The sequence below is a fragment of the Alloacidobacterium dinghuense genome (assembly GCF_014274465.1).
GTDB lineage: Bacteria > Acidobacteriota > Terriglobia > Terriglobales > Acidobacteriaceae > Alloacidobacterium > Alloacidobacterium dinghuense.
The window spans coordinates 5,530,607-5,761,292 of the sequence record NZ_CP060394.1 but is presented as its reverse complement, the minus strand read 5'-3'; the positions used below and the strand labels follow the sequence as shown (position 1 = coordinate 5,761,292).

The window sequence follows — 230,686 nt, the reverse complement described above, 5'->3', positions numbered from 1 at the left end:
TTGTTGCTAACATAGCGATGCGCTCATTGACACCGGCCCGTAAGCTTTAGCGGGCCAGATGTGCGCCGCCCTCGTCAATGATTGACGCGGCGTTAGTGTTCCATCGGCGGAGCAGGCGACCCATCGGACCACTTGCCGACCCAGACCATGAGGATCGTGGTCCGTTCCTGAGGGTCATCCGCAGCCATAATCGGCGAACCCGGCAGATCGGCTCCCCAGCTTTTCGCCGCGTCGCCCGAGACAAAAAATATCAAATGAGGGTGCCAACTCACGCCCTGGTCGTTTAAGTACTGCTGCTTCGACATCATGTAGCACATCGCTCCGGGCTCCAGCGCGGGCAGTTCCTTCTTATCCAGTGCCGAAGCGGTCGCCGCCACGATCTCCGCTTTCGATTTTCCTTCCAGCACCAGTTTGGTCTTCATCAGGAAGATGCGCGCAAACGTTCGTGCGGCCTGCGGATTAAAGCAAATGGGGGAGCGGATTTTGGGATTCCAGAATTCCGGAGCGTCGGTGGTGGCGCCCCATGACCGCTCCACTACGCAGAGAAAGCCATTCGTGCCTTTTACTGCGGTCGTGAATCCCTTCCGTCCCAGGACCATCACCTCGGCTCCGTTTGAAATGGATGCCGGAGCAGCACTGCGGGCCAGCGCGATTTCAGTATTCTCGTCGGCAATCAAATACTCATCTACAGGAGCCATGGCCGGATACGGAGCCTTCTCTGCCTGCGCCGCTGCCGGTTGCCCCAGGCAGGCCAAGCTGAACAAGAAAGACCAAAGCGATGAGTTTGAAACGATTCTTCCGCATGGGATTCCCCAATAGGTACTTGTTTTATGTGAAGGAACACCCAGCCGATGCGCCTATCCTAACTCGATCAGACACAAAGGGACCTCTAGTCGTCAATGCACGAGTGAAACGCGCGAATGAGTGCGAGGGTGGCCGATACACTTGCCCTGACCGTCTGACCCCGCCTACTGCCGCGATCAGCCAAAGCACGTTCCCAAGCCTGACTCTGCGCGAAATGAGCATCGGCGATTTGCAACACCTGACTGCAGGCACATCGCTACTCCCCGAGTAGCCGCCACTCGTTCAGGAGACCGGATATAGTCGCGACCTGCTCTGTAGGCAAGGAAAGCATAAGATATGCAGGCTGAGGGTTCTCGTCTCAACTCAATGGAGAAGCAATCATCCGCGACGTCTTGGAATCGGGTCGTACGCCACATGAAAAACACTCTTCTGTTGTGATGTTCAACCGTCCACTCAAAAAATAGGCAAATTGCTCTTCCTGTCGAGAGTCTGAAGTCGATTGGGACGACCGGCAATCCCGAACTTGCCTCAGTGAACTAAATCCGAGCTAAGCTTGAGCTAAAGCAGATGCCGTCAGTGCGGGTTTCTTTGTTGGATCTAATGAATTTTAGGGGGGATAGATGCCACTGTTTTCTAACCCTTATGCTGCTTTTGTTCAATGGTCCCGCGCACGGTCTTAAGCTCATCGCTGAGCAGGACGGCTTCCGCGATTTCACGCATTGATTTGCGGCGTTGCCGGCTTTCTCTTTGCATCATGCGGTATGCTTCGCTCTCATCAATCGCAAGATCGCGTTGCAAAATGCCTTTCGCTCTGTCTACAGCGATGCGGGTTTCAAGCCGGTCAGAAAGCTCCACATTCTTATCTTCAAGCCGTGCGCGCTCTATTTCTGCTCCAACGAGAAAGCCAATCATGGAAAGCAGCCTGACCTCTTGCTGCTTGTGATCATAAGGCTTGCGATGTTGCAGCGTGATAACACCGACAATTTTGCTCGCACAGAGTATCGGAACACAGAGAATCGCCTCAAAATGATCCTCGGGCAGGTTGCGGAACACCTGGAAACGCGGGTCGTTCGCTGCGTTGGAAGCAATAGCAACGGGTTCACGGTGCTGTGCCACCCAGCCGGTGATGCCCTGGCCGATCTTTACTCCCAGATGATCGACCACATCCGCATGCGGATTTTTGGAGGCGCGTAGCAGTAACTTGTCCTGTTCCAGAACATAGATAAAACATGAATCGCAAGGAATGAGAGTTGAGACAAAGTCGACGATACGGTTCAGGACAACGTGAAAAGAATCCGCGGAAGCAAAGCGGCTACTGATTTCATGGAGAAAGTCGAAGGCTGCAAGACCGTCGCGAAAGCCCGCCATGGCCGGCGTGGATGGCGCTACACGTTTAACTGGCGCAGGTTGCTCTTCAACATCGCGCGCTGTTGTGGCCGCCGCTACGCCCCCGCGCGGACCGAGGTTCAGCATTTTGCTGCGCTTCTCATCCAGCAAGCGGCCTGCATATTGCGCTGCCTCATTTACCAGGAAGCCCATCTTAGGGCGTGAGGGCTCGAAATCAGGCGTAACGCCATAGTGTCGCAACTCTTCTGTGGTCGTTGGTCCGATTGAGAGCACAGCAACAGCCTCAAGTCCCTGACGTAGCTCGTTGACATAATTCATCTGCTCGGCTACCTGGAAGAGGTGAATCACCTGGACAGCCGTCATAAACAGCACGACATCGACACTTCCATTTGCAATCCCGAGCACGCATTCACGCAGTGGCTGCAGATCATCGGGTAGCGCCCACTGATATACAGGGACTTTTATGACTTCCTTGCTTCTTTCTGTGAGAGCAGAGAGCAGCTCAGGATTAGAAGCGCCGTATTCCTGCACCGCTACGCGGAATTGGCCTAACGAGTCGCCAAATTCAGTATCAAGACATGACAACATCTCGCGCCAGGTACACGGCTCAGGCGCAGAAACGACGATTGGCACATTCAGCTCTCTCAAGACACTCGATGGCTTCGGACCACGGCATGCTACCTTAACCGAGCGCAGTGCAGTGAGAAACGCTTCACGATCGTATTTCGTTTCGACGACGTTCAACAGCGTGCGCACGCCCACGCCGGTAAGAAAAACAACCAGGTCAAAGTCCGAGTGCATAAGGCCGTTCGCAAACTCGAAGACCTGCTTATGAGACGAAGCCGGCACCTCGCGCATGGCAGATACTATCAGCGGCTCACCGTCGTATGTGCGAATTAGTTTGGCAACCTCGATCGCGCGGCGAGACTCAAGCGACAGGACCCGCAAACCATTAAAACTTGCGTGCGCCATCGCAATCCTCCATAACGGGCTTTGCTTTTGGAGCGCGACTCTCTCGCAAGATATTTGCATGTCGCGAAACACGCACTACAGCTGTCTGCGCCGCCTGTTTGGGCTTTCAATTAATATCTTTGCACGAAATAATCGGTGGAGTGTCGCAATTGATTTTGTTTATACATGCGATAAACAATCCCTGTCTGCAAGCGAAAAATTGCGCTCATAACGCATTTCCACGTTGCGATAGTGAGTCGATCCAAGGTACTATCGCTTCAACTGGAAGCGGACCTCGCAGCCAGCAATCATGACACCACGCCGTGTCATGGCAGAAAACTCCTAACAATCGTCACGCTCCGCGAAGAGCTTTGCATCCGCCGCAGTCTGCGGTGTTTGATCGCAGTCACGCATCTGCACGCAACAATCGCAATTTCGCGAGCGAAGCAACGACATACGAAGGATCTTCTGTCATGGCAGCAGAACTATTCACAAACGCGGTGGATTTCACGGAGGAGCAGAAGCACTACCTGCAGGGATTCTTTGCTGGTATCGCGCAGCGCGGCAGCGTTCCTTTCGCTGGCGATACCACATCCGGATTGATTACCAGTGACCCTGTATCTGGAGTTGCGAATCAGGCCGCGCAACTACCTGAGGAGACATACTTCGGAACGCCGATCTCTGATTTGTGCAAGGAAGAGCGCTGGAAGCGCGAAGAGAACCCGCTTGCTATCTGGGACAAACTCCTCGCGCACGCAAATGAAAACCGCGCGCCCGTTGCCGAAGACATTTTCCGATTCAAATTTCATGGACTCTTTTATGTTGCTCCGGCGCAGGATTCGTTCATGCTCAGGCTGCGCGTGCCCGGGTGCATTCTCACGGCGCACCAGATGCGCGGCCTTGCGCAGATGGCGTCCGACTGGGGATCGGGCCGCGCCGATATTACGACACGCGGCAATCTGCAAATTCGTGAGCTTCAGCCAAAAGACATCGTTCGCGTTCTTACAAAGCTCGACTTTATCGGCATGACCTCGCGCGGCGCAGGCGCGGACAACATCCGCAACATCACTGCATCGCCGATTACCGGAATCGATCCCGAGGAACTCTATGACGTAACACCGCTCGCAGAGGGGATGCACTACTACATCCTCAATTCATGCGATCTGTACGGCCTCCCGCGCAAATTCAACATCGCATTCGACAACGGCGGCTCGATCAGTACGCTTGCCGACACGAACGACATCGGCTTTGTTCCCGTGAGGGTTGGCGAAGAACACGACATCCCCGGGGGCGTTTATTTTCGCGTGCTGCTCCGCGGCATTACCGGACACGGGCAGTTCGCCGCAGACTGCGGCCTTCTGCTCGACCCGAGCCAGACTGTCGCAGTGGCCGCCGCGATGACTCGCGTCTTCTCCGAGAATGGAGATCGCACCGACCGCAAGAAAGCGCGCCTGAAATATCTCATAGATCGCTGGGGCATCGCAAAGTTTGTGGAAGAAACAGAAAAGCGGCTTGCGTTTCCTCTGCTCCACTTCTCCGCGGAAAAATGCGAGCCGCGCAAGCCGATAAACCGCTCCGGACACATAGGCATCCATCCGCAGCGGCAGCCAGGTCTGCACTACATTGGAGTGGCCGTACCCGTTGGCCGTCTGCCAGTGAGCCAAATGATCGCGCTTGCCGACATAGCCGAGCGTTTTGGTACAGGCGAAATGCGTCTTACCGTCTGGCAGAACCTCATCATTCCCAACGTGCCTACGCAAAACCTCGAAGCAGCCACAGAATCGCTTCTTGCCGTCGGGCTGAAAATCACTCCCGGTACAGTCACGTCCGGCACTGTTGCCTGCACAGGCAACAAAGGTTGCCGCTACTCCGCCACTGATACCAAGAAGCATGCCATTGAACTGGCTATGACGCTCGATGAGCGCTTCCCCATCGTTCAGCCAGTTAATCTGCACGTCACAGGGTGCCCACACTCCTGCGCACAACATTACATCGGCGACATAGGCTTGCTGGGCACAAAAGTAGAAGGCGAGGAAGGATATCAGGTCGTCATTGGCGGCGGTTCAGACAAGGATCAAGGGCTGGCCCGCGAATTGATCTCCGCCATCAAGTTTACCGATCTGACTCCGGTCATAGAGCGGCTCTTCACCGCCTATTTGAGCCTCCGTGCGCCCGAGGAGTCATTTCTATCCTTCAGCCGCCGACATGACATCGCGTCCCTTAAGTCATTTTGCGAAGAGAAAGTGAGTTAGCAGGAATGCCGCAGATAGTCCCATTTGTACCAAATGATGCCCCGTTCTCAAAAGAACAGCGTGCATGGCTGAACGGCTTCCTTGCCGGCGTTTTCTCGAGCGCCCCTGCTCCTGCTGTTGCCGTAAAGGCCGAGCCGCTGAAGATTGCCGTCTTCTACGCTTCACAGACTGGAACCGCAGAAGGCCTGGCGCGCAAGCTGACAAAAGAGCTCAAGCTCAAGGGGTACAGCGCTTCCGCCATTTCGCTCGAAGCCTATACATCTGCTGCTCTCGCCGACGAGAGATACGCGATCTTCATCGTGAGCACCTACGGCCAGGGAGACGCTCCCGACGCAGTGCAACCTTTTTATGAGCAAGTTTGCGTCGAACATTTCCCTCGCTATGAAAATCTCCAGTACGCAGTCTTCGCACTCGGCGACAGGCACTACGAGACTTTCTGCAAGTTCGGCATCGACCTCGACAACAAACTCGCCACGCTCGGCGCGAATCGCATCTGCGAGAGAGTTGAGTGCGATGTCGACATCGATGCGCCTTTTGCGCGTTGGAGGCAAGAGTTATTCAAGCGCTTCGAGGCTATCGCGGCAGCGCCTGTGACTGAGAGCAATGTGCCTGCTCTGAATCTCGATCAGGTAGCTTCAGCTTCGACTCGTGCTCCCGCTGAAGTCACAGCACCAGCTGCCACCCCGACTCCAACTGCCTCCGCATCCCCTTCACGCGACAATCCATTCTTTTCGACGCTGGTTGAAAAACGCTCGCTTACGCGGAACGGATCGAGCAAGTCGACATTGCACCTAACATGGTCAATTGCGGACTCCGGTATTAGGTACGATGCAGGAGATGCTTGCGGCATTATCCCGCATAATGATCCAGCGTTGGTCGAAGACATTCTGCGCGCGCTTCATTTCAGTGGCGAGGAGCCGGTAGAGATTCCGAAAGCAGGGACGCTTCCTCTCAAGGTGGCACTTCGTCATCATCTCGTCGTTACCAAACTCAGCCGGAAGATGATCGAGCGCTACGCCACTACCGGCCGGTGCAAAACCCTCCTGAGCCTGCTCGCCACGGAGCAGCAAGAGCATCTGGAGAAGTATGTTTATGAGCGCGGTCTCGTCGATCTTCTTGAAGAGTGCCCCGGCGTCATTCACGATGCGGCGGATCTTGTCGCCATTCTGCCCAAGCTGACGCCCAGGCTTTACTCCATTTCTTCAAGCCCCTCGACGCATCTGGGAGAAGTTCATACAACCATCGCAGTTGTGCGCTACCGTTCGCTCAATCGCGAACGTGGCGGCGTATGTTCAACATTGGTTGCTGATCGTGTCCCCGTGGGCGAACGCGTTCCGATCTATATTCAGCCAAACAAGAAATTTCGCCTTCCCCAAAACCCCGATACACCAGTGATCATGATCGGTCCTGGTACTGGCATCGCTCCCTTCCGTGCATTTCTGCATGAGCGTCGCGTCATAGGGGCCAAAGGGCGTAACTGGCTCTTCTTTGGCGAGCGCAATTCGGCGAACGATTATCTTTATCGCGACGAGCTCGAAGGCATGCTTGCCGACGGCCACCTCACACGTCTCGACACGGCATTCTCTCGAGACCAGCAGCACAAAGTCTATGTACAGGACAGAATGCTCGAACAAGCCCCGCAGTTCTGGGCATGGCTGCAGGATGGCGCAGGCATTTATGTTTGCGGCGACGCATCGCGCATGGCGAAAGACGTGGACACCACGCTGCACGCGATTATCGAGAAGCAGGGTGGCATGAGTCATGAAAGCGCTAAGGAATACGTCCGCAACTTGAAGGACGAACATCGCTATCACCGTGACGTTTATTGATCACACATTTGAATTGCTGAACTGAGAGGAAGCCTGGAGTGTCATTACCGCTACATGAGCGCATAGGTGTCGGCGATGGCCTCGTGCGAGTCACCGTCGCTCCACTCGATGAGGTAGTGACGGCCCCCGCGCTGATTCCGGACCGTCCGCTCGCGCGCGGTGAACAATACCGCTTCCACTTCGATATGACGAAGTGCATCGGCTGCCGTTCCTGCGAGGTCGCATGCAATGAGCAGAATGGCAACCCAGCAGACCTTCATTGGCGACGTATTGGGGAAATCGAAGGCGGCATCTACCCTGACACCCGCCGCCACTACCTCTCAATGGGCTGCAACCATTGTCTCGATCCGGATTGCCTGCGGGGCTGCCCAGTCAACGCATACACAAAAGATCCACTCACGGGAATTGTGCTGCACTCCGCGGACGCGTGCATCGGTTGCCAGTACTGCGTCTGGAACTGCCCCTACAGCGTGCCGCAATTCAACCCGGAGCGCGGTGTCGTAGGAAAGTGCGACATGTGTCATGGCAGGCTCAGCGATGGCCGTGAGCCAGCTTGCGTCAATGCCTGCCCAGACGGCGCTATTTCGATCGAGATCGTCAATGTCGATGCGTGGCGCGCTGATTACTCCATGGCCGAATCACCCGGCATGCCTGCAGCGAGGCAAACAATCTCCACGACACGCATCACCCTTCCGGAAAGCTCGGTGGCTGTGCTCGAACGCGTCGACATGGACCGCATTCGTCCTGAGCACGCCCATCTATCGCTCGTCTTCATGACGACGCTCATTCAGGCAGTCGCAGGGTCGCTTATCGTTTCGCTCGCCAATCGCGCAGCCGGCGCTCTGGTGCTCACGCTGCTGCTCGTCGCGACAGCCTCCACGCTCAACATCTCTATCTTTCACCTCGGAAGGCCTGCCTACGCATGGCGTGCGGTTAAGATGTGGCGGCGCTCGTGGCTCAGCCGCGAAGTGCTACTCTTCGGCCTCTTCTTCGGAGCGCTCGCGTCGATCACAGCGGTCTCATGGCTGCGAGTGTTTAAGGTGCTTCCGGTATCCCCGGCTGCGCTCGATGCAGTCGCATGGGTTGCTGCAATCCTTGGTATCGCGGGTGTTCTCGCCAGCGCCTTCATCTATCTTGTTCCCGCGCGGCCCTCGTGGAATATGGCGCATACGCCACTCGATTTTCTATTGAGCGCAGCAGTTGTTGGTTCCACATGTGCGCCTTTGCTGAGCAGAGTCCCATCCTGGATGGCAACACTTTCTCTGCTGCAACAATTTCCTCTTTCACACGCAGCTGCAGACTTCTCTGCATGGCCTGCGGCATGCGCTGCCACCTTTTGGCTGACAAATCAGGGAACTCGCCTGCTACGTCTTCATCGCACAAAGTTTTTTGAAAAGCGTGCAACAGCCTCGCTTCTTAGCACGCCGAAACTGCGCGCTCTTCTGATCACCTCCCTCACGCTCGTCGCGGTATCCAGTGTTTTCGCTTTCAACAACCAGTACGGCCTTGCTTGTGGCGCAGCTTTCGGAGGCGTATTGCTCGCGCGCTATCTCTTTTTTGTCTCGGTCGTTCCGCTCAATATGGCATTGACGTTCGTGCGAGGAGGTGAGATGTGAAAGCTCTCACACATATTCGCCGCGCCCTGGGCATCGACATACGCCGAGGCAAATACTCCTACGGCTACGACGTGGAGGTCGGTCTCATCTCAGCTTCACGCGTCGCTGATACGTGGGTAAAAACCACCTGCGGCTATTGCTCGGTCGGTTGCGGCATGCTCGTCGGCGTCAAAGGACGCAAGGCCGTCACCGTGCGCGGAAACCCAGAGCATCCGGTAAATGCCGGCAAGCTGTGCCCCAAGGGATTAAGCGAACACTACATCCTCACCGCTCCAGGGAGAGCTAGGACGCCGCTTCTGCGCAAGAATCGCGCGCTGACAGCTGTCTCCTGGGACGAAGCGCTCGACACCATGATTGAGAAGATCGGTGCTTTGCAGGAAAAACATGGAAGCGATGCTCTGGGCGTCATCAGCACCGGACAGCTTGTGACAGAAGAGTTTTACACACTGGGCAAGCTGGTACAGCTCGGTTTCCGCACACGCAACTACGATGGAAACACAACTCTCTGCATGGCAAGCGCCGTAAGTGGCTACAAACTTTCTTTCGGCAGCGATGGGCCTCCCGGCGCATATGCCGATCTCGAACATGCCGACGTGATTTTGCTGATCGGCGCCAACATTGCGGACAATCATCCTATCCTTTGCCAGCGCCTCGATCGCAACAAGAAGCGAACCCTCATCGTTGTTGACCCGCGCGTGACCAAGACCGCGATGATGGCGGATCTGCATCTGCCCATCAAGCCGCGCAGTGATATCGCCCTGCTGAACGGCATCGCCCACATCTTGATCCGCGAAAGACTTATCGACGAAAATTACATCGCGCAACACACCGTAGGCTACGAAGAGTTCGCCGCATACATCTCCGAATACACTCCTGAACGCGTTGCCGCAATCACTGGCCTAAGTGAAGAAACCCTCATTCGCACTGCGCTGCTTTACGGACGCGCCAGAGCCGCTTTCATTGGCTGGACAATGGGAGTGAATCACTCCACGCAAGGAGCGGTCACCGTCGCGGCCATCAATAATCTCGCCCTCATTACCGGAAACATTGGCCGCGTCGGAGCCTCGCCCTTTTCCATTACCGGCCAATGCAATGCGATGGGCACGCGAGAGAGCGGCTTCGCTTCCAGCCTGCCGGGCTATCGCAAATTCGAGAAAGTTGAAGATCGTGAAGATCTGGCAAAGCTATGGAACATTAGCGTTGATCGCATCCCGACCGCGCGCGGCCTGGCGTACCCCGACATCATCGAAGCCGCGGTCTCCGGCAAAATCAAAGCGCTCTGGATCATCGCGACGAATCCCGTTGTATCGTTTCCCAATCATTCGGTGCTCGAACAGGCCTTGCGCAGCCTTGATTTTCTTGTCGTGCAGGATGGATTTCATCCCACGCCAACCAGCGAATTTGCTGACCTCGTTCTCCCTGCAGCCATCTGGGGGGAAAAGGAGGGCACCTTCACCAACTCAGAACGCCGCGTCAGCAAAGTCAACCGTATCGTTGCACCTCCCGGTGAAGCGCGTCCAGATTTCAATATCTTCCTGGATCTTGCAGGACGGCTTGGCGTGCGCGACGAACTCTACCCGGGCTGGACGATGCCCGAGGACGCATACACGGAATGGCAGCGTATCTCTCACGGACGGCTCTGTGACTACAGCAATTTCTCATGGCAGGAGATCGAAGAACGCGGCGGAGTCCAGTGGGGCGGCTCGCGTCTCTATCAGGACGGAATCTTCCAGCACCCTGATGGCAAAGCGCGCCTTCATTCCGTTCCCTGCGAGCCGTTCATCGAGCAGCCCAATGACGAGTACCCGTTCATTTTGAACACAGGCCGCACTGTCGAGCACTGGCATACACGCACCAAGACTGCGCAGGTTGCCCTCCTGCATAATATGGTGCCGAACGCGTGGCTGGAGATGAATCCCGCGGATGCGGCGCAGCTTCAATTAAGACCGCACGATCGCGTGACCGTCTTCTCGCGTCGCAGCAGCGTTAAGAATGTCGAGCTGCGAATCACCGGTATCGTCGCCCCCGGCCAGGTCTTTATGCCGTTCCACTTTGCCGAGTCAAACTCAAACATGGTCACGCTTGGGGCCTATGATCCCATCTCGCGTGAGCCAAATTTCAAGCAATGCGCCGTACGCGTGGAACGCTCCGCGCGGAATTAGATCAGCAGCCGAAGAGCTTGGCAGAGTTTCATAAATAACTGAATACACTGGCCCCGCCGCTGGAAAGCTGAACCCCGAGGTTTATGCCCTCGAATATCAGCAGCACGAGATACTTTCTTGGAGACGAATGATGGCAAACTATAAGGCATTTCGCCAATCGGGGCATATCCCAACGCTATTTGCAGCATTTCTGTATTTCGATTTCAGCTTTGCGGTCTGGGTTCTGAACGGAGCAATGGGGCCGTTCATCTCGGAGCAGTTTCATCTCACCCAGGGACAGACCGGCCTCATGGTCTCCATCCCCACGCTCGCCGGAGCCTTTATGCGCTTTCCACTCGGCGTGCTCGCCCAGTATATCGGCAGAAAGAATGCGGCCATCGTGGAAATGTCCGCCATCATAATCGCACTGCTCTATGGCTTTCTCTTCGTGAAGAACTATCACGATGTGCTTGCCATGGGCGTCCTGCTCGGAATTGCCGGAGCGAGCTTCGGTGTGGCGCTCTCGCTCGGCGCGGGCTGGTTCCCCAGGCAGTACAAAGGACTCGCAATGGGCATCGCCGGTGCAGGCAACAGCGGGACCGCCGTTGCAGCGCTCCTTGCTCCAAGGCTCGCACAGCACTTTGGGTGGCAACATGTCTACGGATTCGCGGCCCTCTTCATGCTTCTGCCGCTATGCGTGATGATCTTCCTCGCGCAGGAGCCGCCGGACATGGAGCATCAGAAACTCGCCGAACATCTGAGCTGTCTCTGGGAGAAAGATGGCTGGGCCTTCAACTTCATCTACATCATCACCTTCGGAGGGTTCCTAGGCCTTGCTACTTTCCTGCCGTCGTTTTACTTCAGGCAGTTTCACGTCTCGAAGATCGAGGCAGGAAGCCTTACGGTGCTCGCCACTCTTACCGGCAGCGTTACCCGTGTTCTCGGCGGCTGGCTCGCCGATTGTTTTGGCGGCATCGCAACTCTCACCGCCGTCTTTCTCATTGCCATCGCAGGACTCTGCGGGCTCATGACATCACCGACACTCGTCATCACAACTCTCTTATTTATGCTTTGTTTCGCCGCCCTAGGCGCGGGCAATGGCGCAACCTTTCAGCTTGTTCCACTGCGCTGGCCTGCTACCACTGCTGTAGCCGGAAGCATGATCGGAGAGATCGGCGCGCTCGGTGGCTCCATTCTTCCTAACTTGCTTGGGCAATCGAAACAGCAGACCGGCTCCTATGCGATCGGCTTTACTGTCTATACCGCTTTGGCTCTTCTGGTTCTCATCATGATGCGACTGGTTGCAAGACGGTGGACGTGCACCTGGGTTGGCGCAGGCGGCCGTGCCCTCGCAACTGAAGATTCAGAAAGAACGGCTTCCAACGCACTCACATATCAGTAGTGTGCAGTTGGCGATTGTCTAATTATCTCCAGGTGGTTCACCATCGGCGTTAGAGATATTCGCCGACCGGTAGGCGTCTAGCGATGGCCTTGATGATGAACATGTGATTCCGAATTACCATGCTGCCGCGCGATCACAATTGCGGCGGTACTTCACGTCGTCGAATTCGGCACCCTAGAGATTTCGCAACGCTTGACCTAGATAGTTGCGTGTAGCACAGACTATTCCTGTGATTTTCCGACTGGCCCAGATGGGGAGACAATATTACAAGTTGGCGGCAAACAACTAAGTTGCAGTGATACGCTTTAGATAGTAGGTCTTCTCCATGGTTCCCGGCGAGGATAACCATCGTGCGGAAGCACTCGAGCCGGACCTTTCAGAAGCAGGCTTTCGCCAGCTTGCTGAGTTTCGGCATCGCATCCGGCAATTCCTGCGCTTTAGCGAGGAAGCGGCCCGTTCCAAGGGTATCGAACCCCATCAGCATCAACTTCTCCTGGCACTCAAGGGCTTGCCCAAGGGCACTCGTCCCACGGTTACCGCACTTTCTCAGCAACTCTGCATTCGCCATCACAGTACTGTAGAACTTGTAAATCGTCTTGTTGACCAGGGCGCCATAAGACGTCGGCCTGGGGACCACGATCATCGTGAAGTGTTGGTGGAGCTTACGGCGCACGGCGAGACCTTGTTGCATCGACTTTCAGTCTTGCATCGCGAGGAACTGCGAGTTTCCGGTCCTGCTCTTTCCAAATCTCTTTGGGCAGTGGTGCACCATTCTGGCCGGGGTTCCAGGAGACCGGCATGACCTCTCATTCCGCGGGGCAACAGCGCAAGCCCAGCCTCGAAGAACTCGGCGATTTCACGACTACTGCACGAGTTATTCCCATTTCGCTGCTTGCGATCGCGATCGGCGTCATCAGCACGTTTGTCGCGTGGTTTCTGCTAAAGCTGATCGGCTTTTTTACAAATCTCGCTTACTTTCATCGGTTCGACACCTCGTTCGTTTCACCGACAGGAAACCGGCTCGGCGTTTATGCGATTGCGGTGCCCGTCGTCGGCTCGCTCATTGTCGGACTGATGGCGCGATATGGGTCGGAGCGTATCCGCGGACACGGTATCCCGGAAGCCATCGAATCTATCTTGATGAACGGTAGCCGCGTCCACCCACGGTTGGCCATACTTAAACCGCTATCAGCAGCGATCTCCATCGGGACAGGCGGGCCATTTGGCGCCGAAGGTCCCATCATCATGACGGGCGGGGCCTTCGGATCGATGATTGGCCAGTTCTTTCACCTCACGAGTGTGGAACGCCGCACGTTGCTGGTGGCAGGCGCATGCGCTGGCATGGCGGCCACATTTGCGGCGCCGCTCTCCTCGGTACTGATTGGCGTAGAACTGCTCTTATTCGAATGGAAGCCCCGCAGTGCGATTCCTGTTGCGTTGGCGAGTGCTACCGCCTGTGTGGCTAGGCGCTACCTGTTGGGACTCGGGCCGCTTTTTCCCGTTCCTTCGCACCCGGCCTTCATCGGACTCTACGGACTCGCCGGTTGCGTCGTCGCCGGCCTCGCCGCTGGTGCGCTATCAGCCCTGCTGACCCTCGGAGTCTATGCTGCCGAAGATCTGTTTCAGAAGGTGCCTATTCACTGGATGTGGTGGCCCGCTATTGGCGGCGTGTTCGTAGGTATCGGAGGTCTCATTTTTCCGCAGGCACTCGGCGTTGGATACGACACGATCAGGACGCTGCTGGAGGGAAACGCTCCACTGACGCTCTTTGCTGGAGTCCTTCTGGTGAAGTCGGCCATCTGGATGATTTCTCTCGGTTCCGGCACCTCTGGCGGCGTACTCGCACCGTTATTGATGATGGGCGCTGCCCTGGGCGGTGTCGAGAGTATCTTTCTTCCGCACTTCGGTCTCGGATTTTGGCCGCTTGTCAGCATGGGCGCCATACTTGGCGGGACGATGCGTTCTCCCTTTACCGGCATTGTCTTCGCCCTGGAGTTGACGCATGACTTCAACATGCTTCTGCCGCTTCTGGTGGCATGCTTCCTCGCCCATTCATTCACGGTGCTCACACTCAAGCGCTCCATACTCACCGAGAAAATTTCGCGTCGCGGTTACCACTTGAGTCGTGAATACGCACTGGATCCGCTCGAAATCCTCTTTGTGCGAGAGGTCATGAGGACGAATGTTGTTGTTCTGCCAAGTGATGGAACGCTGGAAGAGGCGTATCAGCTCATCCATTCCACTGAAAATCCAAAGGGACAGCATCTCTTCCCCGTCCTCGGTTCCGGCAATGAGTTAGCAGGTGTGGTGACCCGGAACCAGTTGGTCCAGCGCTACCAACGCATGCCGGACCGGGCTGCCCGAGTCAGGCTTTCCGAAATTGCGACGAAGAATCCCCAGGTGGCCTTCTCGGACGAACCTCTCCGCACGGTCGTCAATCGAATGGCTGAGTCGGGCTTCACGCGCTTTCCTGTCCTCGACCCGCGTGGTGACGGGAAGATCGTCGGCATGGTGGCACTCAACGATCTGCTGCACGCCAGAACCAGGAACCTTGAAGACGAGCGCGCCCGCGAAAGAGTGCTGCGGATTCGCATGCCCTTCGGACGCCAGGCGAAAGAACGCAAGATCCCGCTGACAGAGGGATCAGATTTTCGCAATGGATCGACCTCCGACGATCCACGAGAGTAAAGAATGTATGGTCTATTGCCGGTATGTACTGTGGATCGCGCGCGCGAGCGCAACGATGCTCCCCACATCCAAGTCGCGGTCAGCCCAACCGTCTAATCTGTGTCCGATACCCTGCGCCACCGAATTACCTACAGTGGGATCGATCAAGGCCGCAACTACCACTACTGCTAGAAATTGAGGGCGTCTATAAGCCAAGATCATGCTGAAGGTTGATGGCTGACTCGGAACAATCGCGAAGCATTGTCAGCTTTCATCAAGATGAGCATGGAGACGGGTCGCGACCCTAGCGCGACAACGATCAAACATAAAGTATCTTCGGACCCCCGACCGGTCAGCCTGCTGGCGCGTAATTCTGATGGCGCAGCACACAGTTTCTCCCCGGCAATGGATGACGCAAACTGATAGCCACTCTTCGGCGCTTGCTGGTTCTTTAGAATCTGTCGGTTGGGCGGCGCTGGTCCGCGCCAGAATGTCTTCCGGTGTCTAGGCGGTCATCCGCACGATTACGTCTATTTACAGACATAACGCGAGAAGCGACCTCGATGAGGTCACATGCGACAGTTCCAAATCGGGACACCCTTTCCGTTTTGATGCGTCAAGAACACTTTTTCAAATTTGACAAGAACTAGACGGCCGCTTGACGACAGGTCTTGCCGGAAATTCGTAGTGTGATTTGCGTAGGGAGGAAACACGATGCGACCGATGACAAGGATGTTCGTTTTTGCAGCAGCACTGGCAAGCTCGAGTGCCGCTTTCGCGCTGAGCAAGGTAACGGTCAACGTTCCCTTCAACTTTGAATCTCATGGCAAGACATATCAGGCAGGAAGGTACGACGTGCGACTCGATCTGAGCGAGAACGTCCTGACGCTGACCAACCACGATCATCCGAGCCAATCGATCATGTGGGCGGCATCCCCTGCAGACTTTGGTCCGAACACGCCGGCGGCGTCGCTGAAGTTCGACGACGAGGCAGATGGCACTCATGAACTGCACAGCATTCGCCTAGCCACGCGGACCACACCGGTACTGGACGTACGCGAAAGACACACCGCCCAGCGCGAAGTGTCGATCACGGGCGGCCGGTAGTAGCAACCACCCCTTCCAGGAAGAGCCTGTATCTTCATGCTCCGATACAGGCTCTATTTTTTTGTCCTTTAAGTTAGCCTTCCCGCCTCAAAGCTTCCGTCTCTGCGAGCATCCTGCCCTGAAGATTTGAAACCCCTGTATTCTGGTAAACGTTTGACAGGAGGGGTGATATACGTGAAGCAAATCACGAGACGGACGTTTCTGAAAACAAGCGCAACGGTCGCGGCAGCATGGAGCCTCAATCAACGCCGGCTAATGGCGGATCCATTGGGCTTGCCAGTCGGATTGCAGCTTTATAGCGTACGAAAGCTGCTGCCGAACAATTACGCGGGAACGCTGAAACAGCTGGGCGCGATCGGCTATCGCGAAGTGGAAGCTGCAGGCTTCTTCGGACACAGCGCCGAGGACGTCAAGGCAGCCATGGCCGGCGCAGGACTGCGATGTGTGAGCGCGCACTATCCGATGGCCGACCTGCAGAAAGATGCGGACGGAACTCTAAAGTATGCAAAAGCGCTGGGACTCTCTTACGTGATTTGCTCTACGCCTTCCGTTTCTGATCCGACGAAGCTGGCGAGTTATTCGGGTGGAGCAGGCAAGTACTTCCGCGATGGAATGACTGCGGATGACTGGCGCTGGAATGCGGAGCAATTTAACCAGATCGGGAAGAAATTCAAGGCGGAAGGCATTCAATTCGGGTATCACAACCACACCACGGAATTTCGCGATGTGGGTGGCATGAATGGCCTCGACGTTCTATTGAAGGATACAGACCCTGCCTATGTGACTCTTGAGATGGATTGCGGATGGGTTTCTGCTGCAGGAAAAAATCCGATCGCGTATCTAAGGCAATATCCGGGGCGTATCTCCATGCTCCACATTAAAGACCTGAAACCAGCAGTGCCGGGAAAATTGCCGGGAGAACGCGTCTCAACCGTTCTGGGTAAGGGCACGATTGACTACAAGCCGATCTTCGCGGCCGCCAAAAAGGCTGGGATCAAGCACTACTTTGTGGAGCAGGAAGAATTCGACGGTGACATCATGCAGGAACTGACAGCTGATTATCAGTACCTGCATACGATGTAAGTCTGAGGAATGTTATAGCGGGGAGATTGTGACGTTGCCGTCTGAGGTGTGGATGGTCAACGGGACACTCCCTGCGTTCAGCTTTCCGCGTATATGATGCCCTGAGTCTCCACGGCTGTCATAGTGATCCATGGTGATCGGCAGCGAGCAGTCGATGCGGCCGTCGCTGGTTGAGATGTCGAGATCGGCGGCGAGATCGTGCGGGACGCGGATTGTGACGCGCCCATCCGAGCTTTCAATGCGTGAAGCGGCAGTCAGCTGCGCGCCTTGGGCCAATGCGAAATCGAGTTCTCCATCGCTGGTATGCAGTTGCACGGCGGAGAAGTTTCCGTCCACTTTCATGTGGCCGTCGGAGGAGCGGGCTTCGATCGTTCCGGTTGCATTTTGAATCGTGAGATTGCCGTCGCTTGAGGTCAACCGCAGACTTCCATGAAGATTGTTGAGATCGACGTTGCCATCACCGGTGTGCAATTGCAGATCTCCTTGCAAATCGCGAGCATTTAAATTGCCATCGGAGGTCTTCGCATCAAGGTTGAGCGTTCCCGGCGTCTCAACATCGACCGTGGTGTGCTCATGATTGTTCCAGGTGATGTGGACGCCCATATGGGGCTTCTCTTTCAGAGTGAAGTTAACGTGATCGCCGGACTGGCTTTCCTCCAGACGATATTCACTCAACTTGAGGCCTGAATGAACCTTGATGTGAATCGTTTTGCAGTCTCCGCAGGATCGAATGTTCAGGCTGCTATCTGATGTCTCAATCGTTAAGGTTGGTTTCTCAGCGACTGAATAAGTCTTTTCCCAATCGTGGTCGGCGCTTTGGGCGTGTCCGGGAAGCGCGGCAAAAGACATGGCGCAGACGGCGATGGTTGAGATGGAATACCGAAGAAGGGATCTTGCGGAAGGCATAGCTTTCTCCTGTGACGGCTTACGCTACGGGAGAAGCATTAGTTCCGTTGATTTTTCGAAAATCCCTGGCCTTTTGGGAAAAGGCCAGGGACTAAAGGTCAGAGAAGTTCGTATCCTGCGAAGAAATAACCGATTTCGAACTTTGCCGTGTCTTCTCCGTCGGAGCCGTGGATGGCGTTCTCCTCAATGGAGCCGGCATACTTCTTTCGGATCGTGCCTTCCTCGGCGTTAGCCGGGTTGGTGGCGCCCATCAGCTTACGAAGGTCGGCGATTGCGTTCTCCTTCTCGAGCACCATCGGGAAGATGGAGCCGGAGGACATGAAGTCGGTGAGTGAGCCGAAGAAGGGGCGCTCTTTGTGCACGTAATAGAATCCTTCGGCCTGAGCCTTGGAAATAGACGCCTTCTTAATGGCGACAATCTTAAAACCGGCCTTCTCGATTTCAGCGAGGATCGCTCCGGTGTAGCCCTTGCGGACGGCGTCTGGTTTGATGATGCTGAAGGTGCGTTCTGACACCTGGTTCTCCTTGCAAAATATGGGTTATTTCCAGTGTAAATGAGCTCTTTGAGGGGCGTCAGGCGGGGGTTAGCATGAAAGGATCGAATTGACATTCCACTTTCATCAGTCACGTCGAGGCTGGCACTATTCTCAGTTCCGGTTACTTTTGTGAGTCGAGCTTTCTGAGAATCTCGTCGGCTCTCTCTCTAGAATTTTCAGAAACTATCGATTGCTTGCCTTGGATTTTGTCAATTTCCAAAATGAGTCGCGCCGTTGCGGTAGCCACGCTCTTGAGCTGTGTAGGCCGGGCATCGAAGCGATCTTCAATGCTCAGATTGAGATTGTCAAACAGTTCGAACAGTCGGTTTAGTGACAAAGGTTGTTGTTCATTACTATTTAGTGCGAGATGCTCGAAGTCGCCGAACCCAATCACTTCAAATCTGCGTTCTTCTGTTTCTGTCGGCCGAATCATCATATCTCCAATACCGCTTTGCCAGTCTCGGTATATCCAAGCTTCCCGCATACCTATGATTGCGAAAGCATCCGGCCAAGAGCGCTGCATAGAGGCTTCTGCAACTTCATTGGTTCGAAGATGCGAAGAAAGACAATCAGCTACCGTTCGACACAAAGCACGCTTTGCTGAGTCAGGCAGTAGAGAGACGTCTTCGACGTTTTCATTTTCGAGGCAGTTCCAAATCAAATTGTCGACTTGTGCGGCGAGTGCACTGGTATCTGGTGTTTTTCTGAGATCACCTGGCTTACACAACAGCCACAGGTCACATAATCTTGTAATCCGCTGCCATTCAACCCAATTTCCGTCAGCGAGAGAGTTTTCAAAATCATCGATTGCTCTGTGAATCCCTCCAGCTTTTCCGATGTCTGCAACTCGAAGATAGGAGAACTCCCTACGACAAGCGCGGATCCAACCTAACATTGCAGCCAGTCTGTAAATGGTACTCAGCTTCTTATAGGAGCGGTATATACTTCCTGGACTTGACCCCGTGGAGAGGCCCTCTCCCAAGAGATATACGGGCCTATGCTGCTGGTACAAGATTTCATGTAAACGATTCATTAGGGAAACTGCCGAACTCACAAGAGGGTGTGAATACCGTTCATATATCGCGCTTTGAGCTTTCTCCTCTGATCGCCGCTCCTCTAACAATTTAAGGAGATAGTCCTTGAGGACGATTCCCCCGATAGTTAATATCGACGTGATCACTGCTGCGGCCACGGCAGGTGCCGTGAACCATTTGCCCGTTTGTGCGGGAGCCGCCGGGACTGCCTGCACAAACAGAAGTAATGACATACTCCCTAGCATGCTTACGGCCTCAGTCCGTGTACTCTCTGAACTTCGCCAATATTGTAGGCTAGGCCGTTTGAGTCAATGTCCAAAAACACAGTAATATCTCCAAGTTCTGGCCTGTGAATCTGGGTGGGAACGCTAGCTGTTTACGCCTAGGTCTATTAGGTCGTCCGGGGTGTCAATGTCGATGATGCCGTCGTGGAATTCGACTGTAGTGGTTTGGTCGAGGTAGCGCTGGATTACGGAGCGAGCGCCCTGATCGCCTTCGACTTTCAACAGATCGGCGTATAGCTGTTTGTCGAAGATGGCTGGGACGCCTAATCTGCTGGCGTAACGCGATGCTGTAATCAGAGATCTGCCTTGCGCGTTCACCCGAATTAATTCCGAAAGACTCTCCCCCGACAGTCTTGCCTGATCGCAGACAAGAAGCATCGTTTTTGGCGGCACTGGATCTTCCGCCATCAAGGCAGAGATTCCGCAACGCAACGATGAACCCATCCCTGACCGCCAGTTGGGATTCACCACGACTTTCGCCCCAGACACTAAGAGTTCCTGCTGCATACGTTGCGCATTGAACCCAAGGACAGCAAAGACCGGCGAGCAGCCAGCTTCGAACGCGAGTCTCACGGTGCGGCGAAGGAGACTTTCGCCATCCAGCCTGAGCAGTTGTTTCGGTTGGCCTAACCGTGTGGAAGCACCTGCGGCGAGAACGATGGCTGCGCAGCGTGCTTTTTGCTCACAATCAGACATAGTTGAGCGTGGGGTGAATGTGCTTGCGCGCCTGCTTTTTCAATGATGTTCCCTCACGTCCATTGATGACCGCGACGATTTCCGCGATGATCGAAAGGGCGATGCTTTCGGGTGTGTGGGCTCCGATGTCAAATCCCACGGGAGCATGCAGTGCTGCCATGCACTCGGCAGACGAAATACCTATTAGCGAGGCAATTTCACCGACCAGGCGCTCTGTGCGCTGCCGTGGACCCAGCATGCCGAGATACTTCGGCCTATAAGGAAGCACCTGCCGCAGGATTGCGCGGTCCTGCTCATAGCTGTGCGTGAGCAGCACGAAGGCGTCGTCTGCGCTCACGGACAGCTCTCGCAGCGGTGAAGTCGCTTCAAAGTCGAGAACGATGACGCGATCCACCTGCGGAAAACGGGCAGCCGAAGCGAGGTGGGAACGGCCATCCGCGATCGTGATATACCATCCCAGACGCTTCGCAAAGTCGGCCAGCGGCTTCGCATCGTCTCCAGCGCCGAAGATCGTTAATGCCGGGCTCGGTGCCACGTATTCAACAAAGAGCTCGCTGGTATGACCAGAAGCCGACGGGAGCACCGCATAAAAGGAACGTCGCTCACTGGCCGCTCGCTGTGCCAGGCTAGTGATTCCGGCCAGGGACGGCTCTGCGGGAGATACAAACAAAGTCTCCCCGCCGATCTGTTGCACCAGTACGGTCTTCGCTCTATCTGTATCTGTGACAATCACAAATGGGATCCGCTTATTGAGATTCGCGTCCAGTGCGTTGAGTACCGCATGCGCCGCGTTGCTGCGATCCAGATGGACATGCACCGTACCACCGCAACCCAATCCATACGGAGCAGGAGAATCGTCGTCAAAGAAGCTGCTGTAGCGCTGGATTGTTGAGCCATTTCTGGTAAGCCACCACGCCTTCTTTGCGACCTCGGCTTCAAGGCAGCCACCGCTGATCGTTCCTGCGCGCTGGCCATCTTGTGTGAGCAGCATGCGCGCCCCAGGCTTTCGATACGACGAGCCTTCGACGCGCACAACGGTTGCAAGGCAAACTTCTTCCTGTCTCGCTTTCGCCGCCCGCCATAGCGCTACGATTTGTTGCAGTTCAGACATGGATTACGCCAGCAACTGCTCGATACGAATGGGCAGATCGCGAACACGCACTCCGGTTGCGTGATGTACGGCCATGGCCAGCGCAGACGCTACACCTGTGAGCCCGATCGCGCCGACTCCGCGAGCCCCGTACTCATTGAGGTTCAAGTCCGGATATTCGACAAAGATACAATCCATGTCCGGAATGTCCGCGTTTGTCGAAACGATATAGTCGGCGAAGTTATTGTTGAGCGGCTTGCCGTTTCGCCGGTCGTAGATCGTCTCTTCGAAGAGAGCCATGCCGATGCCCATCACCACGCCGCCAAGAACCTGGTTGCGCGCGGTCTTCTGATTAATGATACGTCCGGCGTCCATGATTGTCAGCCAGCGCGAGACACGCAGACGCGCAATTCCCGGGTCCCAGGTAACTTCGCAGAACTGGGCGCCGAAGGTATGACTGGAGAGCTTCCGCGAACTCTCATCAGGAGCCGTTCTAGCCTGTCCGTCGATGCTGGCGAGGCGGCGCATCTTGAGAATATCGCCGAAGGGGACACCGCTTTCCGGCGCCTTGTCCTGCGCGTGGAGGCGACCGGCTGTCATCTTGAGCGTGCTTGGGTCGGCATTGTGAAATGGCGAGCATTCCGTTTTGACGGCAACTTGCATGAGCGTGTCGACTGCCATTTGTGTTGCTTTTGCAATTGCAGGCAGCACCGATGCGTTTCCGGTGGAACCGCCTGACGTCGGCCCCGGAGGAAGTGAGCTGTCTCCTAAAACCACATCAACTTTTTCGACAGAAATTCCCGTCTTCTCTGACACCACTTGTGCAAAGACGGTGTAGGTTCCGGTTCCGATATCCTGCGTGGCACTTGAGGCACGCGCTGTGCCGTCGGCGTTGAGTCGAACACGAACCTCTGCCGCTCCCCGGCCCGCGGGCCAGGTGCAGGTCGCCATCCCCCAACCCAGGATCAGGTTACCGTCGCGCATGGAGCCAACCTTGGGATTGCGCCTGCTCCATCCAAACTGCTCGGCGCCTTTCAGATAGGCCTCGCGCAGATGCTTGCTGGAGAAGGCCTTGTTCGTGCTCTCGTCGGTCTCGGCATAGTTGCGCAGACGCAGATCCAACGGATCAAGATTGAGCTTGATGGCCAACTCGTCCATGGCAGATTCAATGGCGAAGAGCCCCGGAGCGGTTCCCGGTCCGCGCATGGGCGTGGGCGTTCCGATATTCAGATGGACAAGTTGTTGCTGCGAGGTTACGTTGGCGCAGCTGTAGAGCAGCGGCGTGGGTTCGGTGCAGTTTTCGGCGTAGTCGTCGATGATGGAGCTCGGCGTAATGACATCATGCCGCAATGAGAGGAGCTTGCCGTCCTGCGTTGCACCAATGCGAACGCGCTGTTGCGTAAATGGACGGTGCCCGACGGTTGTGAACATCATCGTGCGCGGGACAGAAACCTTAACGGGGCGCTTGACCCTGCGCGCGGCCATGGCTGCCAGCATGGAGTGCGGCCAGGGGAACAGCTTGCCACCGAAACCCGATCCGCAAAACGGAGAGACGACGTGCACATCTTCGAGAGGAACGCCAATCATTTCCGACATCACGTGCTGGTGGTTCACGACGCCCTGTGTCGTTTCATAGAGCGTGACCTTGTCGCCATTCCACAGCGCGATGGTGCCGTGCATTTCCATCGGGTTGTGCGTTTCGGCGGGCGTCGTATAGGTCACGTCCAGTTGTACCGGCGCGCTCTTGAAGCTGGCTTCGGCATCGCCTCTGCAGTAATGGCGCATGGGAGGTTCGGCGGGCGCAGGCACTTCGCTGATGTGAACAGCCGGCTTGTTCTCCGCGTATTCAACCTTTACAAGCGCGGCGGCATCCTGCGCTTGCTCGAAGGTATTTGCCACAACGAGAGCTACAAATTGTCCGTAGTAGTAGACGGTCTCATCTTCAAGTGGCGGACGGCTTTCGCCGGCGCGGCTGTCGCGCTCGAACGCGTTCGCAGGACGAAACAGAGGATCGGCATTGCCATGATGGAGAATGGTTATGACTCCCGGCATTCGCTCGGCTATTGAGGAATCGATGCGCGTGATTTTTCCATTTGCGATCGTGCTTGGAACGCCAACGCCATAGGCAAGGCGATCCATTGGGTGATCCACTGCATAACATGCTGCGCCAGTGACTTTGAGCTTGCCGTCGACACGCGACACTGCTGCTCCAATGACTGATGAGCTCATGGTTGCCAAATACCTCTCAGGCTGTTTGTGTTGTCACTTGCAAAGCGCGGACAATCGCCCGCTTGGCCAATTCAACCTTGAATGCGTTGTCACGCAAGGGTTTTGCAGGCTTCAATGCCGCTTCTGCTGCCGAGCGGAGTGTGTGCTCGTTTGCTTCGCGGCCCTGTAGTGCCTGCTCGGCTTCTTTCGATCGCCACGGCTTGGTACCAACACCGCCCATGGCCACCCGGGCGTGCTGAATGCGGCCACCCGAGAGTTGCACTACAACTGCCGCCGAGGCCAGATCGAACTCGTACGAGGCGCGGTCGCGCAGCTTAAGATAGTGCGATCGCGTGCCCTGCGGCAGAGCAGGAAGCGTGACATGAGTGATGAGTTCGCCGGGCTCCAGCGCGTTCTCCTTGTCAGGAGTAGTGCCCGGAACCAGGTAGAAATCGAAGAGTGGAATGCTGCGCTCGCCTTTGGAGCCGCGCGTGTGTACGGTGGCTTCAAGAGCCATCATGGCCACGGCCATATCCGATGGATGCGTGGCGATGCAGTGTTCGCTTGTGCCAAGAACGGCGTGGATGCGGTGAAAGCCATCGAGGGCCGCGCAGCCGGATCCGGATTCGCGCTTGTTGCACTTGTAGTTCGTGTCGCGGAAGTAGTAGCAGCGGGTGCGCTGCAGCAGATTGCCTCCGGTGGTTGCCATGTTACGCAGTTGCGCGGAAGCGCCGGCGAGCAATGCCTCAGAGAGCACTGTGTAGCGCTGCCTGACGTCAGCGTTCCACGCGAGATCGCTGTTACGCACGAGGGCGCCAACCTTGAGGCCGCCGTCGGGAGTTGGCTCAATGCGGTCAAGGGGAAGCCCGTTGATGTCGACCAATGCAGCTGGCTTCTCAACGTTGAGCTTCATCAGGTCGACCAGCGTCGTACCTCCGGCAATAAATTTGCCGCTCGCGTCTACTGCTGCGTCGATCGATTTCGCCTGGATATAGCGGAATGTCTGCATCTTGTCCGTCTCCCTTTAGACCGCACGCCGAACTTGCTGCACGGCAGCCACAATGTTGTTATAGGCGCCACAACGGCAGATATTTCCTGCCATCGCTTCGCGGACGTCCGCATCTTCCTTGCCGATGGGCTCCTTCAGCAGCGCGGAGGCGGACATGATCTGTCCCGGCGTGCAGTAGCCGCACTGGAATCCATCGTGCTCGATGAACGCCGCCTGCACCGGATGCAGTTCACCATTCAGCGCCAGCCCTTCGATCGTCGTGATCTCGTCGTCCTGATGCATGACGGCAAAGCTCAGGCAGGAATTCACGCGCCGGCCATTGACGTGCACCGTGCAGGCTCCACACTGGCCGTGATCGCAACCCTTCTTTGTGCCGGGCAGTTGGAGGTTCTCGCGCAACGCGTCGAGAAGCGTTACGCGCGGCTCGAGCATAAGCTGATGCGTTTGCCCATTGATCCGCAGGGTTACGGGAACCGATCCCGGTACCGCTGCTTTCTCCGTCGCCTCCGCTGCGACCGGAGCGGCGGCGGCAGCGTGGGCCAGCGGTGCAGTTGTGGCCGCAATGCTGGCTGCGCCCAGTTGTGACAGGAAGGAGCGCCGCGAAAATCTGCCGAAAAGCGGTCGCTCGTTTGATTGGTCGGAGGCGGATGCTTCCTCGTTCTTTTCCAGAAGCTCTGTGTCACGCGACTTTCGCATTGGTAAACAATCCTTGAGTTGTCTGTTCGGTGGCCGTCTGTTTGATGCGATGCAGTGGTCTGACCTCTTTAAGACGATGGCCGTGAAAAAGAAGATGCAATGAAATTAGCACGACATCCTTAAAGGGATTTGATGGCTTCAAGTGCGTGCTTAGTGGCCTACTGCTTTTGAAGGAAAAAGCAGGTATATATCGATTTAATCCGCCCTAGATCGTCTGGATATTCGTTCTACTGCGCTATTCGTGCACGACTGCTTTCACGAGATTTCGCGGTCTGTCCACGTCGATGCCGTGCAGGACTGCCGTGAAGTACGCCATCAGCTGGAGCGGGACTACTTCGAGGATGGTCAGAAGGTATTCGCTGGCACGGGGGATGGGGATAGTGAAGTGCGCGAGCTTAGGCACTTCGGCGTCGCCTTCTGAGGCAAGAGCAATGATCTCGGCTCCCTGCGCCTGCATGTCTTTCATCAGCTGCACCGTTTTTTCATAGCGCAGGACGGAGTCGGGATCGTTTTCGTCGCGGGTCGCAATCATCACCAGGGGGGCGTCCTTGCTGACGAGGGCGTTTGGGCCGTGCTTGAGTTCGCCGGCAGGATAGCCTTCGGCCTGCACGTAGGCCGATTCTTTCAGCTTGAGCGCGCCTTCGCGGGCGATGGCGTAGTGGATGCCGCGTCCGAGATAGAGGAAGCCACGAGCGTTGCGCGTATGCTCGGCGACGGAGTGCAACTGCTTCTCCCAGGCTTCGAGCCAGGACTCGAGCAGGTTTGGCAGCTCTTCCAGTTGAGTAATCAGGCTGGAGACGGAATGGGCCGTCATTCTGCCGCGCAGCCGGGCCATCGAGAGCGTGAGCAGATAGAGGACCGCAAGCTGCGTGGTGAAGCTTTTCGTCGCGGGAATCGCTTTTTCTTTTCCGGCGACGGTCGGAAGAGATGCGTCGGCTTCGCGCGCCATGGTGGAGGCGGCGTTGTTGGTGATGGCGACGGTTTTGAGGCCGCGCGATTTGCCTTCGCGCAGAGCGGCGAGCGTGTCGGCGGTTTCTCCAGATTGGGAGATGACGATGACGCCCGGGTCCTGCAGAGTGTGCGTGGAGCGGTAGCAGTATTCGCTCGCGTACTCAACGTCGACGGTGAGACCGGCCAGGTCTTCGAGCATGATTTCGCCGGCGAGCCCGGCGTGGCGGCTCGATCCGCTGGCTGCGATCACGACACGCTGGTGGCCACGCAGCGCCTCGGCAACGGCGGCAAAGGCTTCCGGCTTGAGCGAACCATCGGTGACGTAGTTGCGAATCGAGGCAGCAAGAGCTTCGGGCTGCTCATAGATCTCACGCAGCATGGCGTGGGCGAAATTGCGAGTAGCAAGCGATTGCGGCATGGCCATCCTCTGGATTCCAAGAGTGATGTGTTGCAGCTTATTTTCTCGCACTCGAACCTGTATGTACAACTAGAGAGGTCTTCCGAGAAACGACGGTTCCGGTTTAGGAGCTCCGACGAGATTGCGGCATGGCGTCTGCGAGAAGAAGAACGGCGCCGCAAAACATCAGCGTATCGAACACGTAATTCAGGCCGTTGTCGAGGCTGGCGCGTTCCACAACTCCGATCGGAACGTAAACGACCAACTCCACGAACAGTACGGTCAAGCCCAGCCAGGTCGCTGCGGTGCGTGTTTTCTTGCCAACAAGCAGCAAGGCGCCCGTGACCGCGTAAGCCACGGCCGCCACGTATGTCCAAATGGCATGTCCGAACACATACATGGGCGTCAAACGTGCCAACGGAACGCCGGGGACGTGATCGCCGTGCAGAAATTGCTCGAGGCTGAAAAAAAGCACGGGAATGGCAACAAAGTATCGCGCGATCGTCGCCATGATGTGCGCGGCGCGCCGGTTCTGCTGCTCGGTGAGGTGAGCTGCCAGCGCGAGAGCTCCGCCGCTGAAGGATGTTTCCCGCAACACAATAGCCAGCGCAATGCGATTTTGAGGCTGATGCGCCCAAGCCGGGAGATGCATGAGCGCGACGAAAACGAAAAATGTCAGGGCGAGCAGGCTCGCCGCGAGCCGCGATTGAATTCCCGTCACCAGGCTCAGCGCGCCTGCGATAAAGCAAGCGCCTACGAAGTACACCCAAAACTGGTGCCACGGAATCCACGCCGGCATGATCGACGCGATGATCTTTGTCAACGTGAAATGTTCGGTGCCGAAGGCCGCGACCGGGGCCGCGTAGAAAAGAGGCCCGAAGAGAATCAGCTTGTCGAGTCCTCGTGCCTTGTGCCAACTTCCGCGAAGAAGAATTGTGACCAGCCAGAATGCGGCAACGACCCCAGCGACAGAATAGGACCAGATCACCTGGCTGGGAATTAAGACGAGAGCTATGACTGCCTGCGAATTCACAGGGATTTCTCTCCGCCCCGCAGCGCTTCGCACAATATCAGGTCCATCGAAGACCGCTCAGGTACCACAAAGGGTAATCGATGGCCTAAGCGACGTAAATCCCTGGCTTACCTTAAGGCTGATCTCATTTTGAAATAGACTGGACACCGGATTTCGCATACTGTATAGACAACTGTACTGGGTGCGTCCACTAGGAAGTACGCGGTAGCCATTGGGCCGCGGCCCGGATCAGCTTTGCATGCCGGCGATGAATCTTGCGGTGATGGCTTCCGGCTGGGTGATGGCTGCGCCCACGACCACGGCGTAAGCGCCGAGATCGAAACTGCGACGGACTTCATCCGGCTGGCGGACGTGGCCTTCAACGATGACGGGGAGATGCAGAGACTTGACCAGATTCTCTACCAGCGTCCAGTTAATTGATCGCTGCCCTGCGGTTTCCGGCGTGTATCCGAACATGGTTGTGGCGACGGCATCGGCTCCTGCCTGCTCGGCGGCGAGGGCTTCTTCGAGAGTGGCAATATCGGCAAGAACGGGGCGGCGCAGTTCCTGCCGGATGCGGGTGAGCAGTGGACGCCAAGGTTCAGAGGTTGGAAAGCGGCCAGCGCTGCAGTCGAGGCCGACGATATCGGCTCCGGCATCGGAGATGGATTTTGCTGAAGCGAAGTCAGGGGTGATGTCCGGTTTGCCGTCGTCGAAGCGCTTGGAGATGCCGATGATGGGGAGTGTGGTTTCGCGCCGCATGGCTGCGATGGCATCGGCTCCGTTTGCACGTAGACCCCCGGCGCCCCCGCGAAGAACAGAGATCGCCATACGGCGGAGAGTTTCAAGGTGGTCAAGCGGATCGCCGGGAAGCGCCTGGCAGGATACGATCAGCTTGTTTTTAAGAGTGGCCGGGAAATTCTCGGGTGTTGTCATATAGATCTGCCAGGTTTTGGCAGCATGTTAAACCAGAGTGATGTGATCGGTCGAAGACGCATCGGGTAATCGTTATACAGATTCTTAAGCTGTTGTAGGTTTGAGATTGTAGTAGTTGCAAGATCTGAGGAGTGAAGGTGCCTAAGAGCCGCACAACCAACGAGTCCACGTTCCATCCGTTAGACAAGAACGGATTTATTCCCCTTTACTTCCAGATTCAGCGCGCTCTGATGGAGAAGATTCAGTCGGGAGAGCTTTCCGAAGGCGATCCTCTGGCCTCGGAAGAGGAGTTGTCGCGGTACTACCAGGTGAGCCGCATGACGGCGCGGCAGGCGCTTCATGGGTTGAAGACGAGCGGCTATGCTTTCAGCGAAAAAGGGCGCGGCACATTTGTAACTCGTCCAAAACTTGAAAAAAACATCATGCACCTGCAGGGCTTTACCGAGGAGATGCGGCAGCGCGGCATGAAGCCTAGTTCGAAGCTGCTGGAGCAGACAGTGCGGACGCCGGATGAGGACCTGGCGCAGCGGCTGAAACTCGATGCCAGCGATAAGGTTGTGCATCTGCGCCGGCTTCGCCTGGCGGATGGGATTCCGATGGCAATTGAGGATTCGCATATTCCGCTGAAGCAATTTCCCGGGTTGGATCGGATTGATTTTGCCAAGCACTCGCTGTACCAGACTCTGCGCGAGCGCTACGGCGTGCGCGTGGGGTATGCAGACGAAATCATCGAAGCTCTACTAGCGACGAAAGAAGAGTCGGAGTTGTTGACGATTCCGCGGAAGTCGAGTGTGCTCTCAATTATGCGCGTGATCATGACGACGCAGGAAACGCCCGTAGAAGCGGCGTGCTCACGCTACCGGTCGGACCGTTATCGCGCGTCAATTCGCGTTCCGATGACAGCAATCGAATAGACTCAAATTCAGATGAAAGTTTGGGACGCAATCGTAGTTGGCGCCGGGCCGGCGGGTTGTGCGTGTGCCTATGATCTGGCTGCCGCCGGCAAGTCCGTGCTGCTTCTGGATAAGGCCGAATTTCCACGCATGAAGGCGTGCGCGGGCGGCCTGACGATGAAGACGGTGCGCGCGCTGCGCTACTCGGTTGCACCGGTGGTGCGGCAGACGATTGAGCGGATGGTGCTTGAGGAGCGGGATTCGTCACGCATTCCGGTGAGAAAGAAGAAGTCGATCTGCGTGATGACCGAGCGGTCTGAGTTGGACGCCTTTTGCGTGGCGAAGACCATCGAAGCGGGCGCGGTCTCCCAGCGTGTTCGCGGGATTGACAAGATCGATGAAGAAGGCAATGTGGTTGCCGTCACGACGCAGGACGAAGTGATACGGGGGCGGTTTCTGGTGGGCGCGGATGGCGTCAACAGCCAGGTTCGGCGTATGACCAGCGATGCCGGGTGGTTTCGCACTGCATTTGCGATTGAAGCAAATGTAAAGCGAGATAGTCACAAAGAGGATCTCGTCTTCGACTTTGCGCCGGTCCTGGCAGGCTATGGGTGGGTCTTTCCGAAACGCGATCACATCAATGTCGGCCTCTACAGCATGGATAAGGATGAAAAACTCAACCGCAGCCGCTTGTCTGCCTACATTGCGCAGCGTTTTGGAAATGACGCGAAGGCAGAGAACTTCGTGGGGCAACATGCGGGATTCGGGGCGGCGCAGCACCGCGTAGAGAAAAACCGCGTCTTTTTAATCGGCGATGCGGGCGGCTTTGTCGATCTTCTTACCGGCGAGGGAATCTATGGAGCGGTGGTCAGCGGGCAGGCTGCGGCTGCTGCAATTGTTGCCGAGCTTGAAAGAAATGCAGCTGCGAAAGAGACCTTTGTTCAGCTCACGGCAAGTCTGCGAAAGAATCTTCAGATCGCCGAACGGATTGCGGGTTCTTTTTACGCCAATCCCCAGCGCGGATTTCGTGCTATGAAAACTCCGTTGCTGCGGAGCGCCATTCTCAAAGGCTATGCGGACGGGCTTGATCTGTCTCCGCTTGTAGAAACGGCGCGGCGGGTTTTGTCGAGGGCGTAGAAACGATCGAAGATGTTTTTCGACAATACCTCCTTTGAGGGACTGCACTCGCCCGCAACTGCTGCTAACATAGGGACATCAAGTTCCTCTGCTGTTGCAAAACTGCTTGTAGCGGCCCCAGTTTCGTTCAGTTGTACGCATTTGTTTAGTGTTTTGCGTCCTGTGCTAGAATCTCGCTTCTGGTGCATCCGAAAGTTTCAGCTTTGTCATTCGCTGTGTTTGCCTAAATTCCGTCCTGGCGCGGTGAAGGAAGTCTGGATCGATGCTCGAAAAGAGTGTGCAGTACGTTTTGTTCCGTGCAAAGAGCTGGTGGCTGCTATTTGCATTCCTGATTTGTGGAGCAGCCTTTGCAGAAGGCCCACAGGCAACTCCCAGCATTTTCGCGCCCTCTTCCACGCCTGCTGACGAGATCTACCATCTCTCCCTCTTTGTCCTCACCATAACCGGCGCTATTTTTGTCACTGTCGGCGGCCTGCTTGCCTTCGTGGTCTTTCGCTTCCGGCAACGCGGCGAAGATGACACGACCGAGCCGGCGCAGATCTATGGGTCAACGCAGGTGGAGCTGGCATGGACGGTCATTCCTGTGCTGATCGTGGTAGTTCTCTTCCTGACGACGGCGCGCATGATCTTTGCCATTCAGGATGCTCCGAAGCCGAAAGCCGCTCTGGATGTAACGGTGGTGGGTCATCAATTCTGGTGGGAGTTCAATTATCCAAACCTCGGGATTCACGCGGTGAATGAACTGCATGTGCCGCTGAGCAACCAACAATCGCCTACGCCAACGTTTTTGAAGCTTCTCTCCGCAGACGTGATCCACAGTTTCTGGGTGCCACAGCTAGCGGGCAAGACTGATCTGCTTCCGAACAACGTGAACGAATTGTGGGTAGATCCGCTGCATCCCGGTATGTACGTGGGACAGTGCGCGCAGTTCTGTGGCGTGCAGCACGCGAAGATGCTGCTGCGCGTGTATGTCGATACGCCGGATCAGTTCGCCGCCTGGGTGAAGAACCAGCAGCAGCCTGCTGTGGCTGATGACAGCGTGGCAGTGGGACGGCATGTGTTCGAAACGCAGGCCTGCATGAACTGCCACACAATCAAGGGAACTGCGGCGACTGGCCGCTTCGGGCCGGACCTGACGCACCTGATGAGCCGCGACACTCTGGCTTCCGGCGCGATGGCAAATACCAAGGAGAATCTGCGCGAGTGGATCAGACACCCCGACACCTTTAAGGAGGGGGCGCTGATGCCCGCAATGCAGTTAAACGACCAGCAACTCGACCAGATAACGGCGTATTTGGCAACTCTTCGCTGAATTTCGCAGGAGCACAAGGGATTTATGGCAGATTCAACCTATCCGATTCCTGGCGCAGTGGAAGCGCCTTCCCGGCGCTGGTCACAGGCCGCCGTCCTTGAGTGGCTGAATAGCTGGGTGACCACGGTCGATCACAAGAAGCTGGGCATTCTCTACATTGTGTATGCGATCTTCTTTCTGCTCGTGGGCGGGGCAGAGGCGATCGCTATCCGGATTCAGCTCATTCAGCCCAACATGCACTTTCTCTCGCCACAGGTCTTCAACCGCATCTTCACGATGCACGGGACCACGATGGTGTTTCTATTCGGCATGACCTATATCTTCGGTTTCGCGAATTACCTGATTCCTCTGATGATCGGCGCGCGCGATATGGCGTTTCCCCGCCTGAATGCCCTCAGCTTTTGGCTGACATTTTTCGGCGGGATACTGCTTTATTACAGCTTTATCGGTGGAGGTGGACTTTATGGAGCGGGCAATGCTCCAGATGTGATGTGGTGGGCCTATGCGCCTCTCACGGAGCGCGCGTTTTCACCCGGTCACGCCCCTGATTACTGGGCGCTCTCGCTGATCGTCACTGGCTTCGGCACCATCGGCGCTTCCATCAATGTGATTTCTACAGCCTTCTGCATGCGTTGCAAAGGCATGACACTGATGCGGCTGCCGCTCCTTGTCTGGGTGATGACAGTGGCCTCAGGCCTGGCTCTTATAACGATTACGCCGCTGACCGCTGCGCAAGTCATGCTGCTGATCGACCGCTATCTCGGAGGACATTTCTTCGACACGCAGGCGGGAGGATCGGCTATGATCTGGGCGCATTTCTTCTGGATCTTCGGGCACCCGGAAGTCTACGTGCTCGTGCTGCCTGCCTTTGCGATTGCGAATGAAGTGATTCCCGTGTTCTCGCGTAAAGCGATGTTCGGATACCCGGCCGTGGTCGCGTCTTCGGTCGCAATCGCTTTTGTAAGCCTGGGCGTCTGGGCCCACCACATGTTCACCATAGGGATGACCTCGGTGGGCAATGCCTTCTTTGTACTCTCAACCGAATTGGTGGGCATCCCGACAGCGATCAAAATTTTCAACTGGCTGGCAACCATGTGGGGCGGCAAGATCCGCTTTGCCACGCCTATGCTTTTCTGCACGGCTTTCGTTATCCAGTTCCTGCTTGCGGGCCTCACCGGCATCATATTGTCCATAGCGCCTTGGAACTGGCAGCTGCACAACTCCTACTTTGTGATCGCGCATTTTCACTATATTTTGGTGGGTGCTATCGCCTTCTGTATTTTTGGTGGGATCTATTACTGGTATCCCAAGGTCACAGGACGCATGCTCAGCGAGAAGCTGGGCAAGTGGCATTTCTGGCTCTTCGTGATTGGTTTCCATATCACCTTTGATGTCATGCACATTCCTGGAATTCTGGGGATGCCTCGATCGATCTACACGTATGAGGCGGACCGCGGATGGGGAACGCTGAACATGATCGTCTCTATTGGCGGAATCATTCAGGCAATTGCGGTTCTGATCTTCGCGTGGAATCTTATTTCGTCCTATTTCAAGGGCAAGATTGCAGGGAATGATCCGTGGGATGCGTGGACGCTGGAGTGGTCTACGCCATCGCCGCCGCCGGTTTACAACTTTGCGACCGATCCGGTGGTAACAAGCCGCCGTCCATTGTGGGATTTGAAGCATCCGGACGATCCGGATTGGCACTATGAGTGAGGCTTTGACCAGATGAGCACTGTAGCAGTGACACAAGCTGAAATGGAACAGCCGTGGGTGCAGCCTTCCAAAGGGCGCGTCGCGATGTTCTGCCTCATTATTGCCGAGTCGGCCATCTTCACGATTTTCGTGGTGGCCTATGTCTACAACATCGGCAAAAGCCTCTACGGGCCGACGCCGCAGCAAGTGCTGGAGGTTCCAATCTTCAACTCGATCTGCCTGCTCTCAAGCAGCCTGACCATCTGGCTGGCAGAGCGCGCGATCGAGCGAAACCAGGTTAAGAACTTCGGGTTGTGGTGGGCGGTAACGTTTATTCTTGGCGCGATCTTCCTGGTTGGAACGGGCGTGGAATGGCACAAGCTGATTTACGAAGACGGTTTGACGATCAGCACGAATCTCTTCGGCACGACATTCTATTCGCTGGTGGGGTTGCACGCCTCGCACGTGATTATCGGCCTTTGCATGCTGATGGTCGTGCTTTTATTCACGATCACCGGGCATGTGCGCGAAGAGCATGCCGAACGTATTCAGGTTCTGGCTTTGTACTGGCACTTTGTCGACGCCGTCTGGATCGTTGTTTTCACCGTGGTCTACATCCTTGGTCGTTAGAGAGACACACATGGAAACGCACGAGACAAATCATTCAAGCCAACATGGTGGAGCGATCCACCTGCCTGCGCCGACTGCGTGGCCTATTGTGCTCGCCTTTGGCGCTACGCTAATCCTCGCCGGGGTAGTGACAAGCGGCTACGTCAGTATTCTTGGCGCAGTGCTGTTGATTTCCGGCTGCGTCGGCTGGTTCCGGCAGGTGCTGCCGCACGAGGCGCATGAAGATGTTCCGGTTGAAGCGGAGGAGATCACCATTGCTTCAACGCGAACGCACGTTACGCGTATTGAAATCAGCGACGAGCACCGCGCGCACCTTCCGGTCGAGACCTATCCGATTCTGTCCGGGATTAAGGGAGGCATCGCCGGCGGCATTGCCATGATTTTCCCAGCGATGCTTTACGGGCTCGTGACCCAGCACAGCATCTGGTATCCGGTGAACCTGCTTGGCGGCGCGGGCGTGGCGCACTGGACGAATCCCACGACGGCTGAGATCGCGTCATTTCATCTGTCAGCACTGATCATCGCCACCATCATTCATATCCTGGGAAGCGTTCTTGTCGGCCTTCTATATGGAGCCATGTTGCCGATGTTCCCGCGCCATCCCATTGTTCTGGGCGGCATTGTCGCTCCGCTGCTCTGGACCGGCGTTATGCATTCATCGCTGGGTGTGATCAATCCTGCGCTCGACGCGCGTATCAGTTGGCCATGGTTTGTGGTCTCGCAGGTTGCGTTCGGACTGGTTGCCGGACTTGTGGTGGTGCGGCAGGGCAAGATCAAGACCGGTCAATCGATGCCGTTTGTGCTGCGCATGGGAGTCGAAGCATCGGGTATGTATTCGGATAAGGAGGATCGCCACTGATGAACGCACGCAGGTTCTGTGGCAGCATCCTCGTTCTGTGCAGTCTGGTTGCGGTTGGCTGCGATCACACGGGCAAGCCTGTCGAGGGCGCGGAGGCATTGCGTCCCGATAAGGTTACGGACTTCAACAAGCTTTATTCGCAGAACTGCTCTGGCTGCCATGGCGCGGATGGCACGCATGGCGCTGCAATGCCGCTTGGCAATCCGGAATACGAGGCGATTTCCGATGAGGGCGTCATCGCCGATGCCATCGGGAACGGCGTGCAGGGAACATTGATGCCCGCCTTCTCGCAGGGTTCGGGCGGGATGCTCACCGATGACCAGATCAATGCACTGGTTATGGGGATTCGGGAAAAATGGTATAAGCCCGATACGCTGAAGGGCCTGGACGTTCCGCCCTACCAGACCAACAAACAGGGCGATGCTACACACGGCCAGCAAGTGTTTGCGACGCATTGCGCGAGCTGTCATACGACCGGGACACAGCAGAAGGGCGCGAAATTAAGTTCCGTCACAGACGGCTCCTATCTGGCGCTGATCGGCGATCAGTCGCTGCGCGCGATCATCATCGCCGGGCGGCCTGATCTTGGGCATCCGGACTGGCGCGGGCCTTCGGGCAACACTCCCATGAGCGATCAGGATGTCACCGATCTAGTGGCATGGATGGCAAGCCAGCGGCAGAAGACGCCGGGACAGCCGTATCCATCGCAACCGTGAGTCAGCAGACGAGGACGAGAGTATGAGTGAAGAAAAGGGTGTAACACGGCGATCACTGCTGATGGGGATTGGGATTGCGTTCAACGCGATCGTGGGCGTGGCCATCGCTGTGCCGGTCATCGGGTATCTGCTGTCTCCGGTCAAGAAGAAGAGCGCTTACAACCAGTGGATTTCGTTGGGAAAGCTGGATCAGTTTCCTGAAGGGCAGACGCGGCTCGCCGACTTCGTGAATCCATTTAAGCGCGCGCAGGACGGCGAGACGGCGAATACGCCCTGCTGGGTGCGGCGTGTCAGCACGGATCAGTTTCAGGTCTTCGCCATCAACTGCGCGCACCTGGGATGCCCGGTACGCTGGTTTCCGCAATCTGAGCTGTTTATGTGTCCCTGCCATGGCGGCGTCTATTACGCCGATGGCGCGCGGGCTTCGGGGCCGCCGGAGCGCGGATTGTTCACCTATGAGTACAAGGTTGAAAAGGGTGAGCTGCACATCAATGCGGGGCTGATGCCTACGCTCGCGGATCAGTCCAAACTTGTCGTGATCGATGGGAAAGGGAAATCGCCATGTCTCGGATAAAGAAGCTCTACAACTGGTTCGAGATGCGGCTGCAGTTGGAAGGGCCGATCAAGGATGCTGCATTGCATCCGGTTCCAAAGAATACAGCGAGCTGGTTCTATGTCTTCGGCAGCGCTGCTACGACACTGCTGATGCTGCAGGTCGTAACCGGCATTCTCCTGGCCATTGTCTATGTGCCTTCCGGCGCTGAAGCTTGGAACAGTCTGAATGAGTTGAATCAGCACCTTTACCTCGGCTGGTTCCTGCGCGCGATGCACGGCTGGGGATCGAACTTCATGGTCGCTGTCGTGCTGATCCACATGGTGCAGGTGTTTACCTTCGGCGCGTATAAATTTCCTCGCGAGCTGACTTGGATTCTTGGCGTCTTCATGCTGCTGATGACGCTGGGCATGGCTTTTACCGGCCAGGTGCTGCGTTTCGATCAGGACGCCTACTGGGGACTGGGCATCGGCGCATCGATCATGAGCCGCGTACCACTGATCGGCGGCCCGCTGGTGAATCTGCTGCTGGGCGGTCCCATAATTGCGGGCGCTACGCTGTCGCGGTTCTTTGCGCTGCATGTATTTGTCATTCCCGGAATCCTGCTGCTCTTTACCGCAACGCATATCTGGATGGTGATCAAGCTCGGCATCAACGACTGGCCGATGCCGGGGCGGATTGTGCGGCGCAGCACGTATCTGCAGGAGTATCACGAACTCGCCCACAGAGATGGCGTGCCGTTTGTTCCCGATGCCTTGTGGAAGGATCTGTTCTTTTCCGCAGCCGTGCTCGCGGCAGTTGCGGTGTGCGCTTTTGTCCTCGGCCCTTTAGGACCTGGTGGACAGCCTGACCCGACGATCATTCAAACGGTTCCAAAGCCGGACTTCTTCTTCCTCTGGCTTTATGCCGTTCTTGCCTATCTGCCGCCGAGCCTTGAGACACCGTTCATACTGACCGTTCCGGTGCTCGCCATCTGCGCGCTACTTGCGCTGCCGCTGCTAGCGGGAGAAGGTGAGAAGAGCTGGCATCGGCGTCCGGTCGCGATCCTGTTGCTGGTGACAATCGCGGTTTCGTTGGGCATCTTTACGCATCTGGGCACGTTTACGCCATGGAGCCCGATCATGGATGCATGGAGCAGCGATCCAGTACCGCCGAAGATGGTTCATGACGTGACTCCGCTGGAACGGCAGGGCGCGGTCGTCTTTCAGGCCAAGCAGTGCCGCAATTGTCACTCGATCGGCGGTTCGGGCGGGCTGCGCGGTCCAGCGCTCGATGAGGTAGCGGTGCGCCTGACTGAAGACCAGCTCATCCGGCAGGTGCTGCAGGGGGGCGGCAACATGCCTGCTTACGGCAAGAACCTGAGTCCCCCGGAAACCACGGCGCTGGTGCGCTTCCTAGAGACGCTGAAGCCTACGGGTCAACGTCCGGCTGTCGATGCGTCGCAACAGGAGCAGAAAGCGTCGGCACAGCAGCCTTGAGACAGATTGCCCTGGCAACCGAAGCAAGAAACAGATTTTTCACCGCGCTCAGGATGACAGCTCTGAGGTGTATCAATAAAAGGTAGAGATGTCGCCTGAGCTTCAATCCGTTCTGCTCAACTGGGATATTCCTCCGCTGACAACGCTGGCGCTGCTGCTCACAGGGCTCGTGTATTTACGCGGGTGGCTGCTGATCGGCAAAACGCGTCCGGAGCAGTTTCCGGAGTGGCGGTTGGCCTGCTTTCTTGGCGGATTGTTCTCGCTCTTTCTGGCGGTGGCTTCCCCTCTCGATACGCTGGATGATCGAGTGCTGGCGGCACACATGGGCCAGCATTTTATTTTCATGTCGGTTGCGCCGCCGCTTTTATTGCTGGGGGCGCCGCAGGTTCCGCTGCTGCGTGGCTTGCCGCGACCGTTTGTGCGGCACGTGCTGGGACCGCTCTTTCGTATGCACTGGCTGCGGAAGGTGGGACGGTTTCTGACGAGCCTGAGGCCAGCGTGGCTGGCGATGAACCTTGCCTACATCGGCTGGCATATTCCGAAGGCATATGAACTGGCGCTGCGTTCGGAAAACTGGCACAACCTGGAGCATGCCTGCTTTTTCTTCACCAGCGTGCTTTTCTGGTGGCCCATCATGCGACCGTGGCCTACGCGCAGACATGCTTTGCGCTGGATGCTGATTCCCTACATTCTTACATCGGATCTGGTGAACACGGGACTCTCGGCGATTCTCTGCTTTGCCGGGCGGCCGATCTATCCGAGTTATGCTGCGCAGACGAATCCGCTGGGCTGGAACCCGGTGTTCGATCAGGCGGCAGCGGGAGGGTTTATGTGGGTCTTCGGCTCGACCGTCTTCCTCATTCCCGCCTTCTGGATCACGATGCGGCTGATGAGTCCCAACCGCGGACGGCGACGCTTTGCAGTAGCTGTCCCTCCACCCACTAGGGCTGTTAAGTCTTTGAAATAAAAGGCTGCACCCTGATTAAACCGGGCACGATTGAGGTTGCATATCCGGTACAGAACACGGGCGAAACTTACCTCAGGGGTGCCGTGTCTAGGGAAAGGCGACTAGAATAGTAGTGGGATTCTGATATGGCGCGACTGGACGGAAAACCTTCTGTTCAGAGTCAGCGTGTGAGCGCTCAACCCGCATCCAAATACAAACGGAAAACCTTCATTGCCTGTTAAGAAACTTATGTTCAAACCGTCTCGTCTGATTGCTGCTCTCCTGCTGTCGATGACGTTGTCTGCCTTTGCCGATCCAGCCCCTTTTGACCTCGCAGGGCCGAAGGTGGAAGTGCGTGTCTCGCGCAACGGAAAGACTTTGCCGATTGCAAAGGTTCCAAACCTGGTCGCGGGGGACAGGCTCTGGATTCATCCGGTGATGCCGCCGGGGCAGTCGGTCAAATACCTGATGGTGGTGGCGTTTCTGCGCGGCTCGACCAATCCTCCGCCTGAAAACTGGTTTACCAAGGCCGAGACGTGGGACAAGAAGGTTGTGTCTGAGGGCATTTTTGTAACGGTACCCAAAGACACGCAGCAAGCAATTGTGTTTCTCGCGCCGTCAACCGGCGGCGATTTCGGATCGATTCGTGATGCGGTGCATTCGCGGCCGGGCTCGTTTGTGCGCGCTTCGCAGGACCTAAACCAGTTGAGCCTGGACAAGGCGCGCCTCGATGCATATCTCGATGCGGTGCGCGCGATTAACGAGACGAATCCGGACAGGCTGAAAGATGTTTCTCCGCTGTTGGCGCGCAGCTTGAGCATCAAGCTCGATCAGGATTGCCTGCAGAAAGTTGTCGAAGAGCAGGCATCGTGCCTGGTCCAGAAGCAAAATGAGTTGGTGATGGATGATGGGCACACCTTGTCTGTGACCGACGCGCTGACGACGGGCGCGACGAGCGACCTGGCGATGCAGCTGAGCTATACCGCGCGCGCCGGGGCCGGTTACTTCAGCCCGTACGTTGCCTCGGTGATCGACATTGCGCACATTCTGGAGACGGTCCACACGGCTCAGTATCAGTACATTCCGGCTCTGAACACGTTTCATAACGACGAGGTAAACCTGAAGCTGAATACGCCGCCGTCGTTCCGCAATCCGAAATCGGTGATTGTGATGGCGCTACCGGCGATCGACGGCGGGCACCAGCCGCCGTTGCGTCCAGTCGATGAGAAGCAGCAGTTCTGCGTCGCGAAAGACAAGCTTGCGTTGCCAGTCGAGGGCGCGCCGCTGACGTTTGCCACGCAATATGCGCATGACATGGTGCTGCGCGTGAAAGACAAGAATGGCAAGGACCTGGATATTCCGGTGAAGCCCGATCCGACGCAAGGCGGGTTTGTGGTGGATACCAAGGCAACCAACCCAGGAAATTTGAACAGCAGCATGACCGGCACGCTGCATGGCATGTGGGGATTTGAGCCATACACCGGGCCGAGCTTCCATCTGCAGAATGCACAGACTACGAAGTGGGAGCTGGCAGCGACGGACACGCACGCATTGGTGGTAGGCCGCGAAGATACGCTCCACTTCACTTCGGGCAACGCAACCTGCGTTGACTCGATCATGGCGAAGACAGACTCAGGCAAGGAAATCAAGACAGTGTGGAAAGCGGACCAGCCGGATCAGCTGGAAGTGAAGGTTCCACTGAAGGATGAGAGTCCGGGCGCGCTGACACTGCTGATCAATCAGGCGGGCGCGAAAGAGCCAGAGAAGATTGCGCTTCACAGCCTGTCGGAAGCAGGAAAGTATGTGAGCTTCACCATGAACGCGGGCGATGAGCAGGGCGTGCTTGCGGGCAATCGTCTGGACGAAGTGGCAACCCTGGATGTGAAAGGGATTCAATTCCGCTCCGACAAGCTGAGGAACACAGCGAGCGGTGATGCCCTGACGATGATGGCCGTCAAGGGCGAGGCAGCCGCTCAGTTGCATGCCGGAGACAAAGAGACGGCGCATGTGCAGCTGAAGGATGGGCGGACGCTCGATGTCCCGGCAAGCGTGGTGACTGCACGGCCTAAGGTTCAGTTGCTGAGCAAGAGCGTGCAGCCATCGGATCCGACCAAAGACACGCACATCACGCTAAGCGATACGAATGAAGTTCCGCTGAACAGCAAGCTCGTGTTTTCTATCAAGGCAGTTACACCGGAAACTTTTTCTCCTGACCAGAAGATTGAAGTGGCGACCGCGGATGGAGTTTTCCATAACACGTTGAGCCTGGCGGATGGCAGCTTGACGCTGCAGGATTCGAAGACGGCGCTGGCAACCGTCGATCCGGCGAAGAGTTTCGGGCCGTCGGCCTTTGGGCCTCTGCGCTTTCGCCCGGTGGGCCCCAACGACACGCCTGGCGACTGGCAGCCGCTCGCAAACCTGGTGCGTTTGCCGGTGCTCGATGCAGTGCAGTGCGGACATGGCGCGGGACAGCCGTGCACGCTGACGGGCTCGAATCTTTTTCTAATTGATTCGGTGTCAGCGGATCCGTCATTTGCGCAGGGCATGCAGGTTCCGGATGGCTTTGCCGGAAATGCGCTGCAGGTGCCGCATCCGGTGAGTGGATCGCTGTATGTGAAGCTGCGCGATGATCCTTCGGCGATCAATACGGTCGTGGTGCCGCGTAAGCCGCTGCCACAGCAGGCTTCAACGGCAATGCCGTCGGCTCCGGCAACCGCGCCTGCTCCTACTCCAGCTACTGCTCCTGTTGCTGACCCGGCGAAGCAGGACGCGACGCCTGCTTCGCAGACCAATTCCACAACGGCCCCGCAACCGAATACGACAACGGCGCCTGCGCAGACGGATCAGCCTCACTAAGTTCTGAGCGCGAGAGCTAAGGCACTTGTCTGCGCTCACAGTCTATCGCCACGCTGTGATGAGCCGCGCTACGTTTCCCTGGAGCTTGAGGCTGTCGCGGCGGTCTCTGAAGTAGCGCTCGTTGATTTCGTCAGAAGTGAGTTCTTCGATGCGGGTGAAGCCGGCGCTGCTGAGTTCCTGTTGCATCGCATCTGGCGAGAAGAAGAGCTGGAAGGGCTCGCCTGCTTTAGCTACGCGCTCGGCGATCACATCGAAGGCCATCTTTTCTCGGAAGCTCAGAAGTGAACGTTCCACTGTGTATTCGAAGGTGACACCGCTGCCTTGCGGCATCGCCGCGATGGCATGGATCGTAGCGCGGAAGGCTTCGAGCGTGAGGTAGGGCGTAACGCCAAGCCATGAGAAGAAAGCTGGCTTGGCAAAGTCGAATCTGGCTTGTGCAAGGCCGTCGGTCAGGGTGTGCTTTTCGAAGTCGACGGGGACGAAAGTCAGCGACGGCGGAACTTCAATGACGGCCTGAGCGAGCAGATAGCGCTTCCACTCCTGCGTTGCGGGGTGATCCACCTCAAAGACTTTCAACTCGTGATTTAAATTGCGATACGCGAAGGTATCGAGTCCTGCGCCGAGAATCACATACTGCCGTACGCCTGTTGTGATGGCGGTTCGAAGTTGATCCTCCGCGTAACGGCTGCGCGCGACCATGAACGCTCGCATGGCAAGCGAAAACGGATGGTTGTGCTTCTCCGCTTCCGCACGAATGCTGGCCGCGGTCTGCGGTCCGAGGATGGGGACAGCGATAGGATCGGTCAACACCAAGGGTTGCTGATCGAGGATTTGATGGGCGGCGCGGCGGCGGGCGACGCCAAACGCAGTTTTGCTCGGATTGCCTTCCTGCATAGCAAAATGAGTGTATCGAACAATCCACTTCTTGCAAGGGATTCTTGGCCGCCTTTTCCTAGTCAGCGGAAACTTGCCACGAGTCCTGCGTTTGCACCAACGTTCCCGTTGCCGACTTCGGTGTGGAGAGATCGGCCTGCACGTTGGGGAAGGCTGTTTGCGTCTCCTGCGACTTGGCCCAGTCGGGCACGCCGGTCAGATCGTAGTGGTAGGTGACGGTGGCGGTGTTGGCTCCATTCTGATTCGTGCTCATGGCGACGTTGTCGATGGATGTTACGTCGCGATGGCCGTAGCAGAAGTTACCGTAGCCGGGCTGGGACTGGTCGGAGGTCCACTGCGTGCGTCCTTTGTCGGAGACGTCATAGTCATTGACTTGCTTCGAGCCGATGAGGAAGCGCTTCTTCTCCTGTGGGGTGCGGGTCAGCAGGCCGGCGTCGGTGAGCGCGTCGAAGCCTTTCGTTTGCGTGTCATTGTCCGCGTCGGCCTGTGCGGGGAATTTCACCGGGCTTTGCCAGACGCAGCTTGGATGCGCGGAATAGTAGTTGTTTATGGCGGTCTTGAAGTTGGTGGTATCCGGCCTGGTTTTATTGCAGCCGGTGGCGAGTGTGATGAGGCCGCACAGGGTTAGTGATAAACGCATCCTCGGATGAAGCATTGCAAATCCTCCCGCGAACTTGGATGCAAGGCTTCCCCGAGATGCGTTTTGTTGAGTCTTTGTTGCCTACTTCCCGTTTTCTACTTGTTGTTGAGCGGCTTGCGCGCGAAGTAGTACAGCGAGAAGGCAAGCGCGGCGAAGGCGATGATCGAAATCGATTGGTGCTGGAGCAGGTTGTAGATGGCGCTGCCTGCCGGGAACCAGAGACGGAGTTCGTTGCCGGTGGCGGTTTCGTAGAGCTTGAGCGCGACGCCAGCGAGGCCCATGACGCCTCCGGCGGCGATGAGTCCGCTGGCGTAGAGCGAGCCGGGAGAGATTTCGCTGCTCGTGTCTTCGCCGCCTCCGGCTTTGGCGACGGCGCGATCGACCATCCAGCGCATGATCCCTCCGCAGAACATGGCTAAGGTCGTTCCAATAGACAGGTAAGCTCCGACGGCAAATGACAAAGAGCGCACGCCGAGGACTTCAACGGCGAGGACGAGGAAGACGCCGAGGAAGACCAGTCCCCAGGGAAGCTTGCGCGAGAGGATGCCGTTGATGACTGTGGCCATGAGGCGGCCTTGCGGTGCGGCCGCTTTTTCGCTTCCGATGCCCTGCATCCACTGGACTTCAATCATGCCGGTTTGCGGGTTGTAGAGATATTTGCCGTCGGGCAGCGTGGTGGAGCCGAGCGCGTTGAGGAGCATGTACTGGCCGCCTTCCACGAACTGCGTCGACTTGTCGGGTTTGGTAAGCAGGAAGCGTTGCCGTGAGAAATGCTGCTGCTGGATTTGTACGCCGTTGATGGGTGCATTCACGTTGAAGGGAATGGGTTGCTGCATCGGCGTGAATGTTTCGAGGCCCTTGTTCATTGCGTTGAGTGTAATGCCGATGGAGAAGACCGACACGATGACCCCGACCATGACGGCGACCTGCTGCTTCCACGGCGTTGCGCCGATGAGGAAACCGGTCTTCAAGTCCTGCGAGGTGTCACCTGCGTTTGAGGACGCGATGCAGACGATGCCTCCAATGCTGATGGCGAGTGCGCCGAAGGCGGGCGCGGTCCAGCCGCTTACAAGAAAGATGGCGGCGACGGCCATGAGCGTAGCGATGGTCATGCCGCTGACGGGGTTGGCGGAGCTGCCGATGAGTCCGCAAATACGACTGCTGACGGTTACAAATAGAAAGCCGAAGATCATCACGAGCAAAGCGGCGGCGAGGTTGGCGAGCCATCCGGTTTGTGCGCCGGGGATGGGCTTGAAGGTGAGGAAGAGGAAGATCATCAGGACGAGCAGACCGCTGCCGAGAAGAACGATGTTCATCGGGATGTCACGTTCGGTGCGCGAATTTTCGCCGCTCGAGACATTTTTGCCGATGGTCTTCATGCCGGCGCGCAGTGCGCTGAAGATGGTGGGCATGGTGCGCAGCAGCGTGATGAGGCCGGATGCGGCGACGCCGCCCGCTCCCATGGGGCGGATATAGGTGCGCCAGAGGTCGCTGGGGGACATCTGCGAGATGGGCACGGTGCCGGGATAGATCGCTCCGGGATAGTGCGCGCCGAAGAAGTGGATCGCGGGCATGATGACGAGCCAGCTGATGATGCCTCCGGCGAAGAGCGTTCCCGCGATGCGCGGGCCGATGATGTAACCAACGCCTAGATACTCTGGTGTTGCGTCGGCGCGAACGGCGGCTCCGGGGAGCCATTTTGGCTCGTAGTTCGGCGTGCCGGGCCATGCGCCTAAAAGGTTTTCATTCTGAAAGAGCGTATAGAGCGCGCCGAATCCGAGGCCGTAGAAGACTCTGCTGGCGAACGAACCACCGCGCTCTCCGGCGATGAGTACGTCGGCGCAGGCTGTGCCTTCAGGGTAGGTGAGGTTGCCGTGCTCTTCGACGATGAGTTGGCGGCGCAGCGGGATCATGAAGAGCACGCCGAGCCAGCCTCCGAGCAGGGCGAGCATGAAGATGCGGATGTATTCGAGGTCGAAGCCGAGGAAGATGAGCGCGGGAAGGGTGAAGATGACACCGGCGGCGATCGACTGGCCGGCGTTGCCTGTCGTCTGGACGATGTTGTTTTCGAGGATGGAGGCTTTGCCCAGGGCGCGCAGCACGCTGATCGAGAGGACCGAGATCGGGATCGAGGCGGCGACGGTGAGTCCGGCGCGCAGGCCGACGTAGACGGTGACGGCTCCGAAGAGAACGGCGAAGACGCAGCCGAGCAAAACGGCACGGATGGAGAACTCGCGGCGCGATTCCTTGGCAGATACAAAGGGTTCAAAACCCTGTGTTGTGGTTGACACTTCGACTTCCTCCAGGAAGCGACGAGTGTATCAGGATTGGGGGGGATTCTGTAGTGCTGCGCCAATACAAGCGTTGGCCTATTCAAGCAATCCTTAATCGAAATGACTCAGTGAGAGAAATGGTCTACTTTTGACTCAGAGATGGAACCCAAGTTAAATGAAAGTCCGTTTGGAACTCTTCGGGACGAAGATCGTTTCTGTTGGAGGTGATATTGAAGACATTCGATCCCGTATCTATGCCCAAAATGCTGCCGTCAGTGAAGTGAATCAACAAAACATCGCTGCCGTGAAGCCCTGCAATCTCCTCTCGTATACCGGATTCGACCTTCTGAACGGTTTTTCCCGCCATCTGCGATGCTTCAAGGATCGAAGCGAAGTGGTGCACTTGCTTATCTATTCGCGGTAATCTGGCCTTTGCTTCATTACGATTCCGTGCGAGGATCCCGTTCACTCGTAATAGAGACTCGAGTGCTCCCAGTAGTTCCTTCAGCGCATCGACGCACAGAGCTAAATCTTCCGTGAAGGCGGAGAACGCGGGAAACCTTTCCGCCTTCGGTCGAACGGCGTGAGCCGCGATTCGGCGTTGCGTGCTAACGAGAGATGTCGCTTTGATGAATTTCGATGGCTTTCCTAGTTGTGGTAGTAGTTTTGTGACGGCTGTAATTGTTTTGTCACTGGCGAGGTTAATCGGCGTTCCCGCATAAGCGCCAAGTCTCGCTAGACAATCCTTATCAATTCCATCTATCAAGTAGCCATAGAGCGTCCTGTGAGCATCTTGATAGCGATGCGTGTTCTCCGCGATGGGAAAACCTAAAGATTCGTCGATGACGTGCTTATAAAGCGGTATTCCAACCATCTCATTTGTGAGTCCGTTGATCGTCTTCAGTGTCTCTGAAAGATGATGCCTTGGGCCATTGTCTATATCCCACGAACCTTCCAAGTACCGCATCACCCATTTGAGAAATCTCTCGTCGGATTCCAGCGTCCAGATTGGAGCCTGAAGATGGAATCCAAGCCAGCGCTGTTGATGTTTGGTGGCCTTCCGAAGGTCAGGAAGCCACAGAACAACTGCTAGCTCTCCGCTGGCAAGAGCGCGATACCCAAAGCGAAGATCCAACCATTCGTCGGTTCGATCAGCCTCTTCAAGCTCTTTATAGTAAGAGCTTGTGACGGTTAATCTTCCCTCGAACGCATCCGTCTCAATTAAATACTTCTCGGGTTCATTGTGATACGGAGCGAGAGCTTGCTGGTCAAAGTAACCCAGCAGATGTTTCGCAGGGGCAATGCGCTTTTCGAGTTCTGCTAAAGTCATCCGTTTTGCTGTAACTCTGAGCAAATGCCATTTTAATTGCGGTGCAGGCTAGGCTTCATTGTGTTCACTCTGATGTATACATCACTTTTGGGGCGATGCGCGTGCCGTCGGGGATTGCTCTGGAATCGACAAGACTCGATGTGCGATCCAGGATTGATGCGCTATTTAGCTGCTGGGTAACTATGCAGTTGTGGGCCTACGGTATTTGAGTAGTTGTAGTTGTGGCGGCGATCGTCGTCAATTGTCCAGAACATGGCCCCGATCATGGCGGGGTAGCCGGAGGGCTGAAGTAGCTTGTATTTTGTTCCGGCCGGGGCTTTGCCCGCGATGATGTAGTCCATGGACTTGCTGACGATGGCGGGGGTGGTGTCCGGCGTGAGGAAGCCTACGGCGACCTTCTCTGCGGGTAGGGGATCAAAGTGGTATTGTGGGTCGCCTCCTACGTCGAAGCCGTGGAGCAGGAGTTCAGTCATGGCGGCATGGTAATCGACGGATCCGGGCTGATAGATTTCGCCGTCGAGCCCCTCGAGCGGCGGCGTGTTGTAGTCCTGCACATCGACAAAAGACAGGATGTCACGGATGGCGTATACGATGGGCAGATACGATCCGAACTGTCCGCCGTAGCTTGGGTAGCCCGAGGGAATCTGCGTGCCCTCTGGCACAAGGCTGATCATGAACTTCGAGCCAAAGTGATCGTGAAGCTGGCGCAGTGCCGAGATGAGGTTGACGATCGACGGCGTAGTTGGGTGACGGTAGTCGGCGTCGCCGGCGTCGATGGAGAGCGAGGGGCTCTCAAAGTCGATATCGATGCCGTCGAAGCCGTATTCGCTGACGATATTCGTCACCGTGGAGACAAAGGCTGACGCGCTCTGAGGGGCGACCAGCGTGAAGTGCTCGCCGCCGCCGCCGAGCGAGATCACCACTTTGTGGCCGTGGTTTTTCAGCCATGCGATGTCGGCTTTGAACTGATCGGGAGTGAGTCCCGCAGGCGTGTGAAACTGCATAGTGCCCTCGGGCGCGCTGTGATCCGGCGTTGCGAAGGCGACGATGACGACGTCCCATTGCGGCGAGATTTCGCGGGCCGGAAAGATGGAACCCGGTCCGCCGTAGCCCTCCCAATAACCGATGAGCTGGTGGCCGTTCGGCTGCCCGGTTTGAGGAAAAGCTGCAACTGTAGGCATGGGCGGCGCAGTACGTCTACCGCGCGCTGGACAGGGCATCGCTGCGGTGGGAAGCGCCTGCGCGTCAGGAAAACTGTACTTTGTGCCGAGATTTTCTGTTGCTCCCAAATACCAGGAGAGTGTGGCTGCGTTCTGCAAGTGGTACGTTGCGCTGCCTGTGCGCGCGGCGAAGGGCTTCGACGACGGGATATTGTTTTTCTCGTTGTTGTTGGTCGGTTCGAGCAGGAAGTACGCAGTCGCGGCGGTAATGCCGCCACAGCGGCCCTGATCTCCGGCAGGCACAGATGGCAGGCGCAGCCACGCGGGAAAGGCATTGCCGGGATAGGGCCTGGTATCAAAGTGTACCAGCGGATTGTGCAGCGGATCTTTGATGAATTCGGCTAGCTGCTGCGTGAGCGGCTGCACATCCGTGTCTTCGACGACTGCCGGCGCGTCGTGCAGATAGGAACCGAGCACGAAGGAATTGCCGGTGGCTGTGTCAACGCCGTGCGTTCCCCAGGAGCAGCACTCTGTTGCGTCCCCTTCAACGTAATACGTTGTGTTGCGGGTGACGGCGATGACGAGTTTGCCGTCCTGCTTCGGAATTTGCTTGAAGAGCTCGCGCTGCACAAATTCAACGTCGGCAACGGCGAAGAACTGGCCAGTCTTCTTCGACGTGAGAACGTAGCTATAGCCTGCAGGGACGGTGATGGTGACTGGTTTTACTTCGGGCTTGCCGAGCAGCGTGTGCCACTCGTTTGCGTTGGGGAAAGTCGTGCGCTGCATGGCGTCAGCGTACTGCGTCGTTCCGCCGGATGCGAAGGCAAAGTTGGTAAAGACAGGCGAGGCGAGGACGGCTGCGACCTCGCCTGACGCGTCCATGACTAAAGGCTTGCCGTCCACTTTCTTCGATTCAAACGAGAGTGCGATCGGAACGAGGACGGTGGGAACAGTCGTGGTTGTTCCCTGCGCAGGGTCGCTTCCGAAGATGGTGTAGGAAGTCTGCTTGACGGTCAACTTGAATGTGGGCACGGTACCCTGAGCGATCGCTGTCTGCAGCGGCAGGATAAAAGAAAGAAGAGCAAAGATCGGGCGCATGAGCTTCGTGGGCATATCCGGATTAGCGAACCTCTGGCTGGGATGAAAGATGCGTGTAGCCAGCTTCTTCTATCCAAGGATGAAATAGCAACTGGCACGTATCGAAGCCGGAAACTGGGGTTATACCGATCGGAGCGCCCCACGAATGGACCCGTGAAGGATTGCACAGAACACTAGCGTGACGAAATGCGCTGCTTCAGCAGGCTCGTAAGATACTGAACTTGCTCCTGCGTGAGGCGTACCTGGCCATCGTGCACGATCAGGAGAATTCCGGGTGGCTGAAAGATAGGTAACAGGTTGCCTGACCCAAACGAGAGGTCCGGATGATGGCTGCCGGGGCGCTATCCTAAACCATGTCCATTCGCAGGCTGCTGGCTTATGGAGCGATCTACTTTCTATGGGGCGGCTCGTTTCTCGGGATTCGCGAGCTTGTCGCTGTAGTCCCGCCGTTCTTCGCTGCCGGGTTTCGCTTTACGCTGGCCGGATTGCTGCTGGTGGGCTACAGCCACCTGCGCGGGAGGGCCGAAATGCCGCGTGGATCGCTGGTTGGCGCCAGCACGCTCGGATTCATCATGTTTACCCTGATGTATGCGGCGCTCTTCTGGGGAGAGATTCTCGTGCCGTCAGGCATTGCCGCCGTGATCTCGGCAATGATTCCGGTATGGATCTTTATAGGCGAGCTGGCAATTCTGCGCACGCAGCGGGCGACGCTGCTGTCAGTGGCGGGCATCGTCTTGGGTTTTGCCGGAGTCGTCGTGCTTGCGTGGCAAGCTCCTGTTTCTGGCATACGCACGTCGACGCTTGCGGTACTGGTGTTGATAGGGGGCACTCTTTGCTGGTCGGGCGGGACGCTGTTGTCGCGCAGGTTGACTCTGCCCAGGCCACAGACGCTGAATGCGGGCTGGCAGATGGCGATTGGCGGTGCGCTGCTGCTTCTGCTATCGGCTGCAGCTGGAGAGATGCGCCGCCTGCCTCCACTTTCTGTCCTGCTGCGGCCGACGCTGGTTTTCAGCATGGCCTATCTCATTTTTGCGGCTTCGATTGTGTCTTTCACCTGTTATGTCTGGCTGATTGCGCATGAACCAGTGACGCGGGTGTCGAGTTACGCGTATGTGAATCCGGTGATTGCGCTGCTTGCCGGGGCGGTGCTGGCAGGGGAGCGGCTCTCAGCGTTTCAGCTGATCGGTGTGTTGCTGGTGCTGGCCGGGGTTTTCGCGACGCTGACGGGAAAACAGGTTGCTCCTGTAAAGAAGAGTGTGACGGTCTAAAGATCGTATGAGAATACGCACGAAGACAGCGTCAGCAGGCCTGTTGATTGCTCTGCTTTTCTGTGCGCGAGTTGTGGCTTCACAGTCCGCTCAGCCGTCGGCTATTGAACAGCTGCGGGATCTGCGACAGCAGGCGCATGCGGCCATCGTTGTCGGAGATCAGAAGAAGCGTCTTGAGATTGTGCTGCAGATCCAGAGACTGATGCACAATTCTCCGGCTTCGGTGGAGACGCTGGCCCAGGCTTACGCTGCGGCTGGCGACGATGACAAAGCCATCGCCGCTCTCAATGAGTTTGCCGACATGGGGCAGAGCGATGACGATCTGCTGCACGGCAAGGATAAGGAGTTTTCGCGGCTCACAGCGCAGCCTGCATATCAGCAGGTGCTGAAGCGATTCGCTGCGAATGAAATGCCGCTTTCGCGCGCGGAGACGGCGCTCGTCTTACCGGATTCCAGCCTGCTCGCGGAGGATGTGGATTACGATGCGCGGACCAAATCTTTTCTGATTACCAGTGTTCTTGAAAAGAAGATCGTGCAGGTTGGCCTTGATGGAAAGGCCAGGGATTTTGCGCTGTCTCCGAGTGGATGGCCAATGCTTGCGATCAAGGTCGATGCGCAACGGAGTCGCGTATGGGCTACGGAAGTTGCGCTTGATGGATTCAAGGTGGTTCGGCCAACGGACTGGGGACGCTCGGCTGTTCTGTGTTTCGATCTCTCATCCGGAAAGTTGCTTCATCGCGTCGAAGGTCCAAAGCCGTCCGCTCTCGGCGATATGACGCTTACGCGGGAGGGCGATCCGATTGTAAGCGATGGCGATGGAGGCGGAGTGTATCGCCTTCAGGGAGATAGTTTGCAGAGGCTCGATCACGGCGAGTTCATCTCACCGCAGACTCCGGCGATGCATCCTGACGGGAAACACGTCTTCATTCCTGATTACACACGCGGGATCGGCGTGCTGGATCTGGCGAGTAAAGAAGTGACATGGCTAGCTCAAGGCGGCTCGAAACCCTATGCGCTGACTGGTGTGGACGGCCTATATCTGGACCACGGATGGCTGACCCTGGTGCAGAACGGTACGTCGCCGGAACGTGTAATACGGCTGAAACTCAATCCATCCCTTCGGCGTGTGGTTTCTGAAGAACTCATCGAACGAGCAACGCCGACGCTGGGCGATCCGACGCACGGCGTTTTGGTTGGTGACTACTTCTACTACATCGCGAATTCAGGCTGGAACCAGCTCGATGAGCACGGAGCATTGCTGTCGGGCGCTGCATTTACGGCACCTCGCATCATGCGGTTTCATCTTCCAACGAACTAGTTCCAATGGCGTGCACCATCTCCAGCACTTGGAATTGTGCAGATTTTCGCTGTATACTCTCCAGCAGTGGTGGTTTGTCCGCCACGAGAGGTGCATCTTCTGCAGTCAGCGTGATACAAACGCGCTCGACGTAAGACAGGCCGGTACCTCAGCATGGAGAGCCGTCGCTCGCGTGCTGCGAAGTCCGGTGGACAGCCTCTGCTGTGCCCTGTTTCCTGCCCCATGCCGTCTTTGCGGCGAATCTCTCCTGTGTTTTTCACGCGTTCCTGTTTGCGATTCCTGCTGGAAAGAACTTCCCGAACAATCTGGTTGCCTGTGCACGACCTGCGGCGAGGCCCTTGGTGTGCAGGACTTCGGCTCGGGTGAAGGATTACTGTGCCGGATGTGCCGCATGGCGTCCCCACCGTTTGCGCAGGCGGTTGCGCATGGGCTTTACCAGGACAAGCTGCGGGCGTTGCTCCATCTTTTGAAGTATGACGGAATGGAGCCGGTGGCGGACCGGTTGGGACAACTTCTCGCGCAGCAAATTCTGCGGATGGAAAGCATTCCCGAGAAGACGCTGGTGGTTCCGGTGCCGCTCTTCAAAGCGAAACAACGGCAGCGCGGATTCAACCAGGCGGAAGTGCTGGCGCGCGCTGCGGTAAAGGCGCTCCGGCGGGCGCGTCCCCAATTGCAAATGACGGTGGCGACTGGCGCACTGGAGCGGCGCCGCTCCACGCAAGTTCAGGCGGGGCTTACCCCGCATCAGCGTCGCGCCAATTTGCGCGGCGCTTTTTTTGCATCTTCGCCCAATGCATTGAAGGGCGCAGCTGTGCTGCTGATTGACGATATTTACACCACGGGGGCAACGGCCCGGGCATGCGCGCAGGCGCTGCGCCGCGCCGGAGCCAGAAGCGTGCATGTGGCCACAGTAGCGCGGGCGCAGCGGCAGGAGATGATTCAACCGCCTGCGATGCCGGCAAAAGAATTGCCGATGCATGAGGATGTAGCGTTCTGGGATGCGGGGTTTGTTCCTGCGGCTCCCGGCGTGTAAGCGCTGAGGGCTGTTTATACGGTCTTTATCCGGGGCTGGAGACGAGTCATTGGGGGAAAGATGTCACTGGGAAGAGCCATGATTCACGCGCGCAAACAGAAGCATGCCACTGCTCCACGCGAAGAGGTGCGGGTGCATTCTGGCTCCACGATGCAATCACCGGTGCTGGTATTAAATGCATCCTATGAGCCGATCAACATTTGCGGAGCGCGCCGCGCGCTGGTGCTGGTGCTGAAAGGCATCGCCAAGACCGAGGAGGAACAGGGTGCGATGCTGCATGCGGCACGGGTGCGCATGCCGATGCCCTCAGTGATCCGTCTGCTGGAATACCGGCGCATTCCGCACCAGACCCGGGCCTTGTCGCGCAAGAATATTCTGCTGCGCGACCGTAATAGCTGCCAATATTGCGGCGTCGTGCTGCCCGCCAGTGAGCTGACGCTCGACCACGTGATTCCGCGTTCGCGCGGAGGCTTGTCTACCTGGGAGAACCTTGTCGCCTGCTGCCATTCCTGCAACCGGCGCAAGGGAAATCAATTGTTGCACGAACTTGAAGATATGAAGCTACTGCGCGAGCCGCGCCCCTTCACGCTGCACACGAGCCGGCACATCATGCGGATGATCGGGCACAGCGATCAGAAGTGGCGGAAATATCTTTACTACTGAGGCTTCGCCGGCTGCTGTTGCGGTGGCGGTGCCTGATTTCCGGTTCCCTGGCCGATCTCCTGACCGTCGAAGGTGATTTTCACTGTAGATCCGAAGCGCTTATACTTGGCGTACTTCAGGGTTTCGCGCATGTGCACATCCTGGCTCAGGTATCCGTTCCCGCCCATGAAGTGGAGCACGCCTTCGCCTCGCGTATAAACCGGAAACCAGTATTTACCGTCGATTTGCTCGCGATAGGTGGTGAAGGGCGGCGATAGGTCTTCGTGCCCCTTGCGCGTGTCATCGGGAACATTCTTACCATTGGTTACAACGATCTGCAGGTCTTTCTGATCGACCCAGATGCGGCCCTGGAAATAGCGCTTGTTCTTCTCCATGACCTTCGGCTTTACGTCGAAAACGTACGTGTCGACTTCATCGACCTGCTGCTTGCCAAGATACATAAGGTCATACTGGCCGACATCTTCCTTTGTAAGCACGAAAGGCAGGCGCTGCTCGATGTCCTGAAAGTCGGCCGGGCTCATCGAGACGCGCTGTAGAGAATTCTGCGGCGCGAAAACGACTTTTTCATATCGCCTGCCGCTTGGATCGAAGGTGATGTCGGTCACCTGGTAATACTGGCCGTCCACCTTACCGTCGTCATCGATCGTCTCCACCTTCACGCTGCGTTCATAGGTGTAGTTTCCCATCGCGCTGCGGAACTCCGATTCCTTCGCCGTAAAGTTATCGATGATCTGCTGCGCGGGAACGGATGGGCTGGACGTATCGAGCTTACCGAAGCCCTGGTCGAGCGGCATTGCGGTATAGGAGACTTGTGCAGGTGCAAGCGCAGCGGCTAAGGTGACCAAGATGACTGGCAGAAGATGCGGGGCGCGCAGACGTTTGTAACTCACTGAAGTATGCTCCCGGAGAGCCGATAACCACTCCACTAACAGGATAGACGCGTGGAGGGGAGAGTTAGACACGGAATCGACCTCGATCCCAATAAATTTTCGCTTCCGAATTGCCGTCCGCAGCGTAAACTTGGCTAAACCTTCCTGACATGACCGAGTTCTATCGCATACCGGCCCTGGTGCTCTTGAGCATGTTGCTGGTTGCCTTTGCGCTGCTCTATCTGCAGACGCGAACGACGCGAAGGCTGCTCTGGCTGATCGGGTGGAGCATGGTATTGCTTCGCCTGGCCATGGAGACCGCCGGAAAACGCTCGCCAGGAGTTGGCTTTGCGCTTTCGAATGCCGGCCTGGTTCTGGCGCCAATGATGTTTCTCGGCTCGATGTCGCCGCTCGGCTTCAGGCGCTGGCCCAAGATCCTGTACGCCTATGTCTTCGCGGTTCCGTCGGTTATCTTCGCGGTGCTCATTTCGCTCTATCCGCACCCGAACCTTCCAGTACGCATTGCGCTGATGCTGTGCACGATTACCGTGGTCTATGTCGCGGTATTGTGGAACGGGCGGAGAAACCTGCTGCCGTCGTGGTTCACACTCCCCTTCTCGCTCGTGATTGGCTGCGCTGGTCTTTGGCTGACTTACAAAGGCCAATACATGTTTGTTGTTTATCTGGCGCAAGCCAGCACCAATCTGATGACCGGCCTGCTCTTTGCGTCGGCTTTTCGCCGCTTCAGCCCTGGGGTGATATTCGCTTCGGCAGGCTTTCTGCTATGGACCACGCCTGTTTTTCTCGACTTCATCTTCCTGCAACCGGTTAGTCCCGTGATGGTTCTGGTTGGCCGTGGCGTGAACCTCATTAAGGTGATGACCGCCGTGGGCATGATTCTGATCGTGCTGGAAGATGAACTCGCGCTGAACAAGGCCGCCAAGGAGCGGGATCACCGCGCGCGTATAGAGATGGAGCGATATTCGGAGATCGATCTTTCGTTGCTCTCCGATGTAAACGCGGAAGCCGCGTATCAACATGCATGCGAAGTGATTGTGGAGGTGAGCCGCTTCAGCCAGGCGATGCTGCTCCTGCGGGATGTGGAGGGGCATTTCAGGGTAGTGGCGCACTCAGGCATGGAGGAGGCGCTTGTCGCGGGGCTGAACGCGATGATTAAGCGCGCTACGCATGAGGAAGTCGAACGCTTCCGGCAAAGCGAGAGCATTGCCGTCGAGATGGGCAACACCTTGCAGGTGGACCTGCGGCCGCTTTTCGTCGCGGATGATCCCCTGGAGCAGTTGGGATATTTCAAAACGCATGCGATTCCATTGGAAACGCGAAAAGGTGTGGCGGAAGGATGCCTGTTCCTGAGCGGGTTGAAGCAGCCTGAACGCCCGTTGCAGGCCGATGATCTGCTTCCGGTGGAGCTCCTGGTAGCGCGTCTCGCGGCCATGCGCGAACACAATGCGCTGATGCAGCGTGTTGCGCGTTCGGAAAAACTTGCAGGGCTTGGGCAACTTGCGGCCGGTGTTGCGCATGAGCTGAACAATCCGTTGACGGTCGTGCTCGGCTACTCGCAGATACTCGAAGAGACGCTCGAGGATCATCCGGCTCTGGAAAGTGTGTCGCTCATCCGCGGTGAGGCGCAGCGTATGCGGCAGATTATTGAAAGCATGCTGCGCTTCTGGAGACCCTCTCCGGTGGAGCACGTCGCGGTATCGGTCGCAGAAATTCTCAGAGACATCTACCAGTTGCGCCGCGCGGACTTCAACCGCCACCAGATTGAATTGCAGCTCCATCTGGCCAAAGGCCTGCCCGACGTTGACGGCAACAAGAACCAGCTGCAGCAGATGTTCCTGCACCTGATCAACAATTCGCTCGACGCGTTTGGGGCCTGCAACAGCGAAGAGGCTAAGGCTCTTCGCGTAGAGGCAAGCCACGATGAGGATGGAGTCCGGGTGCTGATCTCAGACAACGGGCCGGGCTTTCTCGATCCGAATCGCGCGTTCGATCCCTTCTTTGTGACGAAGTCGCCGCGAGCCGGCGCAGGCAAAGGCCTCAGCGTCTGCTATGCCATCGCGCGCGATCACGGAGGCGAAATCTCCGCTTACAACCTGCAGCCGCACGGCGCTGCGCTTGTGATCCAGTTGCCGCTTCCCAGACGGCGTCACGAGGATGAATTGAGTGACGAAGCTCTCGCGCGCTGATCCATTCCAGCTACTATAGTGAGTTGCTTTTCCTGAGGAGATCAATTTTCCGAATGCAGAGACGTCCGTTGTTCCGGTGCTGCTTACCATTGTTGTTCTTTGTAGCCAGCGCGTGCGCTGTCGCACAAAGCAAGCGGCCGATGACCTTCGAAGACATGATGAAGATGCGGCGGCTGGGCGATATCGCTGTTTCTCCCGATGGCCATTGGGTTCTGTTTGGTGTGACCGACGTGGATCTGGCAAAAAACACGCGCACTTCGCACCTATGGATTGTGCCCACAGCCGGCGGCGATGAGAAGCCGCTGACTGCTTCTTTGGCGGGCGAGAGCCGCGGGCGGTTTTCACCGGATGGGAAGCAGATTCTGTTTCAGAGCGCGCGCGATGTGGGACAGCAGACATGGCTCGCTCCATTTGATACCGGCACAGGCACAATTGGCGACGCGCATAAGCTGACGAGCATCAGCACCGAGGCGGATGGAGCGATCTGGTCGCCGGATGGGCAGAATATTCTCTTTGTTTCTTCGGTCTATCCGGATTGCAAGGACGACGCCTGCAACAAGCAGCGGGATGTGGAGCGGGCACAATCGAAAGTAAAGGCACAGGTCTTCACGCATCTGCTCTACCGGCACTGGAATGCATTTACCGGTGACAAGAGGAGCCACCTTTTTCTCGTTTCTGTGAATAGCGGCGTCCCGCGCGATCTGACTCCGGGGGATGAGCATGATGTTCCGCCGTTCTCGCTTGGCGGCCCGGATGGTTATGCGTTTTCTCCGGATGGGAAAGAGATTGCATTCGCGGAGAACCTTGATCCGGTTCCGGCGATCAGTACGAATTCCGATATCTTTACGCTGCGGCTGGATGATCCGAATGCGAAGCCGGTGAAGATTTCGACCAGTCCCGGCGGTGATCACTCACCTGCCTATTCGCCGGACGGAAAATACATCGCGTGGCGCTCGCAGGCTCGGGCGGGATATGAAAGCGATCGCTTTCGGTTGATGCTGTATGACCGCGCGACGGGGCAAGAAAGAGAACTGCTACCGAAGCTTGATCGTTGGGTGGATGAGTTCACGTGGGCGCCGGATTCGAAGACGATCTACTTCGCGAGTGGGGCAACAGGAGGCGAAAGAATTCTTCAAGCTAATGTCGAAGGTCCCGCTCCGGGATTGAATGTCATCTCTCCCGGTGGGGAATATGGCGACATACATCTATCACCAGATGGAAAATATCTTTTTGCCTCTAAGCAAACTATTCGTACGCCAAGTGAAATCTATCTTCTGGAGTTGGGGCATGTCGTCTCAACTGCGGATGTCACGGCTGCTAAAGCTCACCGAACTCTCTATGAGCCTATACAGTTTGAGGCAATGTTCGACACCGTCGCAGAAAAATCGCTCACTCATTTAAACGATGAATTGCTTCAGCAGCTTGACTTGCCCGAGATGGAGACCTTCTCTTTCCAATCGAATGATCGCACTCTGGTACAGGGCTTCCTCATCAAGCCGCCAGCCTTCGATCGCAACAAGAAATACCCCGTCAAATTCCTCATCCACGGAGGCCCGCAGGGCGCGTGGGGCGATAGCTGGAGTTATCGTTGGAATGCGGAGCTTCTTGCCGCGAACGGCTATGTCGTCGTGATGATCAATCCGCGCGGATCGACCGGGTATGGGCAGGCCTTCGTTGACGGCGTGAATGGCGACTGGGGCGGAAAGCCTTACATCGACCTGATGCGCGGGCTCGATTACGCCGAGCAGCACTACAGCTTCATTGACAAGACGCGCGAGTGCGCACTGGGCGCAAGCTACGGCGGCTATATGGCTGACTGGATTCTTGGGCACACGAATCGCTTCAAGTGCATCGTCTCGCACGATGGCATGTTCAATCCGGAATCGGCTTACGGAACGACGGAAGAGCTCTGGTTCAACGAGTGGGAGTTCAAGGGCACTCCCTGGACGAACCGCGCGCTCTACCGAAAATGGTCGCCGATGCTGGCCGAAACAAACTTCAAGACGCCGACGCTCGTCGTTCACAGCCAGCTCGATTACCGGCTCGATGTTTCCGAGGGCTATCAGCTCTTCACCACGCTGCAGCGGATGAATGTGCCATCAAAAATGCTCTACTTCCCCGATGAAGGGCACTGGGTGCTGAAGCCGCAGAATTCGCAACTCTGGTATAAGACGGTGAACGATTGGGTGGACCAATGGACGAAGCAGTAAGGAGCAAGGATGAGCTTCGGCCGCGCACCTAAGAAGAAACAACCTCTCGATGAAGTAGCCCTCTATGAATACGCCATCGGCGCCCTAGGACGCCGCATGCGCACCGTCGCCGAGCTGAAGCGAGCGATGCGCGCGCGTGTCGAAGAAAACGAGTCAGGCGAGGCAAAGATCGACCGCGTCGTTGCGCGGCTCAAAGAGCAGCGCTATCTCAATGACACCATCTACGCGTCAGACTATGCGCGGCTGCGTCAGGAGAACTCGAGCTTCGGCAAGCGGCGTGTGCAGCAGGACCTGATCCAAAAGGGTGTGCATGCGAACGTGATCGCAAAGACGCTCGACGCCGCTTACGAAAATGTCAACGAAGAAGAGTTGGCGCGCCAACACCTGACACGAAAACGCGTTCGCAAGCCAGCCAATGAAAAAGAAGCTGCGCGCGTGATGCGGATGCTGGTGCGCGCAGGCTTCTCAACAGGTGTGATCTTCAAAATTCTTAAGAAGTGGGATGTCGATGATGAGGCGCTCTCCGCGCTCGAATCGATCGACATCGAAGACAACGCCGGTGCTGAATAAAGCGGCGATTCTTCGTTCTGCTTAGGTATCAGAAGTGGTACGTCATGTCGCTGGACTGACATAAGATCCGGCTGAGTGAGGCGTAAGCGGTTTGTAAGCGGGAATAAAATTTCCTGATGCTGCCTATAAACAAGACGGCCGGTATTTGTAATTAGCCTTGTCTCTTTGTTATATAGAGCGTTCAATTCACAATCATAAGCAGCTAGGTACAGTAAAACGCGGATAAGTCCCCGGCCCTGACGAGCACACGTTCACCCAAAACTTGTGGAGGGTTGGGATCACGGAGGTCGGCCATGTTTAAAGCACGAGTCAGCCCATTGGTATTCCTGTTCGCAGCAACGCTGTTCGCAGTCGGTAGTATCGCGGGGGTCTCCTTCGCTCAGAAAGATGCAGTTCCAAAGCCCCAGGATAAGCTCGCGCTCGGAGAAGATCAGGTCACTCAGTTATTACTTCTGATGGACACGAACAAGGATGGCAGGATCACAAAGCAAGAATGGATGAAGTTTATGGAGGCAGAGTTCGACAGACTGGATAAGCAGAAGAGCGGAGTGATTAACACTAAAGAAATAGCGCAATCGAGAGTGCGCCTTAGTCCAGTGCCCACATCGGTCGGCAAATGATTCCCCCCGAAAAGAGGATGAGCTACTGGGAGTGAACTACATCCACTTGAAGGAAAAGGCCGGAGCGATTTGCTCCGGCCTTTTTATTCTCTCCGTACTGGTGATTCTAGAACTTCACCATGATGGCAAAGGTGAACTTCTGTTCGTCGCGGCGGAGATCCGGCTGCCAAAGTGTTGTGTAGCCGGGGACGCCAGCGCAGACTGCCTTGGCGGCCGCGATGTTGGCAGCATACTCCTGTTTGTACGTGAGCCCCGGCATGGATGAATATCCGACCCCTGAATCGACGGAAGCGCTTCCGTTGGTGCAGGTAAAGTCGCCCGGGCTTCCAATAGATGAGTTCTGCGAGCCGCCCGGAGGCGTTGAGCCTCCACGGCCGGCCCAATAGGGCACATCCGAGTGGCGATATCCGTATTCGGAACGGAAAGTGATGAACTGGCGCGGCATAAAGTCCCATGTAATGGTGCCGTCCGTGCCGTGGTAAGGCTGGCCTGGATTCTCTGGGAAATATGCGGTGCCGGTGAGAGCAGTAGCGCCGTTGATCGCAGGCACCAGTACCAGATAGCGCCCGGGGTTGTTAATCCGTCCACCGCCGACAGTCAGGGCATAACGATCCTTATTGAACCAGGTGCGGTCATAGGCCATCCACCCAAGGAAGCTCTGCTTGGTGTAATAGACGGCAGGTGAGGTTGGGGTGGCCGGGATCAAGACCTTGTGGTTCGCCGAACCGGTACAGGCTACGCCCGAACCCTGTTCGCAGCCAGCGTCGCCGGTGAGCGAGAAGGCCATCTTGGAAATGAGATTCTCCGGGTGGTCGTAGTACTTCACTTCCACGCTGTCATCGGTATGGAAGCGGGTGCGGCCGTGGATGTTCAGGTCGTCTTCACCATAGCCATAGTTATTGCTGATGACATTGATGAAGTTGTTCGGCGTCCATTTGATCTGCCCGCCAAGTCCCGGCTTGGTGTTGAAACGGGCGTAGGATTGCCATCCGTTGATAAACCACGGTTCGAGTTTCAAGTGCTGCGTGATGAAGAACTGCCCACGGACACCGTTGAAGAACCACGGCGTGTTGGATGAAACAAACGACGGCTGATAGGCCCAGTTGTCGAAGTTGTAGTAGCTGAACAGCCCGATATACGACATGAAGATACCGGCGTCCAGGTTGATGCCGTGCATTTTGTCCCAGTGGTATCCGCCGTAGGCTTCTGCAAGGTAACGGTAGGCATTGTTCAGTTGCCATTGGCCGCGCCCGACGCTGGCGTCGTTGCGCGGCGTTGTGACTGAGTACATGCCGAACTGCGTCATCAGGCGGGCATGCACGTGGTCGACGAGCAGATCGCCGCCGACACCGAACTGCTCCAGTTGAACTTCCTGCGCGCGGAAGATTTCGCTCGAACCGTTGATGGTGTCGTCCGCCGGGTGGTTGAGATCGAGATTGTAGTTGGTGTCGACGCGAATTTCCGGTGTGAAATACTTCGTAGCCAGCGGGAAGTCCTTCGTGCGCGGACTGCCGTTGAGCCACGTCCAGTCGGCATCGGCAAACGGGGTCATCTTGTCGACCGTCGGAGTTGTAGCCGTAGGTGTCGTTGAAGCCAGCGCCGGCTCCGCGGCTGGAGTTGAAGCAACGGAAGGCGAAGACAAGGCTTTGGTGGTTGTCGACGCTCCAGAGGCCAGCAAAGCCTGCCGCGATGCCTGCAGTTGCGCGGCTGCATCGACCGTCATGGCGTTGTCTTTCACTCCAGCTTGGGCCTTCAGCTGCGCTTCCAATTCCGCGATGCGTGCGCGCATGGCCTCAAGCTCGGTGAGAATTGCGGCGTTGCTGGCGCCGTTAGCCGTTGCCGCAGTCGAGCCGGGTGTATCGTTGCTGTTCGCATTCTCCCGGCCTCCACCTGTGGCTGTCTGCGCAGACAGTGGCCGTGCGAGACTGGCGCTGAGAAACATCGCGACCAGCAGAGTGCCCAATCCGGCCTTCCACATTTTGCTGATTTCAAACCTGTTTCTTCTCATTTTGATCCTCTTCAGTTTGGCTGCGGCGCAGCGGGCACAATTCAACCGTCCTTCTGCGTGGCGCAAACATTTCAGACTAGAAAGGAACGCATAAGCGCAAGATAAGCTTGAGGCAAGGAATTTATAAAGACGCCTCGGATACTCAACACGCCTTGATCAACTTGAAGCGGGCCGCTCCTCCGGTCTACCTCGCGGCAATCCCACGACCAGAACAGCTTGATCCTGCAAGTGGAATAACGTGCTTCAAATCTTCCACTTACATGTGTGGGCCATTAACCCCGAATGACAGCGCATTGTCGAATGCCCAAATGTCGGCACCTTTCGTCGACAGCCTAGAATGTAGCGACGAGTAACCTTCAGCGCGGGGATGGCTCGTTAGTCTCAATCGGCGGCGCTTCCACAAGAATGTGGGTCGGCAACTTCTCTTTCACGCTGAAGGTGTCTTCCTTCAACTTATAGCTCACGCGCAAAACGGGCGCGCAAGCGGTTGGCGGGTCTTTTTCAGGCCAGCTGACCGTCCAGTTCTCGACGAAGCGCTTTGCCGATTCGGCAAGGACGGAGGGACCGGAAGTGATATCGGCTGTAACCGTTCCGTCGGTCGCAATGTGAATTTGCAAGACCACCTCACCCTGCACCTTGGCAGCTCTGGCTGCATTCGGATATTGGATGGGGCTGTCATGCTTGATCTCCATCCCTTTACACTTCTGCGCAGTACACGCGGTGGCACAGGCAAAGAGGAGCAACGAGAGCGAGGCAGGGCGCAGCGCCATGCGAAAAATCATAGCGTGCTCACTGCTAAACTTAAAGGATGCAATACCGTTCCGGCTCTGAAATACGTGAGATGTTTCTGAAGTTTTTTGAGACGAAGGGGCACCGTCGCGTGCACTCGTCCTCACTGGTTCCTGCCAACGACCCCACGCTGCTCTTCACCAACGCAGGCATGAACCAGTTTAAAGATGTGTTTCTGGGCCTCGAACACCGCGATTACAACCGCGCGACCACTTCGCAGAAATGCGTCCGCGCCGGCGGCAAGCATAACGATCTTGAAAATGTTGGCTTTACGCGTCGCCACCACACTTTCTTCGAGATGCTGGGCAACTTCAGCTTCGGCGACTACTTCAAGAAAGACGCCATCGCCTACGCCTGGGAACTGGTCACCTCACCCGAGTGGTTCGGCATTCCGAAGGACCGCCTCTATGTAACGATCTTCAAGGGCGAGAATGGCGCCGGCGGCTCGTTTGCGGTGCCTCGCGACGAGGAAGCCTACAATCTGTGGCTCGCGCAGGGAGTGCCCGCCGACCGCATCCACGAATACGGCAGCAAGGACAACTTCTGGCAAATGGGCGATACCGGCCCCTGCGGTCCCTGCTCGGAGATTTTTTATGACATGGGCATCGAGGCCGCTGAAGTTCCGGGTGTAGACAAAGCCTTCGGGCAGGATGAGGCCCGCTATGTCGAGATCTGGAACCTGGTCTTCATGCAGTTCGACCGAAACACTCACGGCGAATTGAACCTATTGCCCAAGCCTTCAATTGATACCGGCATGGGCCTTGAGCGTACTGCGGCTGTGCTTCAGGGGAAGATTTCGAATTTCGAGACAGATTTGTTCACTCCGCTGATAGAAAAGGCGAGATTAGCGACGCTTTCTGGAACGACTCTTCCTCTAACGGAAGATGAACTGGAAGCATCTTATAGGATCATTGCCGACCATTCTCGTGCGGCAACTTTCTTGATCTCTGACGGAGTTCTGCCCTCAAACGAAGGACGAGGTTACGTCTTGCGTAAGATTATGCGTCGCGCTATTCGTCACGGCAGACGACTAGGAACTGACAAGCCCTTCTTGAGTCAGATGGTCTATGCGGTGCGCGATGAAATGTGGACTGCATATCCAGAGCTTGCGTTGAACGCGGATAGAATCGCTCAGGTCGTTCTCGCCGAGGAGGTGCGGTTTGCTAGGACTTTATCGCTAGGACTTGCCAGATTGGAAGATGCTCTAGAGGAAGTGCGGGAGCAGCAGGACCACGCCTTCGATATTGTTGGTTCAGACCAGCTTGGCTTTGATGACGGCTACTCTGAAGCTGAAATCAATGAAGCTAAGGAAATAGCTAGCCGACCTGCAATTCTTCCGGGAGCAGCGGCTTTCCGGCTTTATGAGACGTACGGTCTCCCCTTTGATTTCATCCTTGATGCGTGCCATGACGCAAAAATACACCTAGACATAGAAGGTTTCGAGCGTGCCCGCGCCGAAGAACAGGCCCGTGCTCGCGCTTCATGGAAGGGCGGCGCGAAGCAATCGGCCAGCCCTGTGTTTCGTGAGCTTCCGAAGACTGTCTTTGAAGGCTACCGCCAGCTCACATCGACCGGATGCGAAGTGCTGGCCATCATCAAGGATGGTCAGGGCGTGAAGGCTGCGGCTCCCGGCGATGCGGTTGAGGTCGTGCTCAATCACACGAGTTTCTATGCCGACTCCGGCGGCCAGATCGGCGACACAGGCTGGCTCTATTCCGATGACCACAATTCCGTAGTCGCCGATGTGAGCGGATGTACCAAGCCGGTGCAAGGCGTCTTTGCGCACAAGGCGATTCTGCGGCAGCCGCTGAAGATCGGCGACAAGGTCGATACGGTCGTCGATGGAAATTTCCGCAATGCCACTCGCCGCAACCACACCGGAACACATCTCCTCCACGCGGCGCTGCGCGAGGTGTTGGGCACGCACGTCAAGCAGGCCGGATCGCTGGTCGAACCCAACCGTCTGCGTTTCGACTTTTCGCACTTCACTTCGATTGCCGACGAAGAGCTGCAGGACATCGAAGACCTGATCAACAAGGAAGTGCTTGGAAACACGCGCGTCGAAACAATAGAAGACGTTCCCATCGACGTGGCCATCAACGAGTATCACGCGATGGCGCTCTTCGGCGAGAAGTATGGCGAGAAAGTGCGGGTCGTCAAGATCGGCGACTTCTCGACCGAGCTTTGCGGCGGCACCCATACCGGCGCTACGGGCGAAATCGGCGTCGTCAAGTTGCTCGGCGAGGGCAGCGTGTCGTCAGGTGTACGCCGCGTGGAAGCTGTTACCGGCCTCGGTGCTTTGCATGAATTCCGCCGCGACTTCGCCGTGGCGCAGCTTGCTTCACAGCTTTCGTCGAGCGCGGAGATATCACCTGCGGATGCGCTCAAGCAGAAACTGAATGCTCAGGAAGAGGAACTGAGGAAGCTGCGCCGCGAGCTGGAGCAGATTCGCATGAAGTCCGCCGCCTCGGCGGTTTCGAATGCCGCGGACCAGGCCATCGAAGTGAAAGGCATTAAGGTTCTCGCGCAGCGCGTCGATTCGCTCGATCGCGGACAGATGCGAACGCTCGTCGACAATCTGCGCCAGAAGCTTGGTTCCGGCGTCGTGGTCCTCGGCTCGGCGCAGGAGGAAGGCAAGGTTGCGCTCATCGTCGGCGTGACCAAGGACCTGACCGGCAAAGTGCAGGCCGGAAAAATTGTCGGACAGATTGCGAAGCTCGTCGGCGGCTCCGGGGGCGGCCGTCCGGACATGGCCGAGGCGGGCGGCAAGGATGCCGGTCAACTAGATGCTGCCTTAGGAAGCGTTCCCAAAGTGGTCCTGCAATTTGTGGGAGAATAAATTACGAAGCTGCTTCGTCGAGGTAATTGCTAAACTGTTCGAGAACATGAGCCAGGAGCCCCTTCAATGATGTTCCATGTCACTCTCGAGAAAGCAGAAGACGGGTGGATCGTCGTCCAATGCCCTGCCTTGCCAGGATGCGTTTCACAAGGCCGCGACGAAAAAGAAGCGCTTGAAAATATCCGGGAGGCCATCACCGCATGGATGTGGGCCGAGGATCAGAAGGCTCTCAAGTCCATTTCTGAGGATGAAACATCCGTCTTAGTTGCTGTCTAGTCGTTCAAGCATTTACTTCGGTCACATCTATTCCAATTTGGGATAGCGGTCCCTTTTTCGGAAAGCCGTTTCATTGTGGAATTTTTCGGACGGTTTCTCTAAAGTGTTTCAACTAAAAATACGGCATGGGCAAACTCGGTAACGTCTCTGGGAAGGAAGCTGTGAAGGCGTTTCAACGCGCAGGATGGCAATTGATGGGGCAGGTCGGTAGTCATTCCGTTCTCACGAAGCCGGGAATGCGAGTGAATCTTTCGGTTCCGCAGCATAAAGAATTATCTACCGGTACGCTGAGAGCATTAATTCGTGTTGCAGGCATGACAGTTGACGAGTTTCTTGAGCTGCTGTGAACCGAGAATGACTTCCGGTTTCCATACTGGTTTCCTCCTGTTCATTTCGTCTTTCCTGCGTTGCTCCTCTCCATCCAGCCACCTATAATCAAGATGACTCTGGCGTGTGCTGCCTCTGAACTTGTCTATGCCCCTTTCCTACCGCTCCGGAGGACGCACGCTGTTCCTGTCTCTGGCAAGCGCAGCGCTGTTTTGTGCACTCTCCTGCTGGCCCGCCAACGCCGCGCCACACCAGCCACACTCCCCTTTTGATAAGGCGCAGCGCCTGCGCGAGGCCCTTGAGGGTCGCCCGGAACAGCAGCGAACGCGGCGCGATTATGAGCGAGTTATGAGCGCGTACCGCGCGGTCTATCACGGCGATCCTGCCTCCCCAAAGGCAGACGCCAGCATCTTGGCCGTTGCCGATCTTCTGGCCGAGCAGGGGCGGGTTTTTCAGGATGAGAAGTCGCTGCAGGACGCTATCGGGCAGTATGAATTTCTGCGCAAGCAATATCCGGCCAGCCGCTATCGCTTCAGCGCGCTGCTCACCGAGGGAGAAATCTATCGTCGCGACCTTGAGGACCGCGACGAGGCGAAGGCGACATTTCAGCAGTTTCTGAAACTCTATCCGCAGAGCCCGCTCGCCGATGAGGCGCGGCAGGAGCTAAAAAATATTCAGAAAGAAGAGGTTGCCGAAAAGCACGGCAAGCGGCCTGCGCAACATACTACGGCTCCGGTGATCGAAGCACAGACCGCACCTCCGACATCCGCACCTTTGGCTCAACCGTCGAAGCACAAGGCTGTGGTTACTCCGGTGTTTCCGTCGGTCACCCAGCCGCAGCCGCAACAGACTCACACCGCGCAAGTGCCGCCGCAGCCGGCTCCTCCTGCTCCAGCCGTACAACAACCCGCGCCTGAGCAGACATCCGAACCGTCTAAACTGAGCGAGGCAGCGATGAACGCGCCGCCTCCGCCGCGCAAGGGCAAGCTGCCTCTGGTGACTGGGGTCCGTCACTGGTCGACGCCCATTTACACGCGCGTTGCCATCGACCTGCAGGACGAAGTGCAGTATGAGGCCACGCGCGTTCCGGGGCCGGATCGCATCTTCTTCGACCTGCACGGATCAAAGCTCTCGCCTGAGTTGATCGGCAAATCGGTCGAAGTCACCGACGATGGATTTCTGAAGCGCATTCGCGTTGCGCAGTTTTCAAATGATGTGACCCGGGTCGTCCTCGATGTCAGCAATGTCAGCGAATATTCTGCCTTCCTGCTGCCGAATCCCTGGCGGCTGATCATTGATGTACATGGCAGCAAGCCCGGCACAATGCCCGCTCCGTCGCTCATAGCAAAACAACAGCCGCAACCGGCAACACAGACTCCAGCATCGAATCCGCCGAGTGCTCCCGCGACTCCGCCCCCTGCAGCAACAACACCGAGCACTGTGCGAAAACCCTCGGCGCGGACGACATCCGCTGCGAATACCACGCAGGAACCGGCGCCATCGCCGCAGCCAACCCCACAGGCCACCGCCGATGCAGCCGCTCCCGGCTCAACGCTGAAAGACATTGCATCGCTCGACCGTCAGCCGAACAAGGTGAAGGCGACCAAACATCCAACGACGGCTCCGGTGGTTCAGTCTGTGTCGGGCACTTCGCCGGAACAGCAGCCGAATGAGTTGGAGGCGACGAATCAGCCTCAGCCCGCTGTTCCCCCCACTCCCGCACCTGCAAAAAAGGCGAGCAGCAAAAACAATTCTCCCGCTGCGACTCCCGATCAGCCCGCGATTCACGCAGCCGTGCCCACCGCCGCCGGCGAGCGTTCCATGGTGCGCGCCTTGGGACTGAAGATTGGCCGCATCGTCGTCGATGCGGGACACGGCGGCCATGACTCGGGCACGCTCGGCCCGGACGGAATCGAAGAAAAGGATGTTGTGCTCGATGTAGCATTGCGCCTGGGCAAGTTGCTCAAGCAGCGGCTGGGCGCCGACGTCATCTACACCCGCGACGACGATACCTTCATCCCGCTTGAAACCCGCACCGCCATCGCCAACAAGGCGCAAGCGGATCTCTTCATCTCGGTTCATGCGAACTCAAGTTCTGACTCGTCGGCGCGCGGCGTTGAAACCTATTACCTGAATTTCACTACCTCGGCCGATGCGCTTGAAGTGGCAGCGCGCGAAAACGCCGTCTCCGATCAGTCGATTCACCAACTCTCCGATCTCGTCAAGAAAATCACCCTGCAGGACAAGATCAGCGAATCGCGCGAGTTCGCCGCCGATGTGCAGCAGAGCCTCTATTCCGGTCTCGAGGACGGCAACCCGGGCCTGAAAGATCGCGGCGTGAAAAAGGCCCCATTCGTTGTGCTCATCGGCGCCAATATGCCGTCGATTCTGGCCGAAATCTCTTTCCTGACCAATCCCGACGACGCGCATGAGCTTCGCGATCCCGAATACCGGGAGCGCATTGCAGAGTCGCTTTACCGTGGCGTTTCGCGCTATGTCGGCAGCCTGAGTGGCGTACGCATTGCGCAGAGCAACATCCACACCAGCGGCAATTGAGGCTTCGACCGATTGCTTGCCCCGCGCCGCTTTTCCAATTTGGGAAAATGAGAAAACAGTGAGCCTTCCGCAAAAACAGAGGCTCCCAGATACACCGAAAATGCGGTAGCATCGTGGCGAGCATGAACACGACCATTTCGGCCGCGCCAGTACCACTCCGCGAAACGGCAGCCAAACCAGAAACCTCCCGGCTTGCATCGATAGACATCTTTCGCGGCCTCACCATGGTCGTCATGATCTTCGTCAATGATCTCGCCAGCGTCCACGGCCTTCCCTGGTGGACCTACCACATGCCCGCCCAGATCAACGCCATGACGTATGTAGACATGGTCTATCCGTTCTTCCTTTTCATCATCGGCCTGTCCATTCCGCTCGCCATCAAAGCGCGCCTGAAAAAGACCAACTCCGAATTAGCGCTCTGGATGCATGTCATCATCCGCTCTGTCAGCCTCATCGTTCTCGGTCTGATTCTCGCCAATGCCGAAAAAGGCGATCCGGCCCGCATTGGCTTCAGCACCAATCTCTGGGCGATCCTCGCGTTGCTTGGCGCGGGCGTTTACCTCAGCGTGTACACCGGCGCGGGATACACCCGAACCGTACACAAAGGGCTCCGCATACTCGGCCTGATCATGGTCGTCGCCATGTACGCCATCTTCCGCCGAACCGCGCACGATGGCCATGTCGCGTGGATCGACGGCTCTTATCCGGAAATCCTCGGCCTCATCGGCTACACCTTTCTTGCTGTATCCATTCTGTATATCCCCACACGCCGCTGGCTCTGGACGCCGCTCGCTTGGCTGATCGCGCTCGTCACCTTCAACGCTCTCTGTACGGCAAAGTGGATCGTCCTGCCCAAACATCTACCGCTCTACTTCTGGCCATTCGATAACGGAGCGATGGCCTCGATCACAATGGCCGGCATCGTCACGTCCGTCATCTTTCTGGGCGATCACCGATGGAAGGCCCTCGGCCAGAAAATGTCGACGGCTTTGGCTTTCGCGCTTGCGGCACTGGGCGCGGGCCGTCTGCTCACGCCTCTCGGCATCTCGAAAATTCGTGCCACGCCAGCCTGGTCGCTCTACTGCATCGCCGCGGCCGTCGCATGCTTTGCGCTTTTGTACTGGATCTGCGACGTGAAAAAGAAAACCGCCTGGGCCTTCTTCGCACGCCCCGCTGGCGCAAACACGCTGCTTACCTACCTGCTGCCCGACCTCTATTACTTCCTCGTCGCCGCGTTAGGTTTCACATACTTCGATACGCATTTCGATTACGGCTGGCCAGGACTTGTGAGAGCGATCGTGTTTACCTCCTTCATTTTGGCGGTCGCCGCGCTTCTCACCCGGTGCAAAATTCGGCTACAGCTCTAATCAACCTCTGCCATAATGTGATCCATGCCGATATCGATGGCCATCATTGGCGCATCCGGCGCGGTAGGCAGCACGCTGGCGGCGCAGGTTTTAAGAAGTCAGCTCCTTGAGCCATGCGATCGACTTCAACTCGTCGGTCACGGCTCCGCTGCGAGCGAAGGCAAACTCCTCGGCACACGCATCGATCTGCTCGACGCCTTCGACGATGAACGCGTCGAAATTGAAGTCGTACCCAAAATCATTGACGTCGATGCCGATATCGTTGTCATTGCGGCGGGCGTCGGCCTGTCTCTCAAACGCACCAACCGCAGAGACGTGGCTATTGCGAACCGCAGCATCTTCGAGAAGATCGCCGACGAATGCGCCAGTCGCGTTCCGGACGCGCTCTTTATCGTAGTTAGCAATCCGGTTGAGCTAGGCGTAGATATCTTTGCGAGCAGACTGGAGCGCAGGCGCGTATTCGGTATGGGCGCGCAACAGGACTCGCTGCGCTTCGCCCGCGCCATCGCCAAAGACCTCGGTATCAGCCGCCGACAAGTCCGCGCCAGCGTTCTAGGTGAGCATGGACAATCTATGGTTCCGCTCTGGAGTGCGGTTGAGGTGCTGGCATCCAGCCCCGATGTGCATCGTGCGCTCGATCAGCTCAAGGAAGAATGCGCCCGCACACCTTTGCGGGAACGTGTCGCAGCCATCCAGCCATTGATCATCGAGCTCGTACGAGCAGGCGAGGTTCCAGAAGCGTATGAAATCGCGCGCCACGCGCTGCCGGACGCGCGTATCTTCGTCGAGCCTTTCATCACCGCGCGCTCCATGCATTCCACTCCGAATGCAACTTCGAATGCCACGCTCCAGTGCATAGTCGCCGCTCTAGCCTGCGACCACCGCCGCGTTCACGGCCAGGTGCTGCTTGAAGGAGAAGTCCTCGATCTCCACGGAACCTGTGGTGTTCCCATAACGCTGAGCCGTGACGGATGGCATCCCGAGCCGCTCGATTGGCTGGAAGCATGCGAAAAGGAAATGCTCCTCAACGCCGCTGCCTCAATCAGAGATTTCACGCTGGACGTTCTAAGCCAGCCGCAGCCTCCGGAACTCGAGCTCGAGGAAGCCACGATTTAGTCAGAAATTACCTGCTGCTGGAAGCCCTTACCGCACGTACAGAAACTCACGCGCATACTCATCGACGCTCTTGAGCTTGATCCCAAACTCCTTCTGGATCGCTCCCATCTCCATCGCATCTCCGTACGCATACCCGAGCATCAACGCTGCAAAACTCTTCTGCATCGAGTCCGTGGCTGCCGCAAACTGACCGCGCAAAACCTCCTCCGGAACGTGCTCCACCTTAAACTTCTTGCCGCCGATTTCCTCAAAGAGCGCGACCACCTCAAGCGGACTCAATGGCTCAGGGCCACCAAACTCGATGATCCTGCGCTCCGCGGCGCGATCTTCAAGGGCAAGCACGCACATCTCGGCAACATCTCCCGACGAGACCCAGCTGATCGGACTGGTCCCCGGTCCGTAGATCCGCGCGGTGGCGTTCTGATAGTCGAACCCAAGATGCGGACCGAGCCACACCTCCATAAACCAGCTTGCCTGAATACTCGTGAAATTCATCTTCGCGATGGCGCTCTCCACCTGCGCCTTTGCCTCCGCCAATGGGACAGACATGCCTTTCGGCTGGCGAAAAGACACAAAAACAAATCGATTCACTCTCGCCGCCCTTGCTGCGCTCACAAGGCTGAGTTGCCCCGCAGCATCGACCGTTTCAATCGAATCCCCAGCCGCACGCGAAAGCGTTGAGCTTGCCGTCGACACAACTGCGCTCGCGCCTCGACACGCCACAGCAAGCGATTCCGGCTCCTTCAAATCGCCAAAGCACAACTCGACACCCGCCGAGCGCAGGGCCTCAACCTTGTTCTTGTCGCTCGTCACACGGACGAGCGCCCGCACCGGTTCACCCCGCTTCGCCAGCCTTAGACATACATCGCTCCCTACAAGCCCAGTAGCTCCCACAACAAGAATCATGGAATCCCTTCCGGCGACCGCAATTCATATCACGATCTGGGGACGTAGAAAATAGAAAGTGTAGATGCATCGCCACATTTCACGGCTTCACCTCAGTGTCTTAGAGTGGCAAACGCAAGCGGCGATATTTGCTGAAACAGCGAGCGTGCAAAAGGTAGAACCACAGTCGTCGTGCTGGAAAGATGCAATGCCTTGCAAGAAGTATCTATCGGTCTGTTCGTTTAGTAGCTTTGTCTCTTGGCGGACAACTATCATGCATGAATGCCCACGCCACAATTCCCTAAGCGGACTAATCCTCGACGCTGAGTCATCGCACAAGCTTCCCAAATATCTAACCGATATACGGGATTTCGTGAATAGCATGCAGGTATTGACGCGGTCAATCGAACTGTCGTCCAGGTGTAATAGTGCCCCCTCTCGATGTCGCAATTTCAGGATCAGAGGTTTCCCGCAATATCTCAACCTCCCATCCTCCGAATGACGCTATCATCGTTCGCATAGATGGCCTTATCTCCTCAGGCTCGAAATCCATCGCAGAACGCGGACGGCGGGAGACCTGTATCCCCGCGAACAGAAACATCCCTGCGCAACTACACGGGATCCTTCTGCGCTGCACCCACATTCGGCGACCAAACAGCCAGCTTCATCGAATTGTTTTCCGCAATCTGGCAGGAAAGTTCAAATCGTAACCTTCAGACCACGTTGATCTTTTGGATTAGCATGCTCGAACAGGATCGCGACCTCTGTTCGAGCTTTCAGCAGGCATGGCGCTCGATGCTCGGTTCACTCCATTCCGTTTCGCTTTTCGCAGAATCCGGACTTCCCGCCCAACATGCACTGATCCCGGAGATCACACGGCGCTTCTTTCAGCGGCTGCTTCCTTCGCCGCGCGAAGACGCCGACGCTTCCCGTCTCTTCGCATCCATTTTTGATTCTCCGCGCTCGGTTCAGCGCTTTCTGGATATGGGCGCCGAGCTTTTCACACGCCTCGCTGCGATCCTTTGGGACCCGCAAGGCCTCCATACCTTTCCGCAACTGCGCAAGGATATGCATCAGGCGCTGCGCTTGCTGGCCGCGCGCGTTTCTGCGCGTGGCACCAGCGTCGCCGTCCGTGATCGAAGCTCCAGCGAGTCCGTGGAGCACTCTCCGTTCTATGCCTTCGTATTTGCCACCGAGAAGTTCATTGAGTTTGAAGGCTCCGTGTCACCAGCCGACCGCATGGAACGCTGGCTTCAGGCCGTCTACGCCTGCCGCGGAGAACTTGCGCTTGTGCGCATCAACATGGAAGACGCCGGTGTAAGCACTGCGCTGGTCTTCGATCTCAGCGCCATGGATGCCACGCTCGATCGCATGGAAATGCTCGCCGCCACATTAGTCGAGCACACGCGCAAGCCGTCGGTCGCTGCGCGCTTGCTGCTCGACACGCTCGTTCGGGGCGTGCTTGAAGACATCCGCGTCGGCTCGCTCGTTCGTAAGAACTTCAATCTGCTGGCGCGCAAAACCGTCGAGCGCACCGGCCACGGCGGCGAACACTACATCGCCCACAGCCGCCGCGAATATTGGCACATGTGGGGCGCGGCCATCGGTGGCGGAATCCTCACCGTCTTCACCGCCGCCATCAAGCTTCGCATCATAGGCCGCCACTGGCCGCCGTTCATCGAAGCCATTCTCGTAGGAACCAATTACGCCATCAGCTTCCTGCTGCTTCAGATCTTTGGCCTCGCACTCGCCACCAAGCAGCCTTCGATGACCGCCGCAACACTGGCCGACATCATCCGTCGCAACCGCGGCGATTCCCGCCGTGATAAGATCACCAGCTTCAGCGCCTCGATCAGCCGCACGCAACTCGCAGCAGCCCTTGGCAACATTGTCGCCGTGTGCTCCGGAGCCGTGCTCGTCAATCAGATCTGGCTCGCTACCTATCACACGTCATTCGTGCCGGCTCCTCAAGCCGAGCGCGTCTACCGGTCGCTGGCGCCCCTGGCCTCTCTCACCGCAATCGACGCGGTACTCACCGGCATTCTGCTCTGGCTCGCCGGCCTCATCGGAGGATGGTGCGAAAACTTCGCCGTCTACCACCGCATTCCCGACTCGATTGCGCAGCACCCGTTAGGCCGCAGAATCGGCTACGACAGAATGCAGAAGATTGCCGACTGGTACGATCACAACATTGCAGCCTGGAGCACCAGCATCTCGCTCGGCTACCTCATGGGTTTCACTCCTGTCATCGCAGAATTCTTCGGCCTGCCTCTCGACATCCGCCACGTCACGCTGAACACCGGCATGTTCGCCTTCGCCGCCGCCCATTTCGGCGCATCGGCATTTACTCATATATGGCTCTATACCGCGATCCTCGGCGTCGCCGTCATGTTCGTGCTCAATCTCGGCGTCAGCTTCGGCATCGCATCTTTCGTCGCGCTGCGTGCCTACGATGTACCCTACGAGGAGCACGTTAGAATCCTCCGCTATGCCCTCGGACAAATCGTGCACTCACCGTTACGATTTCTTTTTCCTGTCGAACCAAAGCCGGACGCCCCCGTGCCATCAGCGGAGACGACCGCACCTATCCTCGTCGAAGAACCAGCCGAAGACACCTCCGCCGCAACCAATTCCCCCAGCTGACTCAACCCGCGCGCAACAAGGTGTATCCTCAAGAGGATTTATGCGCATCCACATCTCGCAACTCGTCGCCTTCGCCGTTCTTGGTTCCGTTGTCTCGCTTCTGCCCGCGCAGGAAGCCGCGAAACCCAAGCCTCAGGACACGGAAGTCTGGGAACCTGTGCCCAAAGTCGTAACACCGGGCGCCACCAACGAAGCGCCGCCCTCTGACGCCATCGTCCTTTTCGATGGCAAAAATCTCGACGAGTGGGTTTCAGCGCAGGATCACTCACCGGCCAAATGGACCGTCTCCGACGGCATTCTCGTCGTGAGCAAAACCGCCGGCAACATCGAAACCAAACGGTCGTTCAAGAACTACCAGCTCCACATTGAGTGGAGAATCCCCGAGAACATCACCGGCAGCGATCAGGCACGCGGCAACAGCGGCGTCTTTCTCGCTTCCACCGGTCCCGGCGATGCTGGATACGAACTGCAGGTCCTCGACTCCTACAACAACAAGACCTACGTCAACGGACAGGCCGGCAGCATCTACAAACAAAGCGCTCCGCTCGTCAATCCGAATCGCAAGCCCGGTGAATGGCAGAGCTACGACGTAGTCTGGACCGCGCCCACCTTCAACGACGATGGCACGCTGAAAACGCCAGCCTACGTCACCGTCTTCTTCAACGGCGTGCTGGTGCAGAATCACTTCCAGTTGAAGGGGCAAACACTCTACATCGGCCAGCCGTTCTACAAAAAATACGACACCGCCCCGATCAAGCTGCAGGCGCACGGCGACAAGAGCGAGCCCATCAGCTATCGCAACATCTGGATCAGAGAGCTCAACTAACGCAGCGTATCATTTGGGCGGTTGAAACCCAGCCGCCCCAAATTGACGATCAGCAGAAGAGCTTCGAAAAACAAAACGGCAATGGCGCGAGATGGCAGAAAATTTGATCCTCTCGCGAGGCTTCTTCTGCGTGATTTCACGCATCAAAACGCGAAGTTATGTTCAACCGGGGAAACTATATTCAAAGATGGCTCGATCAGTCCCGGCAGTTGGGAAAACAATCCATGTTACTCGAACTTAAGCTGGCCAGTTCCTTCCTAGACATAGCCAGCCATACCGTTGAAGCCGAACGCCGCGGGAGTCTCTGCACGGATGCGCTGAAAAGCTACCGCACGGTGATCGCAGCCCTGCCGGCCGCGCCGCTCTCATCCACGGAGAGATCGGACGTCGACCAGCAGCTCGACACCCTCAGAACGCGGCTGGAACGCTTTGGGGTCATCGTCGCATCGAGCGACGGCAGCACACGCAAGACTGGCTGACTCTTCTGCTTCGCTTCATCTCTTCAGAAACAGATCGTCGCGGATGTTCCGGCCAATCGCGGCTGCGAGATAGTCTTGCCTTTTGTTTGACCAATCCCTCGGTGGCACCTAACGTCCCTTCTCAGGAGCATCGAAACATGGCCACCCACGCGACTTTTCCTTGCTGCCGCCGCTCCATCGTCAACGGCCAGGAGGTGTTGGTCATCGAAACATCCTCCGGTCAGCAGATCACGCTGCAAAACGCCCCTGCATCCGTGCTGATTCAGGACACGAACGGAAACGTGATTCGCTTCAACGCGGCTGGAATCACCATCACATCCTCAGCCACGCTCAACATCAGTGCGTCGCAGATTCAGATCTCAGCGGGGGAAGTAACCATCAATGCGGCCATGACGCAGTTCAGCGGTGTCGTCCAGGCAGACACGGTTCTGGCCAATTCGGTGATTCAGAGCCAAGGCAACATCTGGTAGAAGCCCGAACGAGCGAATCAAACACGTCCGGTGGTTGTAGATCGAATTCAACACGAAGGATGATCCGCAAATAATCCCGGGCGCGTTACGATGTCGTCTGAACCGGGACAAATCATCAGTCAAAGCCAATCCAAACACAGGAGAACTTATGTCCGAGAGCGAGATTCTCAACAATCAGAAGAACATTCTGGAAAATCAGAAAGAAATTATCGAGAACCAGAAGACGATCAAGCACAATCAGAAGGCGCTCGAAGAGATCGTTTCCAACCAGAAGGACATTCTCAGCAGTCAGAAGGAAATTCTCGCGAATCAGAAGGAAATTCTCGCCGCAGTCAGGAAATAAGAACTTGGATCGCCACAGCATGTCGGATCTGGGCAAATTCCAAGTCTTTCCTGCTGGCCACTCGCAGCCGACCCACCGATGTGAGGGCGGTATCTTCATTATGCCGGGGCCCGTTCAGAACCGCTAACCAGGAAGGGGTTGTCCAAAAGAATCAGCCATCGAGTGGCTGATATCCTGTTGAGTGCATGGGAAGGTTGGTTTTCACCGGAAAGAGTAGTCAACTTCACATTGGTTCGGCCGGTATGCTTTCCAGGGGAAGGGAAATTGCTCGAGCTAGCGCGGGGATTTGAAGCGGCCGTCTTCCCACTCGGCATGCCCGTAAAGGGTCCCTATCTTTTTTATGTAGCACTTGGTTTTTCCGCGACCGTCGGTGAACATTATCAGACTTCGTCCGATGTTCGCCCTCGCGTCAGCACCCTCTTTCCCACCACGGAATCCACCGCGAATTACTCCGTCAGTAATTTCAGCGGCCGTTGCCGGCCGATCAAGATCCTGCAGAAACTGGACAATGGCATCAATCGCATTCTTGGTATCCAGGTACTTGCCGTTCTGACTTAGCGTCGACAATGCCTTGTCGGTATTGCCAAGATCCAACACGAGGGCATGTGCTCTCGTGCGCCTGTCTTCAGCGCCCTTACCTCCTTCGGCAGCGAGTTCGACAAGCTGCTTCAGGATGTCGGCTCGATGCTCTAGGAGTGCGTCTTTTATATTTTGCATAAGTACCAACACGAAGGATCTGCGGTTGCCAGATCCCACATAGCCTACAAGAGCTTGTCAAGACCCTCAACACCAAAAATTTCCGTAAATCATTGAAAACATGCGCTATAAACTGGCGATAAATTGGCGTGTTTTCTGTCTGGAATTGCTATCCTAAATATAAGGGACAGAAAAAAGAAGCATTTGTGGCTCAGGCCGATGACTGAAAATCTTTCCAATCGGGATTTCGGCAGCACCCCCCGCTAAGTGATTGAAAACACTAGAAACACCTTAACCGTCTTTCAAATCAATGGTTTAGCGGGGGATGATCCCCCGCTAACTCATTGAAAATAAATGAAGACCGGAAAGCCCTCGGGGAGGGGGAGGTTGGCTCTACAATCCAACTCATGAAAACCCCAGCCGAGCTTCACCAGTTTCGCCGTCTGCTCCTCGACTGGTTCGATGCCCACGCCCGCGACCTTCCCTGGCGGCGAACCGACGACCCCTACGCAATCTGGGTTTCGGAGATCATGCTCCAGCAGACGCGTGTGAATGCGGTTCTCGATCATTACGCGCGCTTCCTGTCACGCTTTCCGACCATCGCAGCGCTGGCGATGGCTGAAGAGCCGGAAGTCCTGGCCGTTTGGAGCGGCCTCGGCTACTATCGCCGCGCCCGCATGCTGCACAAAGCGGCAAAGGCCGTAGTGAATGACTTGGGCGGTAAGCTGCCCGAGACCGCCGACCTCCTGCGCAGACTTCCCGGCATCGGCGAATACACCAAGGCCGCCATCGCCAGCATCGCCTTCAGTGAGCCGATTGCCGCCGTAGACGGAAACGTCGAGCGCGTGGTCATGCGCCTGACCGGATCGGAGGCGACAAACGGCAGTCAGGACCGAGCCGTCCGCGAAACCGCCCAGGCCCTGCTCGACCAGAACCGGCCGGGCGACTTCAACCAGGCCATGATGGAACTGGGCGCGACCCTCTGCCTGCCGAAGAATCCGCTCTGCCTCGAATGCCCCGTACAGGGGCTCTGCCGGACGCGCGGCGAACACCCAACCGTAAAACGCCCCAAAATGCGCTCAAAAGCCATCTATTTCGCCTTTATCGAGCGAAAAAAACGCAAAAATAGCAGCGAAATTCTGCTCGAACAGCGCCCCCACGACGCTTCGCTGATGGCTGGAATGTGGGAACTTCCCCATCTTGACCCCACCAAAGCCGATCCGAATCGCCTCCTGCTTTCCCTGCGTCATTCCATCACCACAACCAACTATCAGGTCAGCATCCTCCGCTTCGCGCCGGAAGAAGAAGCCAGCCTTCCCGAGCACAACGCAAGAAAGTGGATCAAAGCTGATGAAGTGCAGCAGCTGCCTCTGACAGGCTTGGCGCGCAAGGCGCTCAAGCGACTCCATCTGCTGCCAGGAAACACATCGACCATCCTTCCCGTAAAAGCGCCCGCTGCAACGCGAGGGCTGCTCTTCCCGAACAATTCTGTAGCAGAATAGTTAGTTACAGAATCCAAGGAGCATCAATGACCCCCTCTCTCCGCCTGACCTGCGCCGTCGCCCTTCTCACCGCCGCCGCAGCCATATGCCACGCGCAAGTCCCCGCAATTCCCGGAGTGCCCGATGCTGCGCGCAAAGCCGCAGACAGCATCGACCCGGAGAAGATACGCGCGCACGTCCGCTTCCTCGCCAGCGATCTGCTCGAAGGCCGCGGACCGGGAACGCGAGGCGCGCAACTCGCCGCCGAATACATCGCGACGCAGTTCGCGCTCGAAGGATTGAAGCCTGCAGGCGATGACGGAACCTACTTCCAGAAGGTCCCGCTCTACGCAGTCCACACCGTTGAAGACCAGACGACAGCGTCCTTCGTGCCGCAAAACGGACAGCCTATTCCGCTCACCTACGGTGTAGACTATGTAGCCAAAGATCAGACCGGATCAGCCTCCGCCGATATCGACGCGCCTATCGTCTTCGTCGGCTACGGCATTGACGCGCCGGAATACCACTGGAACGACTATGCAGGCGTAGACGTCAAGGGCAAGGTCCTGCTGGTGATCGTGAACGAGCCTCCGTCGACCGACGACAGCTTCTTCAAGGGCAAGACGATGACCTACTACGGCCGCTGGACCTACAAGTACGAAGAGGCATCGCGCAAAGGCGCCCTGGGCGTGCTCATCATCCACCGCGAGGATCTGGCCAGCTACCCATGGCACGTAGTGCGCGACTCGCAGGCGATCGAGAAGTCCTACCTCCAAGGTGATCCGACCGCAACACTGGAGGCAGCAAGCTGGATTCAGCATGATGCGGCTCAGAAGCTGCTGACTGCGGCAGGACAAGGAACCGTCGACGCCATGATTGACGCGGCCGGAAAGCGCGGCTTCCACGCCATTGAGCTTCCAGTACGCTTCAAGGCGCACATCGCGAACAAGGTTCGCCACTACGATTCGGCCAACGTCGTCGGCGAAGTACCCGGCGAGCAGTCAGGACAAGCTGTCCTCTACTCCGCCCACTACGACCATCTCGGCATCGACCCGAACGCGAAGGGCGATAACATATACAACGGTGCCGCCGACAACGCCACGGGCTGCGGCATTCTGCTGGAGATGGCCCGTGCCTTCGCGCAGACCAAGCCGCCGCATAGCGTCTACTTCGCCTCCGTCACCGCTGAAGAGCAGGGACTGCTCGGCTCACAATGGCTCGGCATGCATCCGCCGGTTCCAGCCGCGCAGATCTCGCTCGACCTGAACTACGACATGCTCAACCCCATCGGCATCCCGACCGCGACTGAGATCAGCGGTGCCGAGCGCACCACCTTCTACCCGGAAGTGGAGAAGACAGCCAAGGCCTTCAACCTGACCATCGAGCCCGATCAATTCCCCGGCGCCGGTCATTACTACCGCTCCGACCACTTCAGCCTAGCCCGGGTGGGGATACCATCATTCTCCATCGGCCAAGGCACCACCTTCGAGGGCCATGATGCGCAGTGGGGCAAGCAACAGATGGAAGACTTCGTTGCCCACCGCTACCATCAACCGTCGGACGAATACAGGGCAGAAATGGACTTCCGAGGCGATGCCAGAATGGCGCAATTCGGGTTCATTCTTGGATGGGAAGCATCGTCGTTGCCGCAGTCAATCGGGTGGCAGCCGGGCGACGAGTTCGAAGCCGCCCGCAAGAAGGTAAATTAGCAGGAGGGGAAATGAAGCCGCAGAAATGGCATTCCGTTGTCATCGTTATGCTGCTTCTTTCTCCGCCCCTCGCGAATGCGCAGAGCGCAACGCAGCCAGCTCTGCACCACCGTGGCGACCCCAGCACGACTGACCACCCGATTGTCGTAAGGCAAGCCAGAGCCAATTCGGTCATTCCTGAGGACGCTTCCGGTGAATACATGCTTGGCCATCCCGGCGAGCTGATTCAGATCACGATGCAGTTCGGCGGGCTGAGCGGGTATGTCTCACGTCAGGGTGATGGCGAAAGCGACAGCGGCACCCCACTAACATTCTTCTTTGACCAAACCTCGCTTCTTGGCCAAGACCTGAAGTTCACCACACGTCAGATACACGGCATCTGGTACTCATTTCAGGGAACGATCGTTCGTGGCCCCGGAAGGACCCACAGTGACGATGGCTATTATCTGCTGACCGGCAATCTAATCGAGCACGATAGCGCCATGAAAACAGAATCCCGGAGAACCGTAAGTCTGAAATCCAGCCGACAACTTGGGTGATCCTTCTCTTCCTACAGGCGCGGGTGCTCAAAATCGATTCGTGTGGCGCCTGCCATTTGAGGCGTGAGCATTGACGGGTCACCTGCACTTTCCGGCGATTCCCGGTTCAGAAGGAGATCTGAATCATCCCTCTTAATCTCATTAAAATCTGTGCTTTTCGGTTTTACACGAGGGAACAGATAGATCCACGCTCCAATTGCAATCCCAGTGAAAAGACCGCCGGTAAAACCTCTCCAATAATCGAAACGCTCCATACATTTTGAGAAGTACTATCGTCTCGAAGCAGTTGCTTCCTGACCAAATAAGATATATCTAAAATAGCTTGCCAAATTCTACATTCCGATATATCTTTAGATATATCTTAGAGAATCTAAGAAAGGACTAAGAAATGTTCGGACATAGAGATGAATACGAACAACGAGAAGGCTGCGGGCCACGTTCCGGGAAGCACTTTCGCGGAGGCCGTCACGGCTTCTTCGGCGAAATGGGTGAGATGTGGGGTCGTCATGGTCGCTACGGCGGAGATCTGGGTGGACGGCTCTTTGACAACGGCGAGCTTCGCTTTGTCATCTTGCAGCTTCTTGCCGAAAAGCCAAGCTACGGCTATGAAATGATTAAAGCCATCGGCGAGCGCTTGTCTGGCGTATACGCTCCCAGCCCCGGTGTGGTCTATCCCACCCTGACCATGCTTGAGGAAGAGGGCTTTGCCACGGTCGCTGCCACGGACGGCGCAAAAAAGCTATACACCATCACCGATGCAGGCCGCGAGGAACTGAAGGCCAACAAGACACTAGTCGACACGATCTTTGCACGAATTGCACAGGTCGGTTCTGCCTTTGGCCGTGGGCGTTCTCCGCAGATCATGCGCGCGATGCACAACTTCAAACTGGCACTCAAGCTGCGCTTTGCGCAAGGCGATTTAACCAAAGAGCAGGTAAACAAAATTGCGGAGATTATCGATGCTGCCGCCAAAGGAATCGAATCTATTTGATACAGATTTGTTTGCGCCCGATCGCGGTCAGCAGGCTCTACACGAGGTTTCGGAAGGAAACGAAGGCATGAGTCTGCGAGAGCGAATTACTGAGCTTGAGTCCAGAAATCTGTACCTGCAGTCGCTGGTCGTGGAACTTCTCAATAAGAACGAGCAGTTGCGACGCAAGCACACGCCGGGCAAAACTGTCGCAGAGCTTCAGTCTCAGTAGTAGTCCGCGCAACTGAGATAATAACCGCAACCATTGCAGACCAGCTTGCAATGATGTCCGGTCAACTATGTTGAGCAGTTCGGGCAAAACACAGAATGATGTCCTGTTGCAGTAGACTGCGGCTGTTCATTTTGGTTCTGCGATTCGAGATCTGGAGCCTGCAGGTACACACCCCAAGACTACCGAAAATTTAACAAAGAAAATAGCGGCATTCGCAATGCTGAACCAACACGCACATTCGACGCTGACACGATGGATTGATATGCTCGAAGTTGCATCGAAGCGATTACGACACACACCATAGAGCACGAATTTTTTCGAGTGAAAGGAGCAATCATGGAACGTACAGCGAGTGCCGTTTGGAGAGGTGGGCTAAAAGACGGCAAGGGCGTGATCTCATCTCAGAGCGGCGTTTTGAAAGATACGCAGTATTCCTTCAGTACGCGATTTGAGAGCGGTATCGGCACTAATCCAGAAGAATTGATTGCAGCGGCCCATGCGGGCTGCTTCACCATGGCATTGAGCGCGCAACTGGGAAATGCAAATCTGACGGCCGAGTCGCTTGAGACGACGGCCAATGTCAAGTTTGAAAAGACGGATGATGGCTTCAAGATCACTGCGATTCGCTTGACTACACGAGCTAAGGTTCCAGGCGCGAGCGAATCGGCATTTGATACGGCAGCACAAAATGCCAAGAACGGTTGTCCGATTTCCCGCCTCTTCCAGGGGAACACCGACATCACGCTCGACGCCAAACTTATCTGACCGGCTGTATCTTCAGCGTGCCACGAGGACGCCGCAGCTTAGACTGCGGCGTTCTCACTTTGAGAGCGAACATAATCCCGCAGTTCGCGATTGATGTTTGTCGCCTGCTGTACGCCCTGATCCAACATTTGCCGCCATTGCCGGCCGTTTTCGTCCAACTCTATGGTGCCCAAAAGGAAACTTGTTTGGAGAATGACTTCCAAGGCATTGCTCAGATCATGCGAGAGCTGGCGCAAATGCAGCGCCTGCGCAGATGGGATCGGTTGCACTTTCGTTGGCTCGGTCATAGACAGTTCCTATTCATAGTGGCGAACAATTACTGGAACAGCATGGGCTACATGTGTCTGCGCATCGATAAGATGCGAGCGGCGGGACATGCGCAACGTTTGACACAATTTTAGCCGCAAAGTAACCTAAAAATTGCTGCTCGTCCAGCCGTTCGCGCTGGACTTCCTTCCCGTGCCGAAGTGGCGGAATTGGCAGACGCGCATGGTTCAGGTCCATGTACTCGCAAGGGTGTGGGGGTTCGAGTCCCTTCTTCGGCACCAATCGCTTTTCAACTCTTCTGCAATCATTACGTTAGTGACAGTGAAGTTTGCTGGCTAACACAATTGGCTAACAATTTCAGGTTCGCGCGATACCAGCGGTATTTGCCTATGGGGGAATACGCGAACATGGCCAATAGCAAAGTTGCTCTTCTAATGCGCGTGCGTCTGAGAGACGGCAAGCGCATCTACGCCGCACCGGTAGTCACTAAGAACGGAAAATTCAAGCCACTTAACGCCGTGATTGATGGCAAGGTTGAACATCATCCCGAGGGTGTTTACGTCCTGCGCTATCGTGAAGACGGTCGGCTCATATACAGGCAGGTCGGAAGCGATGCCGATGCTGCTGAGACTGCAAAGCTCAACCTGCAGCTCGAACTTCGCAGAAAGGCTCCAGGGGCAAAAGCAGTGACCCTCCCCGTGACCGCAGCAGTTCTCCGAGCCGCCGGTTCACCTACACCTGTGGCTTTGCCAGTTCCTGCGGACGACAAAAGAAAGAGCCGAGTTCAAGAATCGCTGACTTCGTTGCGTGACAGCTTCATAAAGAAGTTCGCCTATGGATCAGCCGACACGATATACGCCTATACTTACGTGGCCACTGAGTTCGTCACGCTTGTGACCAAACGAGACAAAAACACGCCGGTTGATCTGGATGAAAGCGATGTACTTGCTTTTGATCGTCACCTGGAGTCTAAAGGAAATTCCAAAACGACACGTGCCAGTCGTTACGGATACGTTCGGTGTTTCCTTCGGCATTGTGGTCTGAATCCCAGCCGCACTGATGACAAGGACGAGACCAGCGGAGTAGTTAGCGCCCCACAACATAAAAAGCTGAAGGCCAAGCCGAAATTGGCAGTGGAAACATTCAATGAAGCAGACCTACAGAAGCTCTATGCGGTGTCCTCGGAGCGTCACCGTATGGTATGGATGGCGTTCCGTATGCTCGGTCTGCGGGATGAGGAACTGGCCTACACCCTCTGGTCGAATATTGATTGGGAGCATCGGCTCTGGCTCGTCCGTTTTAAACCAGCGGGTAGCTTTCCGTGGAACCCGAAGTTGGGCTGGAAGTCGAAGGACAGTGAAGAGCGCGACATTCCCATTCCCGACGTGCTCTACACAGAGCTTAAGACGTGGAGAAACAAGAATCCAAAATCCCATTTGGTGTTCCCAACTTCCGGTGGGCAGACTGATATCAAATTATTAAAGGCCCTAAAGTCAGACTGGCGAAACGCAGGACTCAATTGCGGTCACTGCGTCGGATGTCTGGGTCCGAAGATTGAATGTGGCAAGGCGAAACTCAAGACGTTCCGCTCCACCTATCTAACGACGATGCTACGGTACGTTGATCTCCGGAGCGTGCAGGCTCTTGCCGGACATAGCGACATCGCAACGACTCAGCGTTACTTAGCGCCAGCATCCCAGGCTGTGCTTCAGAACGCCGCCAACGCGGCATTCGGCTCAGCGACATAAGCGAGATCGTCCGTTTGAGGCAATACAGCAATGACACTTAGGCTGAGTACCACGGTGTACGACTCAAATCCTTCGCGGTGCCTTACGCACGCCTGCGACGATTGCGGGGGGTGGATTTGAACACAGGACCCCGTTTCGGATCGCCATCAAGACGGCGACACCGCTCCCGCTGTAACCGTCTGAGCCTAATGTACTTTCATACCGGGTATCAGAAAGCGGGGATGGTGCGATATGATCCCTAATTCGAGACTCAGTTGAAGGCAGTCGATGAAGTAATAGCCCGCCGACGCTAAACACGCTCATTCCCGAATTTCTGTGGCCTTCCAGAAAAAGCCTCTGTGGTCTCGGCAGGAAATGCCACCACGAAGCAATCGTCGGAATGCGGCAGGTCGAAAGCAAGGTAATGCGCCTCACACTCCACTTCGGCAACAACCACCAAAGCTTCACCGAAGTCGGCTGTGCTTCGCCCGATGCGTGGCTCAGCGGCACAAACATCTCCCGAGAAACCCACCTTGCTCATGGCAGCCGAACCTGCTGCTTCGTCACCCCCTCAAAAGCTTCCCATGTCCGTGGAACCAGAATATGGCGGTGGACTACTTTTACTCCGGCGCTCATACACTGGCTATCGCGAGCATGAGTTCGAGTCACTAGCGGATGGCTCGGTGGATTGAAGGCGAGATCCGGTGAATATCCGGTGGCACGCAGAAGTTTATTTCGGGGAAGTGCTCTTCCCTGAACGCAGAAGCAAAAGGAGAATCGACTGAAGGTGCGAAATGCCGCAACCGAGACCGTTGCCCCGGCTGCGGCTGAGGCGGCAGGTCGAGAAAAGGCTTTTTCTTCTCGCGCTGGTTCGTATCCTCTTTTGTGGAACCTTAACGTCTACTCGACAACCTGAGTCAGCACCGTCGAAGTATTTCCGGAGAAATTCTCGGCTCCACTATATTGGGCTGCGATCGAATGTTGCCCCTTCACTTGAAAAGAAACAGTTAGGTAGCGACGCCATCTTCGAGGATAGCCACCCCTATCGGTGTCAAGCCATCGAAAAAAGTCACGGTACCGGTTGGGGTGCCAGAATTATCGGGAGGCGCGACCACCACGGCGACTAAAGTGACAGGCTGGTTAATCAGTGACGGTTCCGGTGATGAACTCAGCCGCGTTGCGGTCACCGACAGGTTCGGCACTACACCGATCTGGGAGCCTGGCGTAGGAGAGTAGCCTATTGTATAACCAAGAAGCTGACCCGCCACTACGTTCCCGGTGATCGTCTGCGTGCTTGAGCCGCCGTTCGCATCAAACGCCGCAAACCATAGGGTGACCTTGGATTGGTGGTCAACATTAATATTTTTCGGGAGGTTCTGAAGGCATTGAGCATCGGCGGCAGACGATGGTGGATTTCGAGCGATCCTCAGGATGCTCTGGCGACCGGCTCAATCACGATTGGTCACGGCGATGGGCAATGCAAGGACCGGCTGAATACTTTGTATTTTCGATTCCCAATATTAGGAGAACTGACACCAAGCACTCCGGCAGACAAACTGGTGTTGCTGATCGATCCTTGCGCCTGCGCTCCTGTAGAACCCGGTCTCTACCTGGAGAATGGGAGGGTAATGGAGGATTTCGTCGAGGATTTCTTGGCCTTCTACCCTGCGGTCAAGAATGCCTTGATTGACCGATTAAAGGCCGAGGGTGAGCGACCAGGCTGAAGGCAGCAGGCACTCTGCATTCAATTGGTCCGCATAGTTTAAATATGCGGACCAAGTTGTCATTCGGCTTCAATCAGCAACTGTGATGACCTGATGAAGTTCTGCTTTCAATTCTTTGGGGGGCGGACTTGAGGCATCAGCGGCGATGCAGATGCCTGTAGCGCATTGCCGTATTTGTAGCGATGACACTTGTATGGCTGCTGCTGCCGCATCCAGTTTGTCGAAGCGCGTCCTTATTTCTGCAATAACCTCATCAACATTCTTCATGATTGATTGCTCCCAGTCGGCGACCGACCTACTGATTTCGACTCTGTGTGCATTTGAGCAACGAAGAGCACTCCTAACAGAGGAAACTGATAGTCAGGTTCTGGGAGTCTTAGTCCCCAATCCCTTTTGTAAGGCAGCGAGTGCCGCCTCCACTGTGGCGACGCGAGTGACGGGCAGTGTTCCCGAGATCACCACCAATATGGGCATTGCCCATTCGGGAGAATGGTGGGCTAATGTTTTTCAAAGAACTCGCTCAGCTTGCACTTGCTATTTATATATGCTCATTGCGATGATTTTGACGAGCAACTCAGTGTCGGATGTCGGAGACATAAACAGTGACTGCCTCGCCTTGGTATCTTTTACCTAACATAGCAAGCCTGACGGCATTGGTGACCATTGTCGGATGGTTCGTGACGAGTTTCCTGACTAAGCGTCGCGAAGAAGCAACGCAGAAAATTGAGCGTGAGGTCAAATATCTCGAAAGACAAATCAGTGAGTTCTATGGCCCATTTTTTAATTTGATTAATCAAGTAGTAATCATGAACCATGTGCAGTTTAGCCTGCTGGAAGGTGCGGGCTCTGCGGGAAGAGTTTCGCCGCACGATCGGACCAAAATTATCGATTACTTTCAGACCAGATATTTCTTCCCATTGCACGAGCAGGTTAATCAAATCCTGAAGGACAAGCTTTATCTGGTTGATGGGAGCAGCCTTCCGGAAGTTGTTTATACATACCTGCGTTCTGTATCCCAAGAGAGGGTACAGGCGGAACTATGGAAAGAATTTGAAATAGACACCAGTTACCTTCGAGGGATCCCATATCCAAATGAGTTGTACAGCACCATCAAGGCTGGATTGGATGCCGCAATGATTCGATATGCTAGTTACAGTGAATTATTGTCATCAGCGAGCAAATCCGCTAAGAGCCGAATCGGCACCAAGAAAGAGTCGGCCAAAGCATCCGTCATGGATGATCGGGAACAGAGCCGCTAGAGCCAATTCCGCAGCCGCTCCAATTTTCACGCCGTCTGGACCAAGGACTCTGCCAACTGCGAGCTAGGCGGTTACATGCAAGACACTCTTCAGGACTGATATACCCCCGAATTTCTTCCCTGTGCGATTAGAGCGACGCGACTTGGACATCAGCGCCGTTCCCGAAAAAGTCATCCGGTAATCGATCTGTTGCGGATGTGTTTCGCACTGGTCCTCATAGCAGGACTATTCTCCAATCCACTCCGGCAGCGCTACGCAGATTCGAGTGAAGCCAATGTGCGAGCAAAAGAATTTTCAGCCAAACTTAGCTATTTTCGAGATTACTGGGCAGATTGTAAGTAGAGAGAACAAGCTCCGCGCATTCACCGTCCTTTTTGTGCCGTTGGGTCATTTGGAGTGCCGCTCTTCCCCATCAGATATTGGTCAAACCATGCGATTGTCCGCTTGATGGCATCGATCTGGTTCTCTCGCTTCTCGAAGCCGTGACCTTCATTCGGATAATAGTGGACGTCGACCACGCGGCCTTCTTTCCTAAGGATCTCGACCACCTGCTGCGCTTCTTCCTTTGGCACTCGCGGGTCGTTACCCCCCTGCAGGACAAGCAGGGGTGCCTTCTCGTTCCGAATGTAAGTGATCGGTGAATCTTCCTCATAGACTTTCCGGTTCTTGTCGGGATCGCCGAGGACCGCCTTCAGGTACTCGTTGAGCGACGGGTCAGAACTTTTCAGCATCGTCGACCAGTTGATGATGCCGTATTCCTCGACAGCCGCTCCCCAAATATCGGGAGCCTTGCCGATAGCCATCAGCGTCATGAAGCCACCGTAGGATCCGCCGGTGATGCCGACTTTTTTCGGGTCAACGTAACCCGTGGTTTTGAGAAAATCCACAGCGGCAATTTCATCCTTGAGGTCACCACCGCCCAAGTCCTGAAAATTAGCTTTCTGAAAATCGAGGCCGTAGCCGGTGGACCCGCGCGGGTTGGGGGCGATGCAGATGTATCCGCGCGAGGTCAGAGCCGCTACACGAGGACTCCAATAGTCGACCACCTGGCCGGTAGGGCCACCGTGCGGCAGCACCAGTGCCGGATTGCTCTCGTCGCGCTTGAGATTGAACGGCATCCAGAGCAAGGCGCTGATCGTTTTGCCATCGTACGTCTTGTAGTGGACGATCTGCGCTGGCGGAAGTGGTGTAGCGCTCAAGCTGGCAACCGCTGAGAACGTCAGTTGTTCTTCGTGCCGCTTTGCCAGGTCATAGACCCATAGGTCCCCCGGCTGGTTGGAGGCTTCATGGGACACGATCACGCGATCGCTCTGCGGCGCGAACTCGTTGGGATTACCGGAGAAAGAGTTCAGGCCCTGCGCTAGATCGATCTTCTCCGCCTGGTTCGACGAAGTGTCGGCGATGTAGGCATCTGTCAGCCCATCACCGTTGATAACGTAGGAGAAGCGTTTCCCATCAGGTGAAAAACTTCCTGAGGATGCTTCCCATTTCGAATCTGTGACCCATGTGCTCTTTCTGCTCGCGATATCGAGCAGAGCAACATTCATATAACCGCCTTTGGCGTCGGAGGTGAGGAGAACCGTTTGGCCGTTAGGAGCAAGCGATGATGCCAGATAACGCACCGTGCCTTGATGCGGGGTTAGATTCTCCGTTTTTCCCGTGGACACATCGATGCTGTATATATCTGCGTCGGTGAAGGGCGGGTTCACACGGTTCGCATAGATTGTCTTGTCGTCAGGGCTCCATGCCACAGCATTCCAGGAGTAGCCGGGTTGCTGTTCATTAGTCAGCTTGTGAACCTTGTGTGTGATCCAGTCAAGCAGAGCAATGTCATACTGCGAGCCCTCTTTCGGCTTATAGCCAAACGCGATGGTCTTTCCATCGTGGGACCACACTGGGCCTTCCTCGCGAATGTCGGGCGTGTTGGTCAAATTGATCACCTCGCCGCCTTCGCTCGGGATGGCATACAGGTCCCACAATTCATCGCCGCCGCGATCCTGCTGGTAGACAATCCACTTGCCGTCAGGTGACCACACCGCGCTGTATTGCCGATCGTCGGACTGGGTAAGCTGGATCGGCCATCCGCCTTTTGCATTCACCTTCCACAGGTTGGGACGCCCAGCCATGTTGCTGGTGAAGGCGATCTCCTTTCCGTCAGGCGACCAGGCCGCGCCAGACATACTCCGGGTGTAATATAGGTCGTCGATAGAAGCGGGGTGTGCCGCTGGATTCGACGGGGAGACGACTGATTTGGGATCGGTGATTTGACGGTCATCAGGACCACTGGATGCGGCCAGCGGCACACATACGCCGCAGGCAAAGACAAGCAACAGTTGTAGTGGACGACACTTTTCCATATGACCCTCCCATCGTCAGAAGGACAGACCTTCGCTTGGAAGAAAATCAGCGTCAAGCGTAGCCCTGGGTCCGGAAGCTTGATAACGGCACCAGCCTATCACGGCTTCTAGTTAATTTTGATCCGAAGGTCAGAATTGATAAGGCTTTTTGGCTGGATTGTTTGAATGCCAGATCGGCAATCGGAATAGTCTCAAGTTTCCGATTAGTCTGTGGCTCGTCCGCAAACAGCCGTTGCCTACGTGCCATGCTTGCGCGAGGCAATCTGCCACAGGTTGCCCCAGAGGTCCTTCACCATCGCCCTTCTGTCCCCGTACGGAAGGGCTGACGGAATCTCCAGGCTTTCTGCTCCCGCTTCTACTGCTCGCTGATAAGTTTCATCCACATTTTCAACGTAGACATAAAGAAAGGCCGGCACGGGCTCCCGAAGACCATCCCCGTTGCTGATCATGATCATCGAATCGCCGATACGGATCTCCGCCGGACGGTTGACCTGGAACTCGCCCTGCCCACGGAAAACCTCTTTGACAAAACGAACCAACTCGTCGGGTTTCGAAGTGATAATCCTCGGAGTCACTGTGTGCCAGCCGTCTGGTTGAAATCGGTTCATCGACGTTGTCTTTCTTGAGTCGCTAAGCTCAGCCAGTCTACATCGAACCTCAGAAACATTCATCGAAACCGATAGACCGAAAGAACCTGGATGGTCGGCCTCCGGAAATGAATGCGGCAGGACTCGCTCGTTGGGCGGCTCAGCTTCCGAGTGGCCGGTCCCCACTCAGCGTACACTGGCGAGGCGTGCGACTGCGGCGGTAGAGCAGTTTTAGAAGTTCTGCGACTCGGGACGCGCAGTCACGGCGGGCAACGAGAATCCGGGCCACGAATTCTTTCTGGGTTGGGAGCCCGGCCATATAGGCCACGTTCACGGCGACCAAGGTGAGATCGTAATAGTGCAACCGAAAAGAGATCGGGCAATCGACCCATTCAAAACGTGTAAATTTTTGCTCGTCATCTTGCTGAAGCAATGCGGCTAAGCTGTCGGCCTTGGGCGCATTATGACGGAGTCTCAGCATCGGCGGATAATTGGGCGGCACATCAGCCTCCGCAACGAACGTCCGTAGCCGCCGCTGCTCCGGAGTGCCGGTGCGCACAATATCGGTGAGTGCCAGAACCTTCTCCAGACCGACCTGGGGCAAGTTTTTGTCAACCCGGTCGAAGATGATGGCGTCCGACAGAGGTACCCCGAGTTTCTCCTCGATCCAGGTCTGGTGCTCAGCAAGGGCTCGGCGAATCAGCATTGGCCGAGCGACGAATTCAAACAGATGGGTGGTCATCGGCAGGTCATCCTCAGGGTAATCGGTTCATTGTTGATGTCGCCGCCTGGACCCAGGAGCGCAGCATTGACGAAAGTCGTCTGCTCGGACTCGTAGATCCCATAGCCAGGGTGAATGTGGCCAAAGAGGTGCAGTCTGGGCCGGACGCGATTGATGGCTTCGAGCAACTCCGGGTCGCCCTGGTGAATGTTGGAGCCGGAACCGGTATCGAGAATGCCGTATGGTGGGCCGTGGCTGATCAGGATGTCCGTGCCATCAGGAATCTTTGCGTAAAAGCGTCGGCGCTCTTCCGCCGACCTTACGCCGAACGCGGGACCAATGCCGGTTACGGGGAGTTCCCCATATCCGCAAACCCTCTATCTCGGCACCTTGGTTGATGAGGACGAGCGCATTGCTTAGGAGCGAGCGATTCAAGGGGTCGGTCTGAAGGAACGTCTCATGATTGCCGGGCACGACCACACGATGTCTGAACGAAAGCCCGCCGAGCCAATCGTTGAAATCGACGATGGCGCGGAGGCTTCGCGAAAGTATGGTGAAGTCGCCTGAACATAGCAGGAGATCCCCTAGCGGCATCACCAGTTCACGATGCAACTCATGGGTATCTGAAATCAGCACTAGTCGCAGACTAGATGCGACTTTGATGGATCGGCCCGTCTTTCGTTCTCTTCGCATACCATTCACTGTGTCTGGGTGTTGATTTTGTCGATTTACTCTTATGGCTCGGCCCCCTGCTCCATACTGCAATCTGCCGGGTAGCCCTGAAAGTTGGATAACATTGGCTGAAAATTTCTTTTCGCTCCGGATCGGTACGAGTCTTCAAGCAGGAGAGGAAGCGCCATCGAGCCCGGTCGACTTTTGACCGAGCCCTCCTTCCGCGAGATACAGGAGTTCAGTGGCCCGCCGGACATTGCGGCTGCTGGGACGCCCGTAGTGGACGACGGTCCGCAACCAGCGCACGTCGGCAAACCGTGAGCGTGTCTTCGCCATCGAGCGGGTATTGACGCAGCCGCCGCCATGTCGCGTATTCCTCCGTAACAACAAGCGGATCAATGCCAGATTGTGTTGCATGGCCGATTGCGGCGGCGCGTTCTTGTTCTGCGGCCTCGGTGCACCTACGGCTGAATTCACGCAGACGCTTCGACCTTTTGTTCACGGCCAGAATGCGGGCCGCGTTAGTGGCGTACTCGTCTGCGAAATGCAGATGGTCGAGTATGTGATCGATCATTTCTGATTCCTCCTACTGGAATCTACCCAGTAGGGATCAAAAATGGAGAACTTTCTCGAAGGTTTTTTTGGTCGGCCCCGATTACCGGTCAACCACTGATGGGGAAACCGGCTCGCACTGAACGCCGACGTGGCCGTTTCGCTTCGCAGCTTTCCTGAGTGCTCCAGTCTGATTTGGCTGGTGTAGTTACTGTGCCTCACCGACGATCTCGGCTATGACCCGATGAACCTCGCCCGCCAGTCGGTCAACTGGCAGTTTCTGCAGACCGGCGGCGAGGCAAGCGTCGATCGCCCGCCGTCGCGTCTCAGCTTGGCACACAATTACGTAGACATACATCTCCATCAGCGAGAGTCGGATCGCGTCCACTTGGGCGTCGAGTCGGCGTAGGCGAGCAGCGGCGTCTGAAAGATGAACTTGGTGGCCGCCCAGGTTTATCTCGGCGACCGGCGACGCAGTTTCTGAAATCGAGCGATCCCAGTCTGTGGAGTAGTTGTACTCGACGTTGGCAGCCATAAAGTCCTCCTCATAGAGGATTCGGATAGTCGGCTTGTCCCGGGCTGCCTCATCGAGTTAACGGGGTGCATGACCGGGGCTAACCCAGACAGCCCGCCTCGGTGGCGAACTCTTTGGCTCAGGCAGCGAGTGCCGTCTCCTTCGTAGCGAGGCGAGCGACAGGCAGTCTTCCCGGGATCACCACCGGGACGGGCATTGTCCATTCGTGAGAATGGTGGGCTAATGTTTTCAAAAAGGAGTTCACCTTTCTATCTTCCATCGTTGCCAAGAGGCGGAGGTCTCCGGTCACCCGATAGGCTGGTCCCTCTTCGGTCTCAATGGGTTCAAGCCAAAGTTCATCAATGCGATTCTGGACCTCCTGCTTGGCCTGCTCAGGATCGCTTCGAAGTACAGATGCGATGTCAGTCAGCTTGCGAGCGAGAAACTCGTTCAAATCCTCCTCTGAAGCAACCTTCGGTGGAGGGGCCAATGGCTGCTCCAGCTTAACCGTGATTGCCTGCAGTTCCTCTACGGTCGTAGCAAGCCGGTCCGAGATTGCTTGGAACTTCGCCCCCTGCGCAATTGCAGCAATCAGATTGTCGCGCTCCTGCATGAGGACCTTCTGCCGACTCCGCATGTCATCGATAGCATCCTGGTTCCGCAAGCTTGCCTCGTACGCATCCACGGCATCTTGCATCTGCGCCGAAACTCCTCGACGATCACCTTCCGAATCTCCGGGCTTTCCAAATTTGCCGCCAAGGCCGCAAGCAACCGCTCTTCCAGAAGCACCTGGGAGACCTGCAGCGCGTTGTCGCAGGTGCCGTTGAATCTATGGCGATGACAGCCGTACAGAGGATCTTCTTTCTTCGCCTGGACGATGTTGATCTTTCCGCCGCATGGGCGGCATTTCATGGTGCCGCTGAAGATGTACAGCCGACTCCGGTCGGAGCGATTGAAACCGCCTCGTCTTCTTCCATTGAACTTCTTATGGCGAAGCTTTGCCTGAGCCGCATGCCACAATTCGTCGCTCACAATGCGCCATTCGGGCTTCGGCACAGTAACCCATTCGGATTCAGGCCGAGGGACCATGAGTACGGTTCCGGTCTTCGGGTTCCGGACCTGTTGGCGCTTATTGTAGACATGGACGCCGATGTACTTCGTGTTCGTGAGCAGGCGGATCACCGTCCCAACATGCCAGACCCGCCGCTTCCCCTTCTTGCCGTCCAGCGGTGCCGGTATACCCTCACGGTTGAAGGTCTTGGCGATCTGAGAGGCGCTGATACCGCGAGCGCACATGGTGAAAGCACGAACTACCACCTTCTCTTCCTCAGGGTTGATCTCGTAGTTCACCCCGTGTACCTTCGGACGACCGTACACGTGCTTTTCCACCCGGTCCTCCACCGGCACATTCTTATATCCGTAGGTACGTGCACAACCGATGAAGCCGTTCAGCACTCGCCCGCGCTGACCGCGCTTCACGTTGTGCCCCACCTGCTTCGAGTAGTGCTCATCGTTGCGACCGTACATGATGAAGAGGTCGCGGAACATCGGATTCGTTGAGCGAAGATCGTTGTCAACGAAGTACAACTCGATCCCGTAGAAGATCAGAAGGTCGATCAGCGGCAACATGTCAGAAAGATTTCGGCCAGCCCGTGAGGTCGAGTGGAAGATGAGGACGTCGAAAGGACGTGGCTTCTGCCCAGCCAATTCCACAAGCTCCAGTAATCCACGACGTCCTACCAGCGACTTCCCACTCCGTGCCTTGTCGAACCGTTCGAATTCCTTCAAGATGACCCACCCGTTCTTGTTCGCCGCTTCGCTGCACTCCTTAAGCTGATCGTCAATTGAGGTTTCGCGCTGCCCCTTCTCTGAAAAACGCGCATAGACCGCTGCTCGCTTCCCCGGTGAATCCCCGAGGCCGTTTACTGTCGCACCTGCAAAGCTCATATAGTCTCAGTCACGCGGATTTTTGCCGCGTGCTCCTTTGCCAAGAACCGGGTAGACAGATTGTTGGAAATTACTTTGTTTTGACGCTCGGGTAGCTCGATACCCCGTTCCGCAAAGAATTGACGGACGAGCAATGGCACCAACCATTCCCGGGCCACTGACCGTAGGCCATCCTGGTCCGGCAGGCCGGGGGAGAGTATCAACTGGACGAGACCCTTGCCTGACCAAGGGTCGATCTTCTGCCAGCAGACCAGAGTCGCCCATCTCCAAAACACTGCCTTTTCGTTTGCGTCCCATTGTCGATTTCCTCCCAAGCAGCAACAATCCATGCGGCGTACTCAAGGGAATGCGTGCTACTACACTCTGCCCAGCAGAGCGCTAAATCGGAGAAGTTTCAGGGAAGTTTTTTGTGGAGACTGCCTTGAGCGTCAAAAGCGATAGTTGTCCGGAGCGGAGACTGAGATCGGCGAGCGACGATTCACTCGTGTCTCTGGAGTGTATCCGAAGCGTTTGGAGGTGTGTCATCGATGGCAACCGCTTTCGCAGCACGATCTTTTGAGTGGTTCGTCCTGTTCTCGCTGATCTTGACTTGTATGCACCCTTAGTGTCGAGCCTGCGTGGCGGGTGATGCGGGCGCGGCGGGCGTAATCGTCCAGTCATCTTCCCCTTGGTAGGTTTTCACCTCTCCTTTGATTTTTCTTCTGAAGAACCTTTTTGAAAAAGGACACCCGCAACACCCGCAATCCTGCATAAATGCAATGGAATCGTGACATTGCGATGCGGGCGTGTGTGCGGGTGCGTGCACCTCGCACGTCCCGCGCAACGCCGCAGTACAGACGACGCAGTACAGACGACGCAAAGATAATTCGACAAAGAAGCTTCAATAATTCTGCCCGGAGTGTCGGCAGCGATATTTCCTCTACAGGGGGCTAGAATTTCCGACGCCATAATGACTGGACCAGCCACAGGATTCACCATATACGACGTGCTCGCACAGGCAGGTGTCGAGCACACACGCGGCAAAATGATCTGCTCGCTATGCCAAGCTCGGAAGGTCACTGCCTCCGAATCAAAGGGCATCGCCAAGTGCTGGGGGTGCGGCGCTTTTTGGAGCGTCCAGGGTGGCGACATCAGTTCACCAGATCATGACTGGGCGATCTACCTAATCGGCGGTATCGCCTCCCGCTGCCAGGTCCATTTGCCGAATTGCATTGAGGCTCTTGACTGGCTAGACCATCGGCGTCTCCCAACCAATGATCCCAAATGGATGGCAGACCAGGATCTCGGCGCTATTCCCCATAGCTTGTATGTCAATGACCTTGTGATCATAGCTAGAAAGTTATTGGATGAAACCACGGCCATGAGACAGGAGCAGGCGAAGCAGATCGAGGCCGCCGCACAAGGTAAGGGCATAAAGGCTTCCCGGATTGCCAAATTCAAAATGGAGGAAATCAACAGCAAGATCGAATCTGACAAGAAGGAGTTCGAGGATTTTGTACGTGGCATTCTGCCTCGGCTCGAAGACACCGCTTGGCGCAATGCGCTCGTCTATATCTATCGCGACGCGGACGGTCAGCCGTGCTCCCTCAACGTTCGCCAGTACACCACCGAACCGGGAGAGCGGAAGGTAATGCGGATCCAACCTCGTGTCGGAAAGCGTGGTGTATTCGGTGCTCAAGATGCGAAGTACCTCGTGGAAGAGGGATGGTCCAAAGAAATGCCCGCACTCACCATAGTTGAGGGAGAACACAATCTTCTCGCTTTGCGAGCGGCTGTCGAGAGATGGGGTCCCGACTATTTCATCCCGGCAATCGCGGTCGGTGGAAAGAACGGTGCGGACGTCGATTGCATCAAGGTGCTCGCTGGTGCTGACGAACCTCTCGTCGTCTATGACAACGACAAGGTGAATCCTGCGACCGGACGTCCCGGCGGTTATGAACTCGTGGAGGCGGTCGCGGCCAAAATGTACTGCCATGCCGCAACCACTCCAACAAAGGACCTGGACGATTACATCACGGCGAACAAGAACCTGACGCCCGAACGGTTGTATGACAACGTGTTCTCACGCGCTAAAGCCGTACCGCTTAAGATCGAAACAATGCGTGGAGTGGTTGCAGAGTACCTCACTGCGGACGACATCGAAGCGAACGCTCGGGAGATCGCGGTTACTGATCTCATCGTCCAGGACCTGAAGCGCCGGGCAAAACTTTTCAATGTGGATGGCTATGCACTCCTGCTCTTCCAGACCGACGACCTAACGACGGACCAAGTGCCAGTGCGCAAGGGAAATCCCACCTTTCATGCCTTGATGCGGCAGTACGGGATCTCCAAGCCTGACTGGATTGACGCATGTGGCAAGGCGATAAACATCGAGGCTGCCAAGCGCGATACGCCTCGCCGGACCCTGTACGCAATTTCGGCCTGGGTGAACGGAAAGCTGTACATCAATTGCTATGAAGGGTCGATGGTGCGCATCTCGGTCGTGAACGGCAAAGTCGTTGTTGAGCGAGTCCCGAGCGGTGCAGACGGCGTCCTGATGCAGCGGTACGCTTACTCGCTGGACGACACCGAAGCCCAGACCCGCCCGTGGCTCGACCCCAAAATGGATCTCGGCAAGATTGCACTTGGGTCGTTGCGCCACCGAGCAGACTCCCGTCTCGGGACCACGGTCCTCGACAAGGTCAACTACACGGAGCGGCCCAAGCATTACAAACAACTGTTGAAGTGCTGGATTCTTTCCACCTTCTTCTCCACAACTCAGAAGAGCCGTCCTGTGCCGATGATGGAGGGTAACGGTGGCGGCGGCAAAACCTCCCTTGGTGTCGCTCTCGGAAACATCCTTATAGGTGAGCATTTCGCTGCTACGAACGCCCCTTGCACGGCCAGAGAACTGGCCGAACTGATGACAGGCGTGCCGTTTGTGGTATTCGACGAATGGGACGCTATACCCAAAGAAGTTGAAAAAGCCTTTAAGCACCTCACCACTGGCGGCAAGCACAAGCGGCGTGAGTTGTACACCACAGCTACGGTCATCGAACTTAACTGCGATGCCACGATCATGCTCACCACGAACGCCAATCCCACGCGGGAGGTCGCGACCTCCCGCCGCTTCCTCGTCATTCCGGTCGCACCGCGCCAGAAGGAAGCTGGCGAGCGAGTCTTTCAGTCTGTCGGTGACCACCTGCTTCCGAACCTCATGTCCCTGCGCGAAGCCGTCTGGTCTGAATTATTGTCGGACCTCTCTACATGTGTGCTCGCCCTGCACAACACGGATCCTTCAATCAAGACCTCGTTCTCAATGGCCGACTTCGGGGTATTCGTCGAGCGGATCGCGAATTACGAAGGCTGGGGCGATCAGGCGATCGAGATGCTCCTGACCACGGAGAAGAAGCAGGAACAACAAACGGCAGAGACACAAGTCCTTGCGGAACTGCTGCTCGAGCTATTTTTGAAGAAGCCCGAGTTGCAGGGCCGCTATTTCACCGCGCACGAGTGGTCCGATCATTTCCAGACCGTCATCTCAGAGCACGATCACGACCGCAAACGCAAGGTAAATCCTAATTACGTACGCTATACGTTCAAGGTCTTCGCGGACCTATAAGCGCCGATTCAAGATGACCGAGGACGAGAATAAACATTCCAAAATCGACGTTTTCGCATTGCAGATGCCAGTGAGCGGCTTCGCGGACGAACGCGGGGCGGCATGATCTCACCAGAAGCGGTGGAAATGTGGGAATGGTGGCATTCTGTGTGGGAGAAATCACAAGCAGCATGTGGCCATGAAGCGTGGGCCAACATCTGGATTGGGGTGATGTTGCGTCGGTACGCCGAGGAACATCCACATGGCTTGACACGCTTCAGAACCTCCAATGCATGGGCGAAGCTCCTCGAATGGCAGAAGACTCCACTGGACCACGACATGCCGCGGTACTTCACGATTGAGCTAGACTACTTTCTCCGCGCTGGAAATAACCACATGGGCTCCGAGAATCCGTGGTGGATTAGGCATCGTAGTGTACCCCGAGTCTGCAACAGTGGAGGGTTTAAGTATCTGGTCGCCGAATATGCTATTGGTCGGGTCAGAACACTCGAACAGGACATTGCCTTCGAACAAAACAAGCGCCTGAAGAAGGAGGGGCGGCTGCATGAAGAATTCATCCGCCAATATGGTTTCGCCCCTGAATGCGAGGACCTGTCGGACTTGGACTGCTAATGTGTGGGGGATTCCCCGGTTATCGGGCAATCACCGGCGGCTTCATCAGAAATGTGATGCCGCCTACTTCGTAGGTGGCCTTACCCTCACCGGCGGCCTTGTAGTGCACCTGTCCGGCCTGAACCTTGTCGAACGCGGCGGCAAGTTCACCAAGGACCTCCGGCGGCGCAACAGGAACATTATGAGCGCCGAGAACTACCTTGACCTGCGGCTGCAATGCAGCCAGCCTCCGCACCGAGTTGCCGTAGGCGACCAAATCCGTTTCCGGTCGGTAGAGCCAGATGGGACCGGGATAATATGTGTCTCCAGAAAAGAGAAGCCGATTGGCTCGATCGAGCAAGCAGATCGAATCGGGGGTGTGCCCGGGTGTGCCGATAACCTCCAGCGTCCTTCCGCCCAGGTCGATACTGTCGCCGTCATGCAACCACTTCGTTACGTGCCAAGGCCGTGTTGTATATGTAGAGGGGTTAAAGCCTGCTGGAAGCGCACCGCATAGCTCCCCCGGAGCGATCTCTGCCTGCGCGCCCGCCTTCGAGCCTTTTGCGTTCTGCCTGGTGAAGTCCGTGTCCATACCGTACACCGTATCGAATTGCCAATTGTCTCCAACGTGATCGTCGTGCGTGTGGCTATTGAGCACGGTCACGGGCAAACTACTGAGCTTTGACGTGAGGGCCTTCAGATCGCCGATGCCCATTCCCGTGTCGAAGAGCAGAGCCCGCGCGTTCCCCACGATGATATAACTGATCGTCTCTTCGGACTGGTGCGGCTCATAGATCGCGAAGACGTCCGGTGCGACTCTGTAGACCTCAAACCATGTGTCGGCGACATCAATTCGTTGAAACTTCGAGTACTCAGGCCGGGGCAATTTCTGGCACCACGCGGGTTTCTGAAATGTCGTCTGTGCGCTTGCGACGATTGCAGCGCAGCCAATCGTCGCAGCAAAAATATGAACTCCAACGTTCTTAAACACCGGCATGCGAAAAAATCCCCGATCGAAACCGTTAATTGGGGAACAACTGCTGAGTCGGCTAAAAGAGTACTCGTCAGCCCTCTGTGGATCGCTAAGGACGAACTTGCCGCTCCTCCAGCCATTCCGCAAGCGCCACCGGATCAAACTTTACTTGTCCTAGAATTCGAAAGTGCGGGACCAATCCAGCTTTCGCTTTACGGTAGAGCACTTCCTTATTCATGTCCAACAAAGGCGCTACCTCCTTTGCATCCATCAAACCCTGCTTCGTTCTCAGCTTTGCAATCACTGTCATATGATTTCCCCCTGAAAGCAAATACTTCATCCACTCGACTCTTCTAGATTTTGGGGAGATTAGGGCTTCGAATTTTCAAGAATGGATGTTTAGGACTGAAGAGATTCTTCGAAACCACTCCCTGGAATTGCGCCCGTATCTTGAGTCTATGTTTGCCAAATGACAAGCTGAAGTCGTCGTTCGCTGTGGTCTAGGGACAGTCCGCTAAGCAGGCTTCATGATTCGTAGAGGTGGAGTTTCCATCTGCGGAATACCCAACCCATCAACTAAGGCACCTGACTGACCGGCGGTCCACAAATGGCCCTATTGGACAACGAGCGTCAGATTTTGTTTGATGCTTGTGCTGCCAGTGGTTGCAGTGACTGTGAGTGTGTAAGTCCCCGCTGGTGTAGTCGGTGGTGACGTGGGATTTGACGGCTGAGTATTGCCGCTACTCCCTCCGCCACATCCTGCAAGCGCGCACAATGCAATTACGGTAAATAGGCAACCGCTCAGGATTCGGCGACCCTTACTGATCTGAAGGAGAAGAGGCAAAAGGAGTAAAGATGCCACTCCGAGACTTGCCAGACGGAGCTTTGAAGCCGGTAATATCGAAGATGATTGTGTAGCTGTAGTTTTTGCAGTTACCGTGAAATTCGCTGATCCGCCGGACGAGAGGTTGAGGCTCGTCGGGTCAATAGCGCAGGTGGCATTCTGCGGAGCCCCGCTGCAGCTCAGTGAGACTGTTCCGCTGAAACCCGTAGCTCCAGACAGTGAAAGATTGTAGGTAGCTGTTCCCCCACTTGAGATTGTTGCCGAAGTCGAGCCTCCAATAGCTGGGCCAATGCTTACCGCTGAAACACCCGTACCGGAGAGAGCGATTATCTGCGGGCTATTTGCAGAATTGTTGGTAATCGTGAGGGCTCCGGTGATCGCTTCTGCGGTAGAAGGAGTAAATACGACGGAAATCTGGCAGGCAGCACCTGCAGCGAGACTGGCTCCGCAGGTATTTGTCTCAACAAAATCTCCACCAGCGGCGATGGAACCGATCGCAAGGGCTGCTGTTCCTGTATTGCTTAGGGTGATCGACTGTGCTGCGCTTGCGCTACCTTGCGCAATATTGCCAAATGCAATGCTTGTTGCTGACAACACCGCATTCGGAGTTGCCGGCGGAATAACCGGACTGATGGTGAAGGTTTGCGCCACTGAGGAACCGCCGCCTGGCGTAGGGCTTGTCACTGTTACCTGCACCGTCCCGCTTTGGGCAATATCTGTAGACGCAACTACTGCGGTGAGCTGAGTGCTGCTGACATAGGTTGTCGGAAGCGCAGTGCCGTTCCAGGACACAGTCGAGCTTGAGACAAAGTTGGTTCCGTTCACGGTTAGCGTAAACGCTCCGCCGCCTGCTGCTGCCGAGGCAGGCGATATGGAACTCAGTGCTGGTACAGGATTGGATTGAGTGGAAGTGAGGGCACTGCTGCGCGTAAGGTAGAGTTCCTGATCTGTAAGGTTCGCTCCAGCAGCCATAAACGCGAACCCATCTGATCCCCAACGCACGAGATTGCTGATGATCGGATAGGTAACTTGGGGGAAGACCAAGGTGTTTAAAAGATTGAGTGATTGGCGTCCAAACGCTGAAATTGTCGTGGCGATGTAACTATTGTTATAAAGTTGCGATCCGATTCCGTAAATGGCTCCAGGCGCAGGATCAAGAGTCAAACTAAACAGGCTTGAGTATGCAGTTTTGTCAACAGGAAACGTTCCTACCTGAGATTCTTTGGATGGGTCCCACACTTGTCCAGCACTTGTGTAGAGCAGCGTTCCATCTGAAACAACTTGATCCCCTGGGGGGTTATTCCCTCCAGGATTTGTAGCCGTATTCGGTGTATAGCTCAGTCCCGAACCACCTAGGTTGATGATCGAGAAATAAGCATCCACAAAAGGAAGCGAATAGATCGTTGGTGGATTGCCAACAAAAGCAAAGTTGTTGACAGTTATCGCCGGCTGGCTGTAACTGGTCGGGATGTAGTTGACAAGGCCGTTGTCGTTAAACAACGAGATCATCGATCCTTGCGCCAGCACTGCTTCCTGAGGTGATCCTGGAACTGCATGCAGATCGGTAGCAGGAAGAGTCGAGCAACCCGGACAGAAGGGATTGGGCGAAAACGGAAATGTACGTTCAACTGCTTCCGTTTGCAGATTGATGCGCTGCACAGTTTGATCGCCAAACAGCGCTACATACAAATACTTGCCGTCATCAGAAGGCGCAAGCAGCCTCGGGTCATTGCCAACTGCAATCGGCGTGCCTGGCGTACCCGTCGTAGGATCAATCGGCAGGATAGTATTCGCATTGGCGATAGCCGATGCAGGAATTGCGACATACAAAAGATTTGAGCCTGGGACAACTACTACAGCCGATGGACTAATTTGCAGCGTTTGATACGGAGTGATGGTCGAGGGAGTGCTTTCGCCGCCTCCCGGGGTAGGATTTACAACTGTGAGCGGAACTTCGCCGAGCGAGGTTAACGACGAGGCAGCAATCGTGACCTTTAGCAGGCTGTTACTTCCAAATGTAGTCTGTTGTGAGACGCCATTCAGTTGTATGACAGACGCCGGGTAGAAGTTGCCTCCGCTAACCTGCAGGGTAATCGGTCCATTGTTGATCTGCAGCGTTTGCTGGGGCGGCCCATATTGAGTTCCAACAGAGCTGATAGTAGGCACACTGTAAGTGCTATCGCCGGTTCCGGTAAGAGCCACGACCAACTGCGGATGTACCGGATCATTCGAAGCAATCGTTAGAGATCCAGATAGCACACCTGCTGTTTGAGGTGAAAAGATCAGTTGAACGACGCATCCACCCGACATACTCCCGGTGCAGTTATTTTGCGCAATTGAGAAGCCGCTGCCGCTGATCGCGATATTGCTGATCGTAAGAGATGCGTTTCCTCTGTTGTAAAGATTCAGCGCAACTGACGGACCCTGTGTACCGACCATGAAATGTCCGAGGTCAAGTGGATTCGACGCCGGCTCCAGATCAGGAGCTACTCCCTGGCCGTATACCTGGATCACCTGCGGAGAAATTGCCGCATTGTCGGCGAAGGTGACCGTACCTGACAAAGCACTGTCGTCAACAGGGCTAAACGTTAGGGTCACCGGGCAGGATGCGCCCGGAGCAATCGATCCGCAGCTTTGCGCCGCCTTGACGGTCGAGGCTGACGATGTGATGGAGGAAAAATCGAACGGCGCGTTACCACAATTCACGATGGTCACGGTCTGAGTGGCAGAACTTCCTGCCGGCGTCTGGCCAAAGCTCGCGCTCCATGCGCTCGGGCAGAATGAAGGCGCCGCTGTTGCCATATTGATCTTTGAAATGAAAGCGTGAGCATAGCCGGTATTTGGATTCGGAGGTGGCGGCGGTTGCGTCTGCATAGCGCCTGATGTCGTTGGGAAATCGTTCGCGAAGGTTGTGCCAGCCACGATGAGGTTATTATCGGCATCAACGGCGAGAGCAGAAAATGTAGACCCTGGAAAGATGCCGTCCGTTGCGCTCAGGAAACTGCCGAATGCGAGAGTGCTAAGATCCGGGCTCATCTCAGCCAGGACCATATCCAACGCAGAAGGGGCAGTTTCCTGTTGGGAGGTGAATGGATTCTGCAAAGGAAAGCTCGACGAACCTGTCCCACCGCCTACGAACACGTTGAAATTGCTATCAACCACGATGGAGCTGAACGAAGTGCCTCCGTTTCCTTGTGAAGGCGCCCCGCTCAGATACGTAGCAGCCAGGACTGAACTTCCCTGAGCGTTCAGCTTGACGATATATCCGGAGTTGCAAGTGCAATTCGGTCCAGGAACTATACTCTGCTGATAGGCATTTGCGGTAACTGGCAGGGTAGATTCACTTGTGACGCCAGTGACATAAACGTTCCCATTCTTATCGACAGTCATCCCACCCAATGAATCGGTTCCCGGTACATAGGTAGCATAGTTGATTGCCGAAGCAGTGGCGTTTAGCTGCAATACAAAGCCAGAGCTAGGGTTCACTACATTCTGATATGCATTTGGAAAGTTGGGCGCAACAACTCCGGATGTCGTCGGAAGTCCAAGGCCAGCCGTACCTGCGAGCATTGCCTGCCCTGATGCGTCGACACTGATGCCTGTAGGTAGGAATAGATTGATCATCTGATCGGAAGGATCCGGCGTTGCGTTACCTGGGACTATCGTGGAATAGACCAGATTGCCTGAAGAGTCGACCTTCAGGACAAACATGCTGGTAATGGGATAACCAGGAACTGTCGATGAGAGCGTGCCTGTAGTGATCTGAAAATTAGGGGCACTTGTCACCCCGGCAAGGTAGGCATTCCCTGACCCGTCGATCGCCAACCTGCCGTAGTTGCCGTCGGTAGCGGAGCCCTGTGAACCGCCAATCTTCCCCACATAGTTAAACCCAGAACCATCTGCTTTCAACGAAGCTACAAAGTAGGCGTCATACGTCGACTGATATGAGGCTGACGGAACTGCTCCCGCATGCGGGAAATCCGTAGAGCTGGAAATTCCGCCTACAATGGCATTCCCGGAAGAGTCCACAGCGATCGTGCCACCAAAGTCATCGTTCGATCCGCCGAGATATGTGGAGTAGATCAGCGTATGGCCGGTAGGATCCAACTTGGCGATAAATACATCTTTGCCCCCTGCTTCCTGCGAATAGACCGGAGCTTGGGTGGGGAAGTCTGTGGAGCTGGTATATCCCGTGACATAGATGTTGCGATCAGCATCCGTGGCAACTGCTGTCACGTTATCTGCATTCGAACCGTCGAGGTATGTCGAGAACGTAAAGACGGGGTCGATCACCAGCGGATGCGCAGCATCGTATACGCCGAGATGGAAATGTACAGAGCCGTCTTTCTCCAGGGCAAATGCAGCATCCACGTCCTTACGCAGGCTCGCGAACATCTGGTAGGCGACCGGCTTTCTTAGAATCAGCGTCTCGCTACCAGCGCGGATCTCAAGATTTCCCTTATGAGAAAGTTCGACATGCTCCGATCCGCTTACTCGAAATGCAATCGAGGACGGATCAGCACCAGCCGCAATCTGAAAATCATGCTCCAACTCGCTGCCATTTCCATAAAAGGCCAGATCAATTCCAGGGTAGATGCTTTTGTATTCAATTCGCTCGTAGTTTGAAACGCCGCGAATCCAGCGGGAAGCATCTGCACCCAGCAAATAGTTGCTGTGGCTTTTCAGGGGATTGGTTGCGACCATTGATGAGTCATTATCCGGCCCGATGAGCCGCAATCCCAGGCGCTGATGATCACTGCTTTTTCCAGGCAGGAGAAAATCAACCCCTTCTCGAAAAAACATCGCATCCATTCCGTTGTGATGGGAAAGATAGCGATACTGCTGCGACGCCTGTCCCTGATTTTCCTCGAAAACCAGTGGCAGAGATAGATTCTGGCGCGATGCGCCCAGCGCATTGTTTGAGGGGAGGCAAATTAAAAGAACAAGGGCAGAAAGAAAAAAACGTACAGATCGTACCGCGTTCACCAGGGGTCTCCAAATGGGTGTGACTCACTTAAATTAATCGAGATGCGTCGATTCCGACCAGCAAATAATGAGCCGTCGAGCATTATGCTCTTCCGTTGAGGCAATTCAGAGGAAATGTTTCTCCAGCGTTACAAGCCCTGCTTGAACAAGCACTCATGACAGTTACAGAATGCAGGCATGGCACAAAGTACTGCGTTTCTTGGTAGTGTCCTAATTCGGGGCATTACCCGTTTCTTCGGTAATTTGCGAGCGGGGCAGATTTTATTTATAGTGTCAGCGATTTAGGCAAGGTTCCCCCGCCACGAACGACAGCGCGCTCCAACAACATCTTCATTGTGCAGTGTTCGTAGTAAACAGGGTTGTCGGTGTGTGTCCGATACCTCTGATTTTGGAGGCTTCATGCAGCATGTGTTTGCATCCGCAAAGCGGAGCATGCTTTTTCTCGCTCTGGTAGTTTTTCTTTCTCCGCCGTTGTTCGCTGCGACCTTTCCCCTGTCCCAGCCTCAACAAATGGAACACGGACTGCCGGTGGAATTTGAACCGAACCGCGGACAAGCACCACCCGAGGTCCACTACATCGCCCGCACTGCAGATGGCGAAGCCCAGTTGATGGCGGATCGCCTGCGAATCGTGCAATCGACAGCCGGCGCACCAAGCGCCGTGGAATTGTATTTTCCCGGCGCGAAGCCTGATCAAATTCGCGATGAGTCTCCGGCAGGTGGTTTCGTCAACTACTACAACGGGCGAAGTCAAGCTGCTTGGATCGCCCACGTTCCTCTCTATCGTCAGATCCGTTATCAAAATATCTATCCGGGAACCGACCTCGTTTTTCACGGAAAGGCAAACCGCCTCGAATACGATTTTGAGCTGAGCGCAGGCACAGATCCTGAGCATCTGCAAATCGGTCTCAATGACTCCTCGAAGATTCAGCCGCAACAGGACGGTAGCCTGTTGATTACGTCTGGCAGCTATTCCCTTCGCTTGCTCGCTCCAAGCGCTTTTCAGCAAGACGGTGCGAAAACGAAACCGGTTACGGTGGCTTATCAGATGCTTTCTCCCTCCAGAATTGGCTTCGCGATCGGTTCGTACGATCACACAAAGGAACTCGTCATCGATCCGGTTGTTACGTACGCGAATCTGCTCGCCGTTAATAGCAGCATTCAAGTAGCAGCAATTGCAACGGATGCCAATGGCGATCTCATAATGACTGGCAATACCTCTGTCAACAGTTACCCGGTTGTAAACGGGCAGCCTGGCTCTTCAAGCGGCAGCCAGCAGGTAGTTGTCACAAAACTGGACCCCACCGGCGCGAACATCCTCTATTCAACTTACTTGCCGGCAAGCGCCTTCAATACGGCCAGCGGGGTCGCTGTTGATGGGAACGGTAACGCCTACGTGATCGGAATAACAGATGCAACTGATTTCCCGGTTACGTCACAGAATCTCGGCACATGCGGCAGCTTCTGTAATGCCGGATTCATTACAAAGCTCGACTCAACGGGCGCGTTGGCCTACTCAACGCTGCTTGCTTCCGGTCAGATCCTGCCCAAAGCAATCACGGTCAACGCAAACGGTAATGCGTTTGTTTCAGGGCTCGCTTCAGACGGATCGCTCCAGACAGTGAATGCATTTCAGCCTTCCTATCAAGCGAGCGTCTGTACTGGATGCAATTCTGCCTTTTACGCGGAGTTAAACACTCAAGGCACGGGATACGTTTTTGCGAGCTATCTCGGCGCAAATAATAACGCAACTGGAATCGCTCTGGATAATAGCGGAAACATCTATGTTGCAGGTTCTTTCAACAATTACTATCAGTCATCTATTCCGCTCAAAGGCGAACTTCAATCTGGAATAGGCAGCTTATTTCTGACGAAATTTGCAAGCGATGGCAAGACGCTACTCTTTGGCTCTTTTCTCGGTGGAGAAAACTCAAGCAGTGAAACACCAGAGACACTCTCCGGCATCGCCGTCGGTTCGGATGGCACAGTGTATCTGGCCGGAGACACCACCTCATATGGATTTCCCTACACGATCAACGCATATCGTCATCCGTTAGGTAGGGGACTGTATGGCAGCGCTCAAATGTTTGCCATGGCACTCAATCCGTCCCTCACTGCGCTAACCTATTCCACCTACCTTGGAGACGGCTTCATGAACGCCATGACCGTCGATTCGCAGGGGAACCTCTACGCGGCTGGCTCAACAGGATCCGATCCGATTCAGGCAAACAATGCAGTTGTCTCTGACGTCGTGACCGGCGGTGTCTTTCTGGAACTGGACAAGACTGGCAAACCCGTCGAAACAAGCGCTTTCGGGGGGCATACGACCACCCAGATCCCGACCGCCATGACTATCGATTCGCTGGGGAACATCTACCTGGCCGGCAACCCTGGCGGAAGCAATGGACTCACGTCAACGGGCCTATGCTCGGGCCAGGATCTGATCGTCGTCGGGAGCAGTGCTTATTCAACAGAGGCCAATCTGGGAAGCGCATGCGTTTCGACGGGCGCGGGATTCTTCGCAAAAATCGCTCCCAGCGCGAACCCGCAGATAAGCCTTGGATATCAGCTTCCGTTCCTGGCCCTTCGTAATGTCGGCTCGGCAGACCTTCATATCAGCGACATCACTTTTACAGGCGGCCTCGCAAAAAACTGGGGAAACTGTGGCAACACAGTTCCTGCTGGAACCAGTTGCGTATTCACACTTACTGATGCGAATGGCAAGATGGCCCAAGGCTCTGTCACCATCACGAGCGATGCTTCGCCCTCAGTGCAGACATTTACTCCGTATCTGGACCCGCAAGCCGTGGGAAACCCGGTACCGGATTATCCCTGGTTTGATCTGTCGCAGCTTTACTTCCCGCCGCAACAAACAGGGACTTCAAGTGTCGCGCATCCTTTTCGCATCTGGAACCTTGGAGCTGCCAACCTTGCTCTGCAGTCGATTGCCGCTCAAGGCACTCTTTTGCAAACACACGACTGCATTCCCACTCTATCGCCCGGCAGTTATTGCACGGTCCAGGTTGTCTGGAAGCCGACCGACGGCACGGTAGGAGGCGGCTCTGTATCCGTGGCGTATGACAACGGAATACAGAACTACTACTATGTGCCCTCCCTGTTTCTGTCGAGTTCCACTCCACTCATGGTCTCGGAGACGAATGGGATTCCCTTTGGAGTACAAACGGTCGGGAATCCTTCCTTTTACCGCACGATTACGATCACCAACGTAAGCAATGCGCAGGCGGATGCTCCGAGCGTCTCTTTGAGCGGCGACAGCGAATTCACGTTGGCCGGAAACACCTGCACATCCAACCTCGCGCCTCAGCAGAGTTGCATTGTTGCCGCTCTTTTCACTCCAGTCATTGACGGCGACCGCTCGGCGACGCTGCAAATCGGCGGTGGAGCGTCTGCGTCGATTCAGCTTAACGGTACGGGCCAGATTGATTCCGCTGTAACTGTTTCTCCTCTCCAACTCGGATGGCCTCAAACCGTGCTCGGCTCCGGATATTCGCTCGATGAAACGCTCACGAACATCTCTTCGGTGAGTGTTCCCATCTCGAGCATCACGTTTTCTCTTCCTGACTACACTGAGACTGACAATTGCGCGGGCTCCATACCTGCGGCTAGTTCCTGCACAGTGCATGTCATGTTCCAGCCGCAGGATCTCGGCGCTCGCACCGGGACCATGACCATCAACTTTGGAGACCAGACGAACGCGCAGGTCATTACTCTTCTCGGCAATAGCGTCTACCCGGTTGAGTTGTCGCCAACCTCGCTTGATTTCGGCACGAACAATCTCGTCGGGAGTTCCAGCCCCGCCCAGAACGTCTCCATCTCGAACCCATACTCGGGAAAGACTCTGAGCTATACCCTTTCCGTTGACGGCCCCTTCACTCTTAACAATCCTTGCCCCAATCCGCTGCCCGGCTTTTACGGCTGTGTCATGTCTGTGACCTTCAACCCCACCGCCGCAGGACCACAGACAGGAAGCCTTAACGTCAGCACTCCCGGTGTCACCCTGAGCAGTTCTATCCCACTGACAGGAACGGCCTATACGCCGCCAACCATCAACGTTACTCCCAGCCTAGACTTTGGCGGCGTGCTAAACGGAACCAGTAGTACCCTGCCCCTCTTTATTACTGACGCAGGCAGCCAGGACCTCACGGTCTCCAGCCTCGCCATCAGCGGAACCAATGCCGCTGACTTCAGCATTGCTTCCGGCCAATGTTCCACTGTAAGTGGAGCAACCAGTTGCAAAACGAATGTCACCTTTCGCCCCTCGGCCACAGGCACCCGGTCTGCGGTGCTCACAATTACCAGCAATGCCGTGAATGGAACACAGACCGTACCCCTCACCGGAACCGGTCAGGCAGCGGCGGCCTCGCTCTCGACCGCGAGTCTCGATTTCGGCAACCAGAACCAGGGCACATCCAGCGCGCCCCTCCAGACCACTCTCACCAACAGCGGCAATGGGATCCTCACAATCACTGGTATCACCTCGTCAGGTGATTTTTCTCAGACGAATAACTGCGGCACGACTCTCGCGGCCAATGCCAGCTGTCAGATTTCAGTCGTATTCACGCCATCAACCTTAGGCGCTGAATCAGGAACCTTGTCTATTGCCGACAATGCAAGCGCAAGCCCGCAGACTGTTTCACTTACCGGAACAGGCACGACACCATCAGTAAGTATCGGCACCAGTCAAGGTGGGTCGACGATAAGCACCGTGCCAAGCGGGCAGCCTGCCACATACGGTCTAGTGCTGACCGGCAGTGCCGGCTTTAGCGGCACAGTAACGCTCGCCTGTTCGGGTGCCCCGCAGAACGCTACCTGCTCCGTCGATCCGACGACGTTGGCTCTTATGCCAGGCGGCTCTCAGTCTTTTGCGGTAAAGGTCACCACGCAATCCAGCACCACTGCATACCTCAACAACGCTACGCAAGTAGTCATGGCTGCCACTGGTATAGCATCCCTGCTTCTCGGATCGCTGCCACTGTTCAGACGCAGACGAGCCTGGTTCCCCATCGTCCTGTGCACAGTTGGGCTCTTCATTTCTCTAGCCGCCATAGGATGCGGCGGAGGCAGCAGTAGCAGCAATACACCGCCCCCCTCCACAACGTCCTACATCCCCGCCGGAACTTACAAGCTCACAGTCACAGCAACGGCAGGAATGGTCAGCACATCTCAGACTCTGACGCTAATAGTGCAATGAAAGATAGGGATAGCCAGATTTGCACCACCCCGTTTTGTCACGCAGAGCCTCCTAATTCCCTAATGAAGGCTTCGGCAGCAATCCTGCGGGGTTGTCAGCGATCCATGCAAGTGCTCGTTAGAAAGAACTCTCACCTGATGCGTCAAAAACGGCGAGGGAATTCCATCTTATTGGGTCAAGATTACGGGGTCCGACTTCAAGTCGGCTGGGCTTGCTGGAGTGGACCTTTCAACTTATGCGTACACTCCCAAATTTGGGGTCGAAGATATACTTCGAAACCACTTCTGGCTAACGTTGGCTAATGCTGGCTAATTTCTGGCTAACGTTTTGATCAAATTTGCGGTACATTGATCACGGTCACTGTATGTCAAAATCAACGACAAAAGTGACTATGAACCGCATGGTTATTGGGCGAAACTGAATAAGCCATCTGGTTGCAGAGACTTGCGAAATAGGACTTGGCTAATCCTTTCTTCGGCACCAATCGCTTTTTATTAATGGGCATTGTCATCTGTGGCTGACGTAGCTCTGGGCAAGCCGATTGCGTCCGAATAGAGGACGCCTTCTTCGAGCAGAGACAGTCCAAGAGCCGCTGCAAACCATCTGGAATGTCCTGCCACTCGCTGGGTTACAACGTAGAAAGCTATACTAGGTTTGTCGCCTTTCTACTGGATATCTTCGTGCACCTCGAACGCATTCTCGCAAAAACCCGGGAAACAGTTACCGAGCGCAAAGAGCGCATGCCGATCAGCGATTTAGAACAGCGTGCGGCGCGACACACACCACGAGGATTCGCTCAAGCGCTGCGAAGGAAAGCGGCGGAAGCGCCTGCGGTGATTGCCGAACTCAAGAAGGCATCCCCATCCAAGGGATTGATCCGTCCGGAATTCGATGTGCGCAGCCTGGCGGCAGAGCTGGCCAATTCGGGCGCGGCAGCCTTGTCTGTGCTGACCGATGAGCCGTTTTTTCAGGGCAGTCTGGAGAATCTGGAAATTGCGTCGGCCACCGTTACGATTCCATGCCTGCGCAAGGACTTTATGGTGGACGAATACCAGATCGTAGAAGCGCGGGCGCACGGCGCGGATGCAATTCTGCTGATCGTCACTGCGTTGACGGACTCCGAGTTAAAGAGTCTGAACGACGCCGCGCACCGCTACGACCTCGATGTGCTGTGCGAAGTGCATTCGGCCGAAGAACTGATGCGGGCACGTAATTTGAGTTGCGCAGCGTTCGGCGTGAACAATCGCAACCTAAAAACCTTTGAAGTGCGGCTGGATACTGCGCTTGATCTTGTGGAGCAGCTGCCTGCCGGAGCGGTACACGTCGCCGAGAGCGGCATTCACACGATCAACGATATGCAGCGGCTTCGCGATGCAGGGTACCACGGATTTCTTATTGGGGAGTCCCTGATGCGGCAGCCTTCTCCCGGCGTGGCTCTTGCTCAGCTTCTGCTGCCTGCGGCCACTCGAGTGTAGTGCAATGTGGATCAAGATCTGCGGCAATACAAATCTTGAAGACGCCCAGCTTGCAGCTGAGGCGGGCGCCGATGCTGTGGGCTTTGTTTTTGCGGAGAGTCCGCGTCGCGTGAATGCAATGCAAGTGAGCGTGATCACGCCTCACCTTCCGAATACGATCGAGAAATACGGGGTGTTTGTCGATGCAGACTTTGGGACGATCGCTCGAACGGTAGTGGAGAGTGGTTTGACCGGAGTGCAATTGCATGCGAGTCCCGATCCGTTGCTGACTTTGCAATTGCGCGATCACTTTGGCTCTACGCTGCGTATTTTGCAGGTTATCCATTACGCGCAGGACTTTGGCAAACAACTGAAAATCCTCCGTAACGAGAGAGCCATCGACGCTGTACTGATTGATTCACGCACAGCGACTGCCGTGGGCGGAACCGGCACTCGCTTTGACTGGCAAGCGGCGAGCCACGGCTTTCAGAATTCTTCTCCTCAGCTGCGGCTCATCGCCGCTGGCGGGTTGAAGCCGGAAAACGTCGCAGAAGCTATCCGCACTTTGCAGCCCTGGGGCGTGGACGTTTCAAGCGGAGTTGAATCTGCGCCGGGCCGAAAAGATCCAGTGCGGGTGAGAGCATTTGTCGCTGCAGCGAAAACTGCAGCGGAGCAAGTAGTAGCCTCGTTGCGATGATGGCGTAAGCTGAAAACATAAGGGGAGTTGTTCATGAGCGCAGTTACACATCCAGCCACGAATGCCATAGGTCGTTTCGGCGCATACGGCGGGCGCTACGTGCCGGAGACGCTGATGACGGCGCTCGAAGAGCTTGAGCATGCTTACGCGGAAGCCCAGGCCGATCCTACCTTCCATGCGGAACTGGATCTGCTGCTGCGCGATTATGCTGGGCGCCCGACGCCACTGTACTTCGCTTCTCGCCTGACAGAACAGTTAGGCGGCGCGAAGGTTTATCTCAAGCGTGAAGACCTGCTGCACACCGGTGCGCACAAGATCAACAACTGTATCGGTCAAGGGCTGCTCGCGAAGCGCATGGGCAAAAAGCGCATCATCGCCGAGACCGGCGCGGGCCAGCACGGTGTAGCGTCTGCTACAGTCTGCGCGCTATTTGGCCTGGAATGCGTCGTCTACATGGGCGAAGAAGACATGCGGAGGCAGGAACTGAATGTCTATCGCATGCGGTTGCTTGGTGCGGAGGTGCGCGGTGTCAGTTCCGGCTCGCGAACACTAAAAGACGCGATTAACGAGGCGATGCGTGACTGGGTCACAAACGTACGGACGACGCACTATCTATTGGGAAGCGTGCTGGGCGCGCATCCCTATCCGATGATGGTGCGCGACTTCCACCGCGTCATCAGCAAGGAGGCGCGGCAGCAGATGCTCGAAAAAGAGGGCCGTCTGCCGAATGCGATCATCGCCTGCGTTGGCGGCGGCTCAAACGCTATTGGCGCATTTTATGAATTCATTTCCGACAAAGATGTTCGCCTCATCGGCGTGGAGGCGGGTGGCCGGGGCACCGAACTTGGTGAGCACGCGGCACGTTTTCAGGGCGGATCACCGGGTGTGTTGCAGGGAACCTATTCCTACGTACTGCAGGATGAGGCCGGGCAGATTGCCTTGACGCATTCCGTCTCGGCTGGCCTCGACTACGCATCGATCGGCCCCGAGCACGCGATGCTGCACGATACCGGGCGAGCCGAGTACACATCTGCGAGCGATGAGGACGCATTGCGTGCAACCGTGAAGCTGGCGCGCACAGAAGGGATTCTGCCCGCGCTTGAAAGCGCGCACGCGGTGGCCGAATGCATCCGCCTTGCCCCATCGCTTTCGCGGCATGACATACTAATAGTCAATCTCTCAGGACGTGGCGATAAAGACATGGGCATTCTTTCGCGCGAACTGAAGCTCAAAGGCGCCTGACACCATGCCGATTCATTTCAGCAGCAAGCCGGGACTCGTCGTGTATTTGACCGCCGGCGATCCTGATTTGCCAACCATGAGTGAGATCGCGCTCGCCGCGATTGACGCCGGCGCGGATGTGCTTGAACTGGGTGTGCCCTTCAGCGATCCTTTGGCGGATGGTCCGGTGATTCAACGCGCCAGCGAGCGAGCAGTCAAGAGCGGCACGAAACTCTCAGATGTACTGGCGCTGGCTGCAGAGTTGCGAAAGAACCGCCCCGAAGTGGGACTGGTCATCTTCTCCTACTTCAATCCTGTTCTGCGGTTTGGGCTTGAGCGTTTCTGCGCAGTGGCGAAAGAAGCCGGCGTCGATGGCGTCCTCATCACCGACATGATCGTCGAAGAAGCCGACGAATATCTGGAGCATCTGCGCCGCCATCAGTTGGCTCCCATTTTTCTAGCTGCACCTACAAGTCCCGATGCCCGACTAGAGCGCATTGCACGGACGTCGCAGGGATTTGTCTACGCGATCTCGCGCACCGGTATCACCGGCACACAGCAGACTCTGGCGACGGACGCTGAACAACTGGTGAAGCGCCTGCGCAGATTTACCGACTTGCCGGTTGCTGTCGGCTTCGGTATCTCAAACGCGGAGCATTTCGCCACGGTTGGTGAATTCGCGGATGCGGCCGTCGTTGGTAGTGCCATCGTTGCTCTGGTTGAGCAGTCGACGCGTGAAGAAGCACCCAGCACCATCGCACGATTTATCAAGGGTCTGCGCCAACCCATGGCGCTGGCCCGATAATTCCGCTTCAAGATTCCTGGCAATTCAACTCCGGCGCAGGCGTATAGTCGCGCGCTCGATGGAAGGACACATGGACATTGAAAGCTGGCGCAAAAAGATCGATGCAATCGACCTTCAGATTGTGGCACTCCTCAGCGATCGCGCAGTGGCAGCGCAAGCCATCGGCAAGCTGAAACAGGCAACCGATCTACCCGTGTACGAGCCGAACCGCGAGCGCGTCATTTTCGAGAAAGTGCGCGCAGCCAATAAGGGCCCCCTGCCTGACATTGAGCTGGTGCACATCTATGAGCGCATCATTGATGTGATGCGAGCGCTGCAATCGGATGAATTGGCCTCACAGAGATCTGCGTCCGCCAAAGGAAAGGACGCGCGAACAGGGGAGACAGGAAAGCAATCATGATCGTTGCCATGCAGGAGCATGCGTCAGAAGACCAGATACAAAGTGTAACCGAGCGGCTTCTGGAACTGGGCTTCAAAGTACATCGCACTACAGGAACAGTGCAGACGATTCTCGCCGGAGTAGGAACACCGGCTGCGTTCGATGTGAAGGATTTTCAGGTGTTAGACGGGGTGGCGGATGCATATCGCATTTCTTCGCCCTACAAGCTGGCGGGCCGCAGCTTCAGACCGGAAGGCACGGTCCTTCATTTCCCCAACGGGGTGACCGTTGGGGACAAAGAGGTTGTCGTCATGGCTGGGCCGTGTTCGGTAGAGAGTCGCGAACAGATCTTTTCAGCAGCGGAGAAAGTAAAGGCTGCGGGCGCAAAATTCCTTCGCGGAGGCGCATTCAAACCGCGCAGTTCGCCTTACTCGTTCCAAGGCATGGGCCTGGAAGGACTCAAGCTGCTGCGTGAAGTCGGGAACTCGACCGGGCTGCTCATCATCAGCGAGGTGATGGAGATTTCGCAAATTGAGCTGATGATGCCTTATGTCGATGTCTTCCAGGTGGGCGCACGCAACATGCAGAACTTCAACCTGCTCCGCGAACTTGGGCAGGTGCGCAAACCTGTGCTGCTCAAACGCGGGATCGCGGCTACGATTGAAGAGTTGCTGCTCTCGGCCGAGTACATTCTCTCCGGCGGCAACTACGAAGTGATGCTCTGCGAGCGCGGTATTCGCACTTTCGAGACGTATACTCGCAACACGATGGACATCTCCGCGATTCCGGTTATAAAGAAGCTTTCTCATCTGCCGATTCTGGGCGATCCTTCGCACGGCGTCGGCTTGCGCGACAAAGTTCCGGCAATGGCGCGCGCCGCAGTTGCAGCCGGAGCAGATGGTTTACTGATCGAGGTGCATCCGAATCCGGATAAGGCTGTCTCTGACGGCGCGCAGACGCTCTTCCCGGAGCAGTTCTCAAAGCTGATGCAGGAGTTGCGCGTGATTGCTTCCGCCGTCGAGAGGACTATCGACTAGCTATGCCCATCGAGCGCGTCGCCATTCTCGGCACCGGATTGATCGGCGGTTCGGTGGGAATGGCATTGCGCCAGAGTGGCTTTCGCGGCACCATCTTCGGATGGGACCGCGATCCCGCCCAGGCAGCAGTCGCGTTGAGCCGCGCTGCCATCGATGTGATCGCGGAGGAGCCGCTGACGGTGGCGAGTGAATCCGATCTTGTTCTCCTGAGCGGCCCGGTCTTCAGCATTCTTATTTATATCGAGCAGCTTGCTTCGATCCTGAAGCCGCATCAACTGGTGACCGATGTCGGCAGCGTCAAAGGCGTTCTTTGCCAACACGCCGCTGGCCGCTATAACCATTCCGACAAGCCCGGATTTCTTCCGGGGCATCCGATGGCGGGCAAGGAAGTAGGCGGGGTGGCCAACGCCGATGACGAACTCTTTCGCGGAGCGGTATGGCTGTTTACCAAGTGTGCGGATCACTCCAGCATGTCAGCTGAGGCGCAGGCAAAAGCAGCGGAATGGCGGTCATGGGTGCAGAAATTCGGATGCCGCGTACTGGATGTGGATCCTGATCGGCACGATGAATTGTGCGCCTGGGTCAGCCATCTTCCGCAGTTCGTTTCGACCGCGCTCAGCGCGCTGCTCGAAGAGAAATTTCCGCACGACGAAGACCTGCGCGCGATCGGCGGGCGAGCTTTGCGCGAAATGACGCGGCTTGGGGCCAGTCCCTATTCCATGTGGCGCGATATCGCTCATACGAATTCGGAAGCGGTGGCTGCAACCCTGCTTGCACTCGAACAGCGCCTGACCCATCTGCGCGAGCATTTGAAGACCCCTGAACTTCGGGAGGAATTTGAATTGGCGAATCGGTTTCGCCTGGGCGCTCCGTCCAAGCCGTAAGGTCTTCAAGCTTCCGGTTTACATCTTAGCTTTTTCAAAAACTTACCGGGATGATTGAAGGAGAGCGAGTAATCGCCTTGCGAATATCGGCTTCTGGCGCATGATCGTCAAAGCGGATGCGGCCACCGGAGTCGCTCACTCCCAGCTTCTGCCACAAACCCTGAAGATCCACTGGCTTTGGCGTGTCGCGCATTGAGCCATAGAGCTGAGAAAGCACATGCGTTCCAGTCGCGCGGTCGCCTGTTTCGAATGCTTTCTCAACCGGCCAGTCGTGATCGATGGTACCGCCCGCGTCGACTATGCCTCGCAAGGCATCCTGCAGACCTTTTCGGTTATGAGTCTGTTCGCGGATCATGACGTCGGCGAGCAGACAGAACTGCGCGCCGCCCCAGTAGGTTCGACCCCAGGTATGTGTCTGGTCGAGACCGCGATCAGAGCTGCCGGGATCGCCCTTGGGCATGTCGCTCATCATGTCGGCCCATATCTTTTCGGGGAGCAGGAAGCCGCGCTGGACGCGCGCAATGGGCTCAACGTAGACAGCGAGACCCTCCTCGATCCAGTGGTGCTCGTCATCGACAGAAGGAAAGGCGGAGTGGATAAACTCGTGCGTCATCTCCCAGTCTTCGTCAAGATCCGACTGAGTAGTCTTATCCCCAAGCACCATCCGGTGAAATGCAGGAAATCCGCCAACACCGCCCCAGCTCGTTCCACGCAGAATGCCGCGACCTGGAGCGAACTCGATCAGCACTCGATCGCGCGCCACAGGAAAGCGTCCGTAGTAGGTAGCAACAGAGCTGGCCGAATTGCCGACCCATTTCAGGATCGTTTCGGTTGGCAGATCGAATGACCCCGGACCGAAATCGATCTGAATGGCTGCGTTGCCAATCCTGATCGTTCGCGAAGAAGCGACAGGATGCTGCCAGGGAGGTCCGTTATGGAACTGGGCCCACACGAAGATGCCGAAGGCGATGAAAACGAAGGAAGCGCAGGCGGTGACAATCGCCAAACGCCAGCGCTTCATAAGGTTGAATTACTGCTTCTTCTCAAAGTTGAGGGATGCGGAATTGATGCAGTAGCGCAATCCGGTTGGTTTTGGACCGTCGGGAAAGACGTGCCCCAGGTGCGAACCGCAGCGCGCGCAGTCTACTTCCACGCGGCGCATGCCGTAGCTGTTGTCCTCGTGCGTCTCAACGGCTTCCGGAGTGACAGGCAGCCAGAAGCTGGGCCAGCCGCTGCCAGACTCGAACTTTTTGTCGGAGGTAAACAGCTCGGCTCCGCAGGCTACGCAGCGGTAGATTCCGTCGTCGTGGTTGTAGTAGAGCTTGCCGGTAAACGCCGGCTCCGTACCCTTTTCCCGGGCGATGTGAAACTGTTCGGGCGTCAGAAGCTGACGCCATTCCTCTTCGGTCTTGTGGACCTTTTCGACCTTTGTCTCAGCCATAGTGTGCTCCGCTCGATTAGATGAGAAAAAGCCAGCCGCGTTACAGTTTGCCAATTTCCGGCAGGCCGCGCCACTTCAACTTGGCGATGACTTCGATCTCGACGAGCGCGTCTTTCGGCAACCTTGCTACTTCGACGGTAGAACGGGCCGGAGCGACTACACCATCGGGCGCAAAATACTTCGCGTAAATGGCGTTCATGGCCGCAAAATCGCCCATATCTTTAAGAAATACGGTGGTTTTTACGACGTTTTCAAGGCCGATTTCAGCCGCTTCGAGCACGGCTTTCAGGTTTTCGAGCACTCGCGTGGTCTGCGCCTCGATGCCTCCCTCAACCAGCGCTCCCGTCGCCGGATCGAGCGCGACCTGGCCAGAAGAGTAGAGGAAATCGCCCACACGCACCGCCTGCGAATACGGCCCAATGGCCGCCGGCGCGTTCTTTGTCGAAACAGCTTTCTTATCGCTCATCTGTCCCTCAACGCTACGAAATTATCTGCGGCCCGGTCCTACCCCCTCCCCGCCAAATTCTTGAAAATAAACTATTTTTGCGGAGATGACGCCAGCTAATTGAAACTATTCGACTTACGAGCACCTAATTGATTCCAAAGGGCTTATGGGTAAACAAAAGCCCACCAACTGCGGCGGGCTTCTGAAGAAGTCTCTATTCCTATTATAGCCATCGGGTCAAGAAAGTACGCCAAATCGGGGAGGTCTTTTTGCGCTTTGGAATGAATCACTTCCAGCGTTACGGGAAAATTCCGCTCTTGACAGATCCTTGTGGAAGCAACGAGTGATGCAGGCGACCCAAATTGCATTCCTATGCTTCGGCATGGCATGCATTGCATCAGTGAGCCGGGGGAACGTATTCCTTGGGCAGCTCCGATCCTTCGCCGAAGAAGTAGCGTTCCATCTGCTCGACCAGAAATTCCTGCGCTTGCGGGGTCCAAGGCTGAAGGCGGTATTCATTCAGCAGCATCTTCTGGTGCTCCAGCCACTCCATCCATGCCTTCTTGGAGACGTTGTGATAAACCTTGTGCCCGAAGTCGCTGTCGAAGGGCGCTTCTTCGAGTCCCTCCAGCTCTTGCTTGTAGCGCGAACAAAACACCATGTGTGCCATCAAGAAAATTACCTTTCCTTGCTATTGTAAGCAGCTTTGTTCTTGGCCGACAAAATCTATCCGTTTAAGATATCCATAGAAATGCTTTTACTCAGCCTGAGCATCGCGCAACAGCAAAACCAGTCATCGCTGGCGGCGTTGTCGCGCGCACTCGTCGGAGCCCAAAAGCAGAACAACTCCTAGCTTTCGGCCAGCAATATACGAGCCGACCCACCCGCCACATTCCGGCGGGTTTTTTCATGCGCTCGTCGGGCAAAAAAACAAGTCAGGAGCCTCAAGTGCGTACCTTTATTCCTTTTACCTCGGACGATGAAATTGCAGCGATTGGTCGCAGCCTGCTTGATCGGACGCTACCGAAATCCGCCTGGACACATGCCGCGCACTTTGCGGCGGCAATCTGGCTGCTCACCAGCCGCCCGGACGTCGATGTGTCGCGCGAAATGCCCGGCTTCATTCGCGCATACAATGAGGCCACCGGAGTCGCCAATACCGACACCAGCGGGTATCACGAGACGATCACGCAGGCTTCACTTCGCGCTGCACGCGCTTTTCTGGCCGGCAACGGAACACATTCCTTGTGCGACAGATGTAATGCATTGATGGCTTCGCCAATTGGCGATCCGGAATGGCTTCTGGCGTATTGGTCGCGTCCACGGCTATTCTCAGTTGAGGCTCGGCGTGCTTGGGTTGACCCCGACCTAGAGCAGTTTCCGTTTTGAGACGAGATTGCTGCAAGTCCACGGGCTCAAAATCGAGATGGGGTACTCCGCCTTATTTACGCCTCTTCTTCTTTTTGGCGGAAAACCTCTTTGGCCTAGGGCTTTGCTGCTGCATGCTGCGCTTTACTTTCTTTTGTTTATGTTGCTTCCTATCCGTTTTCGCGGATTTGGTGGACGGAACAGTCTTTCCCTTGAGAATCGGCGCGGCCTCTCTGATGCCGTCTTCAAGAATCGAGAATTGCAGGCGGCGTTCGACGGCGTCTACGCGGTCGAGAACGACGCGGACGCGCTGGCCGAAGGTAAACTTGCGGCCCCAGCGCTCGCCGATGATCTGGCGGGTGTTTTCGCGATAGGTGTAGTAGTCGCCGTCCAGTTGGCCGAGGCTCTGGATCGGTATCAGGCCCTCGATGAAGAGATCGTCCAGCTCGACAAAAAGACCGTATTTGGTGGCGCTCAGTATCATGGCGCTGAAGTCTTCGCCGGCGCGGTCGCGCATGAACTTGGCTTTTTTCCACTCGACCAGTTCGCGCTCGGCTTCGGCGGCGCGGCGCTCGTTCTCGCTTGATTCCTGCGAAATGGCGGCGAGTTCGGGTTCCGGGATGGGCGATTCCTGCTCGCGGAGATGCTGTCTTGCCTGGTGCTCCTGCCAAGGCGCGGAGCGCAGCGCATGCGGCTCACCAGCCAAAAGCCGGCCTTCGCCGCTGACACCGGCCTCCAGCAAGGATTTCGCGATGCGGTGCACGATCAGGTCGGGATAGCGGCGGATGGGCGAGGTGAAATGCGTATAGCAGGGAGCGGCAAGGGCGAAGTGGCCTTCGTTCTTTTCGCTGTAGCGAGCTTGCTTCAAAGACCTCAGCATCAGGTAAGAAAGGATGCGCTCCTCGGGTTTGCCTGCGATCTTCGCCGTCAACCGCTGGTACATGCGTGGCGTTACGGGGATCTCTTCGGGGACTTCGTGGTGGCGCGCTGTGCGGCCTCCTCGGCGCTGCTCGCGCCGGTCGGATTTCATTTCAAACTTGCGTACAGGCAAATTGCCGATGCCAAGCGAGTAGCCGAAGGTCGCTGCGGTCTCTTCGAACTCGACGATGCGGCGTGGCTCGGGCTTTTCGTGGATGCGGTAGATCGAGTCGATACTGAGATTTTCAATCCACGAAGCGACGCACTCGTTGGCGGCGAGCATGAACTCTTCGATGAGCCGGTGCGCCCAGTTGCGCTCGGAGCGAGTGACGCTCTTCATCGCGCCGAATTCGTCGAATTCGATGATTGGCTCGGGAAGGTCGAAGTCAATGGAGCCGCGGCGTTCGCGCTTTTTGTTGAGGATCAGCGCCAGACGATGCATGCGCTCGAACTCCGGAACCAATTCCGTGAACTCGCTGCGAACAGCTTCATCGCCATCGAGAATCGCATGGACTTGCGTGTAGGTCATGCGGCGCGCCGAGCGGATAACGCCCTCGGTAATCTCGTAGCTGAGGACGTCGCCGTGCGCGTCAATCTGCATGAGGCAGGAGAGCACGAGGCGGTCTTCATGAGGACGCAGGCTGCAAATATTTGTCGAGAGCTCCTGCGGCAGCATGGGGATGGCGCGGTCTGGAAAATAAACGGAGTTGCCGCGAAGGCGCGCTTCGAGATCCAGAGCGGTGTTCGGCTGAACATAGTGCGCGACGTCGGCAATGTGAACCTGGAGTTCGAAGCTCTGGTCTGCGTGTTCGCGCACCAGTACGGCATCGTCAAAGTCACGGGCCGTTTCGCCGTCGATGGTCACGATGGGAAGATCGCGAAAATCCCGGCGACTGGCAACCACTTCAGGATCGAGGAAGGCTGTCTCTCGCGCTTCTTTGAGCACATTGTCGGGAAAAACATGCGGCAGATGATGTTTGCGGATCACGATCTCGACATCGACACCGAAAGCGTCTTCGTCGCCCAGCACCTCGATGACTCGACCGCGTGCCGTTCGCGTTGGCGTGGGCCACTCGGTAATCTCGACATCGACGACGAGACCTTCGAGATCGTCGAAATGATGCCGTTTCGCTTCTTCTCCCAGGACGCGGTGCGGACTTGCGGTTGCCGAATCCGCCAACGGCAGTTCCTGCCCGACTGGGATGAGAATCGGCTGCGTCATGCGCTCGTCGAAGGGAACGACGGTATGTCCCTGCGCCCGTTCGCTGCGCGCGTAGTGAAAGGCGCCAACGACGGTAGGATTCTGGCGCGTGAGCACGCGAGCGATGCGTCCCAGCCGGCGGCCATCGGCGCGTGGCGGGGCCAGTTCAACCAGGACCTGATCGCCCTGCATTGCACCATTCAGTTCATTTGGAGGGATAAAAATGTCGTCTTCGCCGCTTCTTGCCCTGTCAGTAGGGCGAACAAATCCGAAGCCGTCGCGATGCAGGTCAAGGCGTCCGGCCACCAGATTGTCGCGGGCAGCGGCGGCGCGCGGAATGCCCCATTGATCGCGATCCAGCTTGATGAGATCTCCGCGGGCGGTGAGGCGCGCCAGATGTTCGAGCAGCAGGCGGCGCTCGCGGCCGCCTCCGAGGCCGAATTCCCTTACAAGTTGCTTGTATCCAGCCCGTTGACCGGCGGAACGCTCGATATGGCGGATGAGCTCAAGGTCGGTCATAAGGCGTTTTCACGGGAAATGGCGTTCATCTTTGAACCATATCAAGCTACAGATTTAGAGAAAAGATTCGCGAATCACGTGCAATTTTCCAGCAACCGTGTTTAAGATGCAGACAGCAGCCCTGACTGCGCGGATTCGAAAGGTGCAAGAACGCCTCGAATGGATATATGGTTCGACGTTCGACACTTCGGCAGGGAGTGCCAAAGAGCGGGCGAGGGATTCCCGCAGTTCCTTGTGGAAGTGACATTGTAGGAGAAGAAAGGAAACACCAAACAGATGTGGAAACCAAATCAGACCGGAAACTCTTCGCCAACCCCGAGCGAGCCAGTTCGGCCGGCCGCCCCCGCAACCCCAAGCTTTGAACCACCCAGCACCACACGCAGCGCTGCTCCGGCCGCTCAACCCGCTTCCGCCGACCAGGCCACCATCGGCAAAAGCTTGATCATTAAGGGTGAAGTTACCGGCTCCGAATCTCTTTACATCGATGGCAAAGTAGAAGGCTCGATCAATCTGCCGGGTAATCGCGTCACTGTGGGCCGTAATGGACAGGTCACTGCAAATATTTCGGCGCGCGAGATTGTCGTTCTCGGCAAAGTTCGCGGGAATGTGAACGCCAGCGATCGCGTCGATATTCGCAGCGAAGGTTCGCTTTCGGGCGATGTAGTTGCGCAACGCATCTCAATTGAGGATGGCGCCTTCTTCAAGGGCGGCATCGACATTCGCAAGCCCGGCAACGAGAAGTCCTCGGATGCCAAGCCGAATTCGGTTGCAGCAGCCCAGCAGGAAAAAGAAAAAGCGACAGTCACTGTCTAGCTTTTTTGCAATTTGTCCAAAGCCCCGGACGCACCCCCGGGGCTTTGCGCTTATTTCCGAGCTTCAGGATGGAAAATTTTCGGCTGAAAGTCTTTCGCGCCGTCGCGGAGCAGGCCAGCTTCCGCAAAGCATCCGAATCACTGCATCTGAGCCAGCCGGCTGTAAGCCAGCACATTCACGCCCTGGAAGAAGAACTAGGCGTACGGCTGTTTGACCGCAGCGGAGCACGCACCGCGCTTACGCGGGCTGGCAAGCTGTTGCTCAAATACGCGGAGCGCTCGGCGCGTGTTCTGGAAGAAGCTCGATTCGCGCTGGCAAAGTTGGATGGCGAAATCAGTGGCGAATTGCGCATCGGCGCTTCAACTACAGTCGCACAGTATATTTTGCCGCGAATTCTTGGCGCTTTTCTCAAGGACAATCCCAGAGTCACGCTATCGGTCGAGAGCGGCAATACGGAAGAAGTTGTCGCCTTGCTTCTGCGCGAATCGATTTTGCTGGGCATGATTGAAGGACCTCCTTTGAGCAAGGAGGTGCACGTGGAGAAGTTCCTCGATGACCGGATGGTCTTGATTGCGCCGTCAGGCCATGAATGGGCGGGACTCAACAGTGTGCCTCTGCGAAGCTTGACCGAGGTTCCTTTGCTTCTGCGCGAACGCGGCTCAGGTTCGCGCCGCGTCGTGGAGCAAGCGCTCAAGAAGGCGGGTTTGCCACTGAGCCAGTTACAAATTCGGATGGAGCTGGATTCGACCGAGGCTATCGTTTCCGGGGTTGAAGCGGGCCTTGGCCTTGGATTCGTCTCCGAATGGGCCATCGGCAAGGCGTTGCGCCTGGGTACGGTTATCTCTATCCGCACAGAAAATCTTGAAATTCGCCGCGATTTCACTCTCGTTCGCAAACTTGGTCCTGCGCTCGAAGGCGTTGGCGCTGCATTCCAACGCTTTGCCCTTGCACAAAACCATGTGCCGGAGGCGTTAAGCGGAAGCCGCACGCGGCGATAAGTAAAACGAATCACGCATCACAATTCACGTTTGGACGCGATGTACGCCTGGGTGTCAATCTCAGGATGCATGACGAAGAACCTATTTTTCGTGGGGATCATCCTTGCAGCCAGCGGACTGCTCTCTCCGCCGTTGGCTCTGGGCGCGGGGCTGGCCTATGGCCTGCTGTTGACGCATCCCTATCCTCTTGACAGCAAGCGGCTGGCAAAATTTCTGCTGCAGGCTTCGGTTGTTTGTCTTGGCTTTGGCATGAATCTCGGTGAAGTGATTCAGGTTGGTCGCTCAGGATTTTTCTACACTGCCGTTGGAATCTCTTTTGCGCTGGCTCTGGGCTGGTTGCTTGGGCGCCTGTTGAATGTCGAGAAAACACAATCTTTCCTTATTGCCGCAGGAACAGCTATCTGTGGAGGCAGTGCGATTGCGGCTCTCGGCCCCGTCACCGAAGCGAATGAGGAAGAGATGGCGGTTTCTCTCGGGACCGTCTTTGTGCTCAACTCAGTAGCACTGCTCATCTTTCCCGCTATCGGCGCGGCGATGCATTTGTCCCAAACACAGTTCGGCTTGTGGTCAGCACTTGCAATTCATGACACCAGTTCGGTTGTTGGCGCGGCCGCCAAGTATGGAGCGGTTGCGCTGGCGATCGCCACTACCGTAAAACTTGCACGCGCGTTGTGGATCGTACCCGTAGCCCTGCTGACGGCAGCGGTGCGAAAGAACAAAACGCGTATCCAACTGCCTTGGTTCATCCTTTATTTCTGTATCGCTGCCGTGATCAGCAGCTACATCCCGCAACTTCACGCCGCATACTCAGACGCTTATCGCCTGGGTAAACTTGGACTTGCCGTCACGCTGTTTCTCATCGGAAGCGGCATCTCGCGTCAGACACTTAAGGAAGTTGGCGTCCGACCCATGGTGCAAGGGGTGCTGCTTTGGGTTGTCGTCGCGGGGCTGTCCCTTGTTGCAATTGCGAAGGGGTTCATCCATCTGTAAGCATGACAGGTAATCATGAGCGACAAGATTCTTGAGTTTTATCGAGGCGGCCGCGATGACGAAGGCCGCACTCTGGATGAAATTCTTGACTGGCCCGACTCGGAATTGGAGGCGGTCCACGATTTCATCCAGTGGCTTTTTCCTCTGCCTGAAAGAAGCGGCGCCAACCCCTGCGCGCCAGTCCTTGATGTAATAACCATCGAGGACTTTCACCGGTCCGAGGATTTACAGCAGCGGCTCAGACAATCGTTTCTGCGCATGCTCCACTTCTACGGGCTGGCCTTTGAGGGAGGAGCCGTAAGACAAGGGCCTGATTTCGCTGCACGATCTTCCAATTGGCTCAGCCCAGGAAACCATAACCATCTGCGCTTGACGCGCATGCTTCGCTCCCTTCGCTTGCTTGGATTAACCGCTGAATCATCTGCCCTCTTCCATGCCTTGGCGGAGATTTACCAGAACAACCGCACTCGCATTACGCCACGCACCTTTCAATTCTGGGAAAATGCTGCCGAGGTAATTTGACGTCTTACAACAGTCCAGCTTTGATTTGATTCGTTAGAGTCGTTTGAATTGAATTCTTCTTGACGCCAGCGCATAACTGCAGGCATTACAATGGGATTAGCCGTTTACCTCTCCGTGCAATTGGCCCTTTTTTGACAGCTGATGCTCCGGGCCTGTAGCTCAATGGTTAGAGCAGGGGACTCATAATCTTATAGAGGACTCTTTAGGCTGATTCGTACCCATTCTCATAGGCCTTGATTCCCTGCAACTTAGACTCGCTTCATCCTGTCAGATACAAGCCGATCTATCGCGGTAGCCGGTACAGTATCCGCTACATAAGATGTCTGAGTATCAGCTGTTTTCAGCCTGCTAGTATGATACCTAGCTGTCTTAGTATCGGATGTTTCGCTGCCTGTTACCAGCCTGCTCGGAGGCAGGGATGTGCACTCTGTCCTCTTACTGCTTAACGCGTTAATCTTTTGGATGAGACTGACGGATTTATGCTGGCAGTATCGGAGATAGATTGCGTAAGAAAGACATATGGGTTTTCTTTGGTCGGCGATTGACGAAAGTAATGACCGTGAGCGAAATCACGCTTTCGTTATCGCTGGTTGGTTATCTCAACAGACTATTTGGACAGATGTTGAGCGTCATTGGCAATGGAGACTAGATAGGGACTCCATCGACTACTTCAAGAGCAGCGAGTGTCTGTCCTTAAGCAAGCAATTCCGTAGGTTTAGGGACGAAAAGGCTTATCCAGACGGAAGTGGTCGCAAGAAAGCAGATGAGGTTTTTGACGATTTGGCATGCATACTTCGTTCATCCGATCTCATTGGATTTGTTCTTGTAATCGATCTTAAAGATCACAGAGATTCGCGGAAGAGCTCTAGGACTCGCTCTGTGTTACCTCGCGATCCATACCTTTTCGCATATCAGCTATTGCTGGTTAGGATCGCTTGCGAGGTAGCAAAAATGAAGAAACCGGAGACTGTAGCGTTTCTCTGTGACCACCACGATAAGTTTAAGCAGCTACACGCAGGTTATGAAGCACTCAAGAAAGGAAACCCAAATTGCGCTAAATTTATGGGTTCACTGACCGAAATGTGCGACCAAAAGTCGCCTGCCATTCAGTCCGCAGACTTACTAGCGAGCGTCTGCCAGAGAAGCTATGTACGCTTAATGCGGGGCGACATAGTTACAGCGGAATTTGTCGCAGAGGTGAAAGCGCAGGTTGGCCGATCTGTGGGAGTCGGGTTGATAGATAGACACATCATTGGATTAGCGACTAAAGCAAATCTACTTAAAAGGGGGAGACCTAGTACTTGGTCAACTTCCCAGCTAAAAATGTTCGATCAGGCATGGACATAGGCTCTCGTCCGTGACTTCATAAACTATCACGTCCTCATATGGGATCGCGTTAGTATCTATTTTCTGGCTGTTTCTCAGGTAAGTCCTTTTCCTGCATTTAGCGATAATTTGGGGACACCTATCTATCTCCCCGCGCACAAAGCGGGTTGCCGTGTGCAGTCCGATACGGTGACGTTTAGGTTCTGTGTTTGTGGCCGGTTCATATTCTGCAGCGTTAGCCAAGTCTGAATCATTTGTTGCCGCTTAAAAGCATTCTGTTGCGCTGCTAGGTCGGCTTGAGATGGGACAGCAGAACGGGACGCATTCTGTAAACGGTTGTTCTCGACAACAAGCCGCGTATTTTCTTCCCGCAACGCGCCAATTAGTTCATCAAGTTCTACGGCTCGAACAGCGACATAGCCCTTAGCGAGCGCATCCCTTGTATCGCCAACGGGAACATATTCAAGGCTGTTGCTTGGGTTGTGCATTAGAACAACCGCGCCACCGCCCGGGGCGGGGTTTACCAACATGATTGAGTAGTTTGCGTAGCTCGGCGGCTGCGGGGTTTGGGCAGCGGGGGATTGCACTTGAGGCCCGGAAGGAGTCACATTGACCGACGGCGAGACGCCCGTGCGGTTTGAATCCGACGTTTGGGACAAAGCGATCGGGGAAAGCAGGAGAGCCACAGCAACCACCCCAGTGAAGCGCATAGAATCCTCCCGCGATTGAGGATACCTTGTTATTCAATTATTTCAATTATTCAATTGCTGCTTAGCCTTGGCCGGTTTGCGTTGAAGTTGCGTTGCTGTGAACGTGCGGGTCGTGGAGGCCGAAAAAGGAGCTGAGTGTTAAGAAATGTTCAGGTTTCCGGCTCTCTTCTTCTTCGCTTGTTCACTCGGTTGCTCCACCGATTCCCTTGCGCCTGATACTCAGACGTCTTACTAGATTTTAGTACTATCTCACGGATAGAGCGTCGTCAATGCTCCGCACCCGCAAAGAGACAAGCAACAGTCCATACGTGTTCGCAAACCGAGACGGCAACGCCTATCTGGTGACTTCGATCAATCACCTTCGCCGGAAGGCTTGTGCCCCGATAGTAGACGGCAAGCGGAGAGCGATCTTCCGAAGGACTTTGTACTTCACTCGCTACGCCATACAATGCTTACAAGGCTTGGAGAGTCGGGCGTGGATGCTTTCACCATCATGCGTATCGCGGGATACAGTAGCATCGTGGTCAGTCAGCGCTACATCCACCCAACACCAGAGGCAGTCGAAAGAGCTTTCGAGCGCCTTCAGCTTGGAAGCTCAGAGGCCGCTTTGGAGCCAAGACGCCTATCCGCTACAGTTGGTTGAAGGGTGGGATTCTGTAAGTCATTGAAGGGCCGGTAGCTCAATGGTTAGAGCAGGGGACTCATAATCCCTAAATTACGCTCAATTATGGTTAACTACGGTCCATTACACTAGACTTCGGCAACGCGGCGCCGGAGTGAAATAAGGGCCCATAGCTCAATCGGTTAGAGCAGAGTGCTCATAACGCTTTGGTTCCAGGTTCGAGTCCTGGTGGGCCCACCAAAAAAAATCAGAGCTTCCCGAAGGTGCGCTGACGGTACAACACGGATTCGGGCGTGTCCCCATCCGTTCTCTAACTGAACATTCTCTCGGCCTTGTGCGGACTGGATTATGTCCGATTAGCAATACGAGAGACCCTGATCAACTCCCGACATGGGATTTTATTCTTTGGCCTTGAGCAGATGATCATTTTCGCGGATAAAGGCTTCGATCTCCCCCGCCATGCCAAGGATCGTGGCCCACTGCTCCTTATCTCTGCCCGCAACCTCTCGATTTCTGCCTGCAGCTCTTGTTCTGATATTTCGCTTCCGCATAACTTCGTATTTTCAATTGCTTCGTGGTGGCTCAATTCTACGAAGCGAGATTCTTGCCACCAAGTGGCAAGAATGCTCGCTGTACAGGTGCGGATCTACTCCACTTTACCCGCCGAGTTCGGGAGTACGACGTTAGAGAGCACAGCAGTGTCCGATGTCGCGGGCAAGTGCGAACAGAAACCGATGCCCACATAAAAAGGTTCGTCGAAGTGGAGCGTGACTGGCCGGCCAAGCTGGTGCACGGGTTCGCCCTCAAGACTGACAAAGATCGCGATGGAATCCCCATGCTTTTCGATTCCGATACGCCTAGCTTTGATCCGGCGAGGGTGCCCCCGAAGCGAAATTGGGCGTCCTTCATCATCGCGCCCCTGTCCGGACGCCACGCCATGTGGATCATGCCCACCCCATGCTCGCCGATCATGGCTTCCTTGGAATCGTCATCGGACTCTGGCGAATAGCCAGGACTGCCTTGCGGTCGCCATAACCCTTCGGATCCGGACCCGTGACGTCGGACGTCCCCCGACATCTTCTTCCAGAGATAGCGGAACTCGTCACGCGAGTATCAGATGTTATAGCCGGCGGAGTTAACGGTGTACTGTTTCGTGTTGGCGTCGTAATTTGCACTGCCTGGAACTACGGCGGCGCCAATGTCAGACTGGCCCTGAAACACTCCGATCGGCGCATCAAGTTCCTGCTCGGCCTATGAAAATCTGCCGGTGGCGGTACCTGAACGTGCCTAGGAGATCCTGGCTGCACCCAGTCCGGCACGGTGGGTGCAGATGCCGTCGGGGCCGAGGGCGCTTGCGCATGCAGCGGCTGCGCAGCCATGCAAAGCGCCAGGATGAACGGCGGATCAAAGCAGGATCGTTGCAGTGCGATACGGTCAATGAAGACTTGCATAGCGAAGAACTTTAGCACGGCACACACTGCCCGCGTGTCGAACGCCGTTCGTGAGTTCAAGATCATTGATCGAACGGACGAAGTCCTTGCACGCGAGCGGATAAATTGGAAACTCATTCTCAGTTGATGCAAACAAGGTCAATGCACGTCTCCAGCGCCCGGCCGCCAATGAAAGCGACGGATACTCCGTGGAAACCGGATAGTCCCAGTACTGTTTCTTGTAGGCCTCGATCTTTGCATGCAAGGCATGGCTGCGACTTCCCGAAAGTTCTGTATTACCGGTTTTTCGGACAAGTAGGCCACGACTGATGAACTTCAGTTAACCCTCCTCCTCCCGATACAATCTCCAGCATGTTCTGGCCCAAGATCGTTCGTACTCTTGTCGCTACCGCCCTCCTGTCGTGTGCCGCCGCAATTCCCGCTCAGCAGCTCGTCAACGGCTACGAACCCAAGTGGTGGAAGGAAGCCGTCGTTTACCAGGTTTATCCGCGCTCGTTCAAGGACTCGAATGGCGACGGCATCGGCGACCTGGCCGGGATCACCTCGAAGCTTGATTACCTGCAGAAGCTGGGCGTCAATGTCATCTGGCTGAGCCCGCACTTCGACTCTCCCAACGTCGATGGAGGCTACGACATCCGCGACTATCGCAAGGTCATGGCCGAGTTCGGGACCATGTCGGACTTTGACACGCTTCTCGCGGGCATCAAGCAGCGCCACATGCGCCTCATCATTGACCTGGTCGTCAATCACACATCGGACGAAAACAAGTGGTTCGTCGAATCTCGCAGCAGCAAAACGAATCCGTACCGCGACTTCTACATCTGGCGGCCGGGCCACACCGCGCCTGATGGCACTCGCACGCCGCCCAACAACTACCCATCCTATTTCTCGGGTCCAGCCTGGACCCTGGACCCCAAGACCAACGAATATTACCTCCACTACTTTACGGTCCATCAGCCCGATCTCAACTGGGAAAACCCGAAGGTCCGCGAAGATGTCTACTCGATCATGCGCTTCTGGCTGGACAGAGGCGTCGACGGTTTCCGTATGGACGTCATCCCGCTGGTCTCAAAACCCACCGGCATGCCTGACCTGACTGCCGAGCAGCTTAAAGACCCGCCGAACGCCTACGCCAACGGTCCTCATCTCGCCGAGTACCTCCGCGAGATGAATCGCGAAGTCCTGTCAAAGTACGACACCATGACCGTCGGTGAAGCGACCGGCACAACCCTTGCTCAAACCGACTCGCTAGTGGGCGATGGTCGCCACGAACTCGACATGGTCTTCAACTTCGACGCGGCCCTGCTCCGCCACCCTGACTTCGGACCTCCCGGCCTCGCCCCCTGGTCCCTGCCCGCACTCAAAGCGATCTACGACTCCCACGCCGTAGTACTCACCAAACATGATTGGGATACTGTCTTCCTTTCCAATCATGACAGTCCTCGCGTCGTCTCCACATTCGGCGATGACTCGCCTGCCATGCGCGTTTCCTCCGCGAAGCTTTTGGAAACCATGATTCTGACCCTGCGCGGCACGCCCTTTCTCTACGAGGGAGACGAGCTTGGCATGACGAATTATCCCTTCAAGCAGCTCGCCGATTACAGCGACATCGCGGTCAAGAATGCTTACAAGGCCGAGGTGGAAACCGGCAAAATCTCTGCCGCGTCCTTTCTTGCTGATCAAGCAAAGCTCACCCGGGACAACGCCCGCACCCCAATGCAGTGGGATAGTTCTCCCGAAGCCGGCTTCACCACCGGTACTCATCCCTGGCTCGCAGTCAATCCCAACTACAGGCAGATCAACGCTGCCCAGGAAGAGTCTGACCCGGCCTCTGTGCTCAATTATGTGCGGACGCTCATCAAGCTACGCGCTCATACCCTCGCCTTCGTCTACGGTGACTATCAAGATCTCGACCCGCAGAACGAAAAGATTTACGCCTACACCCGCACCCTCGGCGAGAAAAAGTACCTCGTGATAGAAAACTTCAGCTCCGGCCCCGTCACTTACACGCTACCCAACGGGCTAAAGGCTGCAACGCTCCTTCTGTCCGACATCCCCGCGTCCCACGAGGAGAACGCGTCCACCCTTAATCTCGCCCCTTGGGAATCCCGCATCTACAAGCAATAACCGGCTGTTCTGCGCAACGCCGAGCATCAAGAGGCGCATCGCAGACGCGCACCTCGTCACTTCGACGATAGTCGCCATCTCGGACATCCATGATAAGTAAAGTCAAAGGAAAAGCGAGGGTTTTCGTGCCGCGCTCGGAGGGCGCGGGGTGAGGTATGTTTTTGCAGTTCCTTTCATAGCGCTTTTGTTTTTGGTTCCTGCGGAGGAACGCAGAACCACACATCCATTTGCTGTCTTGGGCCGTCGCCGTCACAGATGTTTGAGTTGAGATTCTCTGCCAGTCTCGAAACAAGTGAGTTGGAGCCTTGGGAGCGGATGCTCCGTCGCTCAGCCGAAAAGTTGTGAGACCTGGCAGAGTGCGCTTGAAAAGCCCTGAATATGGGAGCAGCAGTTATGCTGCGACGCTGCTGTGAACCTGGTGAGTCACGAAGGCACGTTCTCCGCGATCGATGGCCAAAAGGTACGCCGCCAGCTTGCGGGCGACGGCGATGGTAGCCTGGTTGTAGTTGCTCTGCGCGGCTTCGCGCTCGTATAGAACGGCCAGCTCCGGGTTGAGTCTCGGAGCCAGATGCGCGGCCTCCAACAGCACCGTCTGCAAGTGCCGATTGCGCTGCTTGGAGATGGGCATGCGTCTGGAACTGTCGGCCGAGGTCTTCTCTCCGCTGCACAGACCGCAGTAACTGATGGCCTTCTTGACGGAGTGGAACCGCTCAACCTCGCCGACTTCGAGCACCCAGGTCAGCGCCGTGACGTGGCCGATGGCAGGATCGTCATCAATCGCTCGACCCGTGCTGCTAGCAGTGGGTCGGCTTCGAGCGAACGCAGCAGAGCTTGCCCGTCTTCTGGGTGCGCTCGATCATCTCGTGGGTGGAGTCGCTGTTCTCCTTTCCGGTAGGGCTCTTGCTCTTGCATCCCCTACAACATGCCGGTTTATCCCGGCGCTCTCCGGATTGCCGCTAATCCGTCCCCATAAACAACGTTTAATGCCTTCGTTGACCTGCCTAGGTGCGCGTCCATTTCCGAACAAGGATCGCCCACAAGCGAACACTCATGATCTAAATCGATCTGTTGATTGTCTACATATAAATGGACTTATGTTGATTGTCTACATGGCAATTCAGATGCAATGAGCTCATTTGAGTAACAGTAGGAAGTTGTGCTCTCCAGTGGGACAGAAGGGCTGGTTTACCCCTTGGAAGCATTCACTCGAAGGAGGTCTTATCCATGGTACGGCCCAGCAAACTGTTTTTTATTACATGTGTCCTTTCCATAACGGTGTGGGGGCAAGAGACTGTGTCCAGGCAGCTAGATCAATCATTTCTCCTTGAACGACAGGGAAAGTTCGACAAGGCTATTCAAATTCTGCAATCACTTGTCGATTCTGGAATATCTACTGGGCCCGATCTCGGAAAAGCATGGACTCTATTAGGATTGGCATACAAAGAGCAGGGGCAGTTTCAACAAGCTCAGCACGCGTATGAACAAGGACTGCACATCTTCGAAGGAGATGAACAGCACACTGCAGACTATGCCAGCACGCTCGAATACTTCGCGGCTCTTTATCGAGCTATGAGACAAGAACAAAATGCGATAAAGATGGGATTAAAGGCGGCCGCGATCGATGCTCAACGCTGTGATTACGCTGGTTTGACCAGGATATACACAGACATCGCGGGGGCCGCGATCCAGCAGCACAATAAAAAGACTGCCAAGGTTTATCTTCAGAAGGCCATCACGGAATCCAAACTTGCCGTCGGATTGACCGATGATGATTCGGCTGCCCTTGACTCGACTGAGGCATTGTTTGCAAGTACGAATGGAAAGACTCAGGAAGCAGTCACGAAATACGGACAAGCTCTAGGCCTCTGGAAGAGTCTGCATGGTGAGCAACACCTGTTCACTGGCTGGGGCTATGTGCTGCTGGGGCAGGCACTAGCTACGAATGGACAGTCTCAAGATGGGCTTGTGAATTTGCAACGAGGGCTCAACATTCTTGAGCAGACCGTGGGAGATCAGAATCCCAAATACCTGGTGGGAGAAATCCTATACGCCAAAGTGCTTGATCAATCGGGGAGGCACTCTGAAGCATTACAGCTCCGGGGTCAGGCTGAGCAGTCCTTGGAAGGACTTCTGAACCGTCAATGCACAAATTGCACAGTGAGTGTGGCAACCCTTCTCCAGAAGTGAGCAGCCATGTCGTTTTTTTGGGGGGTGTTACATGTTGACATTCTGACTAAGGAGGTTGCAGAGTATCTGTAGAAAACCAACAGGGAGAAGTAAATGGGGGAAGATAAGTCGGATGTGCTTCAGGGAACTCTCGATCTGATGGTATTGAAGACCCTGGAGTCCATGAGATCTTTGCACGGGTACGGGATTGCCCGCCGCATTGAGCAGGTAAGCAACGAAACCATCCGGCTGAACCAGGGGAGTATCTATCCCGCGCTTCTGCGTTTGGAGCAGCGGGGCTGGATCAAGTCGGAGTGGGGAACATCCGATAACAATCGCCGGGCCAAGTACTACTCGTTAAGCCGAATTGGACGGAAGCAGATTGAAAAGGAGACCGAGAACTGGGAGCGAATCGCGACAACGATGGCACGATTTCTCACCACCTCCCGCTAGGGGTCGTACATGGACCAGCTTCGGATATTGCTGAGCCGCTGCATAGCGTTCTGTCACAGGAAAGAACTTGATAGAGATCTCGATGACGAACTGCGCTCGCATATCGAGTTTGCGATCGAAGAAAACTGTAGACGCGGCATGTCTGAAGAAGAGGCGCGAACTGCTGCGTTGTGCGAGTTTGGCGGAGTAACCCAGATCAGGGAAGAGTACCGGGTGCAACGAAGCTTTCCATTTGTGGAAACGCTTTTGCGCGATATTCGCTATGCGCTTCGGCAGCTGCGCGATTCTCCTGGCTTCGCCGTAACCGCCATCCTCACGCTCGCCGTTGGCATCGGTGCCAACGTGGTCACCTTCAGCGTGCTCAACGGCATCGTCCTGCGCCCTCTCGATGTGCCTCATCCCGAAAATCTGCTGCAGATCGGCGATTACGAGTCCTATCCCGATTACTTCGACTATCAGGACCGCAATCAGTCTTTCAGCGGAATGCTTGCCTACAAGGTCCTGAGCGTCGGCATCGGCATTGACAAATCGGTCTCAACAAGCTGGGGTGATGCCGCGTCCGGCAACTACTTCGACGTACTCGGCCTTCAGCCCGCTCTTGGCCGCTTCTTTCACGCCTCGGATGAGCACGGCCTCGAGTCGGCTCCCTACATCGTGCTCGGCTACGACTTCTGGAAGCGGCGTTTTGGCGCAAGCCCGCATATCCTCGGCAAAGTCGTCACGCTCAACCAGCATCCCTTCACCGTCCTCGGTGTCGCACCGCATAACTTTCACGGTACCGACTTCTTCTTCTGGCCTGACTACTGGATTCCAGCCGTCAACGCTCAGCAGGTCACCGGCTGGGACGACTTCGACGAGCGCAGGCACCGCGCGTTCACGCTCCTCGGCCGACTAAATCCTGGCATCACGCAGCAGCAGGCAACGCATGACATGGGAGCCATTGCGCGGCAGTTGGCAAAGCAGTATTCAGACGACGAGGGGCTCACCCTCACCGTGCACAAACCCGGTCCTGCCGGCAGGCGCAACGACCCCACAAAGCAAGTACTGCTCGTCATGACGCTTCTCGCCGTGCTCGTCCTGGTCGCTACATGCGCGAATCTCGCCGGCATCTTCGCGGCGCGCGCAGCAAACCGCAGCAACGAGCTCGCTATCTGTCTCGCCATCGGTTCCAGCCGCTGGGCTGTCGCGCGCCAGTTGCTGACGGAAGCCGTGCTTGTCTCTCTTATCGGCGGAATCAACGGAACCTGCTTCGCCAGCCTGCTGCTTGGCACCCTCAGTCACTGGCGCCCCGGCGACCTCCCCACCCACTTCCTCATCGCACCGGACGCGCGCGTCTATCTGGTCGCCATCACACTCTCCATCACCAGCGGCATCGCCTTTGCCCTCCTGCCAGCGCGACAGGTTTGGAGCACCGATGTTGTCCAGGCAATCAAAGGCGGTTACGTCTTCGCTGGATCCTTGCATCGCTTCGCCATGCGCGATGCCCTGCTTCTCATCCAGGTCGCCGTCTGCACTCTGCTGGTCAGTAGTGTGCTGGTCGCAGTACGTGGCATGGTCCAGAGTCTGCGCGCGCCGCTCGGCATCGCCCCCACCGACGTCACACTCGCCCAAGTCGATTTAAAGGTTGCCGGCGTCCCGGACCCGCAATCCCGAATCGTCCAGAAACGCCTGCTGGACACGGCGGCGGCCATTCCTGGGGTAACCGACGCCGCTACTTCTGACTACGTTCCATTCCTTAGCGCCTGGGTTTGGTCAGTCTACTCCTGGGACACCACGCAGTTCTCTCCCTCGCACGTCGCCTTTGACGCACTCACCTATTCCGTCTCTCCGGGTTATTTCCAAGTTGCCGGAACACATCTCCTCTCGGGGCGCGACTTCACCCCGGACGATAAGCCCGGCGCTCCGACTGTCGCCATCGTGAATATGACCTTCGCCCGCCGCCTCTTCGGCACCACCCGCGCCCTGGGAAAGCGCTTCAAGCTCTTCGACCCTGTCAAATTGAAAATCATCGGCGTCGTCGAAGACGGAAAATACATTGACCCCGGTGAGGATCCACAGCCCACGATCTTTCTCGCCTACGCGCAGGGCATCGGGCCGTACATGGTCTCCAGCCCGATCACTGTACTCGTCCGCTCACCGTTGCCGCAGGACCAGATCGCCGACGCTCTGCACCACTCTCTCTCGCAGGTCGTCAGCACCGCGCCGTTCTCCATCGTTCCGTGGAGTGGAGCCATCGATCGTTCCATGATCCCCGCTCGCACCGCCGCCCTCGCTCTCGGCGTCATGGGCCTCATGGCAGCCATGCTCGCTGTCACGGGCATTTTAGGAATGGCTTCCTATTTGGTCTCGAAGCGGATGAAGGAGCAAGGAATCCGAATCGCACTCGGCGCACGGCCTTTTCAGGTATTGCACTCGACACTCAAAAGACCGTGCCTATTGTTGCTCGCTGGACTATGTCTTGGGTTAGGAGCGAGCATGCTCACCGACCAGCTATTAACTCACATCGTTTCCTATGCTTCGGTTCGCGATCCAATGATTCTCGCGGCGGCAATGACCATGATGACCTTACTTGGCCTTTTCGCCATGGCGGCACCAGCCCGGCGCGCTCTGGCGATCGACCCTGCGCAGTTACTGCGCGAATAGGCTCTTCATGCCTAAGCATTTCAATATCGATTCAAGTGACCGCCCGTTTGGATTGAATTCTCAACTATGGATAACAGGCCAACGCGCTCATTGACCGCGTACCGGATGTATTGCTGTCAACTCGCCTGAAACCGATTCGTTATGTCCGAGTAGGCGGTGACCCTGTCATCCGCAAAAAGTCGATCTGGGCTTATGCAGCAACTTCCTCGAGCCAGTATTCATGGTGCAGTCCACCGAGAACGTCCTTGATTCTGATCCGGCAAGCGGGTGGCAATTCATGCCGACGAATTCTCAGGGATCGTGGTGGATATTCCGGGGAGTTCGGAATGCCTGGTCCCAGGCTGGAGTGGGGGCGTCCGCTATTGTAGTGAGTCACCCATTCTCGTAGTTCCCTTCGCAGGTGCTTCTCGTTCAAGGGAATAAGAAAGTCTAGCCACTCCCGACGAATCGTTCCCATCAGCCGTTCGCAGTAGGCGTTGGCCTTAGGCGCTTGCACCGGAGTGCGCAGAATCTTCAGCCCAAATGCTTGCAAGTGCTTGTCAACTTCCGCCGAGAAGATCGTGTCACGATCATGGATGAGAAAGCGATACCCATGATCGCTGGGAATGGCTTCGCGGAACTGCTGCAACGTCCAACCAGCAGTCGGATGAGCCGTGACATTGCAGTGCAGAATACGACGGCTTCCCACCTCCATTACCACGAACACGTATAGCACTCGGAACCCGGCTGTGATCGCGACCAAAAAATCAGCGGCCACGATGGCCTGGGCGTGATTGCGGACAAACGTCCGCCAGTGCTGCGAGGAAGTTCTCCTCCCAGATCGTGGATCACTTTCTCGCGGCCAATACGCTCGCACCGTTCGCGGGGAGACCAAGATTCCAAGCTTCACCGAAAGCTCCGCTGCCACCCGCTCCTCGCCCCAGGTCGGATTGTCCTGCACCATTGCTACGATCAGCCGGCGAAGATTCTCTGGAATCCGCGGTCTTCCCATCCTCGACCTCCAGCGCCAAAACAGCTTGAAACCCTTGCGATGCCAGCCGATTAGGGTCTCTGGCTTTACTATCATCAACGCTTCTCACCAGTCGAATAATCGAGACCACAACACCAAGGAAAATCGCGCTGCGTCCGTGAGCTTGCGGAGCGGTATCTGGTGTTCTTGATAAAACGCCAACTGCTTGCGAAGGAACAGCACCTCAGCGCTCAACGCAGACCGGGAAGAAACGGCCAATCTCAAGAACTGGATACCCTGTGCGCCTGTATTAATAAGGATAAAACCCACTGATCGGAGGAGTCGGACGGTCCTAAGCATGTTCTTGTAGAGGTAACACATTCAAGTCTGCCGATTGCAGGGGACAGTTTACGGTAGCGAGGTGCTTGGAAGTTGCACCTTTCTATATGCGTTTTGACTTTTTGCGGAGCACAGCCGCCAGATGGTTAGCTATTGCTGGCGAAGCGCAATTATCTTTCAATCCCGGGCTTCGCTCGCAGCGCACGAGCCGCGTGGTATATGTGACGTTTCTCGAAGACGTAGTGTCCGATCAGCCATCCCGCAGTGCCGCCCACAAGGACATCGCTTGGGAAATGCTCTTGTCCTAGGACGCGCATCAAGCTCACGCCCGAGGCAATAGAGTACACGCCGACTTGTACCAACTTCGACGGATACTCGCCCGCCACCACTCCTGCCAACGTCCACGCCAGCATGCTGTGTGACGAGGGAAACGAGCCATTCGCACCTGTGTTCGGGGCAAAAAAATCGCCAGCCGCGTTGTTATAGAGAGGACGCTCCCGCCGGAAAATGATCTTCGTGACTTCTTCGACTACCACACTATCCGCAAACGCTTCACCGCTCAAGATGCCTGTCTCGCGCGCATGCACGTTGCTCTTGAAGAGTCCAACGCCATAAAGCCCAACCGGTACGGCAATCTCGCAGCCCAGCAGGTAGTTCGACGCGTTCACGCTGTCCTTGTTGAAATCCCGGTCGCGCGAAACGTTGCGCATAGCGTCCGAGTCGGTCGCAAGTGTCACACCAGTTGCTGCCCCCAGTGGCAGCAACCAAATCAGGTCATGCGTCCTGAGCCGCACCGGACTGGTCCAGATCGGGACTTGGTCTTTCAGGATTGCTAGTGGCAGATCCTTCTCGGTCACTGGAATTTGCGCCGGTGGAGCGTCGGGCAAAGCATCTGCTGGAACAGCCGTGGTAGCCGCCACAGCGGCGGTAGGCGGATCAGAATCGAACGCGCAGCTCGCGGGACATACAGCTGCCGAGATGCAGAAACAAGCTGCAATGCATTGGAGTACACCTTGAGTGCAGATGTTTCCATTCACCTCGTCACCGTCCAGCCAAATCTAGCATTGCGCGGTAGGTGCCACCACAGCCCTCAATAGATCCAGCCCAATCCGGAGCTAAGGCTCTAATCGAAAACGCAATTTAACGCCGAGATAACAATCGAACTGGCCGTTCACTACACTCTATCCAAAAGAAGTGAGGCCCGCCAAGAAGTGAGGCCGCCGACTCGCTTGTTGGCAGAACTGCTTTAATCGGTTTTCCTAGTACCCGCGACGGCGTGCGGCGAGTATCCTCTAGTGGCAGATTCAATCGATGTGGGAGCCTGTCGCCTTAAGGTGGATTGTGCAAATACTGAGAACACATCTCGAAGCCAAGCTTCTTTCCACAGGTAAAGGTGCTGTTGTGGCCGCGGTACCACTGGTGCTACTTCTGACACTGATCCTGTGTTCCAGGACATCAGCGCAGAATGAACACGGAGCGGATTACATCCGTAGTTCACAACCGCCACTCTTGACCTACCAGGAACTGGTGACCCTCGGCGAGCAGGAAACCATCGAACCTGCGCTAGGCGACAAACTCAACACTCTGTTGACGACTCCGTTTGTCAATAATGAGGCGTACTTCGCGGGAACAAAACCTCTTCGGCCCGACCTCAACGGGGTAGGTCCTTCGCTGCGCCTAGTCGAATGGAACATTGAGAGGGGAATAGAGTTTGATGACATTCAATCGTTGCTGACAGATAAGCAACAATTCATCGCCAAAGTGCACAGCGCTGCTGCCAATGGTGGGAGCACGGCAAAGGCAGACGACCAGGTATTAAACGCGCAGATGGACGTGCTCCAATCGGCAGACGTGCTGGTGCTGAATGAGCTCGATTGGGGCATGAAGCGAAGCGATTATCGGGCAGTGGTGAAGGATCTTGCCAAAGCACTGAAGATGAATTGGGCCTATGGAGTCGAGTTTGTAGAGGTTGATCCCAAGGTGTTAGGTACCCAGTCATTTGCCAATGTGGAGAATGAAAGCGAGCGAAAAGAGCTGGAGGATCTGTTCAGCACCGACAAGACACGTCTTCTGGGGCTGCACGGCACGGCAATTCTCTCTCGCTATCCACTTCGAGATGTGAAGCTCGTGCCCTTTAAAAATCAAGGTTACGACTGGTACAACGGCGAAAAGAAGTACGGGTCCATCGAGGCCGGTAAACGCAAGGGAGCGAGCGTGGTCTTCGGAGAAGCCATCGTGCGCGAGGTACGGCGCGGAGGGCGCACCAACCTGATTGCGACGATCGATGTACCGGAGCTTCCCGAGGGCCAGGTCACCATTGTTGCGACGCACCTTGAAAACCGCACCACGCCAAAGGGACGGGTTAAGCAGGCGGATGAGCTTCTTGAGATGGTTCGTCCGATTCACAATCCTGTGATCATCGCCGGGGATATGAATACGACAGGACAGGATGGCTCAGTTATGAACGTAAAATCATCACTGCTGAAAAGGGCGAACAGTCCTACATTTTGGGCCACACAAGGAGTCAAGTATGCAACCGGAGTGGGACTTCTGATGGACGTAGCCAGTTTTGGCTTTAAGACGACGAAGTTCCAAGGTGACCCGACTGCTTCCGGAGTGCCGCTAATGGCGCCGAATCCCGAGCAGGGATTCTTCAAGGATTTGAACGACTATCATTTCGATGACGGAACCAGGCTGGATTGGCGCGGGGATGCCGAACTATCGGTGAACGGCCGCAATGGGACTCTTGGCAATTCGAACGAGCGCGCGAGTAAGGGATTTGTTACAACATTTGCGTTGCCCCGAACCGTCTCGGCAGTTGGAAAATTCAGGCTCGACTGGATACTCGTGAAAGCCTATTTGAAGGACGATGCTGGAACGGCCGACTCCTATCGATTTGCGCCGAGCTTTGCACGCACCATGAATGAGTCCAACGAAGCGCTTAACCCGCGTCTGTCAGACCATGCGCCCATTAGTGTAGACCTCCCGCTCACAAAGCCGGCTTTGGCTGGATCAAAGAAATGAAGAGCATGACATGTGCCGTGTCGAGCTGTTTCTGAGAAAAAAATGAGGGCCGCGACTTGGTTGGCTGCGAGTTGATGGAGCAGTTATGGGCGTCGGTCGGGTCTCCGATTCATCTTGGCTCCTTTGATCGCTGATTGTTGCAGACGCCTGACTTTTCAACGGGCACGGCGAGACGTTCAATCATCTGATGGATGACTTGAATCGGTTGGCTGACACCAGCTGCGAGATTCACGGATCAACCTTCGTGTGTGAATTCCAGCTGTAACCTGTAGGAAGAGTGCAATATGAAGAGCGCCGCTGAAAGGGGGATGAAGTCCGCGATTCTAGGCATCTTCGTGAATCTAGGATTGGCTCTAATCAAGTGCTCTGCTGGGCTGCTGGGAGGTTCATTCGCGTTAGTTGCGGACGGCTTAGAATCCATCACCGACGTGCTCAGCGGTCCGTCTTTGTCTCAAAATAGGTAAAGAGCGAACCGTTCGCTACGTCAGCCTCTTTAGGTAAGCGTCTAGACAATCAACTACATGTGTATAGATCGCAGCACTCTGTCCTCATCAGCTATCTCAGCCGCTCGGAAGAAGGGCATTCATTTTACTGGCGAAAAGACCATTCCCAAACTGTTTCCTATGCTGACAGTCGTGATGTAGACTGCTTGTGGTTTCTGCCCAGGATTCCTCGGCCTCCCTGATTTTCCGCCCCACAACTGGTGGCTCTGCACGAATACGCGGCTTCAATACGTTTTTTTGGCGGATGCGGCAGGGACATTTCACATCGAGGTAGATACCCTTGCAAAAAATAAGGAATTTGTTCCTTGTGGCCACACTCAGCCTTTTGAGTACCACAATCTCGTGGACACAAGTCTCTCCCAGCGGTCTCACCTCCACTGGCTCTGCGCTGAATGCGCCATCGTGGCCGAAGACTTTTGACAGAAACGGCACCCACGTCATTGTTTACCAGCCGCAGCTGAAAGCCTGGCAACGGTACCGCATGCTCGTGGCTGATACAGCAATTTCAATATCACAACCCGGCCAAAAGCCAGTCCTGGGCGTTATTTCTTGGCGCGCGGACACGATTACGGATGTGAGCGCACGGACCGTGTATGTCAAGAACATTCAGGTCCTCAACTCACGTTTTCCTTCGCTTTCTCCACCACAGGAAGCGGGGATGCAGGAGCGCGTTAGCCAGATCTATCCAACCATGACTTTCACCATCGGACTTCCTCGGATGATCGCCAGTCTTGAGAAGGCGAATACGCCTGTGCGATCGATTGACAGCGGCACCCAGGTGCCTACGATTTTGGTAAGCATGGTTCCGGCGATTGTGCTTTTCGTAGATGGAAAGTCGGTGCTGGCTCCAATTCAAGGCACGACACTACAGTATGTGGTCAACACAAACTGGGACCTCTTCTATGACCACTCCGATTATTACCTTCTCGCCGGAAAGACATGGCTCACGTCAAAGGAACTTCCCGGGCCGTGGAGTGCAACTCTGAAATTGCCTGCGGATATCTCGAAACTGCCGCCCCATCAAAATTGGGATGACGTCCTGAAAGCGGTACCGGCCGTGCCAGGAAATGCCCCGAAAGTCCTGTTCACGCAAACGCCTGCCGAGTTGCTCGTGTTCAAGGGCAAGCCGATTTACGAGAGGATACCTGGAACCAGCCTGTCCTACGCAGCAAATACAGAAAGCAGCGTTTTTCTCCACCAGCCGGACAATACACTCTACGTTCTCATTTCAGGAAGATGGTTCAAGGCGGCCAGCCCTCGATGGCCCATGGACCAATGCCAGTAATAGCCTCCCCCCAGACTTCGCGATGATCCCGTTGGGACATCCGTATTCCGCAGTTCTTATCTCTGTGCCGAGCACACAGGAGGCCAGCGACGCTGTGCTCTTGTCACAGGTGCCGACAACCGCGATCGTGAATAAAGCGGCAGCCGAATCTCAGGTCAAGGTCGTCTATGCCGGTCCACCTCAATTCGTAACAATCCAGGGCACGACAATGTTTTATGCAGTAAACACGCCGGACAAGGTGATCCGCGTCGGCGATGTTTACTACCTTTGCTTCCAGGGCGTCTGGTTTGTGTCGAAAAGTCCGAATGGTCCCTGGAAGGTGGCGGACTCTGTGCCACAGGTCATTTACACCATTCCACCCAGCTCGCCCGTGTACAACGTCACCTACGTAGTGGTCTCAAATCCAACGCCAACCACGGTTGAAACAAGCTATTCGAGCGGCTATCTCGGCATGTTCGTTGTAGGAATGGCAGTCGGAGCTACCGTTGTCTATGGAACCGGATACTACTATCCGCCCTACGTGTATTGGGGACCCCATCCGGTTTATTACCCATACCCTTACACATATGGCGTCGCGGCCGTCTACAGCCCTTATACGGGAGCCTACGGAGTGGGCCGAGCCGTCTATGGACCGTATGGTTCGGCCGGCACTGCGGCGTGGTACAACCTAACCACGGGAACCTACGGGCGAGCTGTCACAGCTCAAAATGCGTATGGTGGCCATACTTACGCTCAGGCTTACAATCCCTGGACGGGAACCTATGCAGCGACATCACAAGGCCACAATCAATACAGCCAGTGGGGCAGTTCCGTCGTAACGAACGGAGACAACTGGGCTCAGGCACAACACGTAACGAACAGCAATGGAACGGCGGGCTCGTTCCAAACCTCCAAAGGTAGTGCTGGAGCGGGGTATTCAGGCGCCAATGGAAATAACGGTTTCGTTGCTAAGGATGCGAACAATAACAACGTGTATGCCGGCGCCGATGGAAACGTTTATAAAAAGGACTCTAACGGCAACTGGAGCAAGTGGGACAACGGCAGCTGGGCTCCCGTCGATCCATCCACTGGCGCAGCTCAGGCTCGTCAGAATAATCAGAATCTGAGCGGTGCAACTCAATCCCCGCAACCGAAATCTCGGGGTTCGTCTACCACACCCACCACGCAAGGATCGGGAAGCAGCCAACCGACATCATCCGGGGGGCAAAGACTTCAGGGGACGCAGGATAAAACCCCGGCTCCGGCTGCTCCGGGAAGCCCTGCTCCGCCGAACACGATGGGACAGCTTCAAAACGATTCACAGTCTCGCGAACGAGGAGATCAGCTCGAACAATTCCAAAACCGCGGACGGGGTTCTTCGGGAAGTGGCCCGCGCAGGCCGCGATAGCACAGCAGGAAAACCGCCACAGCAGTAAGAATTTATTATTTCAACTGCGGAGACTTACCATGAAACTGCAATTAACCCACGCGGTTCGCGCTGCGCGTCGACAACAGCCATCACACATGGCGACAATCCTGCGGGCAGTGAGTGTTCTTGTAGTCACGGCGGCCATGACTGTTGGAGCATCTGCGCAAGCCGGCGGCAGCGATCCGGATGTGACGAAGAAACTAGCTGCCCTTAAAGAGGCGGCCGCCGCCAATAAACAAAGCCTTCAACAATACACATGGACCGAAACCCAGGTGTTAACGCTGAAAGGCGATCCCAAGCCCCCGAAGACATTTCAATGCGAGTACGGACCGGACGGTCGCATTCAGAAGACTCCCATCGGAGACTCTCAACAGAGTAGCAGTGGTCGCCAAGGTGGAAAACTCAAACAGCGCATTGTGGCGAAGAAAACCGAAGAGATGAAGGATTACATGCAGCAAGTGCAATCCATTCTGGCTTTGTACGTCCCTCCTGACTCGACACGCATGCAGCGTGCCTACCAGGCGGGCAATATCTCAATGAACAAAACTTTAGGGAGCGATCTTGCCAACATCATCTTTACCAACTACGCGCAACAGGGCGACAAGATGACGGTTGCTTTCGATACAACGTCGAAGAAAATCCAAACGATCAACGTCAATACATATCTGGACGAGCCCAAAGACATCGTGACACTTCAGGTCACATTTGCCACTCTTCCGGACGGCACCAATTACGCTCAACAAACAGTGTTGAACGCTACGGCAAAACAGTTACAGGTAACAACCACCAATTCGAACTACGCGAAGCGCGTCCAGTAGCATTCGCCGTATACAATCTGACTGAGAAGTTGAGTGTGCCCGGAATATACGGGCGCATTAATTCCCTGCTCCAAAGATCGCTCGCGTGTCGACGCTAGCTTCCTTCCACTGTGCAATTGACGTTCATTTCCTTACAGACCTTCAACACGGCTTGCAAAACCAGCGAGGTAGCACTTGTTGAATCGTCCGTGACGTTTGACGCGATCATCAACTGGCTGAGCTTGTCGCCAAGAGGCGTCGCCTGCAGGCTGGCATACTGAACGCCATTGGTGAACTCAATCTGACGCTTTTTGTCGTTGTTCTTGGTGATCTTGATGTTCTCGTGAGCTTTCAGCCCGGCAAGCGCAGTAGTATAAACCTTGTCCGCATTTGCCTCCAGCACCACAGTGGCGACGTCGTAGCCATTGCCGTTCGCGGACTTGTGACTCATCTGCTGTATTTTTCCGGAAGCAGCCCGGGCTACCATCACCCATTGCGCATTCGCGCTGGTCGTACTCAATGCATATCCAAACCAGGCCCACACCAAAATTGCTCCTACGAGTTTACGCATGTTCTGCTCCTTAAGTTTATTGTTGACCGAGAAGTCTTCATTCGATTCCTCGGGTTGAAAGGTGTGGCGAAACAGGGTTCGCACCTGCCACAGCGATATCAGGCTTAGCCTGAGCGGCCTCCCACCTCAGAATCTTCAGATCAAGAACAAAAATTGCATACATCACCGGGACTTGCAGCTTAGTAACGATGGTGGCAACGAGAAGCCCGCCAATCTGCGCATAGCAGAGCGGCTTCCAGAGGGGCCCACCATGCATCGCTAGAGGAACAAGCGCGAGGACCGTTGCGAATACGGTGATGAGCACCGGACGCAGGCGAAGAATGCCAGCATCAATCAATGCGAGTTCGAAATCGTCGCCTTCGATGTGACGCTCTTCAATGAAATCGAAAAGAACAATAGAGTGGCTCACGATGACGCCGACAAGACTTGCCACGCCGAGAAAGGCCATAAATCCGAACGGTTCATGCATGATCCACAACGCCGCGAAGGCGCCGATCATACCATACGGAGCGGCGGCAAGAACGAGAAGAGGCTTAATGGCATTCTTGAACTGAAATGCAAGCGCGAGGAAAACCGCAGCGATGGAGATCCCCATGACCAGCGCCATATTTCTGAAGCCGGTCTTCGTCTTGTCGAATTCGCCGCCGATCTGAATCCGGTAGCCAGCCGGAAGTGAGGCTTCGAGCTCGCGAAGCCGAGGCATAGCTTCCCTCAGCACCTCGGAGCTGAGATGCCCGGCAACTGGAAAGCTGCGGACGTTGATGGTCCGGAACTGTTCCAGCCTGATAATGCGGCCAGTCATCAGGTCATGACCCACACTGGAGATCTGCACAAGCGGAATCTTGTTGTTGTCCTGTGAGGCATAGACATACAAGCTCTGAATGTCTGAGAGCTGCGCCCGCTCCTGCATGCGCAGCCGCGCAACCACAGGGATTTGCTTCTGTCCTTCCTGAAGCACTGCCACGGTGGTCCCACTGATGCCCGCGGTGGAAGAGTTGGCCACATCCATGTTCGTTACGCCCGCGAGATTAGCCCGATCGGGATCGATGGTGTAGACGATCTGTGCGCTGTCCTGATCCCATTCGTCGCGGGTGCGTTCCGCGATGGGGATGGAGCGGAAGATGTCTTTGACCTTGTCCGCGATCGCACGCAGTCCACGAATGTCTTTCGGCTCCTGCTGCGCGTCCACGTCCGCAGTGCTGGAGATTCGAATCTCTATGGGATAGTCCATCGGATTGGTCAGGAGTTGGCGAGCATCCATTCGCGCACCGGGAATCGTCGCGCTTAACACCGGCTGCAGCTCCTTGATGAATTCCGGAGTGGTTTCCTTGTCCTTGACCTCGATCAGAACCTGCGCATAATTCAACTGCTGCGCTTGAGGTGAAGCGGAGAACCAAAAGCGAGGACCACCGCCGCCGACGAAAGTGGTGATATAGCGCAGCACGTCTTCGGGTTTACCGGAATTGTGAGAGTGCTCCGCAGAGAATCGCGCTGCCTGTTCCCGAACAAGCTGCTCCACTTTAAGCGCGGTTTGATTGGTGGTTGTCAGGTTCGCATCATTCGGCAACCAGACGTCGATGTAGGACCAATACTGGACATCCTCGGGAAAGAATGTGGTCTTCAGTCTGGAAAAAATGAGAAGTCCTGTGGCGAGGAATACCAGTGAAGCCAGAAAAAATTTCCACCGATGCTCGATGGAATACATCGCAATTCGCGTGTAGTAACCGTAGAATCCGCTTTTGCGCCGCTCTTTCAGTGACTTTTCAATTTTCCTCTCGGGACGCAGTAGATAGTAACCGAGCAATGGAAGAAACGTCATCGAAACGAGACGCGAAGAGATCAGGGAAACGGTCATAACGATCGGCAGGCTGTGGAGAAACTCGCCTGTGCTACCTGTCAGCATGAGGAAAGGCAAGTACGCGACGATATTTGTGATCGTCGCATACATGATGGCTGTTGCAAGTTTTGTGGGCCCCAGCCATGCGGCAATGATGTTCGGATGACCCTCGGCCAGCGTACGTTTGATGGAGTCACCCGCGATAACCGGATCATCGACCAGCAGACCGAGGGCGATGATCAGAGTGGCTACGGACACCTGTTGAATGTCTTCACCCATCAGATAAAGGGTGCCGAAAGTCATCGCCAGCGTAATCGGTATACAGATGGCCATGAGGACAGCCGAACGCCACTCCCAGAAGCCGAGCCATGACACGAGCACGACAAGAGCGACGGCCTCATAGAGCGAGTCCATGAAGAGTGCGATATTTTCCTTTACCTGTAGTGGCTGATCGGACGTGCGCGCAATAATGAGATCGTCAGGCATGTACTGCCTTACTGAGGCAAGCTTTCCGTCGACGCTGTCGCCGAAAGCAGCGATCTGCTGATCATCCTTCACCTGAACGGCAAGTGTCACGGCACGGCTGCGATGCCACTGTCCGCCTTTGTCAACCCAAGTCAGGTAATTCAGATATTTCGCAGGACTCTGATAGCCACGTGAGATATCCACTAGGTCACGTAGATATACCGGACTGTGCGAGGCGGAAGAGGATGTGCCGATAATGACATCACCGATCTGTTGCGCGCCAGTAAACTTTCCCGATGGATCGATCAGAATTGTTTTGGGTCCAACTTCCAGCTGGCCTCCCGGCAGCGTGATGTTACGCGCCCCCAGAATGTCTTTCAGGTTCGAAGGCGTCATGCCGTATTGGGCGAGCTGTTCTTGTGAGTAATCGAGGTATATTTGCTCCTGAAGCACGCCTTTGCGATCGATCTTGGCAACCTCCGCTGCGCCTTGCAGTGTTCTCCCGATCAGGTCGGTGAAGTTATCCAGGTCGCGATAGGAGTATTTGTCACCAGCCACCGCGGCAAGCTTGGTTTGTGTTTCGTTGGGATCACGAATGAAAACCGCAGGCCATGCATCGGGATGGATCTCGGAACTATGAAGCTTTTCCATAGCTACTTTCTTGCCAAGCGAGCGTAAGTCCTCGTCGCTCAAACTAGATGCGATATCAACGCCAACAAAACCACTTCCCTCAAAGAAGTGAGGATCGGCAATCTGTTTACCGGGCACTGCGCTTTCCAGTATGGATCGAAAAGAATCCCGAACAAGAGAAGCAGAAACTGTAAGGGGAAATGCGTAGATGATGCTGACGCGGGGCTGCGGGGGTTTTGGAGATTCCTCGGAGCGGGTCGTCAGAATCGCTTTACGAATGGATTCAGCGCGAAGGGCGACTTCGGTCTCACTTGCCGGAGGACTCGCAACGGTGAGCATAAGAGCGGCGGTATCGCCAAAGTCGCTGTTGAACTGGATCGGTCCGGCGCCTTGAGGCAGTCTATTGTTCAGCGCATTCAGTTTGAGGTTGATGTCCGAGAACTGTTTCTTGGTATCAGTCACACTGTCTTCAAGCTGGACGTAGACGAGTGAAAGCCCAGGAAAGCTTATGGAACGGATCCCAAATTCAGAGGGTGCAGGCGGTTTGAGGAATGGATTCTGCGCCATCGTCTGTTCCACCGGGCGCGTCACGAGCTGCTCGACTTCCTGCGCGGTTGCGCCAGGCCATGATGTGCTCGCCACTGCCACGCGCACAGGAATACTTGGATCTTTGCGCTTCGGCATGTGCTCGTAGCCGTACCAGCCCCATAGGCACACCGCAATCAAGAGGATCAGCGAAAGCTGCCGCTGTTCGACGAAAAAGCGCGCGGTGTTATTCGTTCTGGCAATGTATTCGGCTTCAGACTTATGGCTCATAGCATTTTTGTGCGTTAATGCGAACGACGGAGGCCAGTCCTAAGGGCTTACACGCACTTTGTCACCATCCTTGACTAAGCTCGCGCCTGTCGTGATCACCCTGTCTCCTATGTCGACGCCGGACCTGGCAACGATCATGTTTCCGTAGGTGTCGCCCAACTCGATCGGTCTTAACCGCACTGATTTCAGATCATCATTACCCTCAGCAATCATGACGGCGAAGCTATCTACGTGTCCCGGATTGCGGATTACTGCTGCCAGGGGAACTACCAGCGCCGCCGGCGGCAGACGTTGCCCCTCCAGCGCCAGCGACGCAATCATTCCTGGCTTCAGCACGTTTCGAGGATTGGGTATCGTTACTTCGACTGAGAATACCCGGCTCTTCTGGTCCGCGGATGAAGAGATTGCACTCACACGCCCGTCGAACGGCCGAGGGAGTGCATCGGTCGAAACGACAAAATGCTGGCCCAGCCTCACTCGGTTCATGTAAGTATCCGGAACTCCGAAGACTGCCTTCACCGAACTGCTGTCGGCAAGGGTGAAGCCCTTCGTCGCCGGCCCGACCAGGCTTCCAAGTTCGACGTTTCTCGCCACCAGCCACCCACTGAAAGGCGCTTTGAGGAAGCAATTGTCGAGAGCCACTGTTGCTTCGCTAACCTGCGCCTCTCCTCCGGAGACAGAAGCTGCGGTGCTGTCGAGCTGCGCCTTCGCGGAATCGTAGTCGGGTGCAGTTGCACTTTGCGTCGCATAGAGTGCCGAAACCCGCTCGAAGCTCAGTCTGGCCTTTTCGTGCTCTGCCTGAGCGCGCGCAAGCTGCGCTTTGGCTTGTTGTAGTCGATCAAGATAATTCTGTTGCTTTACCACCGCAAGTACAGTTTCCTTGGGAATCCAGTCTCCTTGATCGACGTTGCGTCTGCCTCCGCTCGGATTAGGGACCTGATAGATGCTGTCGATGTAGCCGTTCGACTGGAAGGCGAGATCAACCTGCGCGTAAGGCGCGATATTGGCCGAATACTTCGTCCCGCTTCCCGCCGGTATCGTCTGTACGACAGCGGTTTCGACTGGGATGGGCACAGCCTTTGGAGGCTCTTCCTGCTTACATCCCGCAAGAGCCGCTAATGAGCAGGCAAGAATCATCAGGCGAAGCTGTCTTTGAGGGACTGAGCAGCTCATGGTTTTACTCCTCACCTAGAGCCTTCTCGAAAAGCGCCTTTGCGTTCCAGAAAGCGAGGAGGCTCTCTTCGTAATCGTGGTTGGCGCTTGCGACGGCGGCCTGCTGCTTCAGGACATCGCGAAGAAGAACGGATGATTGTGCAAACTGATCATTTACTTCATGCAGCTTCTCGTTCGCTGCGTCTCTCGCCGCCTGTGCAACTGCGAGAAGAGAGCGGCTTTCGTTGAGTTTCCGGAAGGTGTTGTCGACGTCAAGTAATATCTGAGAGCGAACCTGATCAAGTTGAACTTCGCTTTGCTGCACCGTAACGTCCTTTTCCTTCACCTCATCTCTGCGTCTGCCCCAGTCAAAAGGATCCCAAGTCATGGCGAGGCCTGCGGAAAGAATATTTTGCGGCAACAGCTCGGTGTTAATCGGCGTGAAATACCGGACTGCGGCTCCGATTGCGGGTAGGTACTGAGACTTCGCCAGCTTTAGATCGTACTCCGCACGACCGACATCTATCTTCGCTTCGTGAATCTCTGGCCTTTGTTCAATGGCCGTTTGCCTGGCCTGCTTCAGGTCGAGCTCCTGAGGAGTTTCCGGAGGAACAGGCTGGGTACGAAAAGGAGTATCGATGTCGCGGCCCAGAAGGTCATTCAGGTGCTCTTTTTGAGTTACGAGATTGTCACTCAATGTGATGAGTTGGTGCTGCGCCTGTGCCAGTTGTGCTTTTGCATCGAGGCTGTCCGATTTCAGGATGGATTTCTGCGCGAGGTATTGTGTCGCGAGGCGATCGGTCTCCCGATATTGCTTCACCAATGCCTGCTGCGCGTCCATTGCGCTCTCGGTTTGAAGTACCGCGTAGTACGACTGTTTCACATCGGCCACGATCGACTGCTGTTTTCCCCTGTACTTCTCCTTTGACAGATCGCTTGAGAGTTCCTGTTCCCGGATGGCGAGGTGTATCTGGTAAAGCTGCGTGAGCGGTTGATCCACAGTCGCTATCACATACCCTGTTACGCCGTGTGAGAGTGGAATGGGGGTGTCCTTTGTAGGAATAGGTGTGGTTCCGATCGTTCCCAACGAACCTTCCTTGAAGGTAAAAGCGGGAGAGGTGATGTCCCCAGTAGCGAGCAGATTCGTGTTGAACATGGGAAAACGCCGTGTTTTGACTTCGGATACCTGCAGAAGGGACTTGGTCACATCCAGTTTGGCCAACTGCACCGGCCTGTTGTTCGTCAGGGCAATCTTAACCGCATCAGCGAGAGAAAGCTCCAGTTCCTCCTTCGTCACGTCCTGAGCAGAGCTCAAGAAGCTCCAAAAGAAGGTCAGTCCAGCCAAAATTCGGCACAGCGATATTGCCCGATTCACTCGTCTCTTCACCCTTGCCCGATTCCGTTGCGTGAGGGACTCCATGAGCCCTTCCGCTACGACCGGCCTCTCATCATTCCCTCGGCTCCCTGTGGCCCCAGATTGTTCAAGTCATTCAACACAGCCTGTCCGCCTTCCGGGCGAAATGCATCCGACTGCATTGTCTGCTCGATCTGTGATTTCGCCCGCCGAAGCGTTCTCAACTCCTGCAAACTTTCCTTCTCCACTGGACTTGAGGCTTTGAAGAGAATTCAGACTCTGCTGAAGCGTTTGTACTTGTTCCTGTGTCGGAGTACCGTGCATAACAGCAAACGAAGATCGAAGTTGAAGTCCCGACCTTGCCTGTTTTGGCCATGAGTCACCGTCGAACCACCGATGAAGGGCTCGGCAATCTATTTCAATCTGGACTGCTCAGGAGTATGGGCCGAAGGGATTGCGTAAAAACAGTAGTCCAGTCGCCGCAATTCCGCAAGCGAATTGTTCTTTCCCATTGAGGATTGCCCCGATTGCAGCGATGGCTCGAACCCGGTGACCTGAAACAGCCTCCCATCGATCTTCTGCGTCCTTCGACTTCGACACGATGAAGGCTTGGAGTGTGAACGAGCGGATTCAACAATCTGAAGAACAACCGACCCGGCCCTGTCGGAGCCTTTGAAGGATCGCGGCGCGCCGCGTGTATGTGATAGCGTTTTCAGGAACATCACAACACTACTTTCTGAAGTTACTGAACGACTATGGGTGCATCTCCTGCTCCTGCTGCGGTCCCCAACTCGAATACAGTTCTGGCGTTTAAATAGTTCGGCGTACTACCCCCTTACATTGGACGGGTTCCCGCGATCGCGCACATTTTCAGGTCGTCGGTGCGAATCAGTAATCACATCAGTTACACAACGTCCGATCAGAACTGCTATTGTTTGAACGCCGGCGGAGGGGCGCTGACTCGCTTGCCCTTGAGGAAGACAGTTACCTCGACTCGATTTGCAATCTTGATAAACGGGATGCGCTGTTCATCCCATACGCCTTAGGATCGAACGCCATGGTGCCCGTGAAGGTGCCGGAGCCAGTGCCTTTGCTAGCGTATTCGCCCACCAATGCAACGGTCATTGTCGTAGGCGGCGTCAAGGCGGCTGATGTTTTCGCACTCGCTGATAAATACTTCGCGCCCATACCGGCACACGATCCACCTCCGCCTGTTCGCACTGTGGAACCGGTTCAACTTGGACAACGCCGAGTCCATTCGAATTGCCTGCGTATAAGCGCGTCTCCTCTCCTAATGGACTCACTGTACTGCTTCTTGAAAAACACGAAGTGCCGCTTGTCAGCGCCCACCTCACTCTGCGCGCCGGTTCGACCGCAGACCCGGCTGGACTGAAGGGCGCCGCCAACATCACCGCTGATCTCGATTTCATTGGCATGCAATATGGGGATCGTGTTACGGCATTGTCAACTTAAGACGTTGAGGGACATTCTGAGCTGCTGCGGGTCTTGCGCTCGCTTAGGCCGCGGTCACTTCCCGCCAGACCGCGAATGACCGCGATCGCAGGAGCCGGTGATTGCTAGACCTCAATAAGTGTCGGCCCACTCGGAACAGATTTCGGACGGCATCATGGAGGGAGAGAAAACGTTGTGCGTGCCTGGCAGATTTGAATCGGCGCATTTGCCGTTCCCGTTGGCGCGTCGGCTGATGCGAGGCTTCGACGCGATTGTTGGCGTACCGCTCCACACAGTGAGTCACGTTGCTGAAGATGCTTCGCACGGCAGCGGAGTATCTTCTCAATTTGTCGGTAATGATCTGTAGTGGTTCAGAACCCTGGCCACGCAAGAGTTTTCGAAAGAATCGCTCTGCGGCGCGCTGATCACGATGCGGCTGGACCAGAATGTCGATCACGTCACCGTCCTGATCCACGGCGCGCCACCAATACCGCTGTTGGCCGTTGATTCGAATGAAGACTTCATCCAAGTGCCAGTGGTCGCCCAGCCGTCCCTCTCGTCGCTTCAATCGCCGAGCATAGTCGAGACCGAACTTCTCACACCACTGCCGGATGGTTTCATAGGATACGATGATGCCGCGCTCGGCGAGAAGATCTTCGACATCCCGGAAACTCAGGCAGAAGCGATGATAAGCCCACACCGCATAGCTGATGATCTGGGAAGGGAAACGATAACCGGAGTATCGAACGCAGTCACTCTTCATGGCATCAGTGTTCCAGGTTTCGTGCGCAAGTTGACAATGCCGTCTTGGCTTTCCACGGCAACCTTGTCAGACTAAGACGCGCAAGACAACCAATGTCATGTCATCGTGCTGGGAGGCGCCGGCGGAGAAAGCGTCCGTGGCGGCAAGAATCCTGGCTATCGTCTCATGGGCGGACAGTCCACGACAATTCTTAACGCATTCGATCAAGCGGTTCTCGCCCCATTCCTCGTCGTGAACATTCATAGACTCAGAAATACCATCAGTGAAAAGTACAATCTGATCTCCTGTCCGAAGCAGGAAGCCTCCTTGCTGATAGCTGTGCCGTAAGAGTCCGACTACTGGACCACCAGTCTCCAACCGCATAACCTCGCACGCCGTAGCAGAATGCCTGAGAACAATAGGTGGATTGTGACCTGCATTGACGTAGGAGAGTTGCAGAGATCGAGGATCGTATTCGGCATAGAACAGCGTCGCATAGCGGTTCGTCGAGGAGGCCTCACATACGAGCCGACTGACTTGCTTTATCAAATCGACCAGCTCATGTCTTACTGCTGCTTGAGCACGCAGAGAAGCCTCGAGACTTGCCATCAAAAGCGCAGCACCAATACCTTTGCCGGAGACGTCGCCAATGGCAATTCCGAGTCTACCTTCGGGCAGTTCGAGAAAGTCATAGTAGTCACCGCCTATTTCTCGCGCCGGCCGGCATTGGCCACAGTAGTCCAGAGCTGCTACCGGCGGAAGATATTGGGGAAAGAGATGCGCCTGCACCTCCTGTGCAATTTCCAACTCTCGATTCAGCCGTTCACGCTGTGCCATCTCCCGTCCGATGGAGGTCGTCAAGCGCGCGACCTCCAGCGCCAAAGCCGTCTGCGCGTTTGATCGTACGTCAAGAGCATCGAGAGTGTGCGAGATAGCGCGTTGCGTGAACTCGTCTGTCTCACTTTCCTGCCATGCAATGAGATGCGGGATGAGGCGCTCCCTATCGCGATGGTTCCTCGGTGCATTTGCGACAAGCTGCCGCAAGCGACCGTCTGAAGGAGAGGAGATGGACCCAAGAAACTGGTCGAGCGCTGGACCACCGGAATCCAGGAGTTGGTGAAAGAGCCTGCGGGCCTCACGTGGGTCCTCCACTACGAGGTGCCGAAGCTTCTCATAGAGAATCTCACGCGGTTTCATAGCGCTTCGAGCGAAGTTCGAACGCTCTCCTTCCACCTTCGAGCAGCTCGATGATCTGCTCGCGGCATTCATCCACACTGCCGGATCTCTCGATCACTCCAATGCGGCCATCTGAATTCATAACCAGCACAAGATCTGCCTCTGCTAATACTGGGATGTTCGCATTATGGGTGATGAAGATCATCTGTCGACGCTTCTTCAGCCGTTGGACCGCGTTTACTACGGTTTCAAAAATAAAGTGGTTGTCGAGATTGTCCTCTGGCTGATCAATGACCAGAGGGCTATCTCTTCTTGCTAAGAGAATCGGTAGCAGGGCTGTGCATTTTTGACCACGGGAAAGATCGGACGCGTCTTTGAAATTCGCTTTTCCGGCGGATGAAACATTTAACTCGATCCCAACTCTGTCTTCGATCGCGATTACCTCAAGGGCAAGCGGGTCGACGCTCTCCCTGAATGCATCGAGGATCTTGCGAGAACGCTCACGACCGAAGGCCGTAAGCTCCTCGAGCGACTCCACGTCGTCAGTTTGGATGAGCTGGGCAAGTTGTTCCGGCCTTAGCTGCATGAGTGTGGAGATGATCTCCTCGTGGTTCCGAACCCGCGCACCGCGTAACCCATCCACCAGCATCTGCTGGTATGCCAGATGGTCGGCATTCCGCATAATTCGGATGCGTACACGTTTGCCGGCTTCACGCTGGAGTTCGGAAGCAACCTCCTCGCGTATGCCGGAAATTTGATCTCGCATGAGGATGTGCTTCGCTTTAAGCGACTTGCGTAGATCCAAGAGAGTCTTCAACTCTATATTCAGTTCCGAACGCTGCTCCTCCACGGATTGAAGTTTGGCGAGCTGCTGTTCGAGTGTTGCTCGTGTTCGTGCTTGCTCACTTGCCGCCTGGTTGAGGGCGGTCAATCTCGCCAACTCGCTGGCATGATCCGAGTGGGCTTTGGTGATACCATCTCTTGCCTTCGCTATCGTCTTCTGTGCCTCACGAATCTGAGTGCTGATCGTTGAGAAGTGGTCTTCGATGCGATCCAAGGTCGCTGCTAGCAGGTTGTCGTATCGGCGAAGGATATCCGCATTGGCAGAATGCTCCTCCGCAAGACGAGCTTTGAACACAAACTGAGTTTTCTTTTTCATCTGCTCAATGCCTTGATCGAGCGATCCAAGCTCTCGATCGAAAGCGTCGAGTTTGCTGGTTTCACGTTGATTGAGCTGCTGCTGACGCGAAACTCGGACAAACTCTGCCGTCGACTCATGTTCGGACGGCGGGAGAGCGTTTAAGCGCGCACGCACATCTCCGAGTTCCTCAGCTTGTTCGGTGAGATCCTGAATCGAACGTTGTGTTGACCGAATAAGATCCGCGTTCGCATCCAACGCCCGTGCACTCTCGGCCAATGACAGGTGAATTGTATGCATCTGTTCGCTACGAAGCTCGTCTAAAAGTGTTCTACGCTTCTGACCGAGAACCTCGTCGGCAATAGCTTCAATCTCAGGACTACTATAGGCATCCAGCGGCAAGAACGTGCCTCGATCGATATCAACTGAGTCAATCGTCCTTCCTCCCGGTGCGAGTAGAACCGGCTGTTGTTTAAGCCCCCTTCTAATCGTGTATCGGCCCACGTCTTCGGCTAAGGCTGTGATCGTTACAAGAGCTCCGCCGGCGAGATTCGCCTGGACGAGGTCGACGCAATGCTTTGGGGCAGCCGACAGGCCACAGACTGCGAACCTTAGTGCTTCAGCTAGCGTTGATTTTCCACTGCCGCGTGGCCCAATGATGCACGTGAGGCCCTGAGGAAGTTGGACCGACAAGCCAGGAAGGAATCCACCTGTAATCTCAATTTTCTCCACGAACCACATAGCAATTGGTAGTTAACCTCTCTTCCGATTTGAATACGAGGAGAACGAACCCAGCATACAGGAGCTTGCGTTCAGGGTCGCACCACTATAGCGAGGCGGTTATACTCGTCTGTGTCCGGGACGCCAAATTGGATATCCTGAATCGCTCAATGACTCACGAAATCGCCTTTGAAAATGGCCGCCTCCAATGTGCGGTTCGGCGCTGGCGTTACACTTGAAGTTGGGATGGACCTCGCGGACCTCGGAATTCGCAATGCATTGGTAATCACAGATCCGATCCTCCGGCGCATGCATCCTGTCCAGGTAGTGATCGAATCGCTGGATGCAGACGGCATCGCTTACACAATTTATGACGGCGTGCGGGTCGAGCCTAACGAAGAATCGTTCCTGAATGCGATCGAATTCGCTGACCAAAGCAACTACGGCAACCTCCACACCCCAGACTGCCGCTGGAGTATCAACCATCCCGTTGCGCTACACTAACTATCTAATTGGTGCATTCCATCGGGTACGCCATTCTTGTGAGCGGCACGCCGGCGGGCGTGGGAAGTGGCACGCACTCCTCCTTTATTTATGAAGGATGGCGATGTGTGCGAAGTCGAGATTGAAAAAATTGGTCTGCTCCGCGGTGAAGTGAAGGACGAGTAGGCCGCGGCGCGGGATTTCGTTAAAGCCAGCCAGCCGCTGAGCCGGGGAATACAGATGTCTGTGAGCGATTCAGTGTCCAGCGCACGGTCCGGAAACGAAGTCCGGCTCCGTCGCAACACGCTTTCGCTGAGTCATGTTGTGGCGACTACGCTTGCCGGCATTGCACCCGCAATGAGCTTCTTCTTCGGGTTTGCGGTGATTGTGCAGGGCGCGGGGCTTGCAGCTCCGCTGACGATTGTTACCGCGATGGTCGTGATTCTGTTCCTGACAAATACAATTGCGGAGTTCTCGCGCTTTATTCCGTCGGCGGGTTCGTTTGTGACTTTTACCGGCAAGGCGTTCTCACCTTCGATCGGCGCTGCCGTCTCGGTGTTTCTCACCTTCGGATATATTGTTGCCGCATCGACGGTGGTGTCGATTGCCGGAGTTTGGATCTCGGAGACGCTGAAGACCGTCGTTGGACTGTCGATTCACTGGGCTGTTATTACGATGCTGATCTCGGCAGCAACTGGATGGCTGGTGATGCGAGGTATCGGACTGTCGACCTTCTGGTCGGGCGTGTTCTTTTATTTCGAAGCGGGGCTTCTGGTTCTGGGCAGCATTCTGATGATGGCGGCCCACCCGCAATCTCTGAGCCTGGCTCCGTTCAAATACTCAAGCCTGACGCGTGGGCTTGCCGGCCTAGGAGCGGGGTTTCCTCTGGCCGTGTATCTGTTTATCGGCTGGGAGAATTCGGCAACGCTTGCGGAAGAGACAAAAACGCCGCGCCGCAATATTCCTCGCGCGCTGATTACGGGCACGCTGGCGATCGGCATCTTTTATGTATTCCTCGCCTACGCAACGGCGGTGGGATTCAAGATGGACGCGCATGCGCTGGGCGTGCCGCGGCTCCCCTTCATCGATGGACTGAAGGCCTCGGCTCCGGCGTTATTATTCATCGCGTATATGGCGGGTGTGACCAGCATTCTGGGCTCGCTGATCGGGCTGGTGAATTCGCAGGCGCGCATTCTATTTAATTCCGGACGCGAGGGACTGTTGCCTGAGTTTCTGGGCAAGATCCATCCCCGGCATCAAACACCGCATAGCGCCATGTGGGTGTTTCTCATGATCGCGGCCGCGCTGGTGCTTGGGTTCAGCCTGCTCGGAGGAATTGCTCCGCTGGATTATTTCGGCTTTGCGGGCACGCTGGGCTCGATCCCGATCATTCTTACCTACATGCTCACGAACCTTGCGCTGCCGGTGTATGTGCTTCGGCACCATCGCAGCGAACTCGATATATTTCGACATTTTGTACTACCGATTGCCGGCACCCTAGTCATGCTTTTTCCGCTGTGGGGCCTGATTCAACCGGGTCAGGCGCGCCCGTTCAATCTGTTTCCGTGGATTGCGTTGAGTGTTCTGGCCCTCTCAACTACTTATGGAATTGTGATCGCACGATTGTCGCCCGGCTTGGCGGGACGCATCGGCGCCTACGTGGCAGATGAATATCAATAGCCATCAAAGCTCAAGGAGAAACCTGTTATGAAGCCAATTCTTTTTCGCGGCGCGAGCGTTTGGGACGGCAGCGGCGCTCCCGCATTTCCGGCCGATGTGCTTGTAGAAAACGGCAGAATCAAGGCGATTGCGCTCCTTCCGTCAAGACTTTCGACAGAAGGAGCAACAGTAATTGAGGCACGCGGCAGAACACTGATGCCCGGCCTTGTAGAAGGACATGCACATATTTCCTTTGGCGGGGCGGTGAATGATTCCGACCTCGGCAATATTCCGCCGGAGGAGCATGTTCTTCTGACGGTGCGCAATGCGAAGACGCTGCTCGATCATGGCTTTACCAGTGCATACAGCGCAGCCACGTCGAAGCTGCGGCTGGACGTGGTGATTCGGAATGCAGTGAATGCTGGCCAATTCCCGGGTCCGCGCATTCGTGCAGCGAGTCCGGAGATTACGGTGACGGGAGGTCTGGGCGACGAGCGCAAAGCTCACATGTACTACGAGAGCTTTGGACTGATTGCCGACGGCAAAGCGGAGCTGACGAAGGCAGTGCGTTTGTGTTGCCGGGAAGGCGTGGACAACATCAAGGTGAACATCTCTGGAGACGATCTTAGCCCGGCAGCGCACGGCGGACTGACAGTGATGCGCGAGGAGGAGGTGCAGACGGCGGTGAACGTGGCGCGCGACTTCGGCAAAAAGGTGAACTGCCATGCGCGGGCTGCGGAGTCGGTGAAGCGCGCAGTCCGTTGCGGCGTGGACGTCATCTACCACTGCGAGTCGGCGGATGAGGAAGCCATCGACATGCTCGAATCCGTAAAGGACCGCATCTTTGTGGGCCCGGCGATCGGGATCATCTACAGCACGCTTTATGAAGGCGAGCAGTTCGGCTTTTATCGTGACTCAGAGGTGGGGCGGAAGATGCAGCGCACCATCGACAACACGGCTGCGGTTTACACGGAGCTTCGCAAACGCGGCGTGCGCATTCTGATTGGAGGAGACTACGGATTTGCGCAGTCGCCACAGGGCGACAATGCGCGCGACCTGAAGCACTTCGTGGATCTGCTGGGATTTTCTCCAAGCGAGGCGCTGCAGTGCGGCACGCGCATTGGCGGGCAGGTGATGGGCCTGGGCAACGAACTGGGCCAGATCAAAGAGGGCTACATCGCCGACTTATTACTGGTGGACGGCGATCCGCTGGAGGACCTCGATCTGGTAGTACATGAGAAAAACCTGCACGTGATTATGAAAGAAGGCTCACTCTACAAGGATCACGCAGAGACCGCGGTGATTGAGAACGTGCCCGCGACAGTGTCGTGAAAGTTGAGACGGACAGGCGGCGAGCTAGGCCTATTACCCCTAGTCTCAGCATGCTCCCTGTTCCGGACTCCGGCGAGATCGAGCGCGAGGCGAAGCGCGCCCATCTGCTGCGCGTCCGCTCCGAGGCGCTGGTGGTGAGCTTCTAGCAAGTCCTGCAAAGTCAGCTGGTGTCCGGTGCCAGTCAACTGTTGCCAACAAAGCCAATGCGCTCATTGAGTTCCTCAGGTATTCAAGAAGTGGCCTGACGGTCTTCAGAGTAGTGCACATGGACCAATCGCCACTCTCCAGCTCTTTGCGGTAGATCTGGGTTTCAAGCTCGCGACACGCGACAACGCTGGCGCTTGTGGTGGAGTGAATGGCAGTTGTGAGCGCTGGCAGACCACTCGCAGATGTCGATCGAACAGGACAAAGGTACCCGCTGGACACCCAGGCAGATTCTTCTGCGCGAACTCAATGATTGCAATGTGGTGGCCGAGCTGTTTGCGTGGCCGTTGTCCGTGGCTGAGCATGAGTGCCAGAGAGCCTTTAATCATGGCCTCATAGGCAATTTGATAAGCCGTCTCGGCATCGATGGCGAGGTTTTTACGAGCGGCAGAGGTCCGCTTCTGCGCGTCCGCAAAAAACTGTTTGCCCTGCTTCGGGTCAATTCGCTGTGACTTCGTTTTGTTCATGGCCGATTAGCTCGACTCGTTTTCCTTGCCAGACATCTGTAAGAAACGGATCGTGCGCCGCAAGCTTTCTTTTCAGTTCCTGTGGCTTCAGTGTCGTGTAGCTAACTTCTCGATGAAGCGTTTTTTCCAGGCGGGAGACTTCCGCTGCCAGGCTGATCGCATCGGGATGTCCCACAATCAACAGGTCGATATCGCTGGACGCATCGGCCTCGTTTTTGGCGAAGGAACCATAGAGGTATGCCTTTTCGATGCCTTCCACGCGACGCAGCGCAGTTGCCAGTGTTGGCACAATGCCTATCGTTCCCTGAAGAAGTGAAAAGACGGCTTTCAGATATGGGTACTGCGAGTTGATGCTGTAATAGCGTTGCCGCCCCTCAATCTCAGACCCCAGGAGTCCTTCCCGCTCCAACCGCGCCAGTTCACGTGACAGGTTGGTTGAATCCACGCTCAAAGCACTCGCCAACTGACGGACATACACGCGCGCAGAACGATTGGTGTAGAAATACGTCAGAAGCTTACGCCGCAGCTCGGAGCGCAGGGAAATCATTGCAGTATTATCTTACTGCATTTGCAGTAAACATCTACCGCATTATATGACGCCTCCGGGTACAGCAGCGGTACACTCATCAGCTTTTCTCTGTTTGGATAAATTGCTCTAAATTACGGTCACTCAATTGCTTAAGGCTACGCTCAATTACGCTCACATTATCTTTATTTTCATAGACTTACAAGGATGTCCGGAAACTCATAATCCCTAAATTACGCTCAATTACGGGTTGACTACGGTCCATTACACTAGACTTCGGCAACGCGGCGCCGGAGTGAAATAAAGGGCCCATAGCTCAATGGGTTAGAGCAGAGCACTCATAATGCTTTGGTTCCAGGTTCGAGTCCTGGTGGGCCCACCAGATCTTTACTTTTCTTCACCTTAGGTGCGCTCACGGTACGGAGCGGACTCGGGTTGCCCTGCAGCGTGGACGCATGCGTTGGATTTGAGCACCGAATGCGGCGCTTGACCCAGCCGCCAGGTCGCGCTCGAAACCTCCAGCCAGCATAGGTAACAAGGCTGGCGACGAGCAGGAAGATGCTAAGCGATATCCAGAGCATCTACGACGAGAGCTTGAAGATCGAGCGAGCGTAAACTGCGGATGCATCACGGGTATGCCACTCGTAGTGTCAACGAGGAGCAGCACCTTCCCGTGCATGGAGGTGAGACTCGCCGACACCGCCCATACCTCGCTGGAACTACCGAAGAGCATTGAGAAATGAGAGCAGGCAGGTTCAATAACTACGGGCCGCAAGAGCAAAAGTTATTTGAGGCGAGGAACGCCCTTACCCCACGCCTCCGGCGGCGCGAGCTCCCGGCGCATTGACGACGTCTTCATGTTGCGTTCGTTGCTCGTAAAGATTCGCTCACCCTGGGATACGAGGTAATCCGCAGTACGCGCTGCCAGCGCCTGGATGGTAAGCCCGGGATTTGCCGAGCCCTGTGTCGGAAAGACGCTTCCATCGCAAACAAAGAGATTTAGAATATCGTGGCTGCGACCAAACTTGTCGACCACCGATGTGCGCGGATCGGACCCCATACGGCAGGCGCCTACGAGATGAGCATAGCGCGCCTCCTGCACGACCTCAGTCGCACCCGCCGCATGCATCACCTCTTCAGTCTTCTCCTTCGCCGCTTTGATCAGTCTCTTGTCGTTCTCGTGAAGATTGAAAGAGACATGCGCGACGGGCAGGCCGAAGCGATCTTTGTCTTTGGAAAGTGTGACGCAGTTATCTTTCCAGGGAAGGATCTCTCCCAGCAAACCGAATGCCGCCCAATGGTTGTAGTCCATCATTTCGCGGCGCAGTCCCCACCCCCATGCTTTCTTGGCCGCGAGCAGCTGCTTCCCAAATGCAACGGGCAGCGGACCGACAGTCTGTATTGCGAAGCCGCGAGCGAAATCATTCTTCGGATCTGTTTCGTAGAACTCCTCGGTGAGTGCGTGTGCGGGCGGAGCCTTGTACATGCGGACTGGCTGGTCGAAACGGCCCATCACCACATTTCCGGCCTGCGCCATCAGATAGCAGCCGAGGGTACCGCTCGAATTTCCCAGACCTTTCTCATGGCCGGGGCACGCGGAATTCAACAACAGACGGGGCGTTTCTATCGAATATCCGGAGACGATGACGGCTTTCGCACGTTGAAAGTGCGAGTGACCATCGATGTCGAAGTAGTGGATACCAGTAACGCGCCCGTCTTTGCCCAGCTCGATTCGCGACACCATGCTGCGATCGCGAAGCTCGGCTCCCCTCCTAATCGCGTCCGGCACGTGAGTCACGAGTGTGCTTGCCTTCGCGCCGACCTTGCAGCCTTGTATGCAAAAGCCGCGATAGATACAGTGAGGCCGATCGCCATGCGAACCTGAAAGGATGGCAACCGGGCCGCCGATCGAGACAGGAATGTTCAATGCGGTACAGCCCTTGATGAGCGCGTTGCCCACGCCGCCCATCGGGTGCGGACCGTATGCATAGCCATGCGGATGTCCCCATGGATAGTACGCGGGGCCGGCAACCGACATCTCCAGCTCGAGTTGCTCGTAGTACGGCTTGATGTCGTCATAGGTGATTGGCCAGTCCGCGCCCACGCCGTCGAGCGTGTAGACTTCGAAATCGGAACGGTGAAGCCGCGGCGTAAACGCGGCCCAGTGCACCGAGCCGCCGCCCACACCCTTCCCGCAATTGTTTGCTCCCAACGCCAGCGGATCGCTACCACCCGTCACACGGGGCTCTGTCCAGTAAAGTTCATGGGAGCCGGCTTCGTCGCTCACCCAGTCGTGTTCTGTGTCCCAGAAGGGACCGGCCTCTAGCCCGACCACGTTGAAACCAGCACGTGCCAGCCGTTGCAGAAGGACACCACCCGCGGAACCCACGCCGACGATGGCGTAGTCGACTTCCTCATACTCGCGAAAGCGGCGCATGGGCATGTGAATCGATTGCAGCGGACCGACCATGTGCTTTTTTGAAGACGGGAGCTGGAACGCTCCGAGAAGAGGCTTCTTCAACGCTTTGCTCCCTGCTGTGCTTCTTCGGAGAGTCGATCGAGCAGACTGTGCTGTCCGGATTCAGTGTGATGGCTTTGCGAGGAGTCGACCTCAGCCGAGGCCGTGTTGGCAGGCGGCAGCCATTCATAGCGCTGCTCTTGCACTTCCCATGGCTCGGGCTCGCCGCGCTCCAGCCGCGTGTAGGCGCGAGGATAGGCCGGGCCGCCGAATCCCACCTCGTCCCACGCCCAAGGATGCGCGTAATACGCGTCGATGGCGTCGCCCATGATCATCTGCCAGAAGCGATGCACCGACATGCGCTTCCATATCTCCCGCGCTGCTTCGGGCCTGCCATCATGGATCGCCTGAAGCACGCGGTCCTGATCCGCGGATGGCAGCACCAGAAACTTCCCCCCATAGCGGTGCACCGCCTCAAGATCGATCGCTTCGATCCCGATTTCGTATACCACGCGATCAGGAGGCATAGACTCATAGCGATATCCGGCGGTCTTATTGATCGCAAGCCGATGATCGAGTACGGCAACGATGGGTATCTGGCGGTCTATCGCTCGATCGGTCTGCGGAATCAGGTGGGCGAAGACGGACGTCCAGAAGTTCCACGCTTCTGCGGAGAAAAACTTGCGCTCGGGTGGATGCTTCACCCGCTTGTCGATCACCTCGCGTGTAGCTTCATCCCAGAAGGGGCTTTGCGAGATGGTGCTGAAACCGGGATAGTAGCCGGGCTGCTTCCGTGGCGGCAACGGCTCGCCGGTATTCGGATCACGCGGGCAAAGAGCAGGATCCACTCCATCGAAGGGCGGCTTCACGCGCGCCTCCTGCGCAGCAGGCTGGCCAGCACTCCCAGCATGCCCGCAGCTCCAAACAGCAGGGGAGCAAAAATCGGAGGCCCGTACATGATGTTGTAGAGCAGATGCTTCTTTCCGCCGGGCCTGCGCAGAACGCCTCGCGCGTGATAATAGAATCCGATCGCCGCATCCGCGCCCGCGATCACTGAAATTGCAGGCAACACGGTGGTAGCCAGCTTGCGGCTCCTGACCGAAGCGAAGGCGACGGCCGCCAGCACCGGCGCAATGGCCACCGGCGACCACTGCATCCAGTAGCGAAAATTATTCTTGTAGTGCGAGTAGTAAGCCTCGAATCCACTGAGCAGAGCGCTCACTCCGGCAACGATCGCAACCTGCCGCTGGAACCCGCCCTCGCGCATATCCTGCTCCGCCGACAACAATTCTCGACCAGCCGAGGAAGGAAGCAGCCGTGCGAAAAAGCCGTCCTTTCCGGATGTTGAAGCCGGGCCGCTATTCTCTTCCCGCTGCAGATACGACGCGATTAACCCTAAATACGCACTGGTTCCGAACAGTAGGGGAGCGAAGATCGGCGGTCCCATAATCATGTTGGTCATGGGGAGCCGCCACCCGCCCGGTTTGCGCTGGATGCCGCGTACATGGAAGTAAAAACCTACGAGCGCGTCGATGAGCGTCACGACCGATATGAGGCGTAGCACTGTCCGGGCCGCGCGGCGGCTGAAGAAAGCGGCTACACCCGCGATGGCGAGCAGCCCGCTCAGGATCACCGGCGTATACATCACGCGGCGACTATAGCTTCCCCTGTAGTGCTCGTAAGCGACTTCCAGCCCGCTGATGATGCTGGTCGCCGCGGTGAGCAGAGCGAGGCTTCGTTGGAAGCGACCCTCGCGAATGTGGTTCGCGACAATCCTGGCATCCAGCGCCAGTGTGCTCAACGAAAGTTCCGTGTCATTCGCCATCGCCTAGATGACCTCACGGAGTTTATCCATGCCGATTGTCTTCACGATCTTCAACGCATCCTTTTGCCCGCGTGCCAGAGCTTTGGCGAAGTGCAGAGTCTGCTCCGTCGTAATCTTGCCCGGCATGGGAGGTTCGTTGGGATCGACAACAGCCTGCACCACGGTCGGCCCTTTGTGCGCGAGCGCTTCACGTAATACTCCCTCCGCATCTTCGGGACGTTCGATAGTGAACCCCTTCGCGCCGCAGGCAGTCGCAACCATCGCGAAATCGATCGGCTCCAGCTCAACGCCAAACTCAGGATTTCCCTCCAGAATCATCTGCTCCCACTTGATCTGTCCCAGCACGTTGTTCTTGATCACGATCACGCATACCTGCAGCTTGTACTTGACCAGCGTGGCAATCTCGCCCATCAGCATGGCGAGCCCGCCGTCACCGACGACGCACACCACCTGCCTGCCTGGATAGGCAACAGCCGCGCCGATACTGTATGGCAGGCCGTTGGCCATCGTCGCCAGCGAGCCAGACAGCGAAAATTGCATCGTTCCCCGGATGTCCACATGACGCGCGGTCCAGGTGGCGATGGTTCCACTGTCGGAGGAAACGATCGCATCGTCGTTCAACAGTTTGTTCAGCGTATGCGTCACCACCTGCGGCTTCATCGGCATGTCTTTGCGCGTGCCGCGTTCCTCCATCAGCTCGAACCAGCTCTTCATCCGCTCTTGCGACTTCTTCAGGAACTTGTCCTTCTTCGGCTTCAGCAAGGGCAGCAGCGCAGTCAGCACGTTCTTCGCATCGCCCACCAGCCCCACGTCCACCTGATGGCGCAGACCGATGCGCGTCGGATCGATTTCAATCTGTACGCATTTGGCTTGCCCCGGCTTGGGCAGAAATTCCATATACGGATAGCTGGTGCCGATCATGATGAGCGTGTCGCACTCTTCCATCGCATCGACGGAAGGCGCCGTGCCCAGCAGCCCCAAGCCTCCCGTGGTGTAGGGGCTGCGATCAGGAAGAACCGCCTTGCCAAGCAGCGCTTTGACGACAGGACCGCCGACCGTCTTCGCCAGTTGCGATACCTCCTCGCGGCAGCGCAGAGCCCCGCGTCCTACAAAGATCGCGATCTTTGAGCCATCATTGATCACATCCGCCGCCTTCTGAATCAGCGACTGGGCCGGCTTGGCAGATGACGGTACGCTCCAGTCTGCGCTGTGTTGTGCTACATTCGCGCTGTTGCGATGCTTGTCGGAAACTTCCCATTCCTGGATGTCTTTCGGAATGCAGATGTGGGAGACGCCCTTGCGTCCATAGGCAGTACGAACCGCCATATCCACGACGTTGACCGCATGCGAAGATCCCATCACGCGCTCGTTAAATACCGAGACATCCATGTACAGTTTGTCCAAGTCGACGTCCTGCTGGTAATCCATGCCTATAAGGTCGCTAAAGGTGTGTCCCGTAATGGCGAGCACTGGCTGCTGATCGCATTTGGCGTCGTAGAGCCCGTTGAGCAAGTGCACTCCGCCCGGCCCGGAGGTGGCGCAGCAGACGCCAAGCCGACCCGTGTACTTGGCATATCCGACTGCTGCAAATGCGGCAGCCTCTTCATGGCGCACTTGGATGAACTTCAGCTTGTCTTTATGCGTGCGGAGTGCCTCGAAGAAGCCGTCGACACCATCGCCGGGGAAGCCGAACATCGTATCTACTCCCCACTCAATCAGCCGTTCCACAATCAGATCAGATACCTGCTTCGCCATTCCATTCCCCTTGCTTTCGTTAAGGCGCCCTCTGGCGCATGGAGTGGATTCCTCGCGCGATGAGCGCGAGATTCAAGTCAAAAAACGTTCAGCGTCTTTCTCTTTCAGAGTCAGGCCCATCCCGGGCCGCGTGCGATCAGGACACATCACGCCCCCGACAGGTTCACAGAACCCATCGAAGAACATTCGCTCGATCCGAACATGGTCGTGAAAGAACTCCATATGGATAGCTCGCGGGACTGCACAGCATACATGCACGTGCATGCTCGGTCCGCAGTGGGAAGACAAGGGCGTGTTTGCCGCCCAGCATAGCGCGCCACTGTTCAAAAATCCGCTGATGCCGCCGCAGCGTGTGGCATCGGCTTGCAGGACAGTGATCGCGTTAGCCTTCAACATGCGGTCGAAATACCAGGCAGTGTAGCCGTATTCTCCCGCCGCTATATCCATCCCTAGCGGAGCCCGGGCGCGCACCTTGGATAGTCCAACCAGATTGTCGGAACTCACCGGCTCCTCGAACCAGCGGACATTCGAAGCCTGAGCAAATGCCTGCGCCAATGCAAGCGCCTGGGCCACGGTGTAAGCACCATTCGCATCCACGAACAGATCAGTGGATTCCCCAATCGCCTTCCGGGCGACGCTCACTCTTCGCAAGTCGTCATCGGGGTGAGTGCCGACTTTCATCTTGACCATGCTGAAGCCCCGTTCAGCCCAGCCGCCCAATTGGTTCGTCAATTGCGCATCGTCGTAGGAAGTAAATCCGCCGCTGCCATAAACGGGAATGCCACCTCGTACCGAACCCAGCAGGCTGACCAGCGAAGTATCGAGAAGTCTGGCGCGAAGGTCCCAGAGAGCGTTGTCGATCGCAGAAATTGCCATGCTGCTGATTCCGGTTTCGCCCGAGTTACGAACCTGCCGATACAGATCCTGCAGGATCGAGCCATGGTCGAAGGGGGCGCGGCCTTCGACGACTTTCTCGAGCAGCGTCTTCACCAGCTTGCCCGTCGATCCGTCGGCGTAGGTGTAACCAATGCCGCGCTTGTCACCGGCCTCGATGCTGACAAGCACCATGGTCGTGCTGTCCCATGCGAAGGTTCCATCCGCCTCCGGCGCATCCGTAGGCACCTTGTAGACCTGCACCTTGCTTCCGTGAATCCTCGGTCCTTGAATGTGCATACCTCAAAAGTCCGTGATCACGGAGGCGCCTTCTGGAGTGACGGTAATCACGTCACAATGGCGCATGCCTCCGTAGCCCTCAAAGTAGGCAGCGGGTTCGAGATTGAATGTCATCCCTTCTTCAAGCACATCCGGAGAAAGGGGATGAAGGCGCGGCCTGCCGTTAGAGTTCGCCGCTGCAAAGCCAACGCCATGACCAGCCGCATGCTTGAACGCTTTGCCGAAGCCAGCCGAATCCATGACGGAACGTGCCGCATGATCGACTTCCTTTGCTGTCGCTCCAGGTTTTATGGATCGCAGGCCTGCTGCCCGTGCTTCGTCGATTGCGGAGCGCATTTCCCGCTGACGGCTCGACTGGACCCCCGCTGAGTAAGTTCGAGTGATATCTGTCCAGTACCCGTCGGCACATGTATTCGCGTGGATCATAACCAGATCGCCTGCTTCGATCACGCGCTGCCTGGTTCGCGCATAGGCTGCTGCTGCTGTCGCGGAATTCGGCCCGGACATACAGAAGTAGTACCCGTAGCTGCGTTGTAGGTTCTGCCCATCCCGTGAAGTTTCGAACGCTGCTCGTGTTTCTGCTGCTACATCGGTTTCACGCCTGCCCGCCCCAATACCCATTGCAGCTACAGCAAAGCCAGCCGCCGCAACATCACTCGCCGTGTGTAGAATCTCAAGCTCTTTTGTCGTCTTCACGGCCTTCATCGCTTCCAGCAGATCGTCGCAGCTCGCCAGAGTCGCTTCAGGCTCAAGCTCCCCCACTAACTTCGAGAGAGAAGAGCGGAAAACAGCGGAAACGGCATAACTCGCCGGTTGCATTCCTTCTACTAATTCGAGGCCAATACGCATCTTTGGGGCAAACCATCCTTGTAGTGCGCAGCGGAGCGGCTCCTTCAAGCGGTTCAGGGGGCCTTCGAGACTGTGAAGTCCAGCCGGTTTGTAGGGAATGATCTCAGCCAAGGATGTCTTCTCAGCCAGTTCCACTTCATCTTCGGGGACGATGACCTTGACGCCACCGTCGGAAGAAAAGATAGCAACGCTTTGAGCCATCACTGGCCAATATCCAGTCAGCAGCAGGACTTCTGATGCTGACGAGCAGATGAGTGCATCATGGCAAGATGCAGAGAGAGCGGCCACTGTCCACAGGTGCCGTTCGGTATCGATTGCCATAGGATTTTCACTTCTCTCTGTCTTTTAGGTAGACGATAAAAGATCGCGCGGAGATGTTCCGTGTGATGAAAGAAGCATCCCACTGGTATAGAAAGCACGTTCCCTCTCTTGGGCGTCGGGTAAATCAATGGCAAACGAACTGGTGGTTGTAATCACGGGCTCCTCAGCGGGTCTGGGGCGGGCGATCGCTCACGGCTTCGCAAAGCGCGGAGCGAGCATTGGATTGTTGGCCAGAAATCCCGAAGCGCTCAACGCTGCAAAGGAAGAGTGTGAAGCACTCGGCGGCCGGGCTTTGGTCTTACCCGTGGACGTGGTAGACGCTGCCGCAGTCGACGCTGCTGCGAGCCGCGTAGAAGAGGAGTTCGGACCCATTGATGTTTGGGTGAATGACGCGATGGTGAGCGTTTTCTCGCCTGTAAAGGAAATGGAGCCTTCCGACTATAAGCGGGTGTCCGACGTCCTCTACCTAGGATTCGTGCACGGCACGCTAGCCGCGTTGAAGCGGATGCTTCCCAGGGATCACGGCACTATCATCCAGATTGGTTCTGCGCTTTCCTATCGTTCGATTCCCCTACAGTCGGCTTATTGCGCGTGCAAACACGCGATCAATGGATTCACAGATTCGCTTCGGTGCGAACTTCACCACGATAAGAGCAATGTAAAACTTACCGCCGTGCACATGCCCGCAATGAACACGACTCAGTTCGACTGGGTAAAGAATCGCATGCCGAATGACCCCCAGCCGGTACCGCCCATCTTCGAGCCGGAACTTGCTGCCGAGGTAGTTATCGCCGCAGGGCTGGCGAAGAACCCGCGCAGAGAATATTGGGTGGGTACGCCCACCGTGATGGCTATTGTGGGTCAGAAGTTTTTCCCCGGATTGCTCGACATCTATCTAGGCAGGACCGGATACAAGTCGCAGCAGATTCCCAACGAACCGAAAGATCCCAATGCGCCGAATAATCTCTACGACTATGTACCTGGCAAACATAGCGCACGCGGAAAGTTTGCCGACCGGTCCTCGGAAACAAGTGCCGAAATTTTTCTGTCCCTCAACAGGGGTATCGTCGCCCTAGGGGCGACAGCGCTCGTCGCGGCGATTGGCGGAGTCCTTCTAGCCCGGCGGAGAATGTCGTGAGGACAGCCTCGGATGTCGAAACAAAGGCTAACGCTCATCAGCATGCGTTGTTATTGGGGGCCTGCTGTTCTGCTTTGGCTACGCTCGTTCCGGTAGCGCTGTATCAAACAGGCGTTCTATCCCGGCTTCCTGATCCTCCAATGAGCGTGTTCGATTCCGAGCGCATCACGATGTCCAAGGCCGCCCACCCTTTAGGAATACCAGACGCACTGCTGGGGCTGGCAAGCTTTGGTGCCACCCTCACGCTGGCGATTCTTGCCCGGCGTCATAGAACAGCCAGGCCCCTGCTCGCCGCGAAGATTGTCCTCGATGCGTCCGCAGCGGCTTTCAATGCAGGGCGGCAGGTGTTCAGCTTCGGAAAGCTTTGTTCCTGGTGTACAGGCACTGCGATTTCTGTGGGAGTGATGGCGTACGCCGGACGCACGACCATTCACGACACTTTCTCTGAATCTGTTGCGATTGGCAGAAAGACTGCTTCCGGTACCTACCAGATCGTCGAGGTTCCGCCAATTCAGACGCGCGTCGATTCCGCAACAATTCATTGGAAGTGATTTCTTCGCTTCCGTAGTGTCGACACACACCATACGCTTGGAATCGAAGTGAGGATGGAGTATGCAGCAGGCTATCGGCAAGGAGGCTTTCGGGAAACCAGGAATTGAACCCCGATGGACTCACAGCAATAAAACCGGCATAGGGACGGCCTACTCTGCTTCGAGCCATCTCTGGTTCACCATCTGGAATGGCATCATTACCGAGGTTTACTACCCTACCGTCGATCGTCCGCAGCTTCGCGACCTCCAGCATCTGGTGACAGACGGCAAAACATTCCTTCATGAAGAAAAGCGCGACCTGACCGTTGTCACGGAGCGCATTTCCGATCACGCCCTGGGCTATCGCGTCGTCAACACCGACCCCGAAGGCCGCTACACATTGACCAAAGAAATCATCGGCGATCCGCACCTCCCGTGTCTCCTGCAGAGGACAACTCTTAAGGGAAAGAACAAAAAGTTCCTCCCGGAACTGAAGCTCTTTGCGCTTTGCGCACCGCACCTCGAAATCGGAGGCGCAGGCAATCATGGCTACGTTGTGGTGGCGAACGGTCAACGCATCCTTATGGCGACGAAGGGCAGCAGATGGATGGCCGTGGCTGCGACCGTCCCGTTTTCCCATGTTTCCTGCGGTTTTGTAGGCGCCAGCGATGGATGGACGGATCTCCATGAAGACTTCAAAATGGACTGGGAGTTCGATCGCGCCAGTAATGGCAATGTTGCGCCGGGTTTTCAGAATGTGGAGATTGGAAATGAACAAATCAGCCTTGGAAGTACAGACACGGACTACAAACGATTGGTTTGGGCAGTTTGCAGCCTCGGCATCCGGATGGTTGGGATCCAAGTGGGCATTCGCCGGAGCAGGACTGGTGATCGTGATCTGGGCTGTACTCGGTCCGATCTTTCATTTCTCCGATACCTGGCAGCTCGTAATCAACACAGGAACAACGATCGTAACCTTTTTGATGGTCTTTCTCATTCAAAACACCCAGAATCGAGATGCCCGGGCAATCAATCTCAAACTCAACGAGTTGATACGCTCTATTGATAAAGCACGTGACCAGATGATCGATATCGAAAACCTGAGCGATCTGGAACTCGATGAACTTCACGCGAAGTACGAAAAGATCAAGGGAGAATGCAATCAGCGAGAAAGTCAAGCTCGTTCCGGCAAGATGGCAGATGTTAACGACTGAGGAATTGCTTTAGAGCCTGGACCGCAATGTATCGCTTGTGTATTCGATTGTAGAGATCGACCTCGAGTTGACCTCTCCGCAGTTTCGACAACCTACTGGATTTCAGATGTACCTGTAAGGCCAGGATGGCTTCCGTTTCCCTTGAGACGCTCGCTTCGATTTGCATTCTGTTCATCACGACAAAGTCTCCTTAAATAGGATGCCGAACAAATAGGATGCCGAACCTCGTGAGAACGTGAGAGTGAGATCTGAGATTCGATCCATCGGGCTCTATCCGGGAAAGTGCTAATTAGGCCGCCCTTTTTGCTTCCTTGATCAAGCGAAATGCCGTGTCTTCGCCTTTGCATCCAAGCAATCGATATTTCTTGCCTTCGAGGTTGTGATAGTTCACGAAGAAATCCTGGAGTTCCTTTATCCATTTGGCAGGAAGGTCCTTCAACTTTCGCACGTTAGCGTACATGTGATTGGCTTCGGCAACAGCGACAAGACGATCATTCCGAATTTTCTTTTTGCCGTCGAGCTGTTCGCCCTCGATAACTCCGATGAGTCGAGCGTGAACGGCGCAACCTGGGAATGCGGGCTCGTCCATCAGCAGAAGCACATCCAGCGGATCACCGTCTGGAGCGATGGTTTGAGGTAGAAAGCCGAAGTCGTAGGGGAACACCATGCCTGCCGGCAGAACTTTCTTGAGCGCGAAAATGCCCTGGTCCGGATCGTATGCGAATTTGTTTCGGCTGCCAGCTGGAGTTTCAATAATGACCTGAAGAAGGTCATCCTTCTTATTAATCGGTTTCAACTTTGTTGGATCCGTCAAAGACTTCATTTGTCACACCTCTCTGGCGCCTTCACATACCTGCTTACTGTTACATGTGATGGCGAAATACGCTTGGATAGAAATGCTTATTCAACCCCAATGGCCCTCCTGTGAGTAAATTGCGGCCGAGAGATTCCAGATCTCGCTCTGCATGGGATTGACGTAAATACAGGTCCAGCTCGTGATAGCGACAGGATGTCTCGCCGACCATTGTCAGTGGATGGAGACCATAAGCTCTGGCAAAACAATGCGGCGTTACAGTCCGAGTATGATTCATCAATTTCTCGTCCTGCGGCGGCGAGATACGTTTCTGTGGCCCACACGTTCGCGTGTACCTAACGTCTCATCGTCAGGATGAGAGGAGATAACGACCGTCAGTTTGTCGGGTGGTTGCCAGCGTGGCAAATCCGACAAAAGTGACATCCATTCGGCTTCATGAACGACAGGAGTGATCATCGCAGCCCTGAAGCGTCAGGTGCGGAAACGGTTCATACCGGTTGATTTAGGACATCTCAGTAGATAAATCGCCCGCGAAACGTCAAACGTGGGCATCATACAGACCGAGGATGTTCCCGATATGGCAAAAAAGAGCTCAGTCAAAGCGCGAAAAAAAGCAGTGCAAAAGCTCGACAAGGCTGTCAAAAAGGCCGTGAAGAAGGGCGTTCCCCAAGACGAGCTTGAGCAGACTGTCAATGATGCGATGGAAAGAGCAGTCGCAAAACAGCAGCCCGTAAAGCGGAGAGCGCCCCGTACATCAGGTCGAAATAGAAAAGCCTCCGTTTCTACTGCCACGGTGCGAGATGAAGACCTCGACTAACTGAAAGGAACCAAAAAAGTGACGACTAAGAATGGCAAGATGAACCGTGAGAAGCTAATCGACGCACTCAATGAAGATCTTTCCCGGGAATACCAGGCAATCATCTCGTACGTGAACTATTCGCAAGTGCTCAAAGGGGCTGCGTACATGAATATTGCCGATGAGCTGGCAGTTCATGCCACCGAAGAGCTTTCTCATGCGTTACAAGTGGCCAATCACATCGACTATCTGGGTGGCATGCCTAGTGTCACTCCCAAGTCCGTCAAGACCTCGGAGAAGGCTGATGAAATGCTTCGATTTGATCTGGAGAACGAGAAAGAAACAATCCGTCAATACCGTCGCCGTATAAAACAGTCGGACGAGCTCAATGAGTTTGCCATCACTGAGAGCCTTCGCAATATCCTGGTTCAGGAACAGGATCATCTGATCGCGCTGGCGACCGCGCTCGGAATCGATCCACCTAATCCTGGAATCGCTGACTAAGGAATGTATTCAGCGACAATTTATCTCGGAAGGAACCGTTCCCGCCAGAGACATGCCTAATCCAACGAGTACTCCAGATCCCAGCCAGTCAGCAAAAGAGGCCGGTCTTCGGTATGTTTCCGACACGCAGCCAGGCATCTCTCGAAACCGCAAAGGCAGAGGCTTCACCTACATTGGGCCCGACGGTTCGCCGTTAAGGGACGCAGAGACTTTAGCTCGAATTAAGTCGCTCGTCATTCCACCTGCATGGTCGAACGTGTGGATTTGCATCAATCCGAAAGGCCATTTGCAGGTCACAGGACGCGATGCGAAGGGCAGGAAACAGAGCAAGTACCATCCTCGCTGGCGCGAGGTGCGTGACGAGACGAAATATGAACGCATGCTCATATTCGGAGTGGCTCTCCCCGTCATCCGCGAGCAGGTTGATCATGATTTATCTGCTCCCGGCATGCCACGCCAGAAGGTACTTGCCACAGTTGTTCGCTTAATGGAGACAACGTTCATTCGCGTAGGTAACGAAGAATATGCTAGGGAGAACAATTCTTACGGTTTGACAACTATGCGAAACCGCCACGTGGCAGTCGATGGCTCAAAGATCACATTCAAGTTTCAGGGCAAAAGCGGTATTCGTCACGCAGTCGACACCACCAATCGCCGGCTGGCGAGGATTGTCCAGCGTTGCCAAGACATACCGGGCTACGAGCTTTTTCAATATATCGACAGCGAGGGCGAACACCACACAATTGATTCAGCGGATGTGAACGACTATTTGCGGGAAGTGAGCCGTCAGGATTTCACGGCGAAGGACTTCCGCACCTGGGCGGGAACATTAATCGCGTGTACGCTGCTGAGAGAATTCGGAGCGTTCGAATCGGAAACGCAGGCTAAGAAGAACATAGTGGAAATGATCAAACAGGTCGCCGTGCGGCTCGGTAATACGCCGTCGGTCTGTCGTAAGTGTTATGTCCATCCCGCGGTGATCGAATGCTATCTAAATGGTGAAATGATTCGGTTGTTCAAGATGAGTAATCACGGCAAAGGCTCAGGCGCAGCCGCCGTTTTACAGCGGGCCCAGCGGGACGAGAGAGCCCTGATGCGTTTGCTACGGAATGGCGCGTCCGCGAAATAGTACCACCGCAAGGGGAAACCAAGCCTAAGAGACCTCCGACGTTTCTCCGCTGTGTAATTCGATGGCCTGCACCACGGCATTCGCAACAGACACTAACAAGTCCTTTCGCTCCTCACCTAACTCCCGGGGTCTCGTGTCCAACACGCAGATTGATCCCATGGTCTTGCCTTCGGGGGACTTCAGTGGAGCGCCTGCATAAAATCGTATTCCACTTTCCTTTAAGAATCGGTCTCTTTCAAAGCGCTTGTCTGTTGCTATATCTCCGATCACCAGTCCGGAGTCAGGCAGAACAATCCTGCTGCAAATCGACCGATCGCACTCATTTTCGTCTGTTGATTGCAAATCATCAGGCAGGCCGCATCGCGACTCCCAGAAACGCCTTTGACCATTCGTCACAGTGATCAGCGCTATCGGAGCATCGAAGGCGCGCGCCAGTGTCATCGTCAAGTGATTAAACACCGTCTCTTTCGGTTCATCGAATACATCTGGAAGCTGCATATGTTGCAACGAATCAGCTAATTCTTTTGCAGATTCCTCTTGAGACACAGCCGAGTCTGCCGGAGCATCTATCGACACAGGCCCCAGGAGTGGCAATAGATAGTCCTTCATCAGTTGGAGAGAACAAACCACATGCTGCGCGTCTTCTGACGGTATGCGAACCTTCAGCTTCGACAGATCACATTGCTCGCTGAGAATACAAGCAACCAGGGGGATGGTAGGAAATTTTGCGCGAATCTGGTGACATCGCATTCTCAGATGTCGAATTGCATGAGGCGGAATCCCCACCACACAAATCGCATCCGGTCGGGAACTCTCCAGGGATTGGAGCACCTCCGCCGTAGACGTATCCGCCGACAACGCAGTTGCGAAGGAAACCTGGCTGAGCACCTGTGCCGCCAACTGGCAGGCGACTTCATCGGCGAAATCTCGCGCTGGCACGCACACTACCTGGCGCGGCAACTTTGATTCAAGCTGGACGGCAGCAGTCTCGTTGCATTTGCCAAAGACGTCCTCCGTGATTTCTTCAACATTTTGCAACAGCTCTTCGGCATGAGCGCCTGTCATTTCCTCGGAATGCCGCGCTTCTTCAATCAACGTTATCGCGGGAACCACTATGCCGTCATAGGCCTGTTCGACTGATTTGGTCTTTAATGTCTCTTCAAGGAGCGTCGTCGCGTCTCGTGCATTCGAGGCTAGCATGCGTTGATAAAACCGATCAGGAGGCGCCAGTGCTTCGTTATCCCCAAAGAGCAGGTCAAGGTACTGCAGGTGCGAAACTTGACGTCCGATTACGACGAGGCACACGGTGAGCGGAGTTGACAATAATAGTCCTGGCAATCCCCACAGAAGCGTCCAGAATATTGCCGCAATCAGGACACCGATCGGAGAAATCCCGGTTGATGCACCGTATAACATTGGCTCGACAAAATTCGCTGCTACTAATTCGAGAACTATATACATGAACGCAGTCCAGATCAGGAGGCTCCAGTGCGGCGAAACAGCGATAGAGAGCAACAACGGCCCTGCCGCTGCCAATAGAATTCCGATGTATGGAACGAAGCGCAGCAGACAAGTGAGTACGGCCCACAACAGCGGATTCGGAACTCCGATAGCCCAAAGCAAGAGACCGACGACTGCACCATAGCAGAGATTGACGATCAGTTGCATCCGGAGATATCGACTAACGCGCCGGCTGGCATCTTCGATAGCTTTAGTCGTTACATGCATCCGGCCTTTCCCCGCAATGCGAAGCCCTCGATCGCGAAGATCGTCCCTCGCCAACAGCATGAAGACAAGAAAGATCAGAACGACGAATATTGTTGTGAGCGGATGTAGGAGAGGCGTAAGGGTGTGGCCAGCCATCGTTGCAATCGACTCATCCGGTTGGTCGATTTTCACCGAAATAGGCTGGGTCGATTTGCTGGACGGTAATGCTTGCCCGGGAGTCGTCCTAACCCTATTTCGCTGTAACGGGTCTGAAACCGGTGTGCGGACCCCATCCCCATTCATAAGTTGCTTGCGATCATTGGCTAGCATTGCCAGCGTCTCGCTGAGACGACCGTTCGAGTGCAGATGAAGAGAGTTGATTTTTTCGGTGACATTCTGCTGATACTGTGGATGCTCGACCGCCAGATTGTAGACCTGCCCCAGCAACGCCCAACCGAGGCTCCCAACGCGCCGACGCAAAGCAGAATCACCATCAATGCAGCCGGAAGCCTCTTCACTTTCCATCGCTCCAGCCAATTTGCCGCGGGTGCTAGCAGGAACGAGAGAAGGCCAGCCAATGCGAGAGGAATGAAGATATCCCGAGCAAAATACAACACCCCAGCGACAAGAATGGCCGTCATCAGGGCACTGTCTGTTCCCCTTAGCCGCTCGCGGGCTTCACTCAGCACGAAAGGCCACCCTTCACTTCCTTATCGCACGAACGAACTAGCGAGGAGGCAGAGAATACATTTCATTTCGATGCCAAAACATACATGGGATCACAAGTGGAATCACAGAAATAATTTGATTCGAAGAGAACGTACGCGCATTGAAGGTATCGTTGTTCGGGCTGACAAACAACCCATAACCCCACAATCATCGCCTACTTTCTTGACGAAGGCTGATCAATCGGGAAGGAGTCGTAGTTCTTTATCCAGGGCGTCCTTGTAAGCATCTTGGCGGCATTCTCAGCGCCTCCCGCCGCGTCCGGTAGCCCTGTTTGCGCGGGTGCCAATCAGGGTTTGCTAACCGATCCTACCTTTTGCTCTGGAGAGAGCATCTGAAATTTAGGGCCCTATGCATAATTTTACTCGCCGAGAACTACTTAGACTTGGAGCTGCCACTGTTGTTGCCGAGTTGGCATCTCTGGGTTTGGATGGTTGCGGTGGCGGTTCTATCACCTCTCCTTCCCCTTCGCCCGCTTGTTCCAAGTTAACTGACATCGAACATGTGGTGATCCTGATTCAGGAAAACCGGTCATTCGATCACTACTTTGGAAGCTATCGGGGAGTTCGTGGATTTTCGGATAAAAGTATGGCATTCCAGCAACCTGATCCAGCGAACACCAGCGGCTCGTCCGTCGGGGTACTTTTGCCATTCCACTTGGACACCTCCAAAACGAATGCAGCCTGCACGCACGACATCACCCACGACTGGGTGCCACAGCATCAGAGTTGGAACAACGGTGCAATGGACGGTTTTGTCAGCTCACGTCTTCCGATCGATTCCAACGATGCCGTATTAAGTATGGGTTACTACAATCGCGCAGACCTTCCCTACTACTACGCTCTAGCCGATGCCTTCACGATTTGCGACAACTATTTTTGCTCGGTGATGGGCCCGACCGACCCGAATCGACTCTACACGATGGCGGCCTCCCTCGACCCAGATGGAAAAAACGGCGGACCGATTTTGCAGACCATCGTCACAAATCGAGCAGGCATTTATGGTCGTCTGACATACACGACAATGCCCGAGCAGCTCCAGGCCCGGGGAATTTCCTGGAAGGTTTACTCATCGCCTGATGAGAATGTTCTTGGCGGAATTCTCTCGGACAATGTTCTCTCCTACTTCAAGAATTTTCAGGATCCTGCGTCGGTACTTCATCAGAATGCATTCGGACCACAGTTTCCGGTTGACTTCCTGGCCGATGTAGCAAGTGGGAATTTGCCTCAGGTCTCCTGGCTGGTCGGGTCGGTTCTAACTTCGGATCACCCGCCTTCGCCTTCGATATTTGGCGAGAATCTTCTTTCCCTCATCGTCAGTGCTCTAACAGCGAACCCAACACTGTGGGCAAAGACCGTTTTGCTTGTCACCTACGATGAGAACGGCGGATTTTTTGATCACGTCGCGCCGGTGACGGCGCCTCTCGGCACCGCAGGCGAATATGTAACCGCGCCCGCGATACCAGACCCGACCGTAATCGGCAGTCCAATGATTGCCGGACCGATTGGATTGGGTTTTCGCGTCCCGATGCTGATCATCTCGCCGTTCAGTCGAGGCGGGCTCGTGTCATCGGACCTATTCGATCACACTTCTGTGTTGCGATTCCTCGAGACTCTGTTCGGTGTTGAGGTGCCCAACTTGAGCGCATGGCGCCGCGCAACGGTCGGAGACCTAACCAGCGCGCTAAATTTCAAAAAAACTGACCAGTCGATTCCGAATCTACCGTCCACACTTCCTGGCGCTGCGCAGGCGATCCAGCAATGTGCAGCGACCCTGGCTGGAACGACACCCTACACAGTACCAAGCACGCAGACCTTTCCGACTCAGGAATCCGGAACCGCGACTCATCCCAGCGGAGTGTGCTAGGGCCTGTTAACACTATTAGGGCGAGCAGCGTTGCGAGCAAAAATCAGTCCAGACGAGGCGGAGTCCGAAGGCTGTGGCGGGACCACCGTCGAGGACGACAACGAAGTATGGCCTGATTTTTGCCGCAACCCGAAGGGAGAGGGTGGATTTTCCCGATTGCTTCGTCCCTCGTCGCTAAAATACCCCGGGTATTTGTCACTCCTCGCTTCTCGCACTCAGAAAAATCCGCTCCTCTCGCTGTCGTCCTATTAGTGTTAACAGGCCCTAGTCACGATTATGCAAAAACCTGGCATCCGGCCGGTTCTCATCTGAATGCTCAGTTCAAGAGAACGAGCTGCACATCTTCACCAGTTGGTGCGGGAAGCTGATCAACGACCACCATTCGATCTGAGGATCGAGATCGCGCTACCTACAGTTTGAGTTGCCGACTCACCCACCGCAGATCAGGTTGGGAGAATCGTGACCAGCAACTCGAATACACCAAGTGGTCGCAGCGGTGGCAACGCGAGGGCGCAATCGATTCCTCCTAAGGACACTTCGAGGTACCAGCCACTCTCAACGCCTGAAAAGCGACACTGTGCTTCGCCCAGACAGTGACACGTACGGAATTGATTGGGCTGCAACCAAGGCGCTCAACCGCGCCTCTCAACAGAAAGAACAGTATAGTTGCGCTGCTCGGGAAAGGCGTCATTTGTAAGTTCCTCACCATGCGATCAAGCCCCAAAACCCAGGACGGATTCGGTGATGCTCTCATTCACCATGAGGCTGCAGTCAATTGGCTGTTGCTCCATCTCGTGAGATTCACAACGGGCGCTCGGGGCATGTTCCTATTCATCCGGTCTCTTCTCAAGAGTCCATTGGCGGTGGGAGCTCTTGTTCCTAGTTCTCCCCAACTTTCGAGACTGATCGCCTCGCAGGTGTGTTGCGGAAACTCTCATGTTCTCGAAGTAGGAGCGGGGACGGGATCAATTACGGAAGCCCTGCTCAACCTCGGCCTCCCAGCCAACCGCTTATTCGTGATAGAGCGTGATCCGTCGCTTGTCGCCCACCTGTATAAACGGTTTCCGAATATCCAAGTCCGCTGCGGCGATGCAGAGCACGCCGCAGCCATCCTTTGTGAGGAGGGGATATCAGAGGTACAGACTCTCATTTCGAGTCTGCCCATTAGCAATTTGAACGGCGACAACCGGATTGCGATTCTGGAGGGAATGATGAATGCGCTGGCTGTAGATGGTCAGCTGATCCAGTTTACTTACACAGCAAATTGCCCTTTTCCAGCGAAACGGCTCGGATTGCACGCCGAACGTGTTGGTCGCGTCTGGATGAACATTCCGCCTGCTGTCGTATGGAAGTTCACACGGGCCAGCTACGCTCTTTAAGTACACTGCGCTGCCTACCGCGTTCCGAGCGTCAGGGTACAGGGCTCGGTCTATGGGTGGCGACCGGGATCATCAGTCGGCTGGCTGGCTCAATTCGTGTGCGCAGCAGCGTGCGCACTGCCAAGAGTGGAACTTGCTTTTCGATTTTTTCTTCCTACGCAACTGCCTGGCAGAGTATAGCCCGTCGTGACGAGACATTTGCCCTGAGGCCATGAACCTCCTACCCACCTAGGTGCAACTCCGGGTCGAATGTCGCGAAGTGATCTTACACAACTATTACCCCACCCCAGAGCCTCACGCGCTAACCATCCCATCAAATTATGTAGAGGTGATGGTGCAGAGACTTTTCAAGCGCGACAGAACATTTACGCAGCCAGTTGTTTGGGGTACAACGCTCATCATGATTGCGTTCCACATTGGTGCGGTTGCTGCCCTGTTCTTTTTCAGCTGGCAGGCATTCTTGTGTGCGATGGTGTTATGGTGGGTCGCCGGAGGTTTTGGCATAGGAGTCGGATATCATCGGCTTCTTACACATCGAGGTTACAAAACCCCCAAATGGATGGAATATTTTTTGACCGTATGCGGCACGCTGGCTCTGGAAGGCGGGCCGATTTTCTGGGTTGCGACACATCGTCAACATCACCAGAACACCGATAAGGAAGGGGACCCGCATTCCCCGCGCGAGGGCGGCTTCTGGTCCCACGTCGGTTGGCTCTTGACCGGCCAAACCATGCACGACGATTCGGCAACTCTGCTGCCCTATGTTCCTGATCTTCGCAAGGACCGATTCCATGTTTGGATCAGCCGCTGGCATTGGGTACCGATCACCATATTGGGCATACTTCTTCCAGTTGTCGGGGGATGGAAGTTCTTATTGTGGGGCATCTTCTTTCGTACGGTCCTCGGTCTTCACTCCACATGGCTAGTGAACTCGGCCACCCATATGTGGGGATCGCGGCGATTTCCCACCGGCGACACCTCCAGAAACAGCTTCTGGGTCGCTCTATTAACGTTCGGCGAGGGCTGGCACAATAACCATCACGCGCATCCACAATCATCCCGTCATGGCTTGGCCTGGTACGAATTCGATTTTAATTGGTACACGATTAATGCCCTAAGGATGTTAAGTCTTGCGTGGGACGTGAAGGCACGGAACCTCGAAGTTGATAAGGAAAAGGAAGGAGCAGTATTGGGAGGCATTGCTGCCTAATTCACGAATGGCTCGAAAAGGCGGCCTCAATCGATTGACAGAGAATTCCCGACTGATGCAAGCTCTCCCAGATGTTGCAATTGATCCCGAAGCGCTCGTGCGGATCTGTGCCGGGCATCAGGCAATTGAATATCCTACCGCGACCTCATCAAGCGATCGTTTCATAAGTCAAATTCCTGAACTGCTTCGCCTCCGATTCGGAAAATGCATCTTGACTCGAAGGTGCAACCGCGCATGGGTCGACTCGTTCATCGATTACTTTACCAACCCGACAGTGAAGCTAGAGGTCCTGCTATCGAGGAAGGGCGGAGAAAGGTGTATGAAGGTACAGTGATGGTACACCCTTCAGCTTAGACAGACTTCAGAAAGTTGCTCTAAATTACGGTCGCTCAACTACGTAGGGTTACGCTTAATTACGCCCACATTTCCTTTATTATCATAGTCTTACAGAGATGACCGGAAACTCATACTCTCTAGATTACGCTCAATTACGGTTGACTACGGTCCATTACACTAGACTTCGGCAACGCGGCGCCGGAGTGAAATAAGGGCCCATTGCTCAATGGGTTAGAGCAGAGCACTCATAATGCTTTGGTTCCAGTTTCGAGTCCTAGTGGGCCCACCAGAAATCAGGTTCACCCCTATATAAAATCAGGTTCACCCCTATATAAAGGTAGGCGGGCAGTACATCGCCAAATCATTCAAGAGCGATAAGCACCTGCACCTACTTCTCAGCTAGTTTTCGTCAGGCGAACGAGAGCTTTCGATCGGCCAGCAAGTCTGGAAACAAAAATGTTCAAGACGAAACTACAGCTTTCTCCAGGCCCTTGAACCGCATGAGCTTTTGGCTTAAGTCAACAGTTGATATTCGAGCTGTTTAGACCGACTGTTGGTCTGCTAGTGCTATACCTATAGCGTCTGCTATAGGCTGTTTACTGATGGCAGGCCCAGCGACATCGGCGAACGTTAGGGCAGCTTCAACATCGCCACCCCTCGCACAAACGCTGCCCAGCGATGCGGTGCTCGATGCGTTGAGGATGATCCTTCTCGGCGCACCCCTGAACGAAGTTCTGACGACTATCACCTGCCTGATCGAAGCTCACAGCGCGGGAATGCTGTGCTCGATTTTCCTGCTAGACGAAGACGGGTTGCACCTGCGGTATGGCGTCGCCGCAAGTCTGCCAGAAGCGTACCGGGCAGCGACCGATGGATTGTGCGTTGGCCCTAATGCCGGATCATGTGGCACAGCCGCCTACCTTCGTCAGCCTGTCTTCGTCTCTGACATCGCTTCCGACCCGAGATGGGTGAAGTTTAGAGATTTTGCTCTACAGAGTGGACTACGCGCCGCTTGGTCAACACCCATCATGTCGCGCGACGGCAAAGTGCTGGGGACATTCGGCATGTACTACCGCGAAGTTCGGCATCCGGGGCCGGCCGAAATTCAGTTGATCGATTACGCCAGCCGCATTGCCGGAATCGCCATTGAGCGCGATCGATCGCAGACGGCGCTGACAAGGGCAGTCAAACAGATAGAGAAATCAGAAGCTCAACTTCGACACATTGTTGATGCCATACCCCAGATGATCGCGGTCCTGAATCCGGATGGCGCTGTTCTTTATATGAATCAGACCATGCTCGATTACACGGGCCTTACGGTCGAAGAGGTCATGGCGAAGGATGTTCGCGATCGAGCCTTTAATCCGGAGGATGTAGCGCGATTCCGAGGCGAACGTCTGGAAGCGCTCTCGCGGGGTGTGCCATTTCAAAACGAAAAACGAGTCTTGCGCAAAGATGGGCACTACCGGTGGTTTCTCATCCATTACAACCCATTGCTTGACGACCAGGGACGGGTGATTCGCTGGTATGCAACGGGAACTGACATTGATGACCGCGTCCAAGCTGAAGAAAGGACACGCAACGAAAACCTGGTGTTGCGGGAGCAAATCGATCGTGACTCGATGTTTGAGGACATAATCGGAACTTCGGAAGCGCTGAGTAAAGTACTTCGCCAGGTCCGCAGGGTGGCCCTTTCAGATTCCACAGTTCTGATTCTGGGAGAAACCGGCACGGGGAAGGAGTTGATTGCGCGCGCTATCCACAAGCGATCAAGCCGCGCGGAACAGGCATTTATCGGGGTCAATTGTGCCGCAATTCCACCGTCGCTAATTTCTTCCGAGCTCTTCGGACATGAGAAGGGAGCATTCACAGGTGCGACAAAACGGCGACTTGGGCGTTTTGAGTCGGCCAATGGCGGGACGATTTTCCTGGACGAAGTAGGCGATTTGCCCTCAGAGGCCCAAATCGCACTGCTACGAGTGCTGCAAGAGCGTGAAATCGAGCGTGTCGGCAGTAGCAAATCAATTTCCATCGACGTAAGAGTGCTGGCCGCAACTCATCGTGATTTGAACGCGATAGTGGCCGAAGGCAAGTTTCGCCAAGATCTCCTGTACAGACTGAATATCGTGCCCATTGAGATGCCCTCGTTGCGCGAGCGCACGGCTGACATTCCCTTGCTCGTCAAGTACTTCATTGACCGCTTTGGGAAGAAGGCTGGAAAGAAGTACAGAACAATCGATAAGAGAACTCTCAAGCTGCTCCAAGCGTACAGCTGGCCGGGCAACGTTCGTGAGCTCCAAAATGTCATTGAGCGGTCTGTGATCCTGAGCGACGGTGATACGTTCTCTGTCGATGAGACATGGCTTAAGCGGGAGCCGCCCCAAATCGTTCGTCCAACCATCGCTCTTAATGGCGCGCTGCATAAGCAAGAAAAGGAAATGATTGAAGCCGCGTTAGCGGCCAGCCACGGCCAAATCGCAGGGCCATCGGGCGCCGCAATAAGGCTAGGACTTCCAACGCGCACTCTCGACTCAAAAATCAAGCGCTTGGGGATCAATAAATTTCGGTTCAAGCCATAGTGATCTGCCTGATCCGACTCGGACAACTTACCTAAAATTTCCTCTCCATACAGGAATTCCTCAAAATTCAGGACTAACCGGCAATGCTAAGCCGCACCTCCTCAATGAGTTGAGATTGGCCCTGTTCCTGCATTTTAGATAGCCACATTTCGAAACCAGAGAATTCCATGACGCTCAAGATCGAACAGCTTTCCGGTGAGCATGGAACGCAAATTCGGCTGAGTGGAGAGCTTCGATCGGAGAACATTGATCAGGTGAGAGCCGAGATTGAGCGAAGCGGGCCATCGGGTTTGGATTTGGAAGAAGTGGATCTCGTGGGTGTCGAAGGCATTCGCTTTCTTAATACGTGTAAGGCGGAGGGCATACCGCTGCTGCATTGTTCGCCTTATATCCAGGAGTGGATGCTCCGGGAACAAGGCCGGTCCAAAGTATCCACTAAGAAGCGTAAGAAGGGATAGGCTCCTTAGGAGAATGAAATGGGAAGCACATATAGGGCGGTCGAAGTATCAACACCTGGCGTACTCCGTGTTGTCGAACGGCCGATTTCGAAGCCGGCGGCTGGTCAAGTTCGCCTACGCGTCGAAGCATGTGGCGTTTGTCATTCCGATTTAGCGACGGTACAGGGCGATTATCCGGGCCTGAAATTGCCGCGAGTGCCCGGGCATGAGGTCGTAGGCCGAATCGAGGAGATTGGCCCGAATGTCTCTAAATGGAAGATCGGGCAACGCGTAGGTGTCGGTTTTTTGGGCGGCCAAGACGGCGAATGTGAGCCGTGCCTACGCGGAGATTTTGCGAACTGCCTCAATCCCGTCATATCAGGAATCACAACCGACGGTGGTTATGCCGAGGTGATGATTGCCGAAGCACGAGCTCTCGCTTCAATTCCTGATGAGCTCACTTCCGCAGATGCCGCCCCTCTTCTCTGTGCTGGCATAACGACCTTCAATGCATTGCGTAACGCGGGCTTGCGCGCGGGCGATCTGGTTGGCATTCAGGGAATCGGCGGGCTTGGACACTTGGGAGTTCAGTTTGCCAGGCGCATGGGATTCCGCATCGTCGCCATCAATAACGGACCGGAAAAGTCGGACCTGGCCAAGAAGTTGGGCGCGCACTTCTATGTGGATGCTGCGGCAGAAGATGTTGCTGCTGCGCTACAACGGATGGGCGGCGCCAAAGCGATCCTGGCGACCGCTCCAAGCGGTAAGGCGATCGCCGCACTGGTCCCGGCCCTCGCAGTTTGCGGCAAGTTGATCGTGGTTGGAGTCGCGCCCGACGCTATCGAGGTCTCCTCCCCATCCCTGGTGTTCGGACAGCGTTCAATTTATGGCAGCTTGACGGGCAGCGCCATCGACACTCAGGACACGCTGGCGTTCAGCGTCCTGCAGGAGGTGCGGCCCATGATCGAGACGCTTCCGCTTGACAAGGCGCCCGAGGCTTTCGCTCGCATGATGGATGGAAAGGCGCGTTTTCGGATGGTGTTGGTCATGAAAAACGGCGCAGAGGTGAGCGCAGTGTGAAGTCAGTCATAACATTCCACGACGGCGAAGAGGAAAGGAAAATGCGATGGGCGATTTAGTAATCGAAACGGTTTCCGTTCAGGATTTGTTCGACAAACAGAAGGAACATTTTGCCACAGATGCAACCAAGACTTATGAGTGGAGAGTCGACCAGCTGAACCGGTTAATTCACATGCTCAAGGACAACTATGAGCGTTTCGCTGACGCCTCGCGCAGGGACTTCAAGACGGCGTCCCAAGAGAACGCCTTCGAGGTTTCAGCTTCGATCGCAACCAGCGAATTCGCAAAGTCCCAGCTTAAAGAATGGATGAAGCCTGTCGAGGCTCCCCTTCCGAAATTCCTCGCTGCATCCGGACATAAGGGAATGGTGTACCGCGAGCCTTACGGGGTTACGCTGATCATCTGTCCATTCAATGGACCCCTTTTGTTGTCGTTGCGTCCCGCGGTTGGCGCCCTGTCGGCCGGCAACCCCTGCATCTTGAAGCTCTCTGAAGCGCTGCTGGCAACGGACGAGTTGCTACTGGAGTTGATACCCAAGTATTTCGAGCCGGAAGCTCTGAGCGCCGTGGTCGGTGGCCGAGAAGTAGTGACGAATCTCTTGAAGCTTCCATTTGATTTCATGTTTCTCACAGGAAGCGTGGGTGTGGGCAAGGTAGTGATGCGAGCGGCTGCTGAGAACCTCACTCCAGTATTGCTCGAACTGGGCGGACAGAACCCGGCTATTGTTGATGAGACAGCGAACATTCCAGATGCAGCCAAGAAAATTGTCTGGGGCGCAACGGCATGGGGAGGACAGTGGTGCACATCGCCCGGCTATGCAGTCGTTCATGAGTCCATGGCAGAAGAGTTCGTGGCGGAATGCAAAAAAGCTGTCGTCGAACTCTACGGGACAGATCCCAAGAGCACTTCCGATTACTCGCGTGTCATAAGCTCCGCCGCTGTCGAAAGGCTCGCGTCCCTGATCGATCCTAAGAAGGTCGTTTACGGCGGGAAATCGGACGCTGCAGCCCGTTATCTCGACCCGACCATCCTCTACCCGATTTCCTGGTCTGACAAAATCATGGAAGGCGAAATTTTTGGGCCGATTTTGCCAATCCTCACTTATTCCAACCTAGGGTCGTTACTCGCTAAGATCAAGTCGTTGCCAAAGCCACTCGCCGGCTACGTGTTCAGCCGAAATCAGCAGGCGATCGATCGCGTGTTGCAATCCCTTTCATTCGGGGGAGGCGCGGTAAATCAGACCAATGTTTCCTTGTTCATTGAGTCCATGCCGTACGGAGGAGTGGGAACGTCGGGCATCGGGAATTACTACGGGAAGTACGGTTACGATTCCCTTACGCACGCCAAGTCAGTCCTGATATCTCCGCCGGACATAGCCATTGAGCACCTTTTCCCGCCCTACACGCCCGAAAAGGTACAGGAACTCGATCAATGGTTCGAGTACTAGAAGCCAATGTTGTGCAGCAAACACTAAGCGCCGCGATCTAGGAAGCTCGATAGGGAACAGTCCATGAACTTGTTGTGCGCCCTCTTTACCCGGAATCTCTTGATGTCAGGAGTAGCAATTGTCCGCTATATTCCTCGGGCCTTCCGGGTGAAGCAAGTGGATGGGAATCTCTTTTTCACGGAGGAGAAGCGGCATGAATATCGCCGTCGTGTAGAGAGTGTGACGTCTCAATCGCCGCGTCAGTGGGGGACCATGGAGGTTGACCAGATGCTTCACCACCTCAACCTGGCGTGCGGAGGCTCACTGGGTTTCTACAATCTCCCCGACGAGAGTTACCTGACTTCGCGGACGTTCTTCAAGTGGATTCTCGTCGATTGGTTTCCGGAGCAGCCAGTCGGACTACGGCTTCCAGCAGGCTTCAAAATCCCGCATTCGCAGCGATTTGAGTTCGCGTACGAAAAGGCACAGCTGCTAAAAATCTTAGAGGCTAACTGGAACGCAAGAACTGCCGATGCCTGGAAGCCACACCCTATGTTCGGCAAAATGACGGCAAAGGAATGGGGCAAGCTCTTGCAGATTCATGTGGATTATCACCTGAGACAGTTTGCACTCTAACAGGGTGTTCGCTATGAAGGTCCTGATTCTCGGAGCAACGGGGTTGGTGGGTCGGAATGCATTGGCACAGGCTCTTGCACAGCCGGCAATCACACAGGTCATAGCGCCAACCCGGAGACCACTGACAAAGCAGGACAAGCTGATGAACCCGGTGGCCCCAAAGTTGGAGCTGCTGCTACCGGAAGCGGCAGGGTGGGGACCCGACGCTATAATCTGCGCCACCGGCACAACGATCAAGAAGGCAGGATCGAAAGAAGCCTTCCGTTCGGTCGATCACGATCTGCCTTTATCGTTCGCGCGATTCGCTCACCAAGCAGGCACAGAGAACTTCGCACTTGTCTCGGCCATAGGAGCATCGGTCGATTCGTCCTTCTTTTACGCAAGGGTAAAAGGTGAACTCGAACGAGATATTCGCGAGATCGCTTCAGGTCGCTCACCATCGTGCGGCCCAGCATCATCGGAGGAGAACGCGATGAGGTTCGTTTTGCCGAAAGCCTCGTGCTGAAACTTTCACATTTCCTTGTGCCCGTCCTTCCCAAACGACTCCGTGTCAATCCCGCTCCAAAAATTGCTCAAGTGCTCGTCGATGCAGTCGTGAATGCGGAACCGGGCTTCCACTTCAGATACTCAGATAGCCTCGTCTGACTGATGACTCCATTCAAGGAAAGAAATCTCACACAGGCGCAAGGAGAACAAAGATGGGTCAGATTGTGAGGAGATGCGGGTGCCCAGCTTGCGATTGATTAAGCGCCGAACCCCAGCGGAAAATCACATGAACAACCTAGAGGCTCCAAAGCGAGTGAAACTGCACGCAGGAAAGTTGACATTCAATGTGTTGGATTCTGGCAGTGGAGAGCCACCACTGCTGTTCTTGCATTATTGGGGCGGTTCAGCCCGCACATGGAACGGCGTACCAGAACGGCTTTCGGCAGATTTCCGATGCATTGCATAAGGCCGCAAGGACCTTGGATGGGAGAGTGTGATCGCCGCAGAGCGCGTCTACTCCACAGCGCGAGGAGGCGAGATGAAGCGATACCGGGGAGTGGATCTCCACCGGACGCAGTTTACGGTGCGCACGCGGCTGGAGAACGGACGGACGGCTCGCCAGCAGAACAGGAGGAATTCTCCCAAGAAGTTGAAGTTCCGGTGGCCACGCATACTACCGCGCCTCCTAAGCTCGATGAAGCACAGCAAGCAGCATTCCATGTTCGGGTTTCGGCGAATGCCTGAGTCCCTAATTTAGCAGTTTGGGCGAAATAGTACGCCAAATCGCAGGGGGTCTTTTGGCTTTGGAATGTGCGGGTCGGAAGATTTCTTTGGCTTAAGGGGCTGCTTGACAGGCTCAGGGCAGTAAAAAGCCTGCTATCTCATTGGGTACTGTGGAGCGATTGCGAAAGGCTGATCAGGTTTTGCGGGGCTACCTGGATGATTCCCCGGCCCGGGCTGTCGATGTCGGAGATGAGAAAGAATGCGATTGCTACGAGAAATGGCAGGACCCCAAACAGCGTGGCTTTCCTGCGATGCGCACCATAGCCGATCAGAATGCTGCAGCAGATCGCCAGCGCCGTCATAAGGCTCCAGGCACCGACGGGGATGCGGTTCCACCAGGCGGCTTGCGTGTATCCCTGGCGGTTAAGGACATCGTTCATGCCTGCGACGGCGAGAGCCGTGACTGGGTTTGGTTGTGTTGTAGCGGCGGTCTGGACGGCCGACCACATCTCGTTCTGCAGCTTTGCTGTCTGGTTGTCGATGGTCTGGAGCTGCTCTTGATCACGGGTGGTATAGAAGAGCAGACGCTGATCGAGATATTGCGTCAAAAGCTGACGAACTTTCGCGCCGTCGGCGGCAGGCAACAGATCGGCGCGGACGTATTCTGTTCCGATAGCGTTGGCTTCTTCCTCCTCGTAGTTTTTGCGCTGGTCGTAGCGGCTGACAGCCATGGAGAAGGTGAAGCCGATGATGAGAGCGAGCATGGTCAGGCTGGCGCTAATTACGAGGTCGAGGTCGCTTCTATCGTCCTCCTCTTTTATGGGGCGCAGCTTGCCGAAAAAAGAGCCCAGCTGTACTGAAAGCCACAGGACGATGAGAGAAACGAAGAAGACTTCAAACGGAAAGTGGAACATACTGTCCAATTTTGCCTCCAGATCGCGCGATGCAGCGGAGCCTGTTACTTAGCTGAGAGCATAATGTCCATCTGGTAGAAGCGGAAGAAATATTCCTCGCCGGCAGAGTCGCAAGCGACGGGCCGGTAGCGGTCGAGCACGTCTTTTACAAAGTTGGGACGCTGTGGCTCGGGCAAGTGCTGCGTCCACTCGATAAAGGTGACTGAGCCGAAGGCTTCGAAGGCGGCGCGGGATTGGAAATCCCAGGCCTTGGCTGCGGTGTGCTTGCTGAGAACGCGGAAGCCCTGTTGTTCAGCGAGCCCTGCGTACTCTTCAGGCGTGAGATGGAGGTACGGATCATGGAAAGAGTTGAAGTAGTCGCTCCATTGGGGCGAAAGGCGCGTTTCTTCGATCACGTTTTCGAGACTTTTGCGTTCGCCTTTTGGGACGAGGCGGAGTTGGGCGCGACCGCCGGGTTTGAGGGAGGAGTGGATGGATTGGAGCGCGAGGGCCTGCTCCGGGATCCAGTGCAGCGCGTTAAAGGAGACGACGAGATCGAATTCCTGCGTGAAGGGCAGGTGACGCGCGTCGGCTACGGTGAATTCGAGATTCGCATGCTGGTTGTTTGAAGTTGCGAAGGCGACCATAGCAGCGGAGGCGTCGACGCCGACGACTTTGCCTTGAGGAACGCGCACGGCGATTTCGGTGGTGGTCTTGCCGTTGCCGCAACCGACGTCGAGGATGTGCTCGTCACCTCTGAGATTGAGCAGCGCGAGGACTTCTTCAGCCATTGTGGCCTGCAACATGGAGATTCGGGCGTACCCGGCTGCATTCCATTCGGTCATTGCTTGATCTCCAGCGAAGCTGTGACGCGCGGTTGGTGATAACGATACACGGGAGCATATCGTCCTTGCTCTCACATCGACCAGCCCCTATTCTGGTGCGGCGGAATAAAGGGAGGGGACCTGTGGCGCATGCCATCTTCATCAGTTATCGCCGGGACGACACGGAGGGCGAGGCTGGACGGCTCTTTGACGATCTGAATCGGGCGTTTGGCAATGATGCCGTCTTCATGGATGTATCGGGGATTGAACCGGGGACGGATTTTCGCAAGGCTATCGATGACAACGTAGCCTGCTGCGGCGTTCTGCTGGCCATGATCGGACCGACGTGGGCGACGATTGCGGGGTCAGACGGGCAGCGGCGGCTGGACAACGAAAACGATTATGTTCGGCTGGAAATTGCTTCAGCGCTGAGGCGGAATATTGCCGTCATTCCCGTGCTGGTGCATGACGCGCACATGCCGCACGCGGACCAGCTTCCTGATAACTTGAAGGACTTGGCGTATCGCAACAGCGTGGAGATTACGCATGCGCGCTGGAACTCGGATGTGCAGCTGCTGATTCAGGCGCTGGGACAGTATGTAAATGCAACGAAGGAGACGGAGACTGAGCCTGTACATGCTGCTGTGCCTGTGCAATTGCCCCCACTGCATGCGGCACCGGAGGCGGCTCCGGTGCGGACGAAGTCGAACACGCCTTTGATGGTAGGAATTGCGGTGCTGGTGGCGCTTGGCATTGCGCTGGCGGTGTTCTTTGTATTGCACAGGCCCACAACGAGCGCGCTCGACGGACGGTGGACGAATCCATCGGCACAGGGGCGGAATTCGCTGGTGCAATTGGAGATTTCGGGCAGTGGCAATCAACTTGCGATCCACGCCTGGGGGTTGTGCCCGCCTGCCAACTGTGACTGGGGTATGCAGACGGCGAGCTTTGACGGGCAGAAGGCACAAGCTACCTGGAGTTTGATGAATGACGCGAGTGGGGAGGAAAAAGGGCGCGCGGCTACGCTGACGATCTCCAAAAGCGGGAGCGACAAGCTTGAAGTGGAGGTGGCCAATACCTACACAGGACACGCCGGCAATACGCATCAGTCTGAATTTGTGCGAGCGCAGTAGGTTATTTTGCTCAGTGTGACTGCCCGAGTTTGAAGGCTGTGGCGGCTACTGCGGCCAGAACGCCAAAGAGGGCAGCGAGCAATCCCCAGAGCTGCGCGACTTTGAGGCTGCCGAGGAGATCCTTGATGGAGAGTTCGGCGGCGGAGACGGCAGGCGCTGTGGATGTTTTTTGAGCTTCTGCGCAGCGTGCCTTCCAGTCGCTGAAAATCTGCGCGAACTCAGTGGAGAGCAGCGACGACTGGTCCAGGGTGACATGCTGAACCCACCAGTCATAGCCGGTCTGCAGCAGGCCCTCCAGCTTGAGGCCATTCTCAACGAGGACGAGCAGCGGGCGGTGGGTGGCGTAGGCGAGAGCCGCTTCGATCTGGTTCCAGACAGTGGGGAAATTGATTTCATTGAGTACGCTGGCGTCGGGGCTGCCCCGCTTCTCGGAACCCTTGTCGACGTGGATTCGCTCAAAGGCGATGACAATCGCGCCGACGCATTCCTTCATGCACTCGGTGACGGTCTTCAGGGGCTGGTCGTTGCGGAAATAGTTTCGGCCGATGGTGCGCGGCTCCAATCCCTGCGCCCGGAGATAGTTTTCGACTGCAGAGACAAAGGCTTCCTGCTGCGGGGTGAAGGTCTTACCAATGCTGAGAAAGATTGGCAGGGACATAGGCTCATCCTCTCGCGATCAGTGCGTTGCGGCTTGCGTTTTGCCGGATTGCTGTTGCCGTGCAGTCCATTGCGCGCTCTCCTGTGACACGAGGGACTCGACGCGCTCGGCCAGCAAGGAATCGGCAGCAGGCGCGCCTGCGTATGGTCCGGCATGGCCTAAATACAGGTACTTTTCATGCTTGAGCGCTTCTGATGTTGCGCGGTAGTTCGTCCAATTCTCGTGATAGTTGTTCAGGTGCAGAATGCCTTCAAGAATGGTGATGAGCACGCCGAGTGCTCCGGTTACCAGAACCAGACGATGCGGCGTCAGCCATGCGAACGACAGGCTGCCGAGGAAGGGGATGAATGCTGCGGCGACAATCTCCGCGACCTTAATTCGCTTGAAAGCTCGCTGCGAACTGCGGCTCTTCGTACTGTAGTAGTCAATCTGCTCCTTCAGGCGCTTAAACGTTGGGCCATCGGGCAGATCGGAATCGTCAGGCATTGGAGCTGTTTCCTTGAGCTGGCTGCCCCTGGAACATGGTCTGCTCGGCCTGGCGGCGGCGCAGCAGCCCGGCTACGACTTTGCCTCCAGCGTGATCCCAAAGGGGGAATTGTCCCGCCGCTCCGTCAAAATTTCCAGCATTCAGAAGCCTAAGCAGAGTTGAGCCGCTCAGGGAGGCGCGGCCCAGATTGAAAGCAAAATCCACGAGAGCGTCGAAATGGTTCTGCTGCAATGGAACGCTGACCACCTGATTGACAAACGTTACAGCCGCAGCGATATCGCTCAGGAGCAGCGCGTCGGCCTGATCCTGGGTGATGGTGAGACCGGAGGCAACGCCAGCGCCTGTGTGCCCATATCCGATGGTCCAGACGCCGACCTGGTCCTGATAGGCAGTGAGTTCGCATCCTTCGAATTGCTTGGTGAGCGCAAGGCCGTCATTGCTGTAGGTAAAGCTGTTGACTCCCATGTTTCGTTCTCCTCGATCGCTCGCGCGAGCCTGTGACGCGTGCGGGAGTCAGCATAGCATGTCGTCTCGATGAGCCTCATGCTTATTTTTTGCGGGCGGCCGCGCGCCCTGCAACAATTGCTGTTGCGAGGGGGAATCAAGACTGACACAGGAAAATTGCGTAGCGCGTTAGCATTTTGCTCAATATCTGTTCTTTACTAACGATGAAAGGTACTAGCGATCCATACTGCTTAAGCAGTTTTGCATCGTAGTACCTATTACTTCCCTACCAGAAGGATCTGTGACATGGCGACTCTACCTACTACGTACCCACAAGGAGCGGAAAAATATCTTGTAGCCTTCGTCATCGAAGGTGATGACGTTTTCAAAATCACTGTAGATAATGTTGTTCAGGCTGCCAAAGGATCTGGATCTACGGCATTCGAAGGCATAGCCAAGTTGAAGGCAGCAGTGGCGCTCTTCCAGCTCACCAATATTCACAACGAGCGTCCGCATGAACTGCGCAAGATGGCGCGCGAACTTGCCCAGGAGGGTATGATGCTTTTGGCAAGAGCGAGCGCCGCTCCGAGACTGACTACGGCGACTCCGGAAAGCTCTGTCGCATAGTTCAATTTTTTCTCTTCCTGTTTTCCTGCCTGAATCAGCCGTTTGCGTGAGGGTGCCGAAGCGTGCCCATGCACGGTTCTGCCTCGACATATATTACGCAGAGAGAGATTGCCGTCTTGTGGAGTGATATTGAGTCTGACGTTGTAGAAGGCCGCTATCCCCTGGATAAGCTGGTGCGCTCCGAGGGAAGATGCGGATGGTTTGAGACAAAGTTCAATGACAAGCCGGCAATCATCAGCCTGTTTGAATCATTGAACGATGAACCGACGCTGCTGGAACGGCTGCGCGCAGTGGAGAAGGTGAGCGACAAGAATGTAGCCGCCATTTACGAAGCAGGCGCGACCAAAGTGCGCGATACGCCTCTGGTCTATGCCGTGATGGAGTACACGGAAGAGAATCTTGAAGACGTGCTACGCGGGCGCGCGCTTTCTGCCGACGAGACCAAGGAAGTTGCCGATGGCCTGCTGAAGGCACTGAAAGCGATCCACAAAGAACGGCTTATATGCGGGCGTCTGGAAGCGGCGAGTGTACTGGCCGCCGGCGACACGATCAAGCTGCGGAGCGACTACCTGCAACTGGTTCCGAAGGATACTGCGTTCGAGCCAAATGCGGCCAAGGACGTGCGCGATTTGGGAAGCCTTCTGCACCAGTGCCTGACGCAAAAGCCGCTGAAGCGGGCAACGGATGCGAACGATCCTTCCTTGCAGTTGCTGCCTGCTCCGTTTGTGCTGATTGTGCGGCGCACGCTGTCCGGGCAGGCGACAGTGGATGAGATTGCCACGATTCTGCGGACGGGTGCGGCTCCGGCGCCTGCACCAATGTCTGCTCCGGCGGCTGTCTCGGCACCTGTTCCAACATCTGGTCCGGCGTCTCCGCCGGCGCAACCTAAGGCTGTGCCGACGCCAGTCCCGAAAGCTGAACCGGTCAAGACGGCTGTGCGTTCGGACGAGATCATGAAGAAGCTTTTGCCGGAGATAGAAGAGCCTTCGCCCAAAAGAACAGGCCTGATCGTCGGCGGTGTCGTAGTGCTGCTTTTGCTGGTTGGGATTGTCGTACGCGCCATGCTGCATTCTGGTCGCGCGCAGGATGCGCAGAATCCGGTTGTGGTGGTGTCTCCGGAAACGACGACTCCTCGCAAGCCGCCGCCAGCTGTTCCGCCGGTTGCGGCGAAGCCAAGGGCTGCCGCTCCGAATCCAGTCGTGTCGGCTGCAACTCCTGCTGCCGCACCGTCTACTTCTCTCGCGGGCACGTGGCGTGTGGTTGCCTTTACCTATAACTTTCAGGGCCAGGCAGAGCACAAAGCTCACACGATCAATGAAAAGCATCCCGACCTCGAGGCGAGCGTCTTTTCACCCAAAGGCTCGGGCGCTCCTTACCTGGTGACGCTGGGCTCGGCGACGGATCGGGCTTCCGCATTTCGCTTGCGCGACAAGGCAGTGGGGGAAGGACTGCCCAGGGATACATACGCGCAGAACTACTCGCACTGAGCTTGTGATTCCCATCCTGGATCGCGAGGAAAACGATCAGGATGGGATGCTTAAGATTGTGCTGAGGTCTGGGCCGGCTGCGCCTGTGGTGCTGCCGGTTTGCTGGCAGCGGGCTTCCTGGGCATTTCCTTCTTGCCGGGGGCGAGGATGGCGTGCAGCGTGGTGCCTTCCATGCGCGGCATAAACTCGACTGTGCCGGCTTCGCCGATGTCCAGAATGAGGCGGTTGATGATCGCGTAGCCGAGCTCGCGGTGCGCCATCTGGCGGCCTTTGAAGCGCAGAGAAGCCTTCACCTTGTCACCTTCAGTCAGAAAGCGGACAGCCTGATTCTTCTTGGTCTGGTAGTCGTGCTCGTCGACGGTGACGGAGAACTTGACTTCCTTAACGACAATGACCTTCTGCTTCTTGCGGGCAGCGCGTTCGCTCTTGTCTTTTTCGTAGAGGAACTTGCCGTAATCCTGAATGCGGCAAACCGGAGGAACCGCAGTGGGCGATACTTCCACGAGATCGAGGCCGCGTTCACGGGCGATCTTCAGTGCGTCGAAAGGCGCCATGATGCCGAGCTGCTCGCCTTTGTCATCGATCACGCGCACTTCACGCGCGCGGATTCTTTCATTAATGCGGATAAACTGCTTTGCTGAACGCTTGTCTAACTGTGCGATGGGTTCCCTCCAAAATTGTGGCAGCGCCACGTACCTACTCAGTATAACAAGCAGGCCTACATTTCTTGTGATGCGAATTGCCTGGAATCAGGCGCGCTCTTTTTATTCGGCTAATGGCACCGCGTGGAGACCGGACTCCGTCAGGCGCGTGGCTCGTACTTGTATCGACCGGTTCGGTGGGTAAGTCATTGCAACTTCTACCTTGATGAAGTTGTCGGAGAGCGCGGGGGTGGTTGCCGAGCGATTTCCCCTGAGGGTAACAACGCTTAGTTCGCGGCCAAGGAAGCTCTTTCGGAAGGCTGTGTTTTTCCCCTCTGCCAAAGCGCGCAAAGCATCCATGCGCTGGTTCATTACTTCTTTGTGGACGGGCTGGTATCGCTGCAGCTCGGCAGCCGGCGTTCCGAGGCGCGGTGAAAAGGGGAAAAGGTGCAGATACGTGAGAGGTTGCGCGGCGATGAAGTCGTAGCTCTCCTGAAAGAGCGCGTCGGTTTCACCGGGGAAACCGACCATTACGTCTGCGCCGATGGCGGCATCCGGCATGAGACTGCGGATCTGGCTGAGCTTTTCCGCGTAGTGCCAGGGGCGGTAGCGGCGGTACATGCGGCGAAGGATGGTATCCGATCCCGATTGCAGCGGGAGATGCGCGTGGCGGGCGAGTCTTGACGTGTGAGTTGCAAAGAGCGCTAGCAGATCTTCCGTCCAGTCCATTGGCTCAATGGAGCTGAGGCGGAGGCGTGGAAGGACAGTCCTTTCGAGAATTGCGCTGACCAGGTCGGCAAATCGTTTTGCCGGTTTCAGGTCGCGTCCCCAACGGCCGAGGTTGATGCCGGAGAGAACCAGCTCCTGCCCGCCATTCTGAACGAAGCGCTCGACGGATTCGAGCGCTTTTTCGAGCGTGATAGACCGGCTGGGGCCGCGCGTTTCCGGAATGATGCAGAAGGAGCAGCAATTGGCGCAGCCATCCTGTACTTTGAGATTTGGGCGTGTCTGGTCTGCGTCGTCGGCGAAGGGCAAGGTTGCAAGATCGGTGTGCGCGAAACTTTCGTCCACAAAAACCGGGACGCGATTGACAACAGTTGCCAAAGGAACGAAGGCTGTCGGCTCGACAATGATGGACGCGACCAGCGACTTGTGACTATTGCCAATGACAGAGGTTACGCCACTTAACGTCGCAAGTTCTTCAGGGGCGCGCTGAGCGTAGCATCCAGTGACGACAATCTTTGCATCCGGATTCTTGCGATGGACGCGGCGAATGAAGGCGCGGGCGCCGCTGTCGGCGTCGGCGGTGACACTGCAGGTATTCACGACAACGACGCTTGCACCGGCAAAATCCGTCGCAGGCTTGAGACCACGGTGGCGCAATTCTGCCGCTATCGCTTCGCCATCCGAGCGGCTGGAACGGCATCCAAAGTTCTCGACATGGTATTCTGCCACGTTGTTTAGTGTAACAATGGAAATTCGTAGTCCGGGGACACCCTGCACACCGCTGCGCACATGCTCACAGGGTGAGTTTGAACCAGCATCATTCTTTTCAAGACGGGTTGAAAATCAGGGAGTTTATATGAAGCGGCGCATTTTACTTGTGGACGATGAACTGGCAGTTCTGCTTACGCTGAAGGCGGTGCTGGAAATCAATGGGTTCGAAGTGGAAACGGCTGCTTCTGCCCGTGAAGCCAAATCGAAAATCAAAAACGCCCAGTATCACATGGTGATCACGGACATGCGCATGGAAAGCGAAAGTGCGGGTCTAGAGGTCGTCCAGACGGCCAAGAAGGCGGCTTATCAGCCGGCGGTAGCCATGCTGACCGCGTTTCCCATTCCAGGCGAGGACTGGCAGGCAGAGGGCGCCGATGAGATGCTGGTGAAGCCGATGAACACGCAGGATCTCCTGGTGCAGATCGAAGCCCTGCTGGTAACGCATGAGGACAATAAGCGAGGCTCGGCTAAGAAACAGCCCGAACTGGTGACTGCGGACACACCGTCCACAGGAAAGGCTCGTGCTTCAACGCGCAAAGCCATAGCAACGAGCTGATTTCCCTATTTGAAAGCCAAAGAAGCCGGAAGTCTCTCGAAGTTAGAGAGTAGCCGGCGGTTGCTGCGCGGCAACCGGCACAATCCTTTTTCGCTGAAAGCATTCACGGCACAATACCGGGCGCCCCTGCGTTGGCTTGAACGGTACGGTCGTTTCGTGACCGCACTCCGAGCAAGTTGTACGGGTTTCGGCGCGTACGGCGGATCCCCCGGATGCACGCTTTGCTTTGCACAGCTTGCACCGTTTGGGATCGTTCCGGAATTGCTTGTCGTGAAAGAAAAGCTGTTCCCCCGCGGTGAATACAAATTCATTCCCGCAATCCACACATTTGAGAATCTTGTCGACGAACTCCATCTCGCGTTCCCCAGCCGGACTGCCGAGATACTACAGCGCCGGCTCAGAGCCCTAATTCACAGACATAGTGAATGAAAGCTGCTGATCGTAGCGAACTTCTTTTCGGTGAACTTCTAAAAGACAACTATTGCGAGGGGCCCGGCCGCGGTGAAGGGCGGCGACTACCGGTCACTTAATTGAACCGGTATGACATGCCGAGAGGCACGCCGAGGGGACTGCGACAGCTTTCTTGTAACTCAGCCCCGTCGCAATCGCCACGGGGCTGTCAACACATGGTCTGGAGCTAAGTTAATCCTGCTCTTTACGAGCCTTTTTGCGATTCCGCTTGCGTGCCAACGCCTCTTTCACACGGCGCTTTTCACCGGGCTTCAGGTAAAAGGAATGACGCTTCACTTCCTTGATGATGTCTTCCTGCTGTACCTTCCGCTTAAACCGGCGCAACGCATTTTCCAGCGGCTCGCCTTCCTGCACACGAACCTCTGCCAACTGAACTACACCTCCAAACCGACCCACTAGGGCTTAAATAGAATATCAGGATTCGCGCTCTGAGCGAGAAATGAATTAAGTCGCTGATATCTAGCTAGTTATTCGAGTTATACAAAGGGATTAGTTCGCTGTCTTTCTCAGGAAAGACCCAGGCGTTGTGGGAATTCGTCGATATACCCATCTTCAGGCCAGTCTGCGCGTTCGCGGATGAGTTCGCGCTGTTTCCGCTGGAGCAGAATATGGGTTACCAGGAAGAAGGCTGCAATAGGGATGAAGTGCCAGAGGCTGTGCTCCGTCCATAGTGCCGTATCCACGGTTAGCTGAATGTAGCCAGGAAACAACAAGAGGAAGAGCGTTACGGTCACCGCTATATTGCGCTTCGAATAGGCGAGGGGCACGGTGAATGGCACCGACAGGAAGCGCAGGAAGAGGATGTCGATGAGCAAGACACATAACCCCTGGGCTACGAGCAACTGCGCCATCATAAGCCGGATATGCGCGAACGCGGCGCCTCCGATGATCTGCACCAATAAGAGAACTGTCGCTGTGATACTTAGAGAACGCAGGAGAGTCCAGCGCTGGGTCGAGACAAGGTGATCTTCGTTCGGTCGCCGGCCAACGACGTGGAAGGCCCAGTTTGCCTGCAGTTCGACCGGAGACAGGAATGCGCCTTTGAGCCCGACGACCGCGAGCAGCGCCACGATGGGAACAGCGGCAAGCAAGCCGTGCCGCGAAAAGACGAGCGCGAGATGGGTGTTGTCCTGGCGGAGTTCAACAGTGACGGCAATCAGCAGGGCGAATGCAGCCCCAGCATACATGGAGAGAAACACCCGATGATGCGGGGCGCGCTTCAGGGTTCGCGTGGTGAAGTGATACACGGCCCTCTGAGCGGGTTTGAAGATCAAGACGCTGTGCAGAAGAGCAACCTTTGCCTCGGCCAGCCGGTTACGAGAACTCTTCGCGACCGTGCCCTCGATTGTGCTGCGCATCTTTCTTCGATAGGCCAGAGGGTAGGTGAGGCAGGCAAGCGACAAGACGAGAAGCAATGCCCAACCTCCTTTTGCTGCAAGCTGGAAGAAGACGGGCAAGGCACGCCCGCCTTCAAGCAATACCTGGTAAATTCCGAGAAACCAGAAGGGCGGGAACCAGAGAGCAGCATGGTTGCCTGAAGTGAGCAGGAGCCGCAGATTTTCCGAGAGCAGTGGAAAAAGAAACAGCACGATGAGAAGCACTGCGAGCGAAAGCCCTTGCAGGGCTGCGGATATCCAACGAAAGAATCGATCGCCGAAAATGTTGAGCAGGAATCCCTGCAGGGCGACGAAGAATCCGGCGGTGAAGAACCCGCCTGCGGCTACTGCAATCACGTGTGCGATGAAGTGGCGCAGCACGCTCGGCTCTTCCGCGATGAGAGGCAGCAAAACGGCACCGAAGAGGCCGGTAGCGAGCAGGGAGAGGCTTACGAATGCTGCAAGCGATGCGATCCTGGCGGCGAAGAGCTTCCGTGCCGGAACAGGCAGCGGTGTAAGCACCTGAACATCGATCAGGTCGGGGAAGAGCAGGTTCCATTCAAAAACAGTGGCCGCCCCCATTGCCACGCTTGAGTACATGACGTAAAAGTAATGGTCGCTGACGCGCGCCCAGTAGGCACGCGGCGCTGTATTCGGAGGAAAGATGAAGTACGACGGAATGAGCGAGAGTGCGACCATCAATCCGGGGACGGCAATGAAGCAGAGGATTTGAATGGCGCGCACGCCATTTTCGCCGTCGAGCGAAGTCAGAGGGTTATCGAAGAAGCGATCAAAGAAATGTCGTGCGAGAACGACGAATCTGTTCATGCGAACGATTTCTTTGCTGGTCATCCGGGCCTGCACTTCGAGTGAGAGCACGGGGTTTTCCGGCGGAGTAAAGATCTGAAATGCGCTATGCACGGGTCGCCCTCATCACTTCAACCATTTCGCTGGCTGCGGTTTTTGTGTCCTGCTGCTGTACGAGCTGCGCGAAGACGCTTTCAAGGCTTGGCAGTTGCATCAGTTGGGTCAGCTCCGACGGGGCTGCGTTTGCACAGATCTTTCCCTGCGCAATGACAATGACGCGGCCGCAAATCTGCTCGACGACTTCGAGCACGTGCGAGATGTAGAGAATCGCTTTTCCCTCGGCGGCGAGGGCAGTGAGCAGATCCTTGAAGAGACGTGCGGAAACAACATCGAGGCCGGAGAGCGGCTCGTCGAAGATCAGTAACTGTGGATTGTGCATCAATGCGGCGGCGATGAGGACGCGCTGCTTCATGCCCTTGGAATAGAGCGAAATCGGCGAATAGCGCCAGGATTCGAGCGCCAGCAGCTTGAGCAGCGTGTGCGCCTTGAGCGCGATAAGTTTTTCGGTCATTCCGCGCAGACGCCCGACGAGTTGAAGATATTCAAGTCCGGATAGATGCGTGTACACGTGGGCTTCTTCCGGGACGTAGCCCAATACCGAGCGGTAGGCGACAAGATTGTCGTGAATCGGCTTGCCGCGAAAGAGCACTTTCCCCGTGTTCGGCTGCAGCATCCCGGTGATGATTTTTACCGTGGTCGATTTGCCGGAGCCGTTGGGGCCGAGATAACCGGCGATCTCGCCTGCATCGAGTTGGAAGCTTACATTTTCAACGGCGGCGATGCCGCGATAGCGCTTGGTGATGTTCTCGAGGGCAAGGATGGGAGGCGTTTCCATGTATCCTATGTAGCAAACTACTTACAGGCTCGTCAAGTAGCATGCTACATAGGTATAATGGCCGGGCATGGGCGCAGAGCCGAAACTATCGCATACCGCCGCGCTGATACTGAGGGCCATCAGCGCCGGTTATATCTACGGCTTCAGCGTGATGGAGATGACGGGGCTGCCAAGCGGTACTGTCTATCCGGCGATGCGCAGACTCGAGCGCGACGGGCTGATTCAGTCGAAGTGGGAGGCGGAGACGATTGCCACTTCGGAGCAGCGTCCGCCGCGCAAATACTACAAGGTGACGCGAGCGGGAAAGGCGACGCTGGAGGCTTCGCTTAAACGCTATCCCCTGCTGGAAAAACTGATCCCGCAGACGGAGGCTGAGCGCGTATGAGGCCTCTTCCGCTGCACGCCTGCATGGCCGTCCTGCGCTTTGCCTCCTGGATCGTGCCTTCGGAAGACCGTAGAGAATGGCTTAGGGAGTGGAAAGCTGAACTTTGGCACGTTGCGCAATTGCGCGCAGCGGAAGAAGCAACTGCATTTGCAGGCGGGGCGTTTCGGGATGCTTATTTGTTGCGGGCTGACCTTCGCCGCGCAGGTTCGCGAAGCTCGCATGCAGTCAGGTCATCTCCCGTGCTGTGCCTTTTGTCGCTGCTCATGACGGCGTTAGTAAGCCTTGGATTGGCGTATGTTCTGCCGGGGACGCGGGGGACATTGCTACCCTCGCCGTATCGCGATGCACGCACGTTGGTGGTTGTCGCCAGGAATGGCTCTTCGCACACGCCGTCTGCAAGTATCTCGCTTGGAGAATTTCGCTACTGGCAACGCGCAACGCAAGGAGTGTTTTCCGATCTGGCTTTTTACCAGATTGTGCGCAGGCAGCTTCACACGGGACATGGAGCAGAATTGGAGCTTTCCGTCGCCCGCAGCTCAGGCAACCTTCTTTCCTTGCTGGAAACTGCGAGTTTTCCGGTTGCTGATCATCTGGCGACCGCCGGCCCGCAACTTGTTCTCAGCGATGCGTTGTGGCGCAGAGCTTTTCATGCCGATCCTCACATCCTTGGCCGCGTTGTTTTTTTGATGGGTGAGAAGGCAATGATTATCGGCGTTGCGAAACGAGACGCCTGGCGGCTTCCCGGACGGGTCGATGCGTGGCTGCTCGAAGATCAAAGCCGCGTAGAGACGCTTGCGGCTCAGTCACTCGGATTTGTAGTGGCGCGTATTCAGCCGGCGCTCGTTCGGTCGGCAACGGAGGAAAGCTGGCACATGGTGGTGCCGCAGAATGACGGGAGCGTTGCCGGTTTTGCCTGCGTATCGGTGAAGCACTATGCGCGCGAGCCGTTTGTCTTTTTTGCCTTCGCGGCGCTCCTGGCTTTGCTGGCGCTTCCTGCGACGACATCGCTGCCGCTGGGAGAATATCCGTACAATCCGCGGCAGCAATCGCTGGCGTTACGGCTGCGACGCTGGCTCTTCTTTACGGCAAAACTGATATTGATTGTCCCGGCTATATGTTTTGCATCGCTCGACCTGGCACAGGCATTTCAAGATACGCAATCCGCGCAGCTGATTCTTACCTTTGCCTCGGCTTTGGCGGGGTTTCGCTGGATGCTGCGCGACCAGCGCTGCCGTTGCCCGGTTTGCCTGCAGTTGCTGCGGAACCCTGTGCATGTGGGGCAGGCGTCCCAGAATTTCCTGGGGTGGAACGGGACGGAGTTGATCTGCGTGGTTGGGCATGGCTTCCTGCATGTTCCGGAGCTGCCGACGAGCTGGTTCAGCACGCAGCGGTGGCTGTATCTCGATGCCTCATGGAAATCGATCTTCCATCCACAGGAGATGGCGCGCAGCACCTAGCCCCGAACCGGCGGGAATGGCTACACTGATGTATGCCGAGGTGTACGTCATGATCCGTTCCTATCAGGGCCATACGCCTGTGATTCCCGAGAGCTGCTACGTGGATGTTTCTGCCCAGGTGTTGGGCGATGTGGTTCTTGATGAGCATTCCAGTATCTGGATGAATGCGGTGGTGCGCGGCGACGTGCACTCGATTCGCATTGGTGCGCATTCGAATGTTCAGGATTGCGCTGTGCTGCATGGGATGCGCAATCTCTATCCGGTGATGATTGGCGACTGGGTGACGATCGGCCACAATGCCACGGTGCATGGATGCGTGATTGAGGACTGCTGCCTGATCGGCATCGGCGCCGTGATTTTGAATAATGCGCATATTGGCGAGGGCTCGATTATTGCGGCCGGCGCGGTGATTCCTGAGGGTGCAAAAATTCCGCCGCGTTCGCTGGTGGCAGGCGTCCCGGGCAAAGTGCGGCGCGATCTGACATCGGACGATCGCGATGAGATTTTGAAATACGCGCGCAATTATCTGGACTACACCAAGATTTATCTCGAAGAGCAGAAGAACTGGAAATAGCCGTCTCCCTGATAAGCTGGAAAATAAGGCTTACCCACTGAAATGAGCACATTGAAGGCCGTTCGCGGCACACGGGATTTACTGCCGCCGGAAACCGAACTCTGGAATTTTGTCGAGGAGACTGCGCGGCGCGTCTTTGCGCGCTATAACTTCGGCGAGATTCGTACACCTATTTTTGAAGACACGCAGTTGTTTGCGCGCGGTGTGGGCGAAGAGACGGATATCGTCTCGAAAGAGATGTATACGTGGGAGGATCGCGCACGGGCGCAGTCTGAAAAGGCGCAGTCGCTGACCTTACGGCCAGAGAATACGGCAGGCGTGGTGCGGGCTTATATCGAACACAAGCTGGGCGAAACGGGGCTGCTGCAGAAGCTCTATTACATTGGGCCGCAGTTCCGGCGCGAGCGTCCGCAGAAGGGACGCTACCGGCAGTTTTGGCAGATTGGCGCGGAAGCGATTGGGCCGCCGAGCGCGGGTTCGGAGTCGCCGCTGCGCGATGCCGAAGTGTTGGAGATGCTGGCTACCTTTCTCAATGAGTTGGGGATTACGGGCTGGCGGCTGGAGATTAATTCTGTCGGGTCGGCCACGGATCGGCCGCGCTACGTGGCTGCTTTACGCGAGGCGCTGGCTCCAATGAAGCACCTGATGTGTGAGGACAACCAGCGGCGCGCAGAGACGAATCCTTTGCGCGTGCTCGATTCAAAGGACGCGAACGATCAGGAGATCATCGAGAAGCTGCCGAAGATTGCCGATTATCTCGATGACGCCTCGAAGGCTCATTTTGCTGCTGTTCTGGCTGCGCTCGATGCGTGCGGAGTGAAGTATGAAGTGAATCCGCGATTGGTGCGTGGTCTCGATTACTATACGCGCACGACCTTTGAATTCACGCATGGCGGGCTGGGCGCGCAGAACGCATTACTTGGCGGCGGGCGTTATGACGGGTTGTCGGAAGCAATTGGCGGGCCGAAGGCTCCGGGGATTGGCTTCGCCATGGGCGAGGACAGGCTGATTCTGACGCTTCAATCACAGGCATCATGGGGGCAACAGATTGCAGATGAGGCAGCAAACACCGTAGCGAAAGGTCCACACGCTTACATTGCCCCTATGTCCTTAGAAGTCGCTCCGAACGCCTTGGAGCTTGCTCAGAAGTTACGGGGCGAAGAGTTCCGAATCGAGGTAGGCGAGCCTGGCTTGAAGATCAGGAGGCATTTCGAGTTTGCAGAGAAGCTTCATGCGAAATCAATTGTGTTTGTTGGAGAAAATGAGGTGTTTGGCAAAACATACAGCATGAAGCCATTAGGCTCCAGAGCCAACATTGTGTGGAACTTCACCGATTTCTCCAAATTTGTCAGCGCACTTCGCGGAACAAATCGCAATCTAGTATCTGGACCTTAAAGGAACTCTACGAACGGCAAATAAACAGGATACCGGACGTACATAATCAGTAAGTATTTGGATGAGGGAGAACCTATGGCAGATTTCGATGTGTCTCACTTGCAAATTCAGGGTGTAGATGTCGTCATTATCTTTCTTGCACGAGAGTTCGATCATAAGGGCGAATCCGAGCAGACACAAATACACCAGGCACTTCAGGCTTGCTCAGCCCAAGCTGGACTGCGCGGAAATGTGGTGTTGATCTGGGAGGATGTATTCGGGCGCCCGAAATTTAGGGCTCCTCAGAACCAACACGCATTCTTTAAAACGGCGAATGTAGGGGAATTATATGCGCAGCGTAACAGACGGCTTACGTGCAACTAGCTATCCGCTTAACTAAATTAAAGGAACCATCTTGCTGGACTTTTTAGGAAATCTCGAACGTACGCATACTTGTGGCGAGCTTCGCGCGGAAGACGCCGGGAAATCTGTTGTTCTGCTTGGATGGGTGAACCGTCGCCGGGATCATGGCAATTTGATCTTTCTCGATCTGCGGGACCGCTATGGCATTTCGCAGGTGGTGCTGGATAAGGACCTGAGTCCGGCGGGGCACGCGAAGGCGGAGCAAGCGCGGTCTGAGTATGTTGTCGCGGCGATTGGCAAGGTGCGCGTGCGTGGGAAGGATGCGATCAATCCCAAGATGGCGACGGGCGAGATTGAAATTGTTGCCGATGAGATTCGCATCCTGAACGATACGAAGGTGCCGCCGTTTTCTCCTGCCGAAGATGCCATTGGCAACGAAGAGGTGCGGCTAAAGTATCGCTATCTCGACCTGCGCCGCGCGGAGATGCAGCGCAATTTCGAGGTGCGCCATAAAGTCTCGTTCGCGGTGCGGCAATATCTTTCGGATCAAAACTTTTTTGAAGTCGAGACGCCGCTGATGACGCGGTCGACGCCTGAGGGCGCGCGCGATTATCTTGTGCCGAGCCGCGTGCATCCGGGGAGCTTCTATGCGCTGCCGCAGTCGCCGCAGTTGTTTAAGCAGATCCTGATGATCTCGGGATTCGACCGCTATTTTCAAATTGCGCGCTGCTTCCGCGATGAGGATTTTCGCGCGGATCGCCAGGCGGAGTTTACGCAGATCGACCTCGAGATGACGTTTCCGCAGCAGAAGACGATCTTCCGCATTGTTGAAGGATTTTTGTCAGCGGCGTTTACTGCTGTGGGTATTTCGCTGCCTGTGCCCTTCCCGCAGATTACCTATGACGAGGCGATGCGGCAGTTCGGTATAGACAAGCCTGATCTACGCCTGCCTGGGCTGACGGATGTGAAGGCAGCGTTTGCAGATGGCGATCTTGCGACGCTCGCGATTGATCCGGCGCTGCCGGTTGTTGCTCTGCGCATTCCTAAAGTAGGCGAGCTATCGCGCAAAGAACGCGATGATAACAAGCCGCTCTTCGATACGCGCAAGGGCGCGAAGTATATCGACGATTTGAAGCGGCTGGAGAAGTCTTTTCCGGACGCAGTTGTGAAGCTGCGTAAGCTGGCCAAGGCGGAAGATGGCGACCTCTTGATCATCATCGCTGGAGATGCTGCTTCGCATATCCAGGCGAGCGATACGAAGAGCGCGGGACGGCTTTCCGAGCGCGAGATCGCTGTTTATTCAGCTGCTGGAAATTTCAGAGTTGAGCTGGCGAAGAAGTATGCCGATCGGCATGGGGCGTTTGCGGTTACGGAGCAGGTGGTGGCTTCGCCGGAGCGCAACTCTGGTCTGGCGGATGGCTCGGCTGCGTTTCGTCCGATTTGGGTTACGGATTTTCCGATGTTCGAGCACGATCCGGAGACAGGCAAGTGGATGCCGGCGCATCATCCCTTCACGTCGCCGCACGAAGAAGACATGGACCGGCTGGTTTCCGATCCGGCAGCCGTGCGTGCGCGGTACTACGATCTCGCGATGAATGGGCTGGAGCTGGGCTCAGGGTCGATTCGTATTCACCGGCAGGATGTGCAGCAGCAGATCTTCCGTGCGTTGGGGATGTCGGATGAAGAGGCGAAGTCGCGCTTTGGCTTCTTCCTTGAGGCGTTGCAGTACGGTACGCCTCCGCATGGCGGGATTGCGCTTGGGCTCGATCGCCTGGTGATGATTTTGGCTGGGGCTTCAAGTCTGCGCGAAGTGATTGCCTTCCCCAAAACCGCAAAGGCCATCGATCTGATGGTCGATGCTCCAACTCCTGTCAGTGATGCGCAACTGAAAGAGTTACATATTAAAACAGTGCTCAAGAGCTAGCGGAAAAGCGGTCAGCTGAAGTCCGGTCAGCTAAGAAGCGGTCAGCGATAAAACGGCAAGCTAAAAAATAATGAAAACCAAGCATTTTCGTGACCTCCTGGTCTGGCAACGTTCCATGAAGTTGGCTCAGGAGATTTACGGCATTACCCAAAATTTTCCTAAGACTGAAATGTTCGGGCTTACCAGTCAACTTAGGCGGTCGGCCGTATCAGTGCCAAGCAACATTGCCGAAGGACATGGTCGTCTTTCGGACAAGGCATTCGCGGTATTTCTTGGACACGCACGCGGTTCTCTCTTTGAAATGGAGACGCAGATCGAGCTTGCCTTTAAGCTCGGCTTTATTCGCAATGAAGAGCTGGACCTACTGTTGCAAGAGTGCACAGAAATTGCTCGGATGCTCAATGGGCTTTTGACCACACTCAGCACGAAGTAACTGCTCTTAAAATATGCTGACCGAACCTTGGCTGACCGTCGTATCGCTGACCGCTTTTTAGCTGACAGGCTCTTAGCTTACTTCAGGTAGCCAAATTTGTAGACGACGCCGGCTGTTCCTGCGAATTCGTTCTGCGTGGAGAAGCCGTAGTGTGTAGGCTGCCAGTCGGCGGTAAAGCGGACCGACCACTTCTGGTTGAGGTTGTAATCCGCCCACGCTCCGGCAGCTGCGCCGAATGCGACTTTGTTGTTGTAGATTCCCACCTGAAAGGGCTGGGCGCCGGAGTTCTTGAACCCTTGATCGAAATTGCCGTCTGCGGCACCAATAAGCACGTGGAAGCCGGCAGCATAGTTCTCTTTGCGGATGAGCCGGAAATTTGGTCCAACCAGGTAGAGATGCTCCGACATGTTGGATGTGGTTACGTTATAGGCGTTCGGCGGCACGATGATCGTGCCGTAATAGCCGCGTATGGAAAATTCCAATCCAAAAAGCTGCTTGAACCAGGCGTTGAGATCGCCATTCCAGCCGTTCAGGTTAATGGCCGGAACCCCTCTTCCCGTCCCCGGATTGAAGTGGGAATAGGAATAGCCGCCGTAAACGTCGAAGCGCTGCTGATACTGCGGCAGGGTGGTGACAGGAGCGGTGGCCTGCACCTGCGCTCGAAGTGTCGTGGAAACAAAAGAGAATGCAAAAAGCGCCAGAGCTGCGAAAACGGGGCGAATTCTCAAAATCACGCTAGTTCTTCAAACCTCAATTTCTAAAGCGTCGCAAAGAGCGGCAAATATTCACGATACACGATTCAGCTAAGAAGCGGTCAGCTGGTAAGACGGTCAGCGAAGGTCCGGTCAGCTAAGAGACGGTCAGCGAAAGGAACTGGTTAGCCAACATGAGATTTTGTGTTTTCTGGGTACCAACTGTTTCATTGCTGCTCATCTGCTGACCGCTTCTCAGCTAACAGGACTTTCGCTGGGATTGCTTCTAGGCATTTCAATTCATCCAGCGGCGGTCGTTCGGGTCTTTTTCTGAGCCCGTGTAGCGGCCCTCTTTATCAAAGTGCACATCGCGGTTCTGCTTGCGCATGTAGACTTCAAATTTTTTCGCTGCACGGCGGCGTTTCCAGCGGTAGAAGTTGTTGCGCAGGCCGAAGTAGCGTTCGCTTGTGGCGATGGCATACCCGCGACGCGGCGCGGCCTTGATGTACAGGTAGCCGGCGAGCGCTCCGCCCAACTGACCCAGTGCATATACCCGGCTCGCGGAGAAGACCATGGCTACGGCGATCAACATGTACACGATGACCAGATATTTTGCCTTCATCGTCATCGGCAGCGGGAAGAGCATGAATTCCATATTGCCGTAGAGCACGCCGAAGGCGACCAGCAATCCGAAGATGCCGCCGAAGCAACCCATGATGGCGAAGGCCGAGAAGGCATCCGCACGCATGACCAGGCTCAGGCCAACGGCGGTCAATCCAGCTCCTACCACGCTGGTGAAGAATAGTTCAGCCAGCCAGCGCGGGCCGTGGTTCGATTCGAGAAAGCTGCCGAGGAACCAAAGTGACAGCATTTCGAGGGCTGTCCCGAGAATCCCCTGATGGAGGAATGAATAGGTGATGAGCTGCCAGAGATATCCATGCAGGAACAGCGGGGGAATGAGCGCGCCGAAGCGTACGACATCAGCGGCCAACGGCGCAGCGACCAGCCCCAGGATCAGCAGCAGGAAATAAGCGCCGACGTTCCAGAGAATGAGACGGCGCGTAAAACCGCGGAAGTCGGGGAAGTTGAGGATTCCGGCAGAACGTGGCATACAGGCTGTCTTATTCTCTCAGAATCCCCCGACCCTCGCCTATCGTTCCGGCAAGGGCGCGACGGCGGGGCTGCGGTGACCCTGCGCATCCACGGAGCGCACGCCGAAAATGACATTGTCCTTGGAAATCGGCAGCGTGCTCGAAAAATCTGAAGTGCCGGCTGAAGAAATCCCTTTATCGCTGGAAAACTGCCAGGTTGGAGATGTCATTTCTCTCCAGACCACCTCGTACTTTGTGCCGGACGGAGCATCTGCGCTGTTCCATTCGAGTGTGGTGTTGTTGTCGAGGTTTTTTGTCACGATACGAACATTCGACGGAGCAGGAGGTGCGGAGGCCAGCGTTGCCAGCGTGGCAGCGTTGAGTGCAGCCACGTGAGTCACATACTGGAAATCGACAAATTTGAGCAGATCGCCGTATTCGACGCCGTTTTCCGTGCGCACGTTTTGATGCTGGTGGTTAAAGTCCTCGCGCCACTCGGTAAAGCGCACGGCGGCGAAGCCCTCGCCGTTGAACGACGTATGGTCGCCACCGCGTAAAAAACGGTCACGGCGGAATTCGAGGACTGGCTCAAGAGAACCGGCGGTGCCCGATTTTCCCGTATTGCCGTGATAGGTTTCGCTCACGCCAAGGATCATGCGCGCCAGCTCACGCGAGGGCGAATCGCTTTCATAGCCCAGGGACTGGATGAGGCGGGCCTGCTCGGGCGTTGCCGATGCCGGGACGCCTTCGGAGAAGACACGCACCAGCGATTTGTTCTGCAGAGTGTCGCCGGGAGTGGTATTTCCGCCCACGATGTCATTGTTCAGCACGGCTTCCAGTTGCCATCCTTCGGATTTGGCAAGTTTGGCCAGGTGACGGCTGCCGTTCAAACCCTGCTCCTCACCTGCGACAGCTACGAAGACGATAGTCGCCGGAGGCTTGATTTTCGAGAGGACGCGCGCGCATTCGAGGCTCACGGCAACGCCGGAAGCGTCATCATTCGCGCCGGGGGCTTCGCCGTGTGTATCCAGAACATCGGAGTTGCGCGAATCGTAGTGTCCGGTGACCAGTACCATGCGCTTGGCCTGGACAGAGTCCGATCCGCGCAGGATGGCGTAGACATTCGAAATGGTGGTGGGCTGTGGAATACGGCTTTGTGGACTTTCGGTGAAGGTGTCCCGTCTTACCTCAAGGCATCCACCACAGGCTTCGGAGTAGCGCTTGAATTCCGACTCAATCCAGTCGGCGGCGGCGTTGGCTCCCTGTCCTGCGGGGAGGTCTTTGGTCATGCTGGAAAGCGTGTTGCGCGTGTGGAAACCAACTAATGTTTCAATCGTGCGTTGCATCTGCTGTGGAGAGATTTGCTGCAAAGCCTGTGCAATTGCAGGGTCGGCGGGCGCAGGACGAATCGGCGATCCAACGGCATCCAGATCGCGTGTTGTATTGTCAGAGGAAGCATGGGCGCCGGGTACGGAAATCACCGCTGCGATGGCTACTGCCATCGTGAGTCGTTTGAGGCGAACTTTCATCAGTTTCTCCAGAGAGGGTTCTAGACGAGGAATGGTTGAATTTCAAGTAAACGGCTTGACGTGCTGCCTGCTTCTCGTTAAAAACTAACGATGTTGCATCCTGAAATTTGTTCTAATCATCCTAATACTCCACTTTGAATTTGGAGGAACTATGCCCATTTGCCCTGAATGTGAGAGCGCGCTGGACTTCGATGAAGAAGAAGTCGAAGAAGGCGACGTGGTCGTCTGCGATGAATGCGGGACGGAGTTTGAAATCGTAGCTACGGATCCTCTTGAACTTTCCAAAGTAGAAGAAGACTACGAAGACGAAGACGAAGAAGTCGAAGAAGAGGACGAGGAATGAAGCAGTTTTTTCAAACTGCCGCGCGGCAGAGCTATCTGCGGGCAGCGGTGACGGTGTTATTTATAGTTTGCCTGCTGGTTCCCTTGGCTGGTTTTGCCCAAAGTGATGCAGCCCGGTCGGTCGAAGGTAAAGTATACGGAGCGCAAAGTGTCCCGCAGAGCAGCGCGGTCGTCTATCTGCAGGACTCGAAGACGAACAACATCAAGAGCTTCATATCGACCCAGGATGGCAGCTATCGTTTCGGTCAGCTTTCCCCCGACGTTGATTATCAGCTGTGGGCTGAGTACAAGGGGAAGAAGAGCGACAAGAAGACGATCAGCTCGTTCAACTCAAAAAAGCAGCTCTTTATTGATCTACACCTGAAGGACTAGAAGGACTAGCGAAAGCGTGGAACGTTCTTATTCCACGCTGCAGATCAGGCACTTCAGGTATTCCGTTTCCGGAATCGTCAGGATAGCGGGATGGTCCGCTGCGGCGCCGCGTCGCTCGATAAGGCGCACGCGGCGGCCAGTGTCTCCTGCCGCAGTTGCTACCACCTGTTGAAAATCAGCCAGGGAAACATGGTGCGAACAAGAGCACGTCACGAGCGTGCCTCCGGGGCGCAGCATCTTCATCGCACGCAGATTCAGTTCCTTATAACCACGCAGCGCTCCCTCGACGGCCCGTTTTGATTTCGCGAAGGCGGGCGGGTCGAGCACAATGGTGTCATAAACAGCACCTGAAGCGCTCCAATCGCGGAGCAGATCGAAAGCGTTCGCTTCCATCCAGTCCACGTTCGAGGCATGGAGCTGAGCGGCATTGGCGGCAAGATTTTTCTCGGCAACTTCAAGCGCTGTGCGGGAAACGTCGACTCCGGTTACACGAGGACAGCTTCGAGCAAGGTGCAATGCGAATCCGCCTTGATAGGTGCACACATCAAGCGCTTCTCCGTGGGCATAGCGCGCAGCAGCGGCGTAATTCTCGCGCTGATCCAGAAACGCTCCGGTTTTCTGCCCGGCAGTTGCGTCGTAGTGAAAGGTCAGTCCGTTGAGCCGGAAATCCGTGCTGAGAAGCGGATGTTCCTCTTCCGCTGCGTAAAGCGGCGTTGCGGAAGGAGCGCTTAGTTGCTCCAACTCACGGATACGCGGGTCAGGCCGCTCCACAATGGTTGCCGGGGCAAGCTCCTCGTGAAGTACATCCGTTGCCAGCGTGCGGATTTCATCGTTGTCCAGAGGCTTGGTGAGCAGTTGAAGAATCACCAGTTCGCCATACTTGTCGGCAATCAGGCCGGGCAGCGCGTCAGCCTCGCTGAAAACCAGACGGCAGGCATTGGTCTGAGCGCTGAGCATGGAAAGGCGCAAGCGGATGGCGGACTGAAGGCGCGCACGTACCAGGTCAAGCCACTGTTTCCAGTCAATCAGGCTCGCCGAGACCAGGCGCAAAGTAATCTGTGAGGCCGGGCTGTAGAGCGCAGTACCAAGAGGAATGCCGCGATGATCGGCCACTGCAACCAGGCCCGAGGGCTCGCCCTCGACGCTTTCCATGTCCGATTGGTAAACCCAGACATGACCTGCGCGAATGCGATCCGCCGCACGACGGGAGATGATTGCTACCGAACCGTTGAACTCGACCGGAGGCGCAGTTGCAGACGTCGACCGTGCCGCTTGATTGCGTTTCGTATGCTTCTCTGTCTTACGTGCAGGCATCGTTTCATCTTCGCACGGCGCAAATGGCACGATCTCCAATGAAAGCTGCCTAAATTGGCACAGTCAGCGGCAGGAACGGATTCCCGTAATGCCGTAATTGCAGTCCAAGCCTATAATCAAGTATGGCAACTGCGCAAAGCGCGTCAGTGCAACCCGCAAAGCCCGTTCCGGTAGTCGATCCTTTTGCGCCCCGCGTGGAGAAGTTGATAGCGACTGTCCGCGCCAATCGCCCCAGCGACGATACAGAAATTATCCGCAAAGCCTGGGAATTTTGCCTGGAGCATCATAAGGGCCAACTACGGGCCTCCGGTGAGCCGTATGTCCTTCATCCGCTTGAGGTTGCTCTTGTACTCGCAGAGATGAAACTGGATTCGACGGCCATCGCCGCCGGTCTATTGCACGATGCCGTCGAAGACACCCCGGTTACCACTGCGGACATCACAGCTAAATTCGGCGAGCAGGTGGCGCACATTGTGGAGGGCGTCACCAAGATCGACAAAATCCAGTTCGCGAACAAAGAAGATCGCCAGGCGGAGAACGTCCGCAAAATGCTGCTGGCCATGGTCAGCGATGTGCGCGTTGTCCTGATCAAGCTTGCTGACCGGCTGCACAACATGCGCACGCTCGAGCATTTGCCTCCGGATAAGCAACAGGGTATTGCCCGCGAAACGCTGGATATTTACGCACCGCTCGCGCATCGCCTGGGAATGGGCAAGGTGCGCGGCGAGTTGGAAGATCTTGCCTTCCGATTCGTCGATCCCTATGCCTACCAGCAGGTGCACGATGCCGTCGAAGAACGGCGCAGCGAAGGCGAGCAGTTTCTTGCGGGAGTAGACGCGCTGCTGCAGGAGAAGTTGCGCGAGCACAACATCAAGGCGCGCGTCGAGTGGCGTATCAAGCGTCTCTACAGCGTGAACCAGAAGCTGATCAAGGCGCGCACGACGGTCGATCAGGTTTACGATCTGCTTGCCCTGCGCGTCATCACGACGAGCGTGCAGGACTGTTACGCCGTCTTCGGGCTGATCCACAGCATATGGCGTCCTGTACCGGGACGAATTAAAGACTTCATCGCCATGCCGCGGCCTAATTTGTATCAATCACTGCACACAACGGTGATGGGCGAGGGCGGACATCAATTCGAAGTGCAGATTCGCACCGAAGAGATGCACCGTATCGCCGAGGAAGGCATCGCAGCGCATTGGAAGTATAAGGCCAGCGGCTCGCCCATCAGCGCACGTGATGAGCAACGGCTGGCGTGGGTTCGTCAGCTGGTCGAATGGCAGCGCGAGATGAGCGATCCGAATGAATTTCTTTCGACGCTCAAGATCGATCTGTATCCGGAAGAGGTTTACACCTTCACGCCGAAGGGCAAAGTCGTCGTTCTTCCCAAAGATGCCAGCCCGCTTGATTTCGCCTACGCCATTCACACCGAAGTCGGGCACTCGTGCATCGGAGCGAAGGTCAATGGGCGGATGGCTCCACTGCGATCCAAGCTGCGCAATGGCGATATTGTTGAAGTCGTCACGCAGAACGGCCACACGCCGAGCCGTGACTGGCTGACCTTCGTTAAGAGCTCGCGCGCGCGTAACAAAATCAAGCACTGGCTCAATGAGCACCAGCGTGAGCGCGCTATTGAAATTGGCCGCAAGCTGCTGGAACGCGAGGCGAGGAAGTACAAGATATCGCTTTCGAAATTCGAGGATTCGGATTACGAGCGCATTGCCGCTGAATACAGCGTAGCGACGCCGAATGACCTTCTGGCTGCGGTTGGCTTCGGCAAATATTCGGCGCGGCAGGTGCTCAACCGCCTTGCACCCGGCGTCACCAGCCAGCAAACGGCTGAGACCGATGCCGCCGTCTCAGGGGTTGCCGATGCGGTCAAGCGCGTCTCAATGGCGAGCGGCGCCGATTCACTGCAGGTAGAAGGGCAGAATGAATTGCTGGTCTATCGCGCGCGATGTTGCAATCCCATACGCGGCGAAGAGATCATCGGCTACGTTACGCGCGGTAAGGGAGTTGCCGTGCATGCGCGCAGTTGCCCGAATGTTCAGAACCTGTTGTATGAGTCCGACCGGCGCATCTCGGTGGAGTGGGCACGCCCAACCGAGGACACACCCGGACGCACACAGACTTACCCAGTAAAGCTGACTGTCTACTGCGACGACCGGGCCGGCATGCTGAAGGAAATGACCGCTGTGATCAGCGACGACAATACAAATATCCGTTCGGTTGACTCAAAGCCCGGCACAAATAATGACGCCACCGTCGAATTTATCGTTGACGCCGAAGATGTGCGGCACCTGAATCGGCTGGTTCAAGGGCTCCGCCGCGTGCCCGGTGTGCGCGATGTGCAACGTTCGCAAAAGCTTTAGGGTCGCGCCAAAGGCCGCTCCGCTCGTGTACACTGAGGAAGACCCCCGTGTCGGGACGTGGCTCAGCCTGGTAGAGCACTCGCTTGGGGTGCGAGGGGTCGGCAGTTCAAATCTGCCCGTCCCGACCATTTCACACTTATATCCCCCTTAACATCTGTTGTTTTCCTTTCGTTTTTCTTCAGAAAGAATTTTGGGAACTAAGCGCGTTAACTGAGCGTACCCTCCTACGAAGACTTTCGTCTTTATTGCGTAGGAGTGTGACACATGACAGTCCAATGGCTTAGCCTGGCAATCGGATCGGTATCGGGCGCGATACTGGGGGTTGTTGGTTTTTGGCAGATTGGCACGAGATGGCGGAAATGGTCAGAGCGTCAGGCGCTGACGAAAGAATTTGCTTCTCTGGCCGGTCTCTACGCGACCTATCGTGTGAAGGATGATGGGACACACGAGTCCACTGGTGGAACCATTGAAATCACATGGCAAGCCAAGGATGGCTTGCTCGAAGCGGCTGGGTTCCAGTCAAACGGCCACCCGGAATGGCATAGCTACATCAAAATGAGCCGGGAATACGCCGGAGCGGGCACCGGCCATTACAACAATTCAAATTCGATCCATGGCGGCATTCAGCAGGTCATATATTCGAAGCAAAACCATTCCTTCAACGTGATGGGAACGAGCCACACGAAGGCGCAGTTCAGTCATTTTTGGAAACGCAAGGACTGACAGCTTGTACTTTGTACTGCGGCTTCGCGTAACTGTATGAGATCCGATCCGCGTGTGAGCATTCCTCCTTCTTTCACCTATCGCAGCTTTCGTTACTTTCTTCAAGCGATTCTGGCTTAGACTGGTGCTTTAAGGAGATCGAGTAGTGGAAGCCATCAGAAATGAGTTTTTTGTTCAGGCGGAAGAGCGCATCGAGCGCTATAACCTTTTGAAGCATCCCTTTTACACGGCTTGGACGGCAGGGGAGTTAACTCGTGAAGATCTGAGGGAATACGCCGCGGAATACTGGCATCATGTGTCTGCTTTCCCCTCATATCTGAGCGCGCTGCATTCTCGGCTCGATGACTGTGTGACGCGGCGGATGGTGGCCACCAATCTTGCCGATGAAGAAGGCGTCGGCGCGCCGGATGGTCGGGCACATAGCGATCTGTGGATGGATTTCGCTAGAGGCATGGGGGCTAACGAAGTCGAGGTGAAGACACGTGCGCCACGACCGGAAACTCAGCGGTTGATCTCTTCATTCAGGAGCATTGCTAGCGAAGGGAGTACCGCAGCCGCTCTGGCCGCATTCTATGCGTATGAATCGCGTGTTCCGGCGATTGCGCATGAGAAGGCCGCTGGGCTAAAGGACCACTATGGCGCAGACGCGGCTACGATGCGCTATTTCACATTGCATCAGACAGCGGATGTATTGCATGCCGATGTCTGGCGCACGTTGATTGCCGGCGAACTGGCCAAGAGTCCGGAATCGGCTCCGGAGGCGCTCACGGCGGCAGAGCAGACTGCGGCTGCGTTATGGTTTGCCCTTGATGGCGTGGAGCGGAATCGACAGGCGCGCAGGTCTCTCACAACGGCAAACGCCTGACGCGACTTCCAAAACTGAACTTAGAGGGTGCGATCGCATCGCACCCTTTTACTTTTGAAGTGACGTCGGTTCCGGAGAAGATGTCCCACGCTTGCGCGCAGCAACCAGCGCCTGTGGCAGCGTGGTATGAATCCGCATCTGGCAATTCTTGCAGCGAACGGGATATTTAAGTGCCATGAGAAGAGGAACATCCCGCAGACGAAGCCTGGAGAGGCGAAAGCGATCGGAATAGCAATCAGGGCAAAGCATAACAGGATTACTAAAGGACATAAGACCCTTAGATGCCGCCTTCGCGTCTATTATTGCCCAGTAATAGGACAAATTCCCAGCGCAACTTTTCACACGAGTTCCCGCCGAAACTGGGGTACTGTATCTCTACAATCGCTTCGCCGGAGTGCTGCCATGGTCTGGGACGTCTCGTTCACGTGCGATATCTGTGGGAAGAAGAAGGGTGAAGCCAATCATTGGTGGATGGTGATGCTGGGTGATGTGCCTTGTTTCGACCAAGGCCAGCCTTCTCATCGGTTCACGTTGCTGCCGTGGAACATGGCTGAGAGTCGTAACCCTGACATATATCACCTGTGCGGGCAGAGTTGCGCCATGACGGCCATGGAGCGCTTCATGACGCATGGCTCGATTGAGTCCGAGCTTGCAGCCCACTCGCGCCGCTGACGGTTATTCTCCGAAGAGATTGGGGCGCTCGATGGGTGTTGTTTTTCTCGATTTGCGGTCGTGCGGAATCGGAGCCGGCGAAACGGAAAGCATCCCCAGCAGCTCTTTTAATTCTTTCCGGAGACGTTGCAACCGCACTTCACTCTTGTCCTTCTTGAGCCCGGCCAACTCTGCTCGCAAAGGAAGCTCTGACTGCGAGTTGTGTGCCTTGCGCGCTTCGCGCCCTTCGGATTGCAGCAACTGGCGTGCGCCCGCAATTGTGTAGCCTTCTTCGTGCAGCAGATGCTTGATCTGTAGCGCCATTTCCACGTCACGCTTGCGATAGAGACGCTGCCCAGTTCCGCTCTTATTCGGCTTGAGTTGAGGAAATTCCGACTCCCAGAAGCGGAGAACATAGGACTGCACTTTGCAAAGCCGGGCGACTTCGCCGATGCGAAAGTACAGCTTGTCTGGAATGGCGGTGGATGCCGCTCCTCGTTGTGTGGCGTGTTTTTGCTTCTGCATGGAAAGCCCGGATGGCCCAAGTGCTGCCGCTCCCAGAAGTATAGGCCACCCGACCGATGCTTATGCAATAGAAACCATCGCCTATGCGAGACGCAATGACTCAGCTTCGTCAGCCGTGATCGGTTCGCGTGACGGAACAGCGCCGCCGGCGGCACGCAGGTACTGCACAGGCCAGGCGATTCTCTGTCCGAGATCATCGGCTGCGTGCAACGCCCAGTAGGGATCGCGCAGGAATTCGCGTGCCATCAGCACCAGGTCTGCCTGACCGGTGCGCAGAATGTGATCGGCCTGCGCTGGTTCGGTAATCATACCTACGGTGCCGGTCAGAACTCCGGTATGCCTGCGAATCTGCTCGGAAAAATGAGTCTGGTATCCGGGGCCAACGGGAATCTTCACTCCCGGAACCAGCCCCCCCGATGAAACATCGATCAGATCCACTTTGCGCAGCCGCAATTGCGCGGCGAGTGCGATTGAGCTTTGCACGTTCCATCCTGCGTCGGCCCAATCAGTTGCCGAAATGCGGACGAAAAGAGGCTTTTCTTCGGGCCACCAATCGCGCACGGCATCCACTACCTGCATGAGAAAGCGCAAGCGGTTCTCCAGCGAGCTACCGTATGTGTCACTGCGATGATTACTTAATGGGCTGAGGAACTCATGCAATAAATAGCCGTGTGCTGCGTGAATCTCGATGACGTCGAATCCGGCGAGCACGGCACGACGAGCCGCCTGCGCAAAGGCTTCGACGATGCGCTTGATTCCCGCTTCATCCAACTGTGTCGGCTGCTTGTAATGTGGTGCGAATGGAATCGGACTGGGCGCTACCACTTCATCCCATCCACCTTCTTCGACGGCCATGATGCGCTCGCCCATCCATGGCGGGCTCATGCTTGCCTTGCGCCCCGCATGCGCAAGCTGGACACCGGCGAAGGCTCCAAGACCATGCAGGAAATCAACGATCCGCTTGAGTGGAATGATATGCTCGTCCTTCCACAGGCCAAGATCACGGGGGCTGATGCGGCCTTCTGCCGTGACGGCTGTTGCCTCCGTTATGACCAGGCTGGCGCCGCCGGCCGCTCGGCTGCCGAGATGTACCAAATGCCAATCGTTTGCGAAACCATCTTCAGACGAGTACTGACACATGGGAGATACCACGATCCGGTTCGGCAGCGTAATGTTTCCAATTTCAAGCGGAGCAAAAAGACTAGCTACATTGTCGGCGGCCATGGCAATGATCTCCTCAAAGCGGAAGCATCTCATCTTCCGAACGTTATCCCGTTAAGATGCAGCGAAGAGGAGTTGGTCGCAGGATAGAGACAAGGCCGCAGTGTCGACCGCAGCCTTGTCTCTCGAATACGTATTAGCGGTGCGGTGACGGACGCGGTGACTCCTGATGAGGTACGGACTCCGTATGCGATGGCCACTCCCGATCCTGCGGCACACCCGCAGGCTTGCCTTGGCGCAGATTGTCGATTTGCTGCGGTTCGAGTGGGCGTCCGGGATGCGAATCCATCGCCTTCTGCTTTTCTTCGAACTTCGGCTGCTGAGGCGGTGGCTGAGTGCGCGTGACTAACGGGCGTGGCTCGGTTTGTTGACGGTTCAGGTTTTCTTCAGGCACAACGGGCCTCGATGGCTGGTTCCCAGTCGTGGGACGCGGTTGCTGTAGATTTCCTGCCTCCTGATGCGTTGGGGTTCGTGGCACATTCTGTAAAGGAGCACCAGGCCTTGCCTGCTCTTCCTGGCCGCCATGAACCAGCAACGTTGGCCGCGTTGTTGCTACTCGAACAGTATTTACCGGATGCGGAACCTTGGCTTCCATGGTGGGCGAAATGGATGGATGCGGGATGACCTGGGCGTGCTCAATCTGCGACGGGTCGACGCGCACCATGTTTTCGCGCACCGGATGCGCGGAAGCAAATGCGTTCCCGTTTACTGCTGTGAATGCGCGTGTGCGGTTGGCGTAGTTGATGTGAACATCGTTCAGGTTGTTCACATGATTGATAAAGGTGTTGTAGTTGTTGACTACAGTCACATTGCGGATGCGCGTGATGTTGATATTCGTCACGTTGATATTGCGAATATAAGTAGTGCTGCAGTGGTACCAGGGATAAAACGGCTCGCCTGGTCCCAACGGAAACCATGCTGCGACGCCGCCCACGCCTACGGCAAATCCTCCACCGCCTGCGAAGGCGACAAAAGCAGGTGACCACACCGGATAAGCTACGATCGGCCCGGGTATCCAGCCCCAGCGCGAACCAATGAAGGCCCAGCGGCCATAGTGGAACGGCGCATATCCCCACGGCTCATCTTCTACCCATGTCCATCCCCACGGCCCAACCCAGACCCAGTGGCCGAAACGGTATGGAACCCAGTCAACAGCGACTCCACCGGGGTACCATACGGGACCATAGTCGGCATCGTTTGACCATGCGCCGTATCCGTCCAGATCGTCGTAACCCACTACGTTGCGGCCCACATATTGTCCTGCCTGCGCATTCAGGATGTGCCGGTCTCGATCGACGCACCAGCTATCGAACGCATCCGGATTAGGAACCTGGATGGAGGCAATCTGAATTGGATTGGTTCCTTGAAGCTGGATCGATTGTCCGGCGTTGACGTATTCCGAGAGGCCCGGACCTGTCACCTGCACCTGCCCACTGTTGACAGTAACCACGGTACCGCCGTCGCTGGTGTAGGAGTCGACGCGAAAATCGCCTGGCTGAACAACTGTCAGCGAACCGTTCGGTGTGTCGACCTCAACCTGCGCACCGGGATTCAGGGAAAACGTGCGCACCCGTATGCTGCCTTGTGCCAAGCCCAGTTGTGTCAATTGATCGGCGAGATTCGTGAAGGTGAGGTCGGTCGTCTGCCACATGCGTACTGCCATTGAGCCCAGCTGTATTTCGGCGCGAGAATTCTGATCACTGTAAATGCGATCGCCTGTCGCGACGGGATAGTTTTCTGCTACCTGGCTCCATTGGTCCACGTCGGCAGGCTGAACGGAAACGCTTCCCTGCATGGCATGCAGCCGCCCAACGACTGCAGGCGGATCATCCGCATCCGCATGAAGTGGTGATGCGCTGCAGGCAAGCGAGACCGCACAGGCAAGCACTGCGAGGAGATTTCTACCGGCTGACATCGTTATCTTTCCTCCGAAACACAAGCTTCCAGCATGTTCCCAGTCGTTGTAACACCAAGATGGATGGGGTGACGCGCATGAAATGGATGGGGCGGCAGAGTACAACAAAAAGAGGCTCCCGCGCGTGGGAAGCCTCCTAATTACATCCCAATGCGACTGCCAAACAATGAACGCAATCTTTTTGCCTCCGCAAAGAACCCCTCCCTAAGTAGGTTCCTCTAGAGAATGCGTTAACTTGCCCTACGGATAGAAGCAAATCAAGCAGCCGTCATATATGTTGTATCCGGCGTGGAGATATGTCAAGAAAATTGCACAAGATTTTGGGCGCTGCAGGATTACGATGGTTGGGAACGGATGCTTCTGCTGAAGCGTATCCCTTCATAGGGAGAAAGAGATCAATGAAACGCTGCGTTTCGCCTTTCCTGGCGCTTGCTCTGCTGATTACCTCGGGCTGCCGCATTCAAGTCGATAAATCCAAAGATGGTGAAGACAAGAACGTCAAGATCGACACGCCGATGGGCGGACTGCATGTGAAGACCAACGACATGACCGCTGCCGATGTTGGGTTGCCGGTGTATCCGGGAGCAAAGATCGTACCGGACCATGACAATGACAAGGCAGCCGATGTCCATTTGGGATTTGGGAAATGGCAGTTACGGGTGAAGGTCGTCAACTACCAGACACCAGATTCGCAGGATCAGGTGCTGACCTTCTATCGCAAGTCGCTCGGACGCTACGGCGATGTAATTGAATGCGACCACAACACTCCAGTTGGCACACCAACATCTACACGAGAGGGCCTGACCTGCGGAGACACAAATAAGAACGTCCATGTTGACGAAGGTGACGACTTGAGCCTGCGCGCCGGTTCCAAACATCATCAGCACCTCGTCGGCTTCAAGAAGGGTGGCGGCGGCAATACGAAGTTCGCGCTGGTGGAGTTGCAATTGCCTGACGCCGTCGAAGAGAACGACTCAGCCGATAGCCAGTAGTACTGCGGTAGCGTTGCGTTCCCTTGTCCGGTGCGATAGGGTCAAAGATATGGACTTGTCCTGCCACCGCTGCGGCACAACTCTGGCTACACCCGAGATCTTTTGCCCGCATTGCGGAGCACCGCAGCTACGCTTCGAACCTTCTGACGAACAGCAGCCCTATCAGGCCCAAGGAAACGGGAGCACGCGCGCGGGAAATCAGCTCATCGCGTGGCGGCCTGCCGTTCAGGCAGCTCTCATTGTGGCGCTGCCGGTAGGCATACTTAGTTCGCTGTTTGACTTCGGCATTCTCTGGGTGTTAGCTGGCGGATTTTGCGCCATTGCTCTCTATCAGCGTAAAGCGGCACCCATCCTCAGTCCGGGAGCCGGGTGGCGCATCGGCATGCTGGTAGGCATGCTGGCTGCTTTTCTATCCACGCTTGTGGATGGTTTGAGCATGGTAGTCGAACGCTACGGTCTGCATCACGGTGCGTCCATCGATCAAAAGCTGATTGCACTTACACAGCAGATGACCGACCAGATGGTGCATCAGAACCCCGAGGCAGCGCAGCAAATCCCCTGGTTTATTCACTTCTGGCTTTCACCTGACGGGCATGCAGCAGTTGTCCTGTTCATGTCTTCATTTGCGGCGATCATGATGATCGCGTTTTCCTCGATTGGCGGGGTACTTGGCGCCCGCGTGCTGGGAGCGCGCAAGCGGGTCTCCCTTCATTCGTAATGATCAAACATAAAGCCCTGCTTGCCGCGCAGTGCTGGCGCCTCGTATCATCCCGCAAGAGCCTCTACTTATGACAGACACACAGACAGTCTCCAAACCGGTGCTTCGCGAGAAGGGCCGCATCATGTCCGCCTCAGAGATTGAGCGGACGCTGGTCCGGCTCGCCCACGAGATCATCGAGAAGAACAATGGCAGTGCAAATCTGGGCCTTGTCGGAGTGCAGCGGCGCGGTGTCCCTCTCGCTCAACGCCTGGCTAGTTTGATCGGCAACATCGAAAAGCACCCTGTCGATATTGGCACTCTCGATATCAGCTTTTACCGCGACGATCTCTCGACCAAAGATATTCGCCCGGTGGTGAATCCGGGCGATCTGGGTTTTGATGTCAATGGACGTGACGTCGTCCTCGTCGATGATGTTCTTTATACCGGACGCACTGTGCGCGCCGCGCTCGATGCACTGTTCGATCATGGCCGACCGCGCCGCGTGCAACTCCTTGCGTTGATCGATCGTGGACATCGCGAGCTGCCTATCGAGGCCACCTTTGTGGGAAGAACGGTTCAGACCAGCAGCGGCGAAATTATCGAGGTTAAGCTGCGCGAAATTGATAAGGATGAGCAGGTGTTGATCGTCGAACGTGTGGATTAGATAGGCGAGCGTTGCTTCAAATCGCGTACACTGACTATCAGCAATACAGCAAGACTTCTGCACGACTCATGTTCCCAACTGATCCGCATGCCGAAATCGCCAGCTAAGCCGCGCCAAACGACCGCAACCAGCACGCCACAAACTCTTTCACATCATCCAGGATCGGTTCTTTCTGTTGCTGATCTGAGTCTGGACGATGTCTCTTCGATACTTAAGGCTGCATCAACGCTTGAGAGCGAAGATCCCTTAAAGCGCATGAAGCATCTCTTCAAGCGCCGCGTGTCGTTGCTCTTCTACGAATCGAGCACGCGTACGAGAACGTCGTTTGAATTGGCGGCCAAACAGCTTGGCGCGGACACTGTGCTGGTGAGTGCCCTTTCATCCAGCATTGAAAAGGGCGAGTCGCTCAAGGACACAGGCATCACGCTGCGCGCGCTTGGCGCTGAGTGCGTCATTCTGCGCCATCCCTCGTCCGGAGCGCCATATATGCTTTCGCGAGCTACAGGCCTTCCGGTACTGAATGCAGGCGACGGCATGCACGAGCACCCATCGCAGGCGCTGCTAGATCTGCGCACCATCCTGAGTCGCCTACGGGGGACGAAGACCACGCCTGTTTCTGAAATAACGCTCAAGGGCGTGACTATCACGATCTGCGGTGATATCTTCCATAGCCGCGTGGCTCGTTCAAATATGTTGATGCTGCCCCGCCTGGGCGCACGCGTGCTTCTCTCTGGACCACAGGCCTTGCTACCCGAAGCGTCTGCTTCTGCTGGCCCCGGCATCACCATCGAGCGTGATTTCGATAAAGCACTGAAACAATCTCAGATTGTCATGATGCTCCGCATTCAGGCGGAGCGCCTGGCTGGATTGAATGTAGATCTTGATGAATACAAGCTGCGCTATCAGGCAAACTCAGAGCGCATTACAGCGCATGCGCCAAATGCTTTGATCCTGCATCCCGGCCCGATGATTCGTGGCCTCGAAATAACGAGTGAGGTTGCCGATGGCCCGCAATCGGCGATCGCCGAGCAGGTGAGGCACGGCGTTTCGGTTCGTATGGCTCTGCTGGTGCGCGCGCTCACGTCGAAAACATCGGGTCAGGCAACGAAAGGAAAGCGCAAATGAAGTCGATTCTCATTCGCGGAGGCCGCGTTGTTGATCCATCGTCGGGCGTCGACGCTGACCGTGATGTGCTGCTGAAGGATGGCCGGGTCGCCGCGGTGGATGCGCCGGGCAAGCTAAATGCCTCGACGAAACAAGAAGCTGCTGAAATAGTCGACGCACAGGGACTCGTCGTTGCACCGGGACTGGTTGATATTCATGTGCATCTGCGCGAGCCGGGACAAGGCTACAAAGAGACGATCACATCTGGCACAGCGGCGGCAGCGGCGGGCGGTTTCACTGCAGTCTGCGCCATGCCAAATACGGTTCCCGTAAATGACTCTCCGGAGACGACGCGCTGGATGCAATCTCCGGAGCGGGGCGCGCAGATTCGTGTCTTTCCGATCGCTGCTGCCACGCGTGGCAGCATGGGTGAGGCGCTGACCGAGTATGGCGCGCTTAAGGCAGCAGGCGCTGTCGGAGTCACTGATGACGGCAAGCCGATCCTCGGCGAAGCAATCATGCGCCAGACGCTTGCGGCAGCAGCCCGTGCCGGTCTTCCTGTGATCCAACACGCCGAAGATACGCGCATGACTGCAGGCTGCTCGATGAATGCAGGAGCACTGGCCTTCCGTCTCGGTTTGCGCGGTATGCCGGTAGAGGCCGAGTCGAGCCTCGTCGAGCGCGATATCCGGTTGCTTGCCGAGATGAAGAACGGTCGCGCGCATCTGCACGTGGCACATTTGTCTACAGCAAAGGCGTTGGAAGCGGTCAAGAGCGCACGTCGCAATGGTCTGCACGTTACCTGCGAAGTCGCTCCGCATCATTTCGTGCTCAATGAAGAGGCGGTCGCGGAATATAACACGCACGCCAAGATGAATCCCCCGCTGCGATCGGAAGCCGACCGCGAGGCAATGCTGGAAGGCATTATCGAAGGCGCAGTAGATTCGATCGCCACAGACCA

At 55.9% G+C, this 230,686-nt stretch carries 200 protein-coding genes, 5 tRNA genes and 1 pseudogene (2 of these 206 cut by a window edge); 124 read left to right on the top strand and 82 right to left on the bottom strand.

Features of this window, described 5'->3' with window-relative positions; genetic code table 11:
- Both H7849_RS24200 and H7849_RS24195 read right to left on the bottom strand, forming a co-directional pair.
- A protein-coding gene (locus tag H7849_RS24200; RefSeq protein ID WP_186743027.1) for an ATP-binding cassette domain-containing protein crosses the window boundary here: on the bottom strand, positions 1-13 show its 5' end (the start). It extends 236 nt beyond the left edge of the window; the window shows 13 of its 249 coding nt (coding positions 1-13); its start codon is at positions 11-13; its stop codon lies beyond the left edge, outside the window.
- 79 nt (positions 14-92) lie between these two features.
- On the bottom strand, positions 93-698 hold the full coding sequence (locus H7849_RS24195) for a hypothetical protein (RefSeq protein ID WP_186743026.1): 606 nt from the start codon (positions 696-698) through the stop codon (positions 93-95).
- Between H7849_RS24195 and H7849_RS27155 the strand changes: the two genes are divergently transcribed.
- On the top strand, positions 697-819 hold the full coding sequence (locus H7849_RS27155; protein WP_285288914.1) for a hypothetical protein: 123 nt from the start codon (positions 697-699) through the stop codon (positions 817-819). The genes H7849_RS24195 and H7849_RS27155 overlap by 2 nt on opposite strands.
- Before the next feature lie 618 nt (positions 820-1,437).
- Here the strand turns inward: H7849_RS27155 and H7849_RS24190 are convergent.
- The gene (locus tag H7849_RS24190; protein WP_186743025.1) at positions 1,438-3,123 is read right to left on the bottom strand and encodes a uroporphyrinogen-III synthase; all 1,686 of its coding nucleotides are present in this window, start codon (positions 3,121-3,123) and stop codon (positions 1,438-1,440) included.
- Between the two features lie 452 nt (positions 3,124-3,575).
- Between H7849_RS24190 and H7849_RS24185 the strand changes: the two genes are divergently transcribed.
- From H7849_RS24185 to H7849_RS24145, 9 genes are all read left to right on the top strand, one after another.
- Positions 3,576-5,354, top strand: a complete 1,779-nt coding sequence (locus H7849_RS24185) for a NirA family protein (RefSeq protein ID WP_186743024.1) — start codon at positions 3,576-3,578, stop codon at positions 5,352-5,354.
- A 5-nt stretch (positions 5,355-5,359) separates the two neighbouring features.
- Positions 5,360-7,183 carry a sulfite reductase subunit alpha gene (locus H7849_RS24180; RefSeq protein ID WP_186743023.1) on the top strand — a complete coding sequence of 608 codons (1,824 nt, stop codon included), beginning with the start codon at positions 5,360-5,362 and terminating at the stop codon, positions 7,181-7,183.
- A gap of 38 nt (positions 7,184-7,221) precedes the next feature.
- Positions 7,222-8,799, top strand: a complete 1,578-nt coding sequence (locus H7849_RS24175) for a DmsC/YnfH family molybdoenzyme membrane anchor subunit (protein WP_251106453.1) — start codon at positions 7,222-7,224, stop codon at positions 8,797-8,799.
- Positions 8,796-10,961 carry a molybdopterin oxidoreductase family protein gene (locus H7849_RS24170; RefSeq protein ID WP_186743022.1) on the top strand — a complete coding sequence of 722 codons (2,166 nt, stop codon included), beginning with the start codon at positions 8,796-8,798 and terminating at the stop codon, positions 10,959-10,961. Before H7849_RS24175 ends, H7849_RS24170 begins: the two co-directional genes overlap by 4 nt.
- 127 nt (positions 10,962-11,088) lie before the next feature.
- A complete protein-coding gene (locus H7849_RS24165) occupies positions 11,089-12,342 on the top strand; it encodes an MFS transporter (protein ID WP_251106452.1) in 1,254 nt (417 codons plus the stop codon).
- 325 nt (positions 12,343-12,667) lie between these two features.
- A complete protein-coding gene (locus H7849_RS27680) occupies positions 12,668-13,144 on the top strand; it encodes a MarR family winged helix-turn-helix transcriptional regulator (protein WP_186743021.1) in 477 nt (158 codons plus the stop codon).
- Positions 13,141-15,030, top strand: coding sequence for a chloride channel protein (locus tag H7849_RS24155; RefSeq protein ID WP_186743020.1), 1,890 nt, complete (start codon positions 13,141-13,143; stop codon positions 15,028-15,030). Before H7849_RS27680 ends, H7849_RS24155 begins: the two co-directional genes overlap by 4 nt.
- Before the next feature lie 693 nt (positions 15,031-15,723).
- Positions 15,724-16,116 carry a hypothetical protein gene (locus tag H7849_RS24150; protein WP_186743019.1) on the top strand — a complete coding sequence of 131 codons (393 nt, stop codon included), beginning with the start codon at positions 15,724-15,726 and terminating at the stop codon, positions 16,114-16,116.
- Positions 16,117-16,290: 174 nt separating this feature from the next.
- A complete protein-coding gene (locus tag H7849_RS24145) occupies positions 16,291-17,199 on the top strand; it encodes a sugar phosphate isomerase/epimerase family protein (protein WP_222439735.1) in 909 nt (302 codons plus the stop codon).
- A 12-nt stretch (positions 17,200-17,211) separates the two neighbouring features.
- On the opposite strand, the gene H7849_RS24140 is transcribed toward H7849_RS24145, so the two are convergent.
- From H7849_RS24140 to H7849_RS24090, 11 genes are all read right to left on the bottom strand, one after another.
- Positions 17,212-18,105, bottom strand: a complete 894-nt coding sequence (locus tag H7849_RS24140; protein WP_186743018.1) for a DUF4097 family beta strand repeat-containing protein — start codon at positions 18,103-18,105, stop codon at positions 17,212-17,214.
- A 98-nt stretch (positions 18,106-18,203) separates the two neighbouring features.
- A complete protein-coding gene (gene ndk / locus H7849_RS24135; RefSeq protein ID WP_186743017.1) occupies positions 18,204-18,620 on the bottom strand; it encodes a nucleoside-diphosphate kinase in 417 nt (138 codons plus the stop codon).
- A 142-nt stretch (positions 18,621-18,762) separates the two neighbouring features.
- Positions 18,763-19,908 carry a hypothetical protein gene (locus H7849_RS24130; RefSeq protein WP_186743016.1) on the bottom strand — a complete coding sequence of 382 codons (1,146 nt, stop codon included), beginning with the start codon at positions 19,906-19,908 and terminating at the stop codon, positions 18,763-18,765.
- A gap of 135 nt (positions 19,909-20,043) precedes the next feature.
- Positions 20,044-20,655, bottom strand: a complete 612-nt coding sequence (locus tag H7849_RS24125; protein ID WP_186743015.1) for a nucleotidyltransferase family protein — start codon at positions 20,653-20,655, stop codon at positions 20,044-20,046.
- Positions 20,648-21,766 carry an XdhC family protein gene (locus H7849_RS24120; protein WP_186743014.1) on the bottom strand — a complete coding sequence of 373 codons (1,119 nt, stop codon included), beginning with the start codon at positions 21,764-21,766 and terminating at the stop codon, positions 20,648-20,650. Before H7849_RS24120 ends, H7849_RS24125 begins: the two co-directional genes overlap by 8 nt.
- 3 nt (positions 21,767-21,769) lie before the next feature.
- Positions 21,770-23,974, bottom strand: coding sequence for a xanthine dehydrogenase family protein molybdopterin-binding subunit (locus H7849_RS24115; protein WP_186743013.1), 2,205 nt, complete (start codon positions 23,972-23,974; stop codon positions 21,770-21,772).
- Between the two features lie 16 nt (positions 23,975-23,990).
- Positions 23,991-24,962, bottom strand: a complete 972-nt coding sequence (locus H7849_RS24110) for an FAD binding domain-containing protein (RefSeq protein ID WP_186743012.1) — start codon at positions 24,960-24,962, stop codon at positions 23,991-23,993.
- Positions 24,963-24,977: 15 nt separating this feature from the next.
- On the bottom strand, positions 24,978-25,658 hold the full coding sequence (locus tag H7849_RS24105; RefSeq protein WP_186743011.1) for a (2Fe-2S)-binding protein: 681 nt from the start codon (positions 25,656-25,658) through the stop codon (positions 24,978-24,980).
- Between the two features lie 235 nt (positions 25,659-25,893).
- Positions 25,894-27,027, bottom strand: coding sequence for an SIS domain-containing protein (locus H7849_RS24100; protein ID WP_186743010.1), 1,134 nt, complete (start codon positions 27,025-27,027; stop codon positions 25,894-25,896).
- Between the two features lie 103 nt (positions 27,028-27,130).
- Positions 27,131-28,039, bottom strand: a complete 909-nt coding sequence (locus H7849_RS24095; protein WP_186743009.1) for a DoxX family protein — start codon at positions 28,037-28,039, stop codon at positions 27,131-27,133.
- A 228-nt stretch (positions 28,040-28,267) separates the two neighbouring features.
- Positions 28,268-28,954, bottom strand: coding sequence for an N-acetylmannosamine-6-phosphate 2-epimerase (locus H7849_RS24090; RefSeq protein WP_186743008.1), 687 nt, complete (start codon positions 28,952-28,954; stop codon positions 28,268-28,270).
- 137 nt (positions 28,955-29,091) lie between these two features.
- Between H7849_RS24090 and H7849_RS24085 the strand changes: the two genes are divergently transcribed.
- From H7849_RS24085 to H7849_RS24035, 11 genes are all read left to right on the top strand, one after another.
- Positions 29,092-29,868, top strand: coding sequence for a GntR family transcriptional regulator (locus tag H7849_RS24085; RefSeq protein WP_251106450.1), 777 nt, complete (start codon positions 29,092-29,094; stop codon positions 29,866-29,868).
- Positions 29,869-29,880: 12 nt separating this feature from the next.
- Positions 29,881-30,984 carry an NAD(P)/FAD-dependent oxidoreductase gene (locus H7849_RS24080; RefSeq protein ID WP_186743007.1) on the top strand — a complete coding sequence of 368 codons (1,104 nt, stop codon included), beginning with the start codon at positions 29,881-29,883 and terminating at the stop codon, positions 30,982-30,984.
- Positions 30,985-31,246: 262 nt separating this feature from the next.
- The gene (gene coxB, locus H7849_RS24075) at positions 31,247-32,296 is read left to right on the top strand and encodes a cytochrome c oxidase subunit II (protein WP_186743006.1); all 1,050 of its coding nucleotides are present in this window, start codon (positions 31,247-31,249) and stop codon (positions 32,294-32,296) included.
- A 24-nt stretch (positions 32,297-32,320) separates the two neighbouring features.
- On the top strand, positions 32,321-34,012 hold the full coding sequence (ctaD, locus tag H7849_RS24070) for a cytochrome c oxidase subunit I (protein WP_186743005.1): 1,692 nt from the start codon (positions 32,321-32,323) through the stop codon (positions 34,010-34,012).
- A gap of 12 nt (positions 34,013-34,024) precedes the next feature.
- Positions 34,025-34,621 (top strand): cytochrome c oxidase subunit 3, encoded by a 597-nt coding sequence (locus H7849_RS24065; RefSeq protein ID WP_186743004.1) that lies wholly within the window; start codon positions 34,025-34,027, stop codon positions 34,619-34,621.
- A 10-nt stretch (positions 34,622-34,631) separates the two neighbouring features.
- Positions 34,632-35,480, top strand: coding sequence for a hypothetical protein (locus H7849_RS24060; protein ID WP_186743003.1), 849 nt, complete (start codon positions 34,632-34,634; stop codon positions 35,478-35,480).
- Positions 35,480-36,196, top strand: a complete 717-nt coding sequence (locus H7849_RS24055) for a c-type cytochrome (protein ID WP_186743002.1) — start codon at positions 35,480-35,482, stop codon at positions 36,194-36,196. Before H7849_RS24060 ends, H7849_RS24055 begins: the two co-directional genes overlap by 1 nt.
- A 22-nt stretch (positions 36,197-36,218) precedes the next feature.
- Positions 36,219-36,770, top strand: a complete 552-nt coding sequence (locus tag H7849_RS24050; protein ID WP_186743001.1) for a QcrA and Rieske domain-containing protein — start codon at positions 36,219-36,221, stop codon at positions 36,768-36,770.
- On the top strand, positions 36,758-38,227 hold the full coding sequence (locus tag H7849_RS24045) for a cytochrome b N-terminal domain-containing protein (protein WP_186743000.1): 1,470 nt from the start codon (positions 36,758-36,760) through the stop codon (positions 38,225-38,227). The genes H7849_RS24050 and H7849_RS24045 overlap by 13 nt, the downstream gene beginning before the upstream one ends.
- An 88-nt stretch (positions 38,228-38,315) precedes the next feature.
- Complete coding sequence (locus H7849_RS24040) at positions 38,316-39,194, top strand: cytochrome c oxidase assembly protein (RefSeq protein WP_186742999.1); 879 nt, start codon at positions 38,316-38,318, stop codon at positions 39,192-39,194.
- A 228-nt stretch (positions 39,195-39,422) separates the two neighbouring features.
- Positions 39,423-42,029, top strand: coding sequence for a hypothetical protein (locus tag H7849_RS24035; RefSeq protein ID WP_186742998.1), 2,607 nt, complete (start codon positions 39,423-39,425; stop codon positions 42,027-42,029).
- A 42-nt stretch (positions 42,030-42,071) separates the two neighbouring features.
- Here the strand turns inward: H7849_RS24035 and H7849_RS24030 are convergent, their stop codons facing one another.
- From H7849_RS24030 to H7849_RS24010, 5 genes are all read right to left on the bottom strand, one after another.
- Positions 42,072-42,923 carry a class I SAM-dependent methyltransferase gene (locus H7849_RS24030; RefSeq protein ID WP_186742997.1) on the bottom strand — a complete coding sequence of 284 codons (852 nt, stop codon included), beginning with the start codon at positions 42,921-42,923 and terminating at the stop codon, positions 42,072-42,074.
- A 58-nt stretch (positions 42,924-42,981) separates the two neighbouring features.
- Positions 42,982-43,578, bottom strand: a complete 597-nt coding sequence (locus tag H7849_RS24025; RefSeq protein ID WP_251106449.1) for a hypothetical protein — start codon at positions 43,576-43,578, stop codon at positions 42,982-42,984.
- An 80-nt stretch (positions 43,579-43,658) separates the two neighbouring features.
- A complete protein-coding gene (locus tag H7849_RS24020; RefSeq protein WP_186742996.1) occupies positions 43,659-45,854 on the bottom strand; it encodes an OPT family oligopeptide transporter in 2,196 nt (731 codons plus the stop codon).
- A gap of 124 nt (positions 45,855-45,978) precedes the next feature.
- Positions 45,979-47,166 carry a hypothetical protein gene (locus tag H7849_RS24015; protein WP_186742995.1) on the bottom strand — a complete coding sequence of 396 codons (1,188 nt, stop codon included), beginning with the start codon at positions 47,164-47,166 and terminating at the stop codon, positions 45,979-45,981.
- A 161-nt stretch (positions 47,167-47,327) separates the two neighbouring features.
- Complete coding sequence (locus tag H7849_RS24010) at positions 47,328-49,439, bottom strand: glycosyl hydrolase family 18 protein (protein WP_186742994.1); 2,112 nt, start codon at positions 49,437-49,439, stop codon at positions 47,328-47,330.
- Positions 49,440-49,777: 338 nt separating this feature from the next.
- Between H7849_RS24010 and H7849_RS24005 the strand changes: the two genes are divergently transcribed.
- From H7849_RS24005 to H7849_RS23990, 4 genes are all read left to right on the top strand, one after another.
- Positions 49,778-50,692 (top strand): EamA family transporter, encoded by a 915-nt coding sequence (locus tag H7849_RS24005; RefSeq protein WP_186742993.1) that lies wholly within the window; start codon positions 49,778-49,780, stop codon positions 50,690-50,692.
- A 7-nt stretch (positions 50,693-50,699) separates the two neighbouring features.
- Complete coding sequence (locus H7849_RS24000; RefSeq protein WP_186742992.1) at positions 50,700-52,010, top strand: SMP-30/gluconolactonase/LRE family protein; 1,311 nt, start codon at positions 50,700-50,702, stop codon at positions 52,008-52,010.
- A gap of 391 nt (positions 52,011-52,401) precedes the next feature.
- A complete protein-coding gene (locus H7849_RS23995) occupies positions 52,402-53,043 on the top strand; it encodes a ComF family protein (protein ID WP_186742991.1) in 642 nt (213 codons plus the stop codon).
- Between the two features lie 78 nt (positions 53,044-53,121).
- Positions 53,122-53,706: an HNH endonuclease gene (locus H7849_RS23990; RefSeq protein WP_432756512.1), complete on the top strand. Its 585-nt coding sequence runs from the start codon at positions 53,122-53,124 to the stop codon at positions 53,704-53,706.
- On the opposite strand, the gene H7849_RS23985 is transcribed toward H7849_RS23990, so the two are convergent.
- Positions 53,700-54,596 (bottom strand): LolA-like protein, encoded by an 897-nt coding sequence (locus H7849_RS23985; RefSeq protein WP_251106448.1) that lies wholly within the window; start codon positions 54,594-54,596, stop codon positions 53,700-53,702. The two genes, H7849_RS23990 and H7849_RS23985, sit on opposite strands and share 7 nt — an antisense overlap.
- Positions 54,597-54,745: 149 nt before the next feature.
- On the opposite strand from H7849_RS23985, the gene H7849_RS23980 reads away from it, so the two are divergent.
- From H7849_RS23980 to H7849_RS23965, 4 genes are all read left to right on the top strand, one after another.
- On the top strand, positions 54,746-56,782 hold the full coding sequence (locus H7849_RS23980) for an ATP-binding protein (RefSeq protein WP_186742990.1): 2,037 nt from the start codon (positions 54,746-54,748) through the stop codon (positions 56,780-56,782).
- Positions 56,783-56,835: 53 nt separating this feature from the next.
- Complete coding sequence (locus H7849_RS23975) at positions 56,836-58,992, top strand: S9 family peptidase (protein WP_251106447.1); 2,157 nt, start codon at positions 56,836-56,838, stop codon at positions 58,990-58,992.
- A 9-nt stretch (positions 58,993-59,001) separates the two neighbouring features.
- The gene (locus H7849_RS23970) at positions 59,002-59,562 is read left to right on the top strand and encodes a regulatory protein RecX (protein WP_186742989.1); all 561 of its coding nucleotides are present in this window, start codon (positions 59,002-59,004) and stop codon (positions 59,560-59,562) included.
- Between the two features lie 293 nt (positions 59,563-59,855).
- Positions 59,856-60,182, top strand: a complete 327-nt coding sequence (locus H7849_RS23965) for an EF-hand domain-containing protein (RefSeq protein ID WP_186742988.1) — start codon at positions 59,856-59,858, stop codon at positions 60,180-60,182.
- A 106-nt stretch (positions 60,183-60,288) separates the two neighbouring features.
- On the opposite strand, the gene H7849_RS23960 is transcribed toward H7849_RS23965, so the two are convergent.
- Together H7849_RS23960 and H7849_RS23955 are read right to left on the bottom strand one after the other, a co-directional pair.
- Entirely contained in the window at positions 60,289-62,190 is a 1,902-nt protein-coding gene (locus H7849_RS23960; protein ID WP_251106446.1) for an outer membrane beta-barrel protein, read from the bottom strand.
- A gap of 356 nt (positions 62,191-62,546) precedes the next feature.
- A complete protein-coding gene (locus H7849_RS23955) occupies positions 62,547-62,972 on the bottom strand; it encodes an energy transducer TonB (RefSeq protein WP_186742987.1) in 426 nt (141 codons plus the stop codon).
- Between the two features lie 26 nt (positions 62,973-62,998).
- On the opposite strand from H7849_RS23955, the gene alaS reads away from it, so the two are divergent.
- From alaS to H7849_RS23925, 6 genes are all read left to right on the top strand, one after another.
- Complete coding sequence (alaS, locus tag H7849_RS23950) at positions 62,999-65,818, top strand: alanine--tRNA ligase (RefSeq protein ID WP_186742986.1); 2,820 nt, start codon at positions 62,999-63,001, stop codon at positions 65,816-65,818.
- Between the two features lie 66 nt (positions 65,819-65,884).
- Positions 65,885-66,094, top strand: a complete 210-nt coding sequence (locus H7849_RS23945; RefSeq protein WP_186742985.1) for a type II toxin-antitoxin system HicB family antitoxin — start codon at positions 65,885-65,887, stop codon at positions 66,092-66,094.
- A gap of 125 nt (positions 66,095-66,219) precedes the next feature.
- The gene (locus H7849_RS23940) at positions 66,220-66,441 is read left to right on the top strand and encodes a type II toxin-antitoxin system HicA family toxin (RefSeq protein ID WP_186742984.1); all 222 of its coding nucleotides are present in this window, start codon (positions 66,220-66,222) and stop codon (positions 66,439-66,441) included.
- Positions 66,442-66,568: 127 nt separating this feature from the next.
- Positions 66,569-68,977 carry an N-acetylmuramoyl-L-alanine amidase gene (locus H7849_RS23935; protein WP_186742983.1) on the top strand — a complete coding sequence of 803 codons (2,409 nt, stop codon included), beginning with the start codon at positions 66,569-66,571 and terminating at the stop codon, positions 68,975-68,977.
- A 122-nt stretch (positions 68,978-69,099) separates the two neighbouring features.
- The gene (locus tag H7849_RS23930) at positions 69,100-70,344 is read left to right on the top strand and encodes a DUF5009 domain-containing protein (RefSeq protein WP_186742982.1); all 1,245 of its coding nucleotides are present in this window, start codon (positions 69,100-69,102) and stop codon (positions 70,342-70,344) included.
- A 24-nt stretch (positions 70,345-70,368) separates the two neighbouring features.
- Positions 70,369-71,460: a malate dehydrogenase gene (locus H7849_RS23925; protein ID WP_186742981.1), complete on the top strand. Its 1,092-nt coding sequence runs from the start codon at positions 70,369-70,371 to the stop codon at positions 71,458-71,460.
- A gap of 27 nt (positions 71,461-71,487) precedes the next feature.
- Here the strand turns inward: H7849_RS23925 and H7849_RS23920 are convergent, their stop codons facing one another.
- On the bottom strand, positions 71,488-72,366 hold the full coding sequence (locus H7849_RS23920; protein ID WP_186742980.1) for an SDR family oxidoreductase: 879 nt from the start codon (positions 72,364-72,366) through the stop codon (positions 71,488-71,490).
- Between the two features lie 501 nt (positions 72,367-72,867).
- Here H7849_RS23920 and H7849_RS23915 point away from each other — a divergent pair.
- The 5 genes from H7849_RS23915 (at position 72,868) to H7849_RS23895 (ending at position 77,106) form a co-directional block, all read left to right on the top strand.
- On the top strand, positions 72,868-74,988 hold the full coding sequence (locus H7849_RS23915) for a hypothetical protein (protein WP_186742979.1): 2,121 nt from the start codon (positions 72,868-72,870) through the stop codon (positions 74,986-74,988).
- A 40-nt stretch (positions 74,989-75,028) separates the two neighbouring features.
- Positions 75,029-75,814, top strand: a complete 786-nt coding sequence (locus tag H7849_RS23910; RefSeq protein ID WP_186742978.1) for a 3-keto-disaccharide hydrolase — start codon at positions 75,029-75,031, stop codon at positions 75,812-75,814.
- Between the two features lie 224 nt (positions 75,815-76,038).
- Positions 76,039-76,293, top strand: coding sequence for a hypothetical protein (locus H7849_RS23905; protein WP_186742977.1), 255 nt, complete (start codon positions 76,039-76,041; stop codon positions 76,291-76,293).
- 137 nt (positions 76,294-76,430) lie between these two features.
- Positions 76,431-76,763 (top strand): hypothetical protein, encoded by a 333-nt coding sequence (locus H7849_RS23900; protein ID WP_186742976.1) that lies wholly within the window; start codon positions 76,431-76,433, stop codon positions 76,761-76,763.
- A gap of 148 nt (positions 76,764-76,911) precedes the next feature.
- Entirely contained in the window at positions 76,912-77,106 is a 195-nt protein-coding gene (locus H7849_RS23895) for a hypothetical protein (protein ID WP_186742975.1), read from the top strand.
- A 273-nt stretch (positions 77,107-77,379) separates the two neighbouring features.
- Here H7849_RS23895 and H7849_RS23890 read toward each other — a convergent pair whose 3' ends face one another.
- Positions 77,380-77,823, bottom strand: coding sequence for a hypothetical protein (locus H7849_RS23890; RefSeq protein WP_186742974.1), 444 nt, complete (start codon positions 77,821-77,823; stop codon positions 77,380-77,382).
- A 386-nt stretch (positions 77,824-78,209) separates the two neighbouring features.
- On the opposite strand from H7849_RS23890, the gene H7849_RS23885 reads away from it, so the two are divergent.
- From H7849_RS23885 to H7849_RS23860, 6 genes are all read left to right on the top strand, one after another.
- Positions 78,210-79,304, top strand: a complete 1,095-nt coding sequence (locus H7849_RS23885; protein ID WP_186742973.1) for an A/G-specific adenine glycosylase — start codon at positions 78,210-78,212, stop codon at positions 79,302-79,304.
- A gap of 26 nt (positions 79,305-79,330) precedes the next feature.
- On the top strand, positions 79,331-80,992 hold the full coding sequence (locus H7849_RS23880; RefSeq protein ID WP_186742972.1) for a M28 family peptidase: 1,662 nt from the start codon (positions 79,331-79,333) through the stop codon (positions 80,990-80,992).
- Between the two features lie 11 nt (positions 80,993-81,003).
- On the top strand, positions 81,004-81,531 hold the full coding sequence (locus H7849_RS23875; protein ID WP_186742971.1) for a hypothetical protein: 528 nt from the start codon (positions 81,004-81,006) through the stop codon (positions 81,529-81,531).
- Between the two features lie 388 nt (positions 81,532-81,919).
- A complete protein-coding gene (locus tag H7849_RS23870; protein WP_186742970.1) occupies positions 81,920-82,522 on the top strand; it encodes a PadR family transcriptional regulator in 603 nt (200 codons plus the stop codon).
- The gene (locus H7849_RS23865) at positions 82,491-82,733 is read left to right on the top strand and encodes a hypothetical protein (RefSeq protein ID WP_186742969.1); all 243 of its coding nucleotides are present in this window, start codon (positions 82,491-82,493) and stop codon (positions 82,731-82,733) included. Before H7849_RS23870 ends, H7849_RS23865 begins: the two co-directional genes overlap by 32 nt.
- Positions 82,734-83,069: 336 nt before the next feature.
- Positions 83,070-83,498, top strand: coding sequence for an OsmC family protein (locus H7849_RS23860; RefSeq protein WP_186742968.1), 429 nt, complete (start codon positions 83,070-83,072; stop codon positions 83,496-83,498).
- Between the two features lie 38 nt (positions 83,499-83,536).
- On the opposite strand, the gene H7849_RS23855 is transcribed toward H7849_RS23860, so the two are convergent.
- Positions 83,537-83,785 (bottom strand): hypothetical protein, encoded by a 249-nt coding sequence (locus H7849_RS23855; RefSeq protein ID WP_186742967.1) that lies wholly within the window; start codon positions 83,783-83,785, stop codon positions 83,537-83,539.
- Between the two features lie 174 nt (positions 83,786-83,959).
- Here H7849_RS23855 and H7849_RS23850 point away from each other — a divergent pair.
- Both H7849_RS23850 and H7849_RS23845 read left to right on the top strand, forming a co-directional pair.
- Positions 83,960-84,046: transfer RNA gene (locus tag H7849_RS23850), tRNA-Leu, on the top strand.
- A 126-nt stretch (positions 84,047-84,172) separates the two neighbouring features.
- Entirely contained in the window at positions 84,173-85,513 is a 1,341-nt protein-coding gene (locus H7849_RS23845) for a tyrosine-type recombinase/integrase (protein WP_186742966.1), read from the top strand.
- Positions 85,514-85,802: 289 nt separating this feature from the next.
- Here H7849_RS23845 and H7849_RS23840 read toward each other — a convergent pair whose 3' ends face one another.
- Positions 85,803-86,033, bottom strand: coding sequence for a hypothetical protein (locus H7849_RS23840; RefSeq protein ID WP_186742965.1), 231 nt, complete (start codon positions 86,031-86,033; stop codon positions 85,803-85,805).
- 805 nt (positions 86,034-86,838) lie between these two features.
- Here H7849_RS23840 and H7849_RS23830 point away from each other — a divergent pair.
- Complete coding sequence (locus H7849_RS23830) at positions 86,839-87,216, top strand: hypothetical protein (RefSeq protein ID WP_186742963.1); 378 nt, start codon at positions 86,839-86,841, stop codon at positions 87,214-87,216.
- 69 nt (positions 87,217-87,285) lie between these two features.
- Here the strand turns inward: H7849_RS23830 and H7849_RS23825 are convergent, their stop codons facing one another.
- Positions 87,286-87,483, bottom strand: a complete 198-nt coding sequence (locus H7849_RS23825; protein WP_186742962.1) for a hypothetical protein — start codon at positions 87,481-87,483, stop codon at positions 87,286-87,288.
- 335 nt (positions 87,484-87,818) lie between these two features.
- On the opposite strand from H7849_RS23825, the gene H7849_RS23820 reads away from it, so the two are divergent.
- Entirely contained in the window at positions 87,819-88,475 is a 657-nt protein-coding gene (locus H7849_RS23820) for a hypothetical protein (RefSeq protein WP_186742961.1), read from the top strand.
- Positions 88,476-88,837: 362 nt separating this feature from the next.
- On the opposite strand, the gene H7849_RS23815 is transcribed toward H7849_RS23820, so the two are convergent.
- The 8 genes from H7849_RS23815 to H7849_RS23780 all read right to left on the bottom strand — a co-directional run bounded on the left by H7849_RS23815 (position 88,838) and on the right by H7849_RS23780 (position 95,825).
- The gene (locus tag H7849_RS23815) at positions 88,838-90,832 is read right to left on the bottom strand and encodes a S9 family peptidase (protein WP_186742960.1); all 1,995 of its coding nucleotides are present in this window, start codon (positions 90,830-90,832) and stop codon (positions 88,838-88,840) included.
- A gap of 236 nt (positions 90,833-91,068) precedes the next feature.
- Positions 91,069-91,440, bottom strand: coding sequence for a VOC family protein (locus tag H7849_RS23810; RefSeq protein WP_186742959.1), 372 nt, complete (start codon positions 91,438-91,440; stop codon positions 91,069-91,071).
- Between the two features lie 139 nt (positions 91,441-91,579).
- Positions 91,580-92,161 carry a hypothetical protein gene (locus tag H7849_RS23805; RefSeq protein ID WP_186742958.1) on the bottom strand — a complete coding sequence of 194 codons (582 nt, stop codon included), beginning with the start codon at positions 92,159-92,161 and terminating at the stop codon, positions 91,580-91,582.
- A complete protein-coding gene (locus H7849_RS27675; protein ID WP_432756557.1) occupies positions 92,158-92,376 on the bottom strand; it encodes a metallophosphoesterase family protein in 219 nt (72 codons plus the stop codon). Before H7849_RS27675 ends, H7849_RS23805 begins: the two co-directional genes overlap by 4 nt.
- A gap of 674 nt (positions 92,377-93,050) precedes the next feature.
- Positions 93,051-93,386 carry a hypothetical protein gene (locus H7849_RS23795; protein WP_186742956.1) on the bottom strand — a complete coding sequence of 112 codons (336 nt, stop codon included), beginning with the start codon at positions 93,384-93,386 and terminating at the stop codon, positions 93,051-93,053.
- A gap of 186 nt (positions 93,387-93,572) precedes the next feature.
- Positions 93,573-93,899: a hypothetical protein gene (locus H7849_RS23790; protein WP_186742955.1), complete on the bottom strand. Its 327-nt coding sequence runs from the start codon at positions 93,897-93,899 to the stop codon at positions 93,573-93,575.
- A 118-nt stretch (positions 93,900-94,017) separates the two neighbouring features.
- Positions 94,018-94,491, bottom strand: coding sequence for a hypothetical protein (locus tag H7849_RS23785; protein WP_186742954.1), 474 nt, complete (start codon positions 94,489-94,491; stop codon positions 94,018-94,020).
- Entirely contained in the window at positions 94,470-95,825 is a 1,356-nt protein-coding gene (locus H7849_RS23780; protein ID WP_186742953.1) for a recombinase family protein, read from the bottom strand. The genes H7849_RS23785 and H7849_RS23780 overlap by 22 nt, the downstream gene beginning before the upstream one ends.
- 949 nt (positions 95,826-96,774) lie before the next feature.
- Between H7849_RS23780 and H7849_RS23775 the strand changes: the two genes are divergently transcribed.
- Positions 96,775-99,426, top strand: a complete 2,652-nt coding sequence (locus H7849_RS23775; RefSeq protein WP_186742952.1) for a VapE domain-containing protein — start codon at positions 96,775-96,777, stop codon at positions 99,424-99,426.
- A 102-nt stretch (positions 99,427-99,528) separates the two neighbouring features.
- Complete coding sequence (locus H7849_RS23770) at positions 99,529-100,038, top strand: hypothetical protein (RefSeq protein ID WP_186742951.1); 510 nt, start codon at positions 99,529-99,531, stop codon at positions 100,036-100,038.
- A gap of 19 nt (positions 100,039-100,057) precedes the next feature.
- On the opposite strand, the gene H7849_RS23765 is transcribed toward H7849_RS23770, so the two are convergent.
- From H7849_RS23765 to H7849_RS23755, 3 genes are all read right to left on the bottom strand, one after another.
- Positions 100,058-101,014, bottom strand: a complete 957-nt coding sequence (locus H7849_RS23765; protein WP_186742950.1) for an MBL fold metallo-hydrolase — start codon at positions 101,012-101,014, stop codon at positions 100,058-100,060.
- Positions 101,015-101,099: 85 nt separating this feature from the next.
- Positions 101,100-101,330 carry a helix-turn-helix domain-containing protein gene (locus H7849_RS23760; protein ID WP_186742949.1) on the bottom strand — a complete coding sequence of 77 codons (231 nt, stop codon included), beginning with the start codon at positions 101,328-101,330 and terminating at the stop codon, positions 101,100-101,102.
- Between the two features lie 273 nt (positions 101,331-101,603).
- Positions 101,604-106,820, bottom strand: a complete 5,217-nt coding sequence (locus H7849_RS23755; RefSeq protein WP_186742948.1) for a DUF7948 domain-containing protein — start codon at positions 106,818-106,820, stop codon at positions 101,604-101,606.
- Between the two features lie 399 nt (positions 106,821-107,219).
- Here H7849_RS23755 and H7849_RS23750 point away from each other — a divergent pair, with 399 nt between their 5' ends.
- The 8 genes from H7849_RS23750 (at position 107,220) to H7849_RS23715 (ending at position 118,508) form a co-directional block, all read left to right on the top strand.
- Positions 107,220-112,031, top strand: coding sequence for a choice-of-anchor D domain-containing protein (locus H7849_RS23750; protein WP_186742947.1), 4,812 nt, complete (start codon positions 107,220-107,222; stop codon positions 112,029-112,031).
- A 608-nt stretch (positions 112,032-112,639) separates the two neighbouring features.
- Positions 112,640-113,506, top strand: a complete 867-nt coding sequence (trpC, locus tag H7849_RS23745; RefSeq protein WP_186742946.1) for an indole-3-glycerol phosphate synthase TrpC — start codon at positions 112,640-112,642, stop codon at positions 113,504-113,506.
- A 4-nt stretch (positions 113,507-113,510) separates the two neighbouring features.
- Positions 113,511-114,182, top strand: coding sequence for a phosphoribosylanthranilate isomerase (locus tag H7849_RS23740; protein ID WP_186742945.1), 672 nt, complete (start codon positions 113,511-113,513; stop codon positions 114,180-114,182).
- 33 nt (positions 114,183-114,215) lie between these two features.
- Positions 114,216-115,424, top strand: coding sequence for a tryptophan synthase subunit beta (gene trpB, locus H7849_RS23735; RefSeq protein ID WP_186742944.1), 1,209 nt, complete (start codon positions 114,216-114,218; stop codon positions 115,422-115,424).
- Between the two features lie 4 nt (positions 115,425-115,428).
- Positions 115,429-116,208, top strand: a complete 780-nt coding sequence (trpA, locus tag H7849_RS23730) for a tryptophan synthase subunit alpha (protein ID WP_186742943.1) — start codon at positions 115,429-115,431, stop codon at positions 116,206-116,208.
- A 70-nt stretch (positions 116,209-116,278) separates the two neighbouring features.
- Positions 116,279-116,608 carry a chorismate mutase gene (gene pheA / locus H7849_RS23725; protein ID WP_186742942.1) on the top strand — a complete coding sequence of 110 codons (330 nt, stop codon included), beginning with the start codon at positions 116,279-116,281 and terminating at the stop codon, positions 116,606-116,608.
- The gene (aroF, locus tag H7849_RS23720) at positions 116,605-117,624 is read left to right on the top strand and encodes a 3-deoxy-7-phosphoheptulonate synthase (RefSeq protein WP_186742941.1); all 1,020 of its coding nucleotides are present in this window, start codon (positions 116,605-116,607) and stop codon (positions 117,622-117,624) included. The genes pheA and aroF overlap by 4 nt, the downstream gene beginning before the upstream one ends.
- A 2-nt stretch (positions 117,625-117,626) precedes the next feature.
- Positions 117,627-118,508 carry a prephenate dehydrogenase gene (locus H7849_RS23715; RefSeq protein ID WP_186742940.1) on the top strand — a complete coding sequence of 294 codons (882 nt, stop codon included), beginning with the start codon at positions 117,627-117,629 and terminating at the stop codon, positions 118,506-118,508.
- 34 nt (positions 118,509-118,542) lie between these two features.
- Here the strand turns inward: H7849_RS23715 and H7849_RS23710 are convergent, their stop codons facing one another.
- The 4 genes from H7849_RS23710 to H7849_RS23695 all read right to left on the bottom strand — a co-directional run bounded on the left by H7849_RS23710 (position 118,543) and on the right by H7849_RS23695 (position 121,064).
- The gene (locus H7849_RS23710; RefSeq protein ID WP_251106445.1) at positions 118,543-119,529 is read right to left on the bottom strand and encodes a hypothetical protein; all 987 of its coding nucleotides are present in this window, start codon (positions 119,527-119,529) and stop codon (positions 118,543-118,545) included.
- A gap of 9 nt (positions 119,530-119,538) precedes the next feature.
- The gene (msrB, locus tag H7849_RS23705; RefSeq protein WP_186742939.1) at positions 119,539-119,949 is read right to left on the bottom strand and encodes a peptide-methionine (R)-S-oxide reductase MsrB; all 411 of its coding nucleotides are present in this window, start codon (positions 119,947-119,949) and stop codon (positions 119,539-119,541) included.
- A gap of 40 nt (positions 119,950-119,989) precedes the next feature.
- Complete coding sequence (locus H7849_RS23700; protein WP_186742938.1) at positions 119,990-120,415, bottom strand: RidA family protein; 426 nt, start codon at positions 120,413-120,415, stop codon at positions 119,990-119,992.
- Positions 120,416-120,791: 376 nt separating this feature from the next.
- Positions 120,792-121,064: an oxidative damage protection protein gene (locus tag H7849_RS23695; RefSeq protein ID WP_186742937.1), complete on the bottom strand. Its 273-nt coding sequence runs from the start codon at positions 121,062-121,064 to the stop codon at positions 120,792-120,794.
- A gap of 278 nt (positions 121,065-121,342) precedes the next feature.
- Here H7849_RS23695 and H7849_RS23690 point away from each other — a divergent pair, with 278 nt between their 5' ends.
- Complete coding sequence (locus H7849_RS23690) at positions 121,343-121,783, top strand: hypothetical protein (RefSeq protein ID WP_222439732.1); 441 nt, start codon at positions 121,343-121,345, stop codon at positions 121,781-121,783.
- 52 nt (positions 121,784-121,835) lie between these two features.
- Here the strand turns inward: H7849_RS23690 and H7849_RS23685 are convergent, their stop codons facing one another.
- Complete coding sequence (locus H7849_RS23685) at positions 121,836-124,400, bottom strand: ribonuclease R family protein (RefSeq protein ID WP_186742936.1); 2,565 nt, start codon at positions 124,398-124,400, stop codon at positions 121,836-121,838.
- Positions 124,401-124,676: 276 nt separating this feature from the next.
- Here H7849_RS23685 and H7849_RS23680 point away from each other — a divergent pair, with 276 nt between their 5' ends.
- The 4 genes from H7849_RS23680 to H7849_RS23665 all read left to right on the top strand — a co-directional run bounded on the left by H7849_RS23680 (position 124,677) and on the right by H7849_RS23665 (position 127,723).
- Complete coding sequence (locus H7849_RS23680; protein ID WP_186742935.1) at positions 124,677-125,213, top strand: bactofilin family protein; 537 nt, start codon at positions 124,677-124,679, stop codon at positions 125,211-125,213.
- 68 nt (positions 125,214-125,281) lie between these two features.
- Positions 125,282-126,211, top strand: a complete 930-nt coding sequence (locus H7849_RS23675; protein WP_186742934.1) for a LysR family transcriptional regulator — start codon at positions 125,282-125,284, stop codon at positions 126,209-126,211.
- Positions 126,212-126,280: 69 nt separating this feature from the next.
- Entirely contained in the window at positions 126,281-127,201 is a 921-nt protein-coding gene (locus H7849_RS23670; RefSeq protein ID WP_251106444.1) for a YeiH family protein, read from the top strand.
- A 15-nt stretch (positions 127,202-127,216) separates the two neighbouring features.
- Positions 127,217-127,723, top strand: coding sequence for an opioid growth factor receptor-related protein (locus H7849_RS23665; RefSeq protein ID WP_186742932.1), 507 nt, complete (start codon positions 127,217-127,219; stop codon positions 127,721-127,723).
- A gap of 1,469 nt (positions 127,724-129,192) precedes the next feature.
- On the opposite strand, the gene H7849_RS23660 is transcribed toward H7849_RS23665, so the two are convergent.
- Positions 129,193-129,759, bottom strand: coding sequence for a hypothetical protein (locus tag H7849_RS23660; protein ID WP_186742931.1), 567 nt, complete (start codon positions 129,757-129,759; stop codon positions 129,193-129,195).
- A gap of 373 nt (positions 129,760-130,132) precedes the next feature.
- On the opposite strand from H7849_RS23660, the gene H7849_RS27670 reads away from it, so the two are divergent.
- The 4 genes from H7849_RS27670 to H7849_RS23640 all read left to right on the top strand — a co-directional run bounded on the left by H7849_RS27670 (position 130,133) and on the right by H7849_RS23640 (position 133,959).
- Entirely contained in the window at positions 130,133-130,402 is a 270-nt protein-coding gene (locus H7849_RS27670; RefSeq protein ID WP_186742930.1) for a tyrosine-type recombinase/integrase, read from the top strand.
- Between the two features lie 142 nt (positions 130,403-130,544).
- A tRNA-Ile gene (locus H7849_RS23650) sits at positions 130,545-130,621 on the top strand.
- A gap of 478 nt (positions 130,622-131,099) precedes the next feature.
- Positions 131,100-131,390, top strand: coding sequence for a hypothetical protein (locus tag H7849_RS23645; protein WP_186742929.1), 291 nt, complete (start codon positions 131,100-131,102; stop codon positions 131,388-131,390).
- A gap of 793 nt (positions 131,391-132,183) precedes the next feature.
- Complete coding sequence (locus H7849_RS23640) at positions 132,184-133,959, top strand: glycoside hydrolase family 13 protein (protein ID WP_186742928.1); 1,776 nt, start codon at positions 132,184-132,186, stop codon at positions 133,957-133,959.
- A gap of 391 nt (positions 133,960-134,350) precedes the next feature.
- On the opposite strand, the gene H7849_RS23635 is transcribed toward H7849_RS23640, so the two are convergent.
- Positions 134,351-134,719, bottom strand: coding sequence for a transposase (locus H7849_RS23635; protein WP_285288974.1), 369 nt, complete (start codon positions 134,717-134,719; stop codon positions 134,351-134,353).
- A gap of 533 nt (positions 134,720-135,252) precedes the next feature.
- On the opposite strand from H7849_RS23635, the gene H7849_RS23630 reads away from it, so the two are divergent.
- From H7849_RS23630 to H7849_RS23620, 3 genes are all read left to right on the top strand, one after another.
- The gene (locus tag H7849_RS23630) at positions 135,253-136,146 is read left to right on the top strand and encodes a tetratricopeptide repeat protein (protein ID WP_186742926.1); all 894 of its coding nucleotides are present in this window, start codon (positions 135,253-135,255) and stop codon (positions 136,144-136,146) included.
- 93 nt (positions 136,147-136,239) lie between these two features.
- Positions 136,240-136,578, top strand: coding sequence for a PadR family transcriptional regulator (locus tag H7849_RS23625; protein ID WP_186742925.1), 339 nt, complete (start codon positions 136,240-136,242; stop codon positions 136,576-136,578).
- Positions 136,579-136,587: 9 nt separating this feature from the next.
- The gene (locus H7849_RS23620; protein WP_186742924.1) at positions 136,588-139,221 is read left to right on the top strand and encodes an ABC transporter permease; all 2,634 of its coding nucleotides are present in this window, start codon (positions 136,588-136,590) and stop codon (positions 139,219-139,221) included.
- Positions 139,222-139,411: 190 nt separating this feature from the next.
- Here the strand turns inward: H7849_RS23620 and H7849_RS23615 are convergent, their stop codons facing one another.
- Together H7849_RS23615 and H7849_RS23610 are read right to left on the bottom strand one after the other, a co-directional pair.
- Positions 139,412-140,212, bottom strand: coding sequence for an integrase core domain-containing protein (locus tag H7849_RS23615; RefSeq protein ID WP_222439730.1), 801 nt, complete (start codon positions 140,210-140,212; stop codon positions 139,412-139,414).
- Between the two features lie 467 nt (positions 140,213-140,679).
- A complete protein-coding gene (locus H7849_RS23610) occupies positions 140,680-141,396 on the bottom strand; it encodes a phosphatase PAP2 family protein (protein WP_186742923.1) in 717 nt (238 codons plus the stop codon).
- Between the two features lie 514 nt (positions 141,397-141,910).
- Here H7849_RS23610 and H7849_RS23605 point away from each other — a divergent pair.
- The 5 genes from H7849_RS23605 (at position 141,911) to H7849_RS23585 (ending at position 147,547) form a co-directional block, all read left to right on the top strand.
- The gene (locus H7849_RS23605; RefSeq protein ID WP_186742922.1) at positions 141,911-143,533 is read left to right on the top strand and encodes an endonuclease/exonuclease/phosphatase family protein; all 1,623 of its coding nucleotides are present in this window, start codon (positions 141,911-141,913) and stop codon (positions 143,531-143,533) included.
- Between the two features lie 284 nt (positions 143,534-143,817).
- Positions 143,818-143,997: a cation efflux transmembrane domain-containing protein gene (locus H7849_RS27665; protein WP_222439729.1), complete on the top strand. Its 180-nt coding sequence runs from the start codon at positions 143,818-143,820 to the stop codon at positions 143,995-143,997.
- 346 nt (positions 143,998-144,343) lie between these two features.
- Positions 144,344-145,321 carry a hypothetical protein gene (locus H7849_RS23595; protein WP_186742921.1) on the top strand — a complete coding sequence of 326 codons (978 nt, stop codon included), beginning with the start codon at positions 144,344-144,346 and terminating at the stop codon, positions 145,319-145,321.
- Between the two features lie 64 nt (positions 145,322-145,385).
- Positions 145,386-146,708: a hypothetical protein gene (locus H7849_RS23590; protein ID WP_186742920.1), complete on the top strand. Its 1,323-nt coding sequence runs from the start codon at positions 145,386-145,388 to the stop codon at positions 146,706-146,708.
- Positions 146,709-146,767: 59 nt separating this feature from the next.
- Positions 146,768-147,547, top strand: coding sequence for a hypothetical protein (locus H7849_RS23585; protein WP_186742919.1), 780 nt, complete (start codon positions 146,768-146,770; stop codon positions 147,545-147,547).
- 94 nt (positions 147,548-147,641) lie between these two features.
- On the opposite strand, the gene H7849_RS23580 is transcribed toward H7849_RS23585, so the two are convergent.
- Genes H7849_RS23580 through H7849_RS23565 form a run of 4 tightly spaced genes read right to left on the bottom strand, consistent with a single transcriptional unit; the run spans position 147,642 to position 154,312 of the window.
- Positions 147,642-148,097 (bottom strand): hypothetical protein, encoded by a 456-nt coding sequence (locus H7849_RS23580; RefSeq protein ID WP_186742918.1) that lies wholly within the window; start codon positions 148,095-148,097, stop codon positions 147,642-147,644.
- A gap of 37 nt (positions 148,098-148,134) precedes the next feature.
- Positions 148,135-151,845, bottom strand: a complete 3,711-nt coding sequence (locus H7849_RS23575) for an efflux RND transporter permease subunit (RefSeq protein WP_186742917.1) — start codon at positions 151,843-151,845, stop codon at positions 148,135-148,137.
- Positions 151,846-151,884: 39 nt separating this feature from the next.
- Entirely contained in the window at positions 151,885-153,018 is a 1,134-nt protein-coding gene (locus H7849_RS23570) for an efflux RND transporter periplasmic adaptor subunit (protein WP_251106443.1), read from the bottom strand.
- A 4-nt stretch (positions 153,019-153,022) separates the two neighbouring features.
- Complete coding sequence (locus H7849_RS23565; RefSeq protein ID WP_251106442.1) at positions 153,023-154,312, bottom strand: TolC family protein; 1,290 nt, start codon at positions 154,310-154,312, stop codon at positions 153,023-153,025.
- A gap of 1,096 nt (positions 154,313-155,408) precedes the next feature.
- Here H7849_RS23565 and H7849_RS27660 point away from each other — a divergent pair.
- Both H7849_RS27660 and H7849_RS23555 read left to right on the top strand, forming a co-directional pair.
- Complete coding sequence (locus tag H7849_RS27660) at positions 155,409-155,744, top strand: insulinase family protein (RefSeq protein ID WP_186742915.1); 336 nt, start codon at positions 155,409-155,411, stop codon at positions 155,742-155,744.
- Positions 155,681-155,824 (top strand): hypothetical protein, encoded by a 144-nt coding sequence (locus H7849_RS23555; RefSeq protein WP_186747927.1) that lies wholly within the window; start codon positions 155,681-155,683, stop codon positions 155,822-155,824. The genes H7849_RS27660 and H7849_RS23555 overlap by 64 nt, the downstream gene beginning before the upstream one ends.
- A gap of 43 nt (positions 155,825-155,867) precedes the next feature.
- On the opposite strand, the gene H7849_RS23550 is transcribed toward H7849_RS23555, so the two are convergent.
- From H7849_RS23550 to H7849_RS23540, 3 genes are all read right to left on the bottom strand, one after another.
- Complete coding sequence (locus H7849_RS23550; RefSeq protein WP_186742914.1) at positions 155,868-156,566, bottom strand: IS6 family transposase; 699 nt, start codon at positions 156,564-156,566, stop codon at positions 155,868-155,870.
- Between the two features lie 66 nt (positions 156,567-156,632).
- The gene (locus tag H7849_RS23545) at positions 156,633-157,742 is read right to left on the bottom strand and encodes a PP2C family protein-serine/threonine phosphatase (protein WP_186742913.1); all 1,110 of its coding nucleotides are present in this window, start codon (positions 157,740-157,742) and stop codon (positions 156,633-156,635) included.
- Positions 157,729-159,261: an SMC family protein gene (locus tag H7849_RS23540; protein WP_186742912.1), complete on the bottom strand. Its 1,533-nt coding sequence runs from the start codon at positions 159,259-159,261 to the stop codon at positions 157,729-157,731. The genes H7849_RS23545 and H7849_RS23540 overlap by 14 nt, the downstream gene beginning before the upstream one ends.
- A gap of 513 nt (positions 159,262-159,774) precedes the next feature.
- On the opposite strand from H7849_RS23540, the gene H7849_RS23535 reads away from it, so the two are divergent.
- The 5 genes from H7849_RS23535 (at position 159,775) to H7849_RS23515 (ending at position 163,709) form a co-directional block, all read left to right on the top strand.
- Positions 159,775-160,083 carry an iron-containing alcohol dehydrogenase gene (locus H7849_RS23535; RefSeq protein ID WP_186742911.1) on the top strand — a complete coding sequence of 103 codons (309 nt, stop codon included), beginning with the start codon at positions 159,775-159,777 and terminating at the stop codon, positions 160,081-160,083.
- A gap of 219 nt (positions 160,084-160,302) precedes the next feature.
- Positions 160,303-161,742, top strand: coding sequence for an APC family permease (locus H7849_RS23530; protein ID WP_186742910.1), 1,440 nt, complete (start codon positions 160,303-160,305; stop codon positions 161,740-161,742).
- A 27-nt stretch (positions 161,743-161,769) separates the two neighbouring features.
- Complete coding sequence (locus H7849_RS23525; protein WP_186742909.1) at positions 161,770-163,053, top strand: metal-dependent hydrolase family protein; 1,284 nt, start codon at positions 161,770-161,772, stop codon at positions 163,051-163,053.
- Positions 163,050-163,199, top strand: a complete 150-nt coding sequence (locus tag H7849_RS23520) for a hypothetical protein (protein ID WP_186742908.1) — start codon at positions 163,050-163,052, stop codon at positions 163,197-163,199. Before H7849_RS23525 ends, H7849_RS23520 begins: the two co-directional genes overlap by 4 nt.
- A gap of 243 nt (positions 163,200-163,442) precedes the next feature.
- Positions 163,443-163,709, top strand: a complete 267-nt coding sequence (locus tag H7849_RS23515) for a hypothetical protein (protein ID WP_186742907.1) — start codon at positions 163,443-163,445, stop codon at positions 163,707-163,709.
- Here the strand turns inward: H7849_RS23515 and H7849_RS23510 are convergent.
- Entirely contained in the window at positions 163,696-164,271 is a 576-nt protein-coding gene (locus tag H7849_RS23510; RefSeq protein WP_186742906.1) for a nucleotidyltransferase domain-containing protein, read from the bottom strand. The two genes, H7849_RS23515 and H7849_RS23510, sit on opposite strands and share 14 nt — an antisense overlap.
- A gap of 284 nt (positions 164,272-164,555) precedes the next feature.
- Here H7849_RS23510 and H7849_RS23505 point away from each other — a divergent pair.
- Positions 164,556-164,632 (top strand) — tRNA-Ile (locus H7849_RS23505).
- A 402-nt stretch (positions 164,633-165,034) separates the two neighbouring features.
- On the opposite strand, the gene H7849_RS23500 is transcribed toward H7849_RS23505, so the two are convergent.
- The 6 genes from H7849_RS23500 to H7849_RS23475 all read right to left on the bottom strand — a co-directional run bounded on the left by H7849_RS23500 (position 165,035) and on the right by H7849_RS23475 (position 172,631).
- The gene (locus H7849_RS23500) at positions 165,035-166,771 is read right to left on the bottom strand and encodes a GMC family oxidoreductase (RefSeq protein ID WP_251106441.1); all 1,737 of its coding nucleotides are present in this window, start codon (positions 166,769-166,771) and stop codon (positions 165,035-165,037) included.
- On the bottom strand, positions 166,768-167,577 hold the full coding sequence (locus tag H7849_RS23495) for a gluconate 2-dehydrogenase subunit 3 family protein (protein ID WP_251106440.1): 810 nt from the start codon (positions 167,575-167,577) through the stop codon (positions 166,768-166,770). The genes H7849_RS23500 and H7849_RS23495 overlap by 4 nt, the downstream gene beginning before the upstream one ends.
- Positions 167,574-168,533 carry a hypothetical protein gene (locus tag H7849_RS23490; protein ID WP_186742905.1) on the bottom strand — a complete coding sequence of 320 codons (960 nt, stop codon included), beginning with the start codon at positions 168,531-168,533 and terminating at the stop codon, positions 167,574-167,576. Before H7849_RS23490 ends, H7849_RS23495 begins: the two co-directional genes overlap by 4 nt.
- Before the next feature lie 3 nt (positions 168,534-168,536).
- Entirely contained in the window at positions 168,537-170,288 is a 1,752-nt protein-coding gene (locus H7849_RS23485; RefSeq protein WP_186742904.1) for a thiamine pyrophosphate-dependent enzyme, read from the bottom strand.
- A 72-nt stretch (positions 170,289-170,360) separates the two neighbouring features.
- Positions 170,361-171,461 carry an enolase C-terminal domain-like protein gene (locus H7849_RS23480; protein WP_186742903.1) on the bottom strand — a complete coding sequence of 367 codons (1,101 nt, stop codon included), beginning with the start codon at positions 171,459-171,461 and terminating at the stop codon, positions 170,361-170,363.
- Positions 171,462-171,464: 3 nt separating this feature from the next.
- Positions 171,465-172,631 carry a M24 family metallopeptidase gene (locus H7849_RS23475; protein WP_186742902.1) on the bottom strand — a complete coding sequence of 389 codons (1,167 nt, stop codon included), beginning with the start codon at positions 172,629-172,631 and terminating at the stop codon, positions 171,465-171,467.
- 127 nt (positions 172,632-172,758) lie between these two features.
- On the opposite strand from H7849_RS23475, the gene H7849_RS23470 reads away from it, so the two are divergent.
- The 4 genes and pseudogenes from H7849_RS23470 (at position 172,759) to H7849_RS23455 (ending at position 175,513) form a co-directional block, all read left to right on the top strand.
- Entirely contained in the window at positions 172,759-173,769 is a 1,011-nt protein-coding gene (locus tag H7849_RS23470) for an SDR family oxidoreductase (protein ID WP_186742901.1), read from the top strand.
- Positions 173,766-174,320 carry a vitamin K epoxide reductase family protein gene (locus H7849_RS23465; protein ID WP_186742900.1) on the top strand — a complete coding sequence of 185 codons (555 nt, stop codon included), beginning with the start codon at positions 173,766-173,768 and terminating at the stop codon, positions 174,318-174,320. Before H7849_RS23470 ends, H7849_RS23465 begins: the two co-directional genes overlap by 4 nt.
- Positions 174,321-174,381: 61 nt before the next feature.
- A pseudogene (locus H7849_RS26975) lies at positions 174,382-175,029 on the top strand (glycoside hydrolase family 15 protein); the annotation flags it as partial.
- Complete coding sequence (locus H7849_RS23455; RefSeq protein WP_349627478.1) at positions 174,968-175,513, top strand: low affinity iron permease family protein; 546 nt, start codon at positions 174,968-174,970, stop codon at positions 175,511-175,513. The pseudogene H7849_RS26975 and the gene H7849_RS23455, both read left to right, overlap by 62 nt.
- Positions 175,514-175,802: 289 nt before the next feature.
- On the opposite strand, the gene H7849_RS23450 is transcribed toward H7849_RS23455, so the two are convergent.
- Positions 175,803-176,336: an inorganic diphosphatase gene (locus H7849_RS23450; protein WP_186742899.1), complete on the bottom strand. Its 534-nt coding sequence runs from the start codon at positions 176,334-176,336 to the stop codon at positions 175,803-175,805.
- A 568-nt stretch (positions 176,337-176,904) separates the two neighbouring features.
- Between H7849_RS23450 and H7849_RS23445 the strand changes: the two genes are divergently transcribed.
- Genes H7849_RS23445 through H7849_RS23435 form a run of 3 tightly spaced genes read left to right on the top strand, consistent with a single transcriptional unit; the run spans position 176,905 to position 178,756 of the window.
- Entirely contained in the window at positions 176,905-177,144 is a 240-nt protein-coding gene (locus H7849_RS23445) for a hypothetical protein (protein ID WP_186742898.1), read from the top strand.
- 18 nt (positions 177,145-177,162) lie between these two features.
- On the top strand, positions 177,163-177,627 hold the full coding sequence (locus H7849_RS23440; protein ID WP_251106439.1) for a ferritin-like domain-containing protein: 465 nt from the start codon (positions 177,163-177,165) through the stop codon (positions 177,625-177,627).
- A gap of 52 nt (positions 177,628-177,679) precedes the next feature.
- Entirely contained in the window at positions 177,680-178,756 is a 1,077-nt protein-coding gene (locus H7849_RS23435) for a DNA topoisomerase IB (protein WP_186742897.1), read from the top strand.
- Positions 178,757-178,780: 24 nt separating this feature from the next.
- On the opposite strand, the gene H7849_RS23430 is transcribed toward H7849_RS23435, so the two are convergent.
- Both H7849_RS23430 and H7849_RS27655 read right to left on the bottom strand, forming a co-directional pair.
- Positions 178,781-180,766 (bottom strand): AI-2E family transporter, encoded by a 1,986-nt coding sequence (locus H7849_RS23430; protein ID WP_432756556.1) that lies wholly within the window; start codon positions 180,764-180,766, stop codon positions 178,781-178,783.
- 20 nt (positions 180,767-180,786) lie between these two features.
- Positions 180,787-181,104 carry an AI-2E family transporter gene (locus H7849_RS27655; RefSeq protein WP_186742895.1) on the bottom strand — a complete coding sequence of 106 codons (318 nt, stop codon included), beginning with the start codon at positions 181,102-181,104 and terminating at the stop codon, positions 180,787-180,789.
- Positions 181,105-181,540: 436 nt separating this feature from the next.
- Here H7849_RS27655 and H7849_RS23420 point away from each other — a divergent pair, with 436 nt between their 5' ends.
- The 10 genes from H7849_RS23420 to H7849_RS23375 all read left to right on the top strand — a co-directional run bounded on the left by H7849_RS23420 (position 181,541) and on the right by H7849_RS23375 (position 192,643).
- A complete protein-coding gene (locus H7849_RS23420) occupies positions 181,541-183,055 on the top strand; it encodes an alkaline phosphatase family protein (RefSeq protein WP_251106437.1) in 1,515 nt (504 codons plus the stop codon).
- An 821-nt stretch (positions 183,056-183,876) separates the two neighbouring features.
- Complete coding sequence (locus tag H7849_RS23415; protein WP_186742893.1) at positions 183,877-184,434, top strand: class I SAM-dependent methyltransferase; 558 nt, start codon at positions 183,877-183,879, stop codon at positions 184,432-184,434.
- 331 nt (positions 184,435-184,765) lie between these two features.
- Entirely contained in the window at positions 184,766-185,644 is an 879-nt protein-coding gene (locus tag H7849_RS23410) for an acyl-CoA desaturase (RefSeq protein WP_186742892.1), read from the top strand.
- 548 nt (positions 185,645-186,192) lie between these two features.
- A tRNA-Ile gene (locus H7849_RS23405) sits at positions 186,193-186,269 on the top strand.
- 313 nt (positions 186,270-186,582) lie between these two features.
- Entirely contained in the window at positions 186,583-188,559 is a 1,977-nt protein-coding gene (locus H7849_RS23400) for a sigma-54-dependent Fis family transcriptional regulator (RefSeq protein ID WP_251106436.1), read from the top strand.
- 167 nt (positions 188,560-188,726) lie between these two features.
- Positions 188,727-189,017 (top strand): STAS domain-containing protein, encoded by a 291-nt coding sequence (locus H7849_RS23395; RefSeq protein ID WP_186742891.1) that lies wholly within the window; start codon positions 188,727-188,729, stop codon positions 189,015-189,017.
- Positions 189,018-189,035: 18 nt separating this feature from the next.
- Entirely contained in the window at positions 189,036-190,076 is a 1,041-nt protein-coding gene (locus H7849_RS23390; protein ID WP_186742890.1) for an alcohol dehydrogenase, read from the top strand.
- A 46-nt stretch (positions 190,077-190,122) separates the two neighbouring features.
- Complete coding sequence (locus tag H7849_RS23385) at positions 190,123-191,523, top strand: aldehyde dehydrogenase family protein (RefSeq protein WP_186742889.1); 1,401 nt, start codon at positions 190,123-190,125, stop codon at positions 191,521-191,523.
- A gap of 102 nt (positions 191,524-191,625) precedes the next feature.
- Positions 191,626-192,138: a DUF1569 domain-containing protein gene (locus H7849_RS23380; protein ID WP_186742888.1), complete on the top strand. Its 513-nt coding sequence runs from the start codon at positions 191,626-191,628 to the stop codon at positions 192,136-192,138.
- A 13-nt stretch (positions 192,139-192,151) separates the two neighbouring features.
- Positions 192,152-192,643, top strand: coding sequence for a Rossmann-fold NAD(P)-binding domain-containing protein (locus tag H7849_RS23375; protein WP_222439728.1), 492 nt, complete (start codon positions 192,152-192,154; stop codon positions 192,641-192,643).
- An 862-nt stretch (positions 192,644-193,505) separates the two neighbouring features.
- Here the strand turns inward: H7849_RS23375 and H7849_RS23370 are convergent.
- On the bottom strand, positions 193,506-194,261 hold the full coding sequence (locus H7849_RS23370; protein ID WP_186742887.1) for a bestrophin-like domain: 756 nt from the start codon (positions 194,259-194,261) through the stop codon (positions 193,506-193,508).
- Positions 194,262-194,305: 44 nt separating this feature from the next.
- On the bottom strand, positions 194,306-195,085 hold the full coding sequence (locus H7849_RS23365) for a class I SAM-dependent methyltransferase (protein WP_186742886.1): 780 nt from the start codon (positions 195,083-195,085) through the stop codon (positions 194,306-194,308).
- A 122-nt stretch (positions 195,086-195,207) separates the two neighbouring features.
- Here H7849_RS23365 and H7849_RS23360 point away from each other — a divergent pair, with 122 nt between their 5' ends.
- On the top strand, positions 195,208-196,197 hold the full coding sequence (locus tag H7849_RS23360; protein WP_222439727.1) for a toll/interleukin-1 receptor domain-containing protein: 990 nt from the start codon (positions 195,208-195,210) through the stop codon (positions 196,195-196,197).
- Between the two features lie 10 nt (positions 196,198-196,207).
- Here the strand turns inward: H7849_RS23360 and H7849_RS23355 are convergent, their stop codons facing one another.
- Genes H7849_RS23355 through H7849_RS23345 form a run of 3 tightly spaced genes read right to left on the bottom strand, consistent with a single transcriptional unit; the run spans position 196,208 to position 197,807 of the window.
- The gene (locus tag H7849_RS23355) at positions 196,208-196,855 is read right to left on the bottom strand and encodes a hypothetical protein (protein ID WP_186742885.1); all 648 of its coding nucleotides are present in this window, start codon (positions 196,853-196,855) and stop codon (positions 196,208-196,210) included.
- Between the two features lie 18 nt (positions 196,856-196,873).
- Positions 196,874-197,341 carry a DUF4231 domain-containing protein gene (locus tag H7849_RS23350; protein WP_186742884.1) on the bottom strand — a complete coding sequence of 156 codons (468 nt, stop codon included), beginning with the start codon at positions 197,339-197,341 and terminating at the stop codon, positions 196,874-196,876.
- A complete protein-coding gene (locus tag H7849_RS23345; protein WP_186742883.1) occupies positions 197,334-197,807 on the bottom strand; it encodes a lysozyme in 474 nt (157 codons plus the stop codon). The genes H7849_RS23350 and H7849_RS23345 overlap by 8 nt, the downstream gene beginning before the upstream one ends.
- Before the next feature lie 285 nt (positions 197,808-198,092).
- On the opposite strand from H7849_RS23345, the gene H7849_RS23340 reads away from it, so the two are divergent.
- Together H7849_RS23340 and H7849_RS23335 are read left to right on the top strand one after the other, a co-directional pair.
- On the top strand, positions 198,093-198,413 hold the full coding sequence (locus H7849_RS23340) for a hypothetical protein (protein WP_186742882.1): 321 nt from the start codon (positions 198,093-198,095) through the stop codon (positions 198,411-198,413).
- Between the two features lie 68 nt (positions 198,414-198,481).
- Entirely contained in the window at positions 198,482-199,900 is a 1,419-nt protein-coding gene (locus tag H7849_RS23335; protein ID WP_186742881.1) for a serine/threonine-protein kinase, read from the top strand.
- Positions 199,901-199,950: 50 nt separating this feature from the next.
- On the opposite strand, the gene infC is transcribed toward H7849_RS23335, so the two are convergent.
- Complete coding sequence (infC, locus tag H7849_RS23330; protein ID WP_432756510.1) at positions 199,951-200,592, bottom strand: translation initiation factor IF-3; 642 nt, start codon at positions 200,590-200,592, stop codon at positions 199,951-199,953.
- A 72-nt stretch (positions 200,593-200,664) separates the two neighbouring features.
- On the bottom strand, positions 200,665-201,996 hold the full coding sequence (mtaB, locus tag H7849_RS23325) for a tRNA (N(6)-L-threonylcarbamoyladenosine(37)-C(2))-methylthiotransferase MtaB (RefSeq protein ID WP_186742880.1): 1,332 nt from the start codon (positions 201,994-201,996) through the stop codon (positions 200,665-200,667).
- A gap of 127 nt (positions 201,997-202,123) precedes the next feature.
- Between mtaB and H7849_RS23320 the strand changes: the two genes are divergently transcribed.
- Positions 202,124-202,594 (top strand): response regulator, encoded by a 471-nt coding sequence (locus H7849_RS23320; protein WP_186742879.1) that lies wholly within the window; start codon positions 202,124-202,126, stop codon positions 202,592-202,594.
- 42 nt (positions 202,595-202,636) lie between these two features.
- On the opposite strand, the gene H7849_RS23315 is transcribed toward H7849_RS23320, so the two are convergent.
- The 4 genes from H7849_RS23315 to H7849_RS23300 all read right to left on the bottom strand — a co-directional run bounded on the left by H7849_RS23315 (position 202,637) and on the right by H7849_RS23300 (position 206,143).
- Positions 202,637-202,948 carry a zinc-ribbon domain containing protein gene (locus tag H7849_RS23315; protein ID WP_186742878.1) on the bottom strand — a complete coding sequence of 104 codons (312 nt, stop codon included), beginning with the start codon at positions 202,946-202,948 and terminating at the stop codon, positions 202,637-202,639.
- A 288-nt stretch (positions 202,949-203,236) separates the two neighbouring features.
- Entirely contained in the window at positions 203,237-203,434 is a 198-nt protein-coding gene (rpsU, locus tag H7849_RS23310) for a 30S ribosomal protein S21 (RefSeq protein WP_129207262.1), read from the bottom strand.
- Positions 203,435-203,571: 137 nt separating this feature from the next.
- The gene (locus H7849_RS23305) at positions 203,572-205,362 is read right to left on the bottom strand and encodes a hypothetical protein (protein WP_186742877.1); all 1,791 of its coding nucleotides are present in this window, start codon (positions 205,360-205,362) and stop codon (positions 203,572-203,574) included.
- Positions 205,355-206,143 (bottom strand): ABC transporter ATP-binding protein, encoded by a 789-nt coding sequence (locus H7849_RS23300; RefSeq protein WP_251106435.1) that lies wholly within the window; start codon positions 206,141-206,143, stop codon positions 205,355-205,357. Before H7849_RS23300 ends, H7849_RS23305 begins: the two co-directional genes overlap by 8 nt.
- A 67-nt stretch (positions 206,144-206,210) precedes the next feature.
- Here H7849_RS23300 and H7849_RS23295 point away from each other — a divergent pair, with 67 nt between their 5' ends.
- The 6 genes from H7849_RS23295 (at position 206,211) to H7849_RS23270 (ending at position 212,653) form a co-directional block, all read left to right on the top strand.
- Complete coding sequence (locus tag H7849_RS23295) at positions 206,211-206,528, top strand: PadR family transcriptional regulator (protein ID WP_186742876.1); 318 nt, start codon at positions 206,211-206,213, stop codon at positions 206,526-206,528.
- Positions 206,525-207,985, top strand: a complete 1,461-nt coding sequence (locus H7849_RS23290; protein ID WP_186742875.1) for an ADOP family protein — start codon at positions 206,525-206,527, stop codon at positions 207,983-207,985. Before H7849_RS23295 ends, H7849_RS23290 begins: the two co-directional genes overlap by 4 nt.
- Positions 207,986-208,001: 16 nt before the next feature.
- Entirely contained in the window at positions 208,002-208,559 is a 558-nt protein-coding gene (locus H7849_RS23285; protein ID WP_349627438.1) for a gamma carbonic anhydrase family protein, read from the top strand.
- A 42-nt stretch (positions 208,560-208,601) separates the two neighbouring features.
- Positions 208,602-209,954 (top strand): histidine--tRNA ligase, encoded by a 1,353-nt coding sequence (hisS, locus tag H7849_RS23280; protein ID WP_186742874.1) that lies wholly within the window; start codon positions 208,602-208,604, stop codon positions 209,952-209,954.
- Between the two features lie 394 nt (positions 209,955-210,348).
- Positions 210,349-212,220 (top strand): aspartate--tRNA ligase, encoded by a 1,872-nt coding sequence (gene aspS, locus H7849_RS23275; protein WP_186742873.1) that lies wholly within the window; start codon positions 210,349-210,351, stop codon positions 212,218-212,220.
- Positions 212,221-212,290: 70 nt separating this feature from the next.
- Positions 212,291-212,653 carry a four helix bundle protein gene (locus tag H7849_RS23270; RefSeq protein ID WP_186742872.1) on the top strand — a complete coding sequence of 121 codons (363 nt, stop codon included), beginning with the start codon at positions 212,291-212,293 and terminating at the stop codon, positions 212,651-212,653.
- A gap of 77 nt (positions 212,654-212,730) precedes the next feature.
- On the opposite strand, the gene H7849_RS23265 is transcribed toward H7849_RS23270, so the two are convergent.
- From H7849_RS23265 to H7849_RS23255, 3 genes are all read right to left on the bottom strand, one after another.
- Positions 212,731-213,387, bottom strand: a complete 657-nt coding sequence (locus H7849_RS23265; RefSeq protein ID WP_186742871.1) for a hypothetical protein — start codon at positions 213,385-213,387, stop codon at positions 212,731-212,733.
- A gap of 253 nt (positions 213,388-213,640) precedes the next feature.
- A complete protein-coding gene (locus H7849_RS23260; RefSeq protein WP_186742870.1) occupies positions 213,641-214,456 on the bottom strand; it encodes a rhomboid family intramembrane serine protease in 816 nt (271 codons plus the stop codon).
- 39 nt (positions 214,457-214,495) lie between these two features.
- Entirely contained in the window at positions 214,496-215,965 is a 1,470-nt protein-coding gene (locus tag H7849_RS23255) for a M28 family metallopeptidase (protein WP_186742869.1), read from the bottom strand.
- Between the two features lie 151 nt (positions 215,966-216,116).
- Between H7849_RS23255 and H7849_RS23250 the strand changes: the two genes are divergently transcribed.
- Together H7849_RS23250 and H7849_RS23245 are read left to right on the top strand one after the other, a co-directional pair.
- Entirely contained in the window at positions 216,117-216,308 is a 192-nt protein-coding gene (locus H7849_RS23250; protein ID WP_186742868.1) for a hypothetical protein, read from the top strand.
- Positions 216,305-216,679 (top strand): carboxypeptidase-like regulatory domain-containing protein, encoded by a 375-nt coding sequence (locus H7849_RS23245; RefSeq protein WP_186742867.1) that lies wholly within the window; start codon positions 216,305-216,307, stop codon positions 216,677-216,679. The genes H7849_RS23250 and H7849_RS23245 overlap by 4 nt, the downstream gene beginning before the upstream one ends.
- A gap of 27 nt (positions 216,680-216,706) precedes the next feature.
- Here H7849_RS23245 and H7849_RS23240 read toward each other — a convergent pair whose 3' ends face one another.
- Entirely contained in the window at positions 216,707-217,993 is a 1,287-nt protein-coding gene (locus H7849_RS23240) for a class I SAM-dependent rRNA methyltransferase (RefSeq protein ID WP_186742866.1), read from the bottom strand.
- Between the two features lie 122 nt (positions 217,994-218,115).
- Between H7849_RS23240 and H7849_RS23235 the strand changes: the two genes are divergently transcribed.
- From H7849_RS23235 to H7849_RS23215, 5 genes are all read left to right on the top strand, one after another.
- Complete coding sequence (locus tag H7849_RS23235) at positions 218,116-220,365, top strand: RelA/SpoT family protein (RefSeq protein ID WP_186742865.1); 2,250 nt, start codon at positions 218,116-218,118, stop codon at positions 220,363-220,365.
- A 51-nt stretch (positions 220,366-220,416) separates the two neighbouring features.
- Positions 220,417-220,493: transfer RNA gene (locus H7849_RS23230), tRNA-Pro, on the top strand.
- Between the two features lie 136 nt (positions 220,494-220,629).
- The gene (locus H7849_RS23225; protein ID WP_186742864.1) at positions 220,630-221,088 is read left to right on the top strand and encodes a hypothetical protein; all 459 of its coding nucleotides are present in this window, start codon (positions 220,630-220,632) and stop codon (positions 221,086-221,088) included.
- Positions 221,089-221,233: 145 nt separating this feature from the next.
- Entirely contained in the window at positions 221,234-221,953 is a 720-nt protein-coding gene (locus H7849_RS23220) for a CADD family putative folate metabolism protein (protein ID WP_251106434.1), read from the top strand.
- 402 nt (positions 221,954-222,355) lie between these two features.
- Entirely contained in the window at positions 222,356-222,625 is a 270-nt protein-coding gene (locus H7849_RS23215; RefSeq protein ID WP_186742863.1) for a hypothetical protein, read from the top strand.
- Positions 222,626-222,628: 3 nt separating this feature from the next.
- Here H7849_RS23215 and H7849_RS23210 read toward each other — a convergent pair whose 3' ends face one another.
- From H7849_RS23210 to H7849_RS23200, 3 genes are all read right to left on the bottom strand, one after another.
- Positions 222,629-223,129 carry a MerR family transcriptional regulator gene (locus H7849_RS23210; RefSeq protein ID WP_186742862.1) on the bottom strand — a complete coding sequence of 167 codons (501 nt, stop codon included), beginning with the start codon at positions 223,127-223,129 and terminating at the stop codon, positions 222,629-222,631.
- 81 nt (positions 223,130-223,210) lie between these two features.
- Positions 223,211-224,353: an NADH:flavin oxidoreductase/NADH oxidase gene (locus H7849_RS23205; protein ID WP_186742861.1), complete on the bottom strand. Its 1,143-nt coding sequence runs from the start codon at positions 224,351-224,353 to the stop codon at positions 223,211-223,213.
- Between the two features lie 133 nt (positions 224,354-224,486).
- Complete coding sequence (locus H7849_RS23200; protein WP_186742860.1) at positions 224,487-226,265, bottom strand: FecR family protein; 1,779 nt, start codon at positions 226,263-226,265, stop codon at positions 224,487-224,489.
- A 398-nt stretch (positions 226,266-226,663) separates the two neighbouring features.
- Between H7849_RS23200 and H7849_RS23195 the strand changes: the two genes are divergently transcribed.
- The 5 genes from H7849_RS23195 to H7849_RS23175 form a co-directional block, all read left to right on the top strand.
- Positions 226,664-227,257 carry a hypothetical protein gene (locus H7849_RS23195; RefSeq protein ID WP_186742859.1) on the top strand — a complete coding sequence of 198 codons (594 nt, stop codon included), beginning with the start codon at positions 226,664-226,666 and terminating at the stop codon, positions 227,255-227,257.
- A 55-nt stretch (positions 227,258-227,312) separates the two neighbouring features.
- A complete protein-coding gene (locus tag H7849_RS23190) occupies positions 227,313-227,975 on the top strand; it encodes a zinc ribbon domain-containing protein (RefSeq protein ID WP_186742858.1) in 663 nt (220 codons plus the stop codon).
- Between the two features lie 70 nt (positions 227,976-228,045).
- The gene (gene pyrR / locus H7849_RS23185; RefSeq protein WP_285288913.1) at positions 228,046-228,621 is read left to right on the top strand and encodes a bifunctional pyr operon transcriptional regulator/uracil phosphoribosyltransferase PyrR; all 576 of its coding nucleotides are present in this window, start codon (positions 228,046-228,048) and stop codon (positions 228,619-228,621) included.
- A gap of 87 nt (positions 228,622-228,708) precedes the next feature.
- The gene (locus tag H7849_RS23180) at positions 228,709-229,746 is read left to right on the top strand and encodes an aspartate carbamoyltransferase catalytic subunit (protein ID WP_186742857.1); all 1,038 of its coding nucleotides are present in this window, start codon (positions 228,709-228,711) and stop codon (positions 229,744-229,746) included.
- A protein-coding gene (locus H7849_RS23175) for a dihydroorotase (protein WP_186742856.1) crosses the window boundary here: on the top strand, positions 229,743-230,686 show its 5' portion. It continues 361 nt past the right edge of the window; 944 of the gene's 1,305 nt are visible here — the first part of the coding sequence; the start codon lies at positions 229,743-229,745; the stop codon falls past the right edge of the window. Before H7849_RS23180 ends, H7849_RS23175 begins: the two co-directional genes overlap by 4 nt.

Excerpts from the sequence above, each read along its gene's own strand:
- H7849_RS27155 (WP_285288914.1), top strand. The coding sequence starts at position 697 with ATGGCCGGATACGGAGCCTTCTCTGCCTGCGCCGCTGCCGGTTGCCCC.
- H7849_RS24195 (WP_186743026.1), bottom strand. The coding sequence starts at position 698 with ATGGCTCCTGTAGATGAGTATTTGATTGCCGACGAGAATACTGAAATC.
- H7849_RS24190 (WP_186743025.1), bottom strand. The coding sequence starts at position 3,123 with ATGGCGCACGCAAGTTTTAATGGTTTGCGGGTCCTGTCGCTTGAGTCT.
- H7849_RS24185 (WP_186743024.1), top strand. The coding sequence starts at position 3,576 with ATGGCAGCAGAACTATTCACAAACGCGGTGGATTTCACGGAGGAGCAG.
- H7849_RS24180 (WP_186743023.1), top strand. The coding sequence starts at position 5,360 with ATGCCGCAGATAGTCCCATTTGTACCAAATGATGCCCCGTTCTCAAAA.
- H7849_RS24165 (WP_251106452.1), top strand. The coding sequence starts at position 11,089 with ATGATGGCAAACTATAAGGCATTTCGCCAATCGGGGCATATCCCAACG.
- H7849_RS27680 (WP_186743021.1), top strand. The coding sequence starts at position 12,668 with ATGGTTCCCGGCGAGGATAACCATCGTGCGGAAGCACTCGAGCCGGAC.
- H7849_RS24155 (WP_186743020.1), top strand. The coding sequence starts at position 13,141 with ATGACCTCTCATTCCGCGGGGCAACAGCGCAAGCCCAGCCTCGAAGAA.
- H7849_RS24150 (WP_186743019.1), top strand. The coding sequence starts at position 15,724 with ATGCGACCGATGACAAGGATGTTCGTTTTTGCAGCAGCACTGGCAAGC.
- H7849_RS24140 (WP_186743018.1), bottom strand. The coding sequence starts at position 18,105 with ATGCCTTCCGCAAGATCCCTTCTTCGGTATTCCATCTCAACCATCGCC.
- H7849_RS24130 (WP_186743016.1), bottom strand. The coding sequence starts at position 19,908 with ATGTCATTACTTCTGTTTGTGCAGGCAGTCCCGGCGGCTCCCGCACAA.
- H7849_RS24125 (WP_186743015.1), bottom strand. The coding sequence starts at position 20,655 with ATGTCTGATTGTGAGCAAAAAGCACGCTGCGCAGCCATCGTTCTCGCC.
- H7849_RS24120 (WP_186743014.1), bottom strand. The coding sequence starts at position 21,766 with ATGTCTGAACTGCAACAAATCGTAGCGCTATGGCGGGCGGCGAAAGCG.
- H7849_RS24115 (WP_186743013.1), bottom strand. The coding sequence starts at position 23,974 with ATGAGCTCATCAGTCATTGGAGCAGCAGTGTCGCGTGTCGACGGCAAG.
- H7849_RS24110 (WP_186743012.1), bottom strand. The coding sequence starts at position 24,962 with ATGCAGACATTCCGCTATATCCAGGCGAAATCGATCGACGCAGCAGTA.
- H7849_RS24105 (WP_186743011.1), bottom strand. The coding sequence starts at position 25,658 with ATGCGAAAGTCGCGTGACACAGAGCTTCTGGAAAAGAACGAGGAAGCA.
- H7849_RS24100 (WP_186743010.1), bottom strand. The coding sequence starts at position 27,027 with ATGCCGCAATCGCTTGCTACTCGCAATTTCGCCCACGCCATGCTGCGT.
- H7849_RS24090 (WP_186743008.1), bottom strand. The coding sequence starts at position 28,954 with ATGACAACACCCGAGAATTTCCCGGCCACTCTTAAAAACAAGCTGATC.
- H7849_RS24080 (WP_186743007.1), top strand. The coding sequence starts at position 29,881 with ATGAAAGTTTGGGACGCAATCGTAGTTGGCGCCGGGCCGGCGGGTTGT.
- coxB (WP_186743006.1), top strand. The coding sequence starts at position 31,247 with ATGCTCGAAAAGAGTGTGCAGTACGTTTTGTTCCGTGCAAAGAGCTGG.
- ctaD (WP_186743005.1), top strand. The coding sequence starts at position 32,321 with ATGGCAGATTCAACCTATCCGATTCCTGGCGCAGTGGAAGCGCCTTCC.
- H7849_RS24065 (WP_186743004.1), top strand. The coding sequence starts at position 34,025 with ATGAGCACTGTAGCAGTGACACAAGCTGAAATGGAACAGCCGTGGGTG.
- H7849_RS24060 (WP_186743003.1), top strand. The coding sequence starts at position 34,632 with ATGGAAACGCACGAGACAAATCATTCAAGCCAACATGGTGGAGCGATC.
- H7849_RS24055 (WP_186743002.1), top strand. The coding sequence starts at position 35,480 with ATGAACGCACGCAGGTTCTGTGGCAGCATCCTCGTTCTGTGCAGTCTG.
- H7849_RS24050 (WP_186743001.1), top strand. The coding sequence starts at position 36,219 with ATGAGTGAAGAAAAGGGTGTAACACGGCGATCACTGCTGATGGGGATT.
- H7849_RS24045 (WP_186743000.1), top strand. The coding sequence starts at position 36,758 with ATGTCTCGGATAAAGAAGCTCTACAACTGGTTCGAGATGCGGCTGCAG.
- H7849_RS24040 (WP_186742999.1), top strand. The coding sequence starts at position 38,316 with ATGTCGCCTGAGCTTCAATCCGTTCTGCTCAACTGGGATATTCCTCCG.
- H7849_RS24035 (WP_186742998.1), top strand. The coding sequence starts at position 39,423 with ATGTTCAAACCGTCTCGTCTGATTGCTGCTCTCCTGCTGTCGATGACG.
- H7849_RS24030 (WP_186742997.1), bottom strand. The coding sequence starts at position 42,923 with ATGCAGGAAGGCAATCCGAGCAAAACTGCGTTTGGCGTCGCCCGCCGC.
- H7849_RS24025 (WP_251106449.1), bottom strand. The coding sequence starts at position 43,578 with ATGCTTCATCCGAGGATGCGTTTATCACTAACCCTGTGCGGCCTCATC.
- H7849_RS24015 (WP_186742995.1), bottom strand. The coding sequence starts at position 47,166 with ATGACTTTAGCAGAACTCGAAAAGCGCATTGCCCCTGCGAAACATCTG.
- H7849_RS24010 (WP_186742994.1), bottom strand. The coding sequence starts at position 49,439 with ATGCCCACGAAGCTCATGCGCCCGATCTTTGCTCTTCTTTCTTTTATC.
- H7849_RS24005 (WP_186742993.1), top strand. The coding sequence starts at position 49,778 with ATGTCCATTCGCAGGCTGCTGGCTTATGGAGCGATCTACTTTCTATGG.
- H7849_RS24000 (WP_186742992.1), top strand. The coding sequence starts at position 50,700 with ATGAGAATACGCACGAAGACAGCGTCAGCAGGCCTGTTGATTGCTCTG.
- H7849_RS23995 (WP_186742991.1), top strand. The coding sequence starts at position 52,402 with ATGGCGTCCCCACCGTTTGCGCAGGCGGTTGCGCATGGGCTTTACCAG.
- H7849_RS23990 (WP_432756512.1), top strand. The coding sequence starts at position 53,122 with ATGATTCACGCGCGCAAACAGAAGCATGCCACTGCTCCACGCGAAGAG.
- H7849_RS23980 (WP_186742990.1), top strand. The coding sequence starts at position 54,746 with ATGACCGAGTTCTATCGCATACCGGCCCTGGTGCTCTTGAGCATGTTG.
- H7849_RS23975 (WP_251106447.1), top strand. The coding sequence starts at position 56,836 with ATGCAGAGACGTCCGTTGTTCCGGTGCTGCTTACCATTGTTGTTCTTT.
- H7849_RS23970 (WP_186742989.1), top strand. The coding sequence starts at position 59,002 with ATGAGCTTCGGCCGCGCACCTAAGAAGAAACAACCTCTCGATGAAGTA.
- H7849_RS23965 (WP_186742988.1), top strand. The coding sequence starts at position 59,856 with ATGTTTAAAGCACGAGTCAGCCCATTGGTATTCCTGTTCGCAGCAACG.
- H7849_RS23960 (WP_251106446.1), bottom strand. The coding sequence starts at position 62,190 with ATGAGAAGAAACAGGTTTGAAATCAGCAAAATGTGGAAGGCCGGATTG.
- H7849_RS23955 (WP_186742987.1), bottom strand. The coding sequence starts at position 62,972 with ATGATTTTTCGCATGGCGCTGCGCCCTGCCTCGCTCTCGTTGCTCCTC.
- alaS (WP_186742986.1), top strand. The coding sequence starts at position 62,999 with ATGCAATACCGTTCCGGCTCTGAAATACGTGAGATGTTTCTGAAGTTT.
- H7849_RS23945 (WP_186742985.1), top strand. The coding sequence starts at position 65,885 with ATGATGTTCCATGTCACTCTCGAGAAAGCAGAAGACGGGTGGATCGTC.
- H7849_RS23940 (WP_186742984.1), top strand. The coding sequence starts at position 66,220 with ATGGGCAAACTCGGTAACGTCTCTGGGAAGGAAGCTGTGAAGGCGTTT.
- H7849_RS23935 (WP_186742983.1), top strand. The coding sequence starts at position 66,569 with ATGCCCCTTTCCTACCGCTCCGGAGGACGCACGCTGTTCCTGTCTCTG.
- H7849_RS23930 (WP_186742982.1), top strand. The coding sequence starts at position 69,100 with ATGAACACGACCATTTCGGCCGCGCCAGTACCACTCCGCGAAACGGCA.
- H7849_RS23925 (WP_186742981.1), top strand. The coding sequence starts at position 70,369 with ATGCCGATATCGATGGCCATCATTGGCGCATCCGGCGCGGTAGGCAGC.
- H7849_RS23920 (WP_186742980.1), bottom strand. The coding sequence starts at position 72,366 with ATGATTCTTGTTGTGGGAGCTACTGGGCTTGTAGGGAGCGATGTATGT.
- H7849_RS23915 (WP_186742979.1), top strand. The coding sequence starts at position 72,868 with ATGGCCTTATCTCCTCAGGCTCGAAATCCATCGCAGAACGCGGACGGC.
- H7849_RS23910 (WP_186742978.1), top strand. The coding sequence starts at position 75,029 with ATGCGCATCCACATCTCGCAACTCGTCGCCTTCGCCGTTCTTGGTTCC.
- H7849_RS23905 (WP_186742977.1), top strand. The coding sequence starts at position 76,039 with ATGTTACTCGAACTTAAGCTGGCCAGTTCCTTCCTAGACATAGCCAGC.
- H7849_RS23900 (WP_186742976.1), top strand. The coding sequence starts at position 76,431 with ATGGCCACCCACGCGACTTTTCCTTGCTGCCGCCGCTCCATCGTCAAC.
- H7849_RS23895 (WP_186742975.1), top strand. The coding sequence starts at position 76,912 with ATGTCCGAGAGCGAGATTCTCAACAATCAGAAGAACATTCTGGAAAAT.
- H7849_RS23890 (WP_186742974.1), bottom strand. The coding sequence starts at position 77,823 with ATGCAAAATATAAAAGACGCACTCCTAGAGCATCGAGCCGACATCCTG.
- H7849_RS23885 (WP_186742973.1), top strand. The coding sequence starts at position 78,210 with ATGAAAACCCCAGCCGAGCTTCACCAGTTTCGCCGTCTGCTCCTCGAC.
- H7849_RS23880 (WP_186742972.1), top strand. The coding sequence starts at position 79,331 with ATGACCCCCTCTCTCCGCCTGACCTGCGCCGTCGCCCTTCTCACCGCC.
- H7849_RS23875 (WP_186742971.1), top strand. The coding sequence starts at position 81,004 with ATGAAGCCGCAGAAATGGCATTCCGTTGTCATCGTTATGCTGCTTCTT.
- H7849_RS23870 (WP_186742970.1), top strand. The coding sequence starts at position 81,920 with ATGTTCGGACATAGAGATGAATACGAACAACGAGAAGGCTGCGGGCCA.
- H7849_RS23865 (WP_186742969.1), top strand. The coding sequence starts at position 82,491 with ATGCTGCCGCCAAAGGAATCGAATCTATTTGATACAGATTTGTTTGCG.
- H7849_RS23860 (WP_186742968.1), top strand. The coding sequence starts at position 83,070 with ATGGAACGTACAGCGAGTGCCGTTTGGAGAGGTGGGCTAAAAGACGGC.
- H7849_RS23855 (WP_186742967.1), bottom strand. The coding sequence starts at position 83,785 with ATGACCGAGCCAACGAAAGTGCAACCGATCCCATCTGCGCAGGCGCTG.
- H7849_RS23845 (WP_186742966.1), top strand. The coding sequence starts at position 84,173 with ATGGCCAATAGCAAAGTTGCTCTTCTAATGCGCGTGCGTCTGAGAGAC.
- H7849_RS23840 (WP_186742965.1), bottom strand. The coding sequence starts at position 86,033 with ATGAGCAAGGTGGGTTTCTCGGGAGATGTTTGTGCCGCTGAGCCACGC.
- H7849_RS23825 (WP_186742962.1), bottom strand. The coding sequence starts at position 87,483 with ATGAAGAATGTTGATGAGGTTATTGCAGAAATAAGGACGCGCTTCGAC.
- H7849_RS23815 (WP_186742960.1), bottom strand. The coding sequence starts at position 90,832 with ATGGAAAAGTGTCGTCCACTACAACTGTTGCTTGTCTTTGCCTGCGGC.
- H7849_RS23810 (WP_186742959.1), bottom strand. The coding sequence starts at position 91,440 with ATGAACCGATTTCAACCAGACGGCTGGCACACAGTGACTCCGAGGATT.
- H7849_RS23805 (WP_186742958.1), bottom strand. The coding sequence starts at position 92,161 with ATGACCACCCATCTGTTTGAATTCGTCGCTCGGCCAATGCTGATTCGC.
- H7849_RS23795 (WP_186742956.1), bottom strand. The coding sequence starts at position 93,386 with ATGATCGATCACATACTCGACCATCTGCATTTCGCAGACGAGTACGCC.
- H7849_RS23790 (WP_186742955.1), bottom strand. The coding sequence starts at position 93,899 with ATGGCTGCCAACGTCGAGTACAACTACTCCACAGACTGGGATCGCTCG.
- H7849_RS23785 (WP_186742954.1), bottom strand. The coding sequence starts at position 94,491 with ATGCAGGAGCGCGACAATCTGATTGCTGCAATTGCGCAGGGGGCGAAG.
- H7849_RS23780 (WP_186742953.1), bottom strand. The coding sequence starts at position 95,825 with ATGAGCTTTGCAGGTGCGACAGTAAACGGCCTCGGGGATTCACCGGGG.
- H7849_RS23775 (WP_186742952.1), top strand. The coding sequence starts at position 96,775 with ATGACTGGACCAGCCACAGGATTCACCATATACGACGTGCTCGCACAG.
- H7849_RS23770 (WP_186742951.1), top strand. The coding sequence starts at position 99,529 with ATGATCTCACCAGAAGCGGTGGAAATGTGGGAATGGTGGCATTCTGTG.
- H7849_RS23765 (WP_186742950.1), bottom strand. The coding sequence starts at position 101,014 with ATGCCGGTGTTTAAGAACGTTGGAGTTCATATTTTTGCTGCGACGATT.
- H7849_RS23760 (WP_186742949.1), bottom strand. The coding sequence starts at position 101,330 with ATGAAGTATTTGCTTTCAGGGGGAAATCATATGACAGTGATTGCAAAG.
- H7849_RS23750 (WP_186742947.1), top strand. The coding sequence starts at position 107,220 with ATGCAGCATGTGTTTGCATCCGCAAAGCGGAGCATGCTTTTTCTCGCT.
- trpC (WP_186742946.1), top strand. The coding sequence starts at position 112,640 with ATGTCCTGCCACTCGCTGGGTTACAACGTAGAAAGCTATACTAGGTTT.
- H7849_RS23740 (WP_186742945.1), top strand. The coding sequence starts at position 113,511 with ATGTGGATCAAGATCTGCGGCAATACAAATCTTGAAGACGCCCAGCTT.
- trpB (WP_186742944.1), top strand. The coding sequence starts at position 114,216 with ATGAGCGCAGTTACACATCCAGCCACGAATGCCATAGGTCGTTTCGGC.
- trpA (WP_186742943.1), top strand. The coding sequence starts at position 115,429 with ATGCCGATTCATTTCAGCAGCAAGCCGGGACTCGTCGTGTATTTGACC.
- pheA (WP_186742942.1), top strand. The coding sequence starts at position 116,279 with ATGGACATTGAAAGCTGGCGCAAAAAGATCGATGCAATCGACCTTCAG.
- aroF (WP_186742941.1), top strand. The coding sequence starts at position 116,605 with ATGATCGTTGCCATGCAGGAGCATGCGTCAGAAGACCAGATACAAAGT.
- H7849_RS23715 (WP_186742940.1), top strand. The coding sequence starts at position 117,627 with ATGCCCATCGAGCGCGTCGCCATTCTCGGCACCGGATTGATCGGCGGT.
- H7849_RS23710 (WP_251106445.1), bottom strand. The coding sequence starts at position 119,529 with ATGAAGCGCTGGCGTTTGGCGATTGTCACCGCCTGCGCTTCCTTCGTT.
- msrB (WP_186742939.1), bottom strand. The coding sequence starts at position 119,949 with ATGGCTGAGACAAAGGTCGAAAAGGTCCACAAGACCGAAGAGGAATGG.
- H7849_RS23700 (WP_186742938.1), bottom strand. The coding sequence starts at position 120,415 with ATGAGCGATAAGAAAGCTGTTTCGACAAAGAACGCGCCGGCGGCCATT.
- H7849_RS23695 (WP_186742937.1), bottom strand. The coding sequence starts at position 121,064 with ATGGCACACATGGTGTTTTGTTCGCGCTACAAGCAAGAGCTGGAGGGA.
- H7849_RS23685 (WP_186742936.1), bottom strand. The coding sequence starts at position 124,400 with ATGACCGACCTTGAGCTCATCCGCCATATCGAGCGTTCCGCCGGTCAA.
- H7849_RS23680 (WP_186742935.1), top strand. The coding sequence starts at position 124,677 with ATGTGGAAACCAAATCAGACCGGAAACTCTTCGCCAACCCCGAGCGAG.
- H7849_RS23675 (WP_186742934.1), top strand. The coding sequence starts at position 125,282 with ATGGAAAATTTTCGGCTGAAAGTCTTTCGCGCCGTCGCGGAGCAGGCC.
- H7849_RS23670 (WP_251106444.1), top strand. The coding sequence starts at position 126,281 with ATGACGAAGAACCTATTTTTCGTGGGGATCATCCTTGCAGCCAGCGGA.
- H7849_RS23665 (WP_186742932.1), top strand. The coding sequence starts at position 127,217 with ATGAGCGACAAGATTCTTGAGTTTTATCGAGGCGGCCGCGATGACGAA.
- H7849_RS23660 (WP_186742931.1), bottom strand. The coding sequence starts at position 129,759 with ATGCGCTTCACTGGGGTGGTTGCTGTGGCTCTCCTGCTTTCCCCGATC.
- H7849_RS23640 (WP_186742928.1), top strand. The coding sequence starts at position 132,184 with ATGTTCTGGCCCAAGATCGTTCGTACTCTTGTCGCTACCGCCCTCCTG.
- H7849_RS23625 (WP_186742925.1), top strand. The coding sequence starts at position 136,240 with ATGGGGGAAGATAAGTCGGATGTGCTTCAGGGAACTCTCGATCTGATG.
- H7849_RS23620 (WP_186742924.1), top strand. The coding sequence starts at position 136,588 with ATGGACCAGCTTCGGATATTGCTGAGCCGCTGCATAGCGTTCTGTCAC.
- H7849_RS23615 (WP_222439730.1), bottom strand. The coding sequence starts at position 140,212 with ATGGGAAGACCGCGGATTCCAGAGAATCTTCGCCGGCTGATCGTAGCA.
- H7849_RS27665 (WP_222439729.1), top strand. The coding sequence starts at position 143,818 with ATGAAGAGCGCCGCTGAAAGGGGGATGAAGTCCGCGATTCTAGGCATC.
- H7849_RS23585 (WP_186742919.1), top strand. The coding sequence starts at position 146,768 with ATGAAACTGCAATTAACCCACGCGGTTCGCGCTGCGCGTCGACAACAG.
- H7849_RS23580 (WP_186742918.1), bottom strand. The coding sequence starts at position 148,097 with ATGCGTAAACTCGTAGGAGCAATTTTGGTGTGGGCCTGGTTTGGATAT.
- H7849_RS23575 (WP_186742917.1), bottom strand. The coding sequence starts at position 151,845 with ATGAGCCATAAGTCTGAAGCCGAATACATTGCCAGAACGAATAACACC.
- H7849_RS23570 (WP_251106443.1), bottom strand. The coding sequence starts at position 153,018 with ATGAGCTGCTCAGTCCCTCAAAGACAGCTTCGCCTGATGATTCTTGCC.
- H7849_RS27660 (WP_186742915.1), top strand. The coding sequence starts at position 155,409 with ATGGTGCCCGTGAAGGTGCCGGAGCCAGTGCCTTTGCTAGCGTATTCG.
- H7849_RS23550 (WP_186742914.1), bottom strand. The coding sequence starts at position 156,566 with ATGAAGAGTGACTGCGTTCGATACTCCGGTTATCGTTTCCCTTCCCAG.
- H7849_RS23545 (WP_186742913.1), bottom strand. The coding sequence starts at position 157,742 with ATGAAACCGCGTGAGATTCTCTATGAGAAGCTTCGGCACCTCGTAGTG.
- H7849_RS23535 (WP_186742911.1), top strand. The coding sequence starts at position 159,775 with ATGGCCGCCTCCAATGTGCGGTTCGGCGCTGGCGTTACACTTGAAGTT.
- H7849_RS23530 (WP_186742910.1), top strand. The coding sequence starts at position 160,303 with ATGTCTGTGAGCGATTCAGTGTCCAGCGCACGGTCCGGAAACGAAGTC.
- H7849_RS23525 (WP_186742909.1), top strand. The coding sequence starts at position 161,770 with ATGAAGCCAATTCTTTTTCGCGGCGCGAGCGTTTGGGACGGCAGCGGC.
- H7849_RS23515 (WP_186742907.1), top strand. The coding sequence starts at position 163,443 with ATGTCGATCGAACAGGACAAAGGTACCCGCTGGACACCCAGGCAGATT.
- H7849_RS23510 (WP_186742906.1), bottom strand. The coding sequence starts at position 164,271 with ATGATTTCCCTGCGCTCCGAGCTGCGGCGTAAGCTTCTGACGTATTTC.
- H7849_RS23490 (WP_186742905.1), bottom strand. The coding sequence starts at position 168,533 with ATGGCGAATGACACGGAACTTTCGTTGAGCACACTGGCGCTGGATGCC.
- H7849_RS23485 (WP_186742904.1), bottom strand. The coding sequence starts at position 170,288 with ATGGCGAAGCAGGTATCTGATCTGATTGTGGAACGGCTGATTGAGTGG.
- H7849_RS23480 (WP_186742903.1), bottom strand. The coding sequence starts at position 171,461 with ATGCACATTCAAGGACCGAGGATTCACGGAAGCAAGGTGCAGGTCTAC.
- H7849_RS23475 (WP_186742902.1), bottom strand. The coding sequence starts at position 172,631 with ATGGCAATCGATACCGAACGGCACCTGTGGACAGTGGCCGCTCTCTCT.
- H7849_RS23470 (WP_186742901.1), top strand. The coding sequence starts at position 172,759 with ATGGCAAACGAACTGGTGGTTGTAATCACGGGCTCCTCAGCGGGTCTG.
- H7849_RS23455 (WP_349627478.1), top strand. The coding sequence starts at position 174,968 with ATGGATGGACGGATCTCCATGAAGACTTCAAAATGGACTGGGAGTTCG.
- H7849_RS23450 (WP_186742899.1), bottom strand. The coding sequence starts at position 176,336 with ATGAAGTCTTTGACGGATCCAACAAAGTTGAAACCGATTAATAAGAAG.
- H7849_RS23445 (WP_186742898.1), top strand. The coding sequence starts at position 176,905 with ATGGCAAAAAAGAGCTCAGTCAAAGCGCGAAAAAAAGCAGTGCAAAAG.
- H7849_RS23435 (WP_186742897.1), top strand. The coding sequence starts at position 177,680 with ATGCCTAATCCAACGAGTACTCCAGATCCCAGCCAGTCAGCAAAAGAG.
- H7849_RS23430 (WP_432756556.1), bottom strand. The coding sequence starts at position 180,766 with ATGAATGGGGATGGGGTCCGCACACCGGTTTCAGACCCGTTACAGCGA.
- H7849_RS27655 (WP_186742895.1), bottom strand. The coding sequence starts at position 181,104 with ATGACGGCCATTCTTGTCGCTGGGGTGTTGTATTTTGCTCGGGATATC.
- H7849_RS23420 (WP_251106437.1), top strand. The coding sequence starts at position 181,541 with ATGCATAATTTTACTCGCCGAGAACTACTTAGACTTGGAGCTGCCACT.
- H7849_RS23415 (WP_186742893.1), top strand. The coding sequence starts at position 183,877 with ATGTTCCTATTCATCCGGTCTCTTCTCAAGAGTCCATTGGCGGTGGGA.
- H7849_RS23410 (WP_186742892.1), top strand. The coding sequence starts at position 184,766 with ATGGTGCAGAGACTTTTCAAGCGCGACAGAACATTTACGCAGCCAGTT.
- H7849_RS23400 (WP_251106436.1), top strand. The coding sequence starts at position 186,583 with ATGGCAGGCCCAGCGACATCGGCGAACGTTAGGGCAGCTTCAACATCG.
- H7849_RS23395 (WP_186742891.1), top strand. The coding sequence starts at position 188,727 with ATGACGCTCAAGATCGAACAGCTTTCCGGTGAGCATGGAACGCAAATT.
- H7849_RS23390 (WP_186742890.1), top strand. The coding sequence starts at position 189,036 with ATGGGAAGCACATATAGGGCGGTCGAAGTATCAACACCTGGCGTACTC.
- H7849_RS23385 (WP_186742889.1), top strand. The coding sequence starts at position 190,123 with ATGGGCGATTTAGTAATCGAAACGGTTTCCGTTCAGGATTTGTTCGAC.
- H7849_RS23380 (WP_186742888.1), top strand. The coding sequence starts at position 191,626 with ATGTCAGGAGTAGCAATTGTCCGCTATATTCCTCGGGCCTTCCGGGTG.
- H7849_RS23375 (WP_222439728.1), top strand. The coding sequence starts at position 192,152 with ATGAAGGTCCTGATTCTCGGAGCAACGGGGTTGGTGGGTCGGAATGCA.
- H7849_RS23370 (WP_186742887.1), bottom strand. The coding sequence starts at position 194,261 with ATGTTCCACTTTCCGTTTGAAGTCTTCTTCGTTTCTCTCATCGTCCTG.
- H7849_RS23365 (WP_186742886.1), bottom strand. The coding sequence starts at position 195,085 with ATGACCGAATGGAATGCAGCCGGGTACGCCCGAATCTCCATGTTGCAG.
- H7849_RS23355 (WP_186742885.1), bottom strand. The coding sequence starts at position 196,855 with ATGTCCCTGCCAATCTTTCTCAGCATTGGTAAGACCTTCACCCCGCAG.
- H7849_RS23350 (WP_186742884.1), bottom strand. The coding sequence starts at position 197,341 with ATGCCTGACGATTCCGATCTGCCCGATGGCCCAACGTTTAAGCGCCTG.
- H7849_RS23345 (WP_186742883.1), bottom strand. The coding sequence starts at position 197,807 with ATGGGAGTCAACAGCTTTACCTACAGCAATGACGGCCTTGCGCTCACC.
- H7849_RS23340 (WP_186742882.1), top strand. The coding sequence starts at position 198,093 with ATGGCGACTCTACCTACTACGTACCCACAAGGAGCGGAAAAATATCTT.
- H7849_RS23335 (WP_186742881.1), top strand. The coding sequence starts at position 198,482 with ATGCACGGTTCTGCCTCGACATATATTACGCAGAGAGAGATTGCCGTC.
- H7849_RS23320 (WP_186742879.1), top strand. The coding sequence starts at position 202,124 with ATGAAGCGGCGCATTTTACTTGTGGACGATGAACTGGCAGTTCTGCTT.
- H7849_RS23315 (WP_186742878.1), bottom strand. The coding sequence starts at position 202,948 with ATGGAGTTCGTCGACAAGATTCTCAAATGTGTGGATTGCGGGAATGAA.
- H7849_RS23300 (WP_251106435.1), bottom strand. The coding sequence starts at position 206,143 with ATGGAAACGCCTCCCATCCTTGCCCTCGAGAACATCACCAAGCGCTAT.
- H7849_RS23295 (WP_186742876.1), top strand. The coding sequence starts at position 206,211 with ATGGGCGCAGAGCCGAAACTATCGCATACCGCCGCGCTGATACTGAGG.
- H7849_RS23290 (WP_186742875.1), top strand. The coding sequence starts at position 206,525 with ATGAGGCCTCTTCCGCTGCACGCCTGCATGGCCGTCCTGCGCTTTGCC.
- H7849_RS23285 (WP_349627438.1), top strand. The coding sequence starts at position 208,002 with ATGGCTACACTGATGTATGCCGAGGTGTACGTCATGATCCGTTCCTAT.
- hisS (WP_186742874.1), top strand. The coding sequence starts at position 208,602 with ATGAGCACATTGAAGGCCGTTCGCGGCACACGGGATTTACTGCCGCCG.
- H7849_RS23270 (WP_186742872.1), top strand. The coding sequence starts at position 212,291 with ATGAAAACCAAGCATTTTCGTGACCTCCTGGTCTGGCAACGTTCCATG.
- H7849_RS23260 (WP_186742870.1), bottom strand. The coding sequence starts at position 214,456 with ATGCCACGTTCTGCCGGAATCCTCAACTTCCCCGACTTCCGCGGTTTT.
- H7849_RS23255 (WP_186742869.1), bottom strand. The coding sequence starts at position 215,965 with ATGAAAGTTCGCCTCAAACGACTCACGATGGCAGTAGCCATCGCAGCG.
- H7849_RS23250 (WP_186742868.1), top strand. The coding sequence starts at position 216,117 with ATGCCCATTTGCCCTGAATGTGAGAGCGCGCTGGACTTCGATGAAGAA.
- H7849_RS23245 (WP_186742867.1), top strand. The coding sequence starts at position 216,305 with ATGAAGCAGTTTTTTCAAACTGCCGCGCGGCAGAGCTATCTGCGGGCA.
- H7849_RS23240 (WP_186742866.1), bottom strand. The coding sequence starts at position 217,993 with ATGCCTGCACGTAAGACAGAGAAGCATACGAAACGCAATCAAGCGGCA.
- H7849_RS23235 (WP_186742865.1), top strand. The coding sequence starts at position 218,116 with ATGGCAACTGCGCAAAGCGCGTCAGTGCAACCCGCAAAGCCCGTTCCG.
- H7849_RS23225 (WP_186742864.1), top strand. The coding sequence starts at position 220,630 with ATGACAGTCCAATGGCTTAGCCTGGCAATCGGATCGGTATCGGGCGCG.
- H7849_RS23215 (WP_186742863.1), top strand. The coding sequence starts at position 222,356 with ATGGTCTGGGACGTCTCGTTCACGTGCGATATCTGTGGGAAGAAGAAG.
- H7849_RS23210 (WP_186742862.1), bottom strand. The coding sequence starts at position 223,129 with ATGCAGAAGCAAAAACACGCCACACAACGAGGAGCGGCATCCACCGCC.
- H7849_RS23205 (WP_186742861.1), bottom strand. The coding sequence starts at position 224,353 with ATGGCCGCCGACAATGTAGCTAGTCTTTTTGCTCCGCTTGAAATTGGA.
- H7849_RS23200 (WP_186742860.1), bottom strand. The coding sequence starts at position 226,265 with ATGTCAGCCGGTAGAAATCTCCTCGCAGTGCTTGCCTGTGCGGTCTCG.
- H7849_RS23195 (WP_186742859.1), top strand. The coding sequence starts at position 226,664 with ATGAAACGCTGCGTTTCGCCTTTCCTGGCGCTTGCTCTGCTGATTACC.
- pyrR (WP_285288913.1), top strand. The coding sequence starts at position 228,046 with ATGACAGACACACAGACAGTCTCCAAACCGGTGCTTCGCGAGAAGGGC.
- H7849_RS23180 (WP_186742857.1), top strand. The coding sequence starts at position 228,709 with ATGCCGAAATCGCCAGCTAAGCCGCGCCAAACGACCGCAACCAGCACG.